This window comes from Microbacterium sp. PM5, from assembly GCF_003293595.1.
In the GTDB taxonomy this organism is placed as follows: domain Bacteria; phylum Actinomycetota; class Actinomycetes; order Actinomycetales; family Microbacteriaceae; genus Microbacterium.
Genome location: NZ_CP022162.1, coordinates 1,048,283 through 1,277,704 on the forward strand (window position 1 = coordinate 1,048,283; position 229,422 = coordinate 1,277,704).

The 229,422-nt window shown below is 68.9% G+C and carries 217 protein-coding genes and 6 tRNA genes (2 of these 223 only partly in view); 128 read left to right on the forward strand and 95 right to left on the reverse strand.

Annotated elements, in window-relative coordinates:
* Positions 1-332, reverse strand: the start of a protein-coding gene (locus tag CEP17_RS05190; protein ID WP_112931498.1) for a DUF4191 domain-containing protein. 379 nt of this gene lie to the left of the window's left edge; 332 of the gene's 711 nt are visible here — the first part of the coding sequence; it begins with the start codon at positions 330-332; its stop codon lies off the left edge, out of view.
* A 142-nt stretch (positions 333-474) separates the two neighbouring features.
* On the opposite strand from CEP17_RS05190, the gene CEP17_RS05195 reads away from it, so the two are divergent.
* Entirely contained in the window at positions 475-1,863 is a 1,389-nt protein-coding gene (locus tag CEP17_RS05195) for a hypothetical protein (RefSeq protein ID WP_112931500.1), read from the forward strand.
* A 26-nt stretch (positions 1,864-1,889) separates the two neighbouring features.
* On the opposite strand, the gene sucB is transcribed toward CEP17_RS05195, so the two are convergent.
* From sucB to CEP17_RS05210, 3 genes are all read right to left on the reverse strand, one after another.
* Positions 1,890-3,593 carry a 2-oxoglutarate dehydrogenase, E2 component, dihydrolipoamide succinyltransferase gene (gene sucB / locus CEP17_RS05200; protein ID WP_112931501.1) on the reverse strand — a complete coding sequence of 568 codons (1,704 nt, stop codon included), beginning with the start codon at positions 3,591-3,593 and terminating at the stop codon, positions 1,890-1,892.
* Positions 3,594-3,692: 99 nt separating this feature from the next.
* A complete protein-coding gene (gene lpdA / locus CEP17_RS05205) occupies positions 3,693-5,072 on the reverse strand; it encodes a dihydrolipoyl dehydrogenase (protein ID WP_112931502.1) in 1,380 nt (459 codons plus the stop codon).
* Entirely contained in the window at positions 5,069-6,538 is a 1,470-nt protein-coding gene (locus CEP17_RS05210; protein ID WP_112931503.1) for a leucyl aminopeptidase, read from the reverse strand. The genes lpdA and CEP17_RS05210 overlap by 4 nt, the downstream gene beginning before the upstream one ends.
* Positions 6,539-6,662: 124 nt before the next feature.
* Here CEP17_RS05210 and CEP17_RS05215 point away from each other — a divergent pair, with 124 nt between their 5' ends.
* From CEP17_RS05215 to CEP17_RS05225, 3 genes are all read left to right on the forward strand, one after another.
* Entirely contained in the window at positions 6,663-7,631 is a 969-nt protein-coding gene (locus tag CEP17_RS05215) for a PAC2 family protein (protein WP_039415941.1), read from the forward strand.
* A gap of 206 nt (positions 7,632-7,837) precedes the next feature.
* Positions 7,838-9,172, forward strand: a complete 1,335-nt coding sequence (locus CEP17_RS05220; RefSeq protein ID WP_112931504.1) for an RNA polymerase sigma factor — start codon at positions 7,838-7,840, stop codon at positions 9,170-9,172.
* On the forward strand, positions 9,169-9,870 hold the full coding sequence (locus CEP17_RS05225; protein WP_039415943.1) for a coenzyme F420-0:L-glutamate ligase: 702 nt from the start codon (positions 9,169-9,171) through the stop codon (positions 9,868-9,870). The genes CEP17_RS05220 and CEP17_RS05225 overlap by 4 nt, the downstream gene beginning before the upstream one ends.
* A 66-nt stretch (positions 9,871-9,936) precedes the next feature.
* On the opposite strand, the gene CEP17_RS05230 is transcribed toward CEP17_RS05225, so the two are convergent.
* Positions 9,937-10,962 (reverse strand): sugar-transfer associated ATP-grasp domain-containing protein, encoded by a 1,026-nt coding sequence (locus tag CEP17_RS05230; protein ID WP_112931505.1) that lies wholly within the window; start codon positions 10,960-10,962, stop codon positions 9,937-9,939.
* Between the two features lie 59 nt (positions 10,963-11,021).
* Positions 11,022-11,240 carry a hypothetical protein gene (locus CEP17_RS05235; protein ID WP_036317645.1) on the reverse strand — a complete coding sequence of 73 codons (219 nt, stop codon included), beginning with the start codon at positions 11,238-11,240 and terminating at the stop codon, positions 11,022-11,024.
* Between the two features lie 189 nt (positions 11,241-11,429).
* On the opposite strand from CEP17_RS05235, the gene CEP17_RS05240 reads away from it, so the two are divergent.
* Positions 11,430-13,505, forward strand: coding sequence for a DNA topoisomerase IV subunit B (locus CEP17_RS05240; protein WP_112932871.1), 2,076 nt, complete (start codon positions 11,430-11,432; stop codon positions 13,503-13,505).
* 288 nt (positions 13,506-13,793) lie between these two features.
* Here the strand turns inward: CEP17_RS05240 and CEP17_RS05245 are convergent, their stop codons facing one another.
* Entirely contained in the window at positions 13,794-14,963 is a 1,170-nt protein-coding gene (locus CEP17_RS05245; RefSeq protein WP_239498591.1) for a histidine kinase, read from the reverse strand.
* 207 nt (positions 14,964-15,170) lie between these two features.
* Here CEP17_RS05245 and CEP17_RS05250 point away from each other — a divergent pair, with 207 nt between their 5' ends.
* Positions 15,171-15,833, forward strand: coding sequence for a response regulator transcription factor (locus CEP17_RS05250; protein ID WP_083867958.1), 663 nt, complete (start codon positions 15,171-15,173; stop codon positions 15,831-15,833).
* 6 nt (positions 15,834-15,839) lie between these two features.
* Here CEP17_RS05250 and CEP17_RS05255 read toward each other — a convergent pair whose 3' ends face one another.
* Complete coding sequence (locus tag CEP17_RS05255) at positions 15,840-18,284, reverse strand: DNA topoisomerase IV subunit A (protein ID WP_112931507.1); 2,445 nt, start codon at positions 18,282-18,284, stop codon at positions 15,840-15,842.
* A gap of 72 nt (positions 18,285-18,356) precedes the next feature.
* Here CEP17_RS05255 and CEP17_RS05260 point away from each other — a divergent pair, with 72 nt between their 5' ends.
* Positions 18,357-19,493 (forward strand): alkaline phosphatase family protein, encoded by a 1,137-nt coding sequence (locus CEP17_RS05260; RefSeq protein ID WP_112931508.1) that lies wholly within the window; start codon positions 18,357-18,359, stop codon positions 19,491-19,493.
* A 28-nt stretch (positions 19,494-19,521) separates the two neighbouring features.
* Here the strand turns inward: CEP17_RS05260 and sepH are convergent, their stop codons facing one another.
* The gene (gene sepH, locus CEP17_RS05265) at positions 19,522-20,562 is read right to left on the reverse strand and encodes a septation protein SepH (RefSeq protein ID WP_112931509.1); all 1,041 of its coding nucleotides are present in this window, start codon (positions 20,560-20,562) and stop codon (positions 19,522-19,524) included.
* 247 nt (positions 20,563-20,809) lie between these two features.
* Between sepH and CEP17_RS05270 the strand changes: the two genes are divergently transcribed.
* Positions 20,810-21,100 (forward strand): DUF4193 domain-containing protein, encoded by a 291-nt coding sequence (locus CEP17_RS05270; protein WP_036317658.1) that lies wholly within the window; start codon positions 20,810-20,812, stop codon positions 21,098-21,100.
* 43 nt (positions 21,101-21,143) lie between these two features.
* On the opposite strand, the gene CEP17_RS05275 is transcribed toward CEP17_RS05270, so the two are convergent.
* Positions 21,144-21,620, reverse strand: coding sequence for a DUF3093 domain-containing protein (locus tag CEP17_RS05275; protein WP_039415950.1), 477 nt, complete (start codon positions 21,618-21,620; stop codon positions 21,144-21,146).
* Between the two features lie 12 nt (positions 21,621-21,632).
* Between CEP17_RS05275 and dut the strand changes: the two genes are divergently transcribed.
* From dut to dxs, 5 genes are all read left to right on the forward strand, one after another.
* Entirely contained in the window at positions 21,633-22,082 is a 450-nt protein-coding gene (gene dut / locus CEP17_RS05280; RefSeq protein ID WP_204359860.1) for a dUTP diphosphatase, read from the forward strand.
* On the forward strand, positions 22,079-22,663 hold the full coding sequence (locus CEP17_RS05285) for a DUF3710 domain-containing protein (RefSeq protein ID WP_112931510.1): 585 nt from the start codon (positions 22,079-22,081) through the stop codon (positions 22,661-22,663). The genes dut and CEP17_RS05285 overlap by 4 nt, the downstream gene beginning before the upstream one ends.
* Entirely contained in the window at positions 22,660-23,418 is a 759-nt protein-coding gene (locus tag CEP17_RS05290; protein ID WP_112931511.1) for a DUF3159 domain-containing protein, read from the forward strand. Before CEP17_RS05285 ends, CEP17_RS05290 begins: the two co-directional genes overlap by 4 nt.
* 202 nt (positions 23,419-23,620) lie before the next feature.
* A complete protein-coding gene (locus CEP17_RS05295; RefSeq protein ID WP_112931512.1) occupies positions 23,621-26,458 on the forward strand; it encodes an aconitate hydratase in 2,838 nt (945 codons plus the stop codon).
* 86 nt (positions 26,459-26,544) lie between these two features.
* Positions 26,545-28,524 (forward strand): 1-deoxy-D-xylulose-5-phosphate synthase, encoded by a 1,980-nt coding sequence (gene dxs / locus CEP17_RS05300; RefSeq protein WP_112931514.1) that lies wholly within the window; start codon positions 26,545-26,547, stop codon positions 28,522-28,524.
* Between the two features lie 6 nt (positions 28,525-28,530).
* On the opposite strand, the gene CEP17_RS05305 is transcribed toward dxs, so the two are convergent.
* Both CEP17_RS05305 and CEP17_RS05310 read right to left on the reverse strand, forming a co-directional pair.
* Positions 28,531-29,034 carry a hypothetical protein gene (locus tag CEP17_RS05305; protein ID WP_112931515.1) on the reverse strand — a complete coding sequence of 168 codons (504 nt, stop codon included), beginning with the start codon at positions 29,032-29,034 and terminating at the stop codon, positions 28,531-28,533.
* Positions 29,031-29,708, reverse strand: coding sequence for a TetR family transcriptional regulator (locus CEP17_RS05310; RefSeq protein WP_112931516.1), 678 nt, complete (start codon positions 29,706-29,708; stop codon positions 29,031-29,033). Before CEP17_RS05310 ends, CEP17_RS05305 begins: the two co-directional genes overlap by 4 nt.
* A gap of 42 nt (positions 29,709-29,750) precedes the next feature.
* Here CEP17_RS05310 and pepN point away from each other — a divergent pair, with 42 nt between their 5' ends.
* Positions 29,751-32,264 (forward strand): aminopeptidase N, encoded by a 2,514-nt coding sequence (gene pepN, locus CEP17_RS05315; protein ID WP_112931518.1) that lies wholly within the window; start codon positions 29,751-29,753, stop codon positions 32,262-32,264.
* Between the two features lie 125 nt (positions 32,265-32,389).
* On the opposite strand, the gene CEP17_RS05320 is transcribed toward pepN, so the two are convergent.
* The 4 genes from CEP17_RS05320 to CEP17_RS05335 all read right to left on the reverse strand — a co-directional run bounded on the left by CEP17_RS05320 (position 32,390) and on the right by CEP17_RS05335 (position 37,617).
* On the reverse strand, positions 32,390-34,534 hold the full coding sequence (locus tag CEP17_RS05320) for a 3-hydroxyacyl-CoA dehydrogenase NAD-binding domain-containing protein (protein WP_112931519.1): 2,145 nt from the start codon (positions 34,532-34,534) through the stop codon (positions 32,390-32,392).
* A gap of 13 nt (positions 34,535-34,547) precedes the next feature.
* Positions 34,548-35,750 carry a thiolase family protein gene (locus CEP17_RS05325; RefSeq protein ID WP_061683123.1) on the reverse strand — a complete coding sequence of 401 codons (1,203 nt, stop codon included), beginning with the start codon at positions 35,748-35,750 and terminating at the stop codon, positions 34,548-34,550.
* 72 nt (positions 35,751-35,822) lie between these two features.
* Positions 35,823-37,019: an HRDC domain-containing protein gene (locus CEP17_RS05330; RefSeq protein WP_112931520.1), complete on the reverse strand. Its 1,197-nt coding sequence runs from the start codon at positions 37,017-37,019 to the stop codon at positions 35,823-35,825.
* Positions 37,012-37,617, reverse strand: a complete 606-nt coding sequence (locus CEP17_RS05335; protein WP_036315730.1) for a DUF3000 domain-containing protein — start codon at positions 37,615-37,617, stop codon at positions 37,012-37,014. Before CEP17_RS05335 ends, CEP17_RS05330 begins: the two co-directional genes overlap by 8 nt.
* A gap of 25 nt (positions 37,618-37,642) precedes the next feature.
* Between CEP17_RS05335 and CEP17_RS05340 the strand changes: the two genes are divergently transcribed.
* From CEP17_RS05340 to CEP17_RS05355, 4 genes are all read left to right on the forward strand, one after another.
* The gene (locus CEP17_RS05340; protein WP_112931521.1) at positions 37,643-38,884 is read left to right on the forward strand and encodes an alpha/beta fold hydrolase; all 1,242 of its coding nucleotides are present in this window, start codon (positions 37,643-37,645) and stop codon (positions 38,882-38,884) included.
* Positions 38,881-39,909, forward strand: coding sequence for a cell division protein ZapE (zapE, locus tag CEP17_RS05345; protein ID WP_112931523.1), 1,029 nt, complete (start codon positions 38,881-38,883; stop codon positions 39,907-39,909). Before CEP17_RS05340 ends, zapE begins: the two co-directional genes overlap by 4 nt.
* A 191-nt stretch (positions 39,910-40,100) precedes the next feature.
* On the forward strand, positions 40,101-41,372 hold the full coding sequence (locus CEP17_RS05350) for an ammonium transporter (protein ID WP_036315736.1): 1,272 nt from the start codon (positions 40,101-40,103) through the stop codon (positions 41,370-41,372).
* Between the two features lie 89 nt (positions 41,373-41,461).
* Positions 41,462-42,025 carry a type II toxin-antitoxin system PemK/MazF family toxin gene (locus tag CEP17_RS05355; RefSeq protein ID WP_112931525.1) on the forward strand — a complete coding sequence of 188 codons (564 nt, stop codon included), beginning with the start codon at positions 41,462-41,464 and terminating at the stop codon, positions 42,023-42,025.
* 20 nt (positions 42,026-42,045) lie between these two features.
* Here CEP17_RS05355 and CEP17_RS05360 read toward each other — a convergent pair whose 3' ends face one another.
* The 3 genes from CEP17_RS05360 to CEP17_RS05370 all read right to left on the reverse strand — a co-directional run bounded on the left by CEP17_RS05360 (position 42,046) and on the right by CEP17_RS05370 (position 43,033).
* Complete coding sequence (locus CEP17_RS05360) at positions 42,046-42,393, reverse strand: YnfA family protein (protein WP_112931526.1); 348 nt, start codon at positions 42,391-42,393, stop codon at positions 42,046-42,048.
* Between the two features lie 12 nt (positions 42,394-42,405).
* Entirely contained in the window at positions 42,406-42,873 is a 468-nt protein-coding gene (locus tag CEP17_RS05365) for a hypothetical protein (RefSeq protein WP_204359861.1), read from the reverse strand.
* An 84-nt stretch (positions 42,874-42,957) separates the two neighbouring features.
* Positions 42,958-43,033: transfer RNA gene (locus tag CEP17_RS05370), tRNA-Val, on the reverse strand.
* Between the two features lie 160 nt (positions 43,034-43,193).
* Between CEP17_RS05370 and CEP17_RS05375 the strand changes: the two genes are divergently transcribed.
* From CEP17_RS05375 to CEP17_RS05395, 5 genes are all read left to right on the forward strand, one after another.
* Positions 43,194-43,266 (forward strand) — tRNA-Gly (locus CEP17_RS05375).
* 67 nt (positions 43,267-43,333) lie between these two features.
* Positions 43,334-43,404: transfer RNA gene (locus CEP17_RS05380), tRNA-Cys, on the forward strand.
* A 28-nt stretch (positions 43,405-43,432) separates the two neighbouring features.
* A tRNA-Val gene (locus CEP17_RS05385) sits at positions 43,433-43,504 on the forward strand.
* A gap of 410 nt (positions 43,505-43,914) precedes the next feature.
* Entirely contained in the window at positions 43,915-44,700 is a 786-nt protein-coding gene (locus tag CEP17_RS05390) for a hypothetical protein (RefSeq protein ID WP_204359862.1), read from the forward strand.
* Positions 44,701-44,716: 16 nt separating this feature from the next.
* Entirely contained in the window at positions 44,717-45,226 is a 510-nt protein-coding gene (locus CEP17_RS05395) for an ACT domain-containing protein (RefSeq protein ID WP_016465230.1), read from the forward strand.
* 28 nt (positions 45,227-45,254) lie between these two features.
* On the opposite strand, the gene CEP17_RS05400 is transcribed toward CEP17_RS05395, so the two are convergent.
* Positions 45,255-46,415 carry an SLC13 family permease gene (locus CEP17_RS05400; RefSeq protein ID WP_112932875.1) on the reverse strand — a complete coding sequence of 387 codons (1,161 nt, stop codon included), beginning with the start codon at positions 46,413-46,415 and terminating at the stop codon, positions 45,255-45,257.
* Between the two features lie 182 nt (positions 46,416-46,597).
* On the opposite strand from CEP17_RS05400, the gene thrS reads away from it, so the two are divergent.
* Genes thrS through CEP17_RS05415 form a run of 3 tightly spaced genes read left to right on the forward strand, consistent with a single transcriptional unit; the run spans position 46,598 to position 49,631 of the window.
* The gene (gene thrS, locus CEP17_RS05405; protein ID WP_112931527.1) at positions 46,598-48,616 is read left to right on the forward strand and encodes a threonine--tRNA ligase; all 2,019 of its coding nucleotides are present in this window, start codon (positions 46,598-46,600) and stop codon (positions 48,614-48,616) included.
* Positions 48,613-49,173, forward strand: coding sequence for an HIT domain-containing protein (locus tag CEP17_RS05410; RefSeq protein ID WP_112931528.1), 561 nt, complete (start codon positions 48,613-48,615; stop codon positions 49,171-49,173). The genes thrS and CEP17_RS05410 overlap by 4 nt, the downstream gene beginning before the upstream one ends.
* The gene (locus CEP17_RS05415; protein WP_112931530.1) at positions 49,170-49,631 is read left to right on the forward strand and encodes an SMI1/KNR4 family protein; all 462 of its coding nucleotides are present in this window, start codon (positions 49,170-49,172) and stop codon (positions 49,629-49,631) included. The genes CEP17_RS05410 and CEP17_RS05415 overlap by 4 nt, the downstream gene beginning before the upstream one ends.
* A 119-nt stretch (positions 49,632-49,750) precedes the next feature.
* Here the strand turns inward: CEP17_RS05415 and pdxY are convergent, their stop codons facing one another.
* Both pdxY and CEP17_RS05425 read right to left on the reverse strand, forming a co-directional pair.
* Positions 49,751-50,602: a pyridoxal kinase PdxY gene (gene pdxY / locus CEP17_RS05420; protein ID WP_112931531.1), complete on the reverse strand. Its 852-nt coding sequence runs from the start codon at positions 50,600-50,602 to the stop codon at positions 49,751-49,753.
* Positions 50,603-50,609: 7 nt separating this feature from the next.
* Positions 50,610-51,968: an aminotransferase class I/II-fold pyridoxal phosphate-dependent enzyme gene (locus CEP17_RS05425; protein WP_112932876.1), complete on the reverse strand. Its 1,359-nt coding sequence runs from the start codon at positions 51,966-51,968 to the stop codon at positions 50,610-50,612.
* A 71-nt stretch (positions 51,969-52,039) separates the two neighbouring features.
* Here CEP17_RS05425 and pdxS point away from each other — a divergent pair, with 71 nt between their 5' ends.
* The 11 genes from pdxS (at position 52,040) to CEP17_RS05480 (ending at position 62,852) form a co-directional block, all read left to right on the forward strand.
* Entirely contained in the window at positions 52,040-52,963 is a 924-nt protein-coding gene (gene pdxS / locus CEP17_RS05430) for a pyridoxal 5'-phosphate synthase lyase subunit PdxS (RefSeq protein ID WP_204359881.1), read from the forward strand.
* On the forward strand, positions 52,957-53,559 hold the full coding sequence (gene pdxT, locus CEP17_RS05435) for a pyridoxal 5'-phosphate synthase glutaminase subunit PdxT (RefSeq protein WP_112931533.1): 603 nt from the start codon (positions 52,957-52,959) through the stop codon (positions 53,557-53,559). The genes pdxS and pdxT overlap by 7 nt, the downstream gene beginning before the upstream one ends.
* A 41-nt stretch (positions 53,560-53,600) precedes the next feature.
* The gene (locus tag CEP17_RS05440; protein ID WP_112931534.1) at positions 53,601-54,134 is read left to right on the forward strand and encodes a DUF1697 domain-containing protein; all 534 of its coding nucleotides are present in this window, start codon (positions 53,601-53,603) and stop codon (positions 54,132-54,134) included.
* A 34-nt stretch (positions 54,135-54,168) separates the two neighbouring features.
* Positions 54,169-54,927: a YebC/PmpR family DNA-binding transcriptional regulator gene (locus CEP17_RS05445; protein ID WP_036315793.1), complete on the forward strand. Its 759-nt coding sequence runs from the start codon at positions 54,169-54,171 to the stop codon at positions 54,925-54,927.
* A 49-nt stretch (positions 54,928-54,976) separates the two neighbouring features.
* Complete coding sequence (ruvC, locus tag CEP17_RS05450; RefSeq protein WP_112931535.1) at positions 54,977-55,546, forward strand: crossover junction endodeoxyribonuclease RuvC; 570 nt, start codon at positions 54,977-54,979, stop codon at positions 55,544-55,546.
* A 64-nt stretch (positions 55,547-55,610) separates the two neighbouring features.
* Positions 55,611-56,234: a Holliday junction branch migration protein RuvA gene (ruvA, locus tag CEP17_RS05455; RefSeq protein WP_112931536.1), complete on the forward strand. Its 624-nt coding sequence runs from the start codon at positions 55,611-55,613 to the stop codon at positions 56,232-56,234.
* Positions 56,227-57,258: a Holliday junction branch migration DNA helicase RuvB gene (ruvB, locus tag CEP17_RS05460; RefSeq protein ID WP_039415983.1), complete on the forward strand. Its 1,032-nt coding sequence runs from the start codon at positions 56,227-56,229 to the stop codon at positions 57,256-57,258. The genes ruvA and ruvB overlap by 8 nt, the downstream gene beginning before the upstream one ends.
* Before the next feature lie 65 nt (positions 57,259-57,323).
* Positions 57,324-57,755, forward strand: coding sequence for a preprotein translocase subunit YajC (locus tag CEP17_RS05465; RefSeq protein WP_112931537.1), 432 nt, complete (start codon positions 57,324-57,326; stop codon positions 57,753-57,755).
* 35 nt (positions 57,756-57,790) lie between these two features.
* Positions 57,791-59,530, forward strand: coding sequence for a protein translocase subunit SecD (gene secD / locus CEP17_RS05470; protein WP_112931538.1), 1,740 nt, complete (start codon positions 57,791-57,793; stop codon positions 59,528-59,530).
* Positions 59,530-60,519 carry a protein translocase subunit SecF gene (gene secF, locus CEP17_RS05475; RefSeq protein ID WP_112931540.1) on the forward strand — a complete coding sequence of 330 codons (990 nt, stop codon included), beginning with the start codon at positions 59,530-59,532 and terminating at the stop codon, positions 60,517-60,519. Before secD ends, secF begins: the two co-directional genes overlap by 1 nt.
* Positions 60,520-60,578: 59 nt before the next feature.
* On the forward strand, positions 60,579-62,852 hold the full coding sequence (locus CEP17_RS05480; protein WP_036315117.1) for a bifunctional (p)ppGpp synthetase/guanosine-3',5'-bis(diphosphate) 3'-pyrophosphohydrolase: 2,274 nt from the start codon (positions 60,579-60,581) through the stop codon (positions 62,850-62,852).
* Here CEP17_RS05480 and CEP17_RS05485 read toward each other — a convergent pair.
* The 3 genes from CEP17_RS05485 to CEP17_RS05495 form a co-directional block, all read right to left on the reverse strand.
* Complete coding sequence (locus CEP17_RS05485) at positions 62,831-63,388, reverse strand: SAM-dependent methyltransferase (protein ID WP_036315114.1); 558 nt, start codon at positions 63,386-63,388, stop codon at positions 62,831-62,833. The two genes, CEP17_RS05480 and CEP17_RS05485, sit on opposite strands and share 22 nt — an antisense overlap.
* Before the next feature lie 93 nt (positions 63,389-63,481).
* Positions 63,482-64,936, reverse strand: coding sequence for a DUF349 domain-containing protein (locus CEP17_RS05490; protein ID WP_112932877.1), 1,455 nt, complete (start codon positions 64,934-64,936; stop codon positions 63,482-63,484).
* 116 nt (positions 64,937-65,052) lie between these two features.
* Positions 65,053-65,355 (reverse strand): dioxygenase, encoded by a 303-nt coding sequence (locus tag CEP17_RS05495; RefSeq protein ID WP_112931542.1) that lies wholly within the window; start codon positions 65,353-65,355, stop codon positions 65,053-65,055.
* Positions 65,356-65,492: 137 nt separating this feature from the next.
* Between CEP17_RS05495 and CEP17_RS05500 the strand changes: the two genes are divergently transcribed.
* The 32 genes from CEP17_RS05500 (at position 65,493) to CEP17_RS05655 (ending at position 100,193) form a co-directional block, all read left to right on the forward strand.
* Positions 65,493-66,824, forward strand: a complete 1,332-nt coding sequence (locus CEP17_RS05500) for a replication-associated recombination protein A (protein WP_239498592.1) — start codon at positions 65,493-65,495, stop codon at positions 66,822-66,824.
* 55 nt (positions 66,825-66,879) lie between these two features.
* Positions 66,880-68,388: a tetratricopeptide repeat protein gene (locus CEP17_RS05505; protein ID WP_112931544.1), complete on the forward strand. Its 1,509-nt coding sequence runs from the start codon at positions 66,880-66,882 to the stop codon at positions 68,386-68,388.
* 25 nt (positions 68,389-68,413) lie between these two features.
* Positions 68,414-69,148 (forward strand): DUF1361 domain-containing protein, encoded by a 735-nt coding sequence (locus tag CEP17_RS05510; protein ID WP_112931546.1) that lies wholly within the window; start codon positions 68,414-68,416, stop codon positions 69,146-69,148.
* A 153-nt stretch (positions 69,149-69,301) separates the two neighbouring features.
* Positions 69,302-69,931: a 30S ribosomal protein S4 gene (gene rpsD / locus CEP17_RS05515; protein ID WP_039415992.1), complete on the forward strand. Its 630-nt coding sequence runs from the start codon at positions 69,302-69,304 to the stop codon at positions 69,929-69,931.
* Positions 69,932-70,085: 154 nt separating this feature from the next.
* The gene (locus CEP17_RS05520) at positions 70,086-70,367 is read left to right on the forward strand and encodes an ATPase (protein WP_239498593.1); all 282 of its coding nucleotides are present in this window, start codon (positions 70,086-70,088) and stop codon (positions 70,365-70,367) included.
* Between the two features lie 70 nt (positions 70,368-70,437).
* Positions 70,438-73,101 carry an alanine--tRNA ligase gene (gene alaS, locus CEP17_RS05525; RefSeq protein WP_112931549.1) on the forward strand — a complete coding sequence of 888 codons (2,664 nt, stop codon included), beginning with the start codon at positions 70,438-70,440 and terminating at the stop codon, positions 73,099-73,101.
* A complete protein-coding gene (gene ruvX, locus CEP17_RS05530) occupies positions 73,098-73,571 on the forward strand; it encodes a Holliday junction resolvase RuvX (RefSeq protein WP_112931551.1) in 474 nt (157 codons plus the stop codon). The genes alaS and ruvX overlap by 4 nt, the downstream gene beginning before the upstream one ends.
* Positions 73,571-75,019 (forward strand): endolytic transglycosylase MltG, encoded by a 1,449-nt coding sequence (mltG, locus tag CEP17_RS05535; protein WP_112931552.1) that lies wholly within the window; start codon positions 73,571-73,573, stop codon positions 75,017-75,019. The genes ruvX and mltG overlap by 1 nt, the downstream gene beginning before the upstream one ends.
* Positions 75,000-75,857 (forward strand): shikimate dehydrogenase, encoded by an 858-nt coding sequence (locus CEP17_RS05540; protein WP_112931554.1) that lies wholly within the window; start codon positions 75,000-75,002, stop codon positions 75,855-75,857. The genes mltG and CEP17_RS05540 overlap by 20 nt, the downstream gene beginning before the upstream one ends.
* 4 nt (positions 75,858-75,861) lie before the next feature.
* On the forward strand, positions 75,862-77,073 hold the full coding sequence (gene aroC, locus CEP17_RS05545; protein WP_039415998.1) for a chorismate synthase: 1,212 nt from the start codon (positions 75,862-75,864) through the stop codon (positions 77,071-77,073).
* Complete coding sequence (locus CEP17_RS05550; RefSeq protein ID WP_112931555.1) at positions 77,070-77,609, forward strand: shikimate kinase; 540 nt, start codon at positions 77,070-77,072, stop codon at positions 77,607-77,609. The genes aroC and CEP17_RS05550 overlap by 4 nt, the downstream gene beginning before the upstream one ends.
* Entirely contained in the window at positions 77,606-78,688 is a 1,083-nt protein-coding gene (gene aroB, locus CEP17_RS05555) for a 3-dehydroquinate synthase (protein WP_039416000.1), read from the forward strand. Before CEP17_RS05550 ends, aroB begins: the two co-directional genes overlap by 4 nt.
* Positions 78,685-79,227: a GNAT family N-acetyltransferase gene (locus tag CEP17_RS05560; RefSeq protein ID WP_112931557.1), complete on the forward strand. Its 543-nt coding sequence runs from the start codon at positions 78,685-78,687 to the stop codon at positions 79,225-79,227. The genes aroB and CEP17_RS05560 overlap by 4 nt, the downstream gene beginning before the upstream one ends.
* Complete coding sequence (gene aroQ, locus CEP17_RS05565; RefSeq protein ID WP_036318126.1) at positions 79,224-79,682, forward strand: type II 3-dehydroquinate dehydratase; 459 nt, start codon at positions 79,224-79,226, stop codon at positions 79,680-79,682. The genes CEP17_RS05560 and aroQ overlap by 4 nt, the downstream gene beginning before the upstream one ends.
* A 96-nt stretch (positions 79,683-79,778) precedes the next feature.
* Positions 79,779-80,339 carry an elongation factor P gene (efp, locus tag CEP17_RS05570; protein ID WP_036283795.1) on the forward strand — a complete coding sequence of 187 codons (561 nt, stop codon included), beginning with the start codon at positions 79,779-79,781 and terminating at the stop codon, positions 80,337-80,339.
* A gap of 18 nt (positions 80,340-80,357) precedes the next feature.
* Positions 80,358-80,768: a transcription antitermination factor NusB gene (gene nusB, locus CEP17_RS05575; RefSeq protein WP_036291068.1), complete on the forward strand. Its 411-nt coding sequence runs from the start codon at positions 80,358-80,360 to the stop codon at positions 80,766-80,768.
* 40 nt (positions 80,769-80,808) lie between these two features.
* On the forward strand, positions 80,809-82,095 hold the full coding sequence (locus CEP17_RS05580; protein WP_112931559.1) for an alpha/beta hydrolase-fold protein: 1,287 nt from the start codon (positions 80,809-80,811) through the stop codon (positions 82,093-82,095).
* A 70-nt stretch (positions 82,096-82,165) separates the two neighbouring features.
* Positions 82,166-83,731: a Rieske 2Fe-2S domain-containing protein gene (locus tag CEP17_RS05585; protein WP_112931560.1), complete on the forward strand. Its 1,566-nt coding sequence runs from the start codon at positions 82,166-82,168 to the stop codon at positions 83,729-83,731.
* 92 nt (positions 83,732-83,823) lie between these two features.
* Positions 83,824-84,264 (forward strand): hypothetical protein, encoded by a 441-nt coding sequence (locus CEP17_RS05590; RefSeq protein ID WP_239498594.1) that lies wholly within the window; start codon positions 83,824-83,826, stop codon positions 84,262-84,264.
* A gap of 82 nt (positions 84,265-84,346) precedes the next feature.
* Positions 84,347-84,886, forward strand: a complete 540-nt coding sequence (pyrR, locus tag CEP17_RS05595) for a bifunctional pyr operon transcriptional regulator/uracil phosphoribosyltransferase PyrR (protein ID WP_036318698.1) — start codon at positions 84,347-84,349, stop codon at positions 84,884-84,886.
* The gene (locus CEP17_RS05600) at positions 84,883-85,863 is read left to right on the forward strand and encodes an aspartate carbamoyltransferase catalytic subunit (RefSeq protein WP_112931561.1); all 981 of its coding nucleotides are present in this window, start codon (positions 84,883-84,885) and stop codon (positions 85,861-85,863) included. Before pyrR ends, CEP17_RS05600 begins: the two co-directional genes overlap by 4 nt.
* Entirely contained in the window at positions 85,860-87,191 is a 1,332-nt protein-coding gene (locus CEP17_RS05605; protein ID WP_204359864.1) for a dihydroorotase, read from the forward strand. The genes CEP17_RS05600 and CEP17_RS05605 overlap by 4 nt, the downstream gene beginning before the upstream one ends.
* Complete coding sequence (locus tag CEP17_RS05610; RefSeq protein ID WP_112931563.1) at positions 87,188-87,736, forward strand: hypothetical protein; 549 nt, start codon at positions 87,188-87,190, stop codon at positions 87,734-87,736. Before CEP17_RS05605 ends, CEP17_RS05610 begins: the two co-directional genes overlap by 4 nt.
* Positions 87,733-89,001 (forward strand): glutamine-hydrolyzing carbamoyl-phosphate synthase small subunit, encoded by a 1,269-nt coding sequence (gene carA / locus CEP17_RS05615; RefSeq protein WP_239498595.1) that lies wholly within the window; start codon positions 87,733-87,735, stop codon positions 88,999-89,001. The genes CEP17_RS05610 and carA overlap by 4 nt, the downstream gene beginning before the upstream one ends.
* Positions 89,001-92,315 (forward strand): carbamoyl-phosphate synthase large subunit, encoded by a 3,315-nt coding sequence (gene carB, locus CEP17_RS05620; protein ID WP_112931565.1) that lies wholly within the window; start codon positions 89,001-89,003, stop codon positions 92,313-92,315. Before carA ends, carB begins: the two co-directional genes overlap by 1 nt.
* Positions 92,312-93,163, forward strand: a complete 852-nt coding sequence (pyrF, locus tag CEP17_RS05625) for an orotidine-5'-phosphate decarboxylase (protein WP_036317913.1) — start codon at positions 92,312-92,314, stop codon at positions 93,161-93,163. The genes carB and pyrF overlap by 4 nt, the downstream gene beginning before the upstream one ends.
* Positions 93,156-94,052, forward strand: coding sequence for a guanylate kinase (gmk, locus tag CEP17_RS05630; protein WP_036317915.1), 897 nt, complete (start codon positions 93,156-93,158; stop codon positions 94,050-94,052). Before pyrF ends, gmk begins: the two co-directional genes overlap by 8 nt.
* Positions 94,053-94,272: 220 nt before the next feature.
* Positions 94,273-94,527: a DNA-directed RNA polymerase subunit omega gene (gene rpoZ / locus CEP17_RS05635; protein WP_005055218.1), complete on the forward strand. Its 255-nt coding sequence runs from the start codon at positions 94,273-94,275 to the stop codon at positions 94,525-94,527.
* A gap of 118 nt (positions 94,528-94,645) precedes the next feature.
* Positions 94,646-95,839 (forward strand): methionine adenosyltransferase, encoded by a 1,194-nt coding sequence (metK, locus tag CEP17_RS05640; protein WP_039416011.1) that lies wholly within the window; start codon positions 94,646-94,648, stop codon positions 95,837-95,839.
* A 9-nt stretch (positions 95,840-95,848) separates the two neighbouring features.
* Positions 95,849-97,855, forward strand: a complete 2,007-nt coding sequence (locus CEP17_RS05645) for a primosomal protein N' (protein WP_112931566.1) — start codon at positions 95,849-95,851, stop codon at positions 97,853-97,855.
* A 41-nt stretch (positions 97,856-97,896) separates the two neighbouring features.
* Entirely contained in the window at positions 97,897-98,838 is a 942-nt protein-coding gene (gene fmt, locus CEP17_RS05650; protein WP_112931567.1) for a methionyl-tRNA formyltransferase, read from the forward strand.
* Positions 98,835-100,193, forward strand: a complete 1,359-nt coding sequence (locus CEP17_RS05655; RefSeq protein WP_112931568.1) for a transcription antitermination factor NusB — start codon at positions 98,835-98,837, stop codon at positions 100,191-100,193. Before fmt ends, CEP17_RS05655 begins: the two co-directional genes overlap by 4 nt.
* 15 nt (positions 100,194-100,208) lie before the next feature.
* Here the strand turns inward: CEP17_RS05655 and CEP17_RS05660 are convergent, their stop codons facing one another.
* Entirely contained in the window at positions 100,209-101,498 is a 1,290-nt protein-coding gene (locus tag CEP17_RS05660) for a hypothetical protein (RefSeq protein WP_112931569.1), read from the reverse strand.
* Between the two features lie 120 nt (positions 101,499-101,618).
* On the opposite strand from CEP17_RS05660, the gene rpe reads away from it, so the two are divergent.
* The 16 genes from rpe to CEP17_RS05740 all read left to right on the forward strand — a co-directional run bounded on the left by rpe (position 101,619) and on the right by CEP17_RS05740 (position 118,892).
* On the forward strand, positions 101,619-102,281 hold the full coding sequence (rpe, locus tag CEP17_RS05665; RefSeq protein ID WP_269429768.1) for a ribulose-phosphate 3-epimerase: 663 nt from the start codon (positions 101,619-101,621) through the stop codon (positions 102,279-102,281).
* Positions 102,282-102,339: 58 nt separating this feature from the next.
* A complete protein-coding gene (locus tag CEP17_RS05670; protein WP_005055234.1) occupies positions 102,340-102,603 on the forward strand; it encodes a phosphoribosyl-ATP diphosphatase in 264 nt (87 codons plus the stop codon).
* A 46-nt stretch (positions 102,604-102,649) separates the two neighbouring features.
* Positions 102,650-103,492, forward strand: a complete 843-nt coding sequence (gene hisG / locus CEP17_RS05675; protein WP_036314931.1) for an ATP phosphoribosyltransferase — start codon at positions 102,650-102,652, stop codon at positions 103,490-103,492.
* Position 103,493: 1 nt separating this feature from the next.
* The gene (gene hisF, locus CEP17_RS05680; RefSeq protein WP_036314928.1) at positions 103,494-104,258 is read left to right on the forward strand and encodes an imidazole glycerol phosphate synthase subunit HisF; all 765 of its coding nucleotides are present in this window, start codon (positions 103,494-103,496) and stop codon (positions 104,256-104,258) included.
* On the forward strand, positions 104,255-104,638 hold the full coding sequence (gene hisI / locus CEP17_RS05685; protein ID WP_112931571.1) for a phosphoribosyl-AMP cyclohydrolase: 384 nt from the start codon (positions 104,255-104,257) through the stop codon (positions 104,636-104,638). Before hisF ends, hisI begins: the two co-directional genes overlap by 4 nt.
* Complete coding sequence (locus CEP17_RS05690) at positions 104,635-105,249, forward strand: Trp biosynthesis-associated membrane protein (RefSeq protein ID WP_112931572.1); 615 nt, start codon at positions 104,635-104,637, stop codon at positions 105,247-105,249. Before hisI ends, CEP17_RS05690 begins: the two co-directional genes overlap by 4 nt.
* Positions 105,250-105,286: 37 nt before the next feature.
* A complete protein-coding gene (locus tag CEP17_RS05695; RefSeq protein ID WP_036289479.1) occupies positions 105,287-105,517 on the forward strand; it encodes a DUF6704 family protein in 231 nt (76 codons plus the stop codon).
* Between the two features lies 1 nt (position 105,518).
* Positions 105,519-106,295, forward strand: coding sequence for an indole-3-glycerol phosphate synthase TrpC (gene trpC / locus CEP17_RS05700; protein WP_112931573.1), 777 nt, complete (start codon positions 105,519-105,521; stop codon positions 106,293-106,295).
* Complete coding sequence (gene trpB, locus CEP17_RS05705; RefSeq protein WP_112931575.1) at positions 106,292-107,500, forward strand: tryptophan synthase subunit beta; 1,209 nt, start codon at positions 106,292-106,294, stop codon at positions 107,498-107,500. The genes trpC and trpB overlap by 4 nt, the downstream gene beginning before the upstream one ends.
* Complete coding sequence (trpA, locus tag CEP17_RS05710) at positions 107,497-108,282, forward strand: tryptophan synthase subunit alpha (RefSeq protein ID WP_036314909.1); 786 nt, start codon at positions 107,497-107,499, stop codon at positions 108,280-108,282. Before trpB ends, trpA begins: the two co-directional genes overlap by 4 nt.
* A gap of 51 nt (positions 108,283-108,333) precedes the next feature.
* Positions 108,334-109,314: a prolipoprotein diacylglyceryl transferase gene (lgt, locus tag CEP17_RS05715; RefSeq protein ID WP_112931576.1), complete on the forward strand. Its 981-nt coding sequence runs from the start codon at positions 108,334-108,336 to the stop codon at positions 109,312-109,314.
* A 155-nt stretch (positions 109,315-109,469) separates the two neighbouring features.
* Complete coding sequence (gene gltB, locus CEP17_RS05720; RefSeq protein WP_239498621.1) at positions 109,470-114,026, forward strand: glutamate synthase large subunit; 4,557 nt, start codon at positions 109,470-109,472, stop codon at positions 114,024-114,026.
* Complete coding sequence (locus tag CEP17_RS05725; protein ID WP_036315317.1) at positions 114,019-115,488, forward strand: glutamate synthase subunit beta; 1,470 nt, start codon at positions 114,019-114,021, stop codon at positions 115,486-115,488. The genes gltB and CEP17_RS05725 overlap by 8 nt, the downstream gene beginning before the upstream one ends.
* A 45-nt stretch (positions 115,489-115,533) precedes the next feature.
* Positions 115,534-116,982, forward strand: a complete 1,449-nt coding sequence (gene pyk / locus CEP17_RS05730; protein WP_112931578.1) for a pyruvate kinase — start codon at positions 115,534-115,536, stop codon at positions 116,980-116,982.
* A gap of 162 nt (positions 116,983-117,144) precedes the next feature.
* Positions 117,145-118,302, forward strand: a complete 1,158-nt coding sequence (locus CEP17_RS05735) for an ATP-binding protein (RefSeq protein WP_112931579.1) — start codon at positions 117,145-117,147, stop codon at positions 118,300-118,302.
* On the forward strand, positions 118,299-118,892 hold the full coding sequence (locus tag CEP17_RS05740) for a hypothetical protein (RefSeq protein WP_112931580.1): 594 nt from the start codon (positions 118,299-118,301) through the stop codon (positions 118,890-118,892). Before CEP17_RS05735 ends, CEP17_RS05740 begins: the two co-directional genes overlap by 4 nt.
* Positions 118,893-118,910: 18 nt before the next feature.
* Here the strand turns inward: CEP17_RS05740 and CEP17_RS05745 are convergent.
* A tRNA-Leu gene (locus tag CEP17_RS05745) sits at positions 118,911-118,991 on the reverse strand.
* Between the two features lie 56 nt (positions 118,992-119,047).
* Here CEP17_RS05745 and CEP17_RS05750 point away from each other — a divergent pair.
* Entirely contained in the window at positions 119,048-119,668 is a 621-nt protein-coding gene (locus CEP17_RS05750) for a response regulator (protein WP_036315320.1), read from the forward strand.
* Positions 119,669-119,697: 29 nt separating this feature from the next.
* Here CEP17_RS05750 and CEP17_RS05755 read toward each other — a convergent pair whose 3' ends face one another.
* Positions 119,698-120,129, reverse strand: coding sequence for a hotdog fold thioesterase (locus CEP17_RS05755; RefSeq protein WP_036315323.1), 432 nt, complete (start codon positions 120,127-120,129; stop codon positions 119,698-119,700).
* Positions 120,130-120,194: 65 nt separating this feature from the next.
* Between CEP17_RS05755 and polA the strand changes: the two genes are divergently transcribed.
* The 6 genes from polA (at position 120,195) to CEP17_RS05785 (ending at position 128,343) form a co-directional block, all read left to right on the forward strand.
* Positions 120,195-122,867 carry a DNA polymerase I gene (polA, locus tag CEP17_RS05760; protein WP_112931581.1) on the forward strand — a complete coding sequence of 891 codons (2,673 nt, stop codon included), beginning with the start codon at positions 120,195-120,197 and terminating at the stop codon, positions 122,865-122,867.
* Between the two features lie 109 nt (positions 122,868-122,976).
* On the forward strand, positions 122,977-124,653 hold the full coding sequence (locus CEP17_RS05765; protein WP_112931582.1) for a DUF885 domain-containing protein: 1,677 nt from the start codon (positions 122,977-122,979) through the stop codon (positions 124,651-124,653).
* A 54-nt stretch (positions 124,654-124,707) separates the two neighbouring features.
* Positions 124,708-125,742 (forward strand): LLM class flavin-dependent oxidoreductase, encoded by a 1,035-nt coding sequence (locus CEP17_RS05770; RefSeq protein WP_112931583.1) that lies wholly within the window; start codon positions 124,708-124,710, stop codon positions 125,740-125,742.
* Between the two features lie 13 nt (positions 125,743-125,755).
* A complete protein-coding gene (locus CEP17_RS05775) occupies positions 125,756-127,126 on the forward strand; it encodes an MFS transporter (RefSeq protein ID WP_112931584.1) in 1,371 nt (456 codons plus the stop codon).
* A 105-nt stretch (positions 127,127-127,231) separates the two neighbouring features.
* Positions 127,232-127,993, forward strand: a complete 762-nt coding sequence (locus CEP17_RS05780) for an SGNH/GDSL hydrolase family protein (RefSeq protein ID WP_112931585.1) — start codon at positions 127,232-127,234, stop codon at positions 127,991-127,993.
* A 92-nt stretch (positions 127,994-128,085) separates the two neighbouring features.
* Positions 128,086-128,343 (forward strand): DUF6458 family protein, encoded by a 258-nt coding sequence (locus CEP17_RS05785; protein WP_036317737.1) that lies wholly within the window; start codon positions 128,086-128,088, stop codon positions 128,341-128,343.
* A 27-nt stretch (positions 128,344-128,370) separates the two neighbouring features.
* On the opposite strand, the gene CEP17_RS05790 is transcribed toward CEP17_RS05785, so the two are convergent.
* Together CEP17_RS05790 and CEP17_RS05795 are read right to left on the reverse strand one after the other, a co-directional pair.
* On the reverse strand, positions 128,371-129,708 hold the full coding sequence (locus CEP17_RS05790) for an MFS transporter (protein ID WP_112931586.1): 1,338 nt from the start codon (positions 129,706-129,708) through the stop codon (positions 128,371-128,373).
* 9 nt (positions 129,709-129,717) lie between these two features.
* Entirely contained in the window at positions 129,718-130,200 is a 483-nt protein-coding gene (locus CEP17_RS05795) for a DUF2087 domain-containing protein (protein WP_239498596.1), read from the reverse strand.
* Between the two features lie 236 nt (positions 130,201-130,436).
* On the opposite strand from CEP17_RS05795, the gene CEP17_RS05800 reads away from it, so the two are divergent.
* Together CEP17_RS05800 and CEP17_RS05805 are read left to right on the forward strand one after the other, a co-directional pair.
* Positions 130,437-130,931 carry a hypothetical protein gene (locus CEP17_RS05800; protein WP_112931587.1) on the forward strand — a complete coding sequence of 165 codons (495 nt, stop codon included), beginning with the start codon at positions 130,437-130,439 and terminating at the stop codon, positions 130,929-130,931.
* A 150-nt stretch (positions 130,932-131,081) separates the two neighbouring features.
* Complete coding sequence (locus tag CEP17_RS05805; protein ID WP_036317726.1) at positions 131,082-131,633, forward strand: DUF308 domain-containing protein; 552 nt, start codon at positions 131,082-131,084, stop codon at positions 131,631-131,633.
* 65 nt (positions 131,634-131,698) lie between these two features.
* On the opposite strand, the gene CEP17_RS05810 is transcribed toward CEP17_RS05805, so the two are convergent.
* Together CEP17_RS05810 and CEP17_RS05815 are read right to left on the reverse strand one after the other, a co-directional pair.
* Positions 131,699-133,681 carry a S9 family peptidase gene (locus CEP17_RS05810; protein WP_112931588.1) on the reverse strand — a complete coding sequence of 661 codons (1,983 nt, stop codon included), beginning with the start codon at positions 133,679-133,681 and terminating at the stop codon, positions 131,699-131,701.
* A 2-nt stretch (positions 133,682-133,683) separates the two neighbouring features.
* Positions 133,684-134,448, reverse strand: a complete 765-nt coding sequence (locus tag CEP17_RS05815) for an SDR family oxidoreductase (RefSeq protein WP_039416052.1) — start codon at positions 134,446-134,448, stop codon at positions 133,684-133,686.
* 151 nt (positions 134,449-134,599) lie between these two features.
* Between CEP17_RS05815 and CEP17_RS05820 the strand changes: the two genes are divergently transcribed.
* The 4 genes from CEP17_RS05820 to CEP17_RS05835 all read left to right on the forward strand — a co-directional run bounded on the left by CEP17_RS05820 (position 134,600) and on the right by CEP17_RS05835 (position 137,320).
* Entirely contained in the window at positions 134,600-135,115 is a 516-nt protein-coding gene (locus CEP17_RS05820; protein WP_036316504.1) for an NfeD family protein, read from the forward strand.
* Positions 135,115-136,074, forward strand: a complete 960-nt coding sequence (locus CEP17_RS05825; protein ID WP_112931589.1) for an SPFH domain-containing protein — start codon at positions 135,115-135,117, stop codon at positions 136,072-136,074. Before CEP17_RS05820 ends, CEP17_RS05825 begins: the two co-directional genes overlap by 1 nt.
* Positions 136,071-136,844 carry a glycerophosphodiester phosphodiesterase family protein gene (locus tag CEP17_RS05830; protein WP_036316508.1) on the forward strand — a complete coding sequence of 258 codons (774 nt, stop codon included), beginning with the start codon at positions 136,071-136,073 and terminating at the stop codon, positions 136,842-136,844. The genes CEP17_RS05825 and CEP17_RS05830 overlap by 4 nt, the downstream gene beginning before the upstream one ends.
* Positions 136,845-136,945: 101 nt before the next feature.
* A complete protein-coding gene (locus CEP17_RS05835) occupies positions 136,946-137,320 on the forward strand; it encodes an RNA polymerase-binding protein RbpA (RefSeq protein ID WP_112931590.1) in 375 nt (124 codons plus the stop codon).
* 3 nt (positions 137,321-137,323) lie between these two features.
* Here the strand turns inward: CEP17_RS05835 and lnt are convergent, their stop codons facing one another.
* The 9 genes from lnt to CEP17_RS05880 form a co-directional block, all read right to left on the reverse strand.
* Positions 137,324-138,925 carry an apolipoprotein N-acyltransferase gene (lnt, locus tag CEP17_RS05840; protein ID WP_112931591.1) on the reverse strand — a complete coding sequence of 534 codons (1,602 nt, stop codon included), beginning with the start codon at positions 138,923-138,925 and terminating at the stop codon, positions 137,324-137,326.
* A gap of 23 nt (positions 138,926-138,948) precedes the next feature.
* Positions 138,949-141,429 (reverse strand): DEAD/DEAH box helicase, encoded by a 2,481-nt coding sequence (locus CEP17_RS05845; RefSeq protein WP_112931592.1) that lies wholly within the window; start codon positions 141,427-141,429, stop codon positions 138,949-138,951.
* Positions 141,426-142,178, reverse strand: a complete 753-nt coding sequence (gene tatC / locus CEP17_RS05850; RefSeq protein WP_036320888.1) for a twin-arginine translocase subunit TatC — start codon at positions 142,176-142,178, stop codon at positions 141,426-141,428. Before tatC ends, CEP17_RS05845 begins: the two co-directional genes overlap by 4 nt.
* Before the next feature lie 65 nt (positions 142,179-142,243).
* Complete coding sequence (locus tag CEP17_RS05855) at positions 142,244-142,492, reverse strand: twin-arginine translocase TatA/TatE family subunit (protein WP_036320886.1); 249 nt, start codon at positions 142,490-142,492, stop codon at positions 142,244-142,246.
* Between the two features lie 59 nt (positions 142,493-142,551).
* The gene (locus tag CEP17_RS05860) at positions 142,552-143,520 is read right to left on the reverse strand and encodes a WYL domain-containing protein (RefSeq protein ID WP_112931593.1); all 969 of its coding nucleotides are present in this window, start codon (positions 143,518-143,520) and stop codon (positions 142,552-142,554) included.
* Positions 143,517-144,521, reverse strand: a complete 1,005-nt coding sequence (locus CEP17_RS05865) for a WYL domain-containing protein (protein ID WP_112931594.1) — start codon at positions 144,519-144,521, stop codon at positions 143,517-143,519. Before CEP17_RS05865 ends, CEP17_RS05860 begins: the two co-directional genes overlap by 4 nt.
* Before the next feature lie 49 nt (positions 144,522-144,570).
* Positions 144,571-145,521, reverse strand: a complete 951-nt coding sequence (locus CEP17_RS05870) for an FKBP-type peptidyl-prolyl cis-trans isomerase (RefSeq protein ID WP_036287765.1) — start codon at positions 145,519-145,521, stop codon at positions 144,571-144,573.
* A 4-nt stretch (positions 145,522-145,525) separates the two neighbouring features.
* Positions 145,526-146,572, reverse strand: coding sequence for a tRNA (adenine-N1)-methyltransferase (locus CEP17_RS05875; protein ID WP_112931595.1), 1,047 nt, complete (start codon positions 146,570-146,572; stop codon positions 145,526-145,528).
* On the reverse strand, positions 146,569-147,255 hold the full coding sequence (locus CEP17_RS05880) for an HAD family phosphatase (protein WP_112931596.1): 687 nt from the start codon (positions 147,253-147,255) through the stop codon (positions 146,569-146,571). The genes CEP17_RS05875 and CEP17_RS05880 overlap by 4 nt, the downstream gene beginning before the upstream one ends.
* A 113-nt stretch (positions 147,256-147,368) precedes the next feature.
* On the opposite strand from CEP17_RS05880, the gene CEP17_RS05885 reads away from it, so the two are divergent.
* Positions 147,369-148,235 (forward strand): PAC2 family protein, encoded by an 867-nt coding sequence (locus CEP17_RS05885; protein ID WP_112931597.1) that lies wholly within the window; start codon positions 147,369-147,371, stop codon positions 148,233-148,235.
* Here CEP17_RS05885 and CEP17_RS05890 read toward each other — a convergent pair whose 3' ends face one another.
* The 6 genes from CEP17_RS05890 to CEP17_RS05915 all read right to left on the reverse strand — a co-directional run bounded on the left by CEP17_RS05890 (position 148,236) and on the right by CEP17_RS05915 (position 154,127).
* The gene (locus tag CEP17_RS05890; RefSeq protein WP_039416063.1) at positions 148,236-149,069 is read right to left on the reverse strand and encodes an undecaprenyl-diphosphate phosphatase; all 834 of its coding nucleotides are present in this window, start codon (positions 149,067-149,069) and stop codon (positions 148,236-148,238) included.
* A gap of 10 nt (positions 149,070-149,079) precedes the next feature.
* Positions 149,080-150,375 (reverse strand): M20/M25/M40 family metallo-hydrolase, encoded by a 1,296-nt coding sequence (locus tag CEP17_RS05895; protein WP_112931598.1) that lies wholly within the window; start codon positions 150,373-150,375, stop codon positions 149,080-149,082.
* A 96-nt stretch (positions 150,376-150,471) separates the two neighbouring features.
* Positions 150,472-150,556 (reverse strand) — tRNA-Leu (locus CEP17_RS05900).
* Between the two features lie 73 nt (positions 150,557-150,629).
* Positions 150,630-151,718 carry a VIT1/CCC1 family protein gene (locus CEP17_RS05905; protein WP_112931599.1) on the reverse strand — a complete coding sequence of 363 codons (1,089 nt, stop codon included), beginning with the start codon at positions 151,716-151,718 and terminating at the stop codon, positions 150,630-150,632.
* 11 nt (positions 151,719-151,729) lie between these two features.
* Complete coding sequence (locus CEP17_RS05910; protein ID WP_112931600.1) at positions 151,730-152,257, reverse strand: hypothetical protein; 528 nt, start codon at positions 152,255-152,257, stop codon at positions 151,730-151,732.
* Between the two features lie 31 nt (positions 152,258-152,288).
* The gene (locus tag CEP17_RS05915) at positions 152,289-154,127 is read right to left on the reverse strand and encodes a DEAD/DEAH box helicase (RefSeq protein ID WP_039416067.1); all 1,839 of its coding nucleotides are present in this window, start codon (positions 154,125-154,127) and stop codon (positions 152,289-152,291) included.
* 95 nt (positions 154,128-154,222) lie between these two features.
* On the opposite strand from CEP17_RS05915, the gene CEP17_RS05920 reads away from it, so the two are divergent.
* Positions 154,223-155,095 carry an SGNH/GDSL hydrolase family protein gene (locus tag CEP17_RS05920; RefSeq protein WP_112931601.1) on the forward strand — a complete coding sequence of 291 codons (873 nt, stop codon included), beginning with the start codon at positions 154,223-154,225 and terminating at the stop codon, positions 155,093-155,095.
* On the opposite strand, the gene CEP17_RS05925 is transcribed toward CEP17_RS05920, so the two are convergent.
* A complete protein-coding gene (locus CEP17_RS05925; RefSeq protein ID WP_112931602.1) occupies positions 155,092-155,898 on the reverse strand; it encodes an RNA methyltransferase in 807 nt (268 codons plus the stop codon). The two genes, CEP17_RS05920 and CEP17_RS05925, sit on opposite strands and share 4 nt — an antisense overlap.
* Before the next feature lie 107 nt (positions 155,899-156,005).
* Between CEP17_RS05925 and CEP17_RS05930 the strand changes: the two genes are divergently transcribed.
* Positions 156,006-156,881 (forward strand): Sir2 family NAD-dependent protein deacetylase, encoded by an 876-nt coding sequence (locus CEP17_RS05930; RefSeq protein WP_112931603.1) that lies wholly within the window; start codon positions 156,006-156,008, stop codon positions 156,879-156,881.
* A 30-nt stretch (positions 156,882-156,911) separates the two neighbouring features.
* Complete coding sequence (locus CEP17_RS05935; RefSeq protein ID WP_112931604.1) at positions 156,912-157,520, forward strand: histidine phosphatase family protein; 609 nt, start codon at positions 156,912-156,914, stop codon at positions 157,518-157,520.
* A 33-nt stretch (positions 157,521-157,553) separates the two neighbouring features.
* Here the strand turns inward: CEP17_RS05935 and CEP17_RS05940 are convergent, their stop codons facing one another.
* Together CEP17_RS05940 and CEP17_RS05945 are read right to left on the reverse strand one after the other, a co-directional pair.
* Complete coding sequence (locus CEP17_RS05940; protein ID WP_112931605.1) at positions 157,554-158,366, reverse strand: CoA ester lyase; 813 nt, start codon at positions 158,364-158,366, stop codon at positions 157,554-157,556.
* Between the two features lie 9 nt (positions 158,367-158,375).
* Complete coding sequence (locus tag CEP17_RS05945) at positions 158,376-159,572, reverse strand: acyl-CoA dehydrogenase family protein (protein ID WP_112931606.1); 1,197 nt, start codon at positions 159,570-159,572, stop codon at positions 158,376-158,378.
* A gap of 117 nt (positions 159,573-159,689) precedes the next feature.
* Here CEP17_RS05945 and CEP17_RS05950 point away from each other — a divergent pair, with 117 nt between their 5' ends.
* A complete protein-coding gene (locus tag CEP17_RS05950; RefSeq protein WP_039416073.1) occupies positions 159,690-160,313 on the forward strand; it encodes a TetR/AcrR family transcriptional regulator in 624 nt (207 codons plus the stop codon).
* A gap of 16 nt (positions 160,314-160,329) precedes the next feature.
* Here the strand turns inward: CEP17_RS05950 and CEP17_RS05955 are convergent, their stop codons facing one another.
* The 3 genes from CEP17_RS05955 to CEP17_RS05965 are packed head-to-tail and all read right to left on the reverse strand — an operon-like array spanning position 160,330 to position 163,870.
* Positions 160,330-161,727 (reverse strand): dihydrolipoamide acetyltransferase family protein, encoded by a 1,398-nt coding sequence (locus CEP17_RS05955; RefSeq protein ID WP_112931607.1) that lies wholly within the window; start codon positions 161,725-161,727, stop codon positions 160,330-160,332.
* A complete protein-coding gene (locus tag CEP17_RS05960; RefSeq protein WP_112931608.1) occupies positions 161,724-162,743 on the reverse strand; it encodes an alpha-ketoacid dehydrogenase subunit beta in 1,020 nt (339 codons plus the stop codon). Before CEP17_RS05960 ends, CEP17_RS05955 begins: the two co-directional genes overlap by 4 nt.
* Positions 162,740-163,870 (reverse strand): thiamine pyrophosphate-dependent dehydrogenase E1 component subunit alpha, encoded by a 1,131-nt coding sequence (locus tag CEP17_RS05965; protein WP_239498597.1) that lies wholly within the window; start codon positions 163,868-163,870, stop codon positions 162,740-162,742. Before CEP17_RS05965 ends, CEP17_RS05960 begins: the two co-directional genes overlap by 4 nt.
* A 168-nt stretch (positions 163,871-164,038) precedes the next feature.
* Between CEP17_RS05965 and CEP17_RS05970 the strand changes: the two genes are divergently transcribed.
* Positions 164,039-164,518: an Lrp/AsnC family transcriptional regulator gene (locus tag CEP17_RS05970; RefSeq protein WP_039416182.1), complete on the forward strand. Its 480-nt coding sequence runs from the start codon at positions 164,039-164,041 to the stop codon at positions 164,516-164,518.
* Here the strand turns inward: CEP17_RS05970 and CEP17_RS05975 are convergent.
* Positions 164,448-165,497, reverse strand: coding sequence for a DMT family transporter (locus tag CEP17_RS05975; protein WP_239498598.1), 1,050 nt, complete (start codon positions 165,495-165,497; stop codon positions 164,448-164,450). The two genes, CEP17_RS05970 and CEP17_RS05975, sit on opposite strands and share 71 nt — an antisense overlap.
* Before the next feature lie 88 nt (positions 165,498-165,585).
* Between CEP17_RS05975 and CEP17_RS05980 the strand changes: the two genes are divergently transcribed.
* Positions 165,586-166,146: a CGNR zinc finger domain-containing protein gene (locus tag CEP17_RS05980; RefSeq protein ID WP_039416078.1), complete on the forward strand. Its 561-nt coding sequence runs from the start codon at positions 165,586-165,588 to the stop codon at positions 166,144-166,146.
* Here CEP17_RS05980 and CEP17_RS05985 read toward each other — a convergent pair.
* Positions 166,106-167,005: an alpha/beta hydrolase gene (locus CEP17_RS05985; protein ID WP_039416079.1), complete on the reverse strand. Its 900-nt coding sequence runs from the start codon at positions 167,003-167,005 to the stop codon at positions 166,106-166,108. The genes CEP17_RS05980 and CEP17_RS05985 overlap by 41 nt on opposite strands.
* Positions 167,006-167,064: 59 nt before the next feature.
* Here CEP17_RS05985 and CEP17_RS05990 point away from each other — a divergent pair, with 59 nt between their 5' ends.
* Positions 167,065-167,853, forward strand: coding sequence for an exonuclease domain-containing protein (locus tag CEP17_RS05990; protein ID WP_112931609.1), 789 nt, complete (start codon positions 167,065-167,067; stop codon positions 167,851-167,853).
* An 81-nt stretch (positions 167,854-167,934) separates the two neighbouring features.
* On the opposite strand, the gene CEP17_RS05995 is transcribed toward CEP17_RS05990, so the two are convergent.
* From CEP17_RS05995 to glgA, 3 genes are all read right to left on the reverse strand, one after another.
* The gene (locus tag CEP17_RS05995; protein ID WP_036289266.1) at positions 167,935-168,192 is read right to left on the reverse strand and encodes a type B 50S ribosomal protein L31; all 258 of its coding nucleotides are present in this window, start codon (positions 168,190-168,192) and stop codon (positions 167,935-167,937) included.
* A gap of 121 nt (positions 168,193-168,313) precedes the next feature.
* The gene (locus tag CEP17_RS06000) at positions 168,314-169,105 is read right to left on the reverse strand and encodes an ABC transporter ATP-binding protein (protein ID WP_112931610.1); all 792 of its coding nucleotides are present in this window, start codon (positions 169,103-169,105) and stop codon (positions 168,314-168,316) included.
* A gap of 70 nt (positions 169,106-169,175) precedes the next feature.
* The gene (glgA, locus tag CEP17_RS06005) at positions 169,176-170,369 is read right to left on the reverse strand and encodes a glycogen synthase (RefSeq protein ID WP_112931611.1); all 1,194 of its coding nucleotides are present in this window, start codon (positions 170,367-170,369) and stop codon (positions 169,176-169,178) included.
* Between the two features lie 46 nt (positions 170,370-170,415).
* Here glgA and glgC point away from each other — a divergent pair, with 46 nt between their 5' ends.
* The 3 genes from glgC (at position 170,416) to CEP17_RS06020 (ending at position 173,100) form a co-directional block, all read left to right on the forward strand.
* Positions 170,416-171,660, forward strand: coding sequence for a glucose-1-phosphate adenylyltransferase (gene glgC, locus CEP17_RS06010; protein ID WP_039416083.1), 1,245 nt, complete (start codon positions 170,416-170,418; stop codon positions 171,658-171,660).
* A 19-nt stretch (positions 171,661-171,679) separates the two neighbouring features.
* Positions 171,680-172,315 carry a phosphoserine phosphatase SerB gene (gene serB, locus CEP17_RS06015; RefSeq protein ID WP_112931612.1) on the forward strand — a complete coding sequence of 212 codons (636 nt, stop codon included), beginning with the start codon at positions 171,680-171,682 and terminating at the stop codon, positions 172,313-172,315.
* Between the two features lie 65 nt (positions 172,316-172,380).
* A complete protein-coding gene (locus CEP17_RS06020) occupies positions 172,381-173,100 on the forward strand; it encodes an alpha/beta hydrolase (protein WP_239498599.1) in 720 nt (239 codons plus the stop codon).
* Between the two features lie 65 nt (positions 173,101-173,165).
* Here the strand turns inward: CEP17_RS06020 and CEP17_RS06025 are convergent, their stop codons facing one another.
* The gene (locus CEP17_RS06025) at positions 173,166-173,876 is read right to left on the reverse strand and encodes a beta-ketoacyl-ACP reductase (RefSeq protein WP_036318104.1); all 711 of its coding nucleotides are present in this window, start codon (positions 173,874-173,876) and stop codon (positions 173,166-173,168) included.
* Between the two features lie 110 nt (positions 173,877-173,986).
* On the opposite strand from CEP17_RS06025, the gene CEP17_RS06030 reads away from it, so the two are divergent.
* Genes CEP17_RS06030 through CEP17_RS06045 form a run of 4 tightly spaced genes read left to right on the forward strand, consistent with a single transcriptional unit; the run spans position 173,987 to position 176,056 of the window.
* A complete protein-coding gene (locus CEP17_RS06030; RefSeq protein ID WP_112931613.1) occupies positions 173,987-174,511 on the forward strand; it encodes a DUF4190 domain-containing protein in 525 nt (174 codons plus the stop codon).
* Positions 174,512-174,561: 50 nt separating this feature from the next.
* Complete coding sequence (locus tag CEP17_RS06035) at positions 174,562-174,951, forward strand: DUF3099 domain-containing protein (RefSeq protein WP_112931614.1); 390 nt, start codon at positions 174,562-174,564, stop codon at positions 174,949-174,951.
* On the forward strand, positions 174,948-175,151 hold the full coding sequence (locus tag CEP17_RS06040) for a hypothetical protein (RefSeq protein ID WP_036318109.1): 204 nt from the start codon (positions 174,948-174,950) through the stop codon (positions 175,149-175,151). The genes CEP17_RS06035 and CEP17_RS06040 overlap by 4 nt, the downstream gene beginning before the upstream one ends.
* Entirely contained in the window at positions 175,148-176,056 is a 909-nt protein-coding gene (locus tag CEP17_RS06045) for an SURF1 family protein (protein WP_036318110.1), read from the forward strand. Before CEP17_RS06040 ends, CEP17_RS06045 begins: the two co-directional genes overlap by 4 nt.
* 22 nt (positions 176,057-176,078) lie before the next feature.
* On the opposite strand, the gene abc-f is transcribed toward CEP17_RS06045, so the two are convergent.
* Positions 176,079-177,677, reverse strand: a complete 1,599-nt coding sequence (gene abc-f / locus CEP17_RS06050) for a ribosomal protection-like ABC-F family protein (RefSeq protein ID WP_112931615.1) — start codon at positions 177,675-177,677, stop codon at positions 176,079-176,081.
* A gap of 117 nt (positions 177,678-177,794) precedes the next feature.
* Between abc-f and CEP17_RS06055 the strand changes: the two genes are divergently transcribed.
* Positions 177,795-178,634: a GNAT family N-acetyltransferase gene (locus tag CEP17_RS06055; RefSeq protein WP_112931616.1), complete on the forward strand. Its 840-nt coding sequence runs from the start codon at positions 177,795-177,797 to the stop codon at positions 178,632-178,634.
* On the opposite strand, the gene CEP17_RS06060 is transcribed toward CEP17_RS06055, so the two are convergent.
* Positions 178,581-179,144 carry a GNAT family N-acetyltransferase gene (locus CEP17_RS06060; protein WP_112931617.1) on the reverse strand — a complete coding sequence of 188 codons (564 nt, stop codon included), beginning with the start codon at positions 179,142-179,144 and terminating at the stop codon, positions 178,581-178,583. The genes CEP17_RS06055 and CEP17_RS06060 overlap by 54 nt on opposite strands.
* Before the next feature lie 169 nt (positions 179,145-179,313).
* On the opposite strand from CEP17_RS06060, the gene CEP17_RS06065 reads away from it, so the two are divergent.
* Entirely contained in the window at positions 179,314-179,946 is a 633-nt protein-coding gene (locus CEP17_RS06065; RefSeq protein WP_036318092.1) for a biotin transporter BioY, read from the forward strand.
* A gap of 67 nt (positions 179,947-180,013) precedes the next feature.
* Here CEP17_RS06065 and CEP17_RS06070 read toward each other — a convergent pair whose 3' ends face one another.
* The 11 genes from CEP17_RS06070 to sufB form a co-directional block, all read right to left on the reverse strand.
* Positions 180,014-181,039, reverse strand: coding sequence for an iron-siderophore ABC transporter substrate-binding protein (locus CEP17_RS06070; RefSeq protein ID WP_112931618.1), 1,026 nt, complete (start codon positions 181,037-181,039; stop codon positions 180,014-180,016).
* 13 nt (positions 181,040-181,052) lie between these two features.
* On the reverse strand, positions 181,053-181,895 hold the full coding sequence (locus tag CEP17_RS06075; RefSeq protein ID WP_112931619.1) for an ABC transporter ATP-binding protein: 843 nt from the start codon (positions 181,893-181,895) through the stop codon (positions 181,053-181,055).
* Entirely contained in the window at positions 181,892-182,908 is a 1,017-nt protein-coding gene (locus tag CEP17_RS06080; protein WP_112931620.1) for an iron chelate uptake ABC transporter family permease subunit, read from the reverse strand. The genes CEP17_RS06075 and CEP17_RS06080 overlap by 4 nt, the downstream gene beginning before the upstream one ends.
* Positions 182,905-183,915, reverse strand: a complete 1,011-nt coding sequence (locus CEP17_RS06085; protein WP_112931621.1) for an iron ABC transporter permease — start codon at positions 183,913-183,915, stop codon at positions 182,905-182,907. Before CEP17_RS06085 ends, CEP17_RS06080 begins: the two co-directional genes overlap by 4 nt.
* Positions 183,912-184,853: a siderophore-interacting protein gene (locus tag CEP17_RS06090; RefSeq protein ID WP_112931622.1), complete on the reverse strand. Its 942-nt coding sequence runs from the start codon at positions 184,851-184,853 to the stop codon at positions 183,912-183,914. Before CEP17_RS06090 ends, CEP17_RS06085 begins: the two co-directional genes overlap by 4 nt.
* A 72-nt stretch (positions 184,854-184,925) precedes the next feature.
* Positions 184,926-186,086, reverse strand: a complete 1,161-nt coding sequence (locus tag CEP17_RS06095; protein WP_112931623.1) for an aminotransferase class I/II-fold pyridoxal phosphate-dependent enzyme — start codon at positions 186,084-186,086, stop codon at positions 184,926-184,928.
* A 58-nt stretch (positions 186,087-186,144) separates the two neighbouring features.
* The gene (locus CEP17_RS06100; RefSeq protein ID WP_036318394.1) at positions 186,145-186,474 is read right to left on the reverse strand and encodes a metal-sulfur cluster assembly factor; all 330 of its coding nucleotides are present in this window, start codon (positions 186,472-186,474) and stop codon (positions 186,145-186,147) included.
* 10 nt (positions 186,475-186,484) lie between these two features.
* The gene (sufC, locus tag CEP17_RS06105; protein ID WP_039416096.1) at positions 186,485-187,255 is read right to left on the reverse strand and encodes a Fe-S cluster assembly ATPase SufC; all 771 of its coding nucleotides are present in this window, start codon (positions 187,253-187,255) and stop codon (positions 186,485-186,487) included.
* Positions 187,256-187,269: 14 nt separating this feature from the next.
* Positions 187,270-187,599 (reverse strand): non-heme iron oxygenase ferredoxin subunit, encoded by a 330-nt coding sequence (locus tag CEP17_RS06110; RefSeq protein ID WP_036290568.1) that lies wholly within the window; start codon positions 187,597-187,599, stop codon positions 187,270-187,272.
* On the reverse strand, positions 187,596-188,816 hold the full coding sequence (gene sufD, locus CEP17_RS06115; protein WP_039416097.1) for a Fe-S cluster assembly protein SufD: 1,221 nt from the start codon (positions 188,814-188,816) through the stop codon (positions 187,596-187,598). Before sufD ends, CEP17_RS06110 begins: the two co-directional genes overlap by 4 nt.
* A complete protein-coding gene (gene sufB, locus CEP17_RS06120; RefSeq protein ID WP_112931624.1) occupies positions 188,816-190,234 on the reverse strand; it encodes a Fe-S cluster assembly protein SufB in 1,419 nt (472 codons plus the stop codon). The genes sufD and sufB overlap by 1 nt, the downstream gene beginning before the upstream one ends.
* Positions 190,235-190,526: 292 nt before the next feature.
* On the opposite strand from sufB, the gene CEP17_RS06125 reads away from it, so the two are divergent.
* Together CEP17_RS06125 and CEP17_RS06130 are read left to right on the forward strand one after the other, a co-directional pair.
* A complete protein-coding gene (locus CEP17_RS06125; protein ID WP_112931625.1) occupies positions 190,527-191,522 on the forward strand; it encodes a COX15/CtaA family protein in 996 nt (331 codons plus the stop codon).
* Positions 191,523-191,606: 84 nt separating this feature from the next.
* A complete protein-coding gene (locus CEP17_RS06130) occupies positions 191,607-192,020 on the forward strand; it encodes a dinucleotide-utilizing enzyme (protein ID WP_112931626.1) in 414 nt (137 codons plus the stop codon).
* A gap of 61 nt (positions 192,021-192,081) precedes the next feature.
* On the opposite strand, the gene CEP17_RS06135 is transcribed toward CEP17_RS06130, so the two are convergent.
* Positions 192,082-193,008: a heme o synthase gene (locus CEP17_RS06135; RefSeq protein ID WP_061681572.1), complete on the reverse strand. Its 927-nt coding sequence runs from the start codon at positions 193,006-193,008 to the stop codon at positions 192,082-192,084.
* Positions 193,009-193,273: 265 nt separating this feature from the next.
* Here CEP17_RS06135 and tkt point away from each other — a divergent pair, with 265 nt between their 5' ends.
* From tkt to pgl, 6 genes are read left to right on the forward strand one after another with little or no spacing between them, the layout of a single operon-like run.
* Positions 193,274-195,352: a transketolase gene (gene tkt, locus CEP17_RS06140; protein WP_112931627.1), complete on the forward strand. Its 2,079-nt coding sequence runs from the start codon at positions 193,274-193,276 to the stop codon at positions 195,350-195,352.
* Positions 195,349-196,491, forward strand: coding sequence for a transaldolase (gene tal / locus CEP17_RS06145; protein ID WP_112931628.1), 1,143 nt, complete (start codon positions 195,349-195,351; stop codon positions 196,489-196,491). The genes tkt and tal overlap by 4 nt, the downstream gene beginning before the upstream one ends.
* The gene (locus CEP17_RS06150; RefSeq protein WP_112931629.1) at positions 196,488-198,107 is read left to right on the forward strand and encodes a glucose-6-phosphate isomerase; all 1,620 of its coding nucleotides are present in this window, start codon (positions 196,488-196,490) and stop codon (positions 198,105-198,107) included. Before tal ends, CEP17_RS06150 begins: the two co-directional genes overlap by 4 nt.
* Before the next feature lie 24 nt (positions 198,108-198,131).
* On the forward strand, positions 198,132-199,682 hold the full coding sequence (gene zwf / locus CEP17_RS06155; protein ID WP_112931630.1) for a glucose-6-phosphate dehydrogenase: 1,551 nt from the start codon (positions 198,132-198,134) through the stop codon (positions 199,680-199,682).
* Positions 199,679-200,620 (forward strand): glucose-6-phosphate dehydrogenase assembly protein OpcA, encoded by a 942-nt coding sequence (locus CEP17_RS06160; RefSeq protein ID WP_039416105.1) that lies wholly within the window; start codon positions 199,679-199,681, stop codon positions 200,618-200,620. Before zwf ends, CEP17_RS06160 begins: the two co-directional genes overlap by 4 nt.
* Positions 200,621-200,628: 8 nt before the next feature.
* The gene (pgl, locus tag CEP17_RS06165) at positions 200,629-201,408 is read left to right on the forward strand and encodes a 6-phosphogluconolactonase (RefSeq protein WP_112931631.1); all 780 of its coding nucleotides are present in this window, start codon (positions 200,629-200,631) and stop codon (positions 201,406-201,408) included.
* An 88-nt stretch (positions 201,409-201,496) separates the two neighbouring features.
* Here the strand turns inward: pgl and CEP17_RS06170 are convergent, their stop codons facing one another.
* From CEP17_RS06170 to CEP17_RS06220, 11 genes are all read right to left on the reverse strand, one after another.
* Positions 201,497-201,853 carry an RNA polymerase-binding protein RbpA gene (locus CEP17_RS06170; RefSeq protein WP_036287901.1) on the reverse strand — a complete coding sequence of 119 codons (357 nt, stop codon included), beginning with the start codon at positions 201,851-201,853 and terminating at the stop codon, positions 201,497-201,499.
* Positions 201,853-202,101 (reverse strand): preprotein translocase subunit SecG, encoded by a 249-nt coding sequence (gene secG, locus CEP17_RS06175; protein ID WP_036283588.1) that lies wholly within the window; start codon positions 202,099-202,101, stop codon positions 201,853-201,855. The genes CEP17_RS06170 and secG overlap by 1 nt, the downstream gene beginning before the upstream one ends.
* 169 nt (positions 202,102-202,270) lie before the next feature.
* The gene (tpiA, locus tag CEP17_RS06180) at positions 202,271-203,053 is read right to left on the reverse strand and encodes a triose-phosphate isomerase (RefSeq protein WP_082013795.1); all 783 of its coding nucleotides are present in this window, start codon (positions 203,051-203,053) and stop codon (positions 202,271-202,273) included.
* Positions 203,053-204,270: a phosphoglycerate kinase gene (locus CEP17_RS06185; protein WP_112931632.1), complete on the reverse strand. Its 1,218-nt coding sequence runs from the start codon at positions 204,268-204,270 to the stop codon at positions 203,053-203,055. Before CEP17_RS06185 ends, tpiA begins: the two co-directional genes overlap by 1 nt.
* 9 nt (positions 204,271-204,279) lie before the next feature.
* Positions 204,280-205,290 carry a type I glyceraldehyde-3-phosphate dehydrogenase gene (gap, locus tag CEP17_RS06190; protein WP_036321523.1) on the reverse strand — a complete coding sequence of 337 codons (1,011 nt, stop codon included), beginning with the start codon at positions 205,288-205,290 and terminating at the stop codon, positions 204,280-204,282.
* 138 nt (positions 205,291-205,428) lie between these two features.
* The gene (locus CEP17_RS06195) at positions 205,429-206,058 is read right to left on the reverse strand and encodes a superoxide dismutase (RefSeq protein WP_036287922.1); all 630 of its coding nucleotides are present in this window, start codon (positions 206,056-206,058) and stop codon (positions 205,429-205,431) included.
* Between the two features lie 130 nt (positions 206,059-206,188).
* Positions 206,189-207,166 carry a DNA-binding protein WhiA gene (gene whiA, locus CEP17_RS06200; protein WP_036287924.1) on the reverse strand — a complete coding sequence of 326 codons (978 nt, stop codon included), beginning with the start codon at positions 207,164-207,166 and terminating at the stop codon, positions 206,189-206,191.
* A 40-nt stretch (positions 207,167-207,206) separates the two neighbouring features.
* Positions 207,207-208,082, reverse strand: a complete 876-nt coding sequence (gene rapZ, locus CEP17_RS06205) for an RNase adapter RapZ (RefSeq protein ID WP_036321514.1) — start codon at positions 208,080-208,082, stop codon at positions 207,207-207,209.
* A 44-nt stretch (positions 208,083-208,126) separates the two neighbouring features.
* Positions 208,127-210,046, reverse strand: a complete 1,920-nt coding sequence (gene uvrC, locus CEP17_RS06210) for an excinuclease ABC subunit UvrC (RefSeq protein ID WP_112931633.1) — start codon at positions 210,044-210,046, stop codon at positions 208,127-208,129.
* A gap of 2 nt (positions 210,047-210,048) precedes the next feature.
* Complete coding sequence (gene uvrA, locus CEP17_RS06215) at positions 210,049-212,961, reverse strand: excinuclease ABC subunit UvrA (RefSeq protein ID WP_112931634.1); 2,913 nt, start codon at positions 212,959-212,961, stop codon at positions 210,049-210,051.
* 61 nt (positions 212,962-213,022) lie between these two features.
* The gene (locus CEP17_RS06220; protein ID WP_036287931.1) at positions 213,023-213,460 is read right to left on the reverse strand and encodes a MarR family transcriptional regulator; all 438 of its coding nucleotides are present in this window, start codon (positions 213,458-213,460) and stop codon (positions 213,023-213,025) included.
* Positions 213,461-213,492: 32 nt separating this feature from the next.
* Between CEP17_RS06220 and CEP17_RS06225 the strand changes: the two genes are divergently transcribed.
* Positions 213,493-213,735: a hypothetical protein gene (locus CEP17_RS06225; RefSeq protein ID WP_036287935.1), complete on the forward strand. Its 243-nt coding sequence runs from the start codon at positions 213,493-213,495 to the stop codon at positions 213,733-213,735.
* A gap of 30 nt (positions 213,736-213,765) precedes the next feature.
* Here the strand turns inward: CEP17_RS06225 and CEP17_RS06230 are convergent, their stop codons facing one another.
* Positions 213,766-215,340 (reverse strand): UDP-N-acetylmuramoyl-L-alanyl-D-glutamate--2,6-diaminopimelate ligase, encoded by a 1,575-nt coding sequence (locus CEP17_RS06230; protein ID WP_239498600.1) that lies wholly within the window; start codon positions 215,338-215,340, stop codon positions 213,766-213,768.
* Between the two features lie 120 nt (positions 215,341-215,460).
* Positions 215,461-217,530, reverse strand: coding sequence for an excinuclease ABC subunit UvrB (gene uvrB / locus CEP17_RS06235; protein ID WP_036287941.1), 2,070 nt, complete (start codon positions 217,528-217,530; stop codon positions 215,461-215,463).
* A gap of 113 nt (positions 217,531-217,643) precedes the next feature.
* On the opposite strand from uvrB, the gene CEP17_RS06240 reads away from it, so the two are divergent.
* Complete coding sequence (locus tag CEP17_RS06240) at positions 217,644-218,252, forward strand: DUF4126 domain-containing protein (RefSeq protein WP_112931636.1); 609 nt, start codon at positions 217,644-217,646, stop codon at positions 218,250-218,252.
* A 9-nt stretch (positions 218,253-218,261) separates the two neighbouring features.
* Here CEP17_RS06240 and coaE read toward each other — a convergent pair whose 3' ends face one another.
* From coaE to CEP17_RS06270, 6 genes are all read right to left on the reverse strand, one after another.
* Positions 218,262-218,864 (reverse strand): dephospho-CoA kinase, encoded by a 603-nt coding sequence (gene coaE, locus CEP17_RS06245; RefSeq protein ID WP_061681625.1) that lies wholly within the window; start codon positions 218,862-218,864, stop codon positions 218,262-218,264.
* A 2-nt stretch (positions 218,865-218,866) separates the two neighbouring features.
* Positions 218,867-220,066, reverse strand: a complete 1,200-nt coding sequence (locus CEP17_RS06250) for a diguanylate cyclase (protein WP_112931637.1) — start codon at positions 220,064-220,066, stop codon at positions 218,867-218,869.
* Positions 220,063-221,757, reverse strand: coding sequence for a PAS domain-containing sensor histidine kinase (locus CEP17_RS06255; protein ID WP_112931638.1), 1,695 nt, complete (start codon positions 221,755-221,757; stop codon positions 220,063-220,065). The genes CEP17_RS06250 and CEP17_RS06255 overlap by 4 nt, the downstream gene beginning before the upstream one ends.
* Before the next feature lie 104 nt (positions 221,758-221,861).
* Entirely contained in the window at positions 221,862-223,313 is a 1,452-nt protein-coding gene (rpsA, locus tag CEP17_RS06260; protein ID WP_036287953.1) for a 30S ribosomal protein S1, read from the reverse strand.
* A 216-nt stretch (positions 223,314-223,529) separates the two neighbouring features.
* Positions 223,530-224,540, reverse strand: coding sequence for a cation diffusion facilitator family transporter (locus CEP17_RS06265; protein WP_204359865.1), 1,011 nt, complete (start codon positions 224,538-224,540; stop codon positions 223,530-223,532).
* Between the two features lie 9 nt (positions 224,541-224,549).
* Positions 224,550-224,981, reverse strand: coding sequence for a YchJ family metal-binding protein (locus CEP17_RS06270; protein WP_112931639.1), 432 nt, complete (start codon positions 224,979-224,981; stop codon positions 224,550-224,552).
* A gap of 96 nt (positions 224,982-225,077) precedes the next feature.
* On the opposite strand from CEP17_RS06270, the gene CEP17_RS06275 reads away from it, so the two are divergent.
* The 3 genes from CEP17_RS06275 (at position 225,078) to CEP17_RS06285 (ending at position 227,290) form a co-directional block, all read left to right on the forward strand.
* Positions 225,078-225,617 (forward strand): hypothetical protein, encoded by a 540-nt coding sequence (locus CEP17_RS06275; protein WP_162722411.1) that lies wholly within the window; start codon positions 225,078-225,080, stop codon positions 225,615-225,617.
* 236 nt (positions 225,618-225,853) lie between these two features.
* Positions 225,854-226,339, forward strand: coding sequence for a hypothetical protein (locus CEP17_RS06280; RefSeq protein WP_239498601.1), 486 nt, complete (start codon positions 225,854-225,856; stop codon positions 226,337-226,339).
* 36 nt (positions 226,340-226,375) lie between these two features.
* The gene (locus CEP17_RS06285) at positions 226,376-227,290 is read left to right on the forward strand and encodes a 5'-3' exonuclease (RefSeq protein WP_112931642.1); all 915 of its coding nucleotides are present in this window, start codon (positions 226,376-226,378) and stop codon (positions 227,288-227,290) included.
* Positions 227,291-227,293: 3 nt separating this feature from the next.
* On the opposite strand, the gene CEP17_RS06290 is transcribed toward CEP17_RS06285, so the two are convergent.
* The 3 genes from CEP17_RS06290 to trpD all read right to left on the reverse strand — a co-directional run.
* Positions 227,294-228,280, reverse strand: a complete 987-nt coding sequence (locus CEP17_RS06290) for a PHP domain-containing protein (protein ID WP_112931643.1) — start codon at positions 228,278-228,280, stop codon at positions 227,294-227,296.
* Positions 228,281-228,355: 75 nt separating this feature from the next.
* The gene (locus CEP17_RS06295; RefSeq protein ID WP_112931644.1) at positions 228,356-228,847 is read right to left on the reverse strand and encodes an aromatic ring-opening dioxygenase LigA; all 492 of its coding nucleotides are present in this window, start codon (positions 228,845-228,847) and stop codon (positions 228,356-228,358) included.
* Positions 228,848-228,940: 93 nt separating this feature from the next.
* Positions 228,941-229,422 carry the final stretch of an anthranilate phosphoribosyltransferase gene (gene trpD / locus CEP17_RS06300; RefSeq protein ID WP_112931645.1) on the reverse strand. 580 nt of this gene lie beyond the right edge of the window, so only the last 482 of its 1,062 coding nucleotides appear in the window; its start codon lies beyond the right edge, outside the window; the stop codon is at positions 228,941-228,943.

A 229,422-nucleotide genomic window follows, 5' to 3' on the forward strand; every position in this document is an offset into this window, starting at 1 on the left:
CTGCGACCGAGCGAGGTAGACAGCACGTGCCCGGCGGCTCCCGGCATCCCGTCGAGCTTGATGTACATCGCGCGCGTCGACAGTCGCGTGAGCACGATCATGGCGCCCAACAGACCGAACAGAAGACCGGTGACACCCCACAGGATGACGCTCCAGACAGCCGCCGGCGGGATGAGGAATCCGACGAGGATGCCGATGCCGATTCCGACGACCACGACAGCCACCAGCACCCACGGCAGCCACGAGAACTCGGCCTTCGTGAAGGTGTAGAGCGAGCGGATCTGAGAGAAGAAGCCGGGGCCCTTGTCGGGTGCGGAACTGCGGGATGCCATTCCCACAGCCTACCGTCGCGCCGACACGGCGCATGCGCATGCGGTGCGACGAGAGCTCCTCCCCATCGGCCCAGAGCGTCGGCGTCTACACAGTTGCCCCGTTCGTCGCCGAGCCCCGCCGACGAGCGGCGACACTCGCGATATGAGCTTCGATTCCGGTCTGCTCGCGCCCCCACCGCTGCTGCGGACGCTGGCGGCCGCCGACGCGCCCTTCCCCGGAGATCTCCGCGCGGGCACTCCACCGACCGTGTGGGTGCCCGTGCAGGATCTTCCGAGCGAGATCTGGCGCGTGCGCGGCGGCGAGCATGTGCTGACCCCCGCTGATCTGGCGCGCACACCCGACGGCCACGCCGCGCTCCTGCCGCACTGCCCGCACCGACTGATCGCGCTCGTTGCCGGACGGGCGTGGGAGGCGGGAGCCATCGTCACGGCTGCCGTCAGTGTGCTGCGCGGCGCGGCAGAAGCCGAGAGGTGCGGATTCACCGTCGGCTCCTGGTGGGTGGACACCGAGGGGTGTCCACTTCTCGCTCCGACCGGAGCACCCTGGCAGGCCGATACGGTCGCACTGCTCAACGAACTCGCCGAGGCGGCCGCACCGGGTCTGCGGCACGCCGTGCGGGAGGCCGCCGCACTGATCGGCGTGGGCCACACGACGCCGGCTCGGCGCGAGCGTGTGGAGGATGAGCTGTTCGCCGCCGCCGAACCGACGCCGCTGCCCACCGCGGGCACTGCCGAAGGCGCCGCGGGCGTGCCCGCCCCACGTCACGCGGCACGTCTCGCGGCACGTCTCCCGGCACGTCTCGATGGCGCCGACGACGACCTTCCGCCCGATGCGGCGAGATGGGTCGCGCCGCTCATGGATCATGACCTCGCCGCTCGTGCTCTGGGCGTGCTCGGCGATGTCCGCTCCGCGCTGCGACGGACAGTGACGGCGCGTCGTGGGCGCGGCCTCGCGACGGCACGACACCGGGCGGGAGCCCTCACCACGTCAGCGAGGAAAGCGGCAACGCGCAAGGATGGTGTGCCGCGCACCCACCGGCGATCGCCGCTCCTGCTCGCGGCCGCCATCGCTGCCGTCATCATCGTGGCCGGGCTCGCCTGGCCTGACGGCGAGATGGCCTCTTCGGCGCCGCCGGAGTCCGCCGTCTCCCCACCGTCCCCGGATCAACCGACGCTTTCCACGCCGGCAGCGATGTCCGATCCCCCAGCAACGGATGCCGGGACACCCGCACCGTCGGACGGCATCGACGACAGCGGCACCGCGCGACGCCTGCTTTCCGATCTCGCGTCGTGCGTCCGGGCGCAGAAGGCGGATTGCTCCGTCTTTCTGGAAGACCCCGGAGTCGGGATCCCTGACGCAGGCGTCGTGGGAAACATCGGTGAGCGCGAGGTCACCCTCGTCGACGAGTACGGCGGAGTCGCCGCATACCGTGTTACCGGCGGAGAGCAGCCGGACCAGGTGCTCGTTCTCGTGCAGATGGACGGGAAATGGCTGATCCGCGACGTGTACGACGTCGCGGATCAGCCATGAAGTGTGCCCGCCGGCGGGGCGTCCGCTCAGATCCCGAGGTTGGCCTCGAAGTCGGCCGTCTCGAGGCGAGTCTTGACCGCGCCGAGGAAGCGGGCCGCGTCCGCGCCGTCGACGATGCGGTGATCGTACGACAGGGCCAGGTACACATAGGAGCGCACTGCGATCGCCTCGACGCCGTCGACCTTCACCACACCGGGTTCCTTGACGACCGCGCCGGTCCCGAGAATCGCGGACTGGGGGAGGAACACGACCGGGGTGTCGAAGAGCGCGCCACGAGAACCGGTGTTGGTCACGGTGAACGTGCCGCCGGCGAGCTCGTCGGGCTTCAGCTTGTTGTCGCGCGTACGGGCGGCGAGGTCAGCGATCTCCGACGAGATCCCCGCCAGCGTCTTGGTGCCCGCGTCACGGAGAACGGGAGTCAGCAGCCCGCGCTCGGTGTCGACCGCGATCGAGATGTTCTCGGTGGCGGGGTAGACGATGTCGGTGCCGTCCACCGTGGCGTTGATCACGGGGAACGCCTGCAGCGCCTCGGCGGCCGCGAGCACGAAGAACGGAAGGAACGACAGCTTGCCGCCCGTCTTCGCGACGAAGTCCTTCTGCACCGCCGTGCGGTACGAGGCGACCTTCGTGACGTCGACCTTCACGACGGTGGTGAGCTGAGCCGTCTGCTGCATCGAGGCGACCGCGCGCTCCGCGAGAACCTTGCGAAGACGGGACATGGGCTGAGTCGTCCCGCGCAGCGGCGAGACCTCGAGCGGCGCCGGAGCCGCCGGAGCGGGCGCGACGGCCGCGGGTGCGGCCTGAGCGGCCTCGGCCGCCTTGAGCACATCTTCCTTGCGGATGCGGCCACCGACCCCGGTCCCCGTCACGGAGGCGAGATCGACACCCTGCTGCTGCGCGAGTCGGCGCACCAGAGGGGTGACGTAGGTCGTCGCGTCGTCGGCGGATGCCGTGGCCGGAGCAGGCGCGGCGGCCGGAGCGGGCGCCGCGGCCGGAGCGGGCGCAGCAGCCGGAGCGGGCGCCGCGGCCGGAGCGGGCGCAGCAGCCGGAGCGGGCGCCGCAGCCGGAGCGGGAGCGGCGGGAGCGGGCGCGGCCGGTGCCGGAGCAGCGGGCGCGGGGGCGCCCGAGCCGATGCGGGCGAGCACCGCACCGACGGCAACCGTCTCATCCTCCGCGACGAGGATCTCCTGCAACGTCCCCGCAACCGGCGAAGGGATCTCGGTGTCGACCTTGTCGGTCGAGATCTCGAGAAGCGGCTCGTCGACCGCGACCTCGTCACCGATCTGCTTCAGCCAGCGCGTCACTGTTCCTTCGGTGACGCTCTCGCCCAGCTCGGGGAGAACGACATCCTTCGCATCGCCCGACGGTGCGGGAGCGGAGGCAGCGGCCGGGGCCGGGGAAGCCTCCTCAGCAGCGGGCGCCGCTTCTGCCGGTGCCGCCTCAGCGGCGGGCTGCTCGGCCGCCGGAGCGTCGTCGGACGGAGCCGCAGCGGAGCCGTCTCCGATCTTGGCGAGAACAGCGCCGACCTCGACGGTCTCGTCCTCGGCGACCAGGATCTCCTCGATGACGCCGCTGACGGGGGAGGGGATCTCGGTGTCGACCTTGTCGGTCGAGATCTCGAGCAGCCCTTCGTCGGCCTGGATCGTGTCACCGACCTTCTTGAGCCAACGGGTGACCGTTCCCTCGGTGACGCTCTCTCCGAGCGCGGGGAGGACCACGGATGTGCTCATGACTGTGTCTCCTTCAGAAGTTCGATGTCCGACAACTAGCTTAGTGACCCTCGCGAGGGCCAAGCGGTGACGTGTCGGACGGGGCGGGAAAAGTGGGTGTCAGAGTGCGTGCAGAGGCTTGCCGGCAAGCGCGAGGAATGCCTCGCCGAGCGCCTCGCTCTGCGTCGGGTGCGCGTGCACGTAGGGCGCGATGTCTTCAGGGTGGGCTTCCCAGGCGACGGCCAGCTGGCCTTCGCTGATCAGCTCGCCGACGCGATCGCCGACCAGATGGACGCCGATCACGGGCCCGTCAACCAGTCGGACGATCTTGACGATGCCCCCGGTGCCGATGATCTCGCTTCTGCCGTTGCCGGCCAGGTTGTACTCAGAGACCGCAACCCTGTCGCCGTGTGCGGTTCGCGCGGCTGCCTCCGTGATCCCGACGGACGCCACTTCGGGGTGCGAGTAGGTGACCCGCGGGATGCTCTGCTCCGCGACCACGACGGGTCGGAGGCCGGCGATCTCCTCGGCCACGAAGATCCCCTGCTGAAAGCCACGGTGGGCCAGCTGTAAGCCGGGGACGATGTCGCCGGCCGCCCAGACGTGCGGGACAGATGTGTGGAGGCGCTCGTCCACGCTCACGAAGCCGCGCTCGAGAACCACGCCGGCCTCATCGAACCCCATCCCGGCCGTTGACGGCCCGCGTCCGACCGCCACGAGGAGATAGTCCGCGGTCAGTTCGCTGCCGTCGGACAGGACGATCGAGACCTCGGCATCCGTCTGCGAAACGGAGGCGAAGCGAGAACCGAGTCGAGCGACGATTCCGCGTTTGCGGAAGGCGCGCTCCAGAGCCTTACTCGAGGCGACGTCCTCTGCCGGCACGAGGTGGTCGAGCGCCTCGACGATCGTGACATCCGCCCCCATCGATCGCCACGCGCTGGCGAACTCGACGCCGATGACGCCGCCACCGAGCACGATGACGGAAGCGGGAACCTCAGCGAGCGCGAGTGCCTCTTCACTGGAGAGGATCCGGCCCCCGATCTCGATGCCCGGAAGCGTACGCGTGTGCGAGCCCGTCGCGAGGAGCACGTCGGTTCCGCGATAGGTGACCTCGCCCACCGCGACACCGGGTCCATCGCCATCGACGACCAGCCGCCCCTCACCGGCGACAACCGTGATCCCGCGTGCTTTGATGAGGCCGGCGAGCCCCGCGAACTTCTTGGCGACGATGCCCTCGCGGAAGGCGGTGACCCCCGCCACATCGATGCCCTCGAACGTCGCCGCCACGCCGACGCTCGCCGCATCACGGACAGCGTCGGCGATCTCCGCCGCGTGCAGGATCGCCTTGGTCGGGATGCAGCCTCGATGCAGGCATGTACCGCCGAGTTTGTCTTTCTCGACGATGACGACCGAGCGCCCGAGCTCGGCTGCACGGATCGCCGCGGCGTATCCGGCCGACCCGCCGCCCAGAACGACGAGATCGGAGTGGTGTGCGGTCATCGTGCGTCTCCTTCGACGAATGCGAGCAGCGAGCGGACGGTCGCCGCGGTGGGCCCCTTGTCCGTCGCGCCGGTCGCGGATTTCGTGCTCCCGCTGCCGGCGATGTCCAGGTGCACCCAGGGGATGCGAGGTGCGTCCGCGTCGTCGGAGACGCGCCCGACGAACCGCTGGAGGAACAGCCCGGCGAAAAGCGAGCCTCCCGACGGGTCCCCGATCTTCGCATTGACCAGGTCGGCGATAGGGGAGTCCAGCTCCTCCTCCATGTGAGCCGGCAGCGGCAGCGGCCACGCCAGCTCGTCTGCGGCCTCCGCCGCGTCGAGATATTCGGCGACGGCATCCTCTGAGCCCATGACCCCCGTGTGGCGAGAACCGAGCGCCACCGAGATGGCTCCGGTCAGCGTGGCCACGTCGACGATCACGTCCGGATGCGTGCGACTGGCAGCGACGAGGCCGTCGGCGAGGACGAGCCGCCCTTCGGCGTCGGTGTTCAACACCTCGACGGTGGTCCCGCCCAGAATCCGCAACACGTCCCCGGGCCGCGTCGCTCGTCCCGAGGGCATATTGTCAGCCAAACAGAGCCATCCCGACACGCGCACCGGAAGACGAAGCTGTGCGGCCGCGCGGACGACGGCGAGCACGGTCGCGGCCCCGGCCATGTCGTACTTCATGCCCACCATTCCCGCGGCCGGCTTGAGCGAGAGGCCGCCGGTATCGAAGGTGATGCCCTTGCCCACGATCGCGACGTGGCGCTCGGCATCCGCGGGTGCGTAATCGAGTCGCACGAGACGCGGGGGGCGGTCCGATCCCTGACCGACACCGAGGATGCCCCCGTAACCGTCGGCGGCGAGCTGCTTCTCGTCCAGGACGACGACGTCCACGGGGAGTTCTGACAGCGCGGCCCGAGCAGCGTCCGCGACATCCTGCGGGCCCAGCCACTCGGCCGGGGTGTGCACGAGGTCCTTGACGAGTGCGGCCGCATCGCCGACGACCTGCGCACGAACCAGCGCCGAGGGGACCGTGGTTCCTTCACCGCGGATGATCACGTGTGACGCACGCGCAGGCGAGGCAACCGACTTGTATCCGTCGAAGCGGTACGCGCCGAGCGCTGCACCCTCCGCGACTGCTCCCCACCCGTCCTCATCGACTCCCGGGACCTCGATGGCCACGGTGTCGAAGCCGGTGGTGGTCCGCAGTGCGGCGCCGACCGCCTCACGCAGGGCGGCGGTGTCGGGCGAGGGCCCCGTGCCGACCACGATCAGGGGCAGTGACGTCGCTTCCGGGGCGTACGCGCGCACCGTGCTGCCGAGCGCACCCGAGAAGCCGACGGCTTCCAGGGCCGAGGCCAGGCCCGGCCACTGCGCGAGCGCCCCGCGATCGTGGTCGAGCGGTGGGAGGGCGAGCACGAGGGCATCGGCCTTCGTCTCACGCAGCGGATCGGTCGTGTACGACAGCTCGGGAAACGCCATGACCTCCATCCTAGGTTTGCGCCGTCCGGGACCGGCGACGCCCGATGGCGGCGAGCCGCGCGCGGCGTGTTCGCTGTCAGCGGCACGCGGGCCTCCGCCTGAGGAAGGCTCGTACAGTTGTCTCATGCCCCTGAGCGGTCCCCTTTACGAGCGTGTGGTGTCGGCCCCACCGGTCCCTGCCGGCCTTCCGCTGGTGATCGTGCTGACGGGCTTCACGGATGCCGGTGGCGCCGTCTCGCAGATGGTGGAGATGTTCCGCGACGACCTCGAGCCGGCTCCGATCGTGAGGTTCTCGGCCGACGTGCTGCTCGACTATCGTGCGCGGCGTCCGACGATCACTTTCGACGCCGACCATCTCGCCGACTACCGTCCGCCCCGGCTGGAACTCTCACTGGCGCACGATGCCCTCGGGCAGCCGTTCGTTCTCCTGGCCGGCTACGAGCCGGACTTCGCCTGGGAGGCGTTCACCGAGACCGTCGTGGGCCTCGCCGAAGGACTGCAGGTGTCGACGGTGACGTGGGTGCACGCCATTCCCATGCCCGTGCCGCACACACGGCCGATCGGCACGACCGTGAGCGGGACGCGCGCCGACCTCACACAGGCGCACTCCGTGTGGCAGCCCCACACGCAGGTGCCGGCGACGGTCGGTCATCTGTTGGAGCACCGCTTCGCCCAGAGCGGCGCCTCCGTCGCCGGATTCGTGCTCCTCGTGCCGCACTACCTCGCCGACACGGACTACCCGGCCGCCGCACTCGCGGGATTGGACAGCCTGTCGGTGGCCAGCGGCCTCGTCTTCAACGTCGACGACGTGCGCGAGGAGAACCGGGAGTATGTCGCGAAGGTGGACGACCAGGTGGAGGGCAACGCCGAACTGACCTCCATGCTGCACGCTCTCGAAGAGCGGTACGACGCCTACATGGCCGGATCGAACCTCGGCCAGCCGATCATCCACCCCGGCGATCTGCCCAGCGCGGACGAGCTCGCCGCAGAGCTGGAGCGCTTCCTGGCCGACCGTCGCACCGACGATCACCGCCGGGACGACGACCGCCGCGGCGACGAGTGGCGAGGCGACGACCGCCGCGGTCGACGCTGAGCGGAATGCCCACCGTCCCCGCGACGTTATGGATGCTGTGGGGATCCTGATGGACTGTTGCGCACGGTCTGTCCGATGATGTATGCGACAATGGATCCCTGACCCGTTGTCGAATCGCGGTCGGCTCGTGACGAGGCGACCACGGACTTGACAAGGGTCTTACTCCTGTCCGAAAACCCGACGCCTGCGTCGGTGAAAGGCAAGACGTGACCTCAGGCACGAAGACCACCCGCTCCCGCAAGGTCGAGGAGGAGGAAGCCACGGAGTCCGCCACGGAACAGGCGACGACCACGACCGCCGCCAAGAAGGCGGCGTCGAAGACTCCGGCCAAGTCGAAGGCGGCCCCGAAGAAGGCGTCCAAGAAGACGGCGTCCGATGACGACGAGGAGATCGACGACGACGTCGAGCTCGACGACACCGACATCGAGGACGCATCGGACGACGATTCCGGCGACGACGCCGCCGAGTCATCGACCGGGGCGACCGACAAGAAGGGCGATGACGACGAGGACGATGAGGACGGCACCACGAAGCCGGCCTTCTCCGAGCCCCTTCCCACCGGCGCCATCGTCATCTCCTCGAGCGACGAAGACGATGTCCCTGTCTACTCGACGCAGATCACCGGCGCGACCGCCGATCCGGTCAAGGACTATCTGAAGCAGATCGGCAAGGTGCCGCTGCTGAACGCGGCCGAAGAGGTCGAGCTCGCAATGCGGATCGAGGCGGGGCTGTTCGCCGAAGAGAAGCTCTCGCACATGTCGGCGTCGGAGAAGTCCAGCCAGCTCGGCCTGGATCTGCAGTGGGTCGCACGCGACGGCCAGCGCGCCAAGAGCCACCTGCTCGGGGCCAACCTGCGTCTGGTCGTCTCGCTCGCCAAGCGCTACACGGGTCGCGGCATGCAGTTCCTGGACCTGATCCAGGAAGGAAACCTCGGTCTGATCCGCGCGGTCGAGAAGTTCGACTACACCAAGGGCTTCAAGTTCTCCACGTACGCGACGTGGTGGATCCGTCAGGCGATCACGCGCGCGATGGCCGATCAGGCACGCACCATCCGTATCCCGGTGCACATGGTCGAGGTCATCAACAAGCTCGCCCGTGTGCAGCGGCAGATGCTGCAGGACCTCGGACGCGAGCCCACGCCCGAGGAGCTCTCGCGCGAGCTGGACATGACGCCCGAAAAGGTCATCGAGGTGCAGAAGTACGGCCGCGAGCCGATCTCGCTGCACACCCCGCTCGGCGAGGACGGCGACAGCGAGTTCGGTGACCTCATCGAGGACACCGAGGCCGTCGTTCCGGCGGATGCCGTCGGGTTCACCATGCTGCAACGCCAGCTCGAGTCCCTTCTGGACTCGCTGAGCGAGCGCGAGGCAGGCGTGATCCGCATGCGCTTCGGCCTGGGCGACGGACAGCCCAAGACGCTCGACCAGATCGGCGACACCTTCGGCGTGACACGCGAGCGGATCCGTCAGATCGAATCGAAGACCATGGCGAAGCTCCGTCACCCCTCGCGGTCGCAGTCGCTGCGGGACTATCTCGAATGAGCGCCGAGGTCCCCAATGACGGCAAGGCGCTCACTGTCACCGTCGAGGGGACGACGTTCGCACGGATTCCGATCCGTACGCGCGTCGTCATGCCCGGCGACAGCCTCGATGAGGTGATCGCGGAGTACGCGGCCGACCAGGTGACGGACGGCGACCTGCTGTTCATCACCGAGAAGATCGTCGCGATCACGCAGGGCCGTTCGTATACGCTGGACGAGATCCGACCGCGTCGCCTGGCTCGATTCCTGTCGAAGTACGTGACGAAGACCTCTTACGGCATCGGGCTCGGCATGCCGGAGACGATGGAGATGGCCCTTCGGGAGTGCGGTACCCCGCGCATCCTCTTCGCTGCGGCGATCAGCGCGGTGACGAAGGCGTTCGGACGCCGGGGCGACTTCTACCGCATCGCCGGCGACAAGGCGCGTGCGATCGATGGTCCGACCAACGGCACCATCCCGCCCTACGACCGTGCGGTCGTTCTGGGCCCGACGCGCCCGGCCGAAGTGGCCGCACGCGTCAAGTCGCTGCTCGGCCGGAACGTTCAGGTCGCGGTCGTCGACATCAATGACATCGGCGGGAACATTCTCGGCTCCACACTCGACAGGGCAGGGGAGCGTCAGCTCGTGCGGATCCTTGCCGACAACCCTCTGGGCCAGGGCCGCGAATCCACCCCCCTCGGAATCATCCGGGCGGCGTGAGACCGCGCCGACAGACGCGAAACGCCGGCGACCTCGTGTGAGAGCGCCGGCGTTTCGCTTCGGCGCTCAGAAGCCCATCGCGGCGCGGTAGCGAGGAAGGTGACCGTGGCGGATCCCCGTCGCGGAAGGCTTGTTCTCGAAGACACCCGCGCCCCAGTTGCCCTCGACCAGGACCGGTCCGGTGGGGGTGACGACGACGTCCCAGCCGACGTAGCGCACCTCGGGGATCACGAGTGCGACGTCGGTGATGAGTGCACGCACCTCTTCCATCATCGGAAGCCGGTAGTCGGCGATGCGGAAGCCGGTGTCCGGGTGGGTCTCGAAGAGTTCGCCCGCGGTCGAGTAGCCCATGCCCATCGCTCGCCCGTCCTCGTGGAGCGCGGTGTAGAAGCCGCCGAACGACGCCTGGTCGCTGACCTGACCGCGACCGAACTTCTGCGCCATGTTGATGATCTCGACCGAGCCGTCGTCCTTGACGAATGTCGTGACCCGGGTCGTGTTCGCCGTTCCGGGAGCGATGGCTTCCAGGTCCGGGTGCTGCACGATGCGCTCTTCGATGAGCACCTCACCCTTCGCCAGCAGCTCGGCGTGGAACGCGGGCCAATCACTGACGGCGCTCGCATCGTAACGACGAACCCCGAGCCCGGACTTGCTCACCGGGACTTTGGCGATGAACACGGGATGCCGCTGGGCGAAGGCCTCCAGCTCGTCGGCGTTGCCGTCGACGAGCTCCAGCCACTGACGTCCCAGGAAACGGTCGAAGTCGCGGTTGAAGTCGACCTTGTTGTGGAAGCGATGCACCTGGGCGGGATCGTCGTAGCGGTTCGAGAGCTCCAGCGCGAGGGGACTGGTGACCCAGGTCGCCCGTTCGGCGCGCGTCAAGATGGCGAAGTCGAACTCCATGTAGTCGTTGAATCCCACGCGATGTCGCGCGGCCGACCAGAGCATGTCGGCGAACACGAGCGGATAGCTCTTGTCGTGTACGCGAGCAGTGAAACGGGCCCTCTCACGCACCGACGCGAGATCGAAACCGCGCGCACGCTCGAACAGCACCTCGAATCGGTGCAAGAGAGGAAGGCCTCGACGCGTCATGACAGAGTCCTTCCGAGACAAGTGGAGAAGGGGAACTCCGCCAGTCTACGTGGGAGGCCTCAGCGCGCGTCGGCGAGACGAGCCGTCTCGTCGTGCCAGGAGGTCGCGACAGCGCGCAGCTTCTCTTCGTACTTGCGTCCGTGGTGCGCGCAGAACAGCAGTTCGCTGCCGTTGACCTCGGCCGCGATGTAGGCCTGGGCGCCACACGAGTCGCAACGGTCCGTCGCGGTCAGTCGGTACTCGAGGACGTCAGGCTCAGCGGTGGTCGACATGCTCATTTCGGTTCCTCCTCGGTACATGAGATGCGGTGCGATGTCATGACATACAACCACGCCGTGGGGTCAGCAATGCCGCGAACCGGTCACATTTCGCTGTGCGCGTACCCCGCCCCTGCGCTCATCGTCCGCGGTAGTCGGGGCCTCTGTGTGTCGCAGCCGAGGTGTCCGCGGGGCTGGATACGCTTGAGGATTGTGACCGCCGAGTATTCCGCCCACCACCTCCAGGTGCTCGAGGGCCTGGAGGCTGTCCGCAAGCGTCCCGGCATGTACATCGGCTCGACGGACTCGCGCGGGCTCATGCATTGCGTCTGGGAGATCATCGACAACTCGGTCGACGAAGCCCTCGCGGGCTACGGCTCGCGAATCGACATCGTCCTGCACTCCGATGGCAGCGTCGAGGTCCGCGACCGTGCGCGCGGCATCCCGGTCGACGTCGAGCCGCGAACCGGGCTGAGCGGCGTGGAGGTCGTCTTCACGAAGCTGCACGCCGGCGGGAAGTTCGGCGGCGGCTCGTACGCGGCGTCGGGTGGCTTGCACGGCGTCGGCGCCTCCGTCGTCAATGCCCTGTCCGAGCGCCTGGATGTCGAAGTCGATCGCGACGGCAAGACCTATGCGATGTCGTTCCGTCGTGGAGAGCCCGGCCAGTTCGCGGGGCCCGGGCCCGAGTCGCCGTTCACCCCGTTCGAGAAGGCCTCGCAGTTGCGGGTCGTCGGCAAGGCTGCCAAGGGCGTCACCGGAACGCGCATCCGCTACTGGGCCGACCGTCAGATCTTCACCAAGGATGCGACATTCCACGCCGAGGAGCTGGAGCAGCGGGCGCGTCAGACGGCGTTCCTCATCCCGGGTCTGGAGATCGCGATCATCGATCAGCGCGGAGAGGAGATCGTCGAAACGTCCCATCGCTACGACGGCGGCATCTCCGAGTTCGCGGACTTCCTCGCGCCCGATGCGGCGATCACCGACACCTGGCGACTGACCGGGTCGGGCACGTTCACGGAGACCGTGCCCGTGCTGCAGGCGGGCGGAGCGATGGTACCGACCGACGTCGAGCGCGAATGCGAGGTCGACATCGCGCTGCGCTGGGGGACGGGCTACGAGACGGTCACGCGCTCGTTCGTGAACATCATCTCGACACCCAAGGGCGGAACGCATCAGGCGGGCTTCGAGCAGGGCCTGATGAAGGTCGTCCGCAGTCAGGTCGAGCAGAACGCCCGACGGCTCAAGGTCGGCGCGGGGGAGAAGCTCGAGAAGGACGACATCACCGCCGGCCTGACGGCCGTGCTCACCGTTCGCCTGCCCGAACCGCAGTTCGAGGGCCAGACGAAGGAGATCCTCGGCACGCCCGCGGTCCGCTCCATCGTCGCGAACGTGGTGGCCAAGGAACTCGCCGAGCGATTCTCCTCGAGCAAGCGCGACGACAAGGCGCAGACCGCGCTGCTGCTCGACAAGGTCGTGTCCGAGATGAAGGCGCGGATCTCGGCTCGCACGCACAAGGAGACACAGCGTCGCAAGAACGCCCTCGAGTCGTCATCGTTGCCGGCGAAGCTCGCCGATTGTCGCACCTCCGACGTGGAGCAGTCGGAACTGTTCATCGTCGAGGGTGACTCCGCTCTGGGAACGGCGAAGCTCGCGCGCAACAGTGAGTACCAGGCGCTGTTGCCCATTCGCGGCAAGATCCTCAATGTCCAGAAGGCGTCGATCAGCGACATGCTCTCGAACGCGGAATGCGCGGCGATCATTCAGACGATCGGCGCGGGCTCTGGCCGAAGCTTCGATCTCGAAGCGGCGCGTTACGGCAAGATCATCCTGATGAGCGACGCGGACGTGGATGGCGCGCACATCCGCACGCTTCTGCTGACGCTGTTCTTCCGCTACATGCGTCCGCTGATCGAGGCGGGTCGCGTGTACGCCGCCGTCCCGCCGCTGCACCGCGTCATCGTGGTCAATCCCGGTTCGAAGCCGAATGAGACGATCTACACCTACTCGGAGCAGGAGCTGCACACGCTGCTCGCGAAGGTGCAGAAGTCGGGACGGCGCTGGCAGGAACCCGTCCAGCGCTACAAGGGGCTCGGCGAGATGGACGCGGACCAGCTGGCCGAGACGACGATGGACCGTTCCGGACGGCTGCTGCGACGCGTGCGCGTACAGGATGCCGAGGCGGTCTCGGGCGTGTTCGAACTGCTGATGGGCAGCGACGTGGCACCACGTCGCGACTTCATCGTCACCTCCAGTGACCGACTCGACCGTGAGGCCATCGACGCCTGAGCTCGTCCGGACCCTCAACGACGCGGGGCCCGAGACCGATCTGGGGGGATTCGGTCTCGGGCCATCGCCGCGGCTACGGGGGACATCCGGATGACGTCGAGCCCCGAACGGTCTCTTCGTCCCCGAAATCACGGACGTCTCGCGCCGTGCCCTGTGAAGAACCGACTGGGGATCAGTTCTTCGGCTAGGAAAAGGTTAGGCGCGCATAGGCGGCGCCAACGTGAACCATCGGTGGAACCGACTGCGACTTTCGTCTACTTCGACGCGTATGCGTAAGTTTTTTCCTGATCAGCCTGAAAGGGGCAGTGACGCGCTCACGACCCACCCCTGGGATTTCCGTTCCGATTCGAAGGTGCCGCCGAACAGTCGGAAGCGCTCTCGAAGACGCATGATGCCGTAGCCCGACGCCGGGAGTCCGGCGGTGCGCGCCGGCGGTGAGTCGTCGGCGAAGGTGAGGTGCACCCAACCGCGCTCGACGCGGAGAACGATGGAGACCGTGTGGGCGCCGGTGGCGTGCTTGAGCACGTTCGTCGCGCTCTCGCGGATGACACGGGTCAGCGCAACAAGGGATGCACTCGGCAGTCGGAGGTCGGCGGGCACGTCCGCGGTGACCGCGATACCCGCCTGTCCGAGTTCTTTCGTGACCGCGGCGATCGTGCCGGTGATCCCATCAGGCGACGAGACGCGCTCGGGGGAGAGATTCTCTTCGCCGCGCACCATCCCGAGCACGCGACGAATGTCGGTGAGCGCCTGCACCGCGGCTTCGCGGATCGCCGTCTGCGACTGCGACCGCGTCTGCACGTCTTCGGTGCGGTCCAGGACCGCGGCGTGCAGGGCGACGATGGTGATCTCGTGCGCGACGATGTCGTGCAGCTCGTCAGCGATGAGGTCCCGTTCGTGTTTGAGCTGCTCGGCGACCTCGCGCTCGCTCACCTCGAGCTGTAATGCCAAAGTTCGCGCCCTTTCGTACTGCTGCCGAATAGCGAGCCCAATCATCAAACTGACGAGGCTGAGGAACGCGATGATGACCGCGCCGAGTGGTTGAAACCCTGAACCGGGTCTACTCACGATCGCGACCAGCCAAACGACCCACGCCAACAGGTAGGTGGTCGTCAACAACGGGCTGCACGTGAACGCAACCAAACCGAGGATGGCCGCCGCAGTCAGAAGACTGTCAGCAACCCCCGTCACACTCGCAGCTGCGGCCGTGACGATCAGAACCGTTGTTCCGATGGGCGGGCGCCAAACAAAGAGCGCGACCGACAGAGTCATCGTCGTGGTGACTACTGCCGAAACGACGCTGGTGCTGCCACCGTTGGTCGCCCGGAAGAGGGAGTCGAGGATAAGGGTCACCGCAACCAGGATGATCAAAATCCGCTTCGCCAAAGGGCTCAGGGCAAGATAGTCCCAGAAGGGCGTTCGCGCGTAGCGCGCGATGTCCGAGCGGAAGGAGGTCACAACGCGATTATCTCGCGAGAACACTTACTTCCAGATGCCGATGAGCTGTCCAAGCCAGTACCACATGTGTTTCACCTCCTGCAATCTCTCGAATCGATTCTTCAAACAGAGGTCATCTCGCACGACCGACGGATGGCTACATCGATAGCGACTTTCGTCGACATCGCGCGGAAAAGAACGAGTACGGGCGCTTCGTAAGATGGTGCTGTGACCGAACCGATTCGCGTGATCATCGTCGACGACGAGTCGCTGGTGCGCGCCGCACTGCGCGTCTTCCTGGACTCCTCGGACGGGTTCGATCTCGTCGGCGAAGCCGACAACGGCATCGACGCGATCGCGCTGGTGCGCAGCACTCACCCCGATGTCGTGCTCATGGACGTGCAGATGCCCAAGATGGACGGCATCGAGGCCACTCAACGCCTCACGCGTGAGTTTCCCGGTATCAAGATCGTCGCACTGACCACGTTCTCCTCGGAACGGGTGATCGTCCCGATGCTCAGCGCCGGCGCTGCGGGCTTCCTGGTGAAGGACACGTCGCCCGACCGCATCCTCGACGCGGCGCGCCTCGCTCACGAGGGCGGGTACGTACTTTCGCCGCGCGTCGCGAAGGAGCTCGTCAGCTCGGTGCAGCAGAACGAACCGCCCGCACCGCGCCAGCTCGGCCGCGACGAGGAACTCACCGAACGCGAGCTGGAAGTGGTCACGCTTCTCGCGCAGGGAATGTCCAACGCGGAGATCGCGGCGGCGATGTTCGTGTCCGAAGCGACGGTCAAGTCACACCTCGGCCGCATCACGGCGAAGTGGGGCGTGCGCGATCGCATCCAAGTGCTGATCCGCGCAACCCAGTACGGTCTCGTCTCTCTGGGCTGACGACCGTCAGGCGATCGCCGTGCCGACGGCCGCGACGACCGCATCCAGTGGCTGTCCGGAGGCATCCCGCTTCGCCCCCGGCTCCGGCAGAGTACGCACGGCGCCGTCCGCCGCCAATGCCCGCGGTTGCGCTCCGATCCAGGCGAGAGTGAGGACGTCCTCGCCCTTCAGAAAGCGCTGAGCGCGCACGCCGCCGGTCGCGCGACCCTTCGGCGGGAACTCGTCGAACATCGACACCTTCGCGCTTCCCGCGTCTGTCCCGGCGATCGCCTGGGAGGACCCGGCGATGGTGACGACCACCGCGTCCGCCGGTTCGGTCACCACGTCGAAGGCCACGACGGAGGCTCCCGCGCTCAAACGGATGCCGGCCATGCCGCCCGCCGCGCGCCCCTGCGGGCGCACGCTCGCCGCGTCGAAGCGCAGCAGCTGGGCGTCGGAGGCCACGAAGACGAGCTCGGCGCCGTCGGGGGCGACGGCGGCGCCGACGACGAGGTCTCCGTCCTTCAGCGCGATGATCTCGGCCTCGTGCTTGCCGGGCGCAAGCTCCGAGGTTGCGACACGCTTGACGACACCCTGGGCGGTCCCGAGGGCGATGACGATGTCGCCGAGGGGCACGACGGCCACGACGTGCTCGCCCGATGCCAGGCCGAGGTACTGGTCGGCGCGGGTACCTGCCCCGAGCTGCACCGCATTCGCCGGCACCGACGGCAGATCGACAGGGGAGAAGCGCACCAGGCGGCCGCGCGTGGTGACCGCGCCGAGCTCACCCCTCGTGGTCGTGTCGACAGCGGAGAGGATGCCGTCGTGCTTCGCACGCCGTGTCGGAGCGACGATCTCGCCGGAGTCACCGAGTTCGGCACGCACCATCCTCCCGGTCGCGGACAGGAGCACCCGGCACGGGGAGTCGGCGATCTGCAGGTCGGCCGCCGCGGCGCTGCGAGAGCGGGCCGCCACGGGTCCGCCGTTGAGCAGAAGCGTGCGGCGGGGTGTCCCGAACGTCTCGGCCGCGGCATCCAGCTCTCGGGCGACCTGCTGGCGGAGGAGCACATCGCTGGCCAGCAGCGCCTCGAGGTCGGCGATGTCCTTCTTGAGGGTGTCCTGTTCGGACTCCAGCTCGATGCGGGAAAAGCGGGTGAGACGCCGCAGACGCAACTCCAGGATGTATTCGGCTTGCACCTCGGAAAGGTCGAAGACGCTCATCAACTTCCCGCGGGCCTGCTCGCTGTCGTCAGAGGCGCGGATGACCTGGATGACCTCGTCGATGTCGAGGATCGCGATCAGAAGGCCCTCGACGAGGTGGAGACGTTCCTGCTTGCGGGCGAGACGGTAGCGGCTGCGACGCGTGACGACCTGGATACGGTGGTCGAGATACACCCGCAGGAGGGGCTTGAGGCCGAGCGTCTGCGGCTGCCCGTCGACGAGGGCGACGTTGTTGATGCCGAAGGAGTCCTCGAGCGGAGTGAGCCGGTAGAGCTGCTCGAGCACGGCCGCGGGGTCAAACCCCGTCTTGATGCCGATGACGAGGCGCAGACCGTGATTGCGGTCGGTGAGATCGTTGACGTCCGCGATGCCCGTGAGCTTCTTCGCGTTGACGGCGTCCTTGATCTTCTCGATGACGCGCTCGGCACCCACCATGTACGGCAACTCGGTGACAACGATGCCCGTGCGACGCGGGCCGAGCGACTCGATGGATGCCTTCGCGCGCGTGCGGAAGGTACCGCGTCCGCTCTCGTAGGCCTCGGTGATGCCGTCGAGTCCGACGATGATGCCGCCGCCGGGGAGATCCGGACCGGGGACGAACTCCATGAGCTCGGCGGTGGTGGCGTCGGGGTTCTCGAGCAGATGGATCGCGGCGGCGACGACCTCGTTGAGGTTGTGCGGAGCCATGTTGGTGGCCATGCCCACCGCGATGCCGGAGGCTCCGTTGACGAGCAGGTTGGGGAAGGCGGCGGGGAGGACGGCCGGCTGCTGGAACTGACCGTCGTAGTTGGGCACGAAGTCCACCACGTCCTCGTCGAGGTTCTCCGTGAGAGCGAGCGCGGCCGGAGCCAGGCGCGCTTCCGTGTACCGCGCCGCCGCGGGTCCGTCGTCGAGCGAACCGAAGTTGCCGTGACCGTCGACCAGCGGCACCCGCAGCGCGAACGGCTGAGCGAGGCGCACGAGCGCGTCGTAGATCGCCGAGTCGCCGTGCGGGTGCAGCTTTCCCATCACTTCGCCGACGACGCGCGCACTCTTGACGTGCCCCCGGTCGGGCCGAAGACCCATGTCCGCCATCTGGAACAGAATGCGCCGCTGCACGGGCTTGAGGCCGTCGCGAGCGTCGGGAAGAGCGCGCGAGTAGATGACCGAATACGCGTACTCCAGGAACGAATCCTGCATCTCGGCGGAGACGTCGACGTCCTCGATGCGGCCGTGATCTTCGGGGATGGACGCGGTGCGCGAAGCTGCCATGGATCTGCGGTTCCCTCGGTGCTCGGGTGGGCCGGGAAGTGGGGCCGCGCGCCATATGCGAGACTGGCCCCGATGTCGTTCAGCCTACCCGCGGACCCGCCCACAGCCCGGAGCCTCACCGCCATCGTGCCGCAATTGCTTGCGTCACTGTCCGACGCCGGTGACTGGTTCGTCTCGGCCCGGTCGGCGATCCTGGTCCTGGTCGACGGACTCGGGCGCGGCAATCTCACCGCTCGTGCCGGACACGCACGTTTCCTGACGGCGGCGATGACGAAGAAGGATGCCGCGCGCAGCACGTTCCCCTCGACGACGGCCACCGCCCTCACCGGGCTTCTCACCGCGACCGACGCCGGCACCCACGGCATCGTCGGATACCGCGCCCGCATCCCGGGAACCGATGTCGCCCCCAACCAGCTCAAGGGGTGGGAGACCGACGGGCTCGACCCGATGACTTGGCAGCGCGCGCAGCCTCTGCTGGAACGGGAGGCGAACGCCGGTCGGCCCACGTTCGTGGTGAGCAAGGGCCTATACCGCGACAGCGGCTTCACGCGGGCGATCCAGCGCGGGGCCGAGTTCGTCGGCGCCGCGACCCCGGCCGAGCGCCTCACCGCCGCCGCCGCACGGGCGTCGGCGAACCCGGGCGCGCTCGTCTACGTCTACATACCGGAACTCGACACCCTCGGTCACGCGCACGGCTGGGAATCCGAGCGATGGCTGCGGGGGCTGGAGGAACTCGACGCGGACCTCCGTCGGTTCGAAGCGATGCTCTCGCCGGGCGTCGGCGCGCTCGTCACGGCGGATCATGGAATGGTCGACGTGCCGGCGCATCGGCACGTGCTGCTGCGCGACGGGGATCCGCTGTTGCATGATGTGGCCCTGGTGGCCGGCGAGCCTCGAATGCTGCAGCTCTACACGACGGACGGCAGCGCCGCGGCCGTCGCCGCGCGCTGGCGTGAAGCCGAGCAGTCGCGCTCGTGGGTGATGACACGCGGGGAGGCGATCGACGCCGGCTTGTTCGGCCCCCACGTGCACCCCGATGTCCGCGATCGCATCGGCGATGTGCTCGTCGCGGCCCGGACGGCGGTGGCCTATTATGACGACCGCGTCGCCGACAAGAAGCCGCAGCGCATGATCGGCCAGCACGGATCCTGGACGGATCAGGAACGCATCGTTCCTCTGATCAGACTCGGCGCCTTCGCGAACGGCTGATCATCCGGCCCCGCGACGCCCCGTCGACTCACCCGTCTTCGGTGCGCGCTCCGAAGACGATCTCGTCCCACGACGGCATGGAGGTGCGCCCCTTGCGGCGCGACGAGTCGCTGATGACGGTGTCTTCGATCGCGGATGCCGTGTCTTCGGCATCCGTCCCCGCTTCGTCATAGCCGGGCTCGAGCGCGTCGAACAGAGCCACGGGGGAGTGCGGACGCTCGGTCGCGGACTCCTCCTCGGGCATGGGCTCGCGCTGGCCGCGACGGCGGCGCAGCGCCTCGAGCAGATCCGCTGTCTCGGCGGACGTCACCGCGTGATCGGGGGCGCGCTTGATCGCGGCATCCTGAACCGCGGGAGCGACCGGCACTCGCACGTCCGGTCGCGCGATGTCAGCGTCGGGCACGCCGGCGTCGGCGTCCAGACGGCGCGGGCCGAACGCCCCCGAGTCGAAGCGCGAGGCGTCCTTCAGCGGAGAGGTGTCGAGCGCGCGCAGGCGGGGGATCAGTCCTTCGGGCAGCGATCCTTGACGCGAGAGCTGGGTCGCATCGGCGTTGAGCGGAGCAAGACTGCTCCGGCGCGGGTCGAAGCTCCAGCGTGCATCGTGGTCGACGTCGTTCGCGGTGAACTCCAGCTTGACGACCCAGCCGTCCTCGTCCTTCCAGCTCGTCCAGCGTTCGCCGCTCGCACCCGCCTCGGCGAGCTTCGCACGCACCGCGACCCCGAAGGTCGGCTGCGCCGCGGCATCGAGTTCTCCCGCGATGAGCACCGGGACGGCCAGAGCCTGCCCCACGATGTGCTCACGCTCGGCGAGGACGGGACGTTCGAAGCGCTGCACGTCTTCCAGGCGAGCGCCCAGAAGCTCCGCGACCTCCTGAGCCGACAGCCCGGAACGGATGTGAGCCTGGATGTCGCGGGGGCTCGGGCGCGCCGCACGCGGCTCGCTGTCGCGCTGTGAGCGACGCAGCTGGCTGCGCAGCGTCTCGTCGATCGGCAGCGCGTACCGTTCGCCGGACTCCGTGGCGAGAACGAGGACGCCTTCCTCGGTTCCGATCACCTTGAGCTGTTCCATGCGAAACACCCTCCCGTTCCCTGTTCGGGCACGATTCGATTGCCGGGCCCATGCTGTCACAGCAGTTCGTCGCACTCGGGAATATCGCGGGCGCGCCGCGAGTTCCATGCGACGCACCCGCCGGAAGCGGGCACGCGCACGACGATCATTTGCGAAATCCGAACCCGTCGTGCAAACTATCGCCGCCCCACGTCGGTCCCCCCGGCCGCGAGTCGGCACTTTGGCAACACACCTGGAAGTTGAGAGCATGGCGACCGATTACGACGCCCCCCGTAAGACCGACGACGACAGCGAGTCGATCGAGGCTCTGAAGGAGCGCGTTCCCGACAAGATGTCCGGGGCCGTCGACGTCGAGGATGCCGACAACCCCTCGGGCTTCGAGCTGCCCGGCGCCGACCTCTCCGACCTGGAGCTGGATGTCGTCGTGCTGCCCCCGCAGGAAGACGAGTTCACCTGCATCGAGTGCTTCCTCGTGAAGCATCGCACGCAGATCGACCACGAGACCACCGCCGGCGCCGTCTGCATCGAGTGCGCCTGAAGACCGACCGCCCGGCGGGATCGGCCCCGCACCCGCGCTGACCTCAGCGCGACTGGGCGCGCCTGATCGCGGCGACGACGCGATCAGGCGTGCGCGTCGAGAACACCCACTCGGTGACGGGGTCTCCGGGATCGATGACGGAAACGCGGACCACGGGGTCGATCCCGCCGCGGAACATGTGCCACGCGGTCGCGGACAGCTGTGGACCGCGCGCAGCACGGGCGTCATCTGCCCACAGCGGCTCGGCGGGGCCGAGCTGATCCACCGGGATATGCGCACGACCGACCCGGAGTTCCCCGGCTCGCACCTCCACGACCGGAGACGCGAAGACGAGCAGGCCGATCAGCACCGCTGCCACGGCGATGCCCGCGGCGAGAGCGATGGTCGCGTCCAGCGGGACGAACACCAGTGCGACCATCGGAGCGACCACCGCCGAGCTGAGCAGCGTCCACAGCGACGGGCTGAGCCGTTCGCGGTAGCGGACGTCGGAAACGGGAGCGGCTGGAGCGGCGATGTGCATTACCCTCGTGGAGTGATCGAATCCGTGGACGTTCCCATTATCGCGCCGCAGGTTCCCGTCTACGCACATCCCGGCGACGCCGGCGCCGATCTGGTCTCGTCGGAGAGCCTGCGACTGGAACCCGGCGCTCGTGCGCTGGTGGGCACGGGGGTGCGGATCGCCCTGCCCGATGGATACGCGGCCTTCGTCGTGCCGCGCAGCGGTCTGGCCGCCAAGCACGGCATCACGATCGTGAACGCACCCGGGACGATCGACGCCGGCTACCGCGGTGAGATCAAGGTCGCTCTCCTCAACACGGATGCCCATGAGGCGTACGACATCACCGCCGGCGACCGCATCGCTCAGCTGATCGTGATGCCCGTTCCCCGCGTCCGCTTCCTCCCCGTCGACGACCTGCCCGACACCGCGCGCGGAGAGGGCGGGTTCGGCTCGACGGGCTACCAGACAGGAGTCACCGCATGAGCGATGAACTGCAGCCCACCGGCGCGGGCGACCGCGCATCGACCGGCCCCTTCGACGAGGCAGAGGCGAACCCCGTTCGTCCGTACATCGATCTGGGTGGCATCAAGGTGCTCCCGCGCGAGGGGCTGAACCTTCGCCTCGAAGTCGAGGAGCAGACCAAGCGCATCGTCGCGGTCGGCCTCGACTACGCCGATTCGACCCTGCAGGTGCAGCCGTTCGCCGCGCCCCGCTCGAGCGGATTGTGGGACGAGACCCGTGACCAGATCCGTCAGCAGATCCGCCAGCAGGGCGGGCGCGTGGAGGAGCGCCACGGCCCGCTCGGCGCCGAACTGCTCGCCGAGGTCCCCGTCGTGAGCGGGCCTGATGCGGTCGCCGGAAAGCGCCTCGCGCGGTTCATCGGTGTCGACGGGCCGCGCTGGTTCCTGCGCGGTGTGATCGGGGGAGCGGCCACGACCGACGTCGAGGCCGCCGCCCGCGTCGAGGATCTCTTCCGCTCGATCGTGGTGGTGCGAGGCGGCAGCCCCATGCCGCCGCGCGACCTCATTCCGCTGAAGATGCCCGCCGCCCCCGGCACCGCATGAGCTCGCCCGCGCAGGAGCCCGAGGACGCGGCATCCGCTCCGCTCACGCCACCTCCGCCGTCCGCATCGGACCTCCTCGGAAGCGCGCTCGGCAACGCCGCGCGACGCGCCGGTCTCGATCCGTCGCGGCAGGCTCACACGGGACACGTCGTCTGGGCCGCCATGGGCGGCTGGCGGGGAGTGCTGGAGAGCGTGCTTCCCGGCCTGGCGTTCGTCATCCTGTTCACGACCACGGCCGATCTCACACTCTCGCTCGCGCTCTCGGTGGGCGCTGCTGCCGTCTTCACGATCGTCCGCCTCGTTCAGCGCTCGCCCGCCAGTGCGGCACTGGGGGGACTCATCGCCACCGGTGCCGCCGCCGCCCTCGCACTGTGGACCGGCCGAGGACAGGACAACTTCGTCCCGGGCCTCATCACCAACGCGGCCTACGGGACGGCGTTTCTGATCTCGGCTCTCGTCGGGTGGTCCTTGATCGGACTGGCCGTCGGCTTCCTCATGAACGAGAGCACACGCTGGCGCAGCGATCCGCGCAAGCGCCGGGTGTTCTTCTGGCTGGCGATCGCCTGGGCCGCGCTGTTCTACCTGCGCCTCGCGGTGCAGCTTCCCTTCTACTTCGCCGGCGATGTCGCCACGCTCGGCACCCTGAAGCTCGTGATGGGACTGCCGTTGTTCGCCCCGCTCGTCGCCGTCACCTGGCTGGCCGTGCGGGCGGTCTATCCGCGCCAGCACGACGCCAGCGCGGCATCCGAGGCGTGATAGATTTATCTTGACATCAAGATAAATTCCTTCGCCGGTGATGCGCCAGAGGCGCTATCCACGGGTAAGGACAACCTCACTAGCCCGCCGCCGCGGCGGCGGGGATGATGGAGAATCAGGCGACGGCCGTCCATGCCCGACCCTGACCCCGCCGACCGACTGAGCCCGCGGCCTCAGGAACTCCCAACGAAGGAGAGCAGACGTGTCCACTGTTGACAGCTTCGGAGCCAAGAGCACCCTCACGGTCGGTGGCACCGACTACGAGATCTACCGGATCGACACCGTCGCCGGGTACGAGAAGCTCCCGTTCAGCCTGAAGGTGCTGCTCGAGAACCTCCTTCGCACCGAGGACGGCGCCAACGTCACGAAGTCGCAGATCGAGGCCCTCGGCAACTGGGATGCCGATGCGGAGCCCGATACCGAGATCCAGTTCACCCCGGCGCGCGTCGTGATGCAGGACTTCACCGGCGTGCCCTGCATCGTCGACCTCGCCACCATGCGCGAGGCCGTCACGGCCCTCGGCGGCGACCCGGCGAAGATCAACCCGCTGTCGCCGGCCGAGATGGTCATCGACCACTCCGTCATCGCCGACCTTTTCGGCACCGACAACGCGCTGGAACGCAATGTCGAGATCGAGTACGAGCGCAACGGCGAGCGTTACCAGTTCCTGCGCTGGGGCCAGACCGCGTTCGACGACTTCAAGGTCGTCCCGCCGGGAACCGGCATCGTCCACCAGGTGAACATCGAGCACCTCGCGAAGGTCATCTACGACCGCACCGGCCGCGACGGCGTACTGCGCGCCTACCCCGACACCTGTGTGGGCACCGACTCGCACACCACCATGGTCAACGGCCTGGGCGTGCTCGGCTGGGGCGTCGGCGGCATCGAGGCCGAGGCCGCGATGCTCGGCCAGCCCGTGTCGATGCTCATCCCGCGCGTCGTCGGCTTCAAGCTGACCGGGGAGATCCCGGCGGGCGTCACCGCCACCGACGTGGTCCTCACCATCACCGACATGCTGCGCAAGCACGGCGTGGTCGGCAAGTTCGTCGAGTTCTACGGCGCGGGTGTCGCTTCGGTGCCGCTGGCCAACCGCGCCACCATCGGCAACATGAGCCCGGAGTTCGGCTCGACGGCCGCGATCTTCCCGATCGACGACGTCACGCTCGACTACCTGCGCCTCACCGGTCGCGACGAGCAGACCGTGGCTCTCGTCGAGGCATACGCGAAGGAGCAGAAGCTCTGGCACGACGCCGACAGCGAGCCCGTATTCAGCGAGTACATGGAGCTCGACCTGTCCACGGTCGTCCCCTCCATCGCCGGCCCCAAGCGCCCGCAGGACCGCATCCTGCTCAGCGAGGCCAAGTCGCAGTTCGAGAAGGACATCGTCAACTACACGACGCCCAGCGTCTCGAACTCCATCGTCGACCTCGAGTCGAAGCACTCGTTCCCGGCATCCGACCCGGGCGCGGCGCCCGGCGACGAGGAGCCGCAGACGCGTGAGGTGCACATCTCCAGCGGCGCCCCCACCGCGGCATCCAATCCCGTGCCCGTCACCTCGCCCGCCGGAGACTCGTACCTCCTCGACAACGGTGCCGTGACGCTCGCCGCCATCACGTCGTGCACCAACACGTCGAACCCGTCGGTGATGATCGCCGCCGGCCTTCTCGCCCGCAAGGCGCGCAACAAGGGCCTCAAGCAGAAGCCGTGGGTGAAGACGACGCTCGGCCCCGGTTCCAAGGTCGTCACCGATTACTACGAGAAGTCGGGGCTCGACAAGGACCTCGAAGGCCTCGGCTTCTACACGGTCGGCTACGGCTGCACCATCTGCATCGGCAACTCCGGACCTCTCATCGAGGAGGTCTCGGCGGCGATCAACGAGAACGACCTGGCCGTCACGGCCGTGCTGTCGGGCAACCGCAACTTCGAGGGCCGCATCAGCCCCGACGTGAAGATGAACTACCTCGCCTCGCCGCCCCTCGTCGTCGCCTACGCCCTCGCCGGCTCGATGCACTTCGACTTCGAGACCGACCCGCTCGGGAAGGACGCGGAGGGCAACGACGTGTTCCTCAAGGACATCTGGCCCTCGCCGGACGAGGTGCAGGAGGTCATCGACTCGTCGATCTCCCGTGACCAGTTCATCAAGCAGTACGCCACCGTGTTCGACGGCGACGAGCGCTGGACGAGCCTGCCCACGCCCGAGGGCCCGATCTTCGAGTGGGATGCCGATTCGACGTACGTGCGCAAGGCGCCGTACTTCGAGGGCATGTCCATGGACCTGACCCCGGTCACGGACATCCACGGCGCTCGGGTGATGGCGACCCTCGGCGACTCGGTCACCACCGACCACATCTCGCCCGCGGGGAACATCAAGGCCGGCACGCCCGCCGCGCAGTACCTCACCGAGCACGGTGTCGCGCAGAAGGACTTCAACTCCTACGGCTCGCGTCGTGGCAACCACGAGGTCATGATCCGCGGCACGTTCGCGAACATCCGCCTCAAGAACGAGCTGGTCGCCGCGGTCAACGACGGTCAGATCGTCGAGGGCGGCTTCACCCGTGACTTCACGCAGGAGGGCGGCCCGCAGTCGTACATCTTCGACGCGTGCGAGAACTACCGCGCCGAAGGCACCCCGCTGGTCGTCTTCGGTGGCAAGGAGTACGGCTCGGGCTCGTCGCGCGACTGGGCCGCGAAGGGCACGTCGCTGCTGGGCGTCAAGGCGGTCATCACCGAGAGCTTCGAGCGCATCCACCGCTCCAACCTCATCGGCATGGGCGTCGTGCCGCTGCAGTTCCCCGAGGGCCAGAGCTGGAAGTCGCTGGGCCTGGACGGCACCGAGATCGTCTCGATCGAGGGCCTCGAGCAGCTCAACGAGGGCGTCACCCCGAAGACCGTGAAGGTCACGGCGGCCCCCAGCGAGTTCTCGCCGGAAGGCAAGGAGACGATCGTCTTCGACGCCAAGGTGCGCATCGACACCCCCGGTGAGGCGGACTACTACCGCAACGGCGGCATCCTCCAGTACGTGCTGCGTTCGCTGGTCTGAGCGCCGGTTATAACGCCCCGGCATCGGTCCCTGCAAGGGGACGCCGATGCCGGGGCGTCGGCGTTTGGGCGACGTAGACTCGGAGGATGAGTCTGCTCGCTTCGATCACCGGTCCGCGCGACCTGGACTCCCTGTCCACTGAGCAGCTCGAGCAGCTCGCGCAGGAGATCCGTGACTTCCTCGTCGAGAACGTGGCGCGCACGGGAGGTCATCTCGGACCGAACCTCGGTGTCGTGGAGCTCACCATCGCGCTGCACCGGGTCTTCAACTCTCCCGACGACCCCTTCGTCTTCGACACCGGCCATCAGTCGTATGTGCACAAGCTGCTCACCGGCCGCCAGGACTTCCGCGGGCTGCGCTCGCGCGGCGGACTCGCCGGCTACCCGCAACGCGCGGAGAGCGTCCACGACGTCGTCGAGTCCTCGCACGCGTCGAGTTCGCTGAGCTGGGCGGACGGCATCTCCCGGGCGTTGACCCGCACCGGCCGCAAGGATCACCACGTGGTCGCTGTCGTCGGTGACGGCGCGCTGACGGGCGGGATGACCTGGGAGGCACTGAACAACATCTCCGACGACAACGATCGCAATCTGGTGATCGTCGTCAATGACAACGGACGCTCCTACGCTCCGACGATCGGGGGAATGGCTCGCTATCTGAACCGGGTGCGCACCACCGAGGGCTATGAGAGCCTGCGCAAGAGCTCGGCATCCTTCTTCCGTCGCCTCGGGCCCATGGGGCGCGCCGTCTACCGCGGTGTCCGCGGCGGCACGCATGGATTCCTCTCGCGCTTCTCCAACAACGAGGCGCTGTACTCGAACCTGGACATCAAGTACCTCGGGCCGATCGACGGACACGACCTCGTCGCGCTGCAGGAGACGTTGCAGCTGGCCAAGGACTACAGCGCCCCCGTGATCGTGCACGTCATCACCGAGAAGGGCCGCGGCTACGAACCCGCGCGCAACGACGAGGCCGATCAGTTCCACGCCGTCGGCAAGATCGACCCGGCGACGGGCGAGCCGCTGGGCTCTTCGGATGCCGTCGCCTGGACCGACGCCTTCGCCGATGCACTCGTCGCGGCCGGAGAGCGTCGCGACGACGTCATCGCGATCACCGCGGCGATGCTGCGCCCGACGGGCCTGCAGCCGTTCGCGCAGCGTTTCCCCGACCGCGTCTACGATGTCGGCATCGCCGAGCAGCATGCGGTGGCTTCCGCGGCGGGACTCGCGTTCGGCGGGCTGCACCCGGTCGTCGCGATCTATGCGACGTTCATGAACCGCGCCTTCGACCAAGTGCTCATGGATGTGGCCCTGCATCGCGCGGGAGTGACGTTCGTTCTCGATCGCTCGGGTGTGACCGGGCCCGACGGCCCCAGCCACCATGGTGTGTGGGATCTCGCGATGCTGCAGCTGGTCCCCGGCATCCGCATCGCCGCACCCCGCGACGAAGCCCGCTTGCGGGAGGAGTTCGACGAGGCGATCGCTGTCGACGACGCCCCCACGGTGATCCGCTTTCCCAAGGGCGCCGTCGCGGTCGAACAGCCGGCCCTCAAGCGCCTCTCGGACGGTGTCGACGTGCTGTGGCAGAACGGGGCCGAGGACGTTCTGCTCGTCGGCATCGGCCCGATGACGCAGCTCGCGGTCGAAGTCGCCGAGCGTCTGCGCGCCCAGGGCATCGGAGCGACCGTCGTCGATCCGCGCTGGGTCGTTCCCGTGCAACCCTCCATCGTGAAGCTCGCGGCCGCCCATCGCCTGGTGATCACGATCGAGGACGGCATCCGCGTCGGTGGCGTCGGAACGCGCGTGCGCCAGGTGCTGCGCGAAGCGGGCGTCGACACGGCCGTCGACGAGCTCGGCCTTCCCGATGCCTTCATCGATCACGCGACACGCGAGCAGATCCTCGAAGACGCCGGCCTGTCGGCCGCGAAGATCGCGCAGGACGTCGTCGCGCAGGTGCTCGGCACGCGTATCCCCATCGCGCGGCCCTCCACCGAGACGGGTGCCATCTGGACCGTCCAGGGCGGCGCAGACAGCTCCGAACACGCAGACCACGGCGACGGCCGCGGCTGATCGCAATCAGCCGTCGAGCCGGAGGTCCTCTTCCTCCATCACGGGTGCTCGCCGCTGCGGCGTCCGCGCGCCCTGCCACCGGCCGTAGACCGTCGCGGCCGCGCAGACGCCGAGCGTCAGCGTGACGAATGCCGGATCGAGGGTCACCGCGCTCGACAGCGCGGCGAAGACGGCGATCGCCGCCGCACCGATGACGGCACCGAAAACCGCGAAAACACCGAGGTGGATCCAGCCGCGCCGCACGCGACGAAGCGCGTAGCCGACGGCGGCGGCAACGGGAAGTCCGACGATCGTCACCACCATCGAGACGAGCCCGCCGAAGAAGGCGACCCAGACGGCCGCGTACGCCGCCATCGTGAGGGTCGACGGATCGAAGGGCGCGCTGCCGGCGGCGAGCGTCCACGCGACGGTCGCCGCCGCGAGCAGCACCATGAACGCCAGCCACGCGTGCGTCGCACCACGCCAGAGCTGCTCGCTCGTGAACACGCGGGACCGATTCGGCTCGCTCACCGGCCCGCCTCCGCAATCAGCCCGAGCAGGTCGCGCACGACCCCGCGCACGATCGGCAGGCGCGCGAGCGGCAGCGTCGTCCGCAGCAACGCGAGACCCCGATCGAGCAGACGGCGCGTGCGCTGCTGTCCTTCCGAGCGGTCATAGACCCAGAAGAGCGCCAGCAACAGGTGCGCGAGGAAGAGCACCGTCGGCAGCGCCTCAGCGAGGTCCTTCGGGACCGTGCCCGAACGCGCCCCGTGCACCGCCTCCGCGAACAGGCCCTCCGTGATGGCCCGGGCCTCGCCGGACGCCTCGGCGAGAGGATTGATCTCCGAGCGCGGCGAGACGGCGGCGGAGAGGAACTCGGCGGCGTGCTCGTGGTACGCGGTGAGCTGGTCGAGCCCCGTGCGGTACACGATCGCGATGCGGTCGACGAGGTCGTCCGCATCGACGAGAGCCGGAACCGCCGCAGCGCGATGGCCGCGCTGCACCTCGAGATAGAGCTCCTGGACCAGATCGTTCTTGGTGGCGAAGTGGTAGTACGCGTTGCCGACGGACACGCCCGCCTCCTGCGCGATCAGGCGCATCGTCGTGGCCTCGTACCCGCGGTCCCGGAACGACGTCAGCGCGATCTCGCGAAGGCGCGCACGCGTCCGCTCGCTCTTGGACGACGGCTCCTCAGAAGTGAACATGTTCGAAAAATAGCACAGCCCGTACCGTGACAGCATGGATGGATGAGTTCCGCCAACCTCACCCGCGAAGAGACGGCGGCACGCGCCGCCGGCATCCGTCTGCACGCCGTCGAGGTCGATCTCGACCTGCGTTCGGCTCCGGATGCCGCCGCCACGACCTTTCCGACACGGTCCACGCTGGAGTTCACCGCGAGCACCGACAGGACCTGGGTCGACTTCATCGGCGCGGCCGTCGACGCCGTCACGGTGAACGGACGGTCCCAGCCGGTGGTGTGGGACGGGGCCCGCGTCCAGATCTCCGGACTCCACTCCGACGCAGCGACGGCGAACGTCGTCCGCATCGAGGCCTCGGCCCGCTACAGCACCTCCGGAGAAGGGCTCCACCGGTTCCGCGATCCCGTGGACGGTGCGACCTACCTCTACACGCAGTACGAGCCGGCGGACTGCCGGCGGGTCTATCCGTGTTTCGAGCAGCCCGACATGAAAGCGCGCTGGAGCTTCGTCGTCGCCGCGCCCACCGGGTGGGCGGTGCTGTCCAACGGCGCCGAGTCGTCGCGGGAGGAGGTCGACGGGGGAGTGAGTGTCCGCTTCGCGGAGACGTTGCCGCTGTCCAGCTACATCACCGCGGTCGCCGCAGGTCCCTACCATCGCGCCGAGGGCACGTACGCCGGCGCCGACGGCGAGATCCCCCTCGGCGTGCTCTGCCGCGCATCCTTGGCCGCACACCTCGACGCGGATGAGATCCTCGACATCACCCGCCGCGGACTGTCGTTCTTCGAGAAGGCCTTCGACTACCCCTACCCCTGGGGCACGTATGACCAGATCTTCGTGCCCGAGTACAACCTGGGCGCCATGGAGAACCCCGGGCTCGTGACCTTCACCGAGGCGTATGTGTTCCGCGGCGCCGCCACGGCCGCACAGCGCGAGGCGCGCGCGAACACGATCCTCCACGAGATGGCGCACATGTGGTTCGGCGACCTCGCGACGATGCGATGGTGGGACGACCTGTGGCTCAAGGAGTCGTTCGCAGACTACATGGGGACGCACGCCGCGGCGGCCGTCGGTGGGTTTCCGGACGCCTGGGTCAGCTTCGCGACCCGGCGCAAGGGATGGGCGTACACGCAGGACCAGCTGCCCACGACGCATCCGATCGTCGCGGACATCCCAGATCTGGAGGCGGCCAAGCTCAACTTCGACGGCATCACCTACGCGAAGGGCGCCTCGGTGCTCAAACAGCTCGTCGGGTTCGTGGGCGAAGGCGCCTTCTTCCGGGGTGCTCAGCGCTACTTCGCCCGCCACGCCTTCGGCAACACGACGCTGCCCGATCTGCTGCAGGCTCTCGAAGAGGCTTCGGGACGCGACCTGCGGGCTTGGAGCGCCGCGTGGTTGCAGACGACCGGGGTCGCCGACGTGCGTGCCGAGCGCACCGCGGAAGGCCTCGCTCTGGCGGTGTCGGAGGTCCGCCCGGACCGTGTGAACGTCGGACTGTACGCGGAGGCCGACGGCCGTCTCGTCCGCCGTGGCTCGACCTCCGCCGACATCGTCGACGCACGGACCCTCCTCGCCGACGCACCGCTCGAGGACGTCGTGCTGGTGGTCCCGAACGACGACGACCGCACGTACGCGAAAGTGCGGTTGGATGCCGCGTCGACGGATGCCGTCGCGCGCGGACTGTCCACGATCAACGACACGCTGGCGCGAGCGGTCGTCTGGGCGTCGCTGTGGAACGCGGTGCGCGACGGCATCCTGCCCGCGACGGACTACGTCGACATCGTCGCGCGGCATGCGCCGCGGGAGACCGACGCAGCCCTGCTCACCGAGGCCGCGACGCGGGCCGCGTTCACGATCGCCCACTTCGCCGCCGATCGCGACCGGCCGGCGCTGGCGGCCGGCTGGCTGGAGACGGCGTGGAGCGCCCTGCAGCGCGCGGTTCCCGGTTCGGACGCCCAGCTCATCTGGGCCCGCGCCGTGGGTGCGGCGGCGGCGGTCTGCGACGACCGGGCGACCGACCTCGGCGCGATCCTCGCCGACTCCGCGCCCGCCCCGGCGGGGCTGCGGCTGGACCCCGATCTACGCTGGGCGTGGCTCGTCGCCCTCGCCGCGACGGCCCACGCGGATGACACCGACATCGAGCGCGAGCTCCGCGCCGACGACACCGCGTCCGGTCGTGTCGCCGCACGCACGGCGCGAACCGCCCGCCCCGACGCCGACACCCGCGCCCGCGGCTGGCACGACGCGTGGTCGGACGAGACACTGACGAACGACCACCTCGACGCGACGATCGCGGGCGTGCGGGCCGGTGGGCGGCGGGACCTCATCGCCGGATTCGACGACGAGTACTTCGCGCGCATCCTGCCCGCGTGGCGGTCGCGGTCGATCGAGATCGCCCGGCGCCTCGTGGTCGGCCTCTTTCCGGCATCCCCGTCGCTCGACGCCGCCGACGCGTGGCTGCGGGACCACCCCGACGCACCCGGAGCCCTGCGCCGCCTCGTCATCGAGCAGCGCGACGGCCTCGCACGCGATCTGCGCGTGCGGGCGGCACAGCCGTCAAGCTGATCGCGCGCTCGCGCACACCGGAAGCGGAGACGGAAAACGGAATCGGATGCCGCGCGAATGCGGCATCCGATTCCGTTGCCACCATCCGAATCCGTGGTGACGGGCGAAGGGCGGGAGACGGCGCGTCAGGCGCCGATGCCGCGGATCGGCGGGTGGTGGAAGGTGTCGCCGAACGCGCGCTCGGATGCACCCTCGCGATCGAGGTACGGCGAAGCCCCGCCGTCGATGAACGGCCAGCCGGCGCCGAGGATCAGGCACAGGTCGATGTCTTCGACCTCGGGAACGACGCCCTCGTCGAGCATCAGCTTGATCTCGGTGGCCAAGCCGTCCTGCACGCGCCGAAGAATCGTGTCGGCGGATGCCGGCGCGGAGCCCACATGCCCCTTCAGCGCCTTCTCCGCCGCCTTGGAGAAGCCGGTGACGCGCCCGCCCTTGTCCTTCTCGACGACCTCCGGCAGCTCGGCGAGCTGGTGGAAGTTCTCGTTCGCGTAGAAACGGTCGGGGAACGCGTGGACCATCGTGTCCTGGACGTGCGCCGCGACCTTCCACCCGACCAGATCGATGAGCTGGAAGGGTCCCATCGGCAGTCCGAGCGGCGCGAACGCCTTCTCGACATCCGCGACGGGGGTGCCCTCGTAGACGGCACGCGCTGCCTCGCCCATGACCTTGGCGAGGAGGCGATTGACGACGAAACCCGGAGCATCCGCCGTCAGCACGGCGTTCTTGCCGAGGCCCCTCGCCACGACGAAGGCCGTCGACAGCGCGGCATCCGTCGTGGTCGGCGTCTTGACGACCTCGATCAAGGGCATGACGGCGACCGGGTTGAAGAAGTGGAAGCCGACGAGCCGTTCGGGGTGCTCGAGCTTTGATCCGATCTCCTCCACGGACAGCGACGACGTGTTGGTGGCGAGGATGGCGTCCTCGGCGACGATCTTCTCGATCTCGCCGAAGACGGCCTGCTTGACGCCCACCTCCTCGAAGACCGCCTCGATGACGAAGTCGCAGTCGGCGTACAGGCTCTTGTCGGTCGTGCCCGTCACGAGCGCGCGGAGCTTGTTCGCGGCGTCGGCGTCGAGGCGACCCTTCGCCTCGAGCTTGCCGATCTCGTCGTGGATGTAGGCGACGCCCTTGTCGACGCGGGCCTGGTCGAGGTCGGTGATGAGCACCGGCACCTGGAGCTTGCGCACGAACAGCAGCGCGAACTGGCTCGCCATGAGTCCCGCGCCGATGATGCCGACCTTCGTGACCTTCTTCGCGAGGGTCTTGTCGGGAGCGCCGACGGGCCGCTTGGCCCGCTTCTGCACGAGATCGAACGCGTACATGGATGCCGCGAACTGGTCGCCCGTGACGAGATCGGCCAGGGCCTCGTCTTCGCGCGCGAAGCCCTCGGCCTTCGTTCCGCCCTTCGCCTTGTCGAGCAGCTCGAGTGCGGCGTAGGGGGAGCGTGGGACGGTGCCGATCTTGGATTCGAGCATGCCGCGCGCGACCTTGATCGCGATGGGCCACTTGGTGAGCCGCTCGATCTTGCCCGGCTCGTTCTTCCGCTCGACCTTGACGGCCCCCGTCAGGACCCCGTCGGCCCAGGCGAGCGAGCTCTCGAGGTAGGTGGCAGCAGGGAAGATCGCGTCGAAGATGCCGTAGTCGTACGCCTGCTGCGGCTTCAGCATGCGGTTCTGCTTCAGGGGGTTGCTGATGACGACCTCGAGGGCGTTCTCGATGCCGATGAGGTTCGGCAGCAGGTACGCGCCGCCCCAGCCGGGGATGATCCCCAGGAACACCTCGGGCAGGGCGATCGCGGCTGCGGAGGCGTCGACCGTGCGGTACGTCGAGTTCAGCGCGATCTCCAGCCCCCCGCCGAGGGCGAGACCGTTGACGAAGGCGAAGGAGGGCACTCCGAGCTCGCCGAGCGACCCGAGCACCTTGTGCCCGAGCTGCGCGACCAGACGGGCGTTGTCCTTGGAGCCGACCCGCGTGATGTCGGAGAGGTCCGCGCCGGCGGCGAGGATGTACTGCTTGCCCGTGATGCCCACGGCCTGGATCTCGCCGGCCTCCGCACGGGCCTTGAGGTTCGCCAGCGTCGCCCCGAGCTCGGTCAGTGTGGCCGGACCGAGCGTGTTGGGACGCGTGTGGTCGCGACCGTTGTCGAGCGTGATGAGCGCGAGGACCTTGCCGGAGGGCAGGGTGATGTCGCGCACCCGCGAATGGGTGACGACCTCGCCGTCGGCGAGCGCAGTGAGGGGGGAGAAGTCGATCTCGTCGTAGTTCGTCATGTCCGTCGTCCTCTCAGCGCTTGCGGCCGTTGTAGTGCGGGTTCTCCCAGATGACCGATCCGCCCTGCCCGAGCCCCACGCACATCGCGGTGAGTCCGTAGCGGACATCCGGTCGCTCGGCGAACTGCGCGGCGAGCTGGATCATCAGACGCACACCCGACGCGGCGAGCGGGTGGCCGAGAGCGATCGCCCCACCCCACTGATTGACCCGCGGGTCGTCGTCGGCGATGCCGAAGTGATCGAGCAGGGACAGCACCTGCACCGCGAAGGCCTCGTTCAACTCGAACAGACCGATGTCGTCGATCGTGAGCCCGGCCTTCTTCAGCGCCTTCTCCGTCGACGGGATCGGGCCGATGCCCATGATCTCGGGTTGCACGCCGGCGAAGGCGAAGGAGACCATGCGCATCTTGGGGGTGAGCCCGAGCTCCTTGACGGCACCGCCGCCCGCGAGCAGCGACATCGTGGCGCCGTCGGTCAGCGGCGAGGACGTTCCTGCCGTCACCCGCCCGTGCGGACGGAACGGCGTCTTCAACGCCGCAAGGTCTTCCATCGTCGTCTGCGGGCGACGGCCCTCGTCCTCCGTGGCCAGGCCCCAGCTTCCCTCGGCATCCTTCACGGCGACGGGAACCAGATCGGGCTGAAACTTGCCGGCCTCGTAGGCGGCCTGCGCCTTGTGCTGGCTGAGCATGCCGAAACGGTCGGAGCGCTCCTTGGTCAGCTGCGGGAACCGGTCGAAGATGCGCTCGGCGGTCACGCCCATGTTCAGCGCACCCGGATCGACCATCTTCTCCGCCACGAACCGGGGATTCGGGTCGGCGTTCCCGCCGATGGGGTAGTGGCCCATGTGCTCGACGCCGCCGGCGAGGGCGACGTCATACATGCCGGCGCTGATCGAGGCTCCCATCATGGCGACACTCGTCATGGCACCGGCGCACATCCGATCGATCGCGAACCCGGGCACGGTCTGCGGCAGGCCGGCGAGGATGGCCACCGAGCGCCCGAGCGTCAGGCCCTGCTCTCCGGTCTGGCTGGTCGCGGCGATGGCGACGTCGTCGACGCGAGCGGCGGGAACAGCGGTGTTCCGGGCCATGAGTCCGATCGTCGCCTTGACCGCGAGGTCATCCGCGCGGGTGTTCCAGTACATGCCCTTCTCGCCGGCGCGACCGAACGGGGTGCGCATTCCATCGACGAAGTAGACGTCCGAGAGCTCGGCCACACTGCCTCCAAGGGTTGAGATTGAGTCCAGCGTACGATGAAACTCAGTCTCACAGAAACGCTTGGATCGATTCTACGACGCGAGGTCGGACGCAGCCTCGGCTGTCTGCACGGATTCGACAAAGGCGCCGGCGATCACCGCCGCCGTGGCCTCGATCTGCCAGGGCCGGGCGCCGTGGGCCGCGAGCGCGTCACCGATGGATGCCGGGTCGATCTCGGCCGGGGGAGCCCATGCGACACGACGCAACGTGTCGGGGGTCAGGAGATTCTCGGTCGGCATCCGCAGCTCGACAGCGAGCTGTTCGACGAGCGGGCGCGCCGCCTTCAGTCGGAGGTCGGCTGCCGGGTTGCGCTCCGCCCACGCGCGCGGGGGCGGCATCCCGTCGCCGGACGCGCGCTCGGCGGGCAGTGCGGGATCGGCACGGCCCGCCTCGATCGCGGCCCACCAACGATCGAGCTGACTGCGGCTCGCACGGCCGGTGAAGTCCTTGACGCGAGCGAGGTCCTGCTTGGTCTTGGGATCGGCGATGACGACCGCCACCAGCGCCCGATCGGGGACGAGCCGACCGGGCGAGGTGTCCTGCTCGCGTGCGTACTCCTCGCGCGCGATCCACAGGGCCCGGGCGACGGCGAGGGCGCGACGACCGCGCACGGTGTGCAGACCGCTGAGGCGCCGCCAAGGCTCCTCGCGAGCGGGCTTGACGGGCCGCGTGCGCACCGTCTCGAACTCCTGAGCCGCGATATCGGTCTTTCCCTGCTCCTCGAGCTCGTCGCGCAGCACGTCGAAGACGTCGACCAGATGCAGCACGTCCAGCGCGGCGTACTCGAGCCAGGGCTGCGGGAGCGGACGGGTCGACCAGTCCGCCGCCGAATGCGCCTTCGCGAGGGTGATCCCCAGGGTGTCTTCGACGACGGCGCCGAGGCCGACCCGCTCATGCCCGAGCAGACGTGCAGCGAGTTCGGTGTCGAAGATCTGCGGCGGCTCGAGGTGCTCTTCGCGCAGCGACGGGAGGTCTTGGCTCGCGGCGTGGAGGATCCAGGTGATGCCACCGATCGCATCCTGCAACGGCGACAGATCGCCCACCGCCGGCGGGTCGATGAGGAAGACGCCGGCATCGCGCCGGTACACCTGGATGAGGTACGCCCGCTGGGAGTATCGGAAGCCGGATGCACGCTCCACATCGACGGCGACGGGGCCGGTGCCCGCGGCGAGCGCGGTGGCGGCGGCGGCGAGCCCGGCGGCATCCGTGATGACGTCGTACTCAGCCACGCGTTCCCCTTCCTGATGCACCCCGCTGCGAACCGAACACGGCGATGCCCTCTGATCCCGGCGGCAGACCCGCTAGCATGCACACGAGCTCCGCCCACGCCTCCACGTGGGCGCTCAGGTCGCCCGCGGGCGTCCAGGACGACCGCAACTCGATCTGCGCCCCGTCACCCTCCTCGGCGAGCGAGCCGAACCCCTTCGACAGGGTCTTGGTCGCCGTTCCGGACTCTGCATGGAAGGCCGCCCCGCGCGTCTGAAGCGCATCGACGAGCCATGACCAGGCGACGTCCGCGAGCAACGGGTCGACGCCGATCTCGGGTTCGAGCGGAGCTTGCGCAAAACACACGATACGCCACGGACCGCCCCAGGAGTCCGGTTCGGCCGGGTCGTGCATGAGCACGAAGCGCCCGGTTCCATACGGCGAGTCCAGCCCGTCCGCATCCGGACGGACGTCTCCCGCGAAGGCGATCGCCTCCGGGGCGAGGCTCGTCGGGGCGGCGATCTCGCGCACGGAGAAGTCGGACCGGAAGGTCAGGGACCGCAGCTGTTCTGCGGCGCGCGCGAAGGCCGGTGTCTCAGCGGCGGGACGGGTGTCATCCACGGTCACAGACTAGGATGGGCCCACGATGAAGGCACCCAGGCGCGCCGCCCTCGGCGCCTCACGAATCGGCGCTCCGGCCACCCTGCGGATGCTTGCCCTCTCCCTTGCGGCGGCGTTGTTGGCAACGGCCGCGATGGCATTCGCCGTCGCCCTTCGCATGGCCCGACGCGTGGTCACGCCGTCACGGCGCGTGCCCGACACGCGCATCGTCGACATCGACGTGCCCGCCCAGACCATCACGCTGGCGCGCACGCCCGACACGGTACTGCCGGGGCGCTACGGCCTGTTCACGACCGGCTCGGCCGACTATCTCAAAGTGGGCTCTGTGCTGGCCAGCGACGGCGAGACCGTCAAGCGGAAGCTCCTCACGCAGGTCGGCGGCGAATCGAGCCTCGCCGCCGATGCGGCGTTCAGCGGCTGGTATTACGAGCGGCCGGAAGAGCTCCATCTGCCTTTCACGCACGAGCACGTGCCTGCCGCGATCGGCGCCTGTCCGGCCTGGCTGTTCCCGGCCGAGCCGCGGAGCGACGCGGACCACGAGACCTGGGTCATCCAGATTCACGGTCGTGGCACGACGCGAGCCGAATGCCTGCGCGCAGTGCCGGTGTTCCACGCCCTGGGCATCACGTCGCTCGTCGTGTCGTACCGCAACGACGGTGAGGCTCCGCGCAGCCGTGCCGGAGCCTACGCGCTCGGCGCCACCGAGTGGCGCGACGTCGATGCCGCCGTCAGCTGGGCCCTGCGCCATGGTGCCCGCCGCATCGTGCTGATGGGCTGGTCGATGGGGGGTGCGATCGCCCTGCAGACGTCGCTCGGCTCCGCGCATCGCGAGCAGATCGAAGGGGTCATCCTCGATTCACCCGTCGTCGACTGGCGCACCGTCCTCACCTACCAGGCCCGGGCGCTGCACGTGCCCACGCCGGTGACCGATCTGGCGATGGGGGCCCTCCGCACCGGATGGGCGGCTCCCGCCATCGGCGCCGACGGACCCATTCCGCTCGACCGGCTCGACATCGTGGCGCGCGCCGCCGAACTGCGCCATCCCGTCCTGATCCTGCACAGCGACGATGACGGATTCGTTCCGTCGAGCGCATCGCATCGTCTGGCCGATGCGCGACCCGATCTCGTCGAGTTGCAGGTGTTCCGCACCGCCAGACACACCAAGCTCTGGAACTACGACCAGCAGCGCTGGACCGACGCGATCGGCGATTGGCTGCGCGCACACGACCTGGTGAGCGCACCGGCGGTCGATGAGGGAGAACGATGACATCCACCGACTCCGGCACGATTCGCCTCGTCGATCGTCAGCCGGCGGTGTCCGGCGCAGAGATGGTCGCCGCACTCGTGCCGCCGCCGCAGTTCGACGGTGCGACCTTCGACACGTATCGCGCCGATCCGTCTTTTCCTTCGCAGCAGGAGGCCAAGGAACGGCTCATCGCGTTCAGCCTCGGCGGGGGCCCGGCTGAGCGCGGCGGACTGTTCCGCCGCGCGAAGAAGGTGCCGGAGATGAAGCCGGGAGTGTATCTCGACGGCGGGTTCGGCGTCGGCAAGACCCATCTGCTCGCGGCCATCTATCACGCGATGCCGGCGCGACGGAAGTACTTCGGATCGTTCATCGAGTACACCGCGTTGGTCGGAGCACTCGGGTATCAGAAGACGGTCGAGCTCTTCCGCGGAGCGGACCTGCTGTGCATCGACGAGTTCGAGCTCGACGACCCGGGTGACACCATGGTGATGACCCGGCTGCTGGGGGAGCTGGTCCCCACCGGCACGCGGCTGGCGGCGACATCGAACACCCCGCCCAATGCGCTCGGCGAAGGGCGATTCGCCGCGCAGGACTTCCTCCGCGAGATCCACGCCATGGCATCGAGCTTCGAGACCATTCGCATCGACGGCACCGACTACCGTCAGCGCGCCCTCGATGGGCACGCCGAGGTGTGCGACGACGACGCCTACCGCGCGGCGATCGATGGCGCCGCGGCATCCGGTGTCGTCTCGGACGACGCGTTCGCCGAACTGATCCGCCATCTCGCGACCGTGCACCCTTCGCGCTACGTGCGCCTGATCGAGAACCTGTCGATGATCGGCCTGCGTGACGTGATCACTCTTCAGGACCAGTCCGCCGCGCTGCGCTTCGTCGCCTTCGTGGACCGGGCATACGACGCGCAGATCCCGGTGCGCGCGACCGGTCGCCCCCTCGACGAGGTCTTCGGCGAAGAGATGCTCGCGGGCGGCTATCGCAAGAAATACCTGCGCGCGATCTCGCGCCTCAACGCGCTCACGCATTCCTGATCGTCCTCAGCGGCGATGCCCGCCACCCCGAAACGTGATGTTTACCTGGACGCGGCGCGCGTAACCAACGCGAAACACGACGCGGATACCGGCGGTAACCGCGTACCGCAACACTGAGTGCGCTGGGACGTCCCGACCCCGAAACCGCGGCGACCCGGTCCGAGTTACACAACACATCAGTGAGGACCTTCATGGACAGCGGAAATCTCGCTTGGTATATCGCCGCTACGGCTCTCGTGCTCTTTATGACGCCGGGCGTGGCTTTCTTTTACGGCGGCCTCGTCAAGGCGAAGAGCGTCATCAGCATGATGATGATGAGCTTCGGCGCGATGGGTCTCGTCGCGGTGCTCTGGATCCTCTACGGATACAACATGCAGACCGCCGACTGGTGGGGCGGCATCCTGGGCAACCCCTTCTCCGACTTCGGCCTCGGCGCGATGGCGACCGGTGAGAACGCGACCGTGAACCTCACGGCCGTCGCCTACGGCGCCACCTTCGCGATCATCACCGTGGCCCTCATCTCCGGCGCCATCGCCGACCGCGCCCGCTTCGGCTCGTGGATGATCTTCGCGTTCTTCTTCGCGACGATCGACTACTTCGCCGTCGCCGGCTGGGTGTGGAACACCAACGGCTGGATCTTCAACCTCGGAACCACTCTGGGCTTCTCGACCGAGGTGATCGACTACGCCGGTGGAACCGCTGTCCACATCAACGCCGGTGCAGCCGCGCTCGCTCTCGCCCTGGTGCTCGGCAAGCGCGTCGGCTTCCAGAAGGGCATCCACAAGCCGCACAACGTGCCGCTGGTGATGCTGGGAGCAGCGATCCTGTGGTTCGGCTGGTTCGGCTTCAACGCCGGCGCCGCGGCCTTCTACGCCGCCCCCGAGGGCACGAGCGGTGACATCCTCTCCGGCATCGCCGGCGTCGGCTCGCCCGCCGGCCTCATCGTGCTGAACACGCTGGGCGCCACCGCGGCGGCCATCCTCGGTTGGGCGATCGTCGAGAAGCTCAAGGACGGCAAGCCGACCGCCGTCGGCGCCGCCTCGGGGGCCGTCGCCGGCCTCGTCGCCATCACGCCCTCCTGCGCCAACCTGGCGCCGGGCTGGTCGCTGCTGCTCGGCATCATCGCCGGTGCGGTCTGCGCCCTCGCGGTCGAGCTCAAGTGGCGTCTCGGCTTCGACGACTCGCTCGACGTCGTGGGTGTCCACCTCGTCGGTGGTCTGATCGGAACGCTCTACCTCGGCTTCTTCGCCACGGGCACGGGCCTGTTCCTCGGCGGCAACGCCGAGCAGCTGATCCTCCAGGCGATCGCCGCGGTCACCGTGCTGGTCTTCTCGTTCGTCGTCGCCTACGTGCTCGGTTTCATCATCGAGAAGACGATCGGCTTCCGCGTCAAAAACGAGGACGAGATCGCCGGTATCGACACCGTTGTGCACGGCGAAGAGGGCTACGCGCTCGTCGACTGACTCGCATCCATCGAAGGGGCGTCGGATCTCACGGTCCGGCGCCCCTTCGCCGTGCGAAGACGTGCGACAGCGGTTGGTAGCGTGAAGCCATGGCATCTCGCGACGGCCGCGGCCCCCTGACGTCCCTCGTTCGGGGGATCCTCGGCCTCCTCGGTGGCCGCTCACGCCCCTCGGCGCCGGCGAAGAATCCCCGGTCGCGCCCCACCAACACACCCGCGCTCAGTCCCGGTCAGGGCGGGCAGACGGCGACCCGCGAGGTCCCCCCACCGGCGCGGGGCAGGCTGACGATCACATACGCCCCGCAGCGCGACGGCGCTCCCGATGCCGGTGAGATCGTGTGGACCTGGGTGCCATACGAGGAGAACGACGGGCGCGGCAAGGACCGCCCCGTACTGGTGATCGGCCACGACGGCGCCGACCGTGTGTTCGCGGTGCGTTTGACCAGCAAGGCGCACGACGGCGACCGCGACTACCTCTCCATCGGCACCGGGCCGTGGGACTCGCAGGGCCGCCCCTCGTGGGTCGACATCGAGCAGCTCTACAGCGTGCACGTGCGAGGGATGCGGCGCGAGGCCGCAGCACTGGATCGCCGACGGTTCGGCGCCGTCGCCGCGGCTCTGCAAGGGCGCTACGGCTGGCTGAACGAGGTCTGAGGCGGCGGGGGCTTCGGGGGCTACTCCGAAGCGCGCTGGAGCGCAGGGGCGAAGATGATGATCGCGGCGCCGAGCAGGGCCACAGCCGAGCCCACATAGTCCCACAGCGTGGGTTTGAAGCCGTCGATCACGATTCCCCATGCGAGCGAACCCGCGACGAAGACACCGCCGTACGCGGCCAGCACACGGCCGAAGTGCGCGTCGGGCTGGAAGGCCGCGACGAACCCGTAGCCGCCGAGGGCGATCACGCCGAGGACGGCGAAGAGCCAGCCCCGACTCTCGCGCACCGATTGCCAGATGAGCCAGGCGCCGCCGATCTCGGCGATCGCCGCGAGGACGAACAGAACGATGATCCGGGCGGTGGTCATCAGGCCAGTGTGTCAGGACGGCGTGTCGGTCGTGTTTCCCACTCCCGTGCGCGATCGCCTCGGCATCCGCGCGAAGAAGGGCTGCGGCCAGGCGCCGAGCGCCAGCACGGCGAGCACCGTCTGCACCAGCCCGGTGAGGAAGTACACGCCGTGCAGCGGCGACCAGACCAGCAACAGGGCGATCTCGACGAAGATCCAGATCATCATCACGAGACCGGATGCCGCGTGCAGCCCCCACGCGAGCACGTACCGTCGTCGCTGCGCGATGAGCGCCACCAGCTGAGTGCCGCCGACGACGACGCCCAGGATGAGTCCCGGCCACGCCCAGGTGGGAAAAGGCGTGCTCGCGAGCCATTCGTTCGGCATTCCGACACCGTCGCCGCCCGCGACCATGAGGAGCACACAACCGGCGAGAGCCGAGACCAGGTTGAAGAGGGCGACGACCACCAGCGTCACGCGGATGCCGGGGGAGACGCTCATGACCGCGACGCTACGCGGCGTACGGTGCCGGGCGTCCGGCGGTACGCCGTGAATAGAAAACCCCCGGCTGAGCCGGGGGTTCGATGGTGGGCGATACCAGACTCGAACTGATGACCTCTTCCGTGTGAAGGAAGCGCGCTACCAACTGCGCCAATCGCCCAAGACCCGTGCGGGCCGAGACTCGATGTTACCGGATGCCGGGCTCCGGCACGAATCGTCCGGCATCCGACACACCGGGACACGCGCGGGGCGCGCTCAGTTTTGCGATGGCGAAATAGTCGGCTAAAGTCGATCAAGTTCCCGGGGCAACCAGGGAGCACGCGGATGTAGCGCAGTTGGTAGCGCATCACCTTGCCAAGGTGAGGGTCGCGAGTTCGAGTCTCGTCATCCGCTCAAGTGCAGGGATCGTTTTTCGAAGCGATCACGGCACGTGGGGTCAAACCACACGGTTAATCCACACGGTGGCGTGGCCGAGCGGCTAGGCACCGGCCTGCAAAGCCGTTTACACGGGTTCGAATCCCGTCGCCACCTCGCCTGATAACTGAATAAGCCTGTATAGGCGCGATTGGCGCAGCGGTAGCGCGCTTCCCTGACACGGAAGAGGTCACTGGTTCGATCCCAGTATCGCGCACAAGAACAACCCCGGTCAGCCGGGGTTTTTTTGTGCCCGAATGCGGGCCGTGCAACATGCGGGTTCGACGCTGGAAACGCAGAGAGGCGGGACGCGGCACTGCGACCCGCCTCTCCATAGCTCGCATCAGCTATCGAAAGTGGAACTCGATGACCCCCAGGCCATCACGATCACCATAGAGCGTGCCGAGGCCGGGAGGCAACGAAAAAGGCGGGACGTTTGCATCTGACGTCCCGCCTTGCGCAGGTCGTCTCGGGAGACGGCTCTGCGATGTGATGGTCCCCAGACCGTTCACCCTCTCACCGTAGCCACCTGCCATCGCCCAGCGACGCAGGTCGCTCGGCGTGCCGTGCCCCTTCTCGGCGCGCTTTCTTGGCGCCGTCTTGGAGCGATGCCGACATCATCGGAGAGTGCCTGACCTGCGCGACCTGCCCGATCAGCTTCCCCCGCCGGCTGCACAGTCGCGCGTACCCGAGCCGACCCTGATCTTCTGGGTCACGAAGGCCACGTCGACCGCTCTGGGTGAAGCCGTCTCCGACTACTCCATTCGCATCATGGCTCCCGAGCTCGCGGTTCTTCTCGGCTTCGCCTTCTTCGTCGGCACCGTGGGCTTCCAGCTCACGCGCCGTCGATACGGCCCAACCGCGTACTGGATGGCCGTCGCCGCCGTCGGTGTGTTCGGCACGATGGCCGCGGATGTGATGCATGTCGCCCTGGGCGTGCCGTACACCCTCACCGCGGCGATCGGCGCGGCCGGCCTGGCGGTCGTCTTCGCCGCGTGGCGCCGCACGGAGGGGACCGTGTCCGTGCACGCGATCACAACGACACGCCGTGAGTTCTTCTACTGGGCCGCCGTCGTCGGAACCTTTGCGCTCGGCACCGCCGTCGGAGACCTGACGGCGGTGGGCCTCGGCATCGGGTACGTCGGCTCCATCGCCCTGTTCACGCTGGCGATCGCAGCGATCGCCGCGGGTTTCCGGTGGGCCCGCTGGCCCGCGGTGCCGGCGTTCTGGGCCGCGTACGTCCTCACACGACCGTGGGGCGCCTCCGTCGCCGATGCCCTCGCGAAGCCGGCCGCCGACGGCGGCGCGGGCATCGGATCCGGCTGGGTGGCGCTTGCTCTGGCCCTTCTGATGGTCGTTCTCGTGGCGATGATGGGGCGGCGTGCGGCGAGCCTCGCACCCGCCGCAGCCTGAGCGTTAGGCTCGCCGCATGGCCCACCTCGTGCTCACCGTCGTCGGCGACGATCGTGCCGGACTCGTCAGCGCTCTCGCCCGCACCATCGCCGATCACGGCGGCAACTGGGAGCAGAGCGAACTCGCCGAGCTGGCTGGCGCCTTCGCGGGCATCGTGCTCGTCGCGGTGCCCGACGACCAGCAGCGGGCCCTCACGAGCGCCCTCAGCGGCCTCGACGGATTGCTGCGTGTGACGACGCACGACGCGCCGGCCGCGGCATCCGCCGACGCGCCTCACACCGTCTCGTTCACGGTCCTGGGCAACGACCGCCCGGGCATCGTCCGCGACGTCACCGCCGCCATCGCCGCGCACGCGCTCAGCATCGACACGTTCCGCAGCCGCACCCTCGACGCGCCGATGTCCGGGGGCACACTGTTCGAGGCGACCGTCACCGTCAGCCTGCCGGCCGCAGCGGATGCCGAGACGCTCACCTCGGCACTCGAAGCCCTCGCGGGGGAGATCCAGGTCGATCTCACCGTCGCCTGAGCCGAGAGGGTATCTCCGTGAGCGGTCGTCAGTGCAACGCGAGTGGGATGACGGCGAGCGCGACGGTGACCGGCGCGACGACGAGGCCCCACAGGATGTAGCGCTTCCACGGGACGTCCACGCCGACGGCATGCAGACGCTCGTGCCACAGGAGTGTGGCCAGCGAGGCCCACGGGGTGATCAAAGGTCCCGCGTTGACGCCGATGAGCAGAGCGGCGAGGCGCACGGGGGAGCCGGCCGCCGACTCCAGGGCGAGATAGGCCGGCAGGTTGTTGACGACGTTCGCCCCCAGCATGCCGACGCCCGCGACTTGCCAGAGCGAGAGGAGATCTTCGCCCGAACCGGTCGCGGCGGCCAGGAGCGCGCCCGAGCCGAGCGCCTCGGCCGCACCGACCGCGAGGAAAAGGCCGGACGCGAAGACGACGAGCTGCCACGGCACGAGCTCCCAGCGCAGGGCGGTCGGCGAGCGCCACGCGAAGACGATCGTGAGCACGACGGCGGCGCCCAATGCCGGCATCCACGGTGCAATGCCGATGACCAGCAGCGGCATCATGACGACGAGGACGACGGCCGAGATCCGCAGGAGCACGGGGTCGGACACCCGGGGCGGACGGGCGGGTGTGAAACGACCCCGCAGATCGCGCCGGTTCGTAAGCCACAGCAGGATCACCGTGACGACGGTTGCGATGATCGCCGACGGTCCCAGCAGACCGAGGAAGCCGAGCGCGTCGAGGTCGCCGAGACGATGGGCGGCGAGCAGGTTGGTGAGGTTGGACACCGGCAGGAACAGCGACGCGGTGTTGGCCAGCCACACCGTCGCGAACGCGAAGGGCATCGGCGACAGGCCGTTGGCGCGCGCGACGGCGACGACCACCGGTGTCAGCAGGACGGCGGTGGTGTCCAGCGACAGGAAGGCGGTCACGACGGCGGCGAACGCGACCACCATGAGCCACAGCACGATCACCCGGCCGCGCGAGAGGCGCGCCAGGCGCGCTGCGGCGGCGTCGAACACACCGGCGCGCGCCGCGAGCTCCGCGACGATCGTCACGGCGACGACGAACAGAAGGATCGGCCACACGCGGTCGCCGATCTCCAGCGCCGCGTCCACCGGCAGAACTCCGAACACGACGGCTGCGCCGCCCAGGAGCAGCAGCACCGCTCCGATCACGGCAAGCATCACGGCATCCATCATGGACCCTCATCGACCAGTCCCGGGCGGCGATAGACTGCACACATGGAACTGAGCCGGATCACCGCCTTCGCGACCGGCGCGCGCACGCCCGGCGTACGAACGATCTGGGCCTGAGCGGGCGGGGCGCACGGCGCCCGAAGCTGAGCATCCCATCCGATCCCTCTTCTGGAGACCTTCCCTTGACCGATGTCTCACCCGCGGCGGACGTGACCTATCCCGCCGACGGCTTCGCCCTGTTCCCCGACCGTTCCGTCGTCGCTCTGCGCGTCAACGGCGACCTGAAGGACCTCTCCACCGTCGTCACGGCCGATGACGCGGTCGAGCCCGTGCTGGTCGACAGCGCCGACGGTCTGTCGATCCTGCGCCACTCGACCGCGCACGTCATGGCCCAGGCCGTGCAGCGCATCAAGCCGCAGTCGAACCTGGGCATCGGCCCGCCGATCACCGACGGCTTCTACTTCGACTTCGGCAACGTCGACCCGTTCACGCCCGAAGACCTGAAGGCCATCAAGAAGGAGATGGAGCGCATCGTCCGCGAGAACCAGCGCTTCGTCCGCCGCGTCGTCGACGAGACCGAGGCACGCGAGCTCATGGCCGGCGAGCCGTTCAAGCTCGAGCTCATCTCGCTCGCCGGTGGTCCGGGCTCGGGGGCCAACGCCGCCGAGGGCGCCTCCGCAGAGATCGGCGCCGGCGAGCTCACGGTCTACGAGAACGTGAACCGCGAGGGCGAGGTGGTCTGGCGCGACCTCTGCCGCGGGCCCCACGTTCCCGGCACCCGCTACGTCGCGAACGGATGGGACCTCACCCGAGTGGCCGGCGCGTACTGGCGCGGCAGCGAGAAGAACCCGCAGCTGCAGCGCATCTACGGCACCGCGTGGCCCACCAAGGACGAGCTGCGCGCCTACCAGCAGCGCCTCGAGGAGGCCGCCAAGCGCGACCACCGCAAGCTGGGCAAGGAACTCGACCTCTTCTCGTTCCCCGACGAGATCGGCCCCGGCCTCAGCGTGTTCCACCCCAAGGGCGGCATCATCCGCTACGAGATCGAGCGCTACATGCGCGAGCGCCTGCTCGCCAGCGGCTACGAGGTCGTGAACACCCCGCACATCACCAAGGGCGACCTGTTCATGACCAGCGGTCACCTGCAGTGGTACGCCGACGGCATGTACCCGCCCATGGTGCTCGACGAGGTCGTGGATGCCGACGGTCACGTCAGCCGCGAGGGCCAGGAGTACTACCTGAAGCCCATGAACTGCCCGTTCCACAACCTCATCTTCCGTTCGCGCGGACGCTCCTACCGTGAGCTGCCGCTGCGCCTGAGCGAGTTCGGATCCGTCTACCGCTACGAGAAGAGCGGAACCCTCTCCGGCCTCACGCGCGTGCGCGGGATGACCCAGGACGACACCCACATCTACGTCACGGCCGACCAGGTCAAGGGCGAGCTCACCCACAGCCTCGACTTCGTGCTGCAGACGCTGCGCGACTACGGCCTCAACGACTTCTACCTCGAGCTCTCGACGAAGGAAGACGGCAACCCGAAGTTCATCGGGGCCGACGAGCTCTGGACCGAGGCGACCGAGACGCTGCGCGAGGTGGCCGAGGCCTCCGGTCTCGAACTCGTGCCCGACCCGGGCGGCGCGGCCTTCTACGGACCGAAGATCTCGGTGCAGGCGCGCGACGCGATCGGGCGCACCTGGCAGATGTCGACCATCCAGCTCGACTTCAACCAGCCCGAGCGCTTCGAGCTCGAGTACACCGGCCCCGACGGCGAGAAGCACCGCCCGGTGATGATCCACCGCGCACTGTTCGGCTCGGTCGAGCGGTTCTTCGCGATCCTGCTGGAGCACTACGCCGGGGCCTTCCCCGTGTGGCTCGCACCCGTGCAGGTCGTCGGCATCCCCGTCGCGGACGACTTCGCGCCCTACCTCGACGAGATCATCGCGCGGCTGCGCGCCGCCGGCGTGCGGGCCGAGGTGGACCACTCCGACGATCGGATGCCGAAGAAGATCCGCACCCACACCACGCAGAAGGTGCCGCTGCAGCTCATCGCGGGGGAGCAGGACCGCTCCGGTGGCACCGTCTCGTTCCGTTTCCGCGACGGGTCGCAGACCAACGGCATTCCGGTGGATGAGGCGATCGACAAGATCGTCGCCGCGATCTCGGGCAAGCTGCTCGTCAACACTGCGGAGGACCTGGCGTGAGCGCGGGGGACGCGGACGGTGATGCCCGCCTCGAGGAGGCGAGCGCTTTCGCCGGCGTCCCCGACGGCTTCCAGCGGCTCTGGACGCCGCATCGCATGGCCTACATCAACACCGGTGCCGACGCCCTGCGCGGCTCGGGCTGCCCGTTCTGCGCCGCGCCGCAGAAGTCGGATGCCGACGGCCTCATCGTCCACCGCGGCATCACCTCGTACGTCCTGCTCAACCTGTTCCCGTACAACTCGGGTCACATGCTGGTGTGCCCGTACCGCCACATCGCGACGTACGACCAGGCGACCCCCGAAGAGGTTGCCGAGATCGGCGAGCTGACCCAGGTCGGCATGCGGGTGCTGCGCGCCGTGTCGCGCTGCGACGGCTTCAACATCGGGATGAACCAGGGGGCGGTCGCGGGCGCGGGCGTCGACGAGCACCTGCACCAGCACATCGTTCCGCGGTGGAGCTCGGATGCGAACTTCTTCCCGATCATCGCCCGCACCAAGGCGCTGCCTCAGCTTCTCGGCGAGGTTCGCGAGGCCGTCGCGGCGGCCTGGCCGGCGTGAGAGCGGGCGGTCCCGACGACGGCGCGGAGCCGTTCGCGGTCGACGCCAGCAGATTGAGCGCGCTCCCGGCATCCACTGCCGAGCTGTGCGGCGACATCACCGCCTTCGACGCCCGCCGCGCCGAGGCAGAGACGAGCGAGCGTCAGGACCCGCTGTACTGGGTGGATCTCGAGGTGGCCCGAGGGTGGGTGCTCATCGGCGACAACGGGCAGGGCGATGAGTGGTGGCTCGGGCCGCACGGCGACGTGTGGTTCTTCGATCACACCGACGGCGAGCGTGCCGTGTCGCGCTTCACGCCGATGCACGTCTCGATCACGGAGTGGCTGATGGTGGGGCACGTGCTGCACGCGCTCGAGCAGATCGACGAGCCGGCCGCTCGTGACCACGACCGCATCCGTGCCGCGCTCGACGCGATCTCGCCCGAGCTCAGTGTGCGCTGGCCGTACGAGCTGTTCTGACCGGGCGCGGCGTTTCGACTCGCTGCGCTCGCTCAACGACCGGAGTGGAGACACCCGCCGGTCGTTGAGCGAGGCGCGCAGCGCCGCGTCGAAACGCCGCCGCGTCGAAACGCCGAACCTCAGCGCACCCGCGTGACGGGGAACTGCAGCCGCGGGTGGGCGTAGAACTCCTGCGCCTCGACAAGCTGCAGCTCGCGCTGCCCGGAATCGAACGTCGTCTGCAGCAGGTCGTAGACGCTCGAGACGGTCTTCGCCAGCGCGTCGGCGGCGTCACCGCTCGCACGATAGTGGGCCGTGAACAACGCCGCCGTGACATCGCCCGACCCGTTCGCCTTCATCGGGATGCGGGGCGTCTGCACGATCCACGCACCATCGTCGGTGACGGCCAGCATCTCGATGGTGCCCTCCGGTGCGTCCGGGCGCTCGACCGAGGTGACGAGCACGGTGCGCGGGCCCATCGCACGCGCGGCATCCGCCGACGAGAGCGTGGAGTCGAGATCAGCGGGATCCGTCTCGGTGAGAAAACCAAGTTCGAACTGGTTAGGCGTGATGATGTCGGCCGCGGGGACGACGCGATCGCGCAGCAGGATCGGGATGGCCGGCGCCACGAAGCAACCGCTCTTGGCATTGCCCATCACCGGGTCACAGGCATAGATCGCCGCGGGGTTGGCCGCTTTGACGCGGGCGACGGCATCGAGGATCACATCGGCGATTCCTTCCCCGCCCTGGTAGCCGCTGAGGACGACGTCGATCTCACCGAAGACACCGCGCTCCTCGATACCCGTGATGACGTCGCGCACATCGACGGGCGCGATGAGCGGACCGCGCCACGCGCCGTAGCCGGTGTGGTTGGAGAAGTTGACCGTGTACACGGGCAGCACCTCGACACCGATGCGCTGCAGCGGAAACACCGCGGCGGAGTTGCCGACGTGACCGTACGCGACGGCGGACTGGATGGAGAGGATCTTCATCGGGCGATCATCCTGCTTTCGAGGTCGCGGCCGCCGCGGGGATCGCCGCGGCCAGGTCAGAGGCCAGACGCTCGAGCTCGGCGTCGGACAGGTCGTGGACGGTGACTCGCAGGTGGCGCGCAGCGCGCTCGTTGTCGAGCACGAACTCGTCGCCGGGACGTGCGAGCCAGCCGCGACGCATGAGCTGCTCGGATGCCGCGCGCGCCGGCACCGGCAGCGGAACCCACAGGCTCAGGCCGTCGCCGGCGACCACCGGAACGCCTGCCGCGGTGAACGCCGCGGCGGCCGTCCGGTTGCGCGCGGCGTAGTGCGCGGCTGCCGCAGCCACCGCCGCGACGGCGTCCGGATCGGTGAGCTGTTCGAGCGCGACGCGCTGGAGCAGGTGGCTGACCCACGTCGCCCCGGGGTTGAGGCGCTCCGCCAGCCGCTCGGCCGTGTCGGGATCGGAGGCGACCACGGCGAGACACATGTCGGGCCCCAGGAACTTCGACACCGACCGGATGAGCGCCCAGCGCCGATGCGATGCGGGGATCACGGAGTGAAAGGGCTGCGCCGACAAGAGCGAGAAGTGATCGTCTTCGATGACGAGGACGTACGGATGATCGGCCAGAAGTGCTCGCAGGGCCGCGGCCCGTTCGGCGCTCAGACTCGCCCCTGTGGGATTCTGGGCGCGAGGGGTGAGCAGCACGGCGCGCACTCCGGCATCCAGCGCCGCCTGCAGCCCGGCGACGGTCATGCCCTCATCGTCGACGGGCACGGCGATGGGCCGGTACCCGCCGAGGCGGACCGTGTTCAGGCTCGCGAGGAAGCACGGATCTTCGAGGGCCACGGCGTCGTCGCGCGTGAGCGTCAGCGCGAGCAGGCGCTCGATCGCGTCGGACGCACCTCCGGTGATCGTCAGCCGCAGCGCCCGGTCATCTCCGACGGCGGTGCGCATCCACTCCTCGGCCCAGGCGGCCAGGTCGCGGTCGATGACGGGCTCCCCGTACAGCACCGGGCGACCCGCGATGCGGCTGAGCGCCGGCCGCAGATCGGGGATGAGTGCCGGGTCAGGGTTCCCTGCCGCGAGGTCGCGCAGCACCGTGCCGTGAGCGAAACCCTCCTGGGCCAGGGGAGCGCGTTCGACGACACGCGTACCGGCGCGACCGCGCGCTTCCACGAGCCCGGCCTGCGTCAGCAGCCGGTAGGCGGACACGACGGTGTTGCGATTCACGCCCAGATCGTCGGCCAGGTTTCGCACCGGGGGCAGTGCGGCGCCCGGCGCCAACTCGCCACGCTCGATTCTCTGTCGCACGCTGTCCGCGATGTGGGTCGCGGTGGACCCGACGATGCGCGGCGCCGCGGAGGCATCAGGGGCGGCGTTCACGTCCATCAGTCTATGTGACAGAACATGCTACGTTTTGGCCTAGGCCAATGTCCGCACCGCCCTCCGCGGCGATGACCGACATCCACACCCGAAGGAGAACGCCCGTGTCCACTCCCCTCACCGGATCATCGCGCGTCAAGCGCGGCCTCGCCGAGATGCTCAAGGGCGGCGTCATCATGGACGTCGTCACGCCCGACCAGGCGAAGATCGCCGAGGATGCCGGGGCCGTCGCCGTCATGGCCCTCGAGCGCGTGCCCGCCGATATCCGCGCCCAGGGGGGAGTGTCGCGGATGAGCGATCCGGACATGATCGACGGCATCATCGAGGCCGTGTCGATCCCCGTCATGGCGAAGGCCCGCATCGGGCACTTCGTCGAGGCGCAGGTGCTCCAGGAACTCGGCGTCGACTACATCGACGAGTCTGAGGTGCTCTCACCCGCGGACTACGTGAACCACATCGACAAGTGGAACTTCACCGTCCCGTTCGTCTGCGGGGCGACCAACCTCGGCGAGGCGCTGCGGCGCATCACCGAGGGCGCGGCGATGATCCGCTCCAAGGGCGAGGCGGGCACCGGCGATGTGTCGGAGGCCATGAAGCACATCCGCAAGATCCGCGGCGAGATCGCCGCGCTCGGTGCGCTGTCCCGCGATGAGCTGTATGTCGCCGCCAAGGAGCTCCAGGCCCCCTACGAGCTGGTCGCCGAGATCGCCGAGACCGGAACGCTCCCGGTCGTCCTGTTCGTCGCCGGCGGGGTCGCCACACCCGCCGACGCCGCGATGATGATGCAGCTGGGCGCCGACGGCGTGTTCGTCGGCTCCGGCATCTTCAAGAGCGGCGACCCGGCGGCCCGTGCCGCCGCGATCGTGAAGGCGACCACGTTCTTCGACGACCCGAAGGTCATCGCCGACGTCTCGCGCGGCCTCGGCGAGGCCATGGTCGGCATCAACGTCGCCGACCTGCCGGCCCCGCACCGGCTCGCCGAGCGCGGATGGTGACGTCCGGGATGCCGCGCGTCGGGGTCCTCGCCCTCCAGGGAGACGTTCGCGAGCACGTCCGGAGCCTGGAGGCGCTGGGCGCGGAGGCCGTCGCGGTGCGCCGGCCCGCCGAGCTGGCCACCGTCTCCGGCCTGGTCATCCCGGGGGGCGAGTCCAGCGTGATCGACAAGCTGGCGCGCACGTTCGGCCTGCAGCAGCCGATCCGCGCTGCGATCGCCGATGGGATGCCGGTGTACGGCACGTGTGCAGGGCTCATCCTGCTGGCGGACCGCATCGCCGATGGTATCCGTGGACAGGAGAGCGTCGGCGGGCTCGACATCACCGTGCAGCGAAACGCCTTCGGCTCACAGATCGACTCGTTCGAAACGCAGCTCGAGGTCGCCGGATTCGACACCCCCGTGTCGGCGACGTTCATCCGAGCGCCGCGGGTGGTGCAGACCGGACCGGAGGTCGACGTGCTGGCCTCGCTGCCGGACGGCGCGATCGTCGCCGTGCGCCAGGGTGCACTGCTCGGCACCGCCTTTCATCCCGAGATGGCGGGGGAGACGCGGTTCCACCAGCTGTTACTCGACCTCATCGCCGCGCGCGCGAGCTGAGCGGGTGCCGCGATGTCGGTGCGGCGGGCTAGCGTGGCGACATGACCACCTGGGTGGCGCTCCTTCGCGGAGTCAACGTCAACGGCATCACCATCCGCGGCGCCGATCTCGCCGACCTGATGCGCGCGCTCGGCTTCGGCGAGGTGAAGACGATACTGGCCAGCGGCAACGTGCGCTTCACCGCCGACGTCGACGTGTCGGACCGCGCGAAGCTGAAGAAGCGGATCGAAGACGCCCTGCGCGAACGATTCGACTATGACGCCTGGATCGTTCTCGTCACCCTGGCCGAGCTGGACGCGACCGTCTCGACGTTCCCCTTCGACGCCGACGACGACGCCCGCCAGCCCTACGTCGTCTTCTGCAGCGAGATGGCGGTGCGCGACGCGCTGGCGGACGCCGCAGCCTCCTTCGACCCGCGGGAGGATCCGACGCAACCGGGGTTCGGCGTCGTCTACTGGAGCCCGCCGAAGGGGCGCACCCTCGACACCGCATTCGGAAAGCTGCTCGGACGCGCCGAGTACAAGCCGACGACCACGACACGAAACCTCCGCACGCTCGTCAAGATCCTCCGCTGAGAAGCAGCGGTGTCGCCTGAGTAAACTGGAGATCATGTCCGGACACTCCAAATGGGCCACGACCAAGCACAAGAAGGCGGTCATCGACTCCCGCCGCGCGAAGTCGTGGGCGAAGCTCATCAAGAACATCGAAGTCGCCGCCAAGCTCGGCGGCCCGGACCTGCAGGGAAACCCGACCCTGTTCGACGCGGTCCTCAAGGCCAAGAAGACTTCGGTCCCGAAGGACAACATCGACCGCGCCATCAAGCGCGGTGCCGGTATCGGCGGCGAGTCGGTCGAGTACTCGTCCATCATGTACGAGGGATACGGCCCCAACGGCGTCGCCCTCATGATCGAGTGTCTGACCGACAACAAGAACCGCGCCGCCGCCGAGGTGCGCACCGCCCTCAGCCGCAACGGCGGAACCCTCGCCGACCCGGGATCGGTCGCCTACAACTTCTCCCGCAAGGGCGTCATCGTCGTCTCCGAAGACAACGCGAGCGAGGACGACATCATGCTCGCTGCCCTTGAGGCCGGCGCCGAGGAGATCGAGCCGCACGCGCAGGGCTTCGAAGTCATCACCGAGGCATCCGACCTCGTCGCCGTGCGCTCCGCGCTGACCGAGGCCGGCATCGAGTACGAGTCGGCCGACGTCGAGTTCGTGCCGAACCTCAAGGTCGAGATCGACGCCGAAACGGCCCGCAAGATCTTCCGCCTGATCGACGCGCTCGAAGACAGCGACGACGTGCAGAACGTCTTCAGCAACTTCGACTTGAGCGCCGAGGTGCAGGCCGAACTCGAAGACGACGAGTAAGCCGCGCGTCGAATCGCCGCGTCCGGGCCGCGGCGCTTAGCGTGGGGGAGTGGCATCCGCTCTGCGCGTCCTCGGCATCGACCCGGGCCTGACCCGGTGCGGCGTCGGCGTCGTCGACGTGCGCCCCGACCGGTCGGCGGCACTCGTCCACGTGGGCGTGGTCCGCTCGGGCGCCGAGCTTCCCGTCGCCGAACGTCTCGCCCTCATCGCGCGGGGGCTGCGGGAGGTGCTCGCGACACACCGCCCGGACGTGGTCGCCGTCGAGCGGGTGTTCGCCCAGCAGAACCGCAGCACGGTGATGGGCACCGCGCAGGCCAGCGGCATCGCGCTGCTCCTCGCCGCCGAACACGGCCTGCCCGCCGCCACGCACACCCCCTCCGAGGTCAAGGCGGCGATCACCGGCTACGGCTCCGCCGACAAGCGGCAGGTGCAGACGATGGTCGCGCGCGTGCTGCGCCTGGATGCCCTGCCGCAGCCGGCCGACGCCGCCGATGCCCTCGCCATCGCCCTCTGCCACGGGTGGCGCCGCGACGCCTCCGCGGGCAGCGCCGTCTCGGGCACCCTCACCCCGGCCCAACGGGCGTGGGCGGATGCCGAGAAGAAGGCGGCGCGACGCTGACGGCTCCTCGGGCGGCACGCGTGTCGATCGAACAAAAATGCGAACGCATGTCTAGGGTGGTGCCATGATCTCCTCGCTGCGCGGCCGTGTGCTGCATCTGGACGCCGAGTCGGCGATCGTCGAGGTCGGAGGCGTGGGCTTCAGCGTGTCGGTGCCCGCCGCCCTGGCCCGCTCGCTCCACGTCGGCGACGAGACGACGCTGCACACCGCACTCATCGTGCGGGAGGACGCCCTGTCGCTGTTCGGCTTCGCCGACCGCGAAGAACTCACCGTCTTCCATCACTTGCTCAGCGTGTCGGGCGTGGGCCCGAAGTCCGCCCTCGGCGTGCTGTCATCGCTCAGCGTCGATCAGATCGCGCACGCCGTCGCCGACGAGGACGACGCCCCCTTCCGGCGCGTTTCCGGGATCGGCCCCAAGACCGCCAAGCTCATCGTGGTGCAGCTCGCGGGCAAGCTCCACGTGACCGGAGCAGCGAGTCGAGCGGCCGCCGGGCCCGCCTCCGGCGACATCGCCGGTCAGGTCGTCGCTGCGCTCACCGCCCTCGGGTGGAACGAGCGCACCAGCGTCGAGGCGGTGACGCTGGTGCTGGATGCCGCGACCGACGCCGATAGCCGGTCGGTGCCGGTGCTGTTGAAGCTCGCCCTCGCCCAGCTGGGGCCCGCCCGTCCGGAGCGCGCCGGTGTCTGAGCCGCACGATCCCGCCCTGGCGCAAGACGAGACCGAGCTCGCTGTCGAGGGCGCGCTGCGACCGGCATCCCTCGCCGAGTTCGTCGGCCAGCAGAAGGTGCGCGGACAGCTCCAGCTGCTGCTCGATGCGGCGCGCATCCAACAGCGTCCGCCGGATCACATCCTGCTGTCCGGGCCGCCCGGGCTCGGAAAGACGACTCTCGCGATGATCGTGGCGCACGAGAGCGAGCGCCCCCTGCGTCTGTCGAGCGGACCGGCCATCCAGCATGCGGGCGATCTCGCCGCGCTGCTGTCGAGCCTGGTGCCCGGTGAGGTGCTCTTCATCGACGAGATCCACCGGATGGCGCGTTCCGCAGAGGAGATGCTGTATCTCGCCATGGAGGATTTCCGCATCGACATCATGGTGGGAAAGGGAGCCGGAGCCACCAGCATCCCGCTCGATCTGGCGCCGTTCACCCTCGTGGGCGCGACCACCAGGTCGGGTCTGCTGCCCAACCCGCTGCGCGATCGCTTCGGATTCACCGCTCACCTGGAGTATTACGAACCCGACGAGCTGGAACAGGTGATCTCGCGCTCGGCAACCGTGCTCGGCGTCGATCTGCCCCGCACGGCCCGCGCCGAGATCGCCCGACGCTCCCGCGGCACACCCCGCATCGCGAACCGCCTCCTGCGGCGGGTGCGCGACTACGTCATCGTGCACGGATCCCGTGCATCGTCGGCGACGGATGCGCACGTCGCGGCTGCGTTGGAGCTCTACGACGTCGACGCGATCGGACTTGATCGCCTCGACCGCGCGGTGCTGGACGCCGTCGTCCGTCGTTTCCGCGGGGGACCGGTCGGTCTCAGCACGCTCGCGGTGACGGTCGGCGAGGAAGCTGAGACGATCGAATCGGTCGTCGAGCCCTATCTCGTGCGCATCGGCTTTCTCGGGCGCACGCCGCGGGGACGGGTGGCCACGCCCGAGGCCTACGCGCACCTGCGCGTGCCCAGGCCGGACGGGGCGCTCAGATTCGATGACCTATAATCACTGAAGGCTTCCTGCCGCCCTCTTCAGCGTCGATCCGGCGCACTCCCGAAAGGTGTATCCGCATGGATTGGATTCTGCTCGTCGCGATGGTGGCGCTGCTCGGCTTCATGTTCTGGAGCTCCCGCAAGCGCGCCGCCAAGATGAAGGCGGAGCAGGAAGCCAAGGCGCGAGCGATGCTCCCCGGCGTCAAGGTCCTGCTGCAGGGCGGCCTGTACGGCGTGCTCGTCTCCTACGACGGTGAGGACCTGTCGAAGGCGGCGACCGTCGAGCTCGCGCCGGGCGTCGCGGTCGAGGTCCACAGCCAGGCCATCCTGCGCGTCGTCGACGAGGAAGACGGCACCGTCACCGAGGACGAGTTCATCGAAGCCGAGGCCGACCGGGCCGAGTACGAGGGCGACGTCGCGAACGGCATCATCTCGTCGGTGAGCGACGACCGCGCCGCCGCGGCCGGCGAGCAGAAGGCCGAGCCCGGCGACGCCAAGCCGCACGCCTGACCTCGCTCCACGTTTTCGAAGAAAGCTGACCCTCCGTGGCCACACCCACCCCGGTGCGCCGTGCCTGGCGCGCACTGACCGGACTCCTCGTCATCACGGCACTGCTGTTCGGAGTGAATGCCCTCGGCGTCTACGTCTTCGGCAAGAGCTCCTGGACGCCTGAGCTCGCGCTCGACCTGCAGGGCGGCACCCAGATCATCCTCGAGGCGAAGACGCCCGACGGCGCCGCACCGACGACCGACCAGATGAACCAGGCCGCGGCCATCATCCGTCAGCGCGTCGATGCGTCGGGTGTCGGCGAAGCCGACATCACGACCCAGGCCGGCAACCAGATCGTGGTTCAGATCCCGGGGCAGGCCGATGAGGAGACGCGCAAGCGCATCGAGTCATCCGCACAGATGCAGCTGCGAGCCGTGCTCGCCACGACAGCGGCGAGCACGTCGTTCGTCGGCCAGGACGGCAACTCCACGCCGTACCCGACGCCCGACCCGTCTCTGGCCGCCACACCCACGGCGTCGCCCACCAACGGCAGCGACCTCAGCTGGATCACCCCCGCGCTGCAAGCGAAGTTCCTCGCCTACGACTGCACCAACAAGGACAACGACCCGGCGAACAGCCCCGCAGATCAGCCGCTGATCGCGTGCGACCCGACGGGCACGGCAAAGTACCTTCTCGGTCCCGTCGAGCTCGACGGCTCGTCCATCAGCGATGCCACGAGCGGCATGAACACTCAGAACGGTCAGTGGGTCGTCAACATCGTGTTCGACGATCAGGGCACAAAGATCTTCGGCGAGGTCAGCCAGCGGCTCTACGCGTTCACCCAGGCGGGCAAGACCCCGCAGAACCAGTTCGCCTTCGTTCTGGACGGAGCGGTCATCTCGGCGCCGTCCATGAACGGTGTGATCCTCGACGGCAAGCCGCAGATCAGCGGCTCCTTCAACCAGGAGAGCGCCAAGACGCTGGCCGACCAGCTCAAGTACGGCGCCCTGCCGCTCAGCTTCGGCATCGTGAGCGACAACGCCATCTCGGCGACGCTGGGCTCACAGCAGCTGCAGATCGGCCTGATCGCCGGCCTGATCGGTCTGGCGCTCGTGGCGCTGTACTCGCTGATCGTGTACCGCGCGCTCGGTTTCGTCATCATCGCCTCTCTCGGCGTGATGGGTGTGCTCACCTACATCACACTGTGCATCCTGGCCTGGCGCATGGGCTTCCGCCTGTCGCTGGCCGGCGTCGCAGGTCTGATCGTCACGATCGGTTTCACCGCCGACTCGTTCATCGTGTACTTCGAGCGCATCCGCGATGAGCTGCGTGACGGCAAGTCGATCACGGGCGCCGTCGAAGACGGCTGGGGCCGAGCGAAGCGCACGATCTACATCTCGAAGTCGATCAACATCCTCGCGGCCGTCGTGCTGTACATCCTGGCGGACGCGACCGTGAAGGGATTCGCCTTCACCCTGGGTCTTACGACCTTGATCGACATCCTGATCTTCATCCTGTTCACCCATCCGGTTCTCCAACTGCTGGCGCGTACCCGCTTCTTCGGCGGAGGACACCCGCTCTCCGGGCTCGATCCCGATGCGCTCGGTGCCGTCTATCGAGGGCGCGCGCAATTCCGCACCCCAGTCCTGGACGGAGCGAAGGGCTCCGCTGCTCGACGTACGGGCCGTTCACGCGGTGAGGCGGAGCGCCGCCAGACGATCGCGGAGCGCAAGCAAGCGGAACTGGCCGCCAAGAACACCGGCAGACCGAACTCGGCGACGGAGGGAGACGACTGATGCGCTCTATGAACGAGTTCGGAAACGACCTCTACACGGGCAAGACCTCCTTCCCCTTCGTCGGACGTCGCCGACTGTGGTTCATCATCGCCGCAGCCCTGGTCATCGCGGCCGCCCTCGTGCCGCTGTTTCGGCCGATCCAGTTCTCGATCGAGTTCACCGGCGGGTCGCAGTTCACCGTGAACCAGGTCGCGAATCCCGATCAGACCGCCGCCACGGCGGCCGTGCAGTCCGTGGTTCCCGGTGCGACGACGAAGGTCACGACCATCGGTTCGGACGCGCTTCGCATCCAGACCGACCAGATGACCAACACGGAGACCCAGGCCGTCACCACCGCCTTGGCGCAGAAGTTCGCCGTGCAGGAGTCCGACGTCAGCTCGTCCTTCATCGGACCGAGCTGGGGTCAGGATGTCACCCGCCAGTCGCTGTGGGGGCTCGCGATCTTCCTCGCGCTCACGTTCGTGATCCTCGCCATCTACTTCCGCACCTGGAAGATGTCGGTCGCGGCGATCATCGGACTGATCGATGTTCTGGTCGTCACGGTCGGCGTCTACGCCCTCTTCGGCTTCGAGATCTCGCCCGCAGCCGTCATCGGCTTCCTCACGATCCTGTCGTACTCGCTGTACGACACGACGGTCGTCTTCGACAAGATCCGCGAGAACACCCGCGAAGACGGCGAGAAGTCGGGGCGTACTTTCGGCGAGTCGGTCAACCTCGCGGTGAACCAGACGCTGATCCGATCGATCAACACGACGGTGGTCGCCGCGCTTCCGACGGGAGCGATCCTGTTCATCGGAGCGCTGTGGCTCGGCGCGCAGACGCTGACCGACATCTCCCTGTCGATCTTCGTCGGAACGATCGTCGCCGCATACTCGACGCTGTTCGTCGCGGCGCCGCTGTACTCGCTGCTGCGTGAGAACGAGTCGGACCTCAGGGCGCGTGATGCGCGCGTTCTGGCTGCACGCGAGCGCGCCCGCGTCGACGCGTGAGCAGGGCACGGTCCGGCCGGGCGTAGGATTGACGGATCATTCAAGGCGGAGGTGAGCGGATGGCCGAGACGGTTCCCACGTCTGCCGGAAACGTCGCGCCCCCGCCCAGTTCCACTCTGCGCCGTCTGGTGCCTCGCATCTTCTCGCGTGCGCCGTCACGCAACGGCGTCGAACAGCTGATCCGCACAGTCCGCACGCACCATCCGAAGGGTGACGTCGCGATCATCGAGCGCGCCTATCAGGTGGCGGCTCGGGCGCACGCCAGCCAGAAGCGGCAGAGCGGCGAGCCCTACATCACGCACCCGCTGGCCGTCGCGCAGATCCTCGCCGACCTCGGCCTCGGTCCGCGCGCCATCGCCGCCGCCCTCCTGCACGACACCGTCGAAGACACCGACTACCGGCTCGACGAGCTGACGGCGGATTTCGGCGACGAGGTCGCCATGCTCGTCGACGGCGTCACCAAGCTCGACAAGGTCAAGTACGGAGACGCCGCACAGGCGGAGACCGTCCGCAAGATGATCGTCGCGATGTCCAAAGACATCCGGGTGCTGATCATCAAGCTGGCCGACCGGCTGCACAACGCGCGCACCTGGGGCTTCGTGCCCCCGGAGAAGGCGGCGAAGAAGGCGACCGAGACGCTCGAGATCTACGCGCCGCTGGCTCACCGGCTCGGCATCCAGGCGGTCAAGAGCGAGCTGGAGGATCTGTCCTTCGCCGTCCTGCACCCGAAGCTGTACGCCGAGATCGACAGCCTCGTGAAGCAGCGCACGCCTCAGCGCGAAGAGTACGTCCACAAGGTGATCGAGGCCGTCGAGGCCGACCTGCGTGACCTCCGCATCCGAGGGCGCGTCATGGGCCGGCCCAAGCAGCTCTACTCGGTCTATCAGAAGATGGTCGTGCGCGGCCGCGAGTTCGACGACATCTACGACCTCATCGGCATCCGCGTGCTCGTCGGGACCGTGCGCGACTGCTATGCCGTGCTGGGCTCGATCCATGCGCGCTGGACGCCGATTCCGGGTCGCTTCAAGGATTACATCGCCACCCCCAAGTTCAACCTCTACCAATCGCTGCACACGACCGTGATCGGCCCCGGCGGACGCACTGTCGAGATCCAGATCCGCACCAACGAGATGCACCAGCAGGCGGAGTACGGCGTCGCCGCGCACTGGAAGTACAAGGAGCGGATGGCGGGCGGGAAGTCCGACACGAAGGCCGTCGACACCGACATGGCCTGGATCGCGCACATCTCCGACTGGCAGGCGGAGACGGCCGATCCGGGGGAGTTCCTCGACTCGCTGCGCTTCGAGATCGGCGCGAAGGAGGTCTACGTCTTCACCCCGAAGGGGAGGGTCATCGGTCTTCCCGCGGGGGGCACACCGGTGGACTTCGCGTATGCGGTGCACACCGAAGTCGGTCACCGCACGATGGGCGCGAAGGTCAACGGTCGACTCGTGCCGCTGGAGTCGGAGCTGCATTCCGGCGATGTCGTCGAGGTCTTCACGTCGAAGAACCCGGATGCCGGGCCGAGCCAGGACTGGCTGAGCTTCGTCAAGAGCACGCGGGCGCGCAACAAGATCCGCGGATGGTTCACGAAGGAGCGCCGCGAAGAAGCGGTGGAGCAGGGTAAGGACGCCATCGCGCGGGCCATGCGCCGGCAGAACCTGCCGCTGCAGCGACTGATGAACCAGGACTCGTTCACCGAGGTCGCCCATCAGCTGCGCTACGAGGACGTCACGGCTCTGTACGCCGCCGTCGGCGAGGGGCACGTATCGACGCAGTCGGTGATCGAGAAGGTCACAGCGCTGGTCAGCTCTGAGGAAGACACCTCCACGGGCCCGATCGAGATCCCGCACATCGGACGCTCGAAGGCGCCCCGCGGCGGCGACTCTGGTGTCCTGGTGCGCGGCGCCCCCGACATCCTGGTCAAGCTCGCCAAGTGCTGCACGCCGGTGCCGGGCGACGACATCGTCGGGTTCGTCACGCGGGGCAGCGGCGTGTCGGTGCACCGCGCGGACTGCACGAACGTCCGGTCGCTGCAGGATGATCCGGACCGCATGATCGACGTGGCCTGGGCGCCGACGACCAAGAGCGTGTTCCTGGTTCACATCCAGGTCGAGGCACTCGATCGCTCCGGGCTGCTGAGCGACATCACGCGAGTGCTGAGCGAGCACCACGTCAACATCCTCTCGGCGTCGGTGCAGACCACCAACGACCGCCTCGCGCTCAGCCGCTACGTGTTCGAGATGGGCGACATCGTGCATCTCGACCGGGTGCTCAACGCCGTCCGCCGCATCGACGCCGTGTACGACGTCTACCGGGTGACCTCTTCCTGAGCGCACGTGCGCAGCACGGCGATGGCCGCGCGCTTGTGGTGCAGCGGTGGGCCGTCGGCCAGGACCTGCGCGGCCGTCGAGGCAAGACCCGGAGACCAGCGGAGAACAGCGGCGATCTCCGCCGCCGTGTCGACGCCGCCGCACTGATCCCGCACGAGATCAGCGAGCGTCCGGGCCGGTGTGGTCACGGCGACACCCGAGATCGCCATCACGTCCTCGCCGCGCAGCGCGACGTCGCGATAGACCAGTCGGTTGTCGACCACGGAATGGATCCGCCGCGCTGAGAACCGCTGGACGTCATGGCGCACCGGCGGCTCCGCCAGCGCACCGTGCACCCAGGCCGCCGATCGTCGCGTCAGCGCGAGCGCTGCCGACATCAGCGGACGCAGCGATCCCGCGCGCAGTTCCCGTGTCTCCACGGCATCCGTCGGCATGTAGGCCTCGCCGACCTCGACGAGGTCGCCGTCCAATCGAGCCGCGCTCAGCTCAGCCGTCGACAGCCGATCTCCGGCGAAGTAGAGGAAGGGCCAGCCCATGAGGGCAGTCTCCCCGTCGCGCGCGGTGCGCGGACGGGGAGACGGCGATCTGTGGACAGATTCGGACGGGGCCCGGCCGGGGAGGACGTGTCCTCAGCCGCCGAGGGCCTTCAGCCAGCCCTTGCGTGCCTCGAGCGCCTCGGTGGCCTTCGCGATGGCTCCCGCATTCTTCGACGCCTTGGCCTTCTCCAGGTCGGCTTCCAGGCCGGCGATGGCATCACGCAGCTGCTGCGTCATGTCGTTCTGACGGGCCTTGGTCTCGGGGTTGTTGCTCTTCCAGTCGGCATCCTCACGCGCCTTGACGCCCTGCTCGATCTTGCGCAGCTCGTCGTCGAGCCCACGCTCGGCTTCGCGCGGGAAGATACGACCGATCTCGTCCCAGCGACGCTGAATGCCGGTCAGCAGCGTCCGGGCCTTCACCAGGTCCTTCTCCTGCGGCACGGCTGCAGCCTCAGCGAGCAGCGCGCGCTTTGCCTCGATCTTCTCTCGCGACGCCTCGGCATCCGCCTGCTCACGGTCGCTACGTGCGGCGTACAGCGCATCGCCGGCCGCCTTGAAGCGTGCCCACAGCGCGTCGTCGGCCTTCTTACCGGCGCGACCCGCGCTCTTCCACTCGTCCAGCAGCGTGCGGTAGGCGCCGATGCCGTCCTCGCCCTTGCTGGCGAGCGCCTCGGCGCGCTCGACGAGGCGTGCCTTCGCGTCGCGAGCGGCGCGGTGCTGTTCGTCCATGCCCGAGTAGAACTCGCGGCGGTGCTTGTCGAGTGTGGCGCGCGCATCGCGGAAACGCTTCCACAGCTGCTGACCCGTGCTCTTAGGCAGACGCGGCCCGGTGGCCTGGTGGGCCTGCCACTGTGCGAACAGCTCGCCGATCTCGGCGGTCGTCTGCTTCCACTGGATCGACTTGGGGTCGCGGGCGGCCAGGGCTTCGATCCGCTCGACGAGCGCCGTCCGCTCTGCGATGGCGGCGTCGATCGCCTCGCGCTGGGCCTGGGCTTCTTCCGCCGACGCCTCGCTGAGGGCGGCATCCAGCGCGCTCAGCCGCGCCTCCAGTGCGGCGAGGTCGCCCACGGCGGCGGCACCGACGACGCGCTCACGCACGGTCGCCAGCGTCGTGCGCAGGTCCGATGCCGATGCCCCACCGTTGCGGTGACGAACCTCGAGCAAAGTGACCTCACCGGCGAGATCGACGTACTTGCGCTCGAAATACGCGAGAGCCTCGGCGGGCGTGCCATCGGGGTACTGACCCACGACACGCCAGTCGTCGCCCTCGCGGACCGAGACGGTACCGTCGTCGTCCACGCGACCGAACGAATCGGGCGCAGACGCCGGAAGCGGGGCGACCGCGGCGCGTCGCGCGGGCGGGCGGGGAACCGGCATCGCCCGAGGCGCCGGAGTCGGAGCCGGCGCGGCCGGAGCCGGCGCGGCGTCCGCAGCCGTCGCCTCGTCGACGAGGGGCGCGGCCTCTTCGGCGGCAACGGTGGCGGTGTCCTCGACAGGGACCTGTTCGGCAGGCTCGTGGTCGGGCTGGGAAGGGGAGACGTCAGTCACGGATAGCACCTCGTCGCGGCGCACGCCGCATGGGGGTTCGGTCGGCATAAGCCTATACGGGCACGCCCGTCATCCGCGGAGCGCCCACCCCGGACGCTCGCCGAGGGCCAGGACGGTCAGGGAGCGGTCGTCGGCGTCGGGGTCGGGGCGGGGATGTCGGATGAGCCGGGCAGCTCGACCGGAGTGGGAGCGGGTGTGCCGGCGTCTGTCGGTGCGGGTGTGGGAGCGCCCGGACCCGCCGTGTAGTACGCGACCTGCCCGCCGACCACCGCGAGGATGAGGAGTCCTCCGGCGACGCCGGCGATGACGTTGTCGCGGCGCCGGCGCGCGATGAGGCTCGCGTGGAACTCCTGGCGTGCCCGATAGACGCGTGCGCGTTCTTTCTCGTCGCGCGATTGCTTCTTGCCCGCCGCAGCCACCCGGACCTCCTTCGTCGTCGCGCACCACGACCGCGGTCATCCGGGCCGCGCGGCGCTCTGGGAAGACTACGTCCCGGCGAGCGCTGTCGACAAACGCGGTCGACCCCGACGTCGGCGGGCACGGATAGCCTGGTTCGGTGGCATCGGCATCCGCTCTCTTCCAGGGTCAGACCCCGCTGGCCGTGCGGATGCGACCGACCTCGCTGGAGGAGGTGGCCGGTCAGGGGCATCTGCTGCGACCCGGATCTCCCTTGGTCGCCCTCGCCGACCCTGCGGGCGCCGCGAAGACGGCCGTCTCGGTGATCCTGTGGGGGCCGCCCGGCACCGGCAAGACGACGCTCGCGCAGGCGATCGCGCGCACGTCCGGACGTCGGTTCGTGGAGCTCTCGGCGGTCACCGCCGGGGTGAAGGACGTGCGCGAGGTGATGCAGGAGGCGATGACCCAGCGCGACCTGTACGGCATCTCGACGATCCTCTTCCTCGACGAGATTCACCGCTTCACCAAGGCGCAGCAGGACGCGCTGCTGCCGGGTGTGGAGAACGGCTGGGTGATCCTGATCGCGGCGACCACCGAGAATCCGTCCTTCTCGGTCATCTCTCCCTTGCTCTCGCGCTCGCTGCTGCTGACGCTCAAGCCGCTCACCGACGACGACCTCGGCCTGCTGCTCGATCGCGCGGTGTCCGACGCGCGCGGCTTGGACGGCGCCGTGGTGCTGGATGCCGAGGCGCGCACGGCGCTCGTTCAGCTGGCCTCCGGCGACGCACGCCGCGCGCTCACCTCGCTCGAAGCGGCGGCAGCGATGGTCGCCGACGCCGATCCAGACGGCGACGAACGCCCGGCCGTGACAGCGGCCCACGTGGCCCAGGCCGTCGATCGTGCACTGCTGCGCTACGACCGCCAAGGGGACGAACACTACGACGTCATCAGCGCGTTCATCAAGTCGATCCGCGGCTCCGACGTCGATGCTGCCATGCACTATCTGGCGCGGATGATCGAGGCGGGGGAGGATCCGCGCTTCATCGCCCGGCGTCTGGTGATCTCGGCATCCGAAGACGTCGGCCTCGCCGATCCGCAGGCGCTCGTCATCGCGGTCGCCGCCGCCGATGCGGTCGCCTTCATCGGCATGCCGGAGGGCCGGATCCCGCTGGCGGAGGCGACCGCCTACCTCGCGACGACCGCCAAGTCGAACGCGGCCTACCTCGCGATCGACAAGGCGATCGCCGACGTACGCGCCGGCGGCTTCGGACGTGTGCCCACTCACCTCCGCGACGCGCACTACCCGGGCGCGAAGCGGCTCGGTCACGGCAAGGGCTACGTCTACCCCCACGATCTCGAGGTGGGCGTCGCCACGCAGCAGTACCTGCCGGACGAGCTGCGGGGCCGCCACTACTACGAGCCGACCGGACGCGGACTCGAACGCGACATCGCGGCGCGCGTCGAAAAGATCCGCAAGATCCTGGGCGACTGAGCGCGTCCGAGGGCGCCGATGAGGGCGCGCCGCCGGCCGGTGCGAGGATCGACGTATGGACGCCGAGAGCGCGCAGCCCTGGGAGCTGCTCACCGAGACCGAGGCCTACGACGGTTACACGCGTGTACGCAGGGACACCTACCGTCTCCCGGACGGCTCGGTCTCCGAATGGGACGTGCTCGAGCAGGGCGACACCGTCGCGGTCGTGGCTCTCACCGACGCGGGTGATGTGCTCCTGTTCGAGCAGTACCGCGTCGGTCCGCGCGCGCTGGTGCGTGAGCTCCCCGGCGGCCTGATCGACGCGGGGGAGGACGCCCTGACGGCGGCGGCGCGCGAGCTGCTCGAGGAGACGGGTCATCGCGCCGCGGCGCTGTTCCACGCCGGGAGCGAGTGGTCGGGTGCCAACTCCACCCGACGCAAGAACGTCGTCGTTGCCGCAGGATGCCGTCGCGTGGCCGACCCGCGATGGGAAGAAGGCGAGACAGGCGTCGTCCGCACGATCGGAATCGGAGAGCTGATCCCGCACCTGCTGGCGGGCGACGTGAGCGACGCGGGTGAAGCCTCGCGCGGGCTGCTCGTGTTCGCGAGGTCGTCCCTCACCGACCCGGTGCTGCGACGTGCGCAGCAATGGATACGCGCGGCCCTGGGCAGCATGCTGCGACCGGAACCTGTGGCAGCGCCCGTCGACGAGTTCACACTGTTCTGGGATCGCCTCGATGCGGACGACCCCGCGGCGGCGCGCGCAGAGCTGGGTCGACTGCTCGACGCGCGCGGACTGGACGACGCCCGCGCCGCATTCGAGCGGGCGTCACTGCACGACGCACTCGGGGAGGAAGATGCGGCGATCCCGCTGTATCGGCAGGCCCTGGAGCGGGGGCTGGGCGCGCCCCAGCGCACCGAGGCGATCATCCAGCTGGCGAGCTCGCTGCGCAACGTCGGCGACACCTCTTCCGCAATGGCGCTGCTGCGCACCATCGGCGACGACGACCCGCTGGTCAGCTCTGCGCGCGCCTTCCTCGCCCTCGCATTGCATGACGACGAGAAGCCGACCGCAGCGGTGCGCACGGCTCTGCAGACGCTCGCGCCGACGCTGCCGCAGTATCGCCGAGCCGTCGACGCGTACGCCGGCGAGCTGGCGAGCCTCGCCCGCATCCGCGCGATCGCCGTCGGCCTCCTGGTCACGGACGGGCACGTGCTGCTCGAGTCCTACCCGCAGACCGACGAGCACGGAGAGTTCCTCCGCGCCCCCGGTGGGGGCATCGAGTTCGGCGAGACAGCGGAGCGCGCCGTCGTCCGGGAGTTCGCCGAGGAGCTGGCGGCCGAGCTCGACGATGTCGTGCTCGAAGCGGTGACCGAGAACATCTTCGACGGCGCCAGCGGTCGAGGTCACGAGATCGTCTACGTCTTCCGCGTGCAGTCGCCGCAGTTGGCCGCGCTGCCCCGGGACCAACGGCTGGCGGTGCGCGACAGCCACACGACGGTCGGCTGGTACGAGATCGCGGCACTGTCGGCGGCTGACGCACCCGCCGTGTATCCGGCGGGCGTGCTCGACCTGCTGCGCTGAGAGTCGAGTGTGACAGGCTGACACGATGCCAGCTCTGCTCATCGGCGTCATCGCCGTCACGCTGCTCAACCTGTACGCGGGCGTCCTGATCGTGCTGCGTGCGCGGGTCTACGGCGTGAAGCTGTACCGGCCGATGCTGCTGAACATCGGGCTCTCCTTCCTTCCGGTTCTGCTCGCCGTGGTCCTCGGCGCGGGACTTCTGCTGCTGACCCCGGTGATCGGCCTGGCGACCGAGGAGATCGCCGGCGCGGGAGCGGTCGCCGTATGGGCCTACCTGATCGTCGCCACGATGCTGTGGCTCGTGTTCTTCCCCAACTCGGTGTACCTGATCACCGAACTCAACTTCAGCCATCGGGCAGAAACCACGCCGGTACCGCTGTGGTACGACATCGTCCAGACGCTGGCGCTCACTCTCTCCGGCATCGCGAACGCCGTCCTCAGTCTGGCGGTCGTGCAGACCATGGGCCTCGCTCTCATCGATCGCCCCGATGGACGCATCCCCGCCGTCAGTTGGGTCTTCGCGGCGAGCGTGATCGTGCTCGGCGCGGTCGGCGTGTACCTCGGGCGCTACCTGCGATTCAACAGCTGGGACATCCGTCATCCGGGCTCGATGATCCGAAAGCTGGGCACCCACCTGCGTCAGCGCGGAAAGGCCCTGGAAGCGTTCGGTTTCGTCCTCACTCACTCACTGCTGATCGGCATCCTCTACGTCCCGCTGTTCGCGCTCGGCTGGTCCGCGTTGCGTGCGGGGGCCCTCTGATACAGTGGAGTGGCTCGAAACCGGTTTTCGGGCATCCCCTCTCTTCTTCACCGACCTTCCGGCATGCCCCGGCGTGCAGTCCGGACAGGGCGAGGAGAGGCGATACGTCCGCGAGGCGCGACAGTCGCGTCCGCGTAACGAAAGGAACACTTCGTGGCTACGAAGTCCCAGGACCGCCGCAAGGTGCGTCTGTCGCGCGCCCTCGGCGTCGCGCTGACCCCGAAGGCAGCCAAGTACCTCGAGAAGCGCCCGTACGCCCCCGGCGAGCACGGTCGCACCAAGCGCAAGCAGGACAGCGACTTCGCCGTCCGTCTGCGCGAGAAGCAGCGTCTGCGCGAGCAGTACGGCATCCGCGAGAAGCAGATGCGCAACACCTTCAACGAGGCCCGTCGCCAGGACGGCCTGACCGGTGAGAACCTCGTCGAGCTGCTCGAGATGCGCCTCGACGCCCTCGTGCTGCGTGCCGGCTTCGCCCGCACCACGGCGCAGGCGCGCCAGCTCGTCGTGCACCGCCACATCCTCGTGGACGGCCAGCTCGTCGACCGCCCGTCGTTCCGCGTCAAGCCCGGTCAGCTCATCCACGTCAAGCCCAAGAGCGAGTCGCTGGAGCCCTTCCAGGTCGCCGCTCTCGGTGGCCACGCCGAGGTTCTGCCCCCGGTTCCGGGCTACCTCGAGGTCGAGCTCGACAAGCTGCAGGCCAAGCTCGTGCGTCGTCCGAAGCGTGCGGAGGTCCCCGTCACGGGTGACGTCCAGCTCGTCGTCGAGTACTACGCCGCGCGCTGACGTGCGCTGACACGTTTCGACTCGCTGCGCCTGCTCAACGACCGGGTGTGGTGGATCGACCGTGTGTCGTCCGAAGGGCGTCGGGGTTCTCCCCGGCGCCCTTCGGCGTTCCCGCAGACCCATCGAGACGGGCCGTGCACCTAACATGGAACGCATGAAGAAGGTGCTGTGGTTCGTCGTGGGTCTCGCGGGAGGCTTCGTCGCCGCCCACTTCGTGAACAAGGACCCGCGCGGCCACGAGGTTCTCGCCGAGGTCGATGCGCGCATCACCGAGTTCACCGAGCGCATCGGCGAGGCGTACCGCGCCCAGGAGGCGAAGATCGACGGCATCGCCGAGAACGTCAAGGATGCCGCCGCCCACGCCGTCGACGCGGCCACGGACACGGTCTCCCGCGCCGTGGATGCCGTGTCCGACGCCGCCACGAACGCCGACTGACCACACACCCGCACCGTCCCGTACGGGACCGTCCGTCCCGCACGCCCGTGCTCTGCCGAGGAACCCACAGATGAAGACCGCCGAGATCGCCCAGCGCTACCTGGACTACTTCGAGAAGAACGGGCACACGATCGTGCCCTCGGCATCCCTGGTCACCGACGACCCGGCACTGCTGTTCACCGTCGCCGGAATGGTGCCGTTCATCCCCTACCTGTCCGGTGACGTGCCGGCCCCCTACGCTCGCGCGGCCGACAATCAGAAGTGCATCCGCACCAACGACATCGAAGAGGTCGGCAAGACCCCGCGGCACGGCACCTTCTTCCAGATGCTCGGCAACTGGTCGTTCGGCGACTACTTCAAGGAAGGCGCCATCCGCTACGCCTGGGAGCTGCTGACCACATCCGAGGACGACGGTGGACTGGGCTTCGACCCGAAGGATCTGTGGGTCACGGTCTACGAGGAGGACGACGAAGCGCACGATCTGTGGTTGCGTCTCACCGATCTTCCCGAGGAGCGCATCCAGCGTCTGGGTAAGGACACGAACTACTGGTCCACGGGACTGCCCGGCCCGGCCGGCCCGTGCTCGGAGATCTTCTTCGACCGCGGTCCCGCGTACGGCATCGACGGCGGACCGGCGACCGACGACGACCGCTACGTCGAGATCTGGAACCTCGTGTTCATGCAGTACGAGATCACGGACGTGCGCAGCAAGTACGACTTCACGATCGTCGGCGAACTGCCGAACAAGAACATCGACACCGGCATGGGCTTGGAGCGCATCGCGTTCATCAAGCAGGGCGTCGACAACATGTACGAGACCGACCAGGTGCGCCCCGTGCTGGACGCGGCCGTGGCCCTGTCGGGAAAGGCGTACGGCGCCGACCACGACGATGACGTGCGCTTCCGCGTCGTCGCCGACCACGTGCGTTCCTCGCTCATGCTGCTGAGCGACGGCGTGACGCCGGCGAACGAGGGCCGCGGCTACATCCTCCGCCGCCTCATGCGCCGCGTGATCCGCTCCATGCGTCTTCTGGGCGTGGACGGACCGACCTTCGCGACCTTGTTCGCGGCGTCACGCGACGCGATGAAGGACGCCTACCCGATCGTCGGCGCCGACTACGACCGTCTGGTGACCTACGCCCTCGCGGAAGAGGCCACGTTCCTGCGCACTCTCGCCGCCGGCTCGGAGAACCTCGACGCCTCGATCGCGGCGGCCAAGGACGCAGGCGGCACCACGATCGGCGGCGCAGAGGCGTTCCTGCTCCATGACACCTACGGCTTCCCCATCGACCTCACGATGGAGATCGTCGAGGAGGCGGGGCTCACCGTCGACCGCGATGCGTTCGACACCCTGATGCATGAGCAGCGCGCTCGTGCGAAGGCCGACGCGCGCTCGCGCAAGCGCCAACTGGCCGATACCAGCGTCTACCGCGACTTCCGCGCGAAGGGCGAGACCGTCTTCACCGGCTACACCGATTGGGAGACCGAGTCGACCGTCCTCGGACTCCTCGTCGACGGTGCCCCCGCACAGCGGGCGGTGCAGGGGCAGATCGCGGAGGTGATCCTCGCCGAGACCTCGCTGTACGCCGAGAGCGGCGGACAGGTCGCCGATAAGGGTGTGATCGTGGGTCCCGGCTACGAACTCGAGGTCCTGGACGTGCAGCGCCCGGTGCCGGGGCTGGTCAGCCACACGGTCGAGGTGACCTCGGGCGAGGTCGGCGTGGGCCAGCCCGCGACGAGCGTCGTGGATGCCGTCAACCGCCGCGCGGCACAGCAGGCGCACTCGGCGACCCACCTCGTGCACGCGGCCCTGCGCGACACGCTCGGAAAGTCGGCCACGCAGGCCGGATCGCTCAACCGCGCCGGCTACATGCGGTTCGACTTCTCCTGGGGTCAGACACTGTCGGAGGCGACCAAGACGGAGATCGAGGAGATCGCGAACAACGCCGTGCGCGACAATCTGCAGGTGAGCACGCGCGTCCTCCCTCTCGACGAGGCCAAGGCCGCCGGCGCGATGGCGCTGTTCGGCGAGAAGTACGGCGACACGGTGCGCATGGTCGACATCGGCGGCCCCTGGTCGCGCGAGCTGTGCGGCGGCACACATGTGAGCTCCAGTGCGGAGATCGGCCTCATCAACCTCGTCGGGGAGTCGTCCGTGGGCGCGTCCACGCGACGCGTGGAAGCTCTCGTCGGTCTGGACGCCTTCCGGGAGCTCGCTGCCGAGCGTGCCATCGTCTCGCAGTTGTCGACCTCGCTGAAGACACCCAAAGACCAGCTCGCGAGCCGCGTCGCCGATCTCGCCGCGAGCCTGAAGGCCGCTGAGAAGCGCATCGCCCAGTTCGAGGCCAAAGCTCTGGAGAGCCGGCTGCCGGAACTGGCCGGGTCGGCGCAGGCGACCGGCGCGTTCCGCCTCGTCGCCCAGTCGCTGGGTGGCGCGGCGTCGGCGGACGATGTGCGCACGTTGGCCCTGCAGGTGCGCGAGCGCGTGGGCGCCGGTGCCGTCATCGCGCTCGGCGCCGTCGTCGGCGGCCGGCCCATCGTCATCGTCGCCACCGACGACGCAGCCCGCGCGGCGGGTGCCAAGGCAGGCGTGCTCGCCAAGAGCGCCGCCGCAGCGCTCGGCGGCGGCGGCGGCGGACGTGACGATGTCGCGCAGGGCGGCGGCACCGACGCGGATGCCCTCCCGCAGGCGCTCGCAGCAGTGACGCGTGCGCTGGAGACCCCCGGAGCGTGAGCGGCTTCCGGCCGGGAGTTCGCCTCGGGATCGACGTCGGCAAGGCGCGCATCGGGGTGGCACGGTGCGATCGCGACGGCCTGCTTGCCGTCCCCGTGGAGACGGTGCCCCGAACGGATGCCGCAGCGGCGCACATCGCGCGCCTCGCCGACGAGTACTCCGCCATGGAGCTGCTCGTCGGCCTGCCGATCAGCCTGTCGGGCGGCGAGACCGCCTCCACCGATGATGCGCGTGCGTTCGCGAGCGAGGTGCGCGCGGCATCCGGGGTGGAGGTGCGCCTCGTCGATGAACGCCTCAGCACGGTGAGCGCGCACGCGGCGCTGCGTGATGCCGGACGCTCCCAGCGTTCGTCTCGTAGGATTGTCGACCAAGTCGCCGCCGTCGTCCTGCTGCAGCAGGCGATCGACGTCGAGAAGAGCACCGGCGCCCCCGCCGGTGTCGCCGTGCCCGACCCGCAGGAGCCCGCCTGATGCCTGACACCCCGCCGAACGACGACGAGTTCGCGGACCTGTTCAGCAAGCTGCCGACCCCGCGCGAGCAGGCGCCGGCATCGGGCGAAGGGGCCCCCGTCCCGCCGTCGCGCCGCGCCGCGAGGGAGGCTGCGGCTGCCGCGAACGTCGCCCCCGAGACGACTCCGTCGGACACGAGCACACCGACTGCGACGCCGGTTTCCGCGCGCGCGGGCAACGAAGCTGCCGAACCGCGCCCTGCGGCCGCGGCACCGGAGCCACTGGTCGCCCACGCTGCACCCGCGCATCAGCAGCTCGATGCGCTCTTCAGCGCGGAAGCGCACTCCGACCGCGGGCACGGCAACCGGCACGATCGCGATCGCCGGAAGAGCCGCATCGCGGGCTGGGTGATCTTCGGCGTGATCCTGGCGATCCTGGGTGGCATCGTGGGTGGCGGCTTCTATGTCTGGAACACCTACGAAGACAAGATTCGGGCCTTCATGGGCTGGGAAGAGCCCAAGGACTACGAGGACGGCATCGCCGAGGGTGACGCCACCGTGACGATCGTCACCGGAGACACCGGATCGACGATCTCGACCTCACTCTTCCAGGCCGGAGTCACAAAGACCGACACCGCCTTCTACGACTATCTGATCAAGACCGGACAGAACCCGGACTTCCAACCGGGCGTGTATGCGCTGAAGCAGAAGATGTCGTCCGCAGCAGCGCTCAAGGCTCTCGAAGACCCCACCAGTCGACGCGAGAACACGGCGCAGCTGCCCGAGGGTCTGACGATGAATTCGACCCTGACGCGACTCGCCGACGGCACCGGCATCCCGCTCGCCGACCTGCAGGCGGCCGTCGCCGATCCCTCGCAGTACGGTGTCAGCGCCACCACGCTCGAGGGCTGGCTGTTCCCGGCGACGTACACGTTCGATCCGGGAACGACGGCGCAGCAGGTGATCAAGACCCTGGTCGATCGCACGGTGACCTCTCTCGACAAGGCCGGCGTGCCGAGCGACCAGCGCGAGCGCATCCTGACCGTCGCGTCGATCATCCAGCGCGAGGCACGGTTCACGGCCGACTTCTACAAGGTGTCCCGTGTGATCGAGAATCGCCTCGACCCCAACAACGAGGAGACCCACGGTCTGCTGCAGATGGACTCGACGGCGCAGTACGGCTACAACGAGATCAACAAGGGCACGGCCAGCTCCTCGGCGGAGGCCCTCGCCAACGACAACCCGTGGAACACGTATCTGCACCCGGGTCTGCCGATCGGGCCCATCGCCAACCCCGGCGACCTGGCCATCGATGCGGCGATGCACCCGGCCGACGGTCCGTGGCTGTACTTCGTGACGGTCAACCTCGACACCGGGGAGACGATCTTCAGCACCACGTATGCCGAGCACGAGAAGGCCGTCGCGCAGTGGCAGCAGTGGTGTGCCGCCAATGACAGTGCCGACTGCTGAGGTCCCGTCCGGGTCGCTGCTGGAGGTGTGGGGCGACCCGATCGCTCACAGCCTCTCGCCGCAGATCCACGCCGCTGCATACGCCGCGCTGGGCTGGGACTGGACCTACGGACGGCGGCGCGTTGCAGCGGCCGACTTCGCGGGGGAGGTGGGCCGGCTCGCCCCGGCATTTCGAGGGCTCTCGCTCACCTTTCCGCTGAAAGCCGAGGCCTTCGCGGCCGCCGCGGCCCGTGATCGCACGGCCGAGCTCACCGGCGCCGTCAACACGCTCGTCCGCGTGGGCGGGCAGTGGCGCGGCTTCAACACGGATGTCGGCGGAATCGTCGGCGACGTGCGAGCCCACGGGCTCGACACGATCGAGACCGCACGCATCATCGGCGCCGGGGCGACCGCGACGTCTGCGCTCGTCGCTCTCGCGCAGCTCGGCGCCCACACGGTCGACGTGGTCGCGCGACGGCCCGACGCCGCGCACGCCCTCGCCCAGCTGGGGGAGCGCCTGTCGGTGGCCGTCTCGATCGCGCCGCTCGAAACGGTCCGGCCGGCGCCCGTGGCGCTCACGGTCTCCACCCTGCCCGGCGGGGCCGACCTGCCGGAGGACACCGCACGACGTCTCGCCTCCGGCGGAGGGCTGCTCTACGACGTCGTCTACGGCCACTGGCCGACCCCGCTGGCCACGGCCTGGCAGACGACCGGCGCACCCGCCGTCAACGGACTCGGCATGCTGGTGCGACAGGCCGTCCTGCAGATCCGCGCGTTCCGGACGGGCGACGTCGAGCAGCCGCTGCCCGGCGAGGATGCCGTCGTGGACATCATGGCCCGCGCGCTCGTGGGAGACTAGGCGAATGCTCCGCGTGCTCACGGCCGGCGAATCGCACGGCCCCGAACTCGTCGCCTTCATGGAGGGTCTGCCCGCCGGCGTCCCCGTCTCCCGCGCCGCGATCCAAGCCGATCTCGCGCGTCGCAAGCTCGGCTACGGCCGCGGCTCGCGGATGAAGTTCGAAGAGGACGAACTGACCATCTCCGCCGGCGTCCGGCATGGGCTCAGCATGGGAAGCCCGATCGCGCTGCGCATCGGCAACACCGAGTGGCCCAAGTGGACCGAGGTCATGAGCGCCGAACCGGTCGAGATGACCGAGATGTCGCGCGGGCGCGGTGCTGCCCTCACCCGACCCCGCCCGGGCCACGCCGACCTGGTGGGTATGCAGAAGTACGGCTTCGACGAGGCCCGTCCGATTCTCGAGCGTGCGAGTGCCCGCGAGACGGCGGCGCGTGTGGCTCTGGGTGCGATCGCCCGCTCGTTCCTCGGTGAGCTCGGCATCCGCCTCGTCAGCCACACGCTGTCGATCGGCCCCGTTCACGTGCCCGCAGGCGCTGCCCTTCCGACTCCGGACGACGTCGCCGCGCTCGACGCCGATCCGCTGCGGTGCTTCGATCCCGCGACGTCTGCGGCCATGGTCGCCGAGGTGGATGCCGCGAAGAAGGACGGCGACACCCTGGGCGGCATCGTCGAGGTCCTCGCCTACGGCCTTCCGCCCGGTCTGGGCTCCCATGTGCAGTGGGACCGCCGCCTCGACGGCAAGCTGGCACAGGCACTGATGAGCATCCAGGCCATCAAGGGCGTGGAGGTCGGCGACGGCTTCGAGACCACACGCCGACGGGGTTCGGCGGCTCACGACGAGCTGTTCGCGGCATCCGAGGGCATCACGCGCTCCTCCGACAAGGCCGGCGGCACCGAAGGTGGAATGTCCACCGGGACGGTGCTGCGCGTGCGCGCCGGCATGAAGCCGATCGCGACCGTGCCGCACGCGCTTCGGACCATCGACGTCACGACGGGCGAGGCCGCCACCGCGCACCATCAGCGCTCCGACGTCTGCGCCGTGCCCGCCGCGGGCGTGGTGGCCGAGGCCATGGTCGCGATCGTGCTCGCCGAAGCGGTGCTGGAGAAGTTCGGCGGCGACAGCGTCGCCGAGACGGCTCGTAATCTCCGCAGCTACCTCTCCGCGATCCCCGAGACCCTGCAGACGGCCTCGGACAGCGACGACGCCCTCGGATGACGAGCCCTGCGATCGTCCTCATCGGCCCGATGGGGGCGGGGAAGACGAGCGTCGGCAAGCGCGTGGCCAAACGCCTCGGCCTGCCGTTCACCGACAGCGACGCCGTGATCGTTCGTGAGCACGGCCCGATCGAGACCATCTTCGCCACCCACGGCGAGGAGCACTTCCGCGAGCTGGAGCGCCGGGCCGTGGCCGATGCTCTGCAGGCGGGCGGCATCGTCGCACTCGGCGGGGGAGCCGTGCTGCACCCCGGCACTCAAACCGCGCTCGCCGGTCACCGCGTCGTGCTGCTGACCGTCGCGCCGCACAATGTCGCGGCTCGCATCCGCGGCGGCGCGCGCCCCCTGCTGCAGGAGGGCGACGCCGTGGAGCGCTGGCACGAGATCTACGCTGCGCGCCGCCCCCTCTACGAACGGCTCGCACACGTGAGCTTCGACACGTCCGCCGGTCCTCTGCAAGACACGGTCGACGCCCTCGCGGCGTGGATCGAGGCGGAGCTGCCCGGTGACGATCACGCGCGAGGAGCACAGGAATGACCGACACCACCGTCATCGGCGTCGCCGGCGACCAGCCCTACGACATCACGATCGGACGAGGCATCCTCGGCATGGTCGGCGACGCTCTGCCTCCCGCCGCACAGAAGGTTCTCATCGTGCACCCGCCGACACTGTCCGCGCAGGCGACCGAGCTGCGCGAGCTGCTGCTCGGGTCGGGGGATCGCCAGGTGCTGCTCGCCGAGGTTCCGGATGCCGAGCAGGGCAAGCGCGTCGAGGTGGCGGCCTTCTGCTGGCAGGTCATGGGCCAGGCCGACTTCACGCGCACCGACGCCGTCGTCGGGTTCGGCGGGGGAGCCGTGACCGACCTGGCGGGCTTCGTCGCGGCGACCTGGCTGCGCGGCGTCGCGGTGGTGCAGGTGCCCACGACGGTGCTCGGCATGGTCGATGCCGCCGTCGGCGGCAAGACCGGCATCAACACGGCGGAGGGCAAGAATCTCGTCGGCGCGTTCTGGCCGCCTCGCGCGGTGATCTGCGACCTGGCTCTGCTCGACACGCTCAGCCGCAACGAGCGGGTGGCCGGGTTCGCCGAAGTCGTCAAGGCCGGCTTCATCTGGTACCCGGAGATCCTCGATCTCATCGAGGCGGATCCCGACGCCGCCGTCGATCCGCAGTCCCCGGCGTTCCGACGCTGTATCGAGCTGGCGATCGAGATGAAAGCGCGCGTCGTCGGCGAGGACCTCCGCGAAGCCGGGCTGCGCGAAGTGCTGAACTACGGGCACACGCTCGGCCACGCGATCGAGCACGCCGAGCGGTATCAGTGGCGCCACGGCGCAGCGATCTCGATCGGCATGCTCTTCGCCGCGGAGCTGTCGCGGCTCGCCGGCCGCCTCTCCGACGACGCGGCCGTGCGGCACCGCCGCATCCTCGAACTGCTCGGACTGCCGACCTCGTACCGCGCGGGCGCGTGGAAGCAGCTGCTGGCCACCATGCAGCGCGACAAGAAGACGCGCGGTGCGATGCTGCGCTTCATCGTCCTCGACGACATCGCGAAGCCGACCGTTCTGCAGGCCCCGGACGAGTCCCTCCTGTTCGCGGCCTATCAAGAAGTCGCCGAGTGAGCGAGCCCGTCGTCCGGCGCGTCCGCGCGGCGGAGTGGCGGGAGATCCGCGACCTCCGCATCGAGGCCGTCGGCGATCCGGCGGCATCCATCGCTTTCCTGTCCACCGTCGAACAGGAGCGTGCGCACGACGAGGTGTTCTGGCGCGAGCGCGCCGCGGGCGCGTCGCTGTCCGACGAGGCCGCTCAGTTCATCGCCGACGACGACGGGCGGTGGGTCGGCACGGTGACCGTCCTCCTCCGGGCGGCGGGCACCGCCGATCATCTGGGTCGACCCGTGACCGAGGCGCGCGCAGACATCGTGGGCGTCTACGTGGCGCCGTCGCACCGGGGTACGGGACTGCTCGGGCGCCTCGTCGATGTGGCCGGGGCATGGGCCCGGGATCGTGGGGCCGACGAGCTGACGCTCGATGTGCACGCCGAGAACCATCGCGCGCAGGGTGCCTATCGCAAAGTCGGCTTCGTCGCGACGGGGGAGAGGCTCACGAGCGTCATCGGTCCCGAGCTCGTGATGGTGCGCGCCGGTAGGGTGAGCGCGTGACGACCCCTCGACGCCTCCTGCTGGTGAACGGCCCCAACCTCAACCTGCTCGGCATCCGCGAGCCCGACGTCTACGGGCACGACACCCTCGCCGACGTGGAGCGGATCGTCCAGGATGCCGCCGCTGCGCGCGGCTTCGACGTCGAGGCGGTCCAGAGCAATCACGAGGGTGTGCTGATCGACGCGATCCACGAGGCGCGCACCACCTGCGCCGGGATCGTGATCAACCCGGGAGGTCTCACCCACACCTCCGTCGTGCTCCGCGATGCGCTGTCGGGGGTGTCGCTGCCGGTGGCTGAAGTGCACATCTCCAACGTGTACGAGCGTGAGAGCTTCCGCCACCACTCGTACGTGGCGGACGTCGCCGTCGTGCACGTGATCGGCGAGGGCGTCGCCGGCTACGCACGTGCCACGGCGCTGCTGATCGATGTCATCGTCGGCGCCGCCGAAGGCTGAGCCCCGGACGCCCGCGCGGCCGTGGGCTAAGATCGACTGTCGGCCGCGCGCCACCGCGTGCGCCCCCTCGAACTCACGAACGGAAACTCCACACTCATGGCATCGACCGCAGACATCAAGAACGGCGTCGTCCTCAGCATCGACGGACAGCTCTGGAGCGTCGTGGAGTTCCAGCACGTCAAGCCCGGCAAGGGCGGTGCGTTCGTGCGCACCAAGCTGAAGAACGTCATGACCGGCAAGGTTGTCGACAAGACGTTCAACGCGGGCGCCAAGGTCGAGATCGAGAACGTCGACCGCCGTGACTTCACCTACCTCTACAACGACGGCGAGGGCTTCGTCTTCATGGACGTGGCCGACTACGACCAGATCACGGTCGGCGCCGCAACGGTCGGCGATGCCGCGAACTTCCTGCTGGAGAACCAGCAGGTGCAGATCGCCCTCAACAACGGCAACCCGCTCTACATCGAGCTGCCGGCCTCCGTCGTGCTGGAGATCACCTACACCGAGCCGGGTCTGCAGGGCGACCGCTCGTCGGCGGGAACCAAGCCCGCCACCGTGGAGACCGGCTACGAGATCCAGGTTCCGCTGTTCCTGGAGACCGGCACGAAGGTCAAGGTCGACACCCGCACGGGCGACTACCTCGGCCGCGTCAACTGACGACCGGTCTTCGAAGCGATGAGCGCACGGTCCAAGGCGCGCAAGCGCGCCCTCGACATCCTCTTCCAATCCGACGTCCGTGGCGATGAGCTCGCGGTGACCCTCGCCGCGGAAGCGAAGCGGGCGGCGAACGAGCCCGCTCGCGAAGCCTCGTGGCTGTACGCGCGCGAGATCGTCGACGGTGTCATCGACAACCGCGACGACATCGACGAGCAGATCGTCACCCACGCGCGCGACTGGAAGATCGAGCGGATGCCGGCGGTCGACCGGGCGATCCTGCGCCTGGCGGTGTGGGAGCTGATGTTCAACGACGAGGTGCCGGCCGCGGTGGTGATCGACGAGGCGGTGGAACTCGCGAAGGAGTTCTCGACCGACGACTCGGGTTCGTTCGTGCACGGCGTGCTGGGCCGGATCGCGCGCACCGCCTGAGCGGGGCGCCAAGACCATCGCACCCCGAGAGACACCACGAGTGGCCTCCTTCCTCGAACTCCGTATCGATGAGCCCTGGCTCATCGGGGTCGTCGGCGCGCTCAGCGTCGGATTGATCGTCTTCCTCCTCATCCGCCGACGCGTCGAGCGCTGGCCGTTGTGGGCCGCGCTGTCGATGACGGTCGGCGCGAGCGCGGCCATCGCTTTCGCGCTGTACGCACGCAAGACGAACCTGTTCGGCATGCCACTGCCCTGGCAGGCGGTCGTCTGGGGTGCGGGCGGTTTGGCAGCCGTCGGGCTGGCCGTCGCGAACCTCGTGGGGGCTCCGTGGCGGCGGCGAGTGGTCGCTGTCCTCGCCATCCCGATCTTCTTGATCGAGGCGACGCTGGGGATCAATGCGTACTACGGGCTCACACCCACCGTTGCAAGCTTCTTCCACATTCAGATCAACCGACCGATCACGCTGCAGACGGGAACGAGCGGCCCCGACGGCGACGTGAACCTCTACCGCACGTGGCAGCCTCCGGCGGATATGCCCGCCACGGGTGAGCAGGGAACGATCGAGATCCCCGCGACGCAGTCAGGCTTCGCTGCCCGCACCGCCGGCATTTACAAACCTCCAGCCGCCCGCACGGCCCATCCGCCGCGCCTGCCGCTGGTCATCCTGATGATGGGCCAGCCGGGAGACCCGGATCCGCAGTACATCGCAAAGGTCCTCGACGCCCAAGCCCAGAAGAACAAGGGTCTCGCACCATACGTGCTCGTCGTCGATCAGCTCGGAGACCCGAGCCGCGATCCCGCCTGCGCAGACTCGGCGATGTACGGCAACGTCGAAACGTACGTGACGCGCGACGTGGTCGCTTTCGCTCGTACACTCCCCGTACAGCAGAGCCCCGGCCAGTGGACCATCGCCGGCTATTCGAATGGGGGCGGGTGCGCCTTCAAGTACGCCGCCGAGCACCCCGACGTCTGGGGAAATCTGCTGTCCGTCAGTGGCGAGATCGATCCCGGATCGGAGCACCCCGATGAAACCGTCGCAGACGTCTTCGGCGGCTCGATCGCGGCGTACGACGCCGCCAAGCCGACGAGCATCCTCAGCTCTCACGCGGGGGGCTATCCCAACGAGTGGGCATTGTTCACTGCTGGTCAGAACGACCCCGCTTACATCGATCAGGCCCGCCGCGGGGCCGCAGCGGCTGCGAAGGCAGGGTGGAACGTCGACAGCTACGTCGTCCCGGGTGCCGGTCACGTCGTCGACGCGCTCGAGGGTGGACTCGCCGAGGGCTTCGCCCGTCTCTACCCCCGTCTGGGGCTGTCCGCGCCGTAGAGCGGCATCGCCTGAGCGGCGCTGACGACTCCCGCGCGTAGACTCGGGAGCTGTTCGACCAGGAGGACGCATGCGCATCACAGGCCTCGGCCACGCCGGAATGTTCATCGAGACGACGGGCGGCAGCATCCTGTGCGACCCGGTGATGGGGCCGAGCTTCTTCGGATCGTGGTTCCCGTTCCCCGACAACCGGGGCCCGGATTGGGAGCGTTTCGGCAAGGCGGACTTCCTCTACATCTCGCACCGTCACCGCGATCACTTCGATCCGACACTGCTGGAACGGTACGTGCCGAATGACATCCGGGTCCTGCTACCCGAGTACCCGACCGACGACCTCGAAGTGGACCTGCGCCGCCTCGGCTACGACAACATCGTCTTCACGCAGGCGGGCCAGACGCTCGAGTACCCCGGCGGGCTGAAGATCATGGTGACGCCGCTGCGTGCGCCGAGCGACGGCCCGATCGGCGACTCGTCGCTGAGCGTCGACGACGGCACCGCGAGCATCCTCAACCAGAACGACTCGCACCCGCTCGACCTCGAGCGCCTGCTCTCGTTCTCCAAGCCCGACGCATACTTCACGCAGGTCTCCGGCGCGATCTGGTGGCCCATGGTCTACGACCTGCCGCAGGACTCGAAGCAGCACTTCGCAAAGCTGAAGCGCGACGCTCAGAACAAGCGCGCGATGTACTACATCGAGAAGGTGGATGCCGAGCACGTCTTCCCCATGGCAGGCCCGCCCATGTTCCTGCGCGACGACCTGTTCCGCTTCAACGGCTGGGGCGTGGAAGACGACTCGATCTTCACCGATCAGCGCCAGTTCCTCACCCACATGCGCGCCGAGCGTCCGGATCAGAAGGGCTACGAGTTCGTCCCCGGCACGCAGGTCGACCTCAACGGCGGCACGATCGAGATCACGCAGACTCTCTACACGCCCGAAGAGATCGACCGCGTCTTCGACGACAAGTGGGCGTACCTCGCCGAGCAGCGCGACAGCCGTCAGGCGGAGGTCCTCGCCGAGATCGAGACGCGGGCCGAGCCGATGGCACCTGCGGAGATGCTCGCTGCGCTGCAGGAGTGGTGGGAGCCGCTGCTGCGTCGCGCCCGCACGATCCGCACCGGCGTCGGCGGCAACGTCCGCTTCCGCATCGGCGAGCTCGACATGGTCGTCGATTTCCCGAAAGCGAAAGTGCGCGAGTACGCGGGGGAGGAGTGCATCTACTGGTACACGATCCCCGCCGATCTCGTCTCGACGAACATCCGTGATCATGAGATCGACTGGTCGAACTCGATCTTCCTGTCGATGCAGTTCGCCGTCGGCCGCAGCGGCAAGTTCAACGAGTTCCTCACCACGTTTCTGAAGTGCCTGTCCCGCGACCGCATCGAGTACGTCGAGAACTGGTACGCGGAGCAGTCGGATCAGACCGAGGACGCCGAGATCGGCGAGTGGACGGTGCAGCGGCGCTGCCCCCACCTGCGCGCCGACCTCACCAAGACCGGCAAGATCGAGGACGGCGTACTCACCTGCGCGCTCCACGACTGGAAGTGGGACCTGGCCAGCGGGCAGTGCCTCACCGCACCCGGGCACCCCATCCGTGCATCTCGGGTGATCGAGACGGCATCCGCGCCGACGACGTAGTCCGTCGCCGACACGCGCATCACGTCTCCAGCGACACCGCACGCCGCGCGCGCGTGCTCTCATCCACTTCGCACGCCTGTCCTAGAGTGAGCGTGAACAGCACACCCGCGGTGCGCGAGGGGAACCGTGACATGAGAATCGACCCGCTGCACCTCGTCGACGTGTTCGTCTACCTGGTGATCCTCAACCTCACCGCGCAGTTCGTCCCGAGCGTCATCTCGGAGAGCTTTGCCGTCTCGCTGGCGACGGCGATCATGCTGAAGCTCGTCCTCGAGGTCGTGCTGCGCGTCAAGAAGGCGGTCGTGGCGCGCCTGCGTGCAGCCTCGACGACCGCGCGGCGTCTGACCTCGGTCGTGATGCTCGTGCTGATCCTGCCCGGCAGCAAGTTCGTCGTGCTGTGGCTGGAGGACGTGCTGTTCGGCGACGCCGTGTCACTCGGCGGGTTCTGGCCGGTGACGCTGCTCGTGCTCACTCTCACCGCCGCCCGCGCCGGTGTGCGACGGGCGGTCGCACCGGGGCGATCCACAACCTGAGGTGCCGCACGGGTCGGGTAGAGTGGAGTCAAACCACAGCAACCTTTAACACCGTCCAGAGAGGCGGAGAAGGGAGCGGCGGATGAGCACCGGTAACACGCGTACCGTGATGCAGACAGCCGACATCGCCCGCGCACTGACTCGGATCTCCCACGAGATCCTGGAGTCCAACAAGGGGGCCGATGATCTCGTCCTCCTCGGCATCCCGACTCGGGGGGTGACCCTCGCCGGACGCATCGGCGCCCTCCTCGGCGACATCTCCGGTACCTCCGTGCCGGTCGGTGCCCTGGACGTGACGATGTACCGGGACGACTTGCACCGCAATCCCACGCGGACTCCGCGTCCGACGCAGATCCCGGCCGGGGGCGTGGACGGCAAGACCGTCGTCCTGGTCGACGATGTGCTCTTCTCGGGGCGCAGCATCAGGGCCGCCCTCGACGCACTCGGCGACATCGGACGCCCGGCCGCCGTGCGGCTCGCGATCCTCGTCGACCGCGGGCACCGCGAACTGCCGATCCGGCCCGACTTCGTCGGCAAGAACCTCCCGAGCGCCCGCAGCGAGCGCGTCAACGTGCACCTGGCCGACGTCGACGGCATCGAAGAGGTGACGATCGCGTCATGAGGCACCTGCTCGACACCCGCACCCTCGCTCGCGAGGACGCCCTGCGCATCCTGGACGTCGCCGAAGACATGCGCGACACCCAGTCGCGCGAGATCAAGAAGCTGCCCACGCTGCGCGGCAAGACGATCGTCAACCTCTTCTTCGAAGACTCCACTCGCACCCGCATATCCTTCGAGGCAGCGGCCAAGCGCCTGTCGGCCGACGTGATCAACTTCTCCGCAAAGGGCTCCAGCGTGAGCAAGGGCGAGTCGCTGCAGGACACCACCCAGACGCTGCAGGCGATGGGCGCGGATGCCGTGGTCATCCGTCACGGCGCCTCCGGTGCTCCGCAGACGCTCGCGACCAGCGGCTGGATCACCGCCGGCGTCGTCAACGCCGGAGACGGCACCCACGAGCACCCGACACAGGCGCTCCTGGACGCGTTCACCATCCGCAAGCGCCGCTTCGGCGACGACAGCCGAGGCCGCGACCTCGCCGGTGTGCACGTGGCCATCGTGGGGGACATCCTGCACTCGCGCGTCGCCCGCTCCAACGTGTGGCTGCTGCACACGCTCGGGGCCCAGGTCACCCTCGTGGCGCCCCCGACGCTGGTTCCACAGGACGTGTCGCGATGGCCGGCTCGCGTCGTCTACGACCTCGACGAGGCACTGGCGGCACGCCCCGACGCGGTCATGATGCTGCGAATCCAGCTGGAACGCATGAGCGCGGCGTATTTCCCGACTGAACGGGAGTATTCCCGTCGATGGGGACTGGACGCGAGGCGTCTGGCCACTCTGGCGGACGGTAGCATTGTGATGCACCCGGGCCCCATGAACCGGGGCTTGGAGATCTCCGCCGACGCCGCCGATTCCCCACGATCGACCGTGCTCGAGCAGGTCGCGAACGGCGTGTCGGTGCGGATGGCGGTGCTGTACCTGGTGCTGGCCGGAGAACGTTCCGGCGAGCGCGACACGAACGCAGAGGAGCACACCCCGTGACGGTTCGACACCCCTCGGCGCGCCCGACGATCATCCGCGGGGCCCGTGTGGGCGACGAGGCGGCGACGGATCTCCTTCTCGAAGACGGCCTGATCAGTCAGGTCGGCAGCGGCCTGAGCCGCGCCGGCGCCGACATCGTGGATGCCGACGGCCTGATCGCCCTGCCGGGCCTGGTCGATCTGCACGTGCACCTGCGCGAGCCCGGCTACGAGGCGTCGGAGACGGTGCTGACCGGCTCGCGCGCCGCGGCCGCCGGTGGCTTCACGACCGTCTTCGCCATGCCGAACACCTCGCCCGTCGCCGACACCGCGGGCGTCGTCGAGCAGGAGCTCGCCCTCGGCGAAGCGGCCGGCTACGTGCACGTGCAGCCGATCGGCGCCGTGACCGTCGGCCAGAAGGGCGAGCGGCTTGCGGAGCTCGGTGCGATGGCGTCCTCGCGGGCCCGCGTGCGCGTCTTCAGCGACGACGGCTTCTGCGTCTTCGACCCGCTCATCATGCGTCGCGCACTCGAATACGTGAAGGCATTCGACGGCGTCGTCGCCCAGCACGCGCAGGACCCCCGCTTGACCGAGGGCGCCCAGATGAACGAGGGCGCCGTGTCGGCCGAGCTCGGCCTGACCGGATGGCCGGCGGTCGCCGAGGAGTCGATCATCGCCCGTGACGTCCTTCTCGCCGAGCACGTCGGCTCGCGTCTGCACGTGTGCCACCTCTCGACGGCCGGTTCGGTCGACATCATCCGCTGGGCCAAGAAGCGCGGGGTGAACGTGACCGCCGAAGTCACCCCCCACCACCTGCTGCTGACCGAGGAGCTCGTGCGCGGCTATGACGCCCGCTACAAGGTCAATCCGCCGCTGCGCCGCGACGAGGACGTGCAAGCGGTGCGCGAAGGCCTCGCGGACGGCACGATCGACATCGTCGCGACCGACCACGCGCCGCATCCGGCGGAGGCGAAGTCGTGCGAGTGGCAGGCGGCGGCCAACGGCATGGTCGGGCTGGAATCCGCCCTGCGCGTCGTGCACCAGGCGATGGTGCAGACGGGGATGCTGTCCTGGGACGACGTGGCCCGCGTGATGTCGGCCGCCCCAGCGCGCATCGGACGGCTCGAGGATGCCGGCACGCCGCTGGCCGTTGGCGCCCCGGCATCCCTCACGCTGTACGACCCCGCCCCGGTGCGAACGTTCGGCCGCGACGACCTGAGGGGACGGAGCATCAACTCGCCCTACCTCGGACGGGAGCTTCCCGGCGAGGTGCGGTGGACGTTCTTCCGCGGAGCCGCGACGGTCACCGACGGCGTCGTGGCCCCGACCATGGGGGAGGAGCGCGCATGAACCGCGAAGGTGCCCTTCTCGTCATGATCGCCGTCGCGGTCGCCCTCCTGGCGCTCGGGGCATTCGCGTGGCGACGACGATCGCGGCGGGATGCCGGGATCGTCGCGCCCTTCGGCGAGGCGCCGGAAGCCGCCGCCGTCCAGACAGCGACGAGCGGGTTCTACGTCGCCACCACGCGGCACGGCGAGGCGCTGGAGCGCCTCGCGATCCGCGGACTGGGCTTCCGCTCGCGCGTCGACGTCACGGTCACCGACCGCGGCGTGGCGCTCGACCTCGTCGGTCAGCCGCGGATGTTCGTCGCCACCGCGAGCATCGACTCGGTCGGCCTGGCCACCACGGCCATCGACCGCGTCGTCGAGCCGGGCGGCCTCGTCCGCCTCTCGTGGCGCGCCGAGCGCACCGACGGAACGTCCGAAACGGTCGACAGCTACCTCCGCCCGCAGGACCAGTCCGCTCAGGCACTGGCCGCTGCGATCACCGCCATCCTGCCGCCCTCCACCGCGACAGATCAGATCTCCACACCTTCGACGGGAAACGCCGCATGACCTTCTTGCTCGACCCCGCCGTCCTCGTCCTCGAAGACGGTTCACGCCACCCCGGACGCGCGTACGGCGCGCGGGGCACCACTCTCGGCGAGGTGGTCTTCTCCACCGGGATGACCGGATACCAGGAGACCCTCACCGACCCCTCCTACGCGGGACAGATCGTCCTGCAGACCGCGCCGCACATCGGCAACACCGGCATGAACGGCGAAGACCCCGAGTCGCGCCGCATCTGGGTCGCCGGCTACATCGTGCGCGACCCCTCGCGTGTCGTGTCCAACTGGCGCGCCGACGAGTCGCTCGACGACGCGCTCGTGCGCGACGGCATCGTCGGCATCGCCGGCGTCGACACCCGCGCGGTCACGCGCGTACTGCGGTCGTCGGGTTCCATGCGCGGCGGCGTGTTCTCCGGAGAGGCCGCGACGCTCGACCCCGAGGAGCAGCTGCGCATCGTGCGGGAGGCACCGCAGATGGCGGGACAGAACCTGTCGGCTGAGGTGTCGGTCCGCGAGGTCGAGGTCACGCCCGCAGCAGAGAGCGTCGAACGCCTCGGCGCGCTCGCGGTCCTCGATCTCGGTGTCAAGCGCGCGACCGTGCTGAACCTCGCGGCCCGCGGGTTCGATGTGCACGTGCTGCCGCAGTCGGTCACGATCGACGAGATCCGCGCGATCGATCCGGTGGCGGTGTTCTACTCGAACGGTCCGGGTGACCCGGCGGCATCCGACGACCACGTCGCGCTGCTGCGCAACGTGCTCGACGACGGCCTGCCCTTCTTCGGCATCTGCTTCGGCAACCAGCTGCTCGGGCGCGCGCTCGGCTTCGGCACCTACAAGCTGCCGTTCGGACACCGCGGCATCAACCAACCGGTGCTCGACAAGCAGACCGGCCGGGTGGAGATCACCGCCCACAACCACGGCTTCGCCGTCGATGCGCCGCTGGAGGGCGAGACCCTCAGCCCGAACGGCTACGGCCGCGTCGAGGTGAGCCACGTCGGGCTCAACGACAACGTCGTGGAGGGGCTGCGCGCACTGGACATCCCGGCGTTCAGCGTGCAGTACCACCCCGAGGCCGCCGGCGGCCCGCACGACGCCAACTACCTCTTCGACCGCTTCGCCGACATGGTGCGGTCGCACCGCGCCGCGGCATCCAGCCATGTCCCACTTTCTGCTGCCTCCGCAGGCTCCGGAGAGCACCAATCGGGACATCGAGGGACAGAAGTGGGACACGCACAGCAAGAAGTGGGACACGAAGGAGAGGGCAAGAACTGATGCCCAAGCGCGACGACATCAAGAGCGTCCTCGTCATCGGCTCCGGCCCGATCGTGATCGGCCAAGCCTGTGAATTCGACTACTCGGGAACCCAGGCCTGCCGCGTGCTGCGCGAGGAGGGCGTGCGCGTCATCCTCGTGAACTCGAACCCGGCCACGATCATGACCGATCCCGACTTCGCGGACGCGACCTACATCGAACCCATCACGCCCGCCGTGATCGAAACGATCATCCAGAAGGAGAAGCCGGACGCGATCCTGCCGACCCTCGGCGGACAGACGGCCCTCAACGCGGCGATGGCCCTTCACGAGCAGGGGATCCTCGAAAAGTACGACGTCGAGCTCATCGGCGCCAAGGTCGACGCCATCCGCAAGGGTGAGGACCGTCAGATCTTCAAGCAGCTCGTGCTGGATGCCGGTGCCGATGTCGCCCGCAGCGTCATCTGTCACACGATGGACGACCTGCTCGCCGGCGCCGCGGAGCTCGGCTACCCCCTCGTCGTGCGGCCCTCGTTCACGATGGGCGGCCTCGGCTCGGGCTTCGCCTACGACGAGCAGGACCTTCGCCGCATCGGCGGTGCGGGCCTGCGCGACTCGCCGACCACCGAGGTGCTGCTGGAGGAGTCGATCCTCGGGTGGAAGGAGTACGAGCTCGAACTCATGCGCGACATGGCCGACAACACGGTCGTCGTCTGCTCCATCGAGAACGTCGACCCCGTCGGCGTGCACACCGGCGACTCCATCACGGTGGCGCCCGCACTGACCCTCACCGACCGCGAATACCAGAAGCTGCGCGACATCGGCATCGACATCATCCGCGCCGTGGGCGTGGACACCGGCGGCTGCAACATCCAGTTCGCCGTCGACCCGGCATCCGGTCGCATCATCGTCATCGAGATGAACCCGCGCGTCTCGCGCTCGTCGGCCCTCGCCTCCAAGGCGACCGGTTTCCCGATCGCCAAGCTCGCGGCCAAGCTCGCCATCGGCTACCGCCTCGACGAGGTGCCCAACGACATCACGAAGGCGACGCCGGCCAGCTTCGAGCCGACGCTCGACTACGTCGTCGTCAAGGTGCCGCGCTTCAACTTCGAGAAGTTCCCCAACGCCGATGCGACCCTCACGACCACCATGAAGTCGGTCGGCGAGGCCATGGCGATCGGGCGCAACTACACGACCGCGCTGCAGAAGGCGCTGCGCTCGCTCGAGAAGCGCGGATCGAGCTTCCACTGGGGCGAGGAGGCTCGATCGGTGGAGGAGCTTCTCGAGATCGCGAAGACGCCCACCGACGGCCGCATCGTCACGCTGCAGCAGGCGATGCGCAAGGGCGCGAGCGTCGAGCAGGCGTTCGAGGCCACGAAGATCGACCCGTGGTTCCTCGACCAGATGGCGCTCATCAACGAGGTCGCCGCGTTCGTGCAGGCGGCACCCGAGCTCGATGCCGCGACGCTCCGCCTCGCGAAGGAGCACGGCTTCAGTGACGCCCAGCTCGCGCAGCTGCGCGGTGTCAGTGAGGCCGAGATCCGCGGCGTGCGTTACGGCCTCGGCATCCGTCCGGTCTACAAGACGGTCGACACCTGCGCGGGGGAGTTCCCGGCGCTCACGCCGTACCACTACTCCAGCTACGACCACGAGACCGAGGTCACGCCCAGCGAGCGCACGAAGGTCGTCATCATCGGATCGGGCCCGAACCGCATCGGCCAGGGCGTCGAGTTCGACTACTCGTGCGTGCACGCCTCGTTCGCCCTGTCGGATGCCGGGTACGAGACGATCATGGTCAACTGCAATCCCGAGACCGTCTCGACCGACTACGACACGAGCGACCGGCTCTACTTCGAACCGCTGACGCTCGAGGACGTGCTCGAGGTGCTGCACGCCGAGGCCCAGTCCGGAACGATCCTGGGCGTCGTGTGCCAGCTCGGCGGCCAGACACCGCTGGGACTGGCGAAGGGCATCGAGGAGGCCGGGTACACGATCCTCGGCACCTCGCCGGCCGCGATCGACATCGCGGAGGAGCGGGAGCTGTTCTCCCAGCTGCTCGACCGCGCCGGTCTGGTCGCCCCGCGCCACGACACCGCGATCGACGAGGCCGGCGCCGTCGCGATCGCCGAGGAGATCGGCTACCCCGTGCTCGTGCGCCCCAGCTTCGTGCTCGGCGGTCGCGGCATGGAGATCGTCTACGACACCGAGAGCCTGCGCGACTACTTCGTCCGCACCGCCGGCGAGGTCGTCATCGAGGAGGGCAAACCGCTGCTGGTCGACCGCTTCCTCGACGACGCGATCGAGCTCGATGTCGATGCGCTCTACGACGGACACGAGCTCTACATCGGTGGCGTCATGGAGCATCTCGAGGAAGCCGGCATCCACTCCGGCGACTCGTCGTGCACCCTGCCGCCCATCTCGCTCGGCCGCACCGAGATCGACCGCGTCCGCGCGGCGACCCATGCGATCGCCGAAGGTGTCGGTGTCCGCGGACTGCTGAACGTGCAGTTCGCCGTCTCCGCCGGTGTCCTGTACGTCATCGAGGCGAACCCGCGGGCCTCGCGCACCGTGCCGTTCGTCTCCAAGGCGCTCGGCATTCCGCTCGCCAAGGCCGCCTCCCGCATCATGGCCGGCGCCACCGTGGCCGAGTTGAAGGCCGAAGGACTGCTTCCCCTCGAGGACGGCTCGCGGGTTCCGCTGGATGCGCCGGTCGCCGTCAAGGAGGCCGTGCTGCCGTTCAAGCGCTTCCGGACCGCCGACGGCCACACGGTCGACTCGGTCCTGGGCCCGGAGATGCGCTCCACCGGGGAGGTCATGGGCATCGACCGCGACTTCCCGACCGCGTTCGCGAAGAGTCAGGCCGCGGCCTACGGCGGCATGCCGACGGCGGGAACCGTCTTCCTCTCGGTCGCCGACGACGACAAGCGCGCCGTCATCCTGCCGGCGCACCGCCTGCAGGAGCTCGGCTTCCGCCTCATCGCGACCGAGGGCACCGCCGAGATCCTGGCTCGCAACGGCATCCGTGTCGGCGTGGTGGGCAAGTACTCCGAAACGCAGGAGTCGGGTGAACGCAACGTCGTCGATCTCATCAACGCCGGAGAGATCGACATCGTCGTGAACACGCCCTCCGGAGGCATCGCCCGCGCCGACGGATATGAGATCCGGGCAGCGGCGGTGGCGGCGGACAAAGCCCTGTTCACCACGATGGCCGTCCTCGGCGCCGCCGTCAGCGCGCTGCCGGTGCTGCGTGAGGGCTTCGCGGTGCGCAGCCTCCAGGAGTACGCCCGCGACCGGTCCGACGCCCTGGCCGCCGCCGAGCAGCGGGCGGCCGTGTGAGCTCGTCCGGTTCGCGACGTCCGTTCGGTTCTCGACTTCGGGAAGCCGTCGCCGCGCGCGGACGCCTGTGTGTCGGCATCGACCCCCACGAAGCGCTCCTGCGCGAGTGGGGACTCGGTGTCGACGCCGCCGGCGTCCGCGAGTTCGGACTGCGGACGGTGGATGCCGCGGCATCCACCGTCGCCGTCGTCAAGCCTCAGGTCTCGTTCTTCGAACGGTTCGGATCGGCCGGCTACGCCGCCCTCGAGGAGGTGATGGCGGCGGCCCGCGCCGCGGGTCTGCTCGTGATCGCCGACGCCAAGCGGGGCGACATCGGCACGACCATGGACGCCTACGCGGCCGCCTGGCTCACACCGGGTTCGGCGCTCGAGGCCGATGCGCTCACCGTCAGCCCGTACCTGGGGGTGGGTGCGCTGTCCACCACGTTCTCGTACGCGCTCGCGCACCAGAAGGGGGTGTTCGTGCTCGCCGCCACCAGCAATCCCGAGGCCTCGGCACTGCAGAGCGCCCTTCGTGGCACGCAGACCGTGGCCGCCACCGTGGCCGCCGAGGTCGTCGCCGCCGATGCGACCGGCGCCGGCGAGTGGGCATCGCTCGGTCTCGTCGTCGGCGCGACGGTGGATCTTGCCGCGCGCGGGCTCGGCGCGTTCGAGCGGCCGGTGCCGGTCCTCGCGCCGGGGTTCGGCGCGCAGGGCGCCGAGCCGGCCGACCTCCCGACCATCTTCGGCGATCTCGCCGAAGCGGTCATCGCGAGCGAGAGCCGCAGCATCCTCTCGGCCGGTCCGAAGGACCTCGCCGCACGCATCGCCGAGCGTGCAGACCTGTACCGTGGAGGATCCCATGGCTGATTCCCGCACTCCTCCCGAGGTCGACCGCGTCGCGGCATCCCGTCGCGCGGTCGCCGCCCGACGCGAGCGCGCCGCACTCAAGCACGATGTGGCGATGCGGGTCATCACGCCGCAGGAGCTGCTGCAGCGCGCGCTCGACGCTCCTGACGCACCCGCGGGCGCGATGCGGATCACGGAGTTCCTGACGGCGCTGCCGGCGATCGGCGAGGGCAAGCGCGACCGTGTGCTGGCCGAGCTGGAGATCGCGCCCGTCAAGCGGCTCGGGGGACTCGGCACGCGCCAGCGCGCAGCGCTCACGGCGTGGCTCGACGGCCGGTTCCCTCCCCTCCAGCCCCGCAGCGGCCGCAGCCGGCTCATCGTGCTGGCCGGCCCGACCGCCGTGGGCAAGGGCACCGTCGCCGCCTACATCAAGGACCATCACCCCGAGATCCTGCTGTCGGTGTCGGCGACCACGCGCGCACCGCGCCCGGGAGAGGTCGACGGCGAGCACTACTTCTTCGTGGACGATGACGGTTTCGACGCCCTCATCGCCGACGACGCCCTCCTCGAGCACGCGACGGTGCACAACGCGTTCCGCTACGGCACGCCGCGCGCGCCCATCGAGAAGGCGCTGGCGGAGGGGCGCACGGTGCTCCTGGAGATCGACCTGCAGGGTGCCCGCCAGGTGCGCGCTGCCGCTCCGGATGCCACGCTCGTGTTCCTGACGCCGCCGAGCTGGGACGAGCTGGTCAACCGTCTCGTCGGGCGCGGCACGGAAGGTCCGGAGGAGCGGGCGCGCCGCCTCAAGACGGCGAAGGTCGAGCTGGCCGCGCAAGGCGAGTTCGATTACCGCGTCGTCAACGACGACGTCGCCCGCGCCGCCGCCGAGATCGCCGCCCTCGCCCGCTGAGTCGGCGGGTTCATCCGTCCGCAGCCGCCGCCTCGACCACCCCGAAGCGGCGTGTCGGGACGGACGAACGGCATTCAGCAACGGCGAACATCGATGAGCTCGGCGCGGACGCGGCGCTGATAGAATGAACGGATGCCGCGGCATCCTGCGGCCACGAGTTCTCCCGCGTGGGCGTTCCCCGCGAGTTTTCCCCACCGCCATTCGATCCTGGAGGTTCATCATGGCCGGACGTGACAAGGGCATCATCGACCCGCCCATCGACGCGCTGCTCGACAAGGTCGACTCGAAGTACCAGCTGGTTATCTACGCGTCCAAGCGCGCACGCCAGATCAACGACTACTACTCCGACCTGCACGAGGGCAACCTCTTCGACAACGTCGGCCCGCTCGTCGATTCGAGCGTGGAGGACAAGCCCCTCACGATCGCGCTGCACGAGATCCACGAGGACAAGCTGCGCCTGCGCGCGGCGGAGTGATCCCCGCCTGACATCATGACGCCGTATGGCGTCGGCATGCCCGTGATCCTGACCGCGACGACGTCGTGTCGGAGATCACGGGCATGATTGTCGAGTACCCCATGTGTCTGGAGCCCCGATGAGCGCGTTGCGTCTGTTCACGTCCGAGTCCGTCACCGAGGGCCACCCGGACAAGATCTGCGACCAGATCTCCGACTCCGTCCTCGACGCCCTGCTGACGGTCGATCCCGGCAGTCGCGTCGCGGTGGAGACCCTCGTCACGACCGGCCTCGTCCATGTCGCAGGTGAGGTCCGCACCGACGGTTACGTCGACATCCCCGGCATCGTTCGCCGTGTCGTGAACCGCATCGGCTACACCTCCAGCGAGACCGGGTTCGACGGCGACTCGTGCGGCGTCACGGTCTCGATCGGTGAGCAGTCGGGAGACATCGCCGCCGGTGTCGACAACGCGATCGAGCACCGGGAGGGTGGCTCGGTCGACCCGATCGACGCGCTCGGCGCGGGAGACCAGGGCATCATGTTCGGCTACGCGACGAACGAGACGCCGCAGCTCATGCCGATGGCGATCTGGACGGCCCACCGTCTCGCCGAGCGGCTCACCGACGCCCGACGCTCCGGCGCGCTGGGGTTCCTCCGCCCCGACGGCAAGACCCAGGTCACGCTCGGCTACGACGGTCACGTGCCCCGCACCGTCGACACGGTCGTCCTCTCGACGCAGCACAACCCCGACATCTCTCTGGCCGCCCTGCGGGCCGCCGTTCAGGCCGAGGTCATCGACCCGATCCTGGCGACGACGGGCCTCGATGTCTCGAACGTGCGCTACGTCATCAACCCCGCGGGCCCGTTCGTGACGGGCGGGCCGAAGGGCGATGCCGGACTGACGGGACGCAAGATCATCATCGACACCTACGGCGGAGCCTCCCGACACGGCGGTGGCGCCTTCAGCGGAAAGGATCCCTCCAAGGTCGACCGCTCCGCCGCCTATGCCATGCGCTGGGTGGCGAAGAACGCGGTCGCCGCCGGCCTCGCCGACCGCCTCGAGGTGCAGGTCGCCTACGCGATCGGGCGCGCGGAACCGGTGGGTCTGTACGTCGAGACCTTCGGCACGGCGCACGTCTCCGACGAGAAGATCACGTCTGCCATCCGCGACGTCTTCGATCTGCGCCCGCAGGCGATCATCGACGACCTCGACCTGCTCCGGCCGATCTACGCCCAGACCGCCGCGTACGGCCATTTCGGCCGCGAACTGCCCGAGTTCACGTGGGAGCGCACCGACCGCGTCGAGGAGCTGCGCGCCGCCTCCGGCCTCTGAGCCGCGTCCGTGATCGTCGTCGCGCGCGTCCTCATCGACTCGCCCCTGCCGCAGCTGGACCGCCTCTTCGACTACGAGGTGCCGCCGGCGCTGGTGGCCGAGGCGGTGCCGGGCGTGCGTGTGCGTGTACCGCTGCGCACCGCCGGCCGCGTCGTGGACGGCTACCTCGTCGACGTGGTCACGGCGGAGGCGCCCGAGAGGCCGCTCTCGGAGGTCGACGCGATCGTCTCTCCGGTTCCCGTCCTCACGCCCGAGCTGTACGCGCTCGCACGGCGCGCCGCCGACCGCGCGGCGGGCTCGGCCAGCGACATCCTGCGGCTCGTCATCCCCAAGCGGATGGTGCGGGCCGAGAAAGCGTGGCTGGCGGCACAGGCACCGGCATCCGCCGACGAGATCGCCCCCTCAGCGACCCCCGTGTCGGGGGATGCCGAGGACTGGGCCGACACCGTGCTGGCGCCCTACCCGGGGTTGGCCGACGCGATCGCGGCGGGGGAGCGGCTGGCGATCGACGCTCCACCGCACCCCAGCGCATCACTGACCGTCGGAGCCTGGGCGGAACTGCTCGCCGCCATCGCCGTCCGTCAGCTGGCGGCCGGTCGCAGCACGGTGGTCGTGGTGCCCGACCACCGCGACGAGGAGCAGGTGCTCGCCGTGCTGGGCGTGTGGCTGTCCGACGATGCGGTGGTCCGCGACGATGCCCGCCGGTCAGGCCCGGAACGATATGCCGGGTATCTGCGTCTGCGCTCGTCCCGGGCGTGCATCGTCGTCGGCAACCGGTCGACCGTGTACGCACCGGCGCACGACACCGCCTGCGTGATCGTCTGGGACGACGGCGACCCGCTGCTCGCCGAGCCGCTCAGCCCCGGCGTCCACGCCCGCGACGCCGCCCTGATCCGTCAGGAGCTGGAAGGCTCGTCGCTGGTGTTCGCGGGTCACACCCGCACGACCGACATCGAGCGACTGGTGCAGCTGGGGTGGGTGCGGCAGCTGGCGGCGGCACGGCGCACGAGTCCGACGGTGGTGCTCTCGGCGACACGGGAGGGCGAGTCGCACGGAGCCCGCGTGCCCTCGAGCGCCTTCGCGGCCGCTCGAGACGGGCTGCGCGAGGGACCCGTGCTCGTGCAGGTGGCGCGGCCCGGGTACGCCCCGGTGCTCGTGTGCGCCGAGTGTCGCACGCCCGCGCGCTGCCGCCACTGCACGGGCCCGCTGCGCGCCCGCCGCCCCGGAGCGACACCGGACTGCGGGTGGTGCGGCAGATCGGACCCCACGTGGACATGCGTGCAGTGCGGCGCGGCGAAGCTCCGGATGGCATCGTCGGGCAGCGAGCGCACCGCCGACGAGCTCGGTCGAGCCTTCCCGAACACGCGGGTCATCGTCGCCGACGGTGCGCATCCCGTCACCGAGGTGGACGCGACACCCGCCCTGGTCATCGCGACGCGCGGCGCCGAACCTCACGCTCGCGGCGGCTACCGGGCCGTCATCCTTCTCGACGGCGATCGCATGCTGCTCGCCGAGCAGTTGCGCATCGGTGAATCGGCCCTGCGCTGGTGGTCGAACGCGGCGGCCCTCGCGGCACCCGGCGCACCCGTGCACCTGGTCGGCGTCGCGGGTCCCGTCGCACGCGCGCTCGCGACCTGGACGCAGGCCGCGTACGCCCGTGCCGAGCTGGCCGACCGTGGACCTCTCGCGATGCCGCCGGTGGTGCGTGTCGCCGCCGTCGAGGGCACACCCGCCGCCGTCGAGGCCGCGCTGACGGAGCTGCGGGTCGCGGTGCCCGCCCTGGGCGCGACCGCCGGCGCCGTCCTCGGCCCCGTGCCGCTTCCGGACGATCTGGTGCGCGCCCTGGTCCGTTTCGATTACGCGCACGGCAGGAACGTCGCCGACAGCCTCCGTGCCTCTGTCGTCGCCGAGGCCCTTCGCGGCCGACGGGCTGCTCGACGCAGCCCGGGCCGGAGCGGCTCGGGCAATCGCACTACACTGCGGGTGCGGCTCGACGTCCCCGAACTGGATCTCTGACCTCGCCCCGCCACCATCGCCTTCGTCATCCGAGGAACCCCATGCGCATCGTCTTCGCCGGCACGCCGGCGCCCGCCGTCCCGTCCCTGCGGGCGATCGCGGCATCCGCTCACGAGCTCGTCGGCGTCGTGACCCGATCCGACGCCGCTCTCGGCCGCAAGCGCGTGCTGACGCCGTCTCCGGTCGCCGAGGCCGCCGACACCCTCGGCGTTCCGGTCATCAAGGCCGATCGTCTGGATGCCGAGGCCACCGCAGCGATCGACGTACTCGCTCCGGATCTCGGCGTCATCGTCGCCTACGGCGGCCTCGTACGCGAACCCCTGCTGTCGCTGCCGCGACACGGCTGGATCAACCTGCACTTCTCGTTGCTGCCGCGCTGGCGCGGCGCCGCCCCCGTGCAGCACGCGCTGATCGCCGGCGAGCGCACCACGGGCGCGAGCGTCTTCCAGCTGGTCGCCGCGCTCGACGCCGGAGACGTGTTCGGCGACGTTCGTTACGACGTGCCGCGCGGCGCGACGGCGGGCGACGTTCTCGCGGATCTCGCGGATGTCGGCGCCGAGCTGCTGGTGCGCGTGACCGACGAGATCGCGGCGGGGACGGCCCGGGCGGTGCCGCAGGTCGGCACGCCCACGCTCGCCCCGAAGCTGTCGATCGCCGACGGGGCGCTCGACCTCACCGAGAACGCAGAGATCGTGCTCGACCGCTTCCGCGGGACCACTCCCGAGCCCGGAGCTCACGTGGGCTTCGCCGGCGGCCGCCTCAAGATCCTCGCCGCCCATCGCGGGCCCGACACCGACCTGCCGCCGGGGACGCTGAGCCTCTCGGGACGCGACGTGCTGCTGACCGCGGGGGAGGGCACGACCGTCGTGCTAAAGACCGTGCAGCCGTCCGGCAAGGGGGCGATGGCAGCGGGCGACTGGTGGCGCGGGCTGCGCATCGACGATCCCCGTGTCGATCTGCCCAGCGAGCGGGCGATGTCATGAGCGCGTCACCGCGCTGGGTCGCGTACGACGTGCTGCGGGCGGTGGACGAGACCGACGCCTACGCCAACCTGCTGCTGCCGCGAGCGCTCGCGCGGGCGGGACTGACCGGGACGGATGCCGGCTTGGCGACCGAGCTGACCTACGGGACCCTTCGCCGGCTCGGCACGTATGACGCGATCATCGCGGATGCCGCGCGGCGCCCCGTCGCCGACATCGATCCCGCCGTGCGCGACGCCTTGCGCCTGGGCGTCCATCAGCTCGTCGCGATGCGAACACCCGCGCACGCCGCTGTCAACGAAACCGTCCGGCAGGTCCGCAAGGCCGCCGGCGCACCGGCAGCTGGCTTCGCCAACGCCGTGCTGCGCCGCGTCAGTGAGCGGACGCCGCAGGAGTGGGACGAGCATCTCGCCGCCGCCGCGCGCTCCGACGACGAGCGACTCGCCGTTCGCTACGCCCACCCCGTCTGGGTGATCCGCGCGTTCCGCCGGGCGCTGGCCGCCGAGGGGCGGGGGGACGAGCTGGAAGCGCTGCTCGCGGCCGACAACGCCGCGCCCGTCGTCACGCTCGCCGCACTGCCGGGCCTCGCCGATCGCCCCGCCGACGCGACGCCGACGCCCTACTCGCCGCTCGGGTTCTTCTCCGGCGGCGGCGACCCGGGTGCCCTCGTCGCGGCATCCGGAGGCCGCGTCCGCGTGCAGGACGAGGGCTCGCAGCTGGCGGCACTCTCGCTCGCGCGCGTGCAGCCGGTCACGGCCGGCGAGCGCTGGCTGGATCTGTGCGCCGCCCCGGGCGGCAAGACGGCGGTCCTCGCCGCTGAAGCTCTCGCCCACGGCGCCACGTTGGAGGCCAACGAGCTCTCCCCGGCGCGGGCGGGCCTGGTGCGCGACTCGGTCGCCGCGGTCCCGCTGCCGGTGCCCGTCTCGGAGGAGGACGGCCGCACGCGCGCCGCACACGGGCGCTACGACCGCATCCTGGTCGACGCACCGTGCACCGGTCTCGGAGCCCTCCGACGCCGTCCCGAAGCCCGCTGGCGCAAGCAGCCCGCCGACGCGCCACAGCTGGCCTCGCTGCAGTCAGAGCTTCTGTCGGCCGCGCTCGCGGCGTTGCGTCCCGGCGGCGTCGTCGCGTACGTCACCTGCTCGCCGCACCTGGCCGAGACGGCGGCGATCGTCGCCGATGCCCTGCGCACGCACGGCGATGGCGTCGAGGAGCTCGACGCGCGCGCGACCGTGGCTGCGATCTCCGAGCACCCGATCGACCTCGCCGCCCCGGCGGACGGATCGGGCCGCGCGCAGCTGTGGCCGCACCGCCACGGCACGGACGCCATGTCGATCTCGCTGCTGCGCCGCCGCTGAGCCCCGCCCCGGTGCTCAGTCCCAGCGCACGACGGGCGGCGTCACCGTGAGATCGACCAGTGCAGACCCCAGCGACGGCAGGAACAGGAACGAGCAGCCGGTGCGGCGCTGGCCGTTGACGTCGCAGTCCGCGGTGACCTCGACGCCGCCCAGATACGGCGTACGCACTTGACCCGGATCGCCGTACATCGCCTCGGGCTTCAGGTTCGCGAGCTTCGCCTGCGTCTCGGCGCGGAGGCTGCGGGTGATGGTCCCGTCGATGATCTTCGTGCCGTCGCTCAGGTTCTCCGGAATGTCGATGCCGCATCCTGCGGTGAGGTTCGTCGACGCGATGCACGTGTCGACCGCGCTGCGGACGGCGGTCTGGAACAGGCTCGTCCCGGCATCGCTGAGCTCGACGGTGGTGTCGAACCGCAGCGAGAAGTCGTTCGGGTCGGCCGCGATGAGGGTCGTCGTTCCCGACAGTGTGTAGTTGGGGTTGTCGATCTCGACCGTGACGGTCCCCGGGAACACGGTGATCGAGTCGCTGTCGACCGGCACGCCGTTGACCGTCGCGTTGAGGCCGCGGAAGCTGCCGCCGAGGTAGATGTCGACCGTGCCGTGCGCCAGCTTCCACGTGCCGTCATCCTCGTAGTCGACGACGTCGAACTGGCCGCTCACCGGCTTTCCGCCGATCGTGTAGTCGACGCGCACGGGGATCGAGTATCCCTTGTCGCCGCCCTTCGGCACCGACACGACGACGTTCTCGATCGCACCCTTCGCGGATGCGGCGGCGAGCGCGTCATCCGACAGGAGCGTGCCCTGACGCGGCTTCGAGTCGAGCATCGCGAGCGCCGCCTCGCTGTCGCCGGCGGCGAGCGCATTCAGGTAATCGGACACGACCCTCTCGGGGGCGGTGCTGGCCGTCGTCGCCGCGCGCACCGCGAACGCCACGCCCAGAGCGATGGCCAGCAGCACCACCATTCCGCCGGCGATGATGCCGATCAGCGCCCCGGTGGGAAGCTTCTTTCGCGGCGGTACCGGCGCCTGTCCGTCTGCGGGAAGCGGCTGCGGGGCGGGCTGCGGGACCGGAGCGCCGTACGGTACCGGGCCGCCGGCCTGCTGCGGAGGTGTGAACGCCGCGACGTACGGCCCTGCCGCCGCGTGCTCCGTGGGTGCCGGCGTGACGACGGTGGCCTCGGCAGCCGCCTCCGTCGCGCGCGGCACCCACTGGGCCGCCGCGGCATCCCACCGCAATGCGCCCGCGACCCATTCGCCACGCTGGGCGTCCCACATCGGCGCCTGACCGTCACCGTTCCCGCTCATCGTCCACCCTCTCGTCGGTCACCCCGCCGCGCACCCCTCGGCGCGAACCACCCCCGTGGTTCTCCAGAGACCCTACTGACGGCGGGCCGAACGCGCGGGCAGGGTGTGGATAATGGGGCCGTGGCACGAATCAACCCCAGCATCCTGGCCGCCGACTTCGTCAACATGCAGGCGGAGTTGGCGCGCATCGCGACCGCCGACTTCGTGCATGTGGACGTCATGGACAATCACTTCGTGCCGAACCTGACGTTCGGTCCGCAGATGGTCGAGCGCATCCAGGCGACGAGCCCCGTGCCGCTGGACGTCCACCTCATGATCTCGGATGCCGACCGGTGGGCGCCCGGGTACGCCGAGCTTGGCGCGGCATCCGTCACCTTCCATCTCGAAGCGGCGACCGACCCGGTGACTCTGGCCCGCAGGATCCGCGCGATCGGGTCGCGAGCCGGCGTCGCCGTCAAACCCGCGACACCGGTCGAAGGCCTGTACGACGTGCTCGACGAGTTCGACCAGATCCTCGTGATGACCGTCGAGCCGGGCTTCGGCGGCCAGTCCTTCATGGCCGATCAGATGCCCAAGCTCGCCCGTCTGCATGAGGAGGCCCGCCGGCGCGGTTCGCAGGTGTGGTTGCAGGTCGACGGCGGCATCTCCGAGTCGACGATCGCCCAGGCTGCCGAGGCCGGCGCCGATACCTTCGTCGCAGGATCCGCGGTCTTCGGCGCCGACGAGCCCGACCGGGCCATCGCCGCGCTGCGGAGCCTCGCCACCGAGCATCACCGCCACTGAGCGCCGCCGCCCGCGGCTGGCGGCGCGCGGGCGCGCCGAGGACCGGTAGCCTGAGAGGGTGAAGACGTTCGACGCCCTGTTCGCGGAGCTGACGACGACCGCCGAGACCCGTCCCGAAGGCTCCGGCACGGTCGCGCAGCTCGATCGCGGCGTGCACGCCATCGGCAAGAAGATCGTCGAAGAGGCCGCGGAAGTCTGGATGGCCGCGGAGTACCAGTCCGACGACGAGACCGCCGAAGAGATCTCGCAGCTGCTGTACCACCTTCAGGTGCTGATGCTCGCCAAGGGCCTCACGCTGCAGGACGTCTACCGACATCTCTGAGCGCGCTCCCGCCCCCGCTCCTCCCGACACCGAAAGCTCTTCACCCATGCTGCGCATCGCTGTGCCGAACAAGGGGTCGCTCGCCGACACCGCCGCCGAGATGCTCGCGGAAGCCGGATACACCGGACGCCGCGACCCCAAGGACCTCCACGTCATCGACCCCGTCAACGAGGTCGAGTTCTTCTACCTGCGCCCGAAGGACATCGCGACCTATGTCGGTTCCGGCGCACTGGACGTCGGCATCACCGGCCGCGACCTGCTGCTGGACGCACGGATGCCGGGTGCCCGCGAGATCGAGAAGCTGGGCTTCGGCGGCTCGACCTTCCGTTTCGCCGGCCCTCCCGGGCGCTTCACGCAGGTGAGCGACCTCGAGGGTCTGCGGGTCGCGACGGCGTACCCGGGGCTGGTCGACGGCTTCCTCGACGAGCAGGGAGTCGCGGTCGACCTGGTGCCGTTGGACGGCGCGGTCGAGTCGGCGGTGCAGCTGGGCGTCGCCGATGCCGTCGCCGACGTAGTCTCGACGGGAACGACGCTGCGCCAAGCCGGGTTGGAGATCTTCGGCCCCGTGCTGCTGGAGTCGGAGGCCGTGCTGATCGGAGCCCCGTCCGAGGCCGAGGGCACCGAGACGCTCCTGCGGCGCCTGCGGGGCGTGATGGTGGCCCGACGCTACGTCCTGATCGACTACGACCTCCCGGCGTCGCTGGTCGACGAGGCGGTCGCGATCGCTCCCGGTATCGAGTCGCCCACGATTTCGCCGCTTCGCGATCCCGAATGGGTCGCCGTGCGGGTGATGAGCCCCCGCAAGACGGTCAACCAGGTGATGGACGCGCTGTACGCGATCGGCGCGCGCGCGATCCTGGTGACCGCGATCCACAACGCGAGGCTCTGACATGTCGCTCGCACGACGGGTCATCCCCTGTCTGGACGTGGCCGCCGGCCGCGTCGTCAAGGGCGTGAACTTCGAGAACCTGCGCGACATGGGCGATCCGGTGGAGCTGGCCGCCCTGTACTTCGCTCAGGGTGCCGACGAGCTGACCTTCCTCGACGTGACCGCGACGGTGGACGACCGATCGACGACCTACGACGTCGTGCGCCGCACCGCCGAGGAGGTCTTCATCCCCTTGACCGTCGGCGGCGGCGTGCGCAGCGCCGACGACGTGGCCCGCCTGCTCGCGGTCGGCGCCGACAAGGTCGGCGTCAACTCCGCCGCCATCGCACGCCCCGAGCTGCTCGGCGAGATCGCCGATCGCTTCGGTGCGCAGGTGCTGGTGCTGTCGCTCGACGTGAAACGCGCGCCGGGCACCCGCTCCGGTTTCGTCGTCACGACCCACGGCGGTCGGACCGCGACCAGCCTCGACGCGCTCGAGTGGGCACGAGAGGCGATCGACCGGGGAGCGGGGGAGCTGCTGGTCAACTCGATCGACGCCGACGGCACCAAGGACGGGTTCGACCTCGAGCTCGTCGGCCTCATGCGCGAGCTGTCCTCCGTGCCCGTCATCGCCTCCGGCGGTGCCGGGACTGTCGACCACTTCGCCCCGGCCGTGCACGCGGGCGCCGACGCGGTCCTCGCGGCATCCGTCTTCCACTCCGGGCAGCTGACCATCGGCGACGTCAAGGACGCGCTGACGGCGGACGGGATCGAGGTGCGCCGATGAGCGCCGTCGACGACGCTCGCATCGACCGCGTCCGCTTCAACGCGGACGGGCTCGTCCCAGCGATCATCCAGCAGCACGACACGGGCGACGTGCTCATGCTGGGCTGGATGGACGCCGAAGCCCTCCGCCGCACGCTCACCGAGGGACGGGTGACGTTCTGGTCGCGCTCCCGCCAGGAGTACTGGCGCAAGGGCGACACGTCGGGTCACGCGCAGTACGTGCGCGGCGCCCGGCTGGACTGCGACGGCGACACCCTGCTGATCGCCGTCGAGCAGATCGGTGCCGCCTGCCACACCGGCGATCACACCTGCTTCGACGCCGACGACCTCTCTCCCGTCGTCGCCTTCGCACCGCTCGATCACGGCGGCGACCCGTCGTGACGGCACGCGCACGCAGTTACGCGGTCCTCTCGATCATCGCCGGCGGCGCCCTCGCGATCATCTCGTCGACCCAGACGTGGCTGGACGTCGCCTTGGATGCCGGTGCCACCGCATCCCTGACCGTCGCCGGCGCGAAGGGGTTCACCCTGCTCGCTCCGCTCAGCCTGGCGGCGCTCGCGCTGGGCCTCGCCCTCACGGTGGTCGGACGCGTGCTGCGTTACGCGTTCGGGGCGGTTGCGGTCATCATCGGCGGCACGCTGCTGATCGGTGCGGGACGCATCGCGATCGAACACCCCGTGGATGCCGTCTCGGCCGCGGTGACGACGGCCACCGGCCTGTCGGGAACGGACGCGATCGACGGGCTGGTCGCCTCGATCACGTCGACGCCCTGGCCGTGGCTCACGGTGGTCGCGGGCGCACTGGTCGCCGTGGGCGGCGTCCTGACGCTCGCCACGTCGCACCGCTGGCGCGGCAGTGGACGCCGGTATCGCACCGACAACCCGAGCCCGTCGGCGGCGGGATCGGCCACGGGTGCGGCCGCGTCGCGCCCGCACGACGCGATCGACTCCTGGGACGACCTGTCGCACGGCGACGATCCCACCGCCCGCTAGACTGGCGGGGAACCCCCGAATGAGACCGAGGAGCACCATGAGCAACAGCATCGACGACCCCGGCCACGGACACTCGCCCGCCGCCTGGACGGCTGTGGTCATCATGCTGCTGGCCGTCACGCTCGGCACGGTCTTCTACTGGTTCGACATGCCGGCGCTCGTCTGGGCCTCCGCCGGGCTGCTCGTCGTGGGCGCGCTCGTCGGCTGGGGCATGGCGAAGGCCGGCTACGGCGCCAAGGGTCCGAAGTACGCCCCGAAGCAGCACTGACATGCTCGATGGCCTGACGGCCGGCGCGGTGGAGGATGCCCGGTCGCGGGAGGACGCACGTCCGCTCCGCGACGTCGAGCGCGACGCTCTCGCGCAGCCGCCCGCTCTCGATGCCCGCGCCGCTCTCGCACCCGCCGAGCGCGTGAAGATCATCGCGGAGGTCAAACGCGCCAGTCCCTCACGCGGCGACCTCGCGGCGATCCCCGACCCGGCCCTGCAGGCGTCGCTGTACGAGAAGGGCGGCGCCTCGGCGATCTCGGTGCTCACCGAGCAGCGGAAGTTCAAGGGTTCCCTTGCCGACCTCGAGGCCGTCAAGCAGCGAGTCGCGCTGCCGGTGCTGCGCAAAGACTTCATCGCGACGCCCTACCAGGTTCTGGAGGCGCGGGCTTCCGGGGCCGACCTGGTGCTGCTGATCGTCGCCGCGCTCGAACAGCCCCTGCTGCGGCAGCTGCACGAGCTGGTCCTGCAGCTGGGCATGACGCCTCTCGTCGAGACGCACTCACGCGAGGAGCTGGACCGCGCCGGCGACCTCGGCGCCACGCTCATCGGCGTCAACGCCCGCAACCTCTCCACGTTCGAGCTGGACCGCGACCTGTTCGGCTCGCTCGCGGAGCATTTCCCCGCGGACGCGATCAAGATCGCCGAGTCGGCGGTGCTTGCGCCCGCCGACGTCGCGCACTATCGGGCCGACGGCGCCGATGTCGTGCTCGTCGGCGAAGCGCTCGTCACCAACGACCCCGTGACCACCCTGCACGCTTTCCTGGAGGCCGGATCATGAGCCTGCGCGACCAGCACGGACCCTTCTTCGGCGACTTCGGGGGGCGGTACATGCCCGAGTCGCTCATCGCCGCCATCGACGAGCTGACGGCAGAGTACGAGGCGGCCAAGGCCGACCCTGCCTTCGCCGCCGAATTCGAAAGCCTGCTGCACTCCTATGCGGGCCGGCCGTCGGCTCTCACCGAAGTGCCCCGCTTCGCCGAGCATGCCGGAGGCGCGCGCATCTTCTTGAAGCGCGAGGATCTGAACCACACCGGCTCGCACAAGATCAACAACGTCATCGGTCAGGCGCTGCTGACGAAGCGACTCGGCAAGAAGCGCGTGATCGCCGAGACCGGCGCCGGTCAGCACGGCGTCGCAACCGCGACCGCAGCGGCCCTGTTCGGTTTCGAATGCACCGTCTACATGGGCGAGGTGGACACCGAGCGCCAAGCGCTCAACGTCGCCCGCATGCGGCTGCTGGGCGCGGAGGTCGTGCCCGTCACGACGGGATCGCGCACCCTGAAGGACGCGATCAACGAGGCGTACCGCGACTGGGTCGCGTCCGTCGAGACGACGAACTACATCTTCGGCACGGCCGCAGGCCCGCACCCCTTCCCGGCGATGGTGCGCGACTTCCAGAAGATCATCTCCGAGGAAGCCCGCGCGCAGCTGCTCGCCGAGACGGGACGCCTGCCCGACGCGGTCGTCGCCTGCGTCGGCGGCGGCTCGAACGCGATCGGCATGTTCGACGCGTTCCTCGACGACGAGACGGTCAAGCTCTACGGCGTCGAGGCGGCCGGCGACGGTGTCGACACGCCCAAGCACGCGGCGTCCATCGAGCGCGGGCGCCCCGGCATCCTCCACGGGGCCAAGACGTTCGTCCTGCAGGACGAGGACGGCCAGACCGTCGAGTCCCACTCGATCTCCGCCGGACTGGACTATCCCGGTGTCGGTCCCGAGCACGCCTGGCTCGCCGACATCGGCCGCGCCCAGTACATTCCGGCGACGGATGCCGAGGCGATGGACGCGCTGCGCCTGCTGTCGCAGACGGAGGGCATCATCCCGGCGATCGAGTCCGCACACGCGCTGGCCGGCGCCCTGCGGTTGGGCCGCGAGCTCGGACCCGACGCCCTCATCGCCGTCAGCCTGTCGGGACGCGGCGACAAGGACATGGACACGGCTGCGCGCTGGTTCGGCCTCTACGACGAGGGGGCAACGTCATGACCTCTCGCGTGGCCGCCGCCATCGATGCGGCGAAGGCGGAGGGGCGCGGCGCGTTCGTCGGCTACCTGCCGCTCGGCTATCCCGACCTGCAGACGAGCATCGATGCGGCCGTGGCGCTGGCGGAGAACGGCGCCGACATCCTCGAGCTCGGCCCGCCCTACTCCGACCCCGTCATGGACGGCCTCGTGATCCAGGAGGCCACGCAGGCCGCGCTCGCGGCAGGTTTCCGGCTTCGCGACACCTTCACCGCCGTGCGTGCGATCGCCGACCGGGTGGATGTTCCCATCCTCGTCATGACGTACTGGAACCCCGTGCTGCAGTACGGCGTGGACCGGTTCGCCGACGATCTCGTCGCCGCGGGCGGTGCGGGACTCATCACTCCCGACATCACACCCGACGCCGCCCCGGACTGGATCGCCGCCTCCGAGCGCACCGGGCTCGATCGGGTCTTCCTGGCGGCGCCGACCTCTACCGACGAGCGTCTGCGGATGATCGCCGCGGCGTCGACCGGCTTCGTCTATACGGTGTCGACGATGGGTATCACGGGCGAACGCGCCGAGCTGGATGCCGCGGCGCGCACGCTCGTGGCGCGACTGCGCACCTTCGGTGTCGACCACGCCTGCGTCGGCATCGGCATCTCCACGCCCGAGCAGGTCAGCGGCGTCCTGGAGTACGCGGACGGCGCGATCGTGGGAACGGCCCTCGTCCGGGCGCTGCGCGACGGGGGCGTGGAGGCCCTCGCCGCAGAGACCCGCGCCCTGACGGCGGGCGCCGGGCGCTGACGCCTCCGCGGCGACACGTGACGGCGCCGGCGGCGAAGTAGACTGCCCCTCGTGCTTTCCTCCGCCTCCGTCGTCGCCAGCATCCCGAGCCCGCCGATCAGTTCCTTCCAAATCGGCCCGCTGACGATCCACTTCTACGCCCTGTGCATCCTCGCGGGCATCGTCGTCGCGGCTTTCATGACCAACCACCGTCTCACCAAGCGTGGCGCGGAATCGTGGGTCGTCATCGACATCTGCCTGCTCGCCGTGCCCCTGGCGATCATCGGCGCACGCGCCTTCCACGTCGTGACCCACTGGGGGTTCTACTTCGAGCAGGGACGCGAGTGGTGGAACCCGTTCGTGCGCGATGCGATCTGGAACGTGTGGGACGGCGGCATCGCGATCTTCGGCGCGCTCATCGGCGGCGCGATCGGCGCGTGGCTCGGCTGCAAGTGGACCGGCATCCGGTTCTGGACCTTCGCCGATGCGCTCGCTCCGGGCCTGCTGCTCGCGCAGGCGCTGGGCCGCTTCGGAAACTGGTTCAACCAGGAGCTGTACGGGCTTCCCACCGATCTGCCCTGGGGCCTGCAGATCGACTACCCGAACCCGGCCTGGCCGGTCGGCCTGCCTGCCGGAACGCTCTTCCACCCCACTTTCCTTTACGAGGTGATCTGGAACACGATGGGCGTGATCGTGCTGCTGTGGGCCGGTCACCGCTTCCGCCTGCAGTGGGGTCGCCTGTTCGCGTTCTACCTCGTCTGGTACAGCGCCGGTCGCATCGTGTGGGAGAGCATCCGCATCGACCCGAGCGAAGTGTTCTTCGGTCTGCGCACCAACGTCTGGGCGGCGATCTTCGGCGTGCTGGTGGGAATCGTCATCTTCGCCGTGCAGACCCGCCGCCACCCGGGCTTCGAGCCGTCGCCGTACATGCGCGGTCGTGAGCGGGGCGGGGCTGTACAATCGCAGAACACCGATGAATTCGTGGACGTCAGCGCACCCCCGACAGCCGAATCCATCGCGGACGCAGCCACAAGCACTGTCACGTCGAAGTAGCACCGCGCCGATGCGCACGATGCTTCGACTTCTCCTCCGCTGAATACACCTCCGCTGAATGCCCAGGGCCGACGTCGTCCCCGATCAGTTTGACCATGAGGACGGTTGCCATGGCTTCGAGCCCCCGTCGTGAAGAGACCCACGAACAGCCCCGGATGCGCCCCGCATCGGGATTTCCCGCCAAGCAGGGTATGTACAACCCGGCCTTCGAGAAGGACGCCTGTGGTCTGGCGATGGTGGCCACGCTCCGTGGCGAGCCGGGCCACGACATCGTCGAGCTCGCGCTGACGGCGCTGCGCAACCTCGAGCACCGCGGGGCCATCGGCTCCGACGCCGGTACCGGTGATGGCGCCGGCATCCTGACGCAGATGCCCGACGCGTTCCTGCGCGCCGTGGTGGACTTCGAGCTGCCCCCGGTCGGGCAGTACGCCGCCGGCATGGCGTTCCTTCCGCTCGACGAGGCCACACGCGCCGAGACGAAGGCGGGTGTGGAGGCCGTCGCCGCCGCGGAAGGTCTCACGGTTCTCGGCTGGCGCGAGGTGCCGACCGAGCAGGAGCACCTCGGCAAGCTCGCCTTCGAGGCGCGACCCCACTTCGAGCAGCTGTTCGTGTCACGCCCCGCCGTCGGCGACGCTCCCGCCCTGAGCGGGATCGACCTCGACCGCCGCGTCTATCGGCTGCGCAAGCGCGCCCGCCGCGAGCACGACGCCTACTTCGTGTCGCTGAGCTCCCGCACCCTCGGGTACAAGGGCATGGTCACGACGCTCCAGCTCGAGCCGTTCTATCCCGATCTGCAGGACGAGCGCTTCCAGAGCGAGCTCGCCGTCGTGCACTCCCGCTACTCGACCAACACGTTCCCGTCGTGGCCGCTCGCCCAGCCGCTGCGGATGCTCGCGCACAACGGCGAGATCAACACGGTCGGCGCCAACCGCAACTGGATGCGCGCCCGCCAGTCCCAGCTCGAGTCCGAGCTGATCGGCGACATCCGCCCGCTGCTGCCGATCTGCACGGAAGGCGCAAGCGACTCGGCATCCTTCGACGAGGTGCTCGAGCTGCTGACGCTGACGGGTCGCAGCCTGCCGCACGCGGTGATGATGATGGTGCCGGAAGCCTACGAGAAGCAGGCCGACATCGCGCCGGACCTTCGCGCGTTCTACGAGTACCACTCGATGCAGATGGAGCCCTGGGACGGCCCCGCCGCCCTCATCTTCACCGACGGCACCCTCGTCGGCGCGACGCTGGACCGCAACGGTCTGCGCCCGGGTCGCTGGACGGAGACCACCGACGGACTCGTCGTCATCGGCAGCGAGACCGGTGTGCTGGACTTCGCACCGGAGCGCATCAAGCGCCGGGGGCGTCTGCGCCCCGGACGCATGTTCGTGGTCGACACCGCCCAGCGTCGCATCATCGAGGACGACGAGGTCAAGGCTGAGCTGGCCGCACTGCAGCCGTGGCAGGAATGGCTGGATGCCGGTCGCGTGCGCCTGAAGGAGCTGCCCGAGCGCGAGCACATCGTGCACCCGATCGCCTCGATCACCCGCCGTCAGCGCACCTTCGGATACACCGAGGAGGAGGTGCGCATCCTTCTCACGCCCATGGGTCAGACCGGCGCCGAGCCGCTCGGCGCCATGGGATCGGACACGCCCATCGCGGTGCTCAGCGAGCGTCCGCGCCTGCTGTTCGACTACTTCGTGCAGCAGTTCGCGCAGGTGACCAACCCGCCGCTGGACTCGATCCGTGAAGAGGTCGTGACCTCGCTCGCCCTCGGGCTCGGCCCCGAGCGCAACCTCCTGGAGTGGGGCCCCGAGCACACGCGCACGATCACCCTCGACTTCCCGGTGATCGACAACGACGAACTGGCGAAGCTGCAGAACATCGACAAGGCACTGCCCGGGCGTCGCTCCGCGACCATCCGCGGCCTGTATCACCTGGAGCACGGCGAGGATGCCCTCGAGCGCCGCCTCGAGGAGATCTCCGCCGAGGTGGACGCCGCGATCGCCGACGGCGCCGAGTTCATCATCCTGAGCGACCGCGACTCCAACAAGGACCTGGTGCCGATTCCGTCGCTGCTCATGCTCTCGGCCGTTCACCACCACCTCATCCGCCAGGAGAACCGGATGAAGGTGGGCCTGGTGGTCGAGGCCGGTGATGTGCGCGAGGTGCACCACGTGGCCACGCTCATCGGCTACGGCGCTTCGGCCGTCAACCCGTACCTGGCGATGGAAACCGTCGAGTACCTCGTTCGGGCCGGGTTCATCACGGGGATCACCCCCGAGAAGGCCGTCAAGAACCTCATCTACGCGCTGGGCAAGGGCGTGCTGAAGATCATGTCGAAGATGGGCATCTCCACGGTGTCGTCGTATGCCGGGTCGCAGGTCTTCGAGGCCGTGGGCCTGTCGGAGGAGTTCGTCCGCAAGTACTTCACGGGTACCGAGACGAAACTCGGCGGCGTCGGGGTGCGCGAGATCGCGGTCGAGAACCAGGCCCGCCACGACTACGCGTATCCCGAGGACGGCGCCGCACGCGCACACGAGCGGCTGTGGACCGGCGGCGAGTATCAGTGGCGCCGCGACGGTGCACCGCACCTGTTCACGCCCGACACGGTCTTCCGCCTGCAGCACTCGACGCGCACGCGGCGCTACGACATCTTCCGGGAGTACACGAAGCTCGTCGACGACCAGGCGGCAGAGCTCAAGACCCTCCGCGGCATGTTCCGCCTGAAGACCGGCGTGCGTCCGCCGGTACCGATCGACGAGGTGGAGCCCGTCTCCTCGATCGTCAAGCGTTTCTCCACGGGTGCGATGAGCTACGGCTCGATCTCGAAGGAAGCGCACGAGACCCTCGCCATCGCGATGAACTCGATCGGGGCGAAGTCGAACACGGGTGAGGGCGGCGAGGATGTCGAGCGCCTTCTCGACCCGCAGCGTCGCAGCGCCATCAAGCAGGTCGCCTCGGGGCGTTTCGGTGTGACGAGCATGTACCTCACGCACGCCGACGACATCCAGATCAAGCTCGCCCAGGGGGCGAAGCCGGGCGAAGGGGGCCAGCTGCCTCCCGGAAAGGTCTACCCGTGGATCGCGCGGACGCGCGGCGGCACCCCCGGCGTCGGCCTCATCTCGCCCCCGCCGCACCACGACATCTACTCGATCGAAGACCTCAAGCAGCTGATCTTCGACGTCAAGCGTGCGAACCCGAAGGCGCGCGTTCACGTCAAGCTCGTGAGCCAGTCGGGCATCGGGGCCGTCGCCGCGGGAACCGCGAAGGCTCTCGCCGACGTCATCCTCGTCTCGGGACACGACGGCGGCACGGGTGCGAGCCCGCTGAACTCGCTGAAGCACGCCGGCACGCCGTGGGAGCTGGGTCTGGCCGAGACGCAGCAGACGCTCATGCTCAACGACATGCGCGACCGTGTCGTCGTTCAGGCCGACGGTCAGCTCAAGACCGGCCGCGACGTCGTCATCGCCGCGCTGCTGGGCGCCGAGGAGTTCGGCTTCGCCACCACCGCGCTCGTGGTCGAGGGCTGCATCATGATGCGCGTCTGCCACCTCGACACCTGCCCGGTCGGTGTGGCGACGCAAAACCCGGTGCTGCGCAGCCGCTTCACCGGCAAGCCGGAGTTCGTCGTCAACTTCATGGAGTTCCTCGCCCAGGAAGTGCGCGAGTACCTCGCCGAGCTGGGCTTCCGCTCGATCGAAGAGGCGGTCGGCCACTCCGAGATGCTCGACATGAACGGCGCGATCGACCACTGGAAGGCCAGCGGACTCGATCTGACGCCGATCCTGGAGGGCCCGGCGTTCGCCCAGGACGTGCCGCGTCGCCACCTGCGCAACCAGGAGCACGAGCTGGACCACCACTTCGATGTACCGCTGATCGAGCGCGCTCAGGACGTCATCGCCCACGGCGGGCACTTCTCCATCGACCTGCCGATCCGCAACACCGAACGTGCCGTGGGCACGATGCTCGGCAACCGGGTCACCCTCGCTCACGGCGAGCACGGCCTGCCGGCGGGCACCATCGAGATCAATCTCACCGGCTCGGCCGGTCAGTCCTTCGGCGCCTTCCTGCCGTCGGGCATCACCCTGCGACTCGAGGGCGACTCGAACGACTACGTCGGCAAGGGACTGTCGGGAGGCGAGATCATCGTCCGCCCGCCCCGCGGCGCGACCTTCGATGCGGCGCAGAACGTCATCGCGGGCAACGTGATCGGCTACGGCGCCACGCAGGGCACACTGTTCCTGCGCGGAGTGGTGGGGGAGCGCTTCCTCGTGCGCAACTCGGGGGCGACCGCCGTCGTCGAGGGTGTCGGCGACCACGCGCTCGAGTACATGACCGGCGGCCTGGCCGTCATCCTCGGACCGACCGGGCGCAACCTCGGAGCCGGCATGTCGGGCGGCACCGCGTACATCTACAAGCTCGACCGCGCTCTCGTGAACCGCGAGGCGCTCGCCAGCGGCGAACTCGAGCTGCTGGAGATGGGTTCGGGTGACGTCGAGATCCTGCGCGATCTCCTTCAACGGCACGTGACCGAGACCGACTCGGTGCTCGCAGCCGCTCTCTTGGACGATCTCGAGGCCGAGGCCGCGAACTTCGTCCGTGTCCTGCCGCGCGACTACGCCGCGGTACTGCAGACCCGCCAGGAGGCGGCCGCCGAGGGGCTCGACCCCGACAGCGACGTCGTCTGGACCCGCATCCTGGAGGTGACCGGTGGCTGACCCGAAGGGCTTCCTGAAGACCACCGAGCGCGAGCTCCCGGCGCGCCGGCCGGTTCCCGTGCGCATCATGGACTGGAAAGAGGTCTACGAGCCGGGCGACACCGCCGTCCTGCGTCGTCAGGCCGGCCGCTGCATGGACTGCGGCATCCCGTTCTGCCACAAGGGCTGCCCGCTGGGCAACCTGATCCCGGAGTGGAACGACCTCACCTGGCGCGGCGAAGGTCGCGCGGCGATCGAGCGCCTGCACGCCACGAACAACTTCCCGGAGTTCACGGGACGGCTCTGCCCCGCTCCGTGCGAGAGCTCGTGCGTGCTGGGCATCAACCAGCCGGCGGTGACGATCAAGCAGATCGAGGTCTCGACGATCGACGAGGCCTTCGCCAACGGCTGGGTGGAGCCCGAGCCGCCGGCGCGGCTGACCGGCAAGACCGTCGCGGTCGTCGGCTCCGGTCCGGCCGGACTCGCCGCAGCCCAGCAACTGACACGCGCGGGCCACACCGTCGCGGTGTACGAGCGCGACGACCGCATCGGAGGCCTGCTGCGCTACGGCATCCCCGACTTCAAGATGGAGAAGCGTCACCTCGAGTCGCGCCTGCGTCAGATGCAGGACGAGGGCACGCGGTTCCGCGCGGGCGTCGAGATCGGCAAGGACATCTCGTGGAGCGATCTGCGCGCCCGCTACGACGCGGTCGTCATCGCGACCGGCGCCACCCTGCCCCGAGAGCTCGCCATCCCCGGACGTGACCTCGCCGGTGTGCACTTCGCGATGGAGTACCTCATCGAGTCGAACAAGGCCGTCGCCGGCGACCAGGTGCCGCAGCAGATCCACGCCGAGGGCAAGCACGTCATCGTCATCGGCGGGGGTGACACCGGTGCGGACTGCATCGGGACCGCACACCGCCAGGGTGCGCTGAGCGTCACGAACCTCGCGATCGGCAAGCAGCCGCCGGCCAGCCGGCCCGATCACCAGCCGTGGCCGATGACACCGACCGTCTTCGAAGTCTCGTCGGCACACGAGGAGGGCGGGGAGCGCAGCTTCCTGGCCTCGACGGTGGAGTTCCTGGGCAACGAGGCGGGAGAGGTGCGCGCTCTCCGCGTTGCGGAGACGGAATACCTCCCCGACGGCCGCCGGGTTCCGCGCAGCGGCACCGAGCGCGAGATCCCCGCTGACCTCATCCTCATCGCGATGGGTTTTACCGGCCCCGAACGCACCGAACTCGAATCGCAGCTCGGTACCGTGTTCACGGGCCGCGGCAACGTCGAGCGCGGCGATGACTACCAGACGACCGCGCCCGGCGTGTTCGTCGCCGGAGACGCCGGGCGTGGCCAGTCCCTGATCGTCTGGGCGATCGCGGAGGGTCGCGCCGCGGCGGCGGCCGTCGACGAGTACCTCATGGGACGCACGAGCCTGCCGTCACCGGTGCGCCCGACCGACGTCGCGATCGGCCTTCAGCCCGCGTAGGCTGAAATCACCCCCGAACAACCCATAGAGACCGGAGAGTCTTCAGTGAGACGCGCGAAGATCGTCGCAACCCTGGGTCCGGCCACCGAATCGTATGAGATGATCCGCGCGATCATCGATGCGGGCGTGGACGTCACCCGAATGAACCTGAGCCACGGCTCCTACGCCGAGCACGAAGTCCGCTTCGCGAACGTGCGCAAGGCCGCTGACGACGCGGGCCGCGCCGTCGCCATTCTCGTCGACCTGCAGGGCCCAAAGATCCGCCTCGGCAAGTTCAGCGACGGACCCCACGATCTCGCTGTCGGCGACACGTTCCGCATCACCACGGAGGACGTCGTCGGCACGCGCGACCTCGTCGGCACCACCTTCAAGGGCCTCGCCGGCGACGTGAAGCCCGGTGACTTCCTCCTCATCGACGACGGCAAGGTGCGCGTCCAGGTGGAGAGCGTCGACGGCCCCGTCGTCACGACCAAGGTCATCGTGGCGGGCACCGTCTCCAACAACAAGGGCATCAACCTTCCGGGCGTCGCCGTCAGCGTCCCGGCTCTCTCCGAGAAGGACGAGTCGGACCTGCGCTGGGGTCTCCAGGCCGGCGCCGACCTCATCGCGCTGTCGTTCGTGCGCGACGCCGCCGACATCACCCGCGTGCACGAGATCATGGCGGAGGAGGGACGCAAAGTCCCCGTCATCGCCAAGATCGAGAAGCCGCAGGCCGTCGACAACCTCGAGGAGATCATCGATGCCTTCGACGGCATCATGGTCGCGCGCGGCGACCTCGCAGTCGAGCTGCCGCTGGAAGCCGTGCCGGTCGTCCAGAAGCGCGCCGTCGAGATGTGCCGCCGCATGGCCAAGCCCGTCATCGTCGCGACGCAGATGCTCGAGTCGATGACCCACGCTCCGGTGCCCACGCGCGCCGAGGCCTCGGACGTCGCCAACGCCGTCCTCGACGGCGCGGACGCCGTCATGCTCTCCGGCGAGACGAGCGTCGGCGACTACCCGGTCGTCACCGTGCAGACGATGGCCCGCATCGTCGAGTCGACCGAGGAGCACGGCCTGGAGCGGATCCGCCCCTTCAGCGCCAAGCCGCGCACACAGGGCGGCATCCTGACCCTCGCCGCGAACGAGGTCGCCGAGTTCATCGAGGCGAAGTACATCGCCATCTTCACGGAGTCCGGGGACACCGCCCGTCGCATGTCGCGGCTGCGCCCCGGCATCCCGATGATGGCCTTCGCCGTCGACCCGGCCATCCGTCGCCGCATGGCGCTCACGTGGGGCGTGCAGTCGACCCTCGTGGAGCACGTTGCGCACACCGACATGATGTTCATGCAGGTCGATGAGTTCTTCCTCGGCCAGGGCCTCGCCCAGGAAGGGGACAAGGTCGTCGTGATCTCGGGTTCCCCTCCCGGAATCATCGGCTCGACCAACGACATCCGGGTGCACCGGATCGGCGACGCCGTTCACGGCAAGGCGCCGATCTACCAGTCGGAGAAGTAGGTCGCAGAGACGCCAGAGGGCGGATGCCGGGATTGCCGGCATCCGCCCTCTGCGTATCGTGCCGGTGGTGGGAGTCGAACCCACACGTCCGAAGACAACCGAGTTTGCGCTTGGCTCGGCGCGATAGCGTAGAGCGCAGATGCCACTGCTCAAGGAGTACGGATGAGAATTGTTCACGTCGCAGTTGATAATTGGAGAAACTTCAAGAGCCTTGAGTTCGACCTCGGAGACAGGCTCTTTGTTGTGGGACCCAATGCATCGGGCAAGTCCAATCTCCTCGATATCTTCAGGTTCCTCGCGGATGTCGCAGGGCCAGGAGGCCTTGCGACGGCTGTTGAACGACGTGACGGCATTTCCAAGATCCGAAGCCTGTTCGCGCGTAACAACGCGGGCGGGCGCTTGGTGATGGACGTCCGCTTGAAGGACGATGACGTTGACTGGCGCTATCGTCTTGCGATCCGGGGTGAGAAGGGCGGGTTGAACCGTCCAATCGTGTACGAAGAGCTGGTCGAGAGGGATGGCGAGGTCCTACTCAGCAGGCCGGATCAGTCCGACAATCGCGATGCTGAGCGACTGACGCAAACACATCTCGAGCAAATAGCTCAGAATGAGAGCTTTCGGCCGCTCGCCGAGTTCTTCAGCAGGGCACAGTACTTCCATCTGGTTCCCCAGATCATACGAAACCCGGGGCGCCTATCCGTCGAGTCGGCAGATCCCTACGGCGGAGACTTCATCACCCGAATCAACTCGTTCTCTGCGAAGACGCGCGACGCTTGGCTCCGACGTATGACCATAGCGCTAAGTGCCGCGGTACCGGAGTTCGAGTCGCTCTCTCTTGAGATCGACTCCGCGGGACGACCGCACCTCGTTGCTGGCTACAGAAACTGGAGGAAACGCCCAGCCCGTCAGAGTGAAGTGGACTTTTCCGACGGGACATTACGTCTCGTTGGGCTGTTATGGACGTTGGTTAGCACCCCAGCCAATGCGGGGGTCCTGCTACTCGAGGAGCCTGAGCTTTCCTTGAATGCCGCCATAGTTCGTCTGATCCCCACAATGCTGGCTTCCGTCCAGCGCGATCGCGCCATGCAGGTCGTGATGTCGACGCATGCACCCGAGTTGCTCGACGATGAGGGCGTGCGCGCGAGCGAAGTTCTTGTACTTCGGGTGACCAACGACGGGACGTTTGCTGAGCCGCTCAGCAGCATTGCGGGAGTTGAGGGTGAGCTGAGTGCTGGCCTTCCCAAGTCAGAGATTGTCTCAAGCCTCATCTCGCCGACTGATCTCGACGAACTTCTTAACATCGGGCGCACACGACGGTGATCGTCAACATCGTTGTAGAAGGACGCTCCGATGAGGGGGCGGCTGGACGTTTGATCGAACACGCCGGTCACACCGTCGGCCGAATCATCGACAAACGCGGGAAGACGAACCTCGATCCAGACATCGCGAAATACAACATCGCCGCGCATCACGGCGCATGGGCAGTGTTCCGTGACACAGACAGCGCGTGCCCGGTTGAGCTAAGACAACGGCTGACAGCTGGTATCGAGACCTACGCCCCCAATTTCCGTCTGCGGCTCGCGCACTCGATGACTGAAGCTTGGCTGCTCGCGGACGTGAGTTCGTTCTCCAGCTTCTTCCATGTCTCTGCGGCAAGGATCACCCGCGACCCGGATGACCTTCCGCACGCGAAGCGGGAAGTACTGCGCTTATGCGCGAACTCGCGTTCGCGCGAAATCAGGCGATCAATGGTTGCCGAGGACGGTGACACCGGTCCCCTCTACGTCAACATGATCAATGAGTTCGCTCGAAGTCACTGGAACATCGATGAGGCGTCACAGCTGAGTCCAAGCCTCCGACGTGCATTGGCTTCACTCAGGACGATAGGACAGGCGCTCCCTACGAGCTGATCGGAACCACTTCATTCGTGCCGGTGGTGGGAGTCGAACCCACACGTCCGAAGACAACCGAGTTTGAGTCGGTCGCGTCTGCCATTCCGCCACACCGGCGCACGCGGACGTTCATCAGCGCACGTCCGGGATTGACCATACCGTAGGATTCAAAGGTGACTGAGCAGGAACCGAGCACGACTCCCACGGCATCCTCCCCGCGACGCGTCGTCGTCGCCGAGGACGAATCGCTGATCCGCCTCGACATCGTCGAGATTCTCCGCGACAACGGCTTCGACGTCGTGGGGGAGGCCGGTGACGGGGAGACCGCCGTGCAGCTGGCGACCGAGCTGCGCCCGGACCTCGTCATCATGGACGTGAAGATGCCCGTCCTCGACGGCATCAGCGCCGCCGAGAAGCTCAGCAAGAACCACATCGCCCCCGTCGTGCTGCTGACCGCGTTCAGCCAGAAGGAGCTCGTCGAGCGGGCCAGCGAGGCCGGCGCCCTGGCCTACGTGGTCAAGCCCTTCACCCCCAACGACCTGCTCCCGGCGATCGAGATCGCCCTCGCGCGGTACGAGCAGATCATCACCCTCGAGGCCGAGGTCGCCGACATGGTCGAGCGCTTCGAGACCCGTAAGCTCGTCGACCGCGCCAAGGGCCTGCTCAACGAGAAGATGGGCCTGAGCGAGCCCGAGGCGTTCCGCTGGATCCAGAAGGCCTCGATGGACCGCCGCCTGACGATGCAGGACGTCGCCAAGGCGATCATCGAGCAGCTCTCGCCAAAGAAGGGCTGACCCGCGCCTCGAGGCGCGGACGCGCCGGCTCAGGACGGCGTGCGCTCCCTGATCATGTTCGTGATGCGGATCGTCGAGCAGCGCCGCCCCTGATCGTCGGTCACGACGATCTCGTGGACCGTGAGGCTGCGGCCGAGATGCACAGGGGTGCAGACCCCGGTGACGACGCCGCTCGTGGCCGATCGCGTGTGGGTCGCGTTGATGTCGACGCCGACGGCGAGTCGACCGGGGCCGGCGTGGAGATTGGCCGCCATGGAGCCGAGAGACTCCCCGAGAACGACGTACGCGCCGCCGTGCAGCAGTCCGACAGGTTGGGTGTTGCCCTCGACCGGCATCGTCGCGACGGAGCGCTGGATGCTGAACTCCGTGAACTCGATGCCCATCTTCTCGGCGAGGGCTCCCATTCCGCGCTGACGCGCCCAATCCATGCCGTCGTCGACAGGGGAGTTCTCAGCGGTCATCGTCCACCTTCGGAAGTGATCGGGTCGGGAGTTCCAGTGTCCGTCCCCGCGTCTAGAGTTGCAGGGTGACGGACTCCGCAAAGCCTACTCTCCTCGTCGTAGACGGCCATTCGCTGGCGTACCGCGCCTTCTTCGCCCTTCCCGTGGACAACTTCACGACGCGCGACGGTCAGCACACGAACGGCATCTACGGCTTCCTGTCGATGTTCGTCAACCTCGTCAAAGCGGAGCAGCCGACGCATCTCGCCGTCGCCTTCGACACGTCCCGTCACTCCTTCCGCACCGAGGAGTACCCCGAGTACAAGGCGAACCGCTCCGAGTCGCCGGCGGAGTTCAAGGGCCAGATTCCTCTGCTGCAGGACTGCCTCGCCGCGATGAACGTGACGGTGCTCACCAAGGAGGGCATCGAGGCCGACGACATCCTCGCGACCCTCGCCACGCGCGGTGCGGCCGAGGGCTACGACGTCCTCGTCTGCTCCGGCGACCGTGACACCATCCAACTCGTCACCGACGATGTGACGCTGCTGTACCCGAGCGTGCAGGGCGTGTCGCAGCTCAAGCGCTACACGCCGGATGCCGTCGTCGAGAAGTACGGCCTGCCGCCGGCCAACTACCCCGACATCGCCGCGCTCGTGGGCGAGACCAGCGACAACCTGCCGGGGGTGCCGAAGGTGGGCGAGAAGACGGCCGTCAAGTGGCTCACGCAGTGGGGGAGCCTGGACGCTCTGCTCGAGAACGCCGACAAGATCACGGGTGTCGTGGGGGGCAACCTGCGCGACCACCTCGACGACGTGCGCCGCAACAGGAACCTGAACGCGCTGCTGCGCGATGTCGAGCTGGGTGTCGGACCGGCCGACCTTGCGGTGCAGCCGATCGACGCGCAGGCCGTTCGCGATATCTTTGCTCGACTGGAGTTCCGCACCCTTCTGCCGCGCGTTTTCGAGGCCGTCGGCGCCGACCTCGACGACGGCGCCGACCACGCGGCGAACACGATCGCAGCGCCCCAGCCCGTCGAGGCCGACGCGGCCGCGCTCGAGGCATGGGTCGCCGCCCGCACGGCGGCCGACGACGCCGAGGAGGTGGCGCTCACGCTCACGACGGAGGGCGGCCTTCCCGCACGACTGGGCCTCGCCACCGGCGATGAGGCCATCGAGACGACCTGGTCGACGGACGTTTCCGCGACTCTCGGGCCCTGGTTGAGCAGTGATGCGCCGAAGGTCATCGCCGATGCCAAGGCGCAGGTGAAGGCCCTCCGACGTGCCGGAGTGCGACTGCGGGGCCTGGTTTTCGACCCGATCCTCGCCGGGTGGCTGCTGCGCCCCAGCTTTCCCGACAAGGGGCTCGGTGACCTCGTCGACCGCTATCTCGACGAGAAGCTGCCCGAGGCCGATCCGACGCAGCTGGTACCCGAGACCGAAGGCGCCACCCCGGGTCAACTGTCGTGGTACGCACTGCGCGTCGCCGACGCCATGCGGGCACAGATGCCTGCGTCGGTCGCCCGTGTGATGACCGAGATCGAACTGCCCACTCTCGACACCCTGGCCGACATGGAGGTGGCCGGCGTCGCCGTCTCGCACGAGAAGCTCTCGGGGTTCTCTGCGGAGCTGGGCGCGCGCGCCGAGGCCGTTGCCCAGCTCGCCTACGCCGAGATCGGGCGGGAGGTGAACCTGGGCTCACCCAAGCAGCTGCAGGAAGTGCTGTTCGAGCAGCTCGAGCTGCCGAAGACACGCAAAACGAAGACGGGCTATTCCACCGACGCCGCGGTGCTCGCCGACCTGCAGGAGTCGAACCCGCACCCGTTCCTCGATCTGCTTCTGCAGCACCGCGAGGCGACGAAGCTCCGTCAGATCATCGAGTCGCTCGATGCATCGATCGGCAATGATCGCACCACCGCCGGCGACGGGCGCATCCACACCACGTACGTGCAGACGGGAAGCCAGACCGGGCGCCTGTCCAGCACCGACCCGAACCTGCAGAACATCCCGATCCGCACCGAGGAGTCTCGACGCATTCGTGCCGCGTTCGAAGTGGGCGAAGGCTATGAGACGCTCCTGACCGCGGACTACTCGCAGATCGAGATGCGGATCATGGCGCACTTGTCCGGTGACGAAGGTCTCATCGAGGCGTTCAACTCCGGCGAGGACCTCCACCGGTTCGTCGGTGCACGCGTGTTCGGCGTCGAACCGGCCGATGTGACCCCGGCCATGCGGACGAAGGTCAAGGCCATGAGCTACGGACTCGTCTACGGCCTCAGCGCCTTCGGCCTGTCGAAGCAGCTGCGCATCGAACAGTCCGAGGCGAAGCTCTTGATGACGGAGTACTTCGCCCGCTTCGGCGCGGTCCGCGACTACCTGCGCTCCTCCGTCGAACAGGCCCGCATCGACGGGTACACCGAGACGATCTTCGGTCGGCGTCGACCGTTTCCGGATCTGGCCAGCCCCAATCGGGTGCTGCGCGAGAACGCGGAGCGTGCGGCACTGAACGCACCGATCCAGGGCAGCGCGGCCGACATCATGAAGATCGCCCTCTTCCGCATCCACGACGAGTTCCGAGCCCAGGGTGTCGCTTCGCGGGTGCTGCTGCAGATCCACGACGAACTCGTCGTCGAGGTGGCCCCGGGGGAGTGGGACCTCGTCGAGCAGATCGTCCACGACCGCATGGGTGATGCCGCAGAGCTGTCCGTGCCCCTGGACGTACAGATCGGTCGCGGGGAGAACTGGGACGTCGCCGGCCACTGAGCTCGCCCGAGGAGGATCGCAGGCCGCGGGGGAGCACGGCTGAGATCGCGTGCCGTCCGCCCCGGCATCCGAGCCCACGCCAGTGCCGCGTCGGGATTAGGCTCGAAGAATGACTGACTCCCCACGTACCCCCACGCCGATCGACGCGATCGCCGAGGCATGGGTCGACACCTCTGCCGAGCTTTCTCCGGGACTGGCCACCTACATCGGGCGCTTCGAGCACAACGGCCGTCTCGATGACCTCTCACCCGCGGGCACAGCGGCGCGCGTCGACGCCACGCGTGCCACGCTGTCGGCCTTGCAGGCGGCCGAGCCGGTCGACGACGTGGACGTGGTCACCAAGGCCGACCTCGCCGGCGACCTCGAGCTCTCGCTCGCGCTGCACGAGGCCGGTGCGCACCTGCGCGACCTCAACGTGATCGCCTCGCCTGCGCAGGAGCTGCGCAACGTGTTCGACCTGATGCCCACCGACACGGTCGAGGACTGGTCGGTGATCGCTGCGCGACTGTCGGCCATCCCCGACGCGATCGGCGGGTACATCGAAACACTGCGCGAGGGCATCGCGACGGGCGTCGTTCCCGCCCGCCGTCAGGTCACGGAGGTCGTGGGGCAGATCGCCCGCTATACCGCCGACAACGGCTTCTTCGCGACGTTCGCGGCTGACGCGGCCCCGGCGGAGGGACAGCTCCCCGCCTCTCTCGCGAAGACCCTCTCCGGCCACGCGGGCGCCGCCCGCGTCGCGTACGACGAACTCGCGAACTTCCTGCGCACCGAGCTGGCGCCCGCGGCATCCGAGAACGATGCGGTCGGACGCGAGCTGTACGCGCTGCACTCGCGCGGCTTCCTCGGGGCCGTGATCGACCTCGACGAGACCTACGAGTGGGGTCTCGAGGAGCTCGCCCGCATGGTGGCGGAGCAGGAGTCGATCGCCAACGAGATTCTGCCGGGCGCGACCGTCGAAGAGGCCGTGGCGTTCCTCGAGAACGACGAGGCGCGCAAGCTGCGCGGCACGCGGGCCCTTCAGGAGTGGATGCAGGCCACGAGCGATCGTGCCGTCGAGGAGCTCGGCAAGACGCACTTCGACATCCCGGAGGAGATCCGTCGGCTCGAGTGCATGATCGCGCCGACCAACGAAGGCGGCATCTACTACACCGGACCGACCGACGACTTCTCGCGTCCCGGCCGGATGTGGTGGTCGGTGCCCGAGGGCGTCGACTCGTTCGACACGTGGCGCGAGCTCACCACGGTCTACCACGAGGGCGTTCCCGGCCACCACCTGCAGATCGCCCAGGCGGTCTACAACCGCGCGGAACTCAACTCGTGGCGGCGTCTGCTTGCCGGCTCCAGCGGACACGCGGAGGGCTGGGCCCTTTACGCCGAGCGCTTGATGGAGCAGCTCGGCTACCTCGACGACCCGGCCGACCGGCTCGGCATGCTGGACGGCCAGCGGATGCGGGCCGCCCGCGTCGTGCTCGACATCGGCGTGCACCTGGGCAAGCCTCGTCCCGACGGCGAGGGCATCTGGGACGCCGACTTCGCCCTTGAGTTCATGCGTCGAAACGTCAACATGTCGGACGAGTTCATCCAGTTCGAGGTCAACCGCTACCTCGGCTGGCCGGGGCAGGCACCGTCCTACAAGGTCGGCCAGCGCATCTGGGAACAGATCCGCGAAGAGACCGCCGATCGCGAGGGCGCCGACTTCGACATCAAGCGCTTCCACATGCGCGCGCTGCGTCTCGGTGGGGTCGGTCTCGACACGCTGCGCATGGCCCTCGCACAGGGCTGAGCACGACCACACCGCGCACGGAATGATCACGGCACAGGGAGGGTTCTCATTCGTATGAATGTAGAACTGGGACTGGACACCTTCGGCGACGTCACCGTGGGCGAGGACGGCGAGCGCCTGAGCGACGCTCAGACGATCCGCGACATCGTGGATCAGGCGGTGCTCGCCGACCAGGTGGGGCTCTCCTTCTTCGGGGTAGGGGAGCACCACCGCCACGAATTCGCGGTGTCCAGTCCGGAACTGGTGCTGGCTGCGGCGGCGGCCCGTACCGAGAAGATTCATCTCGGTACGGCCGTCACCGTGCTCTCCAGCGACGACCCGGTGCGTGTCTACGAGCGCTTCGCGACGCTGGACGCGGTGTCGTCGGGGCGTGCCGAGGTGATCCTCGGTCGGGGTTCCTTCATCGAGTCCTTCCCGCTGTTCGGCTACGACCTCGGCGACTACGAGGTGCTCTTCGAGGAGAAGCTCGACCTCTTCTCGCAGCTGCTCACCGAGAAGCCCGTGACCTGGCAGGGCACGACGCGGGCAGCACTGAACAACGCCGACGTCTTTCCGAAGACGGAGAACGGCATTCGCGCGTGGGTAGGAGTCGGTGGCTCGCCCGAGTCGGTCGTGCGCACGGCCCGCTACGGCTACGGACTCATGCTGGCCATCATCGGCGGCTCGGCCGATCGCTTCCGTCCCTACGTCGATCTCTACCACCGCTCACTCGCGTCGTTCGGGCACAGCGAGGCGATGCCCGTCGGCGTGCACTCACCCGGCCACATCGCGGACAGCGACGCTCAGGCGTGGGATGAGCTGTACCCGGCGATGGAGGCCAACCGCAACGCGATCGGCGCCGAGCGCGGGTGGCCGCCGTACAGCCGGCTGCAGTTCCAACATGACATCGGCCCGGAGGGCGCCGTCTACGCGGGATCGCCCGAGACCGTCGCACGCAAGATCGCCGCCACCATGAAGACCCTCGGGGCGACGCGCTTCGACCTCAAGTACGCCAACGGCACCCTCTCGCACGCGAAGCTCATGCGCTCGATCGAGCTGTACGGTACGAAGGTCGCCCCCCTCGTGTCGGAGATGCTCTCGGCATCCTGAGTAGCATTCAGCCATGACGGATGCCGCTGCCTTTCCCTCTGCGCCGACGCCGACAGGTATCGACGTGGGGGAGCGGCTGGACGCTCTCCCGTTCACCCGCCGGCACCTGCGGGTCTTGACCGGTTCGGGTCTCGGCTGGGCGCTGGACGCGATGGACGTCGGCCTCGTCTCCTTCGTGCTGACCGCGTTGATCGCACAGTGGTCGTTGACCGGCGAGCAGGCGTCGTGGATCGCGTCGGCCGGTTTCGTCGGCATGGCGGTGGGCGCGAGCCTGGGCGGTCTGCTGGCGGATCGTTTCGGCCGCCGCTCCGTGTTCGCCGTCACACTGCTCGTCTACGGTCTGGCAACCGGCGCAAGCGCTCTGGCCGGAGGACTCGCGGCTCTCATCGCCCTCCGCGTCATCGTCGGGCTCGGTCTGGGAGCCGAGCTGCCGGTGGCGAGCACGTACGTCAGCGAGGTCGCGCCGGCGCGCATGAGGGGCCGGCTCATCGTCATCCTCGAGGCGTTCTGGGCCCTGGGATGGACGGCGGCGGCGCTGATCGGCTTCTTCGTGATCCCGGCCTCCGCCGACGGATGGCGCTGGGCCTTCGCGCTGGGGGCGATCCCCGCGATCTACGCGCTCATCGTCCGCTGGTCGCTGCCGGAGTCGCCGCGATGGCTCGCGCGACGCGGACGCCACCGCGAGGCGGACGCGGTCACCCGCACGTTCGAGTCGTCGCCGGCGCTGCAGGGAACGCCTCGTCGCCATGCCCCGGTGGGCACCGCGGCCGGCGCACAGCTGGCGGACCGCGGCCTGCGCGCACTGTGGTCGGGCGAGTTCCGCGTGCGCACGGGGGCGCTGTGGATCGTCTGGTTCTGCGTCAACTTCTCGTATTACGGCGCGTTCATCTGGATGCCGACGATCCTCTTCGCGCAGGGGTACGGGCTGGTGAAATCGTTCGGCTTCACCCTGATCATCACGCTCGCACAGTTGCCGGGCTACGCCGTGGCGGCCTGGCTCATCGAGGCATGGGGGCGGCGCGTGACGTTGTCCGTCTTTCTGGCGGGATCCGCGGTCGCCGCGCTGTTCTTCGGCACCGCATCGACGGAAGGCGTGATCATCGCGGCCGGGATGGCGCTGTCGTTCTTCAACCTCGGTGCCTGGGGCGCACTGTACGCCGTCACGCCGGAGAACTACCCCACGTCGCTGCGTGCGACCGGGGCGGGTTGGGCCGCGGGTGTCGGGCGCATCGCGTCCATCGTCGCGCCGTTGAGCGTGCCACCGCTGCTCGCCACCGGCGGCGCGGCGCTGCTGTTCATCGTGTTCGCCGCCTTCTTCGTGCTGGCGGCAGCGGCGGCGTGGGCCCTCTCCGACCACCGCGGCGCGGCTCTCGACGACCGCTGAGGTCGCGGCATCCGCGGCATCCGCCCGCATCTGCCGCTTTCGCTGCGCCGCAGCGACCGAAGGGGACCGGTGAGCCCGCGGCAGAGCGCGGCGTAGGCTGATCGGATGGCAGAGGTGCGGTTCGTGGCGATCGGGGACTCGTTCACGGAGGGCGTCGGCGACGAGCGGCCCGACGGCAGCGTACGCGGGTGGGCCGATCTGACCGCGCAGGGTTGGGCGGACTCCCGGGGCGAATCCATCCAGTACGCGAACCTTGCGATCCGCGGCAAGCTCATCTGGCCGATCGTCGCGCAGCAGCTCGAACCGGCTCTCGCACTCACACCCACCCACCTGTCCTTCAACGGGGGCGGCAACGACATGCTGCGGCCGCGCACCTCGATCGGCCACATCGCCGACGCGTTCAGCCAGGTACTCCGGCGGTGCGACGAGGAGGGCGTCACACTCATCCTGCTGTCGGGCGCGAATCCGTCGGCGCAGTTGCCGATGAGCCGCCTCATCCAACGACGCGGCGATCTCATGTCGGATGCCGTGGTGCAGCGCATTGCCGAACGTCCCGACGTCGTCCGCGCGCTGAACTGGCCGGATGCCGAGTTGTCGAACCCGTCGTTCTGGTCTCAGGACCGCCTGCACATGAACAGCCGCGGTCACCATCGGGTCGCCGCCCGCGTTCTGGCGTCGCTAGGAGAGCGGGTGCCGGAAGGCTGGTGGTCGATGCCGGAGATCACCGACGTCGCGCGTCTCGCGCAACGCGAGTACATGCGCGAACACCTCGGTCCGTGGGTGCGTCGGCGTCTCACCGGCACCTCGTCGGGCGACGGTCGACAGCCGAAGTTCGGCGGGACGTGGATGCAGGTCGACCCGAGCTAGCCGTCCGCCCTCGCCTCTGTCAAGGGCATAGGCGAGCGTCGTGGGTTCCGCCACCATGAGGACGTCCCATCCCCGAACAAGGAGACGCACTCATGAGCATCGGAGCCGGAATCGCACTGTTCGTCATCGGAGCGATCCTCGTGTTCGCCGTCAACGTCGACGTCCCCTACGTGAACCTCGACATGATCGGGTACATCCTGATGGGCGCGGGCGTGCTCGTGTTCCTCATCGGCCTGATCTTGATGCTGCGACGTCGCTCCACGCAGCAGGTCACGCGGACCGTCGAGCCCGGTGTGGGCGAGCGGATCACCCAGACCGAGTCGCGCACTTCCGGCGACGGAACGGTCTGATTCCCGCGCGCCGGCCGCGCACGCCGATCACTCGGCGCGCGGTCGGCGCGGCGGGTCCATCCCCAGCAGGACCCGCGTCCTGCGCCGCTCGATCACGATGAATGTCCAGCCGAGCGCCCAGAGCGGAACCTGTGCGAGGAACGCCAACCGGAACGCATCGAGTCGGTAGGTCTCCGGCGTGCCGGCGCCCTGTAGGTCGAGGGCGATCCCGATCGCGAAGATCGCCACGAGCGCGGCGAGGAAGCCGCCGACATTCGTGATTCCCGTCGCGGTGCTCAGGCGGTGGGCGGGGTTGTGGGTGCGCGCATGGTCGAAAGCGATCATCGAGGCGGGTCCGCCCATCGCCAGCGCCACGGCAAGTCCATAGAGCAGCCACAGCGGGGCGGGCCCCGGCCACGCGATCACCACCGTCCACGCGACGAACTGGGTGCCCACCGCCGGGAGCACGAGTGCGCGCGAACGCAGATGGGGAATGCGCCGTGAGATGTCACCCATGATCGGACCGAGGGCCATGCCCACCACGACGTAGGTCGACAAGACGCCCGCGGCCTGCGCGAGCGTGAGTCCCTCGCCTGCGGTGAGGAACGGCGTTCCCCACAGCAGCACGAATGCCGTCCCGGCGAACGGCGTGGTGAAGTGCGACCAGAAGGCGAGGCGGGTGCCCGGGTGTGCCCACGCGGCGCGGATGCCGACGCCGGTGTCCATCGAAGAGCGCACAACACGGATCGCCCCGGTGTTCGTATCGACCGAGACGTCCGCTCTCATCGCCGGCGGACGGTTGCGGATGACGGCCCACACCAGGATGCCGAAGAGCACGCAGAGCCCGGCGATGCCGCCGAAGACGATCTCCCAGCTGGTCGCGTGGAGCATCGCGGCGAGCGGCGCAAGCGCGAGGAGCTGCCCGGCTTGGCCGACGAGCCCCGTGAGCTGGCTCATCAATGGTCCGCGCTGGGCAGGAAACCAGACGGCGACAAGGCGCAGAACTCCTGGGAAGATCGCCGCATCGCCGGCGCCGAGCAGCATGCGGGCGAAGATCGCGACGCCGACGCTGGGGGAGAACGCGAGCGTCAGCTGTCCGGCCGCCATCAGGAACATGCCGATGGTCATGATCGGACGGGCACCGTAGCGATCCAGCAGGAGGCCGATCGGAATCTGCATGCCGCCGTAGACCGCGAGCTGGACGACCGCGAACATCGACAGCGTCGCGGCATCCGCTCCGAAGCGCTGGGCGGTATCGACTCCCACGGCCGAGAGCGAGCTGCGATTGATCACCGCGAGCATGTAGGCCGCGACACCGACTCCCCAGATGATCCATGCCCGGTAGTCCGGTCCGGCTGACGCAGGGGAGGGGCGGGCCGTAGTCACCCCTCCACGCTACTCGTGCGTTCGCACGTATTCGGACCCGGATGCCGTGCGGCGAAGGAGCCCGTGATCGACCAGGTAACGCCGAAGCACGGCGACGTCGCCGTTCGGCGCGTACGCATCGAGCCGCTCGTTGACATCACGCTCGTTCATGACGGAATCGGGGGAGAAGGCGCGTTCGGATACGAACCGCAGCAGCGCGACGCGCTCAGCGGCCTGTGCGGGGTAACGATCGATCCGGCCGTCACGATCGAGGAAGCGCTCAGGACCGCGCGGGCGCGGCGGCGCGGCCAGCAGGGCGGTCAGCGGCGCCGCGTCGAAGCGGATCCGGTCGCCGTCCACGGAGACGACACCCAGCGCCTGCAATCGCTGTAGAGCGCGCGCACGCCGCCGCGCGGTGAGGGGAGCGGATGCCGTCTCGCCCAGAACCGCGCGCACATCGTCGTCGCGCAGTGCGGCGATGATCGCACGCCAGGCATCGGGGGAGTCGGTCACGCTTTCAGGGTAGCCGCGCGGAAGTCCCACGAGGTTGCGGTTTCTGAGTGCGGCGCAGCTGGGCGAGCAGTCCCGAGATCATCAGCCCAACGAGCTGGTTGACCGCGAAAAACAGTCCGATCAGGGTGATGGCGCCACAGATCCCCGCGAGGAGAATCAGGGGAGGGAGGAGGACACCAGCCAGCCATGACCCATTGTCCATGACGTCAGAATAGACCTTGTCCTATGCTCCGTACATGACCTCTGAGGCGAACTGGGAGTCCCCCCTCTTCCCGAAGAGATACCGAGGGCGTGTCGGAGTCTTCGCTCTCACGGTGATCCACTTCTTCGCCGGCGGCGCGGTGCTCTTCGTGGCGGCGCTCGCGCTCATCTTTGGCTCCGCGATGTCGTACGACGGGATACTGAGCTTGATCGGGTGGCCTATTCTGGCGCTCATCGTTGCGGTGGTATCAATCATCGCAGCCATGGTGCTCGGACTCCCGATCCGCCTCATACCGAGCCTCCGGTCGTGGTGGCGATCGCACGGCACAGTGACGCTCATCGGCGCGGTGCTCGGGTTTATGACGTGCGTCGTCGTGCTCGCCACAGCGCCGATCGTCCTCGTCCACGACGAGAGCGGCGACTACCTCGCGCGCAACCCCGATGAGTGGGCACTGCTCGCAGCGTGGTCCATCTTCTCGATCTCGGTCGCGCACTTCGTGTGGCCCACCCGCGGCGCACGCATTGCATGATCCTCATTTCTGACATAATGTGCATTATCGGCAAATGCCTGTACGGGCGCGACGCCGGTCGAGCGGCGCGTCTTGGATCGCACGACCGAGCTGTCAGCGCTAACCTGAGAACATCTCCACTCACAGGAGATTTTCAGAAAGGGCTTCGCCATGACTGCTGAACCTACCCTCGAGAAGACGGCGACCAACGGCATCCGGACCGCTCTCGGTCTCGGCGGCGCGCTGTCCGTCATCCTCGGCATCGTCATTCTCGTCTGGCCAGGAAAGACCGCGATGGTCGTGACCGCGATCATCGCGATCTACGCCATCGTCGCCGGACTCGTGTACGCGGGAATGGGAATCTTCGCAACCGGAAAGGGCGGGTGGTCGCGCGTCGGTCACGTGCTCCTCGGCGTGCTCTACGTCGTCGCCGGTATCGTCGCGTTCTCCAACCTCGGCCTGGCCGCACTCTCGCTGGCCGTCTTCCTCGGCATCCTCGTCGGCATCATGTGGGTCATCGAGGGCGTCGTGGCGCTCTCGACGCTCGATCTGGCGCCCTCCCGGGGATGGACGATCTTCTACGCGATCATCTCGATCATCGCCGGTGTCACGCTGCTCTTCTCGCCGCTGTGGGGTGCCGTCGTGCTGTGGTGGCTCATCGGAATCTCCGCGGTCGTCATGGGCATCATCCAGATCGGACGCGCCTTCTCGTTCGGCAAGTGACACGACACGAAGCGCCCCGCTCGCCGTGAGGCAGCGGGGCGCTTCGTCGTGGCGGATGCCGTGACTCAGTCGGCCGGGAGGTGACGCGACCACCAGTCGAGGACCGCGTCGAATCTCTCCACGCGATGGCGAGGGCGTCCCGAGCGCGTCAGCTCGTGGTTCTCCCCCGGGAAGATGAGCATCTCGGCATCCGTTCCCTGTCGCTTCAGCGCTGCGTAGTAACGCGTCGCCTGCTCGAGGGGGCAGCGGAAGTCCAGCTCGGAGTGCAGGACGAGAGTCGGCGTGCGCACGTCGTGCACGACGGCCATCGGGCTTTGCCGTGCCATGTCCTCCGGATCGGTGCCGACGTATTCGTCTCCGAAGAACGATCCGATATCGCTGGTGCCCTGGAAACTCACCGGGTCGAGGAAGCCGCGCTCGACGATGGCACCGGCGAACCGGTGGTCGTGTGCGATGGTCCACGCGGTGAGATAGCCGCCGTACGACCCGCCCTGGATGCCGACGCGCGCGCCGTCCAGACGAGCATCGCCGGCGACGACACCGTCGAGGAAATCGAGGACGTCCGTCATGTCGACGGTGCCCATGGCGCCGCGAATGCTCCGACCGTGCGCCCGACCGTATCCGGCGCTCCCCCGCGGGTTGCAGTAGACGACGGCGTAGCCGGCATCGACGAGAACCTGCGTCTCATCGAACAGATGTATGCCGTACGACGCATACGGCCCGCCGTGGATCTGCAAGATCACCGGGAAGGGGCCCTCCCCCGCAGGGACGACGACCCACCCGTGCACGGGATAGCCGTCACGGGCGACGATCTCCCGTTCCTCGGGCCGCACGATGGCCCGGGCCGCGGCGGCCGCACCGAACGTCGTCAGCGGGCCAGACCCGAGCAGTGACACCTCGCCGAGGCTGAACGGCGTCGCGTGGGAGAAGACGATGCGCTCCCCCGCCGCCGCATGACCGACGACCTCGACATCGCCGTCGACCAGCACCGAGACATCCCCGGCACGCGTCACGCGCAGGAGCTCGACGCGGCCACGCGTGCGGTTCTGGACGAGGAAGTCTTCTCCGAACGGGGTGATGTGGGAGCCCACCTCTCCGAGGTCGACGGCGTCGGGGTCGGTGAGCGCTCGCGGCGCGGGCGCAGACAGCGGTCCCTCGAGCACGTAGAGCGCGACGTCCGGAGCGATGAAATCGATGCCGGACTCCCCCGGTCGCGATGCCAGGACGGCGATCGTGCCGTCGTCGGCGACGCCCACGTCGTCGACGGAGTAGCCCGCATCGCGAGAGAGCACCTCGATCGCGCCCGAGCCGTCGACGGCCACGGCGACCAGCGGCGTCCGCAGATCGCGACGATCGTCCTCGATCTCGTCGACGACCGTCAGCAGGTGAGCGCCGTCGGCCGTGAACACGACGCCGTGATGCGAAGCGGCGCCCGAGGTCAGCGCGGTCGCCTGTGCCCCGACTCGCCGTTCCTTGCCCGCCTCGCCCGCAGCCGTCGGCGCGGGCGCATAGAACGGCTCCGCACCGGTGTCGGGGGCATCGACGATGAAGAGATGCGACGGACGGTCGGCGAGGTAGCCGAGACCGTTGGCATGCCAGCGCACACCCGTGATGCGGCGCGGCGATTCCGCCTCTGCCGAGCGGCCCTCGACGGTGCCGTAGCGCCCCTGCTCGGGGACCCGCGCCGTGAACGCGATGCGTCCTGCGTCGGGCGACCACGCGAAGGAGCTCACGCCACCGCGGGCCTCGGTCGTCTGCACCGGCTCGCCACCGGATGCCGGGATCACGAAGATCTGCGGGATTCCGTCGGCATCGGCGCGCACGAAAGCGACGTGTTGCCCGTCGGGCGAGACCTGCGGCGACGAGTCCGACACTCCGCGCGTGAGGCGCCGCGGTGCGCCGTCCGGCAGGTCGATCCGCCAGATCTGACCCACGTTGCGGTCGGCATCGAGGTCGGGACGCGAAGTGGCGAAGACGGTGAAGGATCCGTCCGGGGCGAGGCTGGGGCGCCCGACGCTGACGAGGGAGGCGATATCTGCGGCGCGCATGCTCACTCTCCGCCGAACGAGCTCACGTCTCCGACGAGACGCGTGTTGTCGGCCGGAACCGGCTCGACGGCCGCGAGGGCGACCTCCGCGGCGAACTCCGACACGTTGTACAGCTTGCCGGCCGACTCGCGGCGATCGGCGATGGCGCCCGGGTTGGCGCGCTCGAGAAGCGTGGCGGTGATCGTGCCCTCGATCATGTCACCCGACACGACGACGAAATCGATGCCCTGTTCGGCGAGGGCGGGGATCCGCTCGCGCAGCGCGTCTTCACCGGCACGCTTGGACAAGGCGACCGGCTCGTACTCGGGCATCGTCGGTGTCGTGCGGATGAAGTGGGCCTGGTGGCTCGTGACGAAGACCACCCGAGAGCCGTCGTGCAGCAGGGGCAGCGCGGCCTCGAGGACTCCCAGCTGGGCGTCGCGGTTGAGGACGAGCGCATAGTCGGCGCCCATTCCGCTCTCCATTCCGCCCGACGCGTTGAGCACGAGCAGATCGAGAGTTCCGAACGTCTCCTTGACGGCTTCCATCATCGCCGCCACCGAACCGGCATCGGTCAGATCGGCGCCGACGACCAGCACCTCGACGCCGAGTTCCCGCAGCTCGGCAGCGAGCTTCTCGGCTCGCGGTGCCTTGTTGCGGAAGTTGATGACGACGTTCGCGCCGCCCTCGGCGAGGTAGCGAGCCGTGTCGGCACCGATGCCGCGCGAAGATCCGGTGACGAGGGCCGTCCGTCCGGCGAGCGAGCCGGCGGGGATGGGCTGGGACATGATTGCTCCTGCAAGAAGACGGATGCCGGGCGGGTGTCGCCGCAGCCCTCTCGACACTATCAACCGGTGCCACACGAACACCCGCCGGGAGGCCACCGCGTCGAGACGGGCGGGTGTTAGGGTTCGAACAAGGCCCACGAAGGGAGCGCACATGCTGCCCGATCTCACGCAGTATCTCTGGATCGCCTGGCTCGTGCTCGCCGTGGCTTTCGTGATCATCGAGCTGCTGACCCTCGAGTTCACCTTTCTCATGCTGGCCGCAGGCTCGGTCATCGGCGGCCTCGGAACGAACCTGCTCGGGGGCCCCTGGTGGCTGCAGGTGCTCCTCGCCGCCGCGGTCTCGGCATTGCTGCTGTTCACGATCCGCCCGCTGCTGCTGAAGGCGTTGCACAGATCGAGCCAGCCGCATCCGACGAACGTCGACGCGCTCTACGGCATGGCCGCGCGCGTCACGACGCCCTTTGTCGACGGGCGCGGATTCGTCCGCCTCGACAACGGAGAACTGTGGACGGCAGAGCTCGCCCCGGCGTCGCCCGCGTTCTCTGCCGGCGACCGAGTGGTGGTCACAGCGATCCGTGGCGCCACGGTCGAGGTGGCGCCACTTCCCTCCTCCCCCGCCGCCGGCTCCTCGGCGGCATCCGACTCTCCCGAAAGGAGTGCCGACTGATGGTCGACGTCGGAGCGTTCGTGGGTCAGATCTTCGTGATCGTCCTGCTCGTCGTGATCGCGATCTTCGTGATCGTGGTTCTCTTCCGATCCATTCGGATCATCCCGCAGGCCTACTCCGGTGTCGTCGAGCGCCTGGGCCGCTACCAACGCACCCTCTCCCCCGGGCTGAACCTCCTGGTGCCGTTCATCGACCGCCTGCGACCCCTCGTCGACATGCGCGAACAGGTCGTGTCCTTCCCGCCGCAGCCGGTCATCACCGAGGACAACCTCGTGGTCTCCATCGACACCGTCGTCTACTTCCAGGTCACCGACGCGCGCGCCGCGACGTACGAGATCGCAAACTACCTGTCGGCCGTCGAACAGCTCACCACGACGACGCTGCGAAACGTCGTCGGCGGGCTCAATCTCGAAGAAGCCCTCACCAGCCGCGACAACATCAACGGTCAACTGCGCGTCGTTCTCGACGAGGCCACCGGAAAGTGGGGGCTGCGGGTTTCGCGCGTCGAGCTGAAGGCGATCGATCCGCCGCACTCGATCCAGGACTCCATGGAGAAGCAGATGCGCGCCGAGCGTGACCGACGCGCCGCGATCCTCACCGCCGAAGGCTCCAAGCAGTCCCAGATCCTCGAGGCCGAGGGCCGCCGGCAGGCGGAGATCCTCAAAGCCGAGGGCGACAAGCAGGCGGCGATCCTTCGCGCCGAGGGTGAGGCCGCCGCCATCGAGAACGTCTTTTCGGCGATCCACGCGGGCCGCCCCGACGACAAGCTGCTCGCCTACCAGTATCTGCAGACGCTGCCCAAGATCAGCGACAGCTCATCCAGCAAGCTGTGGATCATCCCGAGCGAGTTCACGGAGGCGATGAAGGGCCTCGGAAGCGCGTTCGCCGCACGCACGGATGCCGGAGGCGCACCCGCGTCGACCGCGACGACGGGCGCGCCTCCCACCGAGCCCTCGTGAGCCACCCGTGGTTCGCCGCCAGCGCCGCTCCGCGTGTGCTGGCTCATCGCGGCTTCGTCCCGACGGACGCCGAGGGCATCGTGGAGAACACGGTCGCCGCTTTCGCCGCCGCGCACGCGATCGGTGCGAAGTACGTGGAGTCGGACTGCCATCTGACCGCTGACGGCGTCGTGGTCTTCTTCCACGATGACGATCTGCTCCGAGTCACCGGTGATCCGCGAAAGATCGCGGCCGTGCGCCACGACGAGCTCGTGGAGATCATGGCCGACCGCGGGGGGCTCGCGAGCGCCGCCGACACGATCGAGGCGTTTCCGACGCTGCGCTTCAACATCGACGTCAAGTCCCCCGATGCGGCCCTTCCGCTGGGGCGCATCGTCGCCGGTCACGCGGATCGCGTGCTGATCACGAGCTTCTCGGATGCGCGTCGGCGGCGCGCACTCGAGGCGGCGCGTCATCTCGGCGGCGAGCCGGCGACGTCCGCCGGCCGTGAGACCGTCGCAAGGCTGCTCGCCGCCGTTTCGACCGGATCGAGCGCTCTGGTCAGACGCGTACTTCGTGGGGTGGATGCCGTGCAGATTCCCGAGCGCCAGGGACCGATGCGCATCGTGACGCCACGCCTGCTGCGCCTCGTTCACGACGCCGACGTCGAGGTGCACGTCTGGACGGTCAACGACCGCCACGACATGGATCGACTCCTGGCTCTCGGCGTCGACGGTCTCGTCACCGATCGCGCCGACCTCGCACTGAACGCCACAGCCTCGCGCCCCTGATCAGGGCTGGGGATCCCCTGTGAAAGGGCGATTTGGCACGGCCGTTCGGATGAGGCACACAGGTCCGCACGTTATACCTGACACGACGAGAGGACCACACAATGGCAGATCGCAGCCTGCGCGGCATCCGACTCGGCGCCTCGAGCCTACAGAGCGAAGAAGGCGTCGTGTTCCATGAGCGCGCCAACCACACCTATGTCTGCACGCAGTGCGGACGCGAGACCGTGATGACCTTCGCGGCCGACGCCGAGCTTCCCGAGGCCTGGGAATGCCGCACCTGCGGCGCCGAGGCCGTGCTCCGCGTGGGCGACTCGGTCGTCGAGGTCGACCACTCCGGCGACAAGGCTCCCCGTACCCACTGGGACATGCTGCTGGAGCGTCGCACCGTTTCCGAGCTGGAGGAGCTGCTCGAAGAGCGCCTCTCCCTGCTGCGCGCCCGTCGCGGCGCCGCGGACGATTCGCGCCTGAGCGCCTGACGCTCACTCCCCCGCTTCGACGCCGGCCCCTTCGGGGGTCGGCGTCTTCGGCGTGCGCGCGCGACGGCGGACGATGAGACCGACCACCGCGAGCGCCACCACACTGCCCCATCCGAGCAGGGTCTGCACGGCATCGCCGAGGAGGATGCCGGGGGTCAGCCCGGTGCGCAAGGGCACATCGGTGACCATCGCCCCCGGCTCGTCGGCGGGCAGCGCGTCGATCGTGCGACCATCGGGCCCGATGACTTGACTGGTGCCGACGGTGGACAGGTTGACGACGGCACGACCGCTCTCCACCGCGCGGATGCGGGCGAACGCGAGCTGCTGCAGGTTCTCGTCAGTACCGCGGAAGTCGGCGTTGTTCGTCTGGAACATGTAGACCTGGGCGCCGGCGAGAGCACCCTCGCGGATCACGTCGTCGTAGATCACGTCGAAGCAGATGGCGAGCCCGACCCCCACCCCGTCGACATCGAACATCGGCGTCGTCGTTCCCGGGGTGTATTCGCGCTGGATGAGGCCGATGAGATCCGGCGCGAGCATGTTGTAGAACCAGCGGTCCGGCACGTACTCACCGAAAGGAACAGGGTGGCGCTTGTCGTACAGGGCGGTCGGGTTCTGAGCGCCCACCTGCCACAGCAGCGAGGAATTGAAGTACTGCTCACCGCGCTGGGTGACCCCACTGACCAGTAAGGGTGCGCCCACACGGGCGGCCACAGCGTCCAACGCCGTTCGGACCGACGTGTTCGACAGCGGGTCGGCGTCGATCCCGCCCTCCGGCCACAGCAGCAGATCGATGTCGCGGTCTTCGATGGGTCGCGTCGCCGCCAGCTGCGCACGGAACACGTCGTAAGCCGCATGCTGATCGAAGTAGCCGGCGGGCCCGTTGCCCTGCACCGCGCCCACGCGGATGCGGCCGGCATCCGTTGTCGGAAAGGCGGGAAGCAGAAACAGCACGAGCACGGTGATCCCCGCGGGCAGTGCCCGCAGCGCCGCGACCTGCGCGCGCGTCACAGCCCCGAGCCGCGCCACCTCGATCGCCGCCGCACAGGCGAAGACGATGAGGAACGACAGACCGCTCATTCCCGTCCACGACGTGACGTGCGCGAGCGGCGAGTCCGCCTGCGTCACGGCGATGCGGGTCCAGGGAAAGCCTCCGTAGGGGAAGGTGCCCTGGAGCTCCTCCCGCGACACCCACAACCCGGCTACGAGAGCAGGCAGCGCGATGAGTCTTCCCGCGGTACCGGGGGCCCAACGAGGCATCCAGCGATACGCCCAGGCGATGGGGATCGCCATGACCGCCGTCAGCACCGACTCCAGCGCCGACAGGGCGATCCACGGCACCGGTCCGAGGTAACGTGCGGTGAAGGAGAAATTCACGAAGAACAGCCCCGCGCCGAAGAGGAGCCCGACCACGAACGCGCCTCCGGTGCGCCGTCCGACGAGCGTCAGCAGCGCCAGCGGCACAGCGACGAAGACCACCGGCCACCACGACAGAGCGGGAAACGCGAGCGTGAGCACCAGCCCCGCGGCGGTCGCCACGACAGCGGCGGCCCACAGCGGAAGTAGCGGTCGCGCCGACGCGGCGGGGCGAAGTCGTTCGGACACAGATCGAGCCTAGGCGAGCAGATTCAGTACGAGCCGTATGCAACGATCCCGCGCCGGACGGCGTCGAGGGCCGCCCGGGCCGTCGTGGCGAGCGGAGCGTCAGCGACCATCGACAGCTGATCGAGCAGGTCGATGGTCTGCTTCGTCCAGCGTACGAAGTCGCCGGCGGCGAGATCCGCCTCCTGCAGCACGCGGTCGAGCGAAGCCCCCCGCGCCCAGGAGTGCATCGCCTGGGCAAGACCGGTGGCGACCGGTGACGACCCGGGCAGACGATGGTCCTGCTCCAGATCGTCCAGACGCGCCCACAGCTCCTGCGTCGCCGTCAATGCCCCGCGGAATGCGCCGCGTGGGAGTCCGTGCTCTCCGGGGCCGCTCTCGTCGCGACGCGGCTCGTAGACGAGGCAGCAGGCAAGAGCGGCAAGACCCGCCGGGTCGAGGTCTTTCCAGATACGGGTGCGCAACGACTCCGCGACGAGGAGATCACGTTCGCCGTAGATCCGCTTCATCGTCGCGCCGGCGGCGGTCAAGGCGGTGGCGCCGTGGGGATCGAGATGCACGTAGTCCAGCGCGGTGAGCACATCGACGACCCGGTCGAAGATGCGGGCGACGGTGCCGGTGCGCATGTCGATCTGCTGACGCAGTTTGTCGGTATGGCGCCGGAGTTTGCCGTACCGCTCGGCCCACCGGGCGTGCTTCTCACGATCGGGACAGCTCTGGCACGGGTGCCGCTTGAGGCTGCGCCGCAGCGACTCGATCCGCTCCTGGCGCTGCTGGCGCACCTTCGGCGGTCCGGACCGGTCGCCCTTGCGTTCGAGATCGCCCAGCTCGCGCCTCATCCGCGCGAACTCGGCGAAATCGCCCCTCTCACATGCCATCGACGCCGCATAGCCGGCGAGGGACTCCTCGGCATCCTTGACCTCGCGCGCCAGCCCCACCACGGCCCGGTCGGCCTGGAACTGGGCGAACGACGACTCGAGGATCTCGCGCGCCCGGGCCCGACCGAACTGGTCGATGAGGTTGACCGCCATGTTGTACGTCGGACGGAAGCTCGAGTTGAGCGGGTAGGTGCGCCGCGAGGCGAGGGCCGCGACGGCCTGGGGATCGAGACTCTCGCTCCACTGGATGACCGCGTGACCTTCGACATCGATGCCGCGGCGTCCCGCACGTCCCGTCAGCTGCGTGTACTCGCCGGAGGTGATGGCGACCCGCGCCTCGCCATTGAACTTCTCCAGCTTCTCGAGGACGACGGTGCGTGCCGGCATGTTGATGCCGAGCGCGAGCGTCTCGGTCGCGAAGACGACTTTGACGAGCTTTCGCTGGAAGAGCTCCTCGACGATCTCCTTGAAGGCGGGGAGCAGGCCCGCATGGTGGGCGGCGACACCGCGTTCGAGGTTCTCCCGCCACTCCCAGAAGCCGAGGACGGCAAGATCCTCGTCGGGAAGCGTCAGCGTGCGCTCGTCGACGATGCGACGGATCTCATCGCGCTCGTCGCGGTCGGTCAAACGAACACCGGAGCGTCGGAGCTGCTGCACCGCTGCCTCGCACCCCGCGCGACTGAAGATGAAGAAGATCGCCGGCAGGAGGTTCGCCCGCGCGAGCAGTTCCACCACCTGCGGGCGGTCGATGCGCTCGATGCGCTGCGCGTTGGCGGAGCGCAGGGGGCGCACTCCCCCCTTCGGAGGCCGCGGACCGCCCGATCGATCGCCTTGCATCCGATGACGCTGCGAGCGATAGTCCTGCGCCCGCCGATTGCTCTCGAAGGTGGAGCCGCGCACCGATCGCAGGCGCATGAGCTCCTGATTGACCTGCGCGGTCGCGATTCCGGCCCGGTCGTCGAACAGCGGCAGCAGGTCACCGCGCACCAGAACATGCTGCTCCAGCGGAACAGGGCGGGTCTCGGAGACGATCACCGCGGTGTCACCGCGCACGGTGTCGAGCCAGTCGCCGAACTCCTCTGCGTTCGACACGGTCGCCGACAGCGATACCAGCTTCACGCGCGCGGGCAGATGGATAATGACCTCCTCCCACACCGCCCCGCGGAACCGATCGGCGAGGTAGTGGACTTCGTCCATCACCACGTACCGCAAGCCGCGCAGTGCCGGCGAATCGGCGTAGAGCATGTTGCGAAGAACCTCGGTGGTCATCACGACGACGCGGGCGTTGCCGTTGATGTTGGTGTCCCCCGTGAGCAGGCCCACCTCGTCCTCGCCGTAGACCTGCTGCAGCTCGCGGAACTTCTGGTTCGACAGCGCCTTCATCGGGGTCGTGTAGAACGCCTTCTCATCGGGTTCGCGCATGGCCAGATGCACGGCGAACTCGCCGACGATGGTCTTTCCCGCGCCGGTGGGCGCTGCCACCAGGACGCTGCGTCCGTCCTCCAGGGCATGACAGCCCGCGATCTGGAAGGGGTCGAGGTCGAAGCGCTGCTCGTCGGCGAAGGAGGCCGTGATCGGATGCGCCTGACGGGCCTGCGCCTGCGCGTAGCGGCTGGCGGGATCCGTCACAGGTCGAGCCCGAGCGCCTTCTCGCGTTTGGCGCGTCGGCGATCGAAGATCACCGAGAGCCCGGCGGCGGCGAAATAGAGCACCGTCAGGATGCCGGCCAGCAGCAGCATGCTGACGATGTCGGCGGCGGGCGTGGCGAGGGCTGCGAACAGCGACGCCACGAGAACGGCCACTCGCCAGCCCTTCAGGATCGCCATGCCGCTCATCACCCCCGCAAGGTTCAACGCGACCAGGAACACCGGGAGCACGAAAGAGACGCCGACGACGAGCAGCAGCTTGAAGACGAAGTCGTAGTAGTACTTCGAGTCGTAGATGTTCGACGCGCCCTGCGGAGTGAACGAGGCCATGAGCTCCACGATGTGGGGCATGATCAGCCACCCGACGAACACCCCGGCGGCGAACAGCGGCACGGCGGCGCTCACGAACCCGATGGTGTAGCGGATCTCCTTCCGGGTCAGACCCGGAACGAGAAACGCCCAGATCTGCCATACCCACACCGGTGCGGAGAAGATGACGCCGACCGCCAACGCGATGCGCAACCGCATATCGAACGGACCCGTGATGCTCTGGTACATCAGCGTCACGACGTCGCCGTCGCCGCGCTGGGCGGCGACGACCCGGATCGGCTCGGTCATGGCCCAGATGATGGCGTCGGTGAAGATCCAGGCGATGATCATGCCGACCACGAGCGCGATGATGCCGATGATGAAGCGTCGGCGCAGCTCCGTGAGGTGCTGCGCCAGCGACATCCGTCGATCACGACGGGGCACGTCGTCCTCGCCGAGACGAGCGGACTCGACCGTGGCCACCGACGTCAGGGCTTGGTGTCGGGTCCGGGCTCGGCGCTCGAAGCGGCCGTCCCGGCTGCGCTTCCCGTCACCGGCGGCGCGGGCGGCGTCGCGGTGGCGGCGTCATCTTCCTTCATCGCCTTCATCTCGCCCTTGAAGACGCGAGCGGACTGACCGACGCTCTTGGCCAGCGCAGGGAGCTTCGCCGCCCCGAACAGGAGCAGGATGATGACGACAAGGGCCAGCAGGTGCCAGCCGGTCAAGCCTCCGAGCATGAGGGTCTCCTCGGGTCTGGGGATATCGCCCAGTCTACCTGCCGGCCCCGCCGCAGGGCTCAGGCGTACTGGGCGAGCCCTGCCTCGGCCCACGCGGCGGCCGCGCGACGCGCGGCGTCGGGACTGACGATCTCCAGATCGCCGCCGAGCTTGGCCGCCACACGTTTCAGACTGCGGGCGTCGCCCACGCGCACCCGCGCTGAGCGCACCGCTGCGTCGGTGTCGGCCGGGTCGTCGATCACGACGTAGTCGGCCAGCAGCGATGCCGCAGACGCCCGGTAGCGGACCGCGACCTCGACGTCGCGGGCGGCGCCCTCGAACAGTCCCGGAACGGTGTCGTCACCGTGGGTGCTCACGATGTCGGTGAGACGCACGTCGGAAACGCGGTCGAGGTGGAAGGTGCGCATCGCCTGACGCAGGTGGCACCATCCCTGCAGGTACCACTGACCGCCCGCGATGTGGACCTTGACCGGGTCGACCGTGCGTGTGGTGGGCGCGGCATCCGGGGCCTGGTAGGTGAAGGCCACGGCGACGCCGTCACGCAGGGCGCGATCGACGGTCACGCGCACCTCGTCCACCTCACCGGGCGCGACGATGACGTCGGCGGGCACGCCGGAGGCGCCGCGCGCCAGCTTGGCCAGCAGACCCTGGATGACTCCGCTCTCGCCGACACCGGGCAGCGACGCCGCAACGCGAAGTCCGGCGAGCAGGGCCGCCGCCTCCGGGGCGGTCAGACGCGGGGTGCGCTCGAGCCCGACGCTATTGGTGATGACGACCAGGTCCTGCTGATCCAGAAGATCCCAGTCGATGTCGAACAGATCGTTCGCCATCTGCCAGAAGCCGCCGTCGCCGGGCAGCCCGATGACGGTCAACTTCTCCACCATCGCCCGCATCTGTTCGACGGTGACATCGAACTCCTCCGCCGCCTCGGTGAGCGACACCTCGCCCTTCCCGATCAGATACGGCACGAGCTGCAGGATCAGGGCCGCGCGATCGGTGGCCAGCAGAGGTTTGCGTCGCGCACTCATGACCGCTCTCCCACCGCACCGCCGTGTATCTGCACGGTGCGTTGCAGACGTGCGATCACCTGATCGCGCAGGTCTTCCGGTTCGACCACGCGCACCTCCGGGCCGTACGACGCGAGCTCGTCGGCGAAGATGTGCACGTCGACGTAGGGAACGCGGATCCCCTGGCCGGCGGGCGTCGCCCGCCGCGTGAGACGCAGAGCGGCCTCCGTGCCGGGGGCGATCTCCAGCAGTGCCTGCTGACGGGCGGCGAGTTGCGCCAATCCGGTCAGGGCACGCTCGCCCGCCTCCTCGCGGAGGGCGAGGTCGAACGTGGTCCGCGTGATCGCGACGTCCGACACGATCCGGGACAGCAAGAAGGTGCGCACATCTCCCTGCGCCAGATCGAAGCCGTACACGTGCCACCTCGCCTCGTACTCGACCAGCGCGTAGGGCTGAACGCGTCGCACCCGTGCGTTCGCCTCGCCCGCCTTCAGGTAGGAGAACTCGACGACACGTCCCTGTTCGATCGCACGCTGCATCGGCGAGAAGGCAGGCTCGCGCAGATTGACACGCGGAGAGTAGCCGATGATCGGCGCGTCGACCTCGATGCCCAGCGCGCGGATCTTCCGCAGGCCGCTGCGGGCGTCGGCCGACATGGAGCTCTCGCTCCAGACACCACCGGCGAGATTCAGCACGGCGAGCTCGGCCGGCGTGAACTCGATGTCGGCGGGAAGCTCGTACTCCGCGGTGGGAATGCGGTACCGCGCCTCGCGGAGGTCATCGGGATCGGCATAGTCACCGATGGTCTCCACGGGGATGCCGAGCGAGCGGAGATTCTCCTTGTCGCGCTCGAACATCTTCTCCAGCGCGTCCTTGGAAGCCCCCGCGGAACCCTGCTCGCGGTAGCCGGCCACCGACGACAGGATCGTGTCCTTCGTCAGCCCCTGCTCCGTCGCCATGAGTGCGACCACCAGGTTGACGAGGCGCTCCTCGGGCGCGCTGCGGCTGGTCTCGGTGGGCACCCGTCAATCTTAGGCGCCGCCTGTGGAGCGGCGGCGGTGCCGCGCGGGGTCAGGGGGCGGCGGGAGTGTCCACGCCCAGCACGTCGATGACGAACACGAGCGTCGAGCCCGCGGGGATCGATGAGGTGGTCTTGTCCCCATAGCCGAGGGACGGCGGGATCACCACGAGGATCTGCGACCCGACCGTCTGCCCCTTCAGAGCCTGCGCGAAGCCCGGCACGACGGCATCCAGCGTGACCGCCGTCGATGCCCCCTTGTCCCACGTCGAGTCGAACACTTTACGATCGGCCCACGTGAGGCCCGTGTAGTTGATCCGGATCTGATCGCCGTCTCCGACGGCGGGGCCGTCGCCCTTCTTCAGCACCTCCACGGCGAGGTCGGACGGCGGCGCGGTGTCCGGGATGATGATGCCCGGCGTGCCGTTGGGAGCCAGCACGACCGAGGGCATCCCCCGTCGATCGTTGTACTGAGGCGTGCCGTCCGCCGCGGCGAGGTAGACCTTCTGCAGGTCGATCGCCACGACGATCGAGTCTGCGCCGGTGAGGCCCCACCCCTGCGCGGCCTCGGCCGACAGCGCGCTGGCCGGAACGGCGCCGAGGATGCGGGAGCCCTCGGTCGCGCAGGTCATCAGCTCGGCGAAGCCGGCGTACTGCTCACGCCACTTCGACAGCGGCGTCACCTGCGTGCCCGACGTCAGGATCTTCTGACCGGTCGACCCGCTCATGATCGTGATGGTGAACTGCACATCCTGCATGTCGGAGGTGACCCGCAGGCCGGAGCCGACGGTCTCGTCGACGGCGACCGTGTGATCGACGTAGACCGGAGCGCTCAAGGTCACGTTGGGGGCGCCCTCAGCCCCGGAGACGCTCACCGTGTTGAGCACACCCGAGCTGTCGGTGGGGCGGTCGCACGAGGCCGCCGATCCGGGCGTCGAAGCGCATCCGACGAGGGTCAGAGCAGACAGGCCGATGACGGCGAGGGCAGCAGGGATCCGGCGCACCGGATCAGTCTACGTCGTCCGGTGCACCGCGCCCGGCCGTGACGGCGTCGGCCGTCGCCTGCCGAGCGCCGTCCGCTGCGCGCTGTGCCTCGCGCACGCGCTTGCGGAGGTTCTTGTCGGTGATCTGACGGTCGCCGACGGCCCCGGGCGTCCAGAGTTCGACGTCCTCATCGGCATAACTGGGCTTCTTCAGTGCGCGCTTGCGCACGTCCGGGGGCATCGCACCCGGTGCCAGGCGACGCGCCGTGATGAGAAACCCCGTGTGTGCGACCATCCGATGATCCGGTCGTACCGCGAGCCCTTCGACATGCCATCCACGCACCATCGTCTCGGTCGCTTCGGGCTCGGTGAACAGACCAGTGGCGCGGATGTACTCCGCGACACGACTGAGTTGGGTCGCGGTGGCGATGTAGCAGAGCACCACACCACCGGGCGTGAGAGCGTCGGCAACCGCGTCGATGCACTCCCACGGGGCTAGCATGTCCAGAACGACGCGATCCACGGATGCCGGGCCCACCGCACCGGGAAGCTCTTTCACGAGGTCACCCACGACAACTTCCCAGCTGTCGGGCGTGTGCCCGAAGAAGGTCTCCACGTTGGCACGAGCCACCTCCGCGAACTCGTCACGGCGCTCGAAGGAGATCAGGCGCCCCGCCGGACCGATCGTGCGCAGCAGCCACATCGACAGCGCGCCCGAGCCGACACCCGCCTCGACCACCGTCGCGCCGGGGAAGATGTCGGCGGACGCCAGAATCTGCGCGGCATCCTTCGGGTACACGATGGCAGCACCGCGCGGCATCGACATCACGAAGTCGCGCAGCAGCGGCCGCAGTGCCAGGTACTCGTGACCACCGGAGTTGGTCACCACCGACCCGTCGGGCTGACCGAGCAGCTGTTCGTGTTTGAGCACGCCGTGGTGGGTGTGCAACTCGCCGCCCTCCCGCAGGGTGACGGTGTGGAGGCGGCCCTTGGGTCCGGTCAGCTGCACGCGGTCGCCCAGGCGGAACGGGCCGCTCGGGCGCAGGTCGACGAGGGATGTCGGGGTGGTCATGCGTGCTCTCCTGTGCGGTGGGTCCGGTGCGCCGCGTGGACCGCGGCGATGTCCTCGGGCGTACGGCCTGCGAGTGTCGGCCACACGGTGTGGGCGCCCGTCCCGACGAGCGAGACCATCAGCGGCACCCCGATCGTCGTGACGCCCGCGGCGACGGCGGCGCGCACGCCCGTCGGCGAGTCCTCGATCGCGACGGCGTCGGCGGGGTCGATGCCGAGGGCACGGCACGCCTGCAGATATGCGTCCGGGAACGGCTTGGGACGCGTGACGTCATCGCCGGCGACGATGATCTCGAACAGCTCGGGAAAGGGCGCGACGACCTGTGATGCCATCCGCCGCATCGACATCGTCACCAGCGCACAGCGGATGCCTGCGCCGCGCAGCGCGGTCAGCAGCTCGTGCGCCCCGGGACGCAGAGGGTTCCCCCGCTCCGAAAGCAGGCGCGTCACCTCTGCGGTGAGGTGGGCGATGATGTCGGCGACGGACATCCGCACGCCGGCCTCCTGAAGGATCGCCCCGGAGGTCTCGAGTCCCTGGCCCACCAGAGTCAGGGCCTGTTCGTGCGTCCAGGTGCCGCCGAAGCTCTCGACGAGGGCCGTCTCGGCCTCCATCCAGTAGGGCTCGGTGTCCACGAGGGTGCCGTCCATGTCCCAGAGAACGGCGGCGGGGAGGGCGGAGCTCATCGGTCCATGCTACCGACGCCCCTCGGCGCCGCTGTCGCGCGCGTTACGGCCGCCCTCGCGACGGCGTCGGCGCGTATCGTGGAGGAATCGATGGACCGTGCGAGAGGGGCGGAGTGGACGAACTGGGTAACCGCGTGCTGATCGTGGCCTTCGACGGCTGGAATGACGCGGGTGAGGCCGCCTCCGCCGCCGCGGCGCACATCCGCGAGTCCGGCGCGTACCGGGAGGTCTTCGCCGTCGACCCGGAGCTGTACTTCGACTACCAGTACACCCGCCCTCAGATCACTCTCGACGCCGACGGCTCGCGCACGCTCACCTGGCCGGACGCCACGCTGTGGCGACCGCTCCATCCCGCCGACGGCACACGCCTGTGGGTGCTGTCCGGGGTCGAGCCCGCACGCGCCTGGCAGTCGTTCGCCGCCGAGCTCGTGGACGCCGCGCTCACGGAGGGCATCACCGGCATCGTCGCGCTGGGCTCGATGATGTCCGACGTCCCGCATACGCGACCGATCTCGGTGTTCGCCGGCAGCGAGAACGACACCCTCCGCGGCGCGCTCGGCCTCGAGAAGCCCACGTACGAGGGCCCGGCGGGCATCCTCAGCGTGCTCACTGCGGCCGCCGAGGCGGCCGGCATCCCGACGGCGGCGCTGTGGGCGAACGTTCCGCATTACGTCGCCGGCCATACCCCGTCGCCGAAGGCCACGCTCGCGCTGCTGGACCGCGTCACCGATCTGACGGGCGCGGTCGTGGCGCGCGGGGAGCTCCCCGCTCAGGCACTGGCCTGGGAGGCATCGATCGACGCGGCCGCGGCCGACGACGAGGAGATGACCGAGTACATCCACCAGCTGGAGCAGACGCGCGACACCTGGGACTCGCCCGAGGCGTCCGGCGACGCCATCGCGCAGGAGTTCGAGCGGTACCTGCGCCGGGGCGGCGAGGGTCCCGGCAAACCTGGTCCGCCCGACCCTCGCCGCTCCTGATCAGTACGCCTGCAGCACGCCGAAGCTGAGCAGGATGATCAACAGGATGCCGAGCGCAAGCCGGTACAGCACGAACGGCAGGAAGCTGCCGCGCTTGAGGTAGCGCATCAGGAACGCGATCACGGCGAGGCCCACCCCGAACGCGACGGCGGTCGCGACGCCGGTCTCGACCATCGTGTAGACCTGGTCGCCCGGATCCTTGATGGCCTGGATCAGCTCGTACAGGCCACTGCCGAAGACAGCGGGCACGGCGAGCAGGAACGCCACTTCCGCCGCCGCGGGCCGGGTGTAGCCGAGCGCCAGCCCCATCGTCGTGGTCGCCCCCGAGCGGGAGACGCCGGGGATGAGCGCCAGCATCTGCGCGAGGCCGAGGGAGAGGCCGTGTCCGTAGGTCAGGTCTTCCTCCGTGCGGGTGCGCCGTCCGAGAGCATCGGCGGCCCCCAGCAGGAGACCGAAGACGATGAGAACGGTGGCCACGAGCCAGAGGTTTCGGAACGTGTCGCGGATCACGTCCTGGAAGAGGTAGCCGGCGATGCCGATCGGGATGGTGCCGATGATGACGATCCATCCCATGCGCGCATCGGGGTCGTTGCGCGGCACGCGGCCGGTCAGCGACTTCGCCCACTGGGAGATGATCCGCACGATCTTGCCCCAGAAGTAGACGAGCACCGCGAGTTCGGTGCCGATCTGGGTGATGGCGGTGAAGGTCGCGCCGGGGTCTTCGGCGGACGGGAGGAACTCGCCCATGATGCGCAGGTGGGCACTGGAGGAGACGGGGAGAAACTCGGTGAGTCCCTGGACCAGGCCCAGGATGATCGCCTCGAACAGGTGCATGGGGGGCCTTTCAGTACGTGCGGATCAGATCGGTGAGCACGCGCTGCCCGAAGACCAACGCGTCGATGGGGACGCGTTCGTCCACACCGTGGAACATACCGGTGAAATCGAGATCCGTGGGAAGCCGCAGCGGCGCGAACCCGTATCCGGCGATGCCGAGCTCGGCGAGCGCCTTGTTGTCGGTCCCGCCGCCCATGAGATACGGCAGAACGGGGACGCCCGGGTCATGACGCTCGAGGGCCCCGACCATCGCGTCCACGAGCTCCCCCGCGAAGGGCACCTCGAGCCCGATGTCGCGATGCGAGACCTCGACGACGACGTCCTCGCCCACGATCCGCTGGATCTCGGCGAGCACGCGTTCTTCCTGCCCCGGAAGGGTGCGCACATCGATCGTGGCGACCGCGGCATCCGGGATCACGTTGTGCTTGTAGCCGGCGGCGAGACCGGTCGGGTTGGTCGTCGTGCGGAACGTGGAGCGGAGGAAGCCGGATGCCGGTCCGGTCGCGTCCGCCACGGCATCCGGATCCCGCGGGTCGGCGCCGCACAGCGCCGCCAGGCCGTCGACCGTCTGACGCGTCGTCGCGGTCAGCTCCAACGGCCACGACGAGCGGCCGAGCGCGGCCACCGCCTCCGCGAGACGCGTGACCGCGTTGTCCGGGTGGAAGCGGCTGCCGTGCCCGGCTGCGCCGCGAGCGCGAAGGCGCAGCCAGACCAGCGCCTTCTCGCCCACCTGCAGGAGGTACGCGCGTCGCTCGCCCACCGGGATGGAGTAGCCGCCGACCTCGCTGATGGCCTCGGTCGCCCCCGCGAACCACTCGGGCCGGTCGCGGACGACGAGCTGAGAGCCCTCGACGCCGCCGTTCTCCTCGTCGGCGAAGAACGTGACGATGAGATCGCGGGCGGGCTGCTCCCCCGCCCGCAGCAGATCGGCGACGGAGGTGAGGATCATGGCATCCATGTCCTTCATGTCCACCGCACCGCGTCCCCACAGCATCCCGTCCTTCACGACGCCGCCGAAGGGATCGACGCTCCAGTCCTCGGCGACGGCCGGAACCACGTCGAGGTGGCCGTGCAGGACGAGGGCGGGCTTGTCGCGGTCGCGGCCGGGCACGCGGACGCTCAGGTTCGTGCGTCGCGGGATGGGCTCGTAGTACTCGGGACGCAGGCCGAGCGCCTCGAGGTAGGCGCCCACGTACTCGGCGGCCTCTCGCTCCCCGTGCGCGCGCCCCTCGCCGAAGTTGGTGGTGTCGAAGCGGATCAGGTCGCGCGCGACGCGGGCGACCTCGGGCAGTTCGGAGGAGGACATGCCTCCACGGTAGCGCTCCCGACACCACGATCCGAGAGCGGAGGACACGTCTGGAGACAAAAGAAAAAGGCCCCTGACGGGACCTTTTTCCTTCTGTGCGCGAGGGGGGACTTGAACCCCCACGCCCTATACGGGCACTAGCACCTCAAGCTAGCGCGTCTACCTATTCCGCCACCCGCGCAGGTGGTTTTCGGTTTCGCAACCGAAGATCGACAGTACCAGATTCCGAGCCAGACGCGGAATCGGTGCCGGGCTCAGCCCGCCGAGACGCCGAAGAGCAGACCGAGGACGTACGTCACCGCAGCGGCCCCGAAACCGATCGCCAGCTGCCGCAGCCCTCGTCGCAGGGGCGGCGCCCCCGAGAGCAGTCCCACCATGGCTCCCGTGCCCAGCAGCGCCGTCCCGACGAGCACGAGGGCCAGGACGACGGCGGGGAGCCCGCTGAGCCCGAAGATCCAGGGCAGCACCGGGATGATCGCGCCGGACGCGAAGAAGAGGAAACTCGACCCGGCGGCGCCCAGAGCACTGCCGACCACTTCGTGATCGGCGCCGGCGGCGCGATGCAACCGGTATGGCTGGCTGCGGTCGGCGGCCTGAGCGGCTGCGATGATCTGGCGCGCACGCTCGTGCGCATCGCGTTCACCCAGACCGCGCGCTCGATAGACCAAGGCGAGCTCGTTCGCATCAAGATCGAGGTCCGGCAGCACATGGTCGGCGTAGTCGCTCGGCTCGGTCGCATCCAGCAGTTCCCGCTGCGAGCGCACCGACACGTACTCCCCTGCGCCCATGGACAGAGCACCGGCGAGAAGGCCGGCGACGCCGCTGAACAACACGAACTGCGCCCCCACGCCGGTGGCGCCGATACCCATCACCAGAGCGAGGTTGGAGACGAGGCCGTCGTTGGCGCCGAAGACGGCCGCGCGGAACGTGCCCGACAGCCGCCGCCGTCCTCGCGCCGCCAGGCCGCGCACGACCTCGCGGTGGATCTTCTCGTCGGCGACCATGCGTGCGGTGGCGAACGGTTCACTGTCGTACGGCGAGCGTCCTTCCGCGTTCTGCGCCAGAGCGAGCACGAAGATCGAGCCGAACCTCCGGGCCATCCAACCCAGAAACACCGAGCCGATGCCCGGAGACGGCAACCGCGACGGTTCGCCGCCCAGCAGCTCGAGCCAGTGCGCCTCGTGGCGCCCCTCGGCTTCGGCAAGGGCCAGCAGGATCTCGCGCTCCTCGCCCTCCCGACGCTGGGCGAGGTCGCGGTAGACCTGGGCCTCCGCGCGCTCGTCGGCGAGATAGCGCGCCCAGCGGCGGCGGTCACGGGAGGTGGGCTCCGAACGCGTGGTCACGGGATCCCACGCTAGCCGCGGCGGCGGCGGCGCAGAGCGCGGCCGCCGCGATTGCCAGCTTTTCGGACGTCCGAACCGCGCGTGAGATGCGCGATGAGCCCGCGCTCACCACGGCGCATGATCAGTGTGTGCGCCGCCGCGAAGACCGGTCGCAGCACGGGAGCGGTCAGACGCATCCAACGACGCGTCGCGGACACCTCCCAGACCCAGGTCAGACGCGCGCCGGTCGCGGGAGCCGACGCAGGGGCGAGGTGAACACTGCCCTTCCCGACCAGGTCTCCCTCGCTCACCGCCGCCAGCCGCCGCGCCGGCACGAGATCGGTGACGGTGAGCACGACGCGCAGGCGGTAGCCCCAGGGACTGCGAACGCGCAGATGCACGATGTCCCCCGGCGCGAGGGCGGTCCTCCGCGGCTCGAGGCGCACCGCCGGCCACCACGGCACCTCGCCCGCCATCAGGGCGGCCTCGCACCGCGCCCAGCACTCCTCCACCGAGACCGGCAGGAGCCAGTGCGACGTGAAGGAGTATTCCTGCGGCATGCGCGCGAGTGTACGCGCCGGCGGCGGGAGCTCAGGAGCGCACGCGCGAGCGCAGCACCTCGATCCGCGCCTGCAGCTGAGCGACCGTCGCTCGCGCGACCTCCGGGCCGCCGCAGATGCGGCGCAGCTCGGCATGCACGGCTCCGTGCGGCTCTCCGCTCTGGCGGGCATAGAGTCCGACGAGGCTGTTGAGCAGCTGACGCTGTTCGCGCAGGGTGCGGTGCAGCGCCGGCGGGAGCGCGCCGTCGGCGTCCACCGCCTCCGTGGCGACCGTTCCTTCTTTCGCTTCTCGGGCACGACGGTGCCGGCTCTGACGCGACTGGCGCTGCATGAGAAGTTCGTGCACATGCTCGGGTTCGAGCAGCCCCGGCAACCCCAGGAACTCCTCCTCCTCCGGGGTGCCCGGCACCGCCAGCTGGCCGAACTCCTTGCCGTCGTAGAGCACACGGTCGAAGTGGGCGACCGAGCCGAGCGCCTGGTAGGAGAACTCCTGTTCCAGCTCGTCCGAGGCTTTGTCTTCGCGCTCCGCCTCGGCGAGCAGAGTGTCTTCGAGCCCGTCGTCGTCGCCGCCCTCGCGGTCGAGAGCGTGGTCGCGCTCGCGCTCCATCTCCCCGGCGAGCGTGAGCAGCACCGGCACGTTGGGAAGGAAGACGGATGCCGACTCGCCCCGGCGCCTGGCCCGCACGAAGCGGCCGATCGCCTGCGCGAAGAACAGCGGCGTCGACGCGCTCGTGGCATAGACACCGACCGCGAGGCGAGGAACGTCGACGCCTTCTGACACCATGCGCACGGCCACCATCCAGCGGGTCGTCGCCGTGCCGAACGTCTCGATGCGGCCCGAGGCGGCCTTGTCGTCGGAGAGCACGACGGTCGGCGCCTCGCCGGTGATCTCGCGCAGGATCGCGGCGTACGCGCGCGCCGCCGTCTGATCCGTGGCGATCACCAGTCCCCCGGCATCCGGGACGTCCTGGCGCACCTCGCTCAGCCGGCGGTCGGCGCTGCGCAGCACCGCGGGGATCCAGTCGCCCTCCGGATCGAGGGCGGTGCGCCAGGCCTGGGCGGTCACGTCCTTGGTGTTGTCCTGACCGAGGTGGGCTTCCAGCTCGTCGCCGGCCTTCGTGCGCCAGCGCATCTTGCCGGCGTAGACGAGGAACAGCACGGGACGCACGACGCCGTCCGCGAGCGCGCGCCCGTAGCCGTAGTTGTAGTCGGTGCGCGAGAGGCGGATGCCCTTCTCGTTCGGGTGGTACTCGACGAACGGGATCGGTGCCGTGTCGCTGCGAAACGGTGTGCCCGACAGCAGGAGGCGGCGCGTCGCGCGACCATATGCCTCGCGCAGCGCATCGCCCCAGCTGAGCGCGTCACCGCCGTGGTGCACCTCGTCGAGGATCACGAGCGTGCGCGCGTCCATCGTCAGACGTTGATGCACCGACGCCTTCACGGCGACCTGAGCGTAGGTGACGGCGACGCCGTGGAAATGACGAGCGGGCGCGCTCTGACGGTTGGTGAACCGCGGGTCGAGTCGGATGCCGACACGAGCTGCCGCATCTGCCCATTGGGTCTTCAGGTGCTCGGTGGGCGCGACCACGACGAGGCGGTCCACGATGCCGCGACGCAGCAGTTCACTCGCCAGACGCAGGGCGAAGGTCGTCTTGCCGGCGCCCGGGGTCGCGGCGGCGAGGAAGTCGCGCGGTCCGGAACCCACGCCGTCCGGTCCGTCGGCGGAGAAGTACGCCTCGAGCGCTTCGGCCTGCCACGCGCGGAGATTCTGCGCCGTTCCCCAGGGGGCGCGCTGCGGGAAGGCGGGCGAAAGGTGTTCGGCGGCGAAGCTGCCGAAGTGCTCCTGTCCTCGCTCGTCCGTCCCGTCCACGACTGACCACCCTAAACGACGCCTCCCCCACGGCGGCTCTCTGCGGGAAGGCCTCTGGCCGGTAGCCTCGAAGAAGACCACGAGTCAGGAGAGTCATGCGCAGGAACGAAGCCACCCCCGACGAGCACCGTTCGCCGTACATCCCCAACGAGAGCACGCACCCCTGGCGTCGCATGGTCTCGATCGGCGACTCCTTCACCGAAGGCATCGGCGACCCCATTCCCGGCACGGCCGACGACCATCGGGGGTGGGCCGACCGCGTCGCCGAGGTGCTCGCCGCCCAGGTGGACGATTTCGCCTACGCCAACCTCGCCGTCCGGGGCAAGCTGATCGCGCAGATCATGGCCGATCAGGTCGAGCCCGCGCTCGCACTCAACCCCGACCTCATCACGTTCTCCGCCGGCGGAAACGACGTCCTGCGTCCCAATGGAGACCCGGACGCCGTGGCGCAGCAGTTCGAGGATGCCGTCGCCCGGCTGAGTTCGCAGGGCGCGACGCTTCTCGTCTTCACCGGTGTGGACACCGAGTTCACGCCGGTGTTCCGCGGCATCCGCGGGCGCGTCGCCATCTACAACGAGAACATCCGGGCGATCGCCGACCGCTACGACTGCATCGTGGCCGACCAGTGGGCGCTGAAGGAGGTTCAAGACATGCGGTTCTTCGACGACGACCGCCTGCACTACAACGCTCTCGGACACCACGAGATCGCCCGCATGGTGTTGCGCGCGCTCAACGTGCCGAACGATCTGCAGCCGATGCAGCCCGATCCCCTGCCGCAGCTCACCTGGCGCGAGGCGCGCACCAACGACCTCGTCTGGGCGCGCACGCACTTCGTTCCCTGGGTGCTGCGTCGCCTTCGCCATCAGTCCTCGGGCGACAACATCACCGCGAAGCGCCCCGAGCCGCTTCCGGTCCTGGTGGAGGCCCCGGGCCGCGATCGCGCCGCGGGGCCGGACCGGCAGGCCTAACGCAACGCCCAGAGCGCGACCGCCGCCGCGGCGGCGACGTTCAGCGAATCCACGCCGCCCGCCATCGGGATCGTGACGACGGTGTCGGCCGCGGCCAGGGCCCGACGCGACAGCCCGTCGCCTTCGGCACCCAGAAGCAGCGCGACCTGCGGCGGGCGCGCAGCGGCGAACGCGTCGAGGGCCACCGCGTCGTCGGCGAGCGCGAGGGCGGCCAGGTGCAGCCCGGCATCGTGCAGCAGGTCGCGGCCGGCGCCCCATCCCCCGGCCGCGTCATCGGGAAGGCGGGTCCACGGCACCTGGAAGACCGTCCCCATGCTCACCCGGACGCTCCGACGGTAGAGAGGGTCCGCGCAGCGTTGCGTGACCAGGACGGCGTCCGCACCGAGGCCGGCGGCGGCGCGGAAGGCGGCTCCGACATTGGTGTGGTCGACGATGTCCTCCAGCACCAGCACCAGCCGCGCCCCGGCGACGACCTCGCCGACGGACGGCAGCACCGGCCGGTGCATCGCCGCGAGAGCTCCGCGGTGCACGGCGTAGCCGGTGAGACGCTCGGCCACGTCGTCATCGACCAGGTAGACGGGGGCGTCACCGGCGAGGGGCGCCGTGTCGTCGAGCCACTTCTGCTGCACCAGCACGGATCGTGGCCGATGACCGGCGGCGACGGCGCGGGCGATCACCTTCGACGACTCGGCGATGTAGAGACCGCCCGCCGGCTCCAGCACACGCCGCAGAGCGACGTCGGTGAGGTCGCGGTAGTCCGCGAGACGGTCGTCGGCAGGATCGTCGATGCGCACCACAGGCATCCGTCCATGCTGGCACGCCCCGGACGCCGCGGCGACGGACCAGCGTGTAACCTCCGCGAAAAGCGGGACGCGTAGTCTCGAAGAGGGAGTGTGGGAGGGAGGACGCCATGTCGACGCTGCTGGATCACTCGTTCGAGGCCGGGCCGCACCTCGACCGTCAGGCGGCCGACGCGGTTGAGCGCGCCCTGGACGCCCTGTCCGGGCGGCGGATCGCGGTGCTCACCGGCGCGGGTGTGTCGACGGACTCCGGCATTCCCGACTATCGGGGCAAGGGTGCCCCCACGCGCACCCCGATGACGGCGCAGCAGTTTCTCTCCAGCGCCTCCTCGCGCCGACGCTACTGGGTCGGCAGCCACCTGGGATGGCGGGCTTTCGCCGCCGCGCAGCCGAACGACGGCCATGTCGCCCTCGCCGAGCTGGAGAGCCGGGGCATCGCGAGCGGGGTCATCACCCAGAACGTGGACGGCCTGCACGTGCGCGCGGGCAGCCGCCGTGTCGTCGAACTGCACGGCACGATGCGCCGCGTGCTCTGCACGCACTGCGGGCAGGTGTTCGATCGCCGCGACCTGGCGGCGCGCGTCGAGGCGGACAACCCCTGGATCACGGTGCCGGACGCGGTCGAGCTGGGCCCCGACGGCGACGTCCTCCCCTCTTCCAGCGACGGCTTCGTCGTGCCGGATTGCAGCGTGTGCCACGGGATGCTCAAGCCCGACGTCGTCTTCTTCGGCGAGTACATCCCCGTCGCCAAGTTCACCGAGGCCGAGCAGCTGGTACAGACCAGCGAGGCCCTCGTCATCGCCGGCTCGTCTCTCGTCGTCAACTCCGGCATCCGACTGCTCGAGCGCGCCCGACGTCGCAAGCTCCCGGTCGTGATCGTCAACCGCGGCCAGACACGCGGCGATGCGCGGGCGACGGTCAAGATCGACGCGGGCACGACCGAAGTGCTGCGCGCGTTCGCCCGCGCGCTGCCGGCGGCGCGCTGAACCCACGCCGACCTCGCCTAGGCTCGAAGCGTGACGACCCTCATCCTCGTGCGCCACGGCGAGACGGACTGGAACGCGATGCGACGCATCCAGGGCTCCACCGACATCCCCCTCAACGACACCGGCCGCGCTCAGGCGCGAGAGGTCGCCGAGCGACTTCAGCAGGAGCTCTCGGCGGTCGGGCCCGTGGTCGTCGCCTCGAGCGATCTGTCGCGCGCCGTCGAGACCGCTCGGATCATCGCCGCCACTCTGGCAGTGCCGGCGCCGCGAACCTACCGGCAGCTGCGCGAACGTTCGTACGGCATCGCCGAGGGCGCGAGCGTTGAGGAGTTCCGCGACCGGTGGGGATCGTGGGCCGAGGCAGAGGTGCCGGAGGCGGAGACCTGGCCGCAGGTGCGCCGCCGCGCGCTCGCGGGTCTCCAGCGCGCCGTCCGAGACGCCCGCCGCGACGCCGCACCGCAGGCGCCCACCGTGGTCGTCGTCTCCCACGGCGCCCTCATCCGCGAGGTCATCCGGCACGCGTCTGCCGGTGCGTTCCCGCTCGAGGGCGAGCGTCTGGCCAACGCGTCCACGCATCGCTTCCTCGTGGAGCGCGACCGTCTCAGCGTGCAGTCCTACGCCGCGATCCCGATGACCTGACCTCCGCGCGATCCCTCCGTGGATGCCGCGGCATCACATTCCGCGGGCGAGGAGGGTGCGGGCGTGACGCAGCACCGGTTCGTCGATCATTCGACCACGGAACGCGAAGACGCCACGCTCGCCGACGGCGGCATCCAGCACGTCGCGGGCCCAGGTGAGCGTATCGGGGTCGGGCCGGTAGGCGGCCCGGATCGTCGCGACCTGCGCCGGATGAATGCACGCGGTGGCCCGAAAGCCGCTCGCGGCGGCATCCCGCGCATCCTTCGCCAGCCCCTTCTCGTCGGCGATGTCGAGGTGCACCGCGTCGATCGCCGCGATTCCCGCCGCTCCCGCCGCGAGCAGAAGACGCGAACGGGCGGCACGTGCGACATCGCGGTAGCGCCCCTTCGGCGTGCGACTCGATGTCCCTCCGAGCGAAGCGACGAGGTCCTCCGCGCCCCACATGAGGGCGACGACGTTGTCCTGAGCGGCGATCTTCTCGGCCGCGACGATGCCGCGAGCGGTCTCGCACAGCGCGATGACGTCGAACCGCGGGTCGATGCGGGAGATCGCTTTCGCCGATTCCGCCTTGGCGACCATCACGCGGCGGTAATCGGTCTGCGAGAGCGACGCAAGGTCGGAGACGATCTCGGCGGACCCGAGGGCATTCACTCGGACGATGACGCGCTCGGGGTCGAGCTGTGAGTCGATCAGCGCGACCCTCGCCGCCACCTTGTCGGCGGGTGCGACAGCGTCTTCGAGGTCGAGGATGACGCCATCGGCGCGATCGAGGGCCTTCTCGTAGCGTTCCGGACGATCAGCCGGGCAGAACAGCAGGGCGGGTCCGAGCGTGAAATCGGCGGTCATGTGTTCACGCTACCGGGCCGGTCGCGCGCCCGATCCGAGGCTGGTCAGTCCGAGGGCGCGAGCGATCAGGAGGAGCTGCACCTCGGTGGTCCCCTCGCCGATCTCGAGAATCTTCGCGTCTCGATAGTGACGCGCGACAGGGTACTCGTTCATGAATCCGTTGCCGCCGAAGATCTGCGTCGCATCCCGCGCATTGTCCATCGCCGCCTCCCCCGCCGTGAGCTTGGCCAGCGCGGCAGCGGTCGCGAAGGGCCGTCCGGCATCACGCAGGCGCGCGGCGTGCAGCCACGCCAGGCGCGACAGATGCACGCGCTGCTGCATCCGTGCCAGCAGGAACTGGATCGACTGGCGCGAACCCAGCGGTTCGGCGAACACGATGCGACTGCCGGCGTAGTCCAGCGCCGCTTCCAGACAGCCTTCCGCCGCACCGGTGGCGAGGGCCGCGATCGCGATCCTGCCCTCGTCGAGGATGCTGAGGAAGTTGGCGAAGCCACGGCCGCGCTCGCCGAGCAGGTTCTCCGCCGGAACGCGGGCGCCCGAGAAGCTCAGTGGATGGGTGTCGGACGCGTGCCAGCCCACCTTGTCGTACGACGGCCCGACGGTGAAGCCGGGCGTGCCGGAGGGCACGATGATCGTCGAGATCTCCTTGCGCGCACCGCTCTCACCGGTCACCGCCGTCACGGTCACGAATCGCGTGATGGCCGTGCCCGAGTTCGTGATGAACTGCTTGCTGCCGTCGATGACCCACTCGCCTGCCTCCAGGCGAGCGGTCGTGCGCGTCGCGCCGGCATCCGATCCCGCTTCGGGTTCGGTGAGACCGAAGCCGGCGAGCGCGCGCCCCGCGAGCAGGTCGGGAAGAAGTGCCTCCCGCTGCGCGTCGCTGCCGAATCGGTACACGGGCATGGCACCGAGACTGACGGCGGCCTCCAGCGTGATGGCGATCGACTGGTCGACGCGGGCCAGAGCCTCGATCGCGAGTCCGAGCGTCGCGCAATCGCCACCTTGCCCGCCCACGTCCTCGGGGAAGGGCAGGCCGAACAGCCCCATCTCCCCCATCTCGGAGACGATGTCCAGCGGCAGCGTCCTGGTACGGTCGGCCTCGTACGCCTGCGGCGCGATCCGCTCGTCGGCGAAGGCGCGGACCATGGCCGCCAGTTCGCGCTCCTCGTCGTTCAATCCGTAGTCGTGGGGGTCGAGGATCGCCATGCCATCTCCTTCGATGTCGCGGTCGCGTAACGGCTGACGCGCACGCATGGCGCGCGGACGAGCCAGTGGGTTAGTGTTCGTTAACCCACCAGCTCAGGTTATCGAGGATTAACTGGAATGACAACGCACTCCCGGGCCGCGCGCACCACCCGCGAGCGCGCCAAGGCGGAGCGTGCGGACGCGCTCGTGGAGGCGGCGGCGCGCCTGTTCGCCCAGCACGGGTTCGACGGGGTGAGCCTCGAGGATCTCGGATCCGCCGTCGGGGTCAGCGGCCCGGCCGTCTACCGTCACTTCGACAGCAAGCGCGCGCTCCTCGGCGCGATTCTCCTGCGAGCCAGCACGGACCTGCTCGAGGGCGGACGTCGCGTGACGTCCACCGGGCACGACGCCCGACGCTCCCTGCGCGAACTCGTCGATTTCCACGTCGATTTCGCGGTGCGAAGCGCCGATGTCATCCGCGTGCAGGACCGCGACCTCACGCGGTTGAGCGACCAGGACCGCCGTACCGTGCGGCGGCTGCAGCGCGAGTACGTGGAGCTGTGGGTGGACGTCCTGCGCGCCGTGCACCCGGAGCGCGGCGACACCGACCTGCGCGTGCGGGCTCACGCCGGCTTCGGGCTGATCAACTCCACCCCGTACGTCGTGCGCACGCGCCGGGAAGTGGCGGTGGATGCCGAGACGGACACCCTTCTGCGCAGGCTCCTCTCCGACATGGCTTACGCGGCCCTCGCCACCCCCTGACCCGCGCGACGGCGCGTCACCCGAACAGCAGCGCACGGCCCGGCTCGCGCAGGATGTCACCGACCGTCGTCAGAAAGCGCGATGCCTGCTCGCCGTCGACGAGTCGGTGGTCGAACGACAGGCTCAGCGTCATCACGTCACGCAGCGCGATGTCGCCCTCGTGCTCCCAGGGCCGACGCCGAACCGAGCCCAGCCCGAGAATCCCCGCCTCGCCGGGATTCAGAATGGGCGTACCCGCGTCGATCCCGAAGACGCCGAAGTTGGTGATCGAGAACGTGCCGCCGCTGAGCGCGGCCGGGCTCGTGCGTCCCGCGCGCGCCGTCTGGGCGAGACGGCCGATCTCGTCGGCGAGATCGACCAGACCGAGCCGGTCGGCGTCGGCGACATGCGGGACGATGAGGCCACGCTCGGTCGCAGCCGCGATGCCGAGGTTCACGTAGTGGTACTGCACGATCTCCCCGGCGTCTTCGTCCCACGCCGCATTCAGGGTCGGCTCGACGCGCAACGCGAGACACACGGCTTTCGCGGCCACCGCCATGATGCCGATGCGATGTCCGTCGAGTCGGCGGTCGGCGCGCAGGTTCGCCACGAAGCGCGTGGTCTCGGTGACGTCGACCTCCAGGAAGGTCGTGACGTGAGGCGCTGTGAAGGCGCTGCGCACCATCGCCGCCGCCGTGTGCTTGCGGACGCCGCGGATCGGCACCCGCGTCTCCCGCTCGGCGCCGTCCCGCCCGGTGCCCGCCGGCGACACCCGTCCCGCATCCGCGGGCGACGCACCCGATGCGGCGGGAGTGCGGTCGGCGAGAAAGCGGTCGACGTCTTCGCGTCGGATGATTCCCGTGACTCCGGAGGCCTCGATGAGTGCGAGATCGACGCCGTGCGCACGCGCGTAGGCGCGCACGGGCGGGGTCGAGCGGGGACGCTCGTCACGCACATCGTCTCGCAGCGGTGTCACCGCATCGTGCGGGGCGTCGTGCAGGACCTGCGCGGCGATCATCGGAGTGGCCTCACGATCTTCGTCGGTGCCCGCGAGCACACGAGCGCGGCGTCGGGGGCGCCCCGCCGCGCGTGGCGCCGCGCCGTAACCGACGAGATTCGGCAACGAGGGCTCCGGCTCCACGTGCCCGGCCGGCGCGGACGTCGCCTCGGGCACGTCGCCGGACGGGGAGTCGGCGGCCTCGACCTCGAACGCGATCAGGGGCGACCCCACCTCCACGACGTCACCGGCTGCCGCGTGCAGCGCGCTGACCGTCCCCGCGAAGGGCGAGGGCAGCTCCACGATGGCCTTGGCGGTCTCGACCTCCGCGATGGGCTGGTTCAGATGCACGTCGTCACCTTGGGCGACGAGCCACTGGACGATCTCCGCCTCGGGCAGCCCCTCGCCGAGGTCGGGAAGGAGGAACTCCGCGATCATCGTTCCACCCCCGCCGCCGACGTGAGGCTGTTCGGCCGGTCGAGAACGCGATCGACGGCGTCGAGGATCCGATCGAGGTCGGGCAGGTGGTGCTTTTCCAGCTTGGCCGGCGGATACGGGATGTCATGTCCCGTCACACGCTGCGGGGGTGCTTCGAGATAGTGGAAGCACTGTTCGGTGATGCTGGCGACCACCTCGGCACCGACGCCGGCCTCCCCCGCCGCCTCATGCGTGACCACGACGCGACCCGTCTTGCGGACGGATGCCGCGACCGTGCGGTAGTCGACGGGTGAGAGCGAACGCAGGTCGATGACCTCGATGGAGATGCCGTCGTCCTCGGCGGCGAGCGCGGCATCCAGCGCCGTCGTGACCTGCGCGCCGTAGGCGATCAGCGTGACGTCGGAACCTTCTCGCTCGACGCGCGCGAGACCCATCGGAGCCGCATCGGCCACGTCGCCGTCGAGATCGACCTCGCCCTTCGTGTGATACAGCCGCTTGGGCTCGAAGAAGACCACGGGATCGTCACTCGCGATCGCCTGCTGCAGCATGGTGTACGCATCCTGGGGATTCGAGACGGCCACCACGCGCAGCCCCGCCGTGTGCACGAAATACGCCTCGGGCGACTCCGAGTGGTGCTCGACGGCGCCGACGCCTCCCGCCCAGGGGATGCGGATGGTCAGCGGCATGCGAACGCGCCCGCGCGTGCGGTAGTGCAGCTTGGCCACCTGACAGACGATCTGGTCGAAGGCCGGGTACACGAACCCGTCGAACTGGATCTCCACGACGGGGCGGAACCCGCGCATCGCGAGTCCGACCGCCGTGCCGACGATGCCGGACTCTGCGAGCGGGGTGTCGATGACGCGCGTGGGGCCGAACTCATCGAGGAGGCCGTCGGTGATGCGGAACACGCCGCCGAGGCGGCCGATGTCCTCGCCCATCACGATCACACGCTCATCGGCTGCCATGGCCCGGTGCAGGCCCGCCGTCAGCGCCGCGCCCATCGTCAGCGACGTCATCGCGCACTCCCCGCCTCGGCGGCGAACGAGTCCAGATACGCCGCAAAACGCGCGCGCTGATGCTCGAGGCCGGTGTGCGGTTCGCAGTACACGTCATCGAAAACCTCGATCGCCGGCCGGGTGCGCGCCGTCAGCACCGCCTCACGCATCTGCGCGGCGAGCCCGTCGGCCTCCCTCCCGATCGCGGCGATCGTCTCATCGTCGAGGTCACCGGCGGCGCGCAGGAACGCCTCCACGCGCGTCAGCGGGTCGCGCGCCCGCCACGCCTCGAGTTCTTCGCGATCCCGGTAGCGCGTGGGGTCGTCCGAGGTGGTGTGGGGACCCATGCGATACGTCACGGCCTCGAGGAACACGGGACCTCCACCGCGACGGGCGTGCTCCAGCGCCCAGCGCATCGCCGCGGTGCACGCCAGCACATCGTTGCCATCCACCCGCATGCTGGGGATGCCGAAGCCGGGGGCGCGACCCGCGATCGGGAAGCGCGACTGCACCGCGACCGGCTCGGAGATCGCCCACTGGTTGTTCGAGCAGACGAAGACGACGGGGGCCGTGAACGACGACGCGAACACCATCGCCTCGTTGACATCGCCCTGGCTTGACGCTCCGTCGCCGAAGTAGGTCACCGCCACCTGATCGCCACCATCGCGCTGGATACCCATCGCGTATCCGACGGCATGGAGGGTCTGGGCGCCGATGATGATCTGCGGAGATGCCAGGCGGAGCTCGAAGGGGTCGTATGTGGAGTGCACCTCGCCGCGCCAGGCGAGAACGAGGTCGGCGGGCACTCCGCCGCGAAGGATCGCGATGCTCAGCTCGCGGTAGCTCGGAAAGAGGAAGTCGTCGGCGCGGCAGGCGCGCGCCGTCCCGACGGCGATCGCCTCCTGTCCCTGAGCAGGCGCCCACAGTCCGAGGTGACCCTGGCGCTGGAGCGCCACACCCTCGGCATCCATCCGGCGCGCGATCGCCATATCGCGGTACAGACCGCGCAGCGCGGTGCCGTCCAGGTCCTCGACCCAGGGGTCCAGCCGCGCGTCCGCGATGCGGCACCCGTCGGGGGTCAGCAGTCGCGCCGTGTCGTCGAGCGCGGTCATCGCTTCGTCTGTCGTCAGGGTGTACATCGTCGTCATCCCTCTCTGGCTCAGCCGCTGTCTTGTGGACCGCGGCGGCCGCCCGGGCCGGCCTCGTCGCCGGTTGCGTGGAAGATTACGTCGAACTGGCACCTAGCTCAAGCATCTTTGCTCGCGCTGAGCATGTTGCCCATGCGGCACCGGCTGCTGCTGGTACAGTTGGGCAGTATGGGACCTCTTGACCGCGTCGACCTCGACTTGTTGAACGCGCTCGCCGACGATCACCGCGCCACGGTCGTGGCGCTCGCCGAACGGCTCGGCCTGTCCCGCAACACCGTCCAGGCGCGGCTGGCGCGCCTGGAGCGCGGCGGCGTCTTCCAGTCGTTCGAGCGGGCCATCCCCCCGCTCGCACTGGGCCTGCCGATCGAAGCGATGGTGAGCGTCACCGTGCGCCAGGCGGAGTTGCCTCGCATCACGCAGGCGATCGCGACGCTCCCCGAGGTGGTGCAGGCCTACGGCATGAGCGGGCAGGTCGACCTGCTGGTGCGCGTCGCTGCGCGCGACACCCAGCACCTGTTCGACGTCGACGCCCGAATCCTGGCGATCGACGGCGTCGAACGCACCGAAACGTCGTTGGTCATGGGCGAAGTGATCGGATATCGGATCCGACCACTCCTGGAGTCGGCACGGGAGGACGCGATCCGCTGACCTCGCCGGGCGAGAACTCGGGCGTCGGCGGCAGCACGGCATCCGCCGCAAGCGGGGCGAGAGGTGCGGCGCCGACATCCATTCGCACGAGCACGACCCCCGCCAACAGCACCGCACCGCCGATGATCTGGACCGGCGATGGGGCCTCGCCGAGGAGGAGCCAGGCGAAGCCGAGCGCGAAGAGCACTTCGCTGAGGCCGATGAACGACGCCAATCGAGCGCCTACGCGAGGCACGGCCATGACCCCGAAGGCATAGCCGAGGGTCGTTCCGACGGCTCCGACCCACCCGAGGGCGAGGATGCCGGGAACATCGATCCCTCGGAACGTGAGCGTGACGGCCGGCGCGGACAGGGGCATCGCACCGACGACCGCCAGCAGGAGCATGAGACCGGCCCCGACCATCAACCCGCCGGCGGCCAGGGCGAGCGGAGGCAGGTCATCGCCGGTGCGCTCGCTCATCACGAAATAGACACAGACGCAGAGTGCCGCGCCCAGCGCCAGCAGCGTGCCCAGCAGGTCGAATCGGGCGCCGGTGACGTCGACGACGAGCACGAGTCCCACGATCGCGACGACGGATCCGATGATCACGAGTCGCGACGGGGCGCGTCGCGTACGGATCCAGACGAATCCGACGAGCATCACCGGCGCGAGGTACTGGATGAGAAGCGCGACGGCGACGGGCATGCGCTGCATCGCGGAGAAGAACAGCAGCTGACAGCCCAGCACCGGGATGAGCCCGAACGCGACGAGCGAGAGCGCGTGCCGGCGGAGGAATCCGCGCTCACGCCGCGCCGCACGCACGAGAGCGGGCGACAGGATCAGCGCGGCGAGTCCCATGCGCACGACCAGCGCTGCCGAGAGCGACCACCCGGCCTCGAGCAGCGGCTTGACCAGCGGTCCGCTCGAAGAGAAGGCGAGGGCCGAGACGACGGCCATGACGATCCCCGTCGTGCGGGCGGATGAAGCGGTGCGAGACACCGGCGGTCCTCGGGTTCGAGTGCGGGCTGTCATGACTGAACAGCGAATACACTGGTGACACTATCGCCCGGCGAGGTCAGGAGTCAACGTGGTCTTCATCCATGACACCGAAATGTCTCTGCGTGCCGCCGCAGCCCTGGTCAACACCCTGCCGGACACCGACACATCCGGCGTCGACCGCCTCCAGACGCAGGCGGATCTGGCAGCCTACCTCGCCGAGTTCTCCTACACCGGAGCCTTCCGCCGAGATGCCGCCGAGCTCACCGCCGTCCGCGCGAACCGCTCGCGCCTTCGGGCGCTGTGGGACGTCGATCGCGACCGCGCCGTGCCGCTCGTCAACGCGATGCTGCGCGATGGTCGGGCACTGCCCCAACTCGTCATCCACGATCAGTTCGATTGGCACATCCATGCCACGGCGCCCGACGCCCCCCTGGCGATGCGGATGCTCGTGGAATCGGCGATGGCGTTCGTCGACGTGATCCGCTCCGATGCGTGGGATCGCGTCCGCGTCTGCGCGGCGGACGACTGCGAGTCGGTCTATGTCGACTTCTCGAAGAACGGTTCGAAGCGCTACTGCGACACCGGAAACTGCGGCAACCGCATGAACGTCAACGCGTACCGTCGCCGGAAGGCGCGAGAAAACGCCTGACCGCCTCTGCGGCCGCCTGCGGAGTCTCGTAGTGAATGAGGTGGCCGACGGCGGGGATCTCGACCAGCTCGGCGTCGGGGAACATCCCTTGCAGCCGCCGCTCGGCCTCGATCGGCGTGATGTCGTCCTTCTCCGCGGCGATCAGCAGCGTCGGCTGCGCGATCGCCGGTGCGAAGCGGCGGACATCGTTCGAGACGGAGGTGACGAAACCCTCGTACAGCACGTCACGATCGTGGAAGAGGGAGAAGTAGGTGTCGTGCTGGTCGTGGATGAAGCGGCGCAGCAGCGGGTCACGGGTCTTGGCCATCGAGACGCTCATCACGCGGACGATCATGCGGTTTCGCAGGAGCGCGTCACCGATCCGCTTCGGCAGCTTCGCGCCGAGGCGGTAGTAGAGCACCGCCAGTCGCGTGAGGACGCCGCGCGGCCCCTCCAGTGCCGGGGCACCGATCGGGTTGACGAGGATCACGCGCGGGGTCTGCAGTCCTGCGGCGACCGCCGCGGCGACGACGATCGACCCGAAGGAGTGCCCCAGCACGACGGCTCCCGGCGCCACGGCATCCACGAAGGCGCGCAGCCACTGCGCGTAGGCGTCGAGCGTGTGCTCCACTCCCGGAAGCGGTGGCGTCTCACCGAAGCCGGGGAGGTCGGGCGAGATGACGCGGATGCCGTCGAGGTAGGCCACGACCGGCTCCAGTCCGTGGTGGTCACCGCGGTATCCGTGCACGGCGACGAGCGTGATCGGCGCCGCGGGATCTCCGTACACCCAGTACGCCGTCCGCGTCCCGGAGATCTCGATCTCGTCGCGCCCCACGGCGATGGCGGCCAGGCGGTCGGCGTAGGGCGAGGCGACGGTCATCCCAGAAGTCTAGAAGGCTGCCCCCTCGCCGGCGGTCGCGCCCGCGCGCCTGCGCCGCGATGTCGGCGCCCCCACATAACCTCGGGGGCATGCAGACGTGGCAGACGATTCCCCTGTGGGAGGAGGATCCGGCCGCCCCGATCGCTCCCACCCGGCCTGCCCGCCTCGGCTGGGCGGATGCCGTGGGCGTCTTCGATCTGGAGACGACCGGCGTCGACGTGACCTCCGACCGTATCGTCACGGCCCATGTCGGCCTCCTCGACGCCAGCGGCACGGCCGTTCGGGCGCAGTCGTGGCTCGCCGATCCGGGTATCGACATCCCCGAGGGCGCCACCGCCGTCCACGGCATCACGACGGCACACGCCCGCGCGCACGGCTCCGCCGCGCCCTCCGTGATCGCGGAGGTCGTGTCTGCACTGCGCGATCTGCTGGACGCCGGCATCCCGGTGGTGGCCTACAACGCCCCGTTCGACTTCTCGCTGCTCAAATACGAGGCGCTCCGACACGGCATCCCGCCGATCCTGGAGCCCTCGCCGGTCATCGATCCCCTCGTGCTGGACAAAGCACACGACCGCTTCCGCCGCGGCAAGCGCACCCTCGAAGCCGTCGCGGCGCATTACGCCGTACCGCTCGTCGGCGCGCACGACGCGACCGCCGATGCGATCGCGGCGGGCCGGGTCGCACAGGCGCTGGCACGACGGTTCGAGCTCGACGCGCCCGTCCACGAGCTGCACACCCGTCAGATCGGGTGGGCACGCGCGCAGGCCGACAGCCTCACCGAATACTTCATCCGCATCGGCCGGCTCGACCCCGACGACCGCCTCGACGGCAGCTGGCCGATCCGCTGATCGACCGCTCGCGTCGTGGTGGGCGTTCGACGCCCACCACGACGAAAGCCCCGCCGGAGCGGGGCTTTCGCGGGATTCGGATTACTTGCTCGAACCGCCGAAGTTCTTGAAGCGCTGGTTGAACTTCTCGACGCGACCGGCCGAGTCCATGATGCGCTGCTTGCCCGTGTAGAACGGGTGCGAGGCCGAGGAGATTTCGACGTCGATGACCGGGTAGGTCTCACCGTCGAGCTCGATCGTCTTGTCGCTCGTGACCGTCGAACGGGTCAGGAAGGTCTCGCCGGAGCCGAGGTCGCGGAACACGACCGCCTGGTACTCGGGGTGGATGTCAGTCTTCATGGGGTTCCTAACGTGGGCCCTGGATTTTGCCAGGGCGAGGGAAGTCTGTGATGCGGGCGCGGGCGCGCATGCACCAAGGGTCGATCATACCAGCCCGAGGCCGCTCGGAAGAATCCGGATCTCAGTCGCCGTGCGTAGCCCGCGCGGCGTAGCGCCCGCCATCCTCGGTCAGGGCGATCGGCATGCCGAAGGTGGCCGAGAGAGTGTCAGCGGTGAGGGTCTGCGCGATCGGTCCGGCAGCGACGAGGGCGCCCTCGCGAAGGAGCAGCACGTGGGTGAAGCCGACCGGGATCTCCTCCACGTGGTGGGTCACCATCACCATCGCCGGCGTCGTCGGCGCCTGAGCGTACCCGCTGAGCAGTTCGAGGAGTTCTTCGCGCGCGCCGAGGTCGAGGCTCGCCGTCGGCTCGTCCAGCAGCAGCAGCTCCGGATCCGTCATCACCGCGCGCGCGATCTGCACCCGCTTCTGCTCGCCGTCGGAGAGCGTCCCGAACGTGCGCTCGGCGAGATGGTCCAACTTCCACTCGGCCAGCACCCGGCGCGCACGCCGCTCGTCGATCGTCTCGTAGGTCTCGTTCCAGCGCCCCAGCACGGAGAATGCGGCGGTCAGGACGACGTCGAGCACCGTCTCCTCCGGCGGAACCCGGCGTGCCATCGCCGACGACGCGAACCCGATGCGCGGCCGCAGATCGAACACGTCGGTGCGTCCGAGACGCTCGTCCAGGATCGTGACCTCACCCGATGTCGGGTGGATCAGCGTCGCCGCGAGCTGCAGGATGGTGGTCTTGCCGGCACCGTTGGGTCCGAGGACCACCCAGCGCTCATCGTCGGCGACGTGCCAGTCGATGCGATCGATGATGTTGCGAGCATTGCGGCGGACGACGACATCGACGAATTCGAGCACCTGAGGCATGCGCCCAGCCTATCGGGGGCATCCCGGCCATCCCGGCGGTACGCGCCGGACGCGCACGCAGTCCGCGCATTCAGTCCGCGCGCTCGGCGACCTCACGGTAGAGAGCCTCCGTGGCGTCGGCGATCGCCTGCCAGCTGAAGGCCGTGGCGGCGCGTTCCCGGCCGGCCGCGCCGTACGCGCGCGCTCTCTCGGGGTCGGACACCACTTCGGTGAGCACGGCCGCGAGATCGGCGACGAAGCGGTCGGGGTCGACGGGCGTCCCGGTCCCGTCCTGCACCTGCTCGATCGGAACCAACCGCCCGGTGACCCCGTCGACGACGACCTCGGGGATGCCGCCGGTCGCGGTGCCCACGACGGCGGCACCGCACGCCATGGCCTCGAGGTTCACGATGCCGAGCGGCTCGTACACGCTCGGGCACACGAAGGTGGTGGCAGAGGTCAGGATCGCGCAGAGCTGGTCGCGCTGCAGGAACTCGTCGATCCACACCACGCCGTCTCGGCGCGCCTGGAGGTCGCGGACGAGACCTTCGACCTCGGCCATGATCTGCGGCGTGTCCGGAGCGCCGGCGCAGAGGACGATCTGCACGTCGGCGGGCAGCTCAGCGGCGGCCCGAAGGAAATAGGGCAGGCCCTTCTGCCGGGTGATACGACCGACGAACACCACCGACGGGCGGTTCGGATCGATGCCGTAGCACTCGAGAAGCGCATGGTCCTCCCGCGGATGCCACGCCTCCACGTCGATCCCGTTGTAGATCACGCGCACTTTCGCGGGATCGAGCGAGGGATAGCTGCGCAGGATGTCGCGGCGCATTCCGTCGCTGACCGCGATCACGGCAGCGGCGTTCTCGTACGCGGTCTTCTCGATGTAGCTCGACACGGCATACCCGCCTCCGAGCTGCTCCGCCTTCCACGGTCGCAGCGGCTCGAGTGAGTGGGCCGTTACCACGTGCGGGATGCCGTGCAACAGCGAGGCGAGGTGCCCCGCGAAGTTCGCGTACCACGTGTGCGAGTGCACCACATCGGCTCCTGCGACACCGCCGACGATCTCCAGGTCCGTGCCGAGCGTCTGCAGCGCGGGGTTGGCGCCGGCGAGCTCGACCGGCACGCCGTAGGACGTCGTGTCGGCCTCCTCGCGGTCGCCGCCGAACGCACGCACCTGCACGTCGATGCTCCGTCGCAGGGCAGCGACGAGTTCGGTGACGTGAACGCCGGCGCCGCCGTAGATCTCGGGCGGGTACTCCTTGGTGACGATGTCGACGCGCATGTCACGAACGCTAGTACACGGTCGAACGGGGGCCTAGTGTGGTGACATGCCTGCAGCGCCGAAGGTCTTCGGAATCATCCTCGCCGGCGGCGAGGGAAAGCGCCTCATGCCTCTGACGGAGGACAGAGCCAAACCCGCGGTGCCCTTCGGCGGCCAGTACCGGCTGATCGACTTCGCGATCTCGAACCTGATCAATTCGGGACTTCGGCAGATCGTGGTGCTGACGCAGTACAAGTCGCACAGCCTCGACCGGCACGTGTCCCAGACCTGGCGGATGTCCGCTCTGTTGAACTCCTACGTGGCCTCGGTGCCGGCGCAGCAGCGTCTGGGCAAGCGCTGGTTCTCCGGCTCGGCAGACGCCATCCTGCAGTCGTTGAACCTCATCCACGACGAGAAGCCCGACATCGTGGTGGTGATCGGCGCCGACCACGTGTACCGGATGGACTTCGAGCAGATGCTGGCCGCGCACATCGAGTCGGGAGCCAAGGCGACGGTCGCCGGCATCCGCCAGCCCATCGGGCTCGCCAACCAGTTCGGGGTGATCGATCTCGACCCGAGCGACAACGTCACGATCCGCGACTTCCTCGAAAAGCCCCAGAACCCGACCGGACTGGCCGATGCGCCGCACGAGGTGCTGGCATCGATGGGCAACTACATCTTCGATGCCGACGCCCTGATCGCGGCTGTGGAAGCGGACGGCGAGCTGCCGGGCTCGAACCACGACATGGGCGGCGACATCATCCCCTATTTCGTGGGGCGCGGCGAGGCGGCGGTGTATGACTTCAAGCGCAACGACGTGCCGGGCTCGACCGATCGCGACCGCGACTACTGGCGGGATGTGGGCACGATCGACTCGTTCTTCGACGCGCACATGGATCTCATCTCGACGCTGCCGATCTTCAACCTCTACAACGTCGACTGGCCGATCCACTCGCAGTCGGTGAACTCGCCGCCCGCCAAGTTCGTGCGCGACGGCGTCGGCCGTATGGGCAACGCGATCGACTCGATCGTGTCACTGGGCTCGGTGCTGTCGGGAACCCATCTGGAGCGCTCCGTGGTCGGCCCATGGACGTTGTCGGGCGGCGGCTCGACCATCACCGATTCCGTGCTCTTCGATCACGTCCAGGTCGGTGCCGGCGCGCGGGTGCATCGCGCGATCCTCGACAAGAACGTCGTGCTGGAGCCGGGGGCGACGGTCGGCGTCGATCGTGCCTTCGATCTCGCGCGCGGCTTCACCGTGACCGACAGCGGCATCACCGTGGTGGGAAAGAACGCCTACGTCGCACGCTGACGGCCGATAGGTTGGACGGGTGCCTGACGCCCGCTTCCTCGTCGTGTTCGACGCCGACTCCACTCTGCTGCGCAACGAAGTCATCGAGCTCATCGCCGACGAGGCCGGCCGTGGCCCCGAGGTCGCGGCGGCCACCGAGGCGGCGATGCGCGGTGAAGTGGATTTCGCGACGAGTCTGCGCTCGCGCGTGGCCGAGCTGCGCGGCGTCCCGCTGAGCGCCTTCGACCGCGTGCGGGCGCGCGTAGAGCCCACCCCGGGAGCGGCCGAGCTCGTCGCCGCCATTCACGCCCGCGGCGGGAGGGCCGCCGTCGTATCCGGCGGATTCCACGAGATCCTGGACGTCATCGCACCCCGGCTCGGAATCGACGAGTGGCGCGCGAATCGACTGGCCGTCGACGGCGGCGTGCTGTCCGGCCTCGTCGATGGCGAGATCGTGGATGCCGCCGGCAAAGCCGCAGCACTGGGCGAGTGGGCCGCGGCATCCGGTGTTCCGCTCTCCCGCACGATCGCCGTGGGCGACGGCGCGAACGACCTGCAGATGATGGCCGTCGCCGGGCTCGGCGTCGCGTTCAACGCGAAGCCCGCGGTGCGACGGCACGCCGACCTCGTCATCGGCCCGGTCGACCTGCGCGAACTCATCCCAATGCTCCCCTGACCTTCCGCGACCGCATCGCGCGTCGTGGACGCACGGATGTCGGTGGCCCGGCGTACCGTGAGCGCATGGACGTCATCATGATTCCCGGTCTCTGGCTCGACGCATCGTCGTGGGACGACGTGCTTCCTGCGCTGCGCAGTGCAGGGTTGACCCCACGACCGTTGACGATGCCGGGCCTGGGGGCGCCCGGCGTCGAGAGCGCCGGCATCGGCATCGCCGACTGGGTCGCGGCGGCCGTCGCCGCGATCGACGAGTCTGTCGGACCCGTTGCGGTCGTCGGCCACAGCGGAGGCGGCAACGTCGCCTGGGGAGCAGCGGATGCCCGCCCCGAACGCGTGGCCCGGGTCGTCCTGGTCGATACTGCGGTGCCGCACGACGGGGGCATGATCTCGGAGTTCGACGTCGTCGACGGCGTCGTGCCGTTCCCCGGCTGGGACTTCTTCGACGAGGACGACGTGGCTGATCTCGACGCGCAGACGCGGGCGCGCACCGCACCGCTGACCCGCTCGGTGCCGGCTCGGGTCCCCACCGACGCGATCGCGCTGCACGACGAACGTCGCTACGAGCTTCCCGTCACCGTGCTCTCCGGATCACTGGGCGAAGAGGAGTTCCGCGGCTTCCTCGCACAGTGGGGCCGGTACGCCGACGAGTTCTCGGCGATCCGCGACACCGAGATCGTCCGTCTGGGCAGCGGCCATTGGCCGCAGTTCTCCCAGCCACAGCGGCTGGGCGACGCGATCGCCGCCGCCATCACGCGAGCGCCGCTGCCTTCGTCGCCGCGCTGAGCGGGCCGCAAGACCCACCGGTCACGGCGAGAGGGTCTCCGCAGCGAGCCGAGATGCCGAGGGGCTCAGTGCCCCATCCCGAGACCGCCGTCGACGGGGATGACGGCACCCGAGATGTAGGCGGCATCCTCCGACGCCAGCCACGTGACGACGCCGGCGACCTCGTCGGGGGTCGCGAAGCGACCGACGGGAATGTTCCGCTTGTACTCGTTCTGCGTGTCTTCGGGCAGTTCGGCGGTCATGTCGGTCTCGATGAATCCGGGCGCGACGACGTTGGTCGTGATCCCGCGACCGCCGAGCTCTCGAGTCAGCGAGCGCGCAAAGCCGACGAGTGCCGCCTTCGACGACGAGTAGTTGATCTGGCCGGGCGACCCGTACAGACCCACGACGCTCGAGATGAGGATGACCCGTCCCCACTTGGCGCGCAGCATGCCCTTGGACGCACGCTTGACGACGCGGAACGTTCCGCCCAGGTTCGTGGCCACGACGGAGTCGAAATCGTCCTCGGTCATCCGCAGCAGCAGCGTGTCCTTCGTGATCCCGGCGTTCGCGACCACGATCTCCACGGGACCGAGCTGCTTCTCGACCTCGGCGAACGCGGCATCCAACGACGCAGCATCCGTCACGTCGGCCCGCACCGTGAGCGTGCCCTCCGGGCCCTCGCCGGAGCGGGCGGTGACCGCGGTGCGATACCCCTCCGCGACGAAGCGGGCGGCGATGGCGCGGCCGATGCCGCGGTTTCCGCCGGTGACGAGGACGACACGGTCGTGCGACATAGGGGCTCCGTTTCGCTCGGGAGGAACCGCCCCAGCCTACCCGTCGCGCACGACGGATCCCCTCTCGCGCGCGGCGCCCGATAGGCTGGCACGGCGAGACAGGAGAGATCATGACCGACGCGACGAACCCTCAGTCCCCGGATGCCGCGGCCACCCCGCCCGTGACGCCTCCGACTCCGGCACCTGCGGCCGATGCGACCTATGCGCCGCCGGCGGCACCCGCCTACCAGCCTCCGGCATATCAGCCGCCGTCCTATCCCTCCGCACCCCCGGCGTACGGCGCGAGCACCGGCGCCCCGGTGCAGCCCGCTCCTGGCGCACCGCCCGTGTACGGGTCCGCTCCCTACTACGGGGCGCCCGCCGTGAAGACGAACGTGCTCGCCGTCATCTCGATGATCGCGTCGATCCTGGGCTTCGTGTGGATCCTTCCGCTCATCGGGTCGGTTGGCGGTGCCATCATGGGCCACATCTCGCTGAACCAGATCAAGCGCACGGGTGAAGGCGGCCGCGCAATGGCGCTTGCGGGCGTGATCGTGGGATGGGTCGGCACCGCGATCTCACTCTTGATCATCGGCTTCTTCGTCTTCTTCATCATCCTCGGGGCCGCCGCCAGCTCGCGTTACGGCTCGTACTGATCGGGCGACGCCGCGCCTGCGACGCCCACGCGGCGTAGGCTGAGGGGACCGTGAAAAGCTCCCGTGCTCAGTCCGCCACGTCGTTGCCGCGCGCGCCGCGCGACGACGCGAGCGCGCGCATGACGAAGTACTTCACGATGATGGTCATCCGGGTGATCTGCTTCGTCCTCATGGTGGCCGTCACCCCCTACAGCTGGTACACGTGGCTGTTCGGAGCCGGAGCGATGTTCCTTCCCTACTTCGCCGTGGTGATCGCCAACGTCGCCTCCGGATCGGCCGAACGTGCCATCGCCCCCGAGCGCGCGATCGAGGCCTCTCCGACCCTGCGTCCACCGTCGGACGCCCCGACCGCCGCGGTCGACGAGACGCCCCGCGTGATCAGACTGAGCGAGTCCTCGCGGCAGCCGCCCGCACCCCGGACGCCGTCGGACGACGAATGACCGAGGCCATCTGCTCGAGGACCGGCTGCCGCGCGCCCGCGACGTGGCAGGTGCAGTGGCGCAATCCGCGCATCCACGCGCCCGAACGACGCAAGATCTGGGCCGCGTGCGGCGATCACGTCGACTATCTGCGCGACTATCTCGCCGCCCGCGACTTCCCGGTGGACGTGGTCGCCTTCGATACGGAGGCGACCAGATGAGAGAACGCACGGCTCGGCAGCAGACGGCGCTGCGCTGGGCAGGATACGTCGCGATCGCGATCGTCTTCGCGATCGTCTGCGCCTTCCTGTCGAACTGGCAGTTCACGCGCAACGCGGAGCGAAGCAGCCAACTCGCCCTGATCGCCGCGAACTACGACGCCGCGCCGGTGCCGCTGGGGCAGGTGATCGGCGCCGACGGCGCGTTCCGACCCGGCGACCAATGGCGCCCGGTCTCCCTGACCGGTCAGTATCTGACCGACCACACGCTGTTGGCTCGTAATCGCGCGCACGGTGGGACGAGCGCCTTCGAGGTGCTCGTCCCATTCCGGACGGTCGACGGAGCGGTCTTCCTCGTCGACCGCGGCTGGCTGCCGCCCGGCTCCTCCCAGCCCGAGCCGGACGCGATCCCCACTCCCCCCGCCGGCCAGGTACAGGTGATCGCGCGACTCAAGCCGGGCGAGCCGCTGCCGAACTCGGGACGCTCCGCGCCGGACGGCCAGGTGCCGACCATCAATCTCCCCCTGATCGCGGAGACCACCGCTCAGCCCGCGCTCATCACGAGCGCCTACGGACTGCTGGTGTCCGAACAGCCCAGTCCCGCGGAGACACCCAACGCACTCGAGTCGCCATCGGACGACCCCGGCCCATACCTCTCGTACGCGATCCAGTGGATCCTCTTCGCGCTGATGGGATTCGTCTTCATCTGGTACATGATCCGCACCGAGATCCGTCACCGGCGAGAGGATGCGGAAGACGCAGCCGCGGAACGGGCAGGCGAGACCCCGACGCCGGACGAGGAGGAGGCGTCTCCCGCCGCTCGTCGGCGCCGACAGCGCGAAGCCCGGCGACCGGATCGCGACATGCAGGAAGAAGACGCCCTTCTCGACGAGCTGACGTCCCGCTGAGCAGTCCGACGCGGAATCGGCGTCAGGCGAGGGTGATCAGGTCGACGTAGTCGCGACCCCAGATGTCCTCGACGCCGTCGGGCAGGATCAGCACCCGTTCGGGGTTGAGGGCCTGAACGGCGCCCTCGTCGTGGGAGACCAGCACGACCGCACCTTCGTAATGGGCCAGTGCGCCGAGGATCTCCTCGCGCGAGGCGGGGTCGAGGTTGTTGGTGGGTTCGTCCAGCAGCAGCATGTTCGCCGACGAGACGACGAGCGTCGCCAACGACAGACGAGTCTTCTCACCGCCGGAGAGCACACCGGCGGGCTTGAGGACGTCGTCACCGGTGAACAGGAACGAACCGAGCACCTTGCGCGCCTCGGTGGCGTTGATATCCGGCGCCGCCGACATCATGTTGTCGAGGACCGACCGGTTGACGTCGAGGTTCTCGTGCTCCTGCGCGTAGTAGCCGATCTTCAGGCCGTGGCCGGGTTCGATGATGCCGGTGTCGGCCTTGTCGACGCCGGCGAGGATCCTGAGCAACGTGGTCTTGCCGGCACCGTTGAGCCCGAGCACGACCACTTTCGATCCGCGATCGATGGCCAGGTCGACGTCCGTGAAGATCTCCAGCGATCCGTAGGACTTCGAGAGGTTCTTCGCCATGAGCGGCGTCTTGCCGCACGGCGCCGGCTTGGGGAAGCGCAGCTTCGCGACGCGGTCCTCTTGGCGGACCTCCTCGAGACCGGAGAGCATCTTCTCGGCGCGAGCGACCATCTGGTGGGCCGCGGCGGCCTTGGACGCCTTCGCACCGAAGCGCGCGGCCTGCAACTGCAGCGCCGTCGCCTTCTTCTCGATGTTGACGCGCTCCTTCTTGCGTCGTTCCTCATCGGCGACCCGCTGGCGCAGGTAGTTCTTCCAGTTCATGTTGTAGACGTCGATGACCTGACGCATCGCGTCGAGGTAGAAGACACGGTTGACCGTCTCGCCGACGAGTTCCACGTCGTGGCTGATGACGATGAGCCCGCCCTTGTAGTTCTTCAGGAACTCGCGCAGCCACACGACGCTGTCCGCGTCGAGGTGGTTCGTCGGCTCGTCGAGGATCATCGTCTGCGCGTCGGAGAAGAGGATGCGCGCAAGCTCGATGCGACGACGCTGACCGCCCGACAGGGTCTTCAGGGGCTGGTCGAGGATGCGGTCCGGCAGCGACAGGTTGTGCGCGATGGATGCCGCTTCCGACTCGGCCGCGTACCCGCCGAGCGCCTCGAAGCGCTCCATGAGGTTGCCGTAGCGGCGCATCGCCTTCGCGGCCGCCTTTTCGTCGGCATCCCCCATCTGCAACGAGGCCTCGTGCATCTGCAGGGCGAGCGTGCCGAGCCCTCGCGCATCGAGGATGCGGGTGCGCGCCAGCATCTCCGGATCGCCGGAGCGCGGGTCCTGCGGCAGGTAGCCGAGCTCGCCCGAGCGTTCGACCTTTCCGTCGGCCGGCAGCAGGTCGCCCGCGAGCACCTTCGTGAGCGTCGTCTTGCCGGCTCCATTGCGGCCGACGAGACCGATCTTGTCGCCGTCGGAGACGCGAAACGACACCTCCGACATGAGCGTGCGAGCGCCCACGCGGATCTCGAGGTCGTGCACGGCAAGCACAGCAGACGTCCGTTCGTCGGGGATGGGGAACGGCCCGGAGACGGACCAGCCTCCCATTCTACCGTCCACGTCCGGCGTCGGCCGCCGCTCGAGTCCAGAGGTGCCAGACTCGGGACCATGCGATTGCGCCCCTTCGCCGACGACGATCTGACGCTGCCCTTCCTCGGCACGATCGCGTTCCGCACCGATCGATGGCGTGATGCGCATACCCGCTCGACCGTGCTGGAGGTGGACGGGCACCCCGTGGCCGCCGGCATCATGTGGACCTCGCGCGTGCACGGGGACCGGTACTGGGTCGCCATCGTGGTCGAGCCCGCATCGCGTGGCCGCGGTTACGGGAAGGCCGTGTTCGCCCACTTGTCGACACTGCGAGATGCGCCACTGACCTTCATGACGCGCGGGTACGTCGACGACGATGCACTCGGCTTCGCCGACGCCCTGGGAGCACGGACCATACAGGTGGTGCCACCCGCGGACGTGCCGGCGGCGTCTCGCGCGGTTCTGCGGCCGCACCCGGCGGTGCAGAGCGTCCGCGATCTGCACTGGGACGACGTCCTCGATGCCAACGCGGCCGTCTACGCCTGGACGCACGAGGGCTGGTCGCCCGTCGCTCGGGATTTCGCGGCGGCTCTCTCGGAAGACCTCGAGGCCGAGGTCGACCGCGACGCGAGCAGCGCCGCCGTCGTCGACGGCGAGATCGTCGCGCTGGCGCTCGTCTATCACGACTCGACACCCCCGTGCCTCACGGCGGAGACCACGAGCAGGGAGACGGCCGACGGTGAGCGCTTGATCGAGGCCTGCGTCCGGCGCTCCCTCGACGTGCTGGCAGCTCGCGGCGTCGAGCGGGTCACCTTCGACGGCCATGTCAGCGATCCGCACTTCCTCCCCGTATGGGCGCGCCTCTCACCGAGGGGCCGCTGGTTCCGCCTCGTCGAGATCCCTCCGACCGGCGGATGACGAGCGAGCGGGACGGGTCATCCTCAGCTCGTGCACGCCCTCGTCGACACGCACGGTTCCGTCGGGCACGAATCCGTGCTTGGCAGAGAAGGCCTGCGCGCGAGGATGGGGATCGGCCACCCACAGCATGTGCGCTGCGGATGCCGGGGCCACCGCGTCCAAGAGAGCGGCGCCGACGCCGGTGCCGTGGTGATCGGCAAGGACGTAGAGCACGTGGAGCGCACGATCCGGAGTGCCATCCGTCCGGTCCTCTTCCGGGGTGGGACCGGTCATCGCGATCCCCACGACCTCGTCGTCGACGAGGGCGACGGCCGCAGCGACCTGCGCGAAGCGGGGGTCGTCGCCCAGCACCGCGGTCCAGAAGCGCTCGCGACGGTCCACGAAGTCGGGCGCGTCGAGGATCTCGTCAGCCATGAGGCCGCGGTACGTCTGCCGCCACCCCTCCAGGTGCACGCGCGCCATACCGGCGGCATCCGCGGGACGAGCGGAGCGAACGGTGAAAGTCATCATGCGGCGAGTGTCGTCAGCGAGGCGGGACCGGGATCGCGACGGGCTATCGCCGTCAGATTGTCTCGATGCGACAACGAATCGTCCTCTCTTCCATCGATCTCGGCCAGGTGGCCCGCGTGGCGAGACTTTAGGCTGAGCCATGAACCGTCCACCTCTCGAAGGAGACCGCATGTCCCTCGCCGCCGCCGGCCGCCGCCTCGTGCTCGCCGATCTCATCGCCCGCCCGACCGACCGGGCCCGCGCCGCCGCCCTGGACACAGCCCTCGTGATCGCGGGCGCCGCCGTGGTCGCGGTGCTCGCGCAGGTCGAGGTTCCGCTCTGGCCCGTGCCCATCACGGGACAGACTCTCGCCGTCGTCGTCGTGGGCGCCGCCCTCGGCGCCCGTCGCGGCGCCGCCGCTCTCCTCACCTACCTCGTCGCCGGCCTCGCGGGTCTGCCGGTCTTCGCGGGATTCACGGGAACCATCGCAGCCGTCGCCAAGCCGAGCTTCGGGTTCATCATCGGCTTCGTCTTCGCCGCCTTCGTCGCGGGATGGTTCGCGGAGCGCGCGTGGGACCGACGTCCCGTCCTCGCGTTCGTCGGCTTCGTGGCGGCGAGCGTGATCCCGTTCCTGTTCGGTGTGCCCTACATGGCCTTCATCCTGAACACCGTCCTCGGCAAGGGACTCGGTATCGAGGCGATCCTCGCCGCTGGCGTCACTCCGTTCATCGTCGGCGGCATCGTCAAGGCCGCGCTGGCGGCGCTGCTGATCCCGGCGGCATGGGCGGGCGTGCGTGCCGTGGAGAACCGTTCCGGCCGCTGACTCCTCACCTCACGACGACGGCCCCGACCGCAGTGGTCGGGGCCGTCGTCGTGAGGTGGAGGGCGCGTCAGCCCTTCGCGACGGCCACCGCGGCGGCCAGCTTCTGCGTGATCGTCGGCAGTGCCCAGGGCAGCGTCAACGCGGTCGGCGAGACCGCCGCCACGTTCTCCGCGCCCACCATCGCTGCGACGGCACCCTTCTTGACGGCGGGGATCAGCTGACCCCGCGCAGATGCGAGGAAGTCGTCGAGCGTCTTCTGATCCTCAGCCTGCGTGAAGATGACCTGAGCATCGATCTTGTCGAGGTTCTCCTGACTGACCGTGGTGTAGAAGGTCCCCTCGCCCTTGTCGAGCGCGGTCACACTCGACGGCGAGACGAAGCCGAGATCCTGCAGAACCTCCACGCGCGGGTCGGCCGGAAGATACATGTAGAACGTGTCCACGTCGTCGTCCACGTAGGCGATCGTGACGCCGGCGAACTCCGGATGCGCCGACGCCGCGTCCTTCACCTGCGCGTCGAGGCTCGTCAGCAGATCGGCGGCCTGCGTGCTCATCCCGAGAGCCTTGCCGGTGATCGTGATGACATCACGCCAGGGGGTCGCCCACGGCGCGGTCGGGTAGGCGACGACGGGGATGCCCGCCGCCGTGATGGCGTCGTAGTCCTTCTGCGTGAGCCCCGAGTAGGGTGCGAGCAGCACATCCGGGTTCGTCTTCAGCAACTCCTCGAGGGGGATGTCGTTCGAGCTGACGTCGAGGATGGTGGGCTTGGCGCCTCCGAGCTTGTCCACGGCGTCTGCGATCCACGGCGGCATCTTGTCGTCGCCGCCCGAGTAGTTGTCGGCGGGGATCGCAACGGGCTGGATGCCGAGAGCGAGGACGGCATCCGTCGCCCCCCACCCCCATGTCGCGATGCGCTCGGGCTTCTTCGTGATCGTCGCGTCGCCGAGCGCGGAGGTGATGGTGACGGGGAAGCCGTCACCCGCAACGCTTTCGGAGCTGGCGGGCGCGGCTGATCCGGCGGCGCAGCCCGACAGCAGGAGCGCGGTCACTCCGGCGATCGCGGCGAGTCCGAGTGCTGTGCGGAGTCGTCTCATGGGTCTTCCTTTCTCAGGGACGTGCAGGGGTGGCCTCGTCGATGAGTGCAGCAGAGCTCGTCGACGGGACGGGGATGACGATCGGGGTGGCGGTGAGGGGGTCAGGGATCACCAGTGCGGACAGTCCGAAGGCACGGCGGATCGTCTCGGCGGTCATGACCTCGGCGGGAGCGCCATGGGCGATGATGGCGCCGGCGTGCATGACGACGAGGTCGTCGGCGTAGCGGGCCGCGAGGTTGAGGTCGTGCAGCACGGCGACGACCGTCGTCCCGCGCTCGCGGTTGAGTTCGCGCAGCAGGTCGAGAACCTCGAGCTGATGACTGAGGTCGAGGAAGGTGGTGGGCTCGTCCAGCAGCAGGATGCGCGGATCTTGCGCCAGGGCCATCGCGATCCAGACGCGCTGACGCTGACCTCCCGACAGATCCCCCACCGGACGCTCGGCGAGCTCGGTGATGCCGGTCCATGCCATCGCCTCGTCGACCCGCGCCGTGTCCTGGGCGCTCCAGCGCTGCAGCAGCCCGCGGCGGGGATGCCGCCCCCGACCGACTAGCTCGGCCACCGTGACGCCGTCAGGCGCGGTCGGATGCTGCGGAAGAAGACCCACTGTCTGGGCCAGCGAGCGGCGCGGGATGCCGCGAACGTCCGCCCCATCGATCTCCACACGACCCGCGAGCGGAGCGTGCAGCCGTGCGAGCGTGCCGAGCAGAGTGGACTTTCCCGAGGCGTTCGCGCCGATGATCATCGTGACCCGACCCGGGGCGATCTCGAGGTCGAGGCCGTCGATGACGCGACGCCCGGGATAGCCGGCGGCGAGGGCACGCGCGGTCAAGCGGGGGGAAGCGGAGTGCGAGGTCACAGCCGGCGTCCTTTCGAGGTGGCCAGAAGCCAGAGGAGGAAGAGAGCCCCGACCGCACCGGTGACGATGCCGACGGGCACGGCCATGCCGGGGAGGGCGTACTGGGCGACGAGGTCGGCCGCGAGCAGCAGCGCGGCGCCCACGACGGCGCTCGTGCCGAGGCCCACCGCTCCGTGGCGCAGGAGCGCTCGAGCGATCGCGGGGGCACAGAGCGCGATGAACGAGATGGGCCCGACGAACGCACAGGTGACGGCGGTGAGCAGCACGGCGCTGGTGACGACCACGACACGCACCGGTCCGCTCGCCACACCCAGCCCGTGGGCGGCTTCGCGCCCGAGCTGCACGAGAGGCAGCCACCGCGACGCGACGATCAGCGCGGGGACGAGCGCGACGAAGACGACGAGCACGACGAGCACCTGCCACCACGGCGTCGAGGCGAGGCTTCCGGTGAGCCAGAGAAGCGCGACCTGGGCCTGTTCGATCTTGGCGCGCACCATCATGAGGTTGATGAGTGCCGAGGTGAGGAACGAGACACCGATACCGGCCAGGATCAACCGGAAGCCGCCGTCACGCAGCGATCGACCGGCGAGCATGAGCACGCCCGCGACGGCGGAGCCGCCCACGAAGGCGAACACGGCGACGAGCGGTCCGGTGGTGCCGAGGAGGAGGATCGCGGACACCGCCGCCAGCCCGCTCCCCCCGGAGATGCCGAGCAGGTCGGGACTGGCGAGGGGGTTACTGAGGAACGATTGCAGGAGCGCACCGGCAGCACCGAGCGCGGCGCCGGCGACGAGCGCCATGGCAGCGCGCGGCGCGCGCACCTGGAACACGACGTACTGCTCGATCCTCGTTCCCGACCCGGTCAGCGTCGCCCACAGGCGATCGGGGGTGATCGGGTAGTCGCCGACCGAGATCGCCACTGCCGCGGCCAGCACGACGGCGACGATGACCGCGACGACGACGACGCGACGACGACGCGTAGCCGCGCGCCGGACGGTCAGCGCGGCGCTCACAGCATGCTCCGACGCGGCTGGAGGACGAGTCCGATCAGAACGGGAGCGCCGATGATCGCGACGACGATGCCGGCCTGCACCTCGCCCGGCGGCGCGACGATGCGTCCCGCGACGTCGGCCAAGAGCAGGAACACTCCGCCGTAGAGCATTCCGAGCGGGAGCAGACGTGCGTAGCTGCCACCGACGACGGCGCGCAGCGCATGCGGGACGAGCAGTCCGAGGAAGACGATCGGGCCGGCGATCGCCGTCGCTCCGCCGCACAGCAGCACCGTCGCGACGATGCCGAGCACGCGGCTGCGGCCGACATCGTGCCCGAGACCGGCGGCGGAGTCCGTGCCCAGGGCCACGAGGTCGAGGCCGCGGGCCGATAGCAGGGCGAGCACGGCGCCGACGACGAGTGCGGGAAGCACGAGCGCGACGGCATCCAGACCACGTGTCGACAGGCCTCCGGCTGCCCAGTACCGATAGACGTCCAGCGCGTAGGAGTTCGTGTTGAGGATCAGGAAGGTGACCGCGCTGAGTCCGGCGGTCACGGCCGCGCCGGTGAGGGCGAGCCGCGCGGGTCCGCCGTCCGCTCCGCGTCCGCCGATCATCGCCACGATCACCGCCGCCAGGGCGGCACCGCCGAAGGCGAACCACACGAAGCCGTCCGGCGACGACAGTCCGAACAGGGTGATCGCCGCCAGCACCGCGACGGAGGCACCCGCGTTCAGCCCGAGGAGTCCGGGATCGGCGAACGGGTTGCGTGTGAGCCCCTGCATGACCGTGCCCGCCAGCGCGAGCGCGGCGCCGGCACAGACGCCGATGACGGTGCGCGGCACGCGCTGCGTCATGACGACGATGTGGTCGGGATTGGAGCCGTCGAACGCCACGAGGGCCTGCCACACGTCGGCCGGGGCGATCTGCCGTGCGCCCACACCCAGCGAGAGCACGACGAACACCGCGAGGAGGGCGGCTCCGATCGCCGCGACGACCAGTGTTCGTCGCGGTCGTACCGGCGCGCTCATTCGACGCGCTCGGACTGCCCGAGACGCCAGTAGCCCATGAAGGCCACGCGCTTGCGGTCGACCCCGCACTCCGACACGAGCAGCCGCCGCAGCGTCTTGACCGTCGCCGACTCCCCCGCCATCCACGCGTAGAACTCGCCGTCGCCGTCCTCGGGGCTGTCCCACAGCAGCTCACGATCGACGTCGATCTCATCGAGGGCCTGAGGTCGGGGCGCCGCGGCGCGCGCGAGCACCTCGGCGTGATCCCGCGTCCACCCGGTCACCGCGTCGATGAGCGCGACCCCGTGCGGACGGTCTGCCCGCACGATCCAGCTGAGCCGCGCGCCGGATGCCGCCGGCAGCTGCGGTCGCAGCGCATCGTCGTCGTCGGGCACCTCGATGAACGCGTCGACCTCGCACCGCGGATCGAGTGACTCCAGGATGCTGCAGATCGCGGGAGCGGCGGTCTCGTCTCCGGCCAGCAGCAGCCGTCGGGCGGTGCCGGGATGCCAATCCAGGCCGATGCGCGACTGCGGGCTGCGCTCATCGGGACCGATGATGACGAGCTCGTCGCCGACGGCAGCGCGCTCGGCCCAGGATCCCGCCGGACCGGCATCGTGATGCACGACGAAATCGACGGCGAGCTCGCGAGCGGCGGCATCCACACGACGCACCGTGTACGTGCGGAACGGATTGCGGCGCGCAGACGGCAGCGCCCGCCATCTGTCGTACCAGTCGCCGGCATGCTCCGCCTGACCGAAGTCGGAGTATCCCCCCGCGACATCGGCCAGGGGCAGGACGATCTTGATCCGCTGATCGAGACCCGCGGTGCCGAACCACTCCAGCTCGGGACCGGTGAACCATACCCTCACGAAGTGCGCAGAGAGCCGCTCGACGGCGCGGACACGGACGGCATACGGGCGGTAGGCCGGGCGGACGGCGGTCGCAGATTCGGTCACACCCTAAGGGTAGCCTTACCTTCTTCAGATGTCACACCGGCGACGCGGAGCTGCGCTCGTGGGGCGCACGCCTCACGCGTCGACGAGACGCCCGATCCGCGCGATGGCTTCGGTGAGAACCTCCGGCCCGCAGCCGAAGTTCACGCGAACGTGGCCGGCGCCCTGCGGCCCGAACTGCGGTCCATGATGGACGGCCACTCGCGCCTCGGCGAGGATGCGGGTGGCCGGGTCGTCGCCCCAGCCGTAGGCGCTCAGATCGACCCAGGCGAGATAGCCCGCGTCCGGCACGCGATAGCGAGCGCGCGGGAGGTGCGCGGCCAGCAGATCGGCAAGCAGACGGCGGTTGAGATCGAGTCGGGCACGCAGGGCGTCGAGCCACTCATCGGATGCCGCGTCCAGTGCCGCGACACTGGCGATCGCGCCCAACAGCCCCGTACGCCACTCCACCTCCGACGGCAGGCCGCGCACGACGGCGGCGGTCCGTTCGTCTCCCGTCACCATCACCGCGCACTTCAACCCCGCGAGGTTGAACGCCTTGGAAGGGCTGGTGACCGTATAGCCGACCGCGGCGGCTTCCGCCGATGACGCGAGAAACGGGGTGAAGGTCGCATCGTCGTAGACGAGCGGCGCATGGATCTCGTCACTGATGACCGCGGCACCGTGACGCGCCGCGATCCGGGCGAGAGCGGCCAGCGTCTCGCGCGAATGGACGGTACCGGTGGGGTTGTGGGGATTGCACAGCAGCACGGCGCGCGCGCCGTCGGAGAGCGCCGCGTCGATGCCGTCCAGGTCGAGTTCCCAGGCCGCTCCCGTATCGCGCAGCGGCACGGGCGCCACACGGCATCCGGCTTCTTCCACCGTCATCGTGAAGGGCGGATACACCGGCGGGGTGATCACGACCGCGTCACCGGGCGCGGTGACCGCGCGCAGGATCTCGACGACGCCCATCATGACATCACCCGTCGTCCGCACACGGTCGGCATCGACCACCCAGTCGAAGCGGCGAACGGCGAACGATGCGAAGGCATCGCGCACGCCGGGATCGGGTGGTGTGTACCCGGTGTCGCCGAGCTCGACCGCCGTGCGCAAGGCGCTCGTGATCAGCGGCGCGAGGGGGAAATCCGTCTCAGCCACGAACAGGGGAAGGACATCGGAACCGTACGTCCGCCACTTCGTACTGGAGCGCCGTTGCAGGGTCTCCAGCGGAAGTGCTTCCAGAGGAATGATGCTCACCCCTCGAGCCTAGCGACGGCGACGCTGCGGCCGCGCAGCCGCCGACATCTGATGACGATCAGATGGCGAACCCCAGCGCGCGCATCATGTCGCGTCCGTCGTCGGTAATGCGTTCCGGTCCCCACGGCGGCATCCACACCCAGTTGATGCGGAAGCGATCGACCACGTTGTCCAGAGCCTGCGCGGTCTGCTCTTCGAGCACGTCGGTGAGCGGACAGCCGGCGGAGGTCAGCGTCATGTGGATGACGAGGGCGTCGTTCTCCTCGTCCCAGCTGAGATCGTAGATGAGACCGAGGTCGACGACATTGATTCCGAGCTCGGGATCCATCACGTCCTTGAGCGCCTCGGTGACGTCGTCGTACTTCTCCGGACTGAGGGTCGCAGTCATGCGTTCGATCCTATGCCTCGACGATGTCGGAGGGCTCGAGGTAGCGGTCATAGCCCTCGTCCTCCAGACGCTCGGCGAGCTCCGGGCCGCCCTCCTCGGCGACGCGGCCCTTCACGAGCACGTGCACGAAATCGGGCTTAATGTAGCGGAGGATGCGCGTGTAGTGGGTGATCAGCAGCACGCCGAGATCGGTCGCGTCCTTCGCACGGTTCACACCTTCGGAGACGATCTTCAGTGCGTCGACGTCGAGGCCGGAGTCGGTCTCGTCCAGCACGGCGATCGCCGGCTTGAGCAGTTCGAGCTGAAGGATCTCGTGGCGCTTCTTCTCACCGCCGGAGAATCCCTCGTTGACGTTGCGAGCGGCGAACTTCGGGTCCATGCGGAGGTTCTTCATCGCCTCCTTGACGTCCTTCGTCCAGGTGCGGATCGCGGGCGCCTCACCGTCGATCGCCGTCTTCGCCGTACGCAGGAAGTTCGTGACGGTCACCCCGGGAATCTCGACCGGATACTGCATCGCGAGGAAGAGCCCCGCACGCGCACGCTCGTCGACCGACATCGCCAGCACGTCCTCGCCGTCCAGAGTGATCGTGCCCTGGGTCACGGTGTACTTGGGGTGACCGGCGATCGTGTAGGCGAGGGTCGACTTTCCGGAGCCGTTGGGACCCATGATCGCGTGGGTCTCGCCGGTACGCACCGTCAGGTCGACGCCATTGAGGATGGGGGTCTCCCCCGCGTCGGTCTCGACCGTCACGTGGAGGTCGCGGATCTCGAGAACAGCCATGTCAGTTACCTTCTTCAGTTCACGTCTTTGAGGACAGCGGGATCGATCAGGACGTCATCCCCGTCGATCGTGACCGCGTACACGGGCACCGGCTCATAGGCCGGAAGGTTCAGGGGGCGGCCGGTGCGCAGCGAGAACGCCGAGCCGTGGGCCCAGCACTCCAGGGTCTCCCCTTCCACGAACCCGTCCGACAGCGAGATGTCGCCGTGCGTGCAGGTGTCGCCGATCGCATGGACCTCACCGTTCGAATCCAGGACGACGGCCATCGGAACGCCGTCGATCTCGACGCGCACCGCGGTGTCCTGGGTGAGGTCGCTGAGGCTGAGCGCCTTCTGCGCGGTCATGCGTGTTCTCCTTCGGCCGCCGTCGCCAGAGCCAGCTCGTCCTCGATCGCGGCGATGAGCTCGTCCTGCAGAGCCGGCACATCGATCTTCTGGACGATCTCGGCGAGGAATCCCAGCACGACCAGACGTCGAGCCTCGTCCTCCGCGATTCCACGCGCCTGCAGGTAGAACAGCTGCTCATCGTCGAAGCGCCCGGTCGCGCTCGCGTGTCCCGCGCCGCGGATGTCGCCCGTCTCGATCTCGAGGTTGGGGATCGAGTCGGCGCGTGCACCGTCGGTGAGCACGAGGTTGCGGTTGGCCTCATACGAGTCGGTGCCCACGGCATCCGGTCCGATGAGCACGTCACCGACCCAGACGCTGCGCGCGGACTCGCCCTGCAGCGCTCCCTTGTAGAGCACGTCTCCGACCGTCTGCGCACCCTTGTGGTGCAGGTAGACCTGGCTCTCCAGGTGCTGACCGGCGTCGGCGAACGACAGACCGTAGAGTCTGCCCTCCGCACCTGCTCCCGCGAGCTCGACAGACGGGTTCACGCGAACGACGCGTCCACCGAGACTGACCACGACGTGGGTCAGCGTCGCGTCGCGATCGACCCGCGCCTGGTGAGATGCCAGGTGAATGGCGTCATCGTCCCAGCGCTGTACCGAGACGACCGTCAGCGCGGCGCCGTCACGAACGATGATCTCGACGTTCTGCGCCTGCTGTGCGGTACCGGCGTGGCGCAGCACGACCGTCGCCCGTGAGTGCGCCTGTGCCTCGATCACGACGTGCGCATGCGCGACACCGCCGCGTCCGGTCAGCTGCACGACGATCGGCTCGTCGAGTTCGACGCCCGAGGGGATGCGGATGAGCGGAGCCTCGTCCTCCTGCGCCCAGGCGATCGCGCTGACACGGTCCTCGGGACGGAAGACCTCACCGCGTGGGGCCTCCCCGACGCGCAGACGGATCTGCTCGACGGACGAAGGCGCACTCACGTCGACGCCGATGACGTCGTGGGGGGCCGGCTCGTCCCGCAGCAGGTCGCCCAGGAGCGCCAACGGGGTGTGCTTCCAGTTGACCTCGCGACCGGTCGGCACGGCGAAATCGGCGGGATCGAACGACGTCGGCCGCTCCGATCGGGTCTGCACCGGTACGAAGCCGGAGACCAGCGTGGCCGCAGGGTCGATGTGACCCTCCGCCCGGATGCTCTCGCCGGCAGGGGTCTGAGTCGCTGTCGTCATCAGCCGACGGATCCTTCCATGCCCATCTCGATGAGCTTGTTGAGCTCGAGGGCGTACTCCATGGGCAGTTCGCGTGCGATGGGCTCGATGAAGCCGCGCACGATCATCGCCATCGCCTCGTCCTCCGGCATGCCGCGGCTCATCAAGTAGAAGAGCTGTTCTTCGCTCACCTTCGAGACCGTCGCCTCATGACCCAGCTGCACGTCGTCGACGCGGATGTCGATCGCGGGGTAGGTGTCCGAGCGCGAGATCGTGTCGACCAGAAGCGCGTCGCAGCGCACGGTGTTCGCGGAGTGGTGGGCGTTGGCGTCCACGCGCACCTCGCCGCGGTAGCCGGCCCGGCCGCCGCCACGGGCGATCGACTTGGAGACGATCGAGGACTGCGTGTAGGGAGCCATGTGGATCATCTTCGCGCCGGCGTCCTGGTGCTGTCCGGGACCGGCGAAGGCGACCGACAGCGTCTCACCCTTGGCATGCTCACCCATCAGGTAGATGGACGGGTACTTCATCGTGACCTTCGACCCGATGTTGCCGTCGATCCACTCCATCGTCGCGCCCTCGTGCGCGATCGCACGCTTGGTGACGAGGTTGTAGACGTTGTTCGACCAGTTCTGGATCGTCGTATAGCGCACGCGCGCGTTCTTCTTCACGATGATCTCGACGACGGCCGAGTGCAGCGAGTCGCTCTTGTAGATCGGGGCCGTGCAGCCCTCGATGTAGTGGACGTAGCTGCCCTCGTCGGCGATGATCAGCGTCCGCTCGAACTGGCCCATGTTCTCCGTGTTGATGCGGAAGTAGGCCTGCAGCGGGATCTCGACGTGCACGCCCTTGGGGACGTAGACGAACGATCCGCCCGACCAGACGGCCGTGTTGAGGGCAGCGAACTTGTTGTCACCGGCGGGGATGACGGTGCCGAAGTACTCCTCGAAGAACTCGGGGTGCTCGCGCAGCGCCGTGTCGGTGTCCATGAAGATGACACCCTGATCCTCGAGCTCCTGCTGGATCTGGTGATAGACGACCTCGGACTCGTACTGAGCGGCGACGCCGGCGACGAGGCGGGCGCGCTCCGCCTCGGGGATGCCGAGCTTCTCGTACGTGTTCTTGATGTCCTCGGGCAGGTCCTCCCACGACTGGGCCTGCTTCTCGGTGGAGCGCACGAAGTACTTGATGTTGTCGAAGTCGATGTCCGACAGATCAGCACCCCAGGTCGGCATCGGCTTGCGGCCGAACAGCTGATATCCCTTGAGGCGGGTCTTCAGCATCCACTCGGGTTCGTTCTTGAGAGCCGAGATCCCGCGGACGACGTCCTCGTTGATCCCGCGCTGGGCGACGGCGCCGGCGGCGTCTTCGTCGTGCCAGCCGAATTCATAGACACCCAGTCCCTCGAGTTCGGGACGGTCGATGAGCACATCCGACATGGGGTTTGCCTCCTTCGTGCCCGGCGGTGTCATCCGCTCCGGCATTCCTGCGCCTGCGCCTGTCTCACGATCGGAGTGTCGTGGGCGAAGGTCGGATGCCGCTTCCAGGGCCGTTTTCGTGTCGTTTTCTCCGACGGGGTCTTCGTCGGGGCGCGCACCGCGCGCGCCTAGACTGTAGGGGGCGTGACGCGCTTCGCGCGCCGCTGTTCCCACCCCTTCAGTCTATAGGCAACACCCCGACGCGGGCGTGGCCGGCGCCCGTCCGGGCGCGCATCCGGGAGGCGACCCCACCATGTCCGCACCGCAGACCTCCAGCCCCGAGACCGACGCCGCGGCGTCCGACGCCCCGGTCGGGCGCGGACTCCTGACGCGACTTCCCGCGCGTGTCGGACGGCCGACGCGCGTGCTCGCGTGGCTCGTGCTGATCAGCAACATCGTGATCGTCGGCACCGGTGGTCTCGTGCGTCTGACCGGTTCGGGGATGGGCTGCGAGACGTGGCCGTACTGCACCCCGGATTCGCTCGTCCCGACGCAGGAACTCGGCATCCACGGGCTCATCGAGTTCGGCAACCGCACCCTCACGGGGGTTCTCGTGATCGTCGCACTGCTCGCGTTCCTGTCCGTCGTGCGATTGTGGCGCACGCGCCCGGAGCTGCCCCGCCTCGTCCTGGCCATCGGCATCGGCATCATCCTCCAGGCCGTCATCGGCGGCATCACGGTGTGGCTGCACCTGCACCCCAGCATCGTCGGGCTGCACTACCTGCTGTCGGCGGCGCTGGTCGCGATCGCCGCCGCCTACGTCGTCCGCGTCTACGCCCGACCCGGCGCGCGCGTCCTCGTCGTGCCGCGCGGGTATGCCGTCGTGGCGCACGTGACGAGTGTCGTCGTGCTGGTCACCGTGATCATCGGCATCCTGCTGACCGGCTCCGGCCCGCACGCCGGCGACACGGCCGCCGCCCGCAACGGCCTGGATCCGATCTTCTGGCAGCATGTGCACAGCTGGCCCGCATACGCCCTCTTCGCGCTCACGGTGGTGCTGTTCGGATGGTCGTACCGGCTGAGCCCGGCGACCGGCATGAGGAGATGGACCGGTCTGCTGCTGGGCGTGGAACTCGTGCAGATCGCGATCGGGCTGTGGCAGGCGCGCACGGGCCTTCCGATCGCGCTCGTGAACATCCACATGATGCTCGCCGTGACGCTCGTGGCGGCGATGACCGCAGTGATCCTGCACATGAAGCAGCCGCGTGACATGCTGGATGCCGGCGACCGGTCCACAGCGATCTCATAGCCGGCGCATCACTGCTCCTCTGGTGGTTCGCAGATAGTCGAAGTGTCGTCGCGCGTGCGGCGACGTGACAGAAGGAGCTTCCCCATGCCCAACACCGCCCGTGTGATCCGCAGCATCCCGTTCTGGGTGCTCGTGGGCGGCTCGCTCGTCGCCGTCGGCGGCGGCGTCTACCTGCTCGTCGACAAGCTGACCGTCATGGCCAGCACTCTCGCCGATGGCACCGCCACCGGCGTCGAGGTCTACGCCGGTCAGATCTGGGCCGTTCTCGGCGCGATCCTCATCGGCGTCGGCCTCATCGGTCTGGCTCTGGCGCTCACCCTCGGTACCATCGGCTCGCTCGCGCGCGGCGCGACGCCGAGTGTCGTCGCCGAGGAGATCGACGTGGTCGAGATCGTCGAGCCGGCGACGAACGCCGCACCGGTGGCCGAGACGGTCACCTCGCCGGTGTCGGAGACCGACGAGCCCGCTCAGGCGTCCGCCGAGCGTCCCACCGTCTGATCCCGCACCCGAAGACACGAAGGCGCTGGTCCCCGCGGGGACCGGCGCCTTCGTCGTCCGATCAGAACGGCAGCAGCGGGTCGATCGCGATGGCGACGAACAGGAGCGTGAGGTACGTGATCGACGCGTGGAAGACACGCATCGGACGACTCTGCTCCCCGCGGACGGCGCGGTTGTAGAGCACATGGGACTCGACGATGAACCAGCCGCCGAAAACGAGTGCGGATGCCGTGTACACGAGTCCCATACCCGCGACCGGGATGAGCAGGAGCGAAGAGGCCACGGTGGCCCAGGCGTAGAGGATGACCTGCAGCCCGACCTGCCGACCGTTGCGGGTGGCGCCCAGCATCGGCACGTCTGCTTCTCGGTAGTCACCCTTGTACTTCATCGACAGCGGCCAGTAGTGCGGCGGAGTCCAGAGGAAGACGAGGAGGAAGAGGACGAAGGGAGCCCAGGTCAGCGATCCCGTGACCGCAGACCACCCGATGAGCACGGGGAAGCACCCGGCGATCCCACCCCAGACGATGTTCTGTTCGGTGCGGCGCTTCAGCAACATCGTGTAGATGACCACATAGAAGAAGATGGCGACGGCGCTCAGTGCCGCGGCCAGCCAGTTGGTGGTCAGCAGAAGCCAGAGCGTGGAGCCCACGGCCAGACTCCACGCGAACACCAGGGCGCCCCGCGGCGTCACCTCGCCCGTCACGAGTGGCCGGTTCTCGGTGCGCCGCATATGCGCATCGATGTCGCGATCGAGGTACATGTTGAAGGTGGCAGCCGATCCCGCGCTCATCGCGCCGCCGATCACCGTCGCTAGCACGAGCCAGAGGCTCGGCATCCCCCCTTGCGCCAGGATCATGACCGGAACGGTCGTCACCAGGAGCAGCTCCAAGACGCGCGGCTTCGTCAAGGCGACGTAGGCGCGGACCTTCTGACCGAGGGAACGAGCGACCGCGACGTCGTTCACCGCGGACACGCTCGACTGCACCATGTCCGCTGACCCCTTCCCCGGCTCACTCCAGATCCTCGTCCAGTCTAGGTCACGACCAATCGGGTGATCGCCCGGGCCACGGACGCCCTGCGACCGGCCGGCATCCGCCGACGAATTGTCACGGACGACACATGCGGCCTGCGACCCGCGGCACTTCGCTAAGCTGAAAACACAGGCGTCGCCGAGCGCCGGCAGGCAGCGCTTCGACGCCGCCGCGGCCGGCTCGAGAGTCGGACGCACTCCCCTCTTTTCGAAAGGGCACCACGTGTCGGAACTGGTTTGGGATGAGATCGATCGGCGCGCGGTGGACACCGCTCGCGTGCTGGCCGCGGATGCCGTGGAGAAGGTGGGCAACGGACACCCCGGCACGGCGATGAGCCTGGCGCCGGCCGCGTACCTGCTCTACCAGCGCGTCCTGCGCCACGATCCCTCGGACACGCACTGGATCGGCCGCGACCGCTTCATCCTCTCCGCGGGACACTCGTCGCTGACCCAGTACGTCCAGCTCTATCTCGGCGGTTTCGGACTCGAGCTGTCCGACCTGGAATCCCTCCGCACGTGGGGCTCCTTGACCCCCGGACACCCCGAGTACGGGCACACGAAGGGCGTCGAGATCACCACGGGCCCGCTCGGTCAGGGTCTGTCCTCGGCCGTGGGCTTCGCCTACGCGGCCCGCTACGAGCGCGGCCTGTTCGACCCCGAGGCGGCCGCCGGCACGAGCCCGTTCGATCACTTCGTGTACGTGATCGCGGGCGACGGCGACCTCCAGGAAGGTGTCACGAGTGAGGCCTCGAGCCTGGCCGGACACCAGAACCTCGGAAACCTCATCGCCATCTACGACTCGAACCAGATCTCCATCGAGGACGACACCAACGTCGCCTTCACGGAAGACGTCGCGGCGCGTTACGAGGCCTACGGCTGGCAGGTGCAGACGGTCGACTGGAAGAAGTCCGGCGAGTACGTCGAGGACGTCGCCGAACTGTACGCGGCCATCGAAGCCGCGAAGGGCGAGACCGAGAAGCCGTCGCTCATCATCCTCAAGACGATCATCGGCTGGCCCTCGCCCGGCAAGCAGAACAGCGGCAAGATCCACGGCTCCGCCCTCGGCGCCGAGGAGCTCGCGGCGACCAAGAAGGTGCTCGGCTTCGACCCGGAGGCCTCGTTCGTCGTCGCCGACGACGTCATCGCCCACACCCGCGCTCTGAAGGACCGGGCCGCCGAGGCGCGTGCGGCCTGGCAGGCCGACTTCGATGCGTGGGCGGCCGCGAACCCCGAGCGCAAGAGCCTGCTCGACCGCCTCGAGGCCGGCGAGCTGCCCGCCGATGTCTCCGTCCCGGAGTTCACGCCCGGTAAGGACGTGTCCACGCGTGCGGCATCCGGCCAGGTCATCAACGCGCTCGCCGCGCAGTTGCCCGAGCTCTGGGGTGGTTCTGCCGATCTCGCCGAGTCCAACCTCACCACGATCAAGGACGCCAAGTCGTTCATCCCCGCGGAATGGTCCACCCACGAGTGGTCGGGCGACCCCTACGGTCGTGTGCTGCACTTCGGCATCCGCGAGCACGCGATGGGTGCGATCGTCAACGGCATCAAGCTGCACGGTCCGACGCGTCCGTTCGGCGGCACCTTCCTCATCTTCAGCGACTACATGCGCCCGCCGGTGCGTCTGGCCGCTCTGATGGACATCCCGTCGATCTTCGTGTGGACGCACGACTCGGTCGCCCTCGGCGAGGACGGACCCACGCATCAGCCGATCGAGCAGCTGTCGACGCTGCGCCTCATCCCGAACTTCACCGTGGTGCGCCCGGCGGATGCGAACGAGACATCCGCGGCCTGGCTGGAGATCGTCCGTCGCACGAGCGGCGGCCCGGTCGGCATCGCGTTGACGCGTCAGAACATCCCTGTGTTCCCCCGCGGCGAGGCGGGCTTCGCGACCGCCGACGGGGTCGCCAAGGGTGCCTACGTCCTCATCGACGCCGAGGGCGGGGAGCCGGATGTGATCCTCATCGCGACCGGCTCCGAGGTGCAGCTCGCGGTCGCCGCGCGCGAGACGCTCGCCGGCGAGGGTATCAAGGCCCGCGTCGTGTCGGCGCCGTCGCTCGAGTGGTTCGCCGAGCAGGATGCCGCCTACCGCGAGAGCGTGCTGCCGGCGGCCGTCACGGCACGCGTGTCGGTGGAGGCCGGCTCGACCCCGCTCTGGCGCGGGATCGTGGGCGACAGCGGCCGCACGGTCGGCATCGATCACTTCGGCGCGTCCGCCGATTACAAGACCCTGTTCGAGAAGTTCGGTATCACCACCGATGCGGTCGTGGAAGCGGCCCGCGCAACCGTCAAGGAGAACGCATGAGCACCCCCACTTCGGGCTCGACCCCGACCCAGCAGCTCGTCGACGCCGGCGTCAGCATCTGGCTCGACGACCTCTCCCGCGCGCGCATCGCTTCGGGGAACCTCGCCGACCTGATCTCGTCGCGCAACGTCTCGGGCGTCACGACGAACCCGTCGATCTTCCAGGCTGCGATCGGCAACCAGAACGACGACTCGTACGACGCCCCCCTGGCCGCCCTGGCCGAGAGCGGCGCCGATGTCGACTCCGCGATCTTCGAGCTCACGACCACCGACGTGCGCGACGCCGCAGACATCTTCCGCGGTGTGTTCGACGCCACGGGCGGCGTCGACGGGCGCGTGTCGATCGAGGTCTCCCCCGACCTCGCCCACGACACCGACGCGACCATCGCCGAGGCCGAGAAGCTGTGGGCCAAGGTCGATCGACCCAACACCCTCATCAAGATTCCCGCCACCAAGGCCGGGCTCCCCGCGATCACCGCGGTCATCGGTGCGGGCATCTCGGTCAACGTGACGCTGATCTTCTCGCTCGAGCGCTACGCCGAGGTCATCGACGCCTACCTGGCAGGCCTCGAGCAGGCACGGGCGGCCGGCCACGACCTGTCCGGCATCCACTCCGTCGCCTCGTTCTTCGTCTCGCGCGTGGACACCGAGGTCGACAAGCGTCTGTCGGCTTTCCAGAACGAGGATGCCGAGGCGCTCAAGAGCCGTGCGGGGCTGGCGAACGCGCGTCTGGCGTACGAACTCTTCGAGCAGCGGTTCGCGACCCCGCGCGCTCAGGAGCTCATCTCCGCCGGTGCGAACGTGCAGCGTCCGCTGTGGGCATCGACCGGCGTGAAGGACCCTGCGCTGCCCGACACGCTCTACGTCACCGAGCTCGTCGCGCCCGGCACCGTCAACACGATGCCGGAGAAGACGCTCGAAGCCACCTTCGACCACGGTGTCATCACCGGCGACACCGTCACCGGTGCCTACGATGACGCACACCTGGTCTTCTCTCAGCTCGCGGAACTCGGCGTCGACATCACCGATGTCACCCAGACGCTCGAGGACGAGGGTGTCGCGAAGTTCATCGCATCGTGGCAGGACCTCAAGAAGACCGTCGCCGAGGCGCTGGCGAAGGCCCCGGAGACCAGCCGGTGAGTTTCGAGATCCACGTCTCGGGTCACGTCAAGCAGGTCGTCGACCAGACCGTTCCTGGTCTGGTCGACAGCCTGGTCGCCAGCGGTATCACCGCCGGCGACCCCGACCTGTGGGGACCCGAGGCGGCATCCGAGGCGGCCGTCCGCCTCGGATGGGTGGACGCGGTCAGCGTGTCACGGCCCCTCGTCGACGAGATCCTTGCGTTGCGCGCAGATCTCGTCGCACGGGGCCTCACCCGCGTCGTGCTCGCGGGGATGGGAGGCTCATCCCTCGCGCCGGAGGTCATCACACGCACGGCAGGTGTACCGCTGGTGATCCTCGACTCGACCGACCCGGCGCAGGTCCTGGCCGCGATCGACGGGGATGCCGAGTCCGGCAGTCTCGCGCAGACGGTTCTCGTCGTCGCATCGAAGTCGGGCTCGACCATCGAGACCGATTCTGCGCAGCGCGCCTTCGCGGCCGCCTGGTCGGATCTCGGCATCGATCCGTCCGAGCGCATCGTCGTGGTCACCGATCCGGGATCCCCGCTCGAGCAGTCCGCCCGCGAGGCCGGCTACCGCGTGTTCACCGCCGACCCGAACGTGGGGGGACGCTATTCGGCGCTCACGGCCTTCGGGCTGGTGCCCTCGGGGCTCGCGGGCGTGGACATCGCTGAGCTCCTGGACGAGGCGGAGGCGACGCTTCTGGAGGTCGCCATCGACGACCCCCGCAACCCCGCGCTCACCCTCGCCGCGGCCATCGCCGGTGGCGACCCGCGGCGCGACAAGCTGGGCCTGATCAGCGACGGCACGCACATCGTGGGCCTGCCCGACTGGATCGAGCAGCTCGCGGCGGAGTCGACGGGCAAGCACGGCACCGGCATCCTTCCCGTGGTGCTGCTGCCGCTGTCCCCGGAGGTCGATCGGACTCCGGCGGACATGCAGCTCGTACGCCTGGTGGACGACGCGGTGCATTTCCGGCTCATCGAGCAGCACCCCAACGAAGTACTCGTCAGCGGTTCGCTGGGCGCTCAGTTCGTCGTCTGGGAGTACGCGACGGCCATCGCGGGACGCATGCTGGGTATCAATCCGTTCGACCAGCCCGACGTCGAGTCTGCCAAGGCCGCCGCTCGCGCGCTGCTCGATTCTCGCCCCGCCCTCAGCGACCCCGCCTTCACAGCGAACGGCGTCGAGGTGCGCGTGTCCGATCCCGAGCTGGCCGCGTCCGGCACACTCGCCGGAGTGCTGGACGCCCTGTGGGCTCGTCTCGGTCCCGACGGCTACGTCGCCGTGCAGGCCTACGCCGATCGCACCTCGGTGCCTCAGCTTTCCGGCATCCGCGAACTCATCGCCGCCGACACGGGCCGCCCGACGACGTTCGGCTGGGGTCCCCGCTTCCTGCACTCGACAGGGCAGTTCCACAAGGGCGGACCGGCCAGCGGCGTGTTCTTGCAGATCATCGGAGCCGGAGAGGTCGATCTGGAAATACCCGGTCGCCCGTTCACGTTCCGTCAGTTGATCACCGCTCAGGCGGCCGGCGACGCGGATGTGCTCGTCGCGCACGGACGACCCGTGGTCACCCTCACCCTGACCGACCCTCAGGTCGAGGTGCTTTCCCTGTTCGAGGCCGCGCAGTAGCGCGACCAGGAGGAGTCTTTCTCGATGACTGCCGAGATCTCGCGCGACCACAATCCGTTGCGCGATCCCGATGACCGCCGCCTCAACCGCATCGCCGGTCCCAGCGCGCTGGTGATCTTCGGCGTGACAGGCGATCTGTCGCGCAAGAAGCTGATGCCGGCCGTGTACGACCTCGCCAACCGGGGACTTCTGCCTCCCGGTTTCGCCCTCGTGGGCTTCGCGCGTCGCGACTGGGAGGATCAGGACTTCGCGAACGTCGTCCACGATGCCGTCCGTCAGTACGCGCGCACGCCGTTCCGCGAGGAGACGTGGAAGCAGCTGCTGCAGGGCATCCGCTTCGTGTCGGGCGAGTTCGGCGATGACGACGCGTTCCGCCGTCTGCGCGAGACGGTGGAGAAGCTCGACGTCGAACGGGGAACGATGGGAAACCACGCGTTCTACCTGTCGATCCCGCCGCGCGATTTCCCAATCGTGGCCAAGCAGCTGAAGGCGTCCGGACTGGTCGACGACAAGTCGAACAACCCGGATGCGTGGCGTCGGGTGGTCATCGAGAAGCCGTTCGGCAGCGACCTGCAGACGGCTCGCGAACTCAACGCCACACTCGAGGTCGCCTTCCCGGCCGACTCGATCTTCCGCATCGACCACTACCTCGGCAAGGAGACGGTGCAGAACATCCTCGCACTGCGCTTCGCGAACGAGTTGTACGAGCCGCTGTGGAACGCCAATTACGTCGATCACGTGCAGATCACGATGGCCGAGGACATCGGTGTCGGCGGACGCGCGGGCTACTACGACGGAATCGGCGCGGCACGCGACGTGATCCAGAACCACCTTCTCCAGCTGCTCGCACTGACCGCGATGGAGGAGCCCATCTCGATGGACGCGAAGGACCTGCGGGCCGAGAAGGAGAAGGTCCTGGCGGCGGTTCGCCTGCCCGATGACCTGTCCACGGCCACGGCGCGCGGCCAGTACGGCGGCGGCTGGCAGGGCGGCGAGAAGGTCACGGGCTTCCTCGAAGAAGACGGCATGAACCCGGAGTCGACGACCGAGACGTACGCGGCCGTGAAGCTCGAGATCGCGACGCGACGCTGGGCGGGCGTGCCCTTCTACCTGCGCACCGGCAAACGCTTGGGACGACGGGTGACGGAGATCGCCGTCGTGTTCAAGCGCGCACCGCAGCTGCTGTTCCAGCGCAACCAGACGCTCGAGCTCGGACAGAACGCGCTCGTGATCCGCGTGCAGCCCGACGAAGGTGTGACGATCCGATTCGGCTCGAAGGTGCCCGGTGCGGGCAACGAGGTGCGCGACGTCACGATGGACTTCGGCTACGGCCACGCGTTCACCGAGTCGAGCCCCGAAGCTTACGAACGCCTCATCCTCGACGTGCTGCTGGGCGACCCGCCGCTGTTTCCCCGTCACGAGGAGGTCGAGCTCTCGTGGAAGATCCTCGACCCCATCGAGGAGTACTGGAGCGCCCAGGGCGGACCGCTCGAACAATACTCCCCCGGCTCGTGGGGTCCTCCCTCGGCCGATGAACTTCTGGCCCGCGACGGCCGCGTCTGGAGGCGTCCATGATCGTCGACCTGCCCGACACCACGGTGTCGAAGATCGCGCGTTCGCTCGTGAGCGTGCGCGAGGAGGGCGGCGCCGTCGCCCTCGGTCGTGTGCTGACCCTGGTGATCGTCACGACCCACGGCCTGCACGAGGAAGCGATCGAGGCTGCCAACGACGCCTCTCGTGAGCACCCGATGCGCGTCATCGTGCTCATCGCGAATCCCGAAGGCGATGCCAAGCTCGACGCGCAGATCCGCGTCGGAGGCGACGCCGGCGCCAGCGAGGTCGTGGTGCTGCGCGCGCAGGGCGACGTCGCAACCAATCAGGAGGGCCTCGTGACCGGGCTCCTGCTGCCGGACGCCCCCGTCATCGCGTGGTGGCCCGACTTCCCTCCCACCGAGCCCGCGGCATCCGACATCGGCCGCATGGCGCAGCGCCGCATCACCGACGCGTCGACGAAGCCCTACGCCAAGGATCGCCTCTCGCGTCTCGGGCCGTCGTACGAGCCCGGCGACACCGACCTCGCGTGGACACGCCTGACGCACTGGCGGGAGCAGTTGGCGGCGGTGCTCGACCAGCCGCCCTACGAGCCGGTGACGGGCGTCGAGGTGGTCGGAGCCGGCAGCTCGCCCTCGACCGGTCTGCTCGCCGCATGGCTGCGACTCAAGCTCGACGTGCCGGTCACCTGGCGCTACTCGCCCCCGGAGGAATGGGAGCACGGCATCCAGAAGGTGCGGCTGACGCGTGCGAGCGGCGACATCGTGCTCGAGCGGACGAACGACATCGACGCCACGCTCACGCAGCCCGGACAGCCCTCGCACGACATCGTCCTCCCCCGCCGGACACTGCGCGAATGCCTCGCGGAAGAACTGCGCAGGCTCGATCCGGACCTCCTGTATGGTCGAGTGATCACGGAGGGCTGGGAGCTTCTCGGCCCGGCGACCACGAGCGAGTCCTAGGAGTTCCGATGGCGCAGATGTGGACCGAGAAGCGCGTCGTGATCAGCCCTGACGCGCCGACGCTGGCGGCGGCGGTCGCCGAACGCCTGCTGTCCCGTCTCGCCCGTCGATCGGCCGCAGGCAAGACGACCCACATCGCTCTGGCGGGCGGCCAGATCGGCACTGCGGTGCTACGCGCCGCCGGCGACAGCCCTCGGCGTGCCGACATCGACTGGTCGCTCGTGCACATCTGGTGGGGCGACGAGGTGTTCACGACGCCGGACGACGTCGATCGCCACGACAGCGCCGCCCGCGCCGCGCTCTTGGACCGGGTCGCGCTGCCGGCGAGCAACATCCACGCGATCGCGGCCAGTGACGTCGCCGCCGATCCGGATGCCGCCGCGGCCGCGTACGCCGACGATCTGTCGCGCTTCGGCACGCCGGAGCAGGCGTGGCCGGAGTTCTACGTCTGCTTCCTCGGCGTCGGCTCCGATGGACACGTCGCGTCGCTCTTCCCCGATCGGGTCGAGATCCAGCTGACGGACCGTACGGTGGTCGCCGTTCGTGACGCCCCGAAGCCGCCCCCCGTGCGCGTCACGATGACCCGCCCGGTGATCAACTCGGCGCGCTGCGTCTGGCTCGTCGTCTCTGGTACCGACAAGGCCGCCGCCCTCGGCCTGGCCCTGGCCGGCGCCAGCTATGAGACGGTGCCGGCCGCAGGCGCAAAGGGCCGCAAGAAGACGATGTTCTTCGTCGACGAGGCCGCCGCGGCGAACGTGCCGGCGGAGCTCATCGACCAAGACTTCTGATCGACGCCGCTATCACGCCAGAAGCCCTCGTACGAAACGATCGTTCGTCGCACGAGGGCTTCTTCGTCGGCCGTGAGGCCAGTGAAACTCAGGCTTGGCCGCGGCGTTCGCGCAGCTGCTGCAGTGCATCGTCGAGGAGGGCGTCGGCCTCTTCGTCGGTGCGGCGCTCCTTCACGTAAGCCAGGTGTGTCTTGTAGGGTTCCGTCTTCGCGAGCGCGGGGGGATTGTCCTTGTCGCGTCCCGCCGGCAGACCCGAGTGCGGCGAATCGATGACGTCGGGGATCTCCTCCTCCGCGATACCCGCGGCGAAGTAGCGGACGGTCTCGTTGCCCAGCGCATCCCAGTACGACACGGCGATGCGGTCGGCGTGATGGCCGTGATCCTGCTCGCCCATGGGTCCGGCACCCACTCGGGTGCCACGAATCGCGTTTCCGCCGGTTGCCATCAGAGCCCCTGGAATTTGGTGATGAGTCCGAGCGCGACGATCGCGACGAACCAGACGAGTGCGAGGACGACCGTGAAACGGTTGAGGTTGCGTTCCGCGAGACCCGACGATCCGAGCGCTGAACTCATGCCGCCGCCGAACATGTCGGACAGACCGCCACCGCGCCCCTTGTGCAGGAGGATCAGGAGGGTCAGCAGGAGGCTGGTGATGCCCAGCACCACCTGCAGTACGAACTCGAGGATATCCACAGTCGAAAATGCCTTTCGCGGCGCCCGCGTCATCGAGCGCACAAAGGTCGAGTATACCGACGTTTCGGCTCGCACCCGCGGTGCTGCTCAACGACCGGGCCTTGGATCCCGGTCGTTGAGCGAGCGAAGCGAGTCAACCGCAGGCCGACGCGCGCGGAACCGCAGCGTGTCAGACGCCGACGTGCTTCTGGTAGCGGATGATGGCGGCGAACTCGTCGGCCACCAGGCTCGCGCCGCCGACGAGCGCGCCGTCGACATCGGGCTCACGCATGAAGCTGGCGATGTTGCCCGACTTCACCGAACCGCCGTAGAGCACACGGGTACGCGCCGCGGCGTCCGCACCGAGAGTCTCGGAGAGCACCTCGCGCAGGGCCGTGCATACCTCCTGAGCCTGCTCGGGAGAGGCCACCTGACCGGTGCCGATGGCCCAGACGGGCTCGTAAGCGACCACGATGTCCGCGTCGGCTGCGACTCCGGCGAGAGCCGCCTGCAGCTGAGCGACCGAGACCGCCGTGGGCCCCGACTGTTCGCGCTGCTCCAGCGTCTCGCCGACGCAGATCACCGGGACCAGGCCGTGCCGCAGCGCGGCCTGGACCTTGTCGGCGACGATCGCGTCGGACTCGTGGTGGTAGTCACGACGCTCGGAGTGACCGATGATCACGTAGCGGCAGGCCAGCTTGCTCAGGAAGGCTCCCGAGACCTCGCCGGTGTACGCGCCGCTGTCGTGCGTCGACAGGTCCTGCGCCCCGAGTGCGAAGGGGATCTTGTCGGCGTCCAGCAGCGTCTGGACGGTGCGCAGATCGGTGAACGGCGGGAAGACGGCCACCTCGACCGAGCCCTCGTCGTGCCCGGCATCCTTGAGCGTCCAGTGCAGCTTCTGCACGAAGGCGACCGCCTGCAGGTGGTCGAGGTTCATCTTCCAGTTGCCGGCGATGAGCGGTGTGCGCGACATCAGGCCTCCCATCCCAGGATCTCCAGCCCGGGGAGCTTCTTGCCCTCCAGGAACTCCAGGCTCGCGCCACCACCGGTCGAGATGTGACCGAACTGGTCGTCCGCGAAACCGAGCTGACGAACGGCTGCCGCCGAGTCACCGCCACCGACGACCGACAGACCGTCGACCTCGGTGAGCGCCTGCGCGACCGTCTTCGTCCCGGCCGCGAAGGCCGGCATCTCGAACACACCCATCGGGCCGTTCCAGAACACCGTCTTCGCGCCGCGAATCGCGTCGGCGAAGATCTCCGCCGTACGCGGACCGATGTCCAGACCCATGCCGTCGGCGCCGAAGGGAGTGTCCTCCAGCGCGTCGGCGGCGGCGACGACGTGATCGGCGTCGGCGGCGAAGCCGGATGCCATGACCGCGTCGACGGGGAGGATCAGCTCGACCCCGCGCGCCGCGGCATCCGCGATGTAGCCCTTGACGGTCTCGATCTGGTCGGTCTCGAGGAGGCTCTTGCCCACCGAGTGGCCCTGAGCGGCCAGGAAGGTGAAGAGCATGCCGCCGCCGACGAGGATCTTGTCCGCGCGAGGCAGCAGATGGGCGATGACACCCAGCTTGTCGCTCACCTTCGACCCGCCGAGGACGACGGCGTAGGGACGCTCGGGGTTCTCCGTGAGGCGATCGAGGACGTCGACCTCCTTCTCGATCAGATAACCCGCGGCCGACGGCAGAAGCTCGGCGAGGTCGTAGACCGACGCCTGCTTGCGGTGCACGACGCCGAAGCCATCGGAGACGAGCACATCGCCGAGGTCGGCCAGCTGCTCCGCGAAAGCGCGACGCTCGGCGTCGTCCTTCGCGGTCTCACCGGCGTTGAAGCGCAGGTTCTCGATGACGGTCACATCGCCGTCCTCGAGGGCCGCGACGGCCTCCTGCGCGGACTCCCCCACCGTGTCGCGGGCGAAGACGACGGGCTTGCCGAGCAGCTCGGAGAGGCGCTGAGCGACCGGCTCGAGGCTGTACTTCGGATCGGGCGCGCCGTCCGGGCGTCCGAGGTGGGAGCACGCGATGACGCGCGCGCCCTGGTTGATGAGCTCGTTGAGGGTCGGAAGAGCCGCCCGGATACGGCCATCGTCCGTGATGACGCCGTCCTTCAGAGGGACGTTGAAGTCAACACGGACGATGACACGCTTACCGGCCAGCGACCCGAGGGATGCAAGGGTGCGCAAAGCCATGGTGAAACCTCAGAGCTTGTCGGCGACGAGCTCGGTGAGGTCGACGAGGCGGTTCGAGTAGCCCCACTCGTTGTCGTACCAGGACGACACCTTCACGAGGTTGCCGGAGACATTCGTCTGACCCGCGTCGAAGACCGACGAGTGGGGGTCGAGCTGGATGTCGCTGGAGACGATGGCGTCCTCGTTGTACTTGAGGTAGCCGACGAGCTCACCCTCCGCCGCAGCCTTCTTGTACGCCGCGTTGATGACCTCGGCCGTGAGGCCCTCGGTCGGGGTGATGATCGTGAGGTCGACGATCGAGCCGGTGGGAACGGGCACGCGGTACGACGAACCGCTCAGCTTGCCGTTGAGCTCGGGCAGCACGAGACCGATCGCCTTGGCCGCACCGGTGGAGGCCGGGACGATGTTGATCGCGGCGGCGCGGGCGCGGTGCAGGTCGCTGTGCGGGCCGTCCTGCAGGTTCTGGTCGGCCGTGTAGGCGTGCGCCGTCATCATGAAGCCGCGCTCGATGCCGAAGTTGTCGTTGAAGACCTTGGCGAGGGGGGCGAGGCAGTTCGTGGTGCAGGAGGCGTTGGAGATGATGTTCATCGTCGCCGAGTCGTACTCGCCGTCGTTGACGCCCATGACGAAGGTGCCGTCGACGTCGGTGCCGGGAGCGGAGATGATGACCTTCTTGGCACCGCCTTCGATGTGCTTCTTCGCGTCGGCGGCCTTGGTGAAGCGACCGGTCGACTCGATGACGATGTCGACACCGAGCTCGCCCCACGGGAGGTTGGCCGGGTCGCGCTCTTCGAAGACCTTGATGGACTTGCCGTTGACGGTGATGGAGTCGGCGTCGTACGAGACCTCGGCGTCGAGGCGGCCGCCGACGGAGTCGTACTTCAGCAGGTGGGCGAGGGTCTTGTTGTCGGTGAGGTCGTTCACCGCCACGATGTCGAGGTCAGCTCCCTGCTCGAGCGCGGCACGGAGGAAGTTGCGGCCGATACGGCCGAAGCCGTTGATTCCGATCTTGACAGACACGTTGTCTCCCGGTTCATGTCGCGACGGCGACGGCGTTTCACCGCGCCACTCGCGAACTTGGTGTGTGAAGGAAAAAGGATGCCGGGTCACCGCCCGTCGCCGGGAGGGACCCGGCATCCTCACCTGGTCTTGAGACTACTACTTGAGCAGTCCGGCCGTCTTCTCGCGCGCCGTCGAAAAGCGCTCGGCGACGTTGCCCCAGTTGGCGATGTTCCAGACCGCCTTCACGTAGTCCGCCTTGACGTTGAGGTAGTCGAGGTAGAACGCGTGCTCCCACATGTCGAGCTGGAAGATCGGAACGGTGCCCTGAGCGGTGTTCGACTGCTGGTCGAACAGCTGCTGGATGATGAGCTGCTCGCCGATCGGGTCCCAGCTCAGCACGGCCCAGCCCGAGCCCTGGATGCCGGTCGCGGCAGCCGTGAAGTGCGCCTGGAACTTGTCGAAGCCGCCGAAGAACTCGTCGATGGCCGCCTTCAGCTCGCCCTCGGGCTGTCCGCCGCCGCCGTCGGTGGCCGGCGCGAGGTTGGTCCAGAAGATCGAGTGGTTGACGTGCCCGCCGAGGTTGAACGCGAGGTCCTTCTCGAGCTTGTTGACATTGGCGAGGTTGCCGCTCTCGCGGGCCTCGGCGAGCTGCTCGAGCGCGGTGTTCGCGCCGGTCACGTACGCCTGGTGGTGCTTGTCGTGATGAAGCTCCATGATCTTGCCGCTGATGTGCGGCTCAAGAGCTGCGAAGTCGTAGGGGAGGTCGGGCAGCGTGTAGATCGCCATGTTCTCTTCTTCCTGTCGTCGGCGCCGCAACTGCGCTGCGGCGATGGGACATTGCCATCCTATTGAGGTGCAACGCGAGGGCGAGGGGGTTGTTCCCTCTGAGAACGAGATGTAACGGCCTCCGACGACCTCAGTCCTCGAGACCCTCCGGTACCGCCGCATCGGTGCCGGGGATGCCGTCGGCGACGGCCTTCTTGTCGGCCATGGCGAGCAGCCGTCGGATGCGGCCGGCGACGGCATCCTTGGTCAACGGCGGATCGGCGTGGTGGCCGAGCTCGTCGAGGCTGGCGTCGCGGTGCGAGAGGCGCAGTTCGCCGGCTTCGCGCAGGTGATCGGGAACCTCCTCGCCGAGGATCTCCAGGGCGCGTTCGACGCGCGCGCATGCCGCGACGGCCGCCTGGGCCGAGCGACGCAAGTTGGCATCGTCGAAGTTGACGAGGCGGTTGACGCCGGCGCGCACCTCACGACGCTGCCGCATCTCCTCCCAGGCCTGAGCCGTGCGCACCGCACCCATCTCGGCGAGGGCGACGCGGATGGCCTCGCCATCGCGAACGACGACCCGGGGCACCCCGCGCACCTCGCGGGCCTTGGCGGCGATGCCGATCCGATGGCCGGCGCCCACGAGCGCCATGGCCGCCTCGCCGGACGGGCAGGAGATCTCCAGCGCCGCCGACCGACCGGGGTCGGACAGCGTACCGCTCGCAAGGAACGCACCGCGCCAGACCGCGGCGAGATCGTGGCGGGCGCCGGTGGTGAGCTTGTTCGGGAGCCCACGCACCGGACGGCGACGCGCATCGAGCAGACCGGTCTGACGCGCGAGCGTCTCGCCGCCTTCGATGACGCGGACGGCGAAGTGGCCGCCGGCGCGTCCGCCGGACGCCTGGACGCGGTGCAGCTCCGGGCGCACCCCGTAGATCTCCATGATGTCGCGGGCGACACGACGCGCAAGCGGGTCGGTCTCCAGTTCGGCCTCGACGGCGACGCGCCCGGCGATCGAGTGCAATCCACCGGAGAAGCGGAGGATGGCGGTGAGTTCGGCCACCCGCGCCGTGGGACGAGGGTCGCGCACCGCGGCCAGCTCTGACTTCACGTCAACGGTTGGCGACACAGCGATCCTTCGTTCGGGGGGTGCGGGACAAAGGGATAGCCTACTCGCGACCGAGGTCGCGATGCTTCACACGAACGGCGACACCGGGGATCTCTGCCAGCCGGTCGGCGAGTTCCCGCGCGGTGACCACCGAACGGTGCTTGCCCCCGGTGCAGCCGACCGCCAGCACGGAATGACGCTTGTTCTCACGCTGATAGCCCGCCAGCACGGGGTGCAGAGCCTGGGCGTACGCGTCGATGAACTCGCGCGCGCCCTCTTGAGCCAGGACGAAGTCGCGCACGGGTTCTTCTTCACCCGTGTGTCCCTTCAACTCGGGGATCCAATACGGGTTCGGCAGAAAACGCATGTCGGCGACGAGATCGACGTCGGTCGGCAGACCGTATTTGAAGCCGAAGCTCATCACCGTGAGGGTGTGGCGCGCCTCTCCCGCGTCGCTGAAGAGGTCGACGACGCGCGAGGCGAGCTGATGGATGTTCATCTCACTCGTGTCGATGATGACGTCGGCGCTCTCGCGGATCACCCGGAGGCGATCGCGCTCGCGCAGGATGCCATCGAGGATCGTGCCCTCGCCCTGCAACGGATGCGGCCGCCGCACAGACTCGAACCGTCGCACGAGCACATCGTCTCCGGCGTCGAGGAACAGCACGCGCAGCTGGCGTCCCGCCCGCAGCGCATTGGTGACCGCCGGCAGCGCCTGAAAGAGATCGCGGCCGCGGACATCGACGACTGCGGCGAGCTTGGGAAGCGCTCCCCCGGCCATCTCGGTGAGTTCGAGGAGATGCCCGAGCATCTGCGGCGGCAGATTGTCGACGACGTACCACCCCAGGTCCTCGAGGGCGTTGGCCGCCGTGGTGCGCCCCGCTCCTGACATCCCCGTGACGATGAGCACCTCGCCGGCGCGCTGCTCGTCGGTCACGTGCTCTCCCTGGGTGTTCGAAAGCCGGTGCGGATGACCACAGCCTAGCGATTTGCGAGGCGCTGCTCGATCGCGGCCGCCAGTTTGGGGCCGATTCCGGGCAGCGCCGTCATCTCGTCCGCGGACGCATTGCTGAGCGCGGCGACGGAGCCGAAGTGCCGTAGCAGGGCCTTGATCCGTGCATCACCGAGACCCGGGACCTCACCCAGCACGGTGGAGATGTCGCGCTTGCGGCGCTTTCGTTGATGGGTGATCGCGAAGCGGTGCGCTTCGTCGCGCAGGCGCTGGATCAGGTAGAGCGCCTCTGAGGTGCGGGGAAGGATCACCGGGAAGTCCTCCCCCGGCAGCCAGATCTCCTCCAAGCGCTTGGCGATGCCGCACAGTGCGATCTCGGCGTGCCCGGCATCCTCGAGGGCGCGTGCGGCAGCCGCGACCTGTGGCGCACCGCCGTCGACGACCAGCAGCTGCGGACGGTATGCGAACCGCGGTCGTTTGCGCTCGGTGACCACCGGCGACTCGCCATCGGCAGGATCGACCGCCGCCGCCGCCGTTTCCGCAGCGGCGGCAGCGGCCTCGTCGCGGTCGACGTGGGCCAGGCGACGCGTCAGCACCTGATAGAGCGAGTCGGTGTCGTCGGTCGTCTCCGCGATGCTGAAGGAGCGGTACTGATCCTTGCGCGGCAGCCCGTCTTCGAAGACCACCATGGAGGCCACGACGTTGGTTCCCGACAGATGCGACACGTCGTAGCATTCGATCCGCAGCGGCGCCTCGTCCATGCCGAGGGCGAGTTGCAGGTCGGTGAGAGCTTTCGTGCGCGACGTGTAGTCGGAGGTGCGGCGCGTCTTGTGCAGCAAGAGCGCCTGCTGCGCGTTGACGGTGGCGGTGCGCATCAGGTCGGCCTTGCGCCCGCGTTGGGCGACCTGCAGGCTCACGCGCTTGCCGCGCCGCTCCTGCAGCCACTGCTCCAGCTCCGCGGCATCATCCGGCAGGCGCGGCACCAGGACCTGGCGAGGGATGTCGGATGACTCAGCGTCACCGTACGTGCGCTGGAGCACCTGATCCACCAAGTCGGCGGAGGAGATGTCGAGCTCCTTGTCGATGGTCGTCGCACGGACACCACGTACGCGACCGCCCCGGACGACGAAATGCTGCACCGCCGCCGAGAGTTCGTCCTCCGCGATGCCGAACAGATCGGCATCCGTGTCCTCGGCCAGCACCAGAGAACTCCGACTGAGCACCGCATCGATCGCCTGCAGCCTGTCGCGGTAGACCGCGGCCGATTCGTAGTCCATCGCCGCCGCCGCCTCGCGCATGCGCGCGGTGAGGTCACGCGCGAAGCGCTGGTCTCCGCCCGCCATGAAAGCGACGAAGTCGTCGACGATGGCGCGGTGCTCCTCGATCGTGACCTTCATCGAACACGGTCCGCCGCATCGACCGATCTGTCCCGGAAAGCACGGCCGTCCGGTCGCCATGGCCTTCTTGTACGACGCGTCGGAGCAGGTGCGGATGGGGAAGACCTTGATCATCAGGTCGATCGTGTCGTGCACCGCCCACACCTTCGGGTACGGGCCGAAATAGCGCGCTCCGGGAATGCGCCGATTGCGGGTCACGATGACGCGCGGCGCCTCGTCGGCCAAGGTGATCGCCATGTAGGGGTAGGACTTGTCGTCCTTGTAGCGCACGTTGAACGGCGGCGAGAACTCTTGGATCCACATGTACTCCAGCTGCAGCGACTCGACATCGCTGCCGACCACCGTCCACTCCACGGATGCCGCCGTGAGCACCATCCGGCGGGTGCGCTCGTGCAGGGTGTGCAGCGGCGCGAAGTAGTTGGACAACCGGGCGCGCAGATTCTTGGCCTTGCCGACGTAGAGGACGCGGCCGTCCGCGTCGCGGAAGCGGTAGACCCCGGGCTGCGTGGGGATCTCCCCCGGCTTCGGCTTGTAAGGAAGCGCGTCGGCCATCGTCAGCCGGCCTTCCGCACCGGCCCCCGCGCCGTCGCTGTCGCGTCAGACGGCCCTGCCGCGAGGATCTCGGCCAGGAAGGCGCCGGTGTGGCTCTCTTCGACGCGCGCCACCTGCTCGGGCGTCCCCGTCGCGACGATGCGGCCGCCGCCCGAACCACCCTCGGGCCCCAGGTCGATGATCCAGTCGGCCGACTTGATCACGTCGAGATTGTGCTCGATGACAACGACCGTGTTCCCCTTGTCGACGAGGCCGCCCAGCACTTTCAGCAGCAGAGACACGTCTTCGAAGTGCAGCCCGGTCGTGGGCTCGTCGAGCACGTAGATGCTGCGCCCATTCGAGCGGCGCTGCAGCTCGGTCGCGAGCTTGACGCGCTGAGCCTCGCCGCCGGAGAGCGTCGTCGCCGACTGTCCGAGTCGGACATACCCGAGCCCGACGTCGACGAGGGTCTTCAGGAAGCGGTGGATCGCTTGGATCGGCTCGAAGAAGTCGGCCGCCTCGGAGATCGGCATCTCCAGCACCTCGGCGATGTTCTTGCCCTTGTAGTGCACGGCGAGCGTGTCACGGTTGTAGCGCTTGCCGTGACAGACCTCGCAGTCGACGTAGACGTCGGGCAGGAAGTTCATCTCGATCTTGATCGTGCCGTCGCCCGAGCAGGCCTCGCAACGGCCGCCCTTGACGTTGAAGCTGAACCGACCCGGCTGATAGCCGCGCACCTTCGCCTCGGGCGTCTCGCTGAACAGGGTGCGGATGCGATCGAACACGCCCGTGTAGGTCGCGGGGTTGGATCGCGGTGTCCGCCCGATCGGGGCCTGATCGACGTGCACGACCTTGTCGAGGTTGTCGAGGCCGGTGATTCGGGTGTGCTTGCCCGCCACGCGGCGCGCTCCGTTGAGCTTGGTCGCGAGGACTTCGTAGAGGATGCCGTTGACCAGAGTCGACTTGCCCGAGCCGCTGACGCCCGTCACGGCGGTGAGCACCCCGAGGGGGAATTCGGCGGTGACGTTCTGCAGGTTGTTCTCGCGGGCGCCGACGACGGTCAGCATGCGCTTCTTGTCGATCTTGCGCCGCTTCTTGGGTGCCTCGATCGACCGCCGCCCGCTGAGGTAGGCGCCCGTCAACGAGCGCTCTTCCTCGAGCAGCGACGACAGCGGACCCGAATGCACGACTTCGCCTCCGTCGACACCCGCGCGGGGCCCGATGTCGACGATCCAGTCCGACGCCTGCACGGTCTCCTCGTCGTGCTCGACGACGATGAGGGTGTTGCCCAGATCCTTCAGCCGGACGAGGGTCTCGATCAGCCGGCGGTTGTCTCGCTGGTGCAGCCCGATAGAGGGTTCGTCGAGCACGTACAGCACGCCCGTCAGCCCGGAGCCGATCTGCGTCGCGAGCCGGATGCGCTGGGCCTCCCCGCCGGAGAGCGAGCCCGCGGAGCGTCCGAGGCTCAGATAGTTGAGTCCGACCTGCACGAGGAAGTCCAAGCGCGCGCGGATCTCCCTGAGGACGGCAGCGGCGATCTTGGCTTCGCGGTCGGTCAGCTCGAGCTGCGCGAAGTACTGCTGCGCGTCGGCCAGACTCATGCGCGACGCATCGGCGATCGAATGGTCGTGCACCAGGACGGCCAGCACCTCGGGCTTCAGACGGTCGCCGTGGCACACGGGACACGGGACCTCACGAAGGTACTCCGCCCATCGCTGGCGCTGCGCGTCGGTCTCGGCCTGGGTGTACTGACGCTCGATGTAGGGCACGACCCCCTCGAACCCGGACGAGTAGCGCATCTCCCGGCCGTAGCGGTTGCGCCACTTCACCGTGACCTTGTAGTTCTCGCCGCGAAGGATCGCATCCTGGACGTCGGTGGACAGGTCCCGCCACGGTGTGTCGAGCGAGAAGTCGAGGTCATCGGCCAGGCCCACCAGGAGGCGCTCGTAATACTGGTACAGCCCCTTGCCCTGTGTCGTCCATGGGATGATGACGCCGTCGTTGATCGACAGCTCTTCATCGCCCAGCATCAGCTCGACATCGACCGACATCCGCGTGCCCAGACCGGAACAGGTGGGGCACGCGCCGAAGGGAGCGTTGAACGAGAAGGTACGCGGCTCGATTTCGGTCAGCTGCAGCGGATGCCCGTTCGGACAGGCGAGCTTCTCGCTGAAACTCACCCACGCGTCGTCGCCTTCTTCGTCGACGAAGTTGATCTGCACGATGCCGTCGGCGAGGCCGAGCGCGGTCTCGACCGAGTCGGTGACGCGGCCGAGGATGTCGCCACTTGCCACGAGCCGGTCGACCACGACCGCGATGTCATGCTTGTAGCTCTTCTTGAGCGTCGGGGGCTCCGCGAGCTGAATCAGGTCGCCGTCCACGACCGCGCGGGCGTATCCCTTGGCCGACAGCTCCTTGAAGAGGTCGACGAACTCGCCCTTCTTCTGCGTCACGACCGGGGCCACGATCTGATAGCGCGTGCGCTCGGGCAGCTCCATGAGCTGATCGGCGATCTGCTGCACGGTCTGCCGCTGGATCTGGGCGCCGCACTCGGGACAGTGCGGAACACCGATACGCGCCCACAGCAGACGCATGTAGTCGTGGATCTCGGTGATGGTGCCGACCGTCGAACGCGGGTTGCGGTTCGTCGACTTCTGATCGATCGAGACGGCGGGACTCAACCCCTCGATGAAGTCGACGTCCGGGCGGTCGACCTGACCGAGGAACTGGCGCGCGTACGCGCTCAGCGACTCCACGTAACGACGCTGACCTTCGGCGAAGATCGTGTCGAAAGCGAGGCTGGACTTGCCCGAACCGGAGAGGCCGGTGAAGACGACGAGGGAGTCGCGCGGGATGTCGAGATCCACGTTCTTGAGGTTGTGGACGCGGGCTCCGCGCACGCTGAGTTTCGACGAGGCAACAGGGACGATGGGCACCGGACAAGTCTAGGTGTGGCCTCCGACACCGGATCCGAGGTGCGCTCTCGGCGTACCCTCCTCAGTCCGGCCGACGGCCGGCGAAGGGGGCGAGACCGTCGCGCAGTGCCGCAAGTTGGTCGGCATCCATCCCGACTCTCGCCATGATCTGCGCCGGCACGTCGAGAGCCCGCGCCCGCAGAGACGTGCCGTCGGCGGTGAGCGCGATATCCAGCACCCGCTCGTCGTCAGTGCGGCGCGTGCGACTGACCCGCCCCTGCGCCTCAAGGCGCTTGACGAGCGGCGACAGGGTGGCCGGTTCCATCGCAAGCTCCTCCGCGAGCTCACCCAGCGAGCGCGGCGAGTGCTCCCAGAGGGCGAGCATCACGAGGTACTGCGGGTGCGTCAGGCCGAGGGGATCGAGGACAGGACGATAGATGGAGACGACGTTGCGTGCGGCCGTCACGAGAGCGAAGCACAGCTGGTTCTCGAGCTTCAGCAGATCGTCGCGCGCATCCATGCCTCTACTGTACTCATTTCGTTAGTACACTAATGTTCATGACACGAAACGATGCCGAGCGGCCGCCGCTGCGTCAACGGGTGCGCGACGCCGGCGGGTGGTACACGTACCTCAACACGCGGCTCATCCGCCTGGCCGGTCCCGCGTCGGTCGGTCCGTACGAAAGCGAGCCCGAGCCGGCGCGCGCCGAACGGGCCTGCCCGCTCTGCGGCCACGCGATGTCTCAGCACACGTTCGACCGCAGCGGCCCGAAGCCGCTCATGCACTGCCCCTGATCAGGATCGCCCGTCAGGCGCGCTCGAACGTCATGATCGCGCGCGCTGCCGCAGCGCCCACTCCACCTCGTCGGGGTCGCTGTGCGGAACGATCACGCCGTCTCGCATGATCTGGTGACGCTCGTCGCCCTTACCGACGATGGCGATGAGGTCGCCCTCCCGGGCGAGTTCGACGGCCTTGTGGATCGCCTCGGCTCGGCCGCCCACGTCGAAGACCTCTGCGCGCGAGCCGCGCGTACCGGCGACGACGGCTCGCCTGATGGTCGCGGGGTCCTCGTCGGCGGGATTGTCGTCGGTGACGATCACGATGTCCGAGGCCATCGCGGAGAAGCGGCCCATGAGCGGACGCTTGTTCGCATCGCGATTGCCGTTGGATCCGATCACCGTGATGATGCGCCCCGGCGTCAGAGGCCGCATGGCGCGCAGCAGCGCGTTGATCGCCTCGGGCTTGTGGCCGGCGTCGATGACGACCTGGAACTCGGCATCCACGGGGACGAACTGGACCCGCCCCTCGACGCCCGCGAAGTTCGCAATCCCCTCCACGGATGCCGAGAGAGGATGACCCACGATGTCGAGGGCCGCGACCGCGGCCAAGATGTTGCTGACGTTGAACTCTCCCACCAGGGGTGTGGTGAAACGCTCCGTCTGGCCATCGGGTCCGATCACCGTGAACGAGGAGCCGTCCAGCCGCAGGTCGATGTCGACGGCGCGCCAGTGCGCGTCGCGACCCGTCACCGAGAACGACTGCGTGTTCAGGTCGGCATCGGCATGCAGGCGCCGCCCGGCCCGGTCGTCGACGTTCACCAGCGCGACACAGGACATCGCCGGCGTCAGCAGCTCGCGCTTGGCCAGCAGATAGGCCTCCTGCGTGCCGTGGAAGTCGCGATGGTCGTGGCCGAGGTTGAGGAAGATGCCGACGTCGAAGCGGAGGCCTTCCACGCGACCCATCGTGATGGCATGGCTCGACACCTCGGAAGAGACCACCTCGACACCGCGCTCGCGCATGAGCGCCAACAGCGCGTGCATCTGCGGGGCTTCCGGAGTGGTGAGAGTGGACGGAACGGCGACGCCGTCGATGCGCGTTCCCATCGAGCCGATCACCCCGGTGTGCCGGGACTGACGCGCTGCATCGACGAGATAGGTCGTCGAGGTCTTGCCCTGCGTGCCCGTGATGCCGATCGTCTTCAGCGCACGCGCAGGCTGGTCGTAGAACCAGGCGGCGAGCCCACCCAACACCCGACGGGGGTGCCCATCGACGACGATCCGTGGGAGCGCGGAGAGTCCTGTCGTGGCGTCGATGATGTCGGCGCCGGCGGCGTCGGTGAGCACCGCGACCGCCCCGGCTTCCACGGCGTCGGCGAGATAGCGCGCGCCGTGAGTCCGGGCCCCCGGCTGAGCGAAGAACAGATCACCCGGCTGCGTCGAGGCCGCGCTGAGAGCGATACCCGTGACGAACGCGTCACCGGCGACGAGAGACGCACCGACCTGATCGGCGATGTCGGCGAGTGAGCGAGCAACGACGTTCTGCGGACGGTTCGCGGCGGGCTGCGCAACCCCCATTCCGGCCTCCGAGGGAACCGACGGGGAGGACTGCTCGATGCTCACTCGGCGACGATAGCAAAACAGTGCGAACCCGGCTGTCAGCATCGCCGTGCGAAGCCCGAGTCCACCCTGCCGGCGACACCGCCTGCACGTCGTTCAGGTTGTGCGGCGCGCTGGACCTGCTTACGCGTGGCCGGCATTCACCATGGCCCGCAGCTCCTTCTTGAGATCCTGCACCTCGTCGCGGAGCCGCGCCGCCAGCTCGAACTTCAGCTCACCGGCCGCGGCGAGCATCTGCTGCGAGAGATCCTCGATGGTCGCCTCGAGCTGCATGGCACCCTCTGCCGCGATGCCCTCCCGCCGCAGGCGCGGCGTCGGCGAGCCTGCGCGACCCGAGCCGCCGCCACGAGCCAGAAGCGCCTTGGTATCGGACGCCTCGCGTGCCAGCACGTCGGTGATGTCGGCGATCTTCTTGCGCAGGGGCTGCGGATCGATGCCGTGCGCCGTGTTGTACGCGATCTGCTTCTCCCGGCGACGCTCGGTCTCCTCGATCGCCGATCGCATCGAGTCGGTCATGTTGTCGGCGTACATGTGGACTTCACCGGAGACGTTTCGCGCCGCTCGACCGATCGTCTGAATCAGTGACGTCCCGCTGCGCAGGAACCCTTCCTTGTCGGCGTCGAGAATGGCGACGAGCGAGACCTCGGGCAGGTCGAGCCCCTCACGCAGCAGGTTGATTCCGACCAGCACGTCGTAGACACCCTGTCGAAGCTCGGTGAGCAGCTCGACGCGACGCAGCGTGTCGACGTCGGAGTGCAGGTATCGCACGCGCACACCGTGCTCGCCGAGGAAGTCCGTCAGCTCTTCGGCCATCTTCTTGGTCAGGGTGGTGACGAGCACGCGCTCGTCTCGCTCGACCCGCACCCGGATCTCCTCCAGCAGGTCGTCGATCTGGCCCTTGGACGGCTTGATCACGATCTGCGGATCGACCAGACCCGTCGGTCGGATGATCTGCTCGACGACGCCGTCGGCGATACCCATCTCGTAGCGGCCCGGCGTCGCGGACAGATACACCGTCTGACCGATGCGGTTCTTGAACTCGTCGAAACGCAGCGGGCGGTTGTCGAGCGCGCTCGGAAGCCGGAAGCCGTGGTCGACCAGCGTGCGCTTGCGCGACGCGTCGCCTTCGTACATGGCGCCGATCTGCGGCACCGTGACGTGCGACTCGTCGATGACGAGCAGGAAGTCGTCGGGGAAGAAGTCGAGCAGCGTGTGCGGTGGCTCGCCGGGCTCGCGACCGTCCATGTGTCGGGAGTAGTTCTCGATGCCGGAGCAGAAACCGAGCTGCTGCAGCATCTCGAGATCGAACGTCGTGCGCATCCGCAGGCGCTGTGCCTCCAGCAGCTTGCCCTGGCCCTCCAGCTCCGCCAGCCTCTCGGCCAGCTCGGTCTCGATCGTGCCAATGGCGCGATGGACGGTATCGGTGCCCGCGACGTAGTGCGACGCCGGGAAGATGGGCACACTGTCGAGCTTCTGGACGACGTCTCCGGTGAGGGGATGGAGCATGTAGAGCGCTTCGATCTCGTCGCCGAACAGCTCGATGCGGACGGCGTACTCCTCGTAGACGGGAATGATCTCGATCGTGTCGCCGCGCACACGGAAGTTGCCGCGCGAGAAGTCGACGTCGTTGCGGTTGTACTGCATCGCGATGAACTTGCGGATGAGCGCATCGCGGTCGTACCGCTCGCCCACCTGCAGGGCGACCATCGCGCGGAGGTACTCTTCGGGCGCACCGAGACCGTAGATGCACGACACCGTGCTGACCACGACCACATCGCGACGGCTCAGCAGCGAGTTCGTCGTCGAGTGACGCAAGCGTTCGACCTCGGCGTTGACGGACGAGTCCTTCTCGATGAAGGTGTCCGTCTGCGGCACGTAAGCCTCGGGCTGGTAGTAGTCGTAGTAGCTGACGAAGTACTCGACGGCGTTGTGCGGCATCAGCTCACGGAACTCGTTGGCCAGCTGCGCCGCGAGGGTCTTGTTGTGGGCCAGCACCAGCGTGGGACGCTGTACCTGTTCGATCAGCCACGCCGTCGTCGCCGACTTGCCGGTACCGGTCGCGCCGAGCAGGACGACGTCGGTCTCCCCCGCGTTGATTCGAGCCGCGAGCTCGGAGATCGCCTGCGGCTGATCACCGCTGGGCGCATACTCGCTGACGACCTCGAACGGCCGGACGGATCGCGTGGTCTGCATGCCTCCAGCGTAGGCTCGGCCTCCGACATCGGCCGCGTCGTTCGCCCTCGGCGTCCTCGTTCGCCCAGGCCCTCCCGAGGCGCTCGGCCCGCTCGGCCCCGTACTGTGGAACCATGCTGGAGTTCCTCGTCGGGTCCGGCCTCGCCGCGGCCGCGGGGCTGAACGCGTGGATGCCGCTGTTCGCACTGGGGCTGTTGGACCGTTTCGTGCCGGTGATCGATCTGCCCGCCTCCTGGTCGTGGCTTTCCAGCGACGTCGCCCTCTGGATCACCGGTGTGCTGCTGGTGGTGGAGATCGTGGCCGACAAGATCCCCGCGGTCGATTCCGTGAACGACGTCCTGCAGACCGTGGTGCGCCCGGCATCCGGGGGCATCGCCTTCGGCGCCGGTGCGAGCGCGCAGACGGTGCGCGTCGACGACCCGAGCCTCTTCGCGGGCGCCGCGTGGGTGTCGATCGTCGTCGGCGTCGTGATCGCTCTCGCGCTGCATGCCCTCAAAGCGTCGGTGCGCCCCCTCGCCAATGTCGCCACCGCGGGCGTCGCCGCCCCCGTCCTGTCGGCGGCGGAGGATGTATCTGCGGGAGCACTCATCGTGGCCGCGATCTTCGCGCCCGTTCTGGCCGGAGCGCTCGTGGTCGCCCTCATCGTGTCGGCCGTGCTTCTGCTGCGTCGTCGACGCCGCCACCGCTCAGGGACCTCCGTCGCCTCCGTACCGCGACCGTGAGCGCGTACCTCAGCGCGAGGGGTGCAAGCGCCTCCACAGCGCCTCGACCTGCGCACTGGTCTCGGCCAGCGACCCGGCTGTGTCGATGATGACGTCGGCGACGGCCAACCGCGTGTCATCGTCGACCTGCGACGCCAGCCGCGCGCGGGCATCGGCGAGGGTGAGCCCGCGCAGCGCGACCAGGCGCTCCTCGCGCAGGGATGCCGGGGCGTGCGCCACGACGATCAGATCCCACGGGTCGTCGGCCCGCGCCTCGACCAGGAGCGGCACATCGTAGACGACGACCGCATCGGGATCGGCGGCGAACGCCGCGGCGAAGCGCCGGCCCGACTCTGCCGCCACGGCCGGATGGATGAGGGCGTTGAGGCGGCGACGGGCGTCGTCGTCGGAGAAGACGACCGCTCCCAGCGCTGCGCGGTCGAGGTTGCCGTCACCGGCGATCACCCCCGGACCGAACGCGGCGGCGATCTGGTCGAGCACTGGAGACCCGGGAGCCTGCAGCTCGCGGACGATGGCGTCGGCATCGACGATGACCGCACCGTGCTGGGCGAGGAGGCGCGCGATGGTCGATTTGCCGGAGGCGATGCCACCGGTGAGCGCGAGAAGGGGCATGCCTACGAGGATGCCACGTCGGCGTCGGCCGGAGCCGTCGACGGCGGCGCCACGAAGACGGAGGCCTCTGCGATGCGCGCCGCGCGCAGAGCCGCCGAGCGCGCAGCACTCATGAGGATTCCCGGGTCGTACCCGAGCGACGAGGTGAGTCCCACTCCGACGCCCACCGACGCGAGACGGCCGTGAGCGACCGCGGTGAGCTCGTCGATGGCGCCCCGGAACAGCGCGCTGCCGACGCGGCGGGCATCGGCGGTCGATTCGGCGAGAGTGCAGATGACGAGCTGCCCGTCCCCGTCCTCGCCGACCAGAGCCGCGGCCGGCGCGAAGGACCGAGCCGCATGACGGCAGGCGGCCGAGATCGTATCGACCACGTCACCGCCGAAGGCGTCGCCGATCTCGTCGAGTCCGTCTGCGCGAAGCACGATGACGGCGATGCCCTCCTGCCGCCACGAGGCTCGCTCCACGATGTCGGCGAGGGCTCCGGCGAAGGTTCGCGGCAGCATGACACCGTCGGCGGCGACACCATTGGAGGTCAGCCACTCGTAGCGCTGCCGCGTCGTGCGCTGCGAGCGCAGCACCGACATGACGATCGCCGCGACCATCGTCAGGATCACCGTGACGATGTTCGCACTGATGGAGCCGAGCCACCGCGAGAACAGCTCGCTCTGCGGCCCGAGCGTCACGAAGACGACAAGGCGCACGGCGTAGAACACCCCCGCGGCCGCGAGCACGGTCGACAAGGCCCAGGCGCTGCGCAGTCCGCGCATCGGGCTGCGCAGCGATTCGGCGGCACCGGCTCCGAAGAACACCACGAGCGATGCCGCCATCGCCCACCAGCCACCCCAGCTGCCCCGCGTCGGGTACTCGATGAGCGCGGCGACGAAGGTGATGACCGCAAGCGTCCCGACCGCCACCGACGAGACGAGGACGGAGCGGTCGTTGAACCGTCGGCATCCCAGAAGCATGAATCCCGGCACCGAGACGAACAGGGCGTTGCCGACCGCGACCGAGACCGCACCGCCTACACCCGCAGACCACGCCATGTAGGCGAGCGTTGTCGCCAGTCCGCAGAAGAACGCCACCGCCCACAGCCGTCCGGGGCCGGTATCGCGGCGCAGCAGGGTGTCGATGATGAAGGTCAGACTGGCGACTGACGCCACGATGGCCGTCATGACCGTGACGCTGAACAGATCGAGATTCATGCCCCGTCCTTGTCGGTGAGCTCGGCCGATCCGGGCGGGAGTCCGGTGGACGCCTCCCGGTCGAAGACCTCGCGGGTCGCCGGCAGCACGACGGTGAAGATGCTGCCCTCCCCCGCGGTCGATTCGACGGCGATGGATCCGCCATGAGCGGCGACCAGATCACGTGTGATCGTCAACCCCAAACCGTTGCCCGGCACGGACGGCACGGCTCGGAAGAACCGCTCGAACACTCTCGCGGCCGCATCGGGGGCCATGCCGATACCGGTGTCGGCGACCCGAACCGTCGTGTGAATGCCGTCGGTCGAGGTGGATGCCGTCACCCGGCCACCGTCGCGATTGAACTTCACCGCGTTCGCCACCAGATTGTCGACCACCTGTCGGATGCGGGCCGGATCGGCGTACGCCTCGGCCGCGCCCGACTCCTCCACGCGAAGGTCGACGAAGCGCCCCTCTGCGACCGGCTCGAGCCCTGCCGCTGCAGCGCGCACGATCTCGGTCATGTCGACGACGCGAGGGTGCAGGCGCGTATCGATCGACGACCCCGACCGCGACGACGCCGACAGGATGTCGGTGACGATCCCCAGCAGCCGCTCGCTGTTGCGGTACGCGGTGTCGACCTGTCTGCGAGCGTCATCCGAGAGCCCACCGCCGTCGAGCGCCAGCTCGAGATACCCGAGGATCGACGTCAGCGGGGTGCGAAGCTCGTGGGAGATCGAGGCGACGAGGTCGTCGCGCACCCGCTGCGCGTCCCGCTCCGCCGTGATGTCGCGGACGATCAGCAGCGCTCCGGCCGGGGCTCCGTTGTGATCGGTGAGATGGCGCCCGGCGAAGGCGAACGCGCGTCGGCGGCCGTCGGCGAGCGCGAACCACAGGACGACGTCGTCGAACGACTCGTGGCGCTGCAGACGCACCAGCGGATGCTGCTGAGGATCGAGCGGTACCAGCTTCTCGTCGGTGACGGCATCCTCACCGCCGCTGCCGGGAAGGAATCCGGGGATGCGGCCGAAGCGGAGGAGCGCATCGTTCTCGAGGACGACCTCACCCGCGGCGGAGAGGCGGATGACTCCGAAGTCGACCGTGTCGAGCACCTCGCTGACCAGCTGCTCCTGACGCAGCGCCTCGCGGTGCGCCGCCGACACGCGCACCGCCTGACGGTCCAGCAGCATCCGTTGCGCGCGGAAGCGACGGGAGGACGTGTAGCTGGCAGCGCCGACGGCGATGATGACCACCGGAAGGAGGACGACCGCGTACGTCCCCGCCGGCGAAGCGCCGGTCGCGAGGATGAACCAGTATGTGAGCGGGATGCCGACCACCGAGATCGCGAACCCCGCCCGCCCGATGGCCGACAGCCACATCGCCGGAAACACCCACAGCAACCCGAACGCGGCATTCGGCTCGGCGATGCGCATCAGGGCGATCGCCACGATGTCGACGATCGGGATGACGGTCACCGCGTACAGCGGCAAGCGGGACCAGGGCACTGCGAGGCCCGCCACTCCCCCGAGGACGACGAGCAGCACCGCGATACCGAAGAGGCCGCCGTCGGTGAGGGATGCCGTGGCGATGCCGATGAAGAACAGCACGCCGACCACGGCGCACAGCACGAGCTGATTGCTGGCCGCGGCGCGGTCGCGCAGCTGGCCGCGGATGCGGCCGTCTGCGGGCGCGGTGGGGCTCGGGGGGCTCGCCATGGGACGACGTTACAGCCGGGGAGCCCGCGACGGCAGGAGGTGACGGCACAGGGCCGCCGCCCGGACGGATCCGGGGCGACGGCCCTGTGCGAACGCGGTGCGGCTCAGCGGCCCGACAGCTTCTCGCGGAGAGCCGCGAGAGCCTCGTCGTCGGCGAGGGTTCCGCCGCCGTTCGAGGAGTCGGACGAGAACGACGACGCGCCGGTCTCGATCGGAGCGGCGGCCTCGGCCTCGAGCGTCTTGGCGACGGCGAGCTTGTGCGCCTCCCAGCGAGCCTGGGCAGCGGCGTACTCCTGCTCCCACTTCTCGCGCTGAGCGTCGAAGCCCTCGAGCCAAGCACCCGACTCGGGGTCGAAGCCCTCGGGGTACTTGTACTCGCCGTTCTCGTCGTACTCGGTCGCCATGCCGTACAGCGCCGGGTCGAACTCGGTGCCGTTGGGGTCGACCGACTCGTTCGCCTGCTTGAGCGAGAGCGAGATGCGACGACGCTCGAGGTCGATGTCGATGATCTTGACGAAGACTTCCTCGCCGACCGACACGACCTGCTCGGCGAGCTCGACGTGCTTGCCCGACAGCTCGGAGATGTGCACGAGACCCTCGATGCCGTCAGCGACGCGGACGAAGGCACCGAACGGAACCAGCTTGGTGACCTTGCCCGGCGCGACCTGACCGATCGCGTGCGTGCGGGCGAAGACCTGCCACGGGTCCTCCTGCGTCGCCTTCAGCGACAGGGAGACGCGCTCGCGGTCGAGGTCGACCTCGAGGATCTCGACGGTGACCTCCTGGCCCACCTCGACGACCTCGGAGGCGTGCTCGATGTGCTTCCAGGACAGCTCCGAGACGTGGACGAGACCGTCGACGCCGCCGAGGTCGACGAACGCACCGAAGTTGACGATCGACGAGACGACGCCCTTGCGGACCTGGCCCTTGTGCAGGTTGTTGAGGAACGTGGTGCGCGACTCGGACTGCGTCTGCTCGAGCAGGGCGCGGCGCGAGAGAACGACGTTGTTGCGGTTCTTGTCGAGCTCGAGGATCTTGGCCTCGATCTCCTGGCCGAGGTACGGCGTGAGGTCGCGGACGCGGCGCAGCTCGATGAGCGATGCGGGCAGGAAGCCACGCAGGCCGATGTCGACGATGAGACCACCCTTGACGACCTCGATCACGGAACCGGTGACGACACCGTCGTTCTCCTTGATCTTCTCGACGTCGCCCCAGGCACGCTCGTACTGCGCGCGCTTCTTGGAGAGGATGAGGCGTCCTTCCTTGTCCTCCTTCTGGAGAACGAGGGCTTCGACCTCGTCGCCGACCTTGACGACCTCGTTGGGGTCGACGTCGTGCTTGATGGAGAGCTCGCGCGAGGGGATGACGCCCTCGGTCTTGTACCCGACGTCGAGGAGGACCTCGTCGCGGTCGATCTTCACCACGGTGCCTTCGATGAGGTCGCCGTCGTTGAAGAACTTGAGGGTCTTCTCGACCGCGGCCAGGAAGTCCTCAGCAGATCCGATGTCGTTGATGGCGACCTGCTTGGTGGCCGGGGCGGTCGTTGCGGTAGTCATGTAGTGGGTTGTCCTTGTTGGGTTGGATATCGGGCTCCGGCGCGAGATGATCGCGCAGCGGCAGACGGACGAAGACGAACGAATGCCCCGCCGGAGCGGTCGGTCAGGGATTGCGTGTCATGAGCGCGCGGCGTGGCGCCACACGAATGACACTCCAGGGTATCAGAATCACCGGCTCGCCGTCGGGGGCATCCCGCGCGGCGGCGGCTCGGTCGCTTAGCCCCGCAGCGGATCGGCGGGGTCGGCCGGATCCAACGCCGGAGCCCCCGGCCGTGAGAGCGTGAGCATCGCCCACGCGACGCGGGGGCTCGCGGCGAGTCGGTCTTCGACGGCGTTCAGTTGAGCGGCGACCGCATGCTCGGGGATGTCGCCGACGAGATCGACGGCGGCGACCACGAACACCCGTCCCTGTCCGACGTACTCGATGTGCAGATACGTGATCTGTGCGATCTCGGTCTGCTCGAGGAGGCGCTGCAGCGCGGCGGCCCGCACGCGCGGCTCGACCGCGACGCCCACCAGGAAGCGGCGGTTCTGGCGGATCAACACGATCGCGACGACGGCCAAGAGCACGCCGACCAGAATCGATCCGATCGCGTCCGGGGCCGCAGATCCGGTGAGCTGATGCAGCAGGATGCCGAGGAAGGCGATCACCAGACCGATCAGCGCCGCGGCATCCTCGAAGAAGACCGCACGCAGCGTGGGGTCGGACGTGTCCATGACGTACTCGAGCACGTCCTTCGCGCTCTCCCGTGCGCGACGACGCGACTGGCGCAGCGCCTGGAGGAACGAAACGCCCTCCAGGACGAACGCGACACCCAGGACGGCGTAGGAGACGCCGAACAGACCGGCCGGCTCAGGCGCGAACAGCTCCTGCACCCCGTGCATGATCGAGACGCCGGCGCCGACGGCGAACAGACCGAACGCCGCGAAAAGCGACCACACGTACGCTTCCCGACCGTAGCCGGTGGGATGCCGCGCATCGCGCGGACGTGCCGACCGGCGGGTCGCGACGAAGAGGAAGATCTCGTTGCCGGTGTCCGCCCACGAGTGCGCGGCCTCGGCGAGCATGCTCGCCGCACCGGTGAGCACCGCCGCGACGGTCTTCGCGACGGCGATGAGGAGGTTCGCTCCGAGCGCGACGAGAACCGTCAGCAGCGACTCCGCATCGCCGGCTGCGCCGTCCGGCGCAGGGAGCGCCGCGCGGCGGGACGATCGGGAGGGCGCCATGCTCACACGCTACGCGGGGTCGACGACGCCGTCGACGTACAGCCAGCGACCGTCGAGACGACGGAAGCGGCTCCGTTCGGCGAGGACGCCGCGTGCGCCCGTGCCGCGCTCCCGCCACGCGGCCCGGAACGCGACGGTGGCGCGGACGTCGTCCGCCCCTCCGTGGGTCTCATCGATATCGAGGCGCTCCCAGCACAGGTCGTCGTCGAGCTCCAGTCGATCGGGGCGGGTGGCCGGGTGCCACGACGCCAGAAGATGAGAGGCGTCGCCCAGCGCGAACGCCGTGAACCGTGAGCGCATGAGCTTCTCCGCCGTCGCGGCCGCGACACCGTCGAGAACAGGACCGCAGCATGCGGCGAACGCGCCGCCGCTCCCGCACGGGCACGGCGATGCCGCAGCCGGACGGCGGCCTCGTGGTGGGGAGGCGGCGCCGAAGGACATTCCCCGACTCTACGTCGCGCCCACGCTCGCGCGCGCCGAGTGTGCGACTGTGGAGAACCGCGGTGAGCGCACGGCGCGGTGGCTACCGTGAGGGACATGACGAGGCGAGGACACGTGCTGTCGGCAGTGGTGGCGGTCGCGCTGGCCGGGAGCATCGTCGGATGCACACCGCAGAGCACGCCGTCGCCCGCGCCGAGCTCCAGCTCCTCGACGTTCTCCTCGGATGCCGAGGCCTTCGCCGCCGCCGAGGCGACCTACCGCGCCTACGTCGACGCCCTAAACAAGGTGGATCTGGCTCGCACAGAGACGTTCAACGGCGTGTATGACTGGCTTGCTGGGACTGCGCTCGAGCAGGAGCGGACGTCGCTGACGGATATGCACGATAAAGGCTGGACTGTATCTGGGGATAGTCGAGTTGTGTTCTTTGAAGGGCGCGCCGTCAGCCCCTCGCTTGTAACGGCTGTTGCTTGCCTCGACGTGAGCAATATCAGGTTGGATAACGCAGACGGTGTCTCTCAGGTGCAGACCAGTCGGCCGCCAGCGTATGCGCTGCAGCTCAGTTTCACCCGCGAGGAGGAAGCGGGCAGAACCCAGATCCTGGAGATGACCGCTGTCGAGGAGCCCAGATGCTCCTGAGTTCGATAGCACTGGCCACTGTGCTGTGGGCAGCAGTCCCGGGCGACACAAGGAGCTGTGCAGGCTCCGCCGCATGGGGCGGCAACTGCTCCGTATCCAACACCGGGTCGTCGGTCGAGATCGGCGCGACCCGTCCGAGCGGATCTGGCGGTTCCGGCGGCGATGCCGAGGCCGCGCCGGCGCCACCGCCGCCCGCGTGCACCGACAGCCTGTGCCGGGGCAATTACTCGGTCGTGGTGCTGCAGCCGACCCTCAGCGACGTGGCGTCGTTCGCTCCGGCATCCGCACCCTTCGTCGACGAACCCGATGGGGTCGGCATCGTCGGCATGCCGATGAACTTCGTCGCGACGGCCGGAGTCCATGAACAGGCGGGGACGCTCTTCGATCTTCCGGTCACGGTCCGCTTCACGCCGACGTCGTACCGCTTCATCTACGGCGACGGCACGTCGCGCAACAGCCCCACGGGCGGCCGGACCTGGGCCGCGCTCGGACGCGCGCAGTTCAGCGCCACCGACACCAGCCACGCCTATGCCGCACGCGGCACCTACACGGCGACGGCGACCGTGCGCTATGCGGCGCAGGCCAACTTCGGCAACGGATGGATCGATGTGCCCGGCCTCCTCGATATCCCCGCCGGCACGACCACGCTGCAGATCGTCGACGTCAAGACCGCCCTGGTCGACAAGACCTGTCTCGAGAATCCGCGCGGGCCCGGCTGTTGACCCCGCGCCGTCGCACCGTCGTGACAGGATGAGCGCGTGGCCGATCGCCTGATGCTCCTCGACACCGCGTCCCTCTACTTCCGTGCGTTCTACGGCGTGCCGGACACGGTCACAGCGCCCGACGGCACCTCGGTCAACGCAGCACGCGGACTGCTCGACATGATCGCCAAGCTCGTGTCGACCTACGAGCCGACCCACGTGATCGCCTGTTGGGATGACGACTGGCGTCCGCAGTGGCGGGTCGACCTCATCCCCACGTACAAGACCCACCGCGTCGCCGAGGTCGTCGCCGACGACACCGACATCGAAGAGGTCCCCGATCCGCTTACGGCCCAGATCCCTGTCATCCGCGACGAGTTGGCAGTTCTCGGCATCCCCGTGGTCGGTCGGGCCGATCACGAAGCCGACGATGTCATCGCCAGCTACGCGACTCAGCACGCCGGTGCCGTCGATGTCGTGACGGGCGACCGCGACCTGTTCCAACTCGTCGACGACGCCCGGTCGGTGCGCGTGATCTACACCGGACGCGGCATGAGCAAGCTCGAAGTCCTCGACGAAGCTGCCGTCATCGAGAAGTACGGAGTGCGGGCCAGCCAGTACTCCGACTTCGCCGTCCTGCGCGGTGACGCCTCGGACGGGCTGCCCGGCGTCGCCGGGATCGGCGAGAAGACGGCTGCGGCCCTGCTCGCCAGCCACGGCGACCTCGCCGGCATCATCGCCGAGGCAGCCCGCGGGGGCCTCGCGGCGGGCGTTCGGGCGAAGATCGTCGCCGCGACCGACTACCTCGCCGTCGCCCCGCGGGTCGTCGAGGTCGTCCGCACGCTCGACCTTCCCGCCCTCGGCGCACCGCTGCGTTCCCCCGACCCCGACGCGGCCGCCCGGCTGGATGCCGAGTGGAACCTCGGGGCACCGCTCGCCCGCGCGATCGCCGCCATCACCGCCCGCGCCTGACGATCAGCGCGCGAGCCAAGCGCGCAAGCGGTCCAGCGGCCACGTGGTGATGATCCGCTCCGGCGGGACGCCGGTTCGCTCCGCACGCGCCGCCCCCTCATGGATCAGACCGAGTTGACCGGGCGCGTGCGCATCGGAGTCGAGGGAGAAGAGGCATCCCTCCGCCAGCGCGAGAGCGATGAGCCCCGACGGCGGATCCTCACGCTCGGGTCGTGCGTTGATCTCGACGGCCACGTCATGAGCCGCGCAGGCCGCGAACACGGCGCGCGCATCGAAGGTGGAAGCCGGCCGGGTGCCCCGCTCGCCCCGCACGAGCCGGCCCGTCACGTGGCCGAGCACGTGCGCTTGGCCCGAAGAGACCGCCGCCACCAGACGGCGGGTCATCGCCGAGGATTCCATCCGCAGCTTCGAGTGCACCGAGGCGACGACCACGTCCAGCCGCGCCAGCAGCATCCGCTCCTGATCGAGACGCCCGTCGTCGAGGATGTCCACCTCGATACCGCTGAGCAGTGTGAAGCGATCGTCGCTGAACGACGGTACTTCGTCGAGCTGCGCACGCAGTCGTTGCGCGCTCAGACCGTTCGCCACGCGCAGACGCGGCGAGTGATCCGTCAGCGCGAGGTATTCGTGACCGAGGGCGCGCCCCGCGTCGACCATCTCGCCGATCGAGGTCGTGCCGTCCGACCAGTTCGAGTGACAGTGCAGGTCGCCGCGCAGCTTCGCTCGCAGCGTCGAACGTGCAGGGGCGAATCGGTCACGCAGCTCCGCGAGATACGCGGGCACCTCGCCGGCCAGCGCCTCGTGGATCACACGGAACGACGAGTCCCCGATGCCCGCGCGCCTGCGGAGGCTCGCGTCATCACGCAGCTCGTCGTCCGAGAGATCCTCGATCGCTGCCGCCGCCCTGCGGAAGGCGGCAGAGCGGTATCGCGACGCCCGCTCGCGCTCGAGCAGCGTCGCGATCTCCCGCAGCGCGTCGATCGGCTTCATCTGCACGCCATCATGACAGCGAAACGGGCCCGCGCGGCGCGCGAGCCCGTTTCCGGGGGGACGAGGTGCGGGACGTCAGGACCGGATCACGGCCGACCGTCGCACGACGACCGGGACCGAGGCCAGCCGCGTGAGAGCCGCGCCGAAGAGGATGGACAGGATTCCCATGCCCATCGCGAAGGCAGCGACCCCGAAGGAGACGACGGAGGTGAACAGCGAGGCGCGCAGGAACGACGCGTTCATCATCGTCGCGCGCACCGGGTCGTCCTTGTCGAGCTCGGCGTAGGTCTTGCCGCCCGACGCCTTCAGCGCGTGGCGCTGGATGATGTCGGCCTGCACGTACGCGGTGAACGGGCCCTGGACGGTCTGTCCCTGAAACGCCATCGCATCGTCGGGCACGGTGATGTTCTCTGCACGCAGCTGGCTGGAGACCGTGAGCCAGACGACCAGACCCACCACGATGAGCGCGATGCCGCCGAGGATGCCGAGAATGCCGGCGATCTTGACGAAGCCGACCTTCTTCTGCGGGGGTTCAAGGGTGTCGGCGGTGGCGATGTTCTCTGACATGGCGGGTCCTCTCTTCGGTGCCGTGCTGTTGCCTCACGGTATCGCTCTCACGAGAGCCGGGACCAGGGGAACGGGCCGGAGAAAACCCTGTGGTCAGTCCACAGTGCGAGTCGTTGCCTCGACCCAACGGTCGAGGACACCGCGAGCCGAGCCGTCGTCGATCGCCGCCGCTGCCCTGTCGCGGGCGTCGGCGAGACGCTCGACGATCGGCAGCTGCACCTGCGTGGCATCGCGGAACAGGTCATACGAGACGATCCCCGCGGCCGCGTTGAGCAGGACGATGTCGCGTACGGCGCCCTTTTCGCCGTCGAGCACCCGTCGCACGACCTCGGCGTTGTGCTGCGCATCGCCGCCGAGCAGGTCGTCGATCTCCGCCAGAGGGATGCCGAGGTCTCGCGGATCGAGGTCGTGCTCGTGGATGTCGCCGCGGCTGATCTCCCAGACACGGCTGTGGCCGGTGGTCGTGAGCTCGTCCAGGCCGTCATCGCCGCGGAACACCAACGCCGTGGCTCCGCGTGTCTGGAAGACGCCGGTGATCAGAGGAACGCGATCGAGAGCGGCGACCCCCACGGCGT

Excerpts from the sequence above, each read along its gene's own strand:
- CEP17_RS06030 (WP_112931613.1), top strand. The coding sequence starts at position 173,987 with ATGACCGACGCGACGAACCCTCAGTCCCCGGATGCCGCGGCCACCCCG.
- CEP17_RS06270 (WP_112931639.1), bottom strand. The coding sequence starts at position 224,981 with ATGTCCTTCGGCGCCGCCTCCCCACCACGAGGCCGCCGTCCGGCTGCG.
- CEP17_RS05320 (WP_112931519.1), bottom strand. The coding sequence starts at position 34,534 with ATGACGAACTACGACGAGATCGACTTCTCCCCCCTCACTGCGCTCGCC.
- CEP17_RS05775 (WP_112931584.1), top strand. The coding sequence starts at position 125,756 with ATGACGGATGCCGCTGCCTTTCCCTCTGCGCCGACGCCGACAGGTATC.
- CEP17_RS05860 (WP_112931593.1), bottom strand. The coding sequence starts at position 143,520 with ATGAGTGCGCGACGCAAACCTCTGCTGGCCACCGATCGCGCGGCCCTG.
- CEP17_RS05610 (WP_112931563.1), top strand. The coding sequence starts at position 87,188 with ATGAACCGCGAAGGTGCCCTTCTCGTCATGATCGCCGTCGCGGTCGCC.
- CEP17_RS05285 (WP_112931510.1), top strand. The coding sequence starts at position 22,079 with ATGAGCGATGAACTGCAGCCCACCGGCGCGGGCGACCGCGCATCGACC.
- CEP17_RS06290 (WP_112931643.1), bottom strand. The coding sequence starts at position 228,280 with ATGAAGCCGATCGACGCGCTGCGGGAGATCGCGACGCTGCTCGAGCGC.
- CEP17_RS05360 (WP_112931526.1), bottom strand. The coding sequence starts at position 42,393 with ATGACCACCGCCCGGATCATCGTTCTGTTCGTCCTCGCGGCGATCGCC.
- dxs (WP_112931514.1), top strand. The coding sequence starts at position 26,545 with ATGAGTCTGCTCGCTTCGATCACCGGTCCGCGCGACCTGGACTCCCTG.
- rpsA (WP_036287953.1), bottom strand. The coding sequence starts at position 223,313 with ATGACTACCGCAACGACCGCCCCGGCCACCAAGCAGGTCGCCATCAAC.
- CEP17_RS05895 (WP_112931598.1), bottom strand. The coding sequence starts at position 150,375 with ATGTCCTCCTCCGAACTGCCCGAGGTCGCCCGCGTCGCGCGCGACCTG.
- CEP17_RS05235 (WP_036317645.1), bottom strand. The coding sequence starts at position 11,240 with ATGAGCATGTCGACCACCGCTGAGCCTGACGTCCTCGAGTACCGACTG.
- tatC (WP_036320888.1), bottom strand. The coding sequence starts at position 142,178 with ATGTCGCTGGCGCAGCACCTCACGGAGCTGCGCCGACGCTTCATCATC.
- CEP17_RS05215 (WP_039415941.1), top strand. The coding sequence starts at position 6,663 with ATGCCCCTGAGCGGTCCCCTTTACGAGCGTGTGGTGTCGGCCCCACCG.
- CEP17_RS06160 (WP_039416105.1), top strand. The coding sequence starts at position 199,679 with ATGATCGTCGACCTGCCCGACACCACGGTGTCGAAGATCGCGCGTTCG.
- carA (WP_239498595.1), top strand. The coding sequence starts at position 87,733 with ATGACCTTCTTGCTCGACCCCGCCGTCCTCGTCCTCGAAGACGGTTCA.
- CEP17_RS05505 (WP_112931544.1), top strand. The coding sequence starts at position 66,880 with ATGGACGCCGAGAGCGCGCAGCCCTGGGAGCTGCTCACCGAGACCGAG.
- CEP17_RS05950 (WP_039416073.1), top strand. The coding sequence starts at position 159,690 with ATGACAACGCACTCCCGGGCCGCGCGCACCACCCGCGAGCGCGCCAAG.
- hisF (WP_036314928.1), top strand. The coding sequence starts at position 103,494 with ATGTCGCTCGCACGACGGGTCATCCCCTGTCTGGACGTGGCCGCCGGC.
- ruvA (WP_112931536.1), top strand. The coding sequence starts at position 55,611 with ATGATCTCCTCGCTGCGCGGCCGTGTGCTGCATCTGGACGCCGAGTCG.
- glgA (WP_112931611.1), bottom strand. The coding sequence starts at position 170,369 with ATGCGCGTCGACATCGTCACCAAGGAGTACCCGCCCGAGATCTACGGC.
- CEP17_RS05510 (WP_112931546.1), top strand. The coding sequence starts at position 68,414 with ATGCCAGCTCTGCTCATCGGCGTCATCGCCGTCACGCTGCTCAACCTG.
- sufB (WP_112931624.1), bottom strand. The coding sequence starts at position 190,234 with ATGTCGGATGTGCTCATCGACCGTCCCGAACTCGAGGGACTGGGTGTC.
- CEP17_RS05735 (WP_112931579.1), top strand. The coding sequence starts at position 117,145 with ATGAGAATTGTTCACGTCGCAGTTGATAATTGGAGAAACTTCAAGAGC.
- CEP17_RS05945 (WP_112931606.1), bottom strand. The coding sequence starts at position 159,572 with ATGGCGATCCTCGACCCCCACGACTACGGATTGAACGACGAGGAGCGC.
- CEP17_RS05920 (WP_112931601.1), top strand. The coding sequence starts at position 154,223 with ATGCGCAGGAACGAAGCCACCCCCGACGAGCACCGTTCGCCGTACATC.
- CEP17_RS06250 (WP_112931637.1), bottom strand. The coding sequence starts at position 220,066 with ATGAATCTCGATCTGTTCAGCGTCACGGTCATGACGGCCATCGTGGCG.
- zapE (WP_112931523.1), top strand. The coding sequence starts at position 38,881 with ATGACATCCACCGACTCCGGCACGATTCGCCTCGTCGATCGTCAGCCG.
- CEP17_RS05695 (WP_036289479.1), top strand. The coding sequence starts at position 105,287 with ATGAGCAACAGCATCGACGACCCCGGCCACGGACACTCGCCCGCCGCC.
- CEP17_RS05880 (WP_112931596.1), bottom strand. The coding sequence starts at position 147,255 with ATGAGCTCCGCCCTCCCCGCCGCCGTTCTCTGGGACATGGACGGCACC.
- sepH (WP_112931509.1), bottom strand. The coding sequence starts at position 20,562 with ATGGAACAGCTCAAGGTGATCGGAACCGAGGAAGGCGTCCTCGTTCTC.
- CEP17_RS05395 (WP_016465230.1), top strand. The coding sequence starts at position 44,717 with ATGGCCCACCTCGTGCTCACCGTCGTCGGCGACGATCGTGCCGGACTC.
- CEP17_RS05585 (WP_112931560.1), top strand. The coding sequence starts at position 82,166 with ATGCGCATCACAGGCCTCGGCCACGCCGGAATGTTCATCGAGACGACG.
- gmk (WP_036317915.1), top strand. The coding sequence starts at position 93,156 with ATGGCTGATTCCCGCACTCCTCCCGAGGTCGACCGCGTCGCGGCATCC.
- CEP17_RS05195 (WP_112931500.1), top strand. The coding sequence starts at position 475 with ATGAGCTTCGATTCCGGTCTGCTCGCGCCCCCACCGCTGCTGCGGACG.
- CEP17_RS05210 (WP_112931503.1), bottom strand. The coding sequence starts at position 6,538 with ATGGCGTTTCCCGAGCTGTCGTACACGACCGATCCGCTGCGTGAGACG.
- CEP17_RS06065 (WP_036318092.1), top strand. The coding sequence starts at position 179,314 with ATGTCCCTCGCCGCCGCCGGCCGCCGCCTCGTGCTCGCCGATCTCATC.
- pdxY (WP_112931531.1), bottom strand. The coding sequence starts at position 50,602 with ATGAAGATCCTCTCCATCCAGTCCGCCGTCGCGTACGGTCACGTCGGC.
- gltB (WP_239498621.1), top strand. The coding sequence starts at position 109,470 with ATGCGCCCCGCATCGGGATTTCCCGCCAAGCAGGGTATGTACAACCCG.
- tal (WP_112931628.1), top strand. The coding sequence starts at position 195,349 with ATGAGCACCCCCACTTCGGGCTCGACCCCGACCCAGCAGCTCGTCGAC.
- sufD (WP_039416097.1), bottom strand. The coding sequence starts at position 188,816 with ATGACGACAGCGACTCAGACCCCTGCCGGCGAGAGCATCCGGGCGGAG.
- CEP17_RS06195 (WP_036287922.1), bottom strand. The coding sequence starts at position 206,058 with ATGGCGATCTACACGCTGCCCGACCTCCCCTACGACTTCGCAGCTCTT.
- rpoZ (WP_005055218.1), top strand. The coding sequence starts at position 94,273 with ATGGCCGGACGTGACAAGGGCATCATCGACCCGCCCATCGACGCGCTG.
- CEP17_RS05910 (WP_112931600.1), bottom strand. The coding sequence starts at position 152,257 with ATGCCGCAGGAATACTCCTTCACGTCGCACTGGCTCCTGCCGGTCTCG.
- CEP17_RS05925 (WP_112931602.1), bottom strand. The coding sequence starts at position 155,898 with ATGCCTGTGGTGCGCATCGACGATCCTGCCGACGACCGTCTCGCGGAC.
- CEP17_RS05550 (WP_112931555.1), top strand. The coding sequence starts at position 77,070 with ATGACGAGCCCTGCGATCGTCCTCATCGGCCCGATGGGGGCGGGGAAG.
- sucB (WP_112931501.1), bottom strand. The coding sequence starts at position 3,593 with ATGAGCACATCCGTGGTCCTCCCCGCGCTCGGAGAGAGCGTCACCGAG.
- CEP17_RS06225 (WP_036287935.1), top strand. The coding sequence starts at position 213,493 with ATGTTCATGACACGAAACGATGCCGAGCGGCCGCCGCTGCGTCAACGG.
- CEP17_RS05890 (WP_039416063.1), bottom strand. The coding sequence starts at position 149,069 with ATGCACCTGTTCGAGGCGATCATCCTGGGCCTGGTCCAGGGACTCACC.
- CEP17_RS06170 (WP_036287901.1), bottom strand. The coding sequence starts at position 201,853 with ATGGCAACCGGCGGAAACGCGATTCGTGGCACCCGAGTGGGTGCCGGA.
- CEP17_RS05820 (WP_036316504.1), top strand. The coding sequence starts at position 134,600 with ATGCTGCCCGATCTCACGCAGTATCTCTGGATCGCCTGGCTCGTGCTC.
- CEP17_RS05480 (WP_036315117.1), top strand. The coding sequence starts at position 60,579 with ATGGCCGAGACGGTTCCCACGTCTGCCGGAAACGTCGCGCCCCCGCCC.
- zwf (WP_112931630.1), top strand. The coding sequence starts at position 198,132 with ATGACTGCCGAGATCTCGCGCGACCACAATCCGTTGCGCGATCCCGAT.
- CEP17_RS06100 (WP_036318394.1), bottom strand. The coding sequence starts at position 186,474 with ATGACTGCGACCCTCAGTCCGGAGAAGTACGACGACGTCACCGAGGCG.
- CEP17_RS05225 (WP_039415943.1), top strand. The coding sequence starts at position 9,169 with ATGAGCGCCGAGGTCCCCAATGACGGCAAGGCGCTCACTGTCACCGTC.
- CEP17_RS05355 (WP_112931525.1), top strand. The coding sequence starts at position 41,462 with ATGGCATCTCGCGACGGCCGCGGCCCCCTGACGTCCCTCGTTCGGGGG.
- aroB (WP_039416000.1), top strand. The coding sequence starts at position 77,606 with ATGACCGACACCACCGTCATCGGCGTCGCCGGCGACCAGCCCTACGAC.
- CEP17_RS05655 (WP_112931568.1), top strand. The coding sequence starts at position 98,835 with ATGAGCGCGTCACCGCGCTGGGTCGCGTACGACGTGCTGCGGGCGGTG.
- fmt (WP_112931567.1), top strand. The coding sequence starts at position 97,897 with ATGCGCATCGTCTTCGCCGGCACGCCGGCGCCCGCCGTCCCGTCCCTG.
- hisG (WP_036314931.1), top strand. The coding sequence starts at position 102,650 with ATGCTGCGCATCGCTGTGCCGAACAAGGGGTCGCTCGCCGACACCGCC.
- CEP17_RS05365 (WP_204359861.1), bottom strand. The coding sequence starts at position 42,873 with ATGAGCGTCTCCCCCGGCATCCGCGTGACGCTGGTGGTCGTCGCCCTC.
- CEP17_RS05485 (WP_036315114.1), bottom strand. The coding sequence starts at position 63,388 with ATGGGCTGGCCCTTCCTCTACTTCGCCGGAGATCGGCTGTCGACGGCT.
- CEP17_RS05260 (WP_112931508.1), top strand. The coding sequence starts at position 18,357 with ATGTCGTTCAGCCTACCCGCGGACCCGCCCACAGCCCGGAGCCTCACC.
- aroC (WP_039415998.1), top strand. The coding sequence starts at position 75,862 with ATGCTCCGCGTGCTCACGGCCGGCGAATCGCACGGCCCCGAACTCGTC.
- secF (WP_112931540.1), top strand. The coding sequence starts at position 59,530 with ATGCGCTCTATGAACGAGTTCGGAAACGACCTCTACACGGGCAAGACC.
- CEP17_RS05400 (WP_112932875.1), bottom strand. The coding sequence starts at position 46,415 with ATGGATGCCGTGATGCTTGCCGTGATCGGAGCGGTGCTGCTGCTCCTG.
- pyrR (WP_036318698.1), top strand. The coding sequence starts at position 84,347 with ATGAGCACCGGTAACACGCGTACCGTGATGCAGACAGCCGACATCGCC.
- glgC (WP_039416083.1), top strand. The coding sequence starts at position 170,416 with ATGCCTGCAGCGCCGAAGGTCTTCGGAATCATCCTCGCCGGCGGCGAG.
- hisI (WP_112931571.1), top strand. The coding sequence starts at position 104,255 with ATGAGCGCCGTCGACGACGCTCGCATCGACCGCGTCCGCTTCAACGCG.
- CEP17_RS05930 (WP_112931603.1), top strand. The coding sequence starts at position 156,006 with ATGTCGACGCTGCTGGATCACTCGTTCGAGGCCGGGCCGCACCTCGAC.
- CEP17_RS05785 (WP_036317737.1), top strand. The coding sequence starts at position 128,086 with ATGAGCATCGGAGCCGGAATCGCACTGTTCGTCATCGGAGCGATCCTC.
- CEP17_RS06135 (WP_061681572.1), bottom strand. The coding sequence starts at position 193,008 with ATGGTGCAGTCGAGCGTGTCCGCGGTGAACGACGTCGCGGTCGCTCGT.
- CEP17_RS05825 (WP_112931589.1), top strand. The coding sequence starts at position 135,115 with ATGGTCGACGTCGGAGCGTTCGTGGGTCAGATCTTCGTGATCGTCCTG.
- CEP17_RS06040 (WP_036318109.1), top strand. The coding sequence starts at position 174,948 with ATGACCGAGGCCATCTGCTCGAGGACCGGCTGCCGCGCGCCCGCGACG.
- CEP17_RS06060 (WP_112931617.1), bottom strand. The coding sequence starts at position 179,144 with ATGATGACTTTCACCGTTCGCTCCGCTCGTCCCGCGGATGCCGCCGGT.
- CEP17_RS06255 (WP_112931638.1), bottom strand. The coding sequence starts at position 221,757 with ATGGCGAGCCCCCCGAGCCCCACCGCGCCCGCAGACGGCCGCATCCGC.
- CEP17_RS05970 (WP_039416182.1), top strand. The coding sequence starts at position 164,039 with ATGGGACCTCTTGACCGCGTCGACCTCGACTTGTTGAACGCGCTCGCC.
- CEP17_RS05990 (WP_112931609.1), top strand. The coding sequence starts at position 167,065 with ATGTCGGCGCCCCCACATAACCTCGGGGGCATGCAGACGTGGCAGACG.
- CEP17_RS05465 (WP_112931537.1), top strand. The coding sequence starts at position 57,324 with ATGGATTGGATTCTGCTCGTCGCGATGGTGGCGCTGCTCGGCTTCATG.
- CEP17_RS06000 (WP_112931610.1), bottom strand. The coding sequence starts at position 169,105 with ATGCCTCAGGTGCTCGAATTCGTCGATGTCGTCGTCCGCCGCAATGCT.
- CEP17_RS05660 (WP_112931569.1), bottom strand. The coding sequence starts at position 101,498 with ATGAGCGGGAACGGTGACGGTCAGGCGCCGATGTGGGACGCCCAGCGT.
- CEP17_RS05275 (WP_039415950.1), bottom strand. The coding sequence starts at position 21,620 with ATGCACATCGCCGCTCCAGCCGCTCCCGTTTCCGACGTCCGCTACCGC.
- carB (WP_112931565.1), top strand. The coding sequence starts at position 89,001 with ATGCCCAAGCGCGACGACATCAAGAGCGTCCTCGTCATCGGCTCCGGC.
- metK (WP_039416011.1), top strand. The coding sequence starts at position 94,646 with ATGAGCGCGTTGCGTCTGTTCACGTCCGAGTCCGTCACCGAGGGCCAC.
- CEP17_RS06130 (WP_112931626.1), top strand. The coding sequence starts at position 191,607 with ATGCCCAACACCGCCCGTGTGATCCGCAGCATCCCGTTCTGGGTGCTC.
- CEP17_RS05955 (WP_112931607.1), bottom strand. The coding sequence starts at position 161,727 with ATGATCGCGGAGTTCCTCCTTCCCGACCTCGGCGAGGGGCTGCCCGAG.
- uvrC (WP_112931633.1), bottom strand. The coding sequence starts at position 210,046 with ATGGCCGACGCGCTTCCTTACAAGCCGAAGCCGGGGGAGATCCCCACG.
- CEP17_RS05440 (WP_112931534.1), top strand. The coding sequence starts at position 53,601 with ATGACCACCTGGGTGGCGCTCCTTCGCGGAGTCAACGTCAACGGCATC.
- sufC (WP_039416096.1), bottom strand. The coding sequence starts at position 187,255 with ATGGCTGTTCTCGAGATCCGCGACCTCCACGTGACGGTCGAGACCGAC.
- CEP17_RS05875 (WP_112931595.1), bottom strand. The coding sequence starts at position 146,572 with ATGACCACCCCGACATCCCTCGTCGACCTGCGCCCGAGCGGCCCGTTC.
- efp (WP_036283795.1), top strand. The coding sequence starts at position 79,779 with ATGGCATCGACCGCAGACATCAAGAACGGCGTCGTCCTCAGCATCGAC.
- CEP17_RS06265 (WP_204359865.1), bottom strand. The coding sequence starts at position 224,540 with ATGGCGCCCTCCCGATCGTCCCGCCGCGCGGCGCTCCCTGCGCCGGAC.
- trpC (WP_112931573.1), top strand. The coding sequence starts at position 105,519 with ATGCTCGATGGCCTGACGGCCGGCGCGGTGGAGGATGCCCGGTCGCGG.
- CEP17_RS05815 (WP_039416052.1), bottom strand. The coding sequence starts at position 134,448 with ATGTCCCAGCCCATCCCCGCCGGCTCGCTCGCCGGACGGACGGCCCTC.
- CEP17_RS05835 (WP_112931590.1), top strand. The coding sequence starts at position 136,946 with ATGGCAGATCGCAGCCTGCGCGGCATCCGACTCGGCGCCTCGAGCCTA.
- CEP17_RS06220 (WP_036287931.1), bottom strand. The coding sequence starts at position 213,460 with ATGGATGCGCGCGACGATCTGCTGAAGCTCGAGAACCAGCTGTGCTTC.
- CEP17_RS05520 (WP_239498593.1), top strand. The coding sequence starts at position 70,086 with ATGAAGAAGGTGCTGTGGTTCGTCGTGGGTCTCGCGGGAGGCTTCGTC.
- CEP17_RS05600 (WP_112931561.1), top strand. The coding sequence starts at position 84,883 with ATGAGGCACCTGCTCGACACCCGCACCCTCGCTCGCGAGGACGCCCTG.
- CEP17_RS05965 (WP_239498597.1), bottom strand. The coding sequence starts at position 163,870 with ATGACGACGATGTACACCCTGACGACAGACGAAGCGATGACCGCGCTC.
- CEP17_RS05765 (WP_112931582.1), top strand. The coding sequence starts at position 122,977 with ATGACTGACTCCCCACGTACCCCCACGCCGATCGACGCGATCGCCGAG.
- CEP17_RS06185 (WP_112931632.1), bottom strand. The coding sequence starts at position 204,270 with ATGGCTTTGCGCACCCTTGCATCCCTCGGGTCGCTGGCCGGTAAGCGT.
- uvrB (WP_036287941.1), bottom strand. The coding sequence starts at position 217,530 with ATGCAGACCACGCGATCCGTCCGGCCGTTCGAGGTCGTCAGCGAGTAT.
- CEP17_RS06025 (WP_036318104.1), bottom strand. The coding sequence starts at position 173,876 with ATGTCGCACGACCGTGTCGTCCTCGTCACCGGCGGAAACCGCGGCATC.
- pdxS (WP_204359881.1), top strand. The coding sequence starts at position 52,040 with ATGACCGACATCCACACCCGAAGGAGAACGCCCGTGTCCACTCCCCTC.
- CEP17_RS06110 (WP_036290568.1), bottom strand. The coding sequence starts at position 187,599 with ATGACCGCGCAGAAGGCGCTCAGCCTCAGCGACCTCACCCAGGACACC.
- CEP17_RS05270 (WP_036317658.1), top strand. The coding sequence starts at position 20,810 with ATGGCGACCGATTACGACGCCCCCCGTAAGACCGACGACGACAGCGAG.
- CEP17_RS05960 (WP_112931608.1), bottom strand. The coding sequence starts at position 162,743 with ATGACGTCGCTGACGATGGGCGCGGCGCTGACGGCGGGCCTGCACCGG.
- nusB (WP_036291068.1), top strand. The coding sequence starts at position 80,358 with ATGAGCGCACGGTCCAAGGCGCGCAAGCGCGCCCTCGACATCCTCTTC.
- pdxT (WP_112931533.1), top strand. The coding sequence starts at position 52,957 with ATGGTGACGTCCGGGATGCCGCGCGTCGGGGTCCTCGCCCTCCAGGGA.
- CEP17_RS05445 (WP_036315793.1), top strand. The coding sequence starts at position 54,169 with ATGTCCGGACACTCCAAATGGGCCACGACCAAGCACAAGAAGGCGGTC.
- trpB (WP_112931575.1), top strand. The coding sequence starts at position 106,292 with ATGAGCCTGCGCGACCAGCACGGACCCTTCTTCGGCGACTTCGGGGGG.
- CEP17_RS06295 (WP_112931644.1), bottom strand. The coding sequence starts at position 228,847 with ATGTCAGAGAACATCGCCACCGCCGACACCCTTGAACCCCCGCAGAAG.
- CEP17_RS05770 (WP_112931583.1), top strand. The coding sequence starts at position 124,708 with ATGAATGTAGAACTGGGACTGGACACCTTCGGCGACGTCACCGTGGGC.
- CEP17_RS06045 (WP_036318110.1), top strand. The coding sequence starts at position 175,148 with ATGAGAGAACGCACGGCTCGGCAGCAGACGGCGCTGCGCTGGGCAGGA.
- CEP17_RS06070 (WP_112931618.1), bottom strand. The coding sequence starts at position 181,039 with ATGAGACGACTCCGCACAGCACTCGGACTCGCCGCGATCGCCGGAGTG.
- CEP17_RS05290 (WP_112931511.1), top strand. The coding sequence starts at position 22,660 with ATGAGCTCGCCCGCGCAGGAGCCCGAGGACGCGGCATCCGCTCCGCTC.
- CEP17_RS05940 (WP_112931605.1), bottom strand. The coding sequence starts at position 158,366 with ATGACCGCCGATTTCACGCTCGGACCCGCCCTGCTGTTCTGCCCGGCT.
- CEP17_RS05755 (WP_036315323.1), bottom strand. The coding sequence starts at position 120,129 with ATGACCGCTGAGAACTCCCCTGTCGACGACGGCATGGATTGGGCGCGT.
- CEP17_RS05855 (WP_036320886.1), bottom strand. The coding sequence starts at position 142,492 with ATGCTCGGAGGCTTGACCGGCTGGCACCTGCTGGCCCTTGTCGTCATC.
- CEP17_RS05985 (WP_039416079.1), bottom strand. The coding sequence starts at position 167,005 with ATGACCGTCGCCTCGCCCTACGCCGACCGCCTGGCCGCCATCGCCGTG.
- CEP17_RS05805 (WP_036317726.1), top strand. The coding sequence starts at position 131,082 with ATGACTGCTGAACCTACCCTCGAGAAGACGGCGACCAACGGCATCCGG.
- CEP17_RS06275 (WP_162722411.1), top strand. The coding sequence starts at position 225,078 with ATGACGAGGCGAGGACACGTGCTGTCGGCAGTGGTGGCGGTCGCGCTG.
- CEP17_RS05995 (WP_036289266.1), bottom strand. The coding sequence starts at position 168,192 with ATGAAGACTGACATCCACCCCGAGTACCAGGCGGTCGTGTTCCGCGAC.
- CEP17_RS05540 (WP_112931554.1), top strand. The coding sequence starts at position 75,000 with ATGACAGTGCCGACTGCTGAGGTCCCGTCCGGGTCGCTGCTGGAGGTG.
- CEP17_RS05340 (WP_112931521.1), top strand. The coding sequence starts at position 37,643 with ATGAAGGCACCCAGGCGCGCCGCCCTCGGCGCCTCACGAATCGGCGCT.
- pgl (WP_112931631.1), top strand. The coding sequence starts at position 200,629 with ATGGCGCAGATGTGGACCGAGAAGCGCGTCGTGATCAGCCCTGACGCG.
- coaE (WP_061681625.1), bottom strand. The coding sequence starts at position 218,864 with ATGCCCCTTCTCGCGCTCACCGGTGGCATCGCCTCCGGCAAATCGACC.
- CEP17_RS05800 (WP_112931587.1), top strand. The coding sequence starts at position 130,437 with ATGACCTCTGAGGCGAACTGGGAGTCCCCCCTCTTCCCGAAGAGATAC.
- alaS (WP_112931549.1), top strand. The coding sequence starts at position 70,438 with ATGAAGACCGCCGAGATCGCCCAGCGCTACCTGGACTACTTCGAGAAG.
- CEP17_RS05810 (WP_112931588.1), bottom strand. The coding sequence starts at position 133,681 with ATGCGCGCCGCAGATATCGCCTCCCTCGTCAGCGTCGGGCGCCCCAGC.
- CEP17_RS06240 (WP_112931636.1), top strand. The coding sequence starts at position 217,644 with ATGCTGGAGTTCCTCGTCGGGTCCGGCCTCGCCGCGGCCGCGGGGCTG.
- CEP17_RS05350 (WP_036315736.1), top strand. The coding sequence starts at position 40,101 with ATGGACAGCGGAAATCTCGCTTGGTATATCGCCGCTACGGCTCTCGTG.
- CEP17_RS05310 (WP_112931516.1), bottom strand. The coding sequence starts at position 29,708 with ATGTTCACTTCTGAGGAGCCGTCGTCCAAGAGCGAGCGGACGCGTGCG.
- CEP17_RS06055 (WP_112931616.1), top strand. The coding sequence starts at position 177,795 with ATGCGATTGCGCCCCTTCGCCGACGACGATCTGACGCTGCCCTTCCTC.
- CEP17_RS06125 (WP_112931625.1), top strand. The coding sequence starts at position 190,527 with ATGTCCGCACCGCAGACCTCCAGCCCCGAGACCGACGCCGCGGCGTCC.
- mltG (WP_112931552.1), top strand. The coding sequence starts at position 73,571 with ATGCCTGACACCCCGCCGAACGACGACGAGTTCGCGGACCTGTTCAGC.
- CEP17_RS05255 (WP_112931507.1), bottom strand. The coding sequence starts at position 18,284 with ATGGCAGCTTCGCGCACCGCGTCCATCCCCGAAGATCACGGCCGCATC.
- lpdA (WP_112931502.1), bottom strand. The coding sequence starts at position 5,072 with ATGACCGCACACCACTCCGATCTCGTCGTTCTGGGCGGCGGGTCGGCC.
- CEP17_RS06085 (WP_112931621.1), bottom strand. The coding sequence starts at position 183,915 with ATGAGCGCGCCGGTACGACCGCGACGAACACTGGTCGTCGCGGCGATC.
- CEP17_RS05230 (WP_112931505.1), bottom strand. The coding sequence starts at position 10,962 with ATGACGCGTCGAGGCCTTCCTCTCTTGCACCGATTCGAGGTGCTGTTC.
- CEP17_RS05780 (WP_112931585.1), top strand. The coding sequence starts at position 127,232 with ATGGCAGAGGTGCGGTTCGTGGCGATCGGGGACTCGTTCACGGAGGGC.
- tpiA (WP_082013795.1), bottom strand. The coding sequence starts at position 203,053 with ATGTCGCGCACACCGCTCATCGCCGGCAACTGGAAGATGAACCTCGAC.
- pepN (WP_112931518.1), top strand. The coding sequence starts at position 29,751 with ATGAGTTCCGCCAACCTCACCCGCGAAGAGACGGCGGCACGCGCCGCC.
- CEP17_RS06020 (WP_239498599.1), top strand. The coding sequence starts at position 172,381 with ATGGACGTCATCATGATTCCCGGTCTCTGGCTCGACGCATCGTCGTGG.
- trpA (WP_036314909.1), top strand. The coding sequence starts at position 107,497 with ATGACCTCTCGCGTGGCCGCCGCCATCGATGCGGCGAAGGCGGAGGGG.